Source organism: Metabacillus flavus (assembly GCF_018283675.1).
Classification (GTDB): Bacteria; Bacillota; Bacilli; order Bacillales; family Bacillaceae; genus Metabacillus_B; species Metabacillus_B flavus.
Genome location: NZ_JAGVRK010000001.1, coordinates 284,011 through 514,696 on the forward strand (window position 1 = coordinate 284,011; position 230,686 = coordinate 514,696).

Sequence of the window (230,686 nt, forward strand, 5' to 3'; positions counted from 1 at the left end):
TTTGGCTGTAGAACTGCAGTCGCTTGTGTATTTCCTTAAGCATTATCCGAGCGAGACATCTGTGTAAAAGGATGGATGGTTCCATGAATGAACGGGAAATGTCGGTTTATGAGCATATTGAAGAACTTCGGAAACGAATTTTAGTCGTTGCCATCTTTTTTATTCTTGCACTCATTGCAGGCTTCTTCCTAGCGAAGCCCATTATTCTGTTTTTGCAGCAAACAGAGGAAGCAAAGAATCTGACGCTGAATGCATTCAGAATGTCGGATCCGCTCTTTCTTTATATGAAGTTTGCGGTCATTATCGCGCTTATCTTAATTTCTCCACTTATCCTGTTCCAGCTCTGGTCATTTATCAGCCCTGGACTGTATGAAAAAGAACGGATTGCTACATTAAGCTATATTCCGTTAAGCGTTCTGTTGTTTTTAGGAGGCATTTCGTTCTCGTATTTTGTTCTTTTTCCGTTTGTCGTGAGATTTATGACCAATTTTTCTGCTGATTTAGGAATCAGCCAAGTGATCGGGATTAATGAGTATTTTCAATTCTTATTTGAGCTGACTCTGCCTTTCGGGCTGCTTTTTCAGCTCCCGGTTGTTATTATGTTCCTAACGAGGCTCGGAATTGTCACGCCTATGTTTTTGAGGAAGGTCCGAAAGTATGCGTATTTCTTGTTGCTGGTCGTTGCCGGACTCATTACCCCGCCGGAGCTCATATCCCAGGTGATAGTGCTCCTGCCGCTGATCATCCTTTATGAAATCAGCATTGTCGTATCGCAGCGGGCTTACCGGAAATCACTAAAGATTCAGATGGAGGAAGAAGCGAAGGAGCAGCTTTCCCCATAAAAATAACCTGTCCGGCGGACAGGTTATTTTTTCTCTGTATTCCTTTTAAGCTTCCGGCCGAATCGCAGCATCCGCAGCGCAACGGCAAAATCAAAGGTTGCGATCAGCATCATAATAATGGTCGGAAAGGTCCAAAGTCCTTCTGCGGCGCTGTTAATGGCCAAGTATGTGAATAGTGCTCCCATTGCTAAGTAAAAGATGGCAAGTGCGCCAGGACGTGCTCTCATAAAAAGTTTCCTCCAATAATGCTTTGCAATTGTTCAGCGTCTTTCATCAATCGTTCAATGTCGTCCCTGTACACATACTGGATGACAACCACTAATGTATTCATCGACAAATGAGCGATAATCGGAACGATGATGCGCTTCGTTTTAACATAAAGAAAAGCGAACGTAAATCCCATAGCCGAGTAGAGAAGTATATGGGCAGGGTCCTGATGGACGACCGCAAAGATCACCGAGCTGATGAGTGCGGCCAGAACGAAATTGGTCCGTTTATAAATCGTTCCGAAAATGATTTTGCGGAAAACAATTTCCTCAAGAATCGGTCCTGCAATCGACACAACAAAAATCATGAGCGGGGTCACCTTGACGATGTCCATAATCCGCTGCGTATTCTCCGATCCGGGTTTAATGCCGAATAGCTGAATCTCAATATTAGCAGCTATAATTTGTGCTAAAAACGCAAGAAAAATACCACCGATTGCCCATCCTGCTGCTGAAGATGGCGAAGCGGGGGTTCCCCTTAAATCAAAATCGCCGCGGTCTTTCCTCAATAGAAGCAAAACAACGGTAAGCCCGACGGAAAAGCTGATGATATTCCAGAGTCCGACCACCTGACCCCGGTCCACTCCCAATAGAAGAAGAAGCCGATAACCGACTAATCCGGAAAACAGCATAATGACATATGTAAGCAGAATATACCAATAATGTCTCTTCACAAATAAGCTCCTTTTAGAACCGCACATGCTTTTAGCCTATTCCTGTGTGCGGGAAATGATACATTTTCAGTGACCACAAATAATTGTACCACATCCTCCTCCTTTTCTCTTATAAGGAGCCTATGTGGGTGCGTTTTCAAATGTTGAATTTCGTCGAACAAAAATTAAATGGTTTTCACTTGAAATTCGTAAAAAGTTTATATAATATAGACTTGTGTGTTAGCACTCAAGATAAACGAGTGCTAATAAAAATAAACTACATATGAAATTGAGGAGGGTGTTTCACTTGTTAAAGCCACTAGGTGATCGTGTAATTATTGAATTGGTTGAATCTGAGGAAAAAACAGCAAGCGGCATCGTATTGCCTGATTCTGCGAAGGAAAAACCGCAAGAAGGAAAAGTTGTAGCTGCTGGTACAGGACGCATTTTGGATAATGGCGAGAAGGTTGCTCTTGAAGTAGCTGCCGGCGATCGCATCATCTTCTCAAAATATGCTGGAACTGAAGTTAAATATGAAGGTACAGAATACCTGATCCTTCGTGAGAGCGACATTTTAGCGGTTATCGGCTAATCGATACAACCGGATAACAAAATAAAACGATAAACAATTCCAAGGAGGTATTTTTCATGGCTAAAGAAATTAAATTCAGCGAAGAAGCTCGCCGTTCCATGCTTCGCGGTGTGGACGCGCTTGCGAATGCCGTAAAAGTAACATTGGGACCAAAAGGACGCAACGTCGTTCTTGAAAAGAAATTCGGTTCTCCGCTTATCACAAATGATGGTGTGACAATCGCGAAAGAAATCGAGCTTGAAGATGCTTTCGAAAACATGGGAGCAAAGCTTGTTGCTGAAGTAGCAAGCAAAACAAACGACGTAGCGGGTGACGGTACGACAACTGCAACGGTTCTTGCACAGGCAATGATCCGCGAAGGTCTTAAAAACGTTACAGCCGGCGCTAACCCTATGGGCGTCCGCAAAGGAATCGAAAAAGCAGTTAAATCCGCAATCGAAGAGCTGCAAGCGATCTCCAAACCAATCGAAGGCAAAGAATCCATCGCTCAAGTAGCATCGATCTCTTCTGCTGACGAAGAAGTTGGACAATTGATTGCTGAAGCAATGGAGCGCGTTGGAAACGACGGCGTTATCACAATCGAAGAATCCAAAGGCTTCACAACAGAGCTTGAAGTCGTTGAAGGTATGCAATTCGACCGCGGCTACGCTTCTCCTTACATGGTAACTGATTCAGACAAGATGGAAGCGGTTCTTGAGAATCCTTACATCCTGATCACAGATAAAAAGATCACAAACATCCAGGAAATCCTTCCTGTTCTTGAGCAAGTGGTTCAGCAAGGCAAGTCTCTATTGCTTGTTGCAGAGGATGTTGAAGGGGAAGCTCTTGCGACGCTAGTTGTGAACAAGCTTCGCGGAACATTCAATGCAGTAGCGGTTAAAGCTCCAGGCTTCGGTGACCGCCGTAAAGCAATGCTTGAAGACCTTGCCATCCTGACTGGCGGAGAAGTGATCACAGAAGATCTAGGTCTTGACCTTAAATCTGCGAACATCACTCAGCTTGGACGCGCATCTAAAGTTGTTGTTACGAAAGAAAACACAACTGTGGTTGAAGGAGCAGGCGAAACAGACAAAATCGCAGGCCGCGTAAACCAAATCCGTGCTCAATTAGAAGAAACAACTTCTGAGTTCGACAAAGAAAAACTTCAAGAGCGTCTTGCAAAACTTGCTGGCGGCGTAGCCGTTATCAAAGTTGGTGCCGCTACTGAAACAGAACTAAAAGAGCGCAAACTCCGCATCGAGGACGCCCTGAACTCTACTCGCGCAGCAGTAGAAGAAGGAATCGTATCCGGCGGTGGTACAGCGCTAGTGAACGTATACAACAAAGTAGCTTCTCTTGAAGCGGAAGGCGATGCTGCAACAGGTATCAACATCGTTCTTCGTGCTCTGGAAGAGCCAGTTCGTCAAATCGCACACAACGCAGGCCTTGAAGGATCTGTTATTGTTGAGCGCCTTAAAAACGAAGCAATCGGCGTTGGTTTCAACGCTGCAACTGGACAATGGGTAAACATGGTAGAGGCTGGAATCGTCGACCCTACTAAAGTAACTCGTTCAGCTCTTCAAAACGCTGCATCTGTCGCAGCAATGTTCCTTACTACTGAAGCAGTAGTAGCCGACAAGCCAGAAGAAGGCGGCGGCGCCGGTATGCCTGATATGAGCGGCATGGGCGGTATGGGTGGAATGGGCGGCATGATGTAATAAACATCATCTGCTTTAAAAAAACGCGAAACCTCTTGGGTTTCGCGTTTTTTATTTTAACAGTATTAATTGGAAACAGCCTTCCTCATCCCGACTGGTTCACACTAAGTACAGTTATTGAAACCAAAATAACCACCATCCCAACAACCGGATGAAAAACAATGCGAGGGAATACAAAAGCCAGCAAAAGAGAAATCCTAAACATTTACATCTGTATTAGCTTTCTATAAAATTCATTCACAATTTTCAGCCAGGAATTCAGCGCACGGGGAATAATAGCTGGATTTTTCTCTTTGATTTTAAGGATTTGCCCGGCATAAGTCTTGTCCGAAGGTAAGCCGTTAATTTCCATAAGATGCTTCAAGGGAATGTTATACTTATTTGAAATTCCCGCTAAGTTCTCACCCGGCATTACCCGATGAATACTAGAGGTTTCATAGTTAATCCATCTTCCACCTTCTGGTGATTTGGGTGTGTCCTTCAGAATTCCTCTGCTTGTTACATGCAGCAGCATTTCCTCCGCCCGCTGCTGGTACGAATTTAGTTTGACGGAGTTCCGCCCGCTTGCTCGAACCAGTTCCCTTTTTATCGGGTTTGTTAAATAGGTTTCAACCTTTTGAACGGTTTCCATTGGGGAGGCTGAAACAATTAGGTCCTGATCAGGTATAAACTTTTCCCTTACTGCAGGTGTATCATTGGTTAGCAGAAGTCCCCCTGATCCAAGAATTTCATAGGTGCGCTGTGTAAGCTGATCTTCGCAGTTTTGCAGACCGATGACTATTTTTGCCGAACTGTAGATTTTATGGGCATCCCGATAATCTACATATCCATGAATCCAATCATCAGGAATCGTATTTCCTAAATATTTCCCCATATGCTCCCAGTCTTTCCCCCAGAAGTCAATACGAAGCCCACTTCGCAGTAAAGGCGCAATCAGCGTTTGCAAGGAAGAAGCACGGTATCCATTCGGCTGATTTTTAATGAAATTTGGATAGGCATTCGCCACCACTGCAATATCACTGCGGTAGTTTGATAGAGGCGGAATCTGATGATGGATGCTGTCATGATAGCCAAAGTCCAGGTGAGCAGCCTTTATCCCTATCTCCTCATACGTTTCTATTAAAGAAGGAGTGACAGTAAAAACAAGAGCAGGCTTCATTCTGCTGATTAGCGGCAGTGTGAAATTCTTCGTATAAAGAGGATCCTCCGTTGCCCAATATACAAGCGGAATATTAGCCTTCTTCACAGCACTTCGAATCCATAGTTGCTTTGCCTCCCAGTGCTCCTCCGTCCAGCCCATCGATACAATAAGATCAGGTTTCACCTCTTCTAGCATCGGTGAAATCGTTTCAATACTAATAGGCCCGGAAATAATAGCCGTATGACCTGCGTCTTTGAATCCATTTGGCAGGCCATAAATCCACATCGGGTGACTTTCAAGAAAGAGAATGTTTATGTCTTGTCCCTCCATTCTAACGGTACCTACTATTCATATGTAAATGCAGGAAGGACTGGCACGGCTTAAAGGTATTGTGAATTTATGTAATGACTCTGTTTGGAAATTGCCGAGAAAAGCGGTTCGCTGTTAAAAGTGTCACGCAGCACCAATTAGGGAATGAAAAAGGTAAGCACCTGATGAGGATTAGAAGGAGGAAAACACTGTGTCTAATGAAACATCAGAAAACGAGAAAACCCTTAAAAAGATTAAAGAGCTGATCAAGGATGAGAAGGTAGCGATGCTGACGACCATTTCCCCGGAGGGCAGGCTGATGTCGCGGCCGATGCAAACGCAGGAAGTCAGGATGGAACAGGAAGAGATTTGGTTCATTACCAAAAAAGATACAGAAAAATACAAGGAGATTCAAAATAATCCCGCTGTTAACCTAGCCTACGCAGGAAGTTCATACGTTTCGATCAGCGGAACGGCTGAATGTGTCCAGGATGAAGAGAAGAAGAAGGAATACCTGAATTTTGTGGTTGAAAAAGTACTGAACACGTCTGCTGAAGACGAGGATGTAGTGCTGATTAAGGTGACACCTGAAATTGCCGAATACTGGGAATCCGGCTTCAGCTTTAAAACGGTTAAGGAATTTGTGAAAAAGATGGCGAGTAAAAATTCGATGGAAGACGGCAATGATTTGAAGGATACGGTTACTTTTGGCGGAAATACGAAATAGATGCAGCAGGCTTTGTTTATTAATAGGGCAATATTTGAAAGAGGCTTCCCAATCGTATGTAAACGGTTGAGAAGCTTTTTTTTCCGCTAGGGCAGCACTAGCTAATGAGGCAGATTGATAAGCACGATTACTCACTTCACTTTTTCTAAAATCTTCAATTAATCTGCCGGTTATTAAAACAAAAGATACTATAAGAACGGGAAAATACGGAATCGCCATAGAAGTTAGTTTATTAATAATAAAAATCAATAAGAGACCAAGCACAAGGTTGATCAGGTGTACTGTTAACAGAGATTCAATGTGATCAGAAGTAAAGCCTGCAAAAAAAACAAAAATTAGAAACAGGGAAGAAAACCATACCCAGTCCTTAAATGGTAAGAAGGCAATAAAGAGAAGACAAATGAACAGTCCGATCAGGAGAGCGTGCTTTATTTTCAGAGTTAGACCTCCCTTAAAATGAGCTGCCTGGTATATATTTCTTGAAAAGGCTCTTTTAAAGCCTGATGTTGATTTTTAACACATGTTGATTGGAGTGGAAGGCGCGAGACTTGAGCTTAGAGCAGCGGGACAGGTGGGACCCCGCAGTCGCGAAGCGAGGAGGAGGCTCACCGCCCGCCCCGCGGAAAGGGAGCCCTGCAGCGGAAATCAGCCTAAACAAATCTAAGTTAATTTAATGGGGAACAGGAATCTCTATTTTCCCGTTCTTATGTATCTCCTCTGTCCCAGCCTCCAGTGCAGTCTTATAATAAAAGCATTTATGCTCAATGACCTCCATTGTTTTCTTCAATTCTTCCATCTGTGCTTCTACAGTCGCTTTTCGTTCTATAAACATGTCATACCGTTGCTGCAGTGTGGAATCTCCGTCAGAACACCAATCAATGAAACTTTTAATCTCTTTTATAGGCATCCCGGTGGACTTCAGACATTCAATTACTTTTAAAGCGCCGATATCGGATTCTTTAAACAATCGTATTCCGCTTGCTGTCCGTTCTACAAAAGGGATCAGTCCTTCCTTGTCGTAGTATCGCAAGGTATATACGGTTAGATTCAATTCTTTTGCCGCTTCGCTAATCGAATAGGTTTTCATTCGTTATCTCCATTTCTATTTGAAATCTAGACCTTGAGTTAACTCTATGTTTTGAAGGGATATTATCACGAATAATGAATGAATGTCAAAAGCCCGTATAGGGAAAGTGGGAAACGGGGTGGATAGACATGGATTCTTAAGCGGAACGGAAGCTTATCACTTGACCTAGAGTTAACTATAAGGCTTAACATAGTTTTGTAAGGGGAAAAAACAGGGATAGAAAAGAAGGAAGGGCAATATGCCATGAGTTCATTTTCTGAACCCTGCCATTCTCTTGAAAAATGAATCTATCAATTACTGGAGGTTTTTTCTATGATTACTGCTAAAGCAAGAGCTGTTGACGGTCCGGACAAACCCTTTAAAGAAGCTGAAATTACAAGGCGCGATTTAGATTCTAAAGATGTATTAATCGAAATTAAATTTGCGGGAATCTGCCACTCTGACATCCATACAGCTCACGGGGAGTGGGGAGAGGTGAACTATCCGCTCGTGCCTGGACATGAGATTGCAGGAATTGTCACGGATGTAGGACCCGAAGTTACAAAATACAAGGTCGGTGACCGGGTAGGGGTCGGATGTATGGTTGACTCCTGCGGTGAATGTGAGAACTGCCGCAAGGGAGAGGAACAATACTGCCTAAAAGGAAATATTCCGACCTACGCTGGTGTTGACAGATACGGTGAGCCGACTCAGGGAGGCTATTCTACCCATATTGTTGTGGTTGAGGACTTTGTCTTAAGCATTCCTGATAATATTGAGCTTGATGCAGCAGCACCGCTTCTTTGTGCAGGAATTACGACATTTTCTCCGCTTCATCATTGGAAAGCGGGTCCAGGCAAAAAAGTAGCGGTTGTTGGTCTCGGCGGTCTTGGCCATATGGCTGTTAAGATTGCACATGCTATGGGTGCAGAAGTGACGGTACTGTCTCAATCATTGAAGAAAAAAGAAGATGGTTTGCGGTTCGGTGCCGATGATTACCATGCCACAAGTGATCCGGAGACATTTGAAAAGCTTGCCGGTACGTTTGACCTGATTATTAACACGGTTAGTGCCAAGCTTAACCTGGATGCTTATCTTTCACTTCTAACTCTTGACGGCAGTTTAGTAAACGTCGGTGCTCCTGCAGAACCGCTGTCAATCAACGTGTTTTCTCTGATTGCTCATCGCCGTTCATTTGCCGGTTCCTTGATCGGTGGTATTCGTGAGACGCAAGAGATGCTTAATTTCTGTGCAGAGCATCATATTACTCCTGAAATTGAAGTCATCTCGGCTGATCAAATTGATGAAGCATACAAACGTGTATTAGCTTCAGATGTGAAGTATCGATTTGTGATCGACATTAGCACGATGTGAACTGCATAAAAGAAAAGCTGTATTGATCATTTTAAGGGTGTCCAAAAAGTTTCTCTTTTGGACACCCTTTTTAACATCACCAGCGAGAAGACCCCCACTTCAAGCGGGCTAAGCGGAGGGTGAATTGCGGTTTTAAATGGGTTCAGGCTTGAAAAATTCCCTTCCCTTCTAACTCTGCGGCTTAGCCCAGATTAGATGAACCGCTCCGAAAACAGCATGTTCCTCCCGCTGAACGATTACAGGTGCATCTTCTATCAGTCCCATGATATCCCTGTTCAAATGGCATCCGATCCTCTTTTTATAGACTGGATCGAATGCCTTTTGAAGCCTCGACAAAAAGCGATTTGTACTCAACCCGTGCTCCAGAAGCAGAATTTGACCATCATTCCGGCACCATTTGGAAAGAAGACGAAGTACGTGATCTGGATTCGGATAAGCACACATGGACAGTGTGGAAACGACAGTGTCGAACGAATGCTCTGGAAGTTCCAGAGCTTCCACGTTCCCTAAAATGAATTCCACCTGTATGTTCTCTTCTAACGCTGCTTCTCTGGCTTTTTCAAGCATAGCTGGACTGAAATCAACCGCAGTAATCGATGCACCCTGGGGATAATAAGAGAAGTTTGTTCCTGCACCCACGGAGACTTCCAAAATGTTTCCTTTTGCTGACAACAGCAGACGCTTCCGCCACTGATGATCGCGTCCCCGCTTCCTGACGCGCATCTCGTATTTGCTTGCCTGCCGGTCAAATAGTTTTCGCTGCCTTTGAATGTCCACACATCGTCCTCCTTTCCAGAAAAACCTTTCCTTTCTATTTCTAGCTCATCCCCATCTTTTCCTTTGAAAAGTGGCGGGTGTGCATCCTAACTAATTGAGTGTGTGAAATTTTTCCTTGTTCTCTTTTCCTTTCATGGGTTTTGAGCGAATCTTTAATTAGATTCCTGATTGAAGGAGGAAAGGACTTTTTCTGGGAACCTTATTGGTGCATCGGTGGTGTTCTTTATTTTCTTTGCAGCAGACAAAAGGAGTTGGTTTTATGATAGCGCAGAATATTCGCAAGACAACCTTTACGCCTTTAATTGCAAAGGTTCATAGGCTGTCTTTTTTTGTTAACCAAGTTGACCATCTAATCTATTGATTTATTCGGAATCCAGGCATTTGTACAAGCATTTATGTGGAATTCTCATACAAATATACAAAGAGGAAGTTTCAGCAAACCTAAGCAAAAAAAGAAAGGAAAATTATCTCCTCAGGAATAGGATGAAAAGTATGAATGAGCAGCCCCTCCGCTATGTTTGCTTAACTTTCGATGATGGACCATCCTCTTATACGGCTAAAATCCTGGATATATTAAAAACTTATCAAATAAGAGCAACATTCTTCATAGTTGGGGAAGAAGCAAAAAAATTCCCGGATATTATTGAGAGGATCTCCGCTGAAGGGCATGTGATTGGCAATCACACATGGAGCCACCCGAATATAACCCTTCTTTCCAAACATGAGCTTCAACGGGAAATTCATACTGCATCTGAGCAAATTGAACAGATCATTCACATAACTCCGGATTTATTTCGTCCTCCCTTTGGAAACATCGATGACCGTGCTTCCAGCATCATTAAAGAAATGGGAATGACAACCGTTTTATGGAATGTAGCCGGTAAGGATTGGGTACAGAATATGAACGCTGAAGCATTATGTCAGCACATCATTGCAAGGCTGAAGAGGCACAGTATTATTCTTCTGCACGATGGGGACCAGCATGGGAGCGGTCCTCGGCATAATACGGTTGAAGCATTGCCGTCTATCATCGAATATCTGATAAATAATCAATATAGTTTTATTACAGTTCCAGAGTTCTATCAGCAAGCTTTCAAGATAGAAAAGTGGAATATATGGTACCTTCTGAGATTATTATCAGATTTTTTTCCCATTCATTTTTAACTTACTCCCGCATTGACAGGCAGTAAAACCCCCACCCTTAGAATTTAGAGAACGAGAAGGGTAACCGCCCATAAAAGTCCGACTGTAAGGAACACAGACTAAGCGCGTCACATCCTGTAGCAACGTCTGTGATCCGTATTCTGCTGGCCTCAACTAACCGTCAGTGGAGGCTAAGGAAAACCCTCCGCTGATGGAAGTTTCACTTTATATCCCAAAAAGAAAGGCTTGAGAAGATGGAGGGGAAAAAAATAAAGTTTTCTATTATCATACCTGCCCATAATGAAGAAAAATATATCGGAAAGTGTCTGGATTCCATTATGGCTGCGGCAGCACCTTATAAAAACCAAGTTGAAACAATCGTTGTATTAAACCGCTGCACGGACCGGACAGAAGAAATTGCAAAATCCTACAATTGCATCACATTAAAAAATGAGGATAAAAATTTGTCCAAAATCAGAAATGCAGGGGCTAAAATTGCCAAAGGTGATATATTGATTACCATCGATGCTGATACATGCATGAATAAAACACTGCTGGCTGTAATTGATCACGTTTTATCGACAGGCTTATGTATTGGAGGCGGAGTTACGGGGGTTTTTGACCGTATGTCGCTCGGGATGGCGGCATCGTTAACTTTCCTCACCATTCCGATTATTTTAAAGTATGGATGGATATCTGTAGGGATTTTCTGGTGCTATAGAAAGGACTTTGAAGCAATCAACGGATTCAATGAAGACATATTGATGCTAGAAGATTGTGATTTTGCTAAACGGCTGTTCGTTTGGGGATTGAAAAACAAAAAGTTTTTTGGAACCATCCCCTTTGCTATGACCACTTCATCCAGAAAATTCGATAAATACGGAGACTGGATGTTCATAAAGAGGCCCGAATTAATTTGTGCTTACCTGAAAGAAACCGATCGAAAGCATGCGGATGAGTTGTATTATGAATATGAAAACGAGCGATTAGAACTGAAACATTAACTGGTTAAGTCCCTATCTCTTTCGAAAGTTAGATCACCTCTAGAGCGTTAATCTCCCAAGGATTAACGCTTTTTTGTCGTATAGGAAATTATAAAAAATGATTGTTTACTGGATTATACAGTGCCTCCGATAATCATCAAATGGGTCCATTTTGATGAAAGTCTGAAGATCCTTGGGGAGCAGGCTGACAAGCTGGCAGAGGTACTGACGGATGCATCGGAGCAAGTCAGAGGGCTAAAGGTTATCATAGAAAAATAAAGAAAAAGACTTCCCATACGTTCGGGAAGTCTTTTGTTATTTACGCAAAGGCAGCTGAACATTTTCGTTCTCATCAAAATCCCTCAGGGGAGATTCAGGGTGGAAGGGAGTCTCATTCCTTTGTAGTTCCGGATAGTGCGGCTTCCCGGATGAGCGGTATCTTATATGAAATTCCTCTTGAAATTCAGGTGGTTCTTGTATAGGAGGGGATTGCTTCATGCCGGAAATCCATGTTTCAAATCGGTACGTTCCTCTATCTATAATGGCACAGAGATCTTCAAGGGAGTCGGTCAGGTCATTTAAACAGTCCATTCCGTTTCGCAGCAAAATACCTTTTTCATTGGCTTTTTCAATAGAATGCTCCAGTCTGTAAGCTTCCTGCTTATAATAAAATTCAATAAAGCAGCTGTTGCGGTCCCAGTTGAAATTGTAATCTTCAATTTTCAGCCGTTTGATTACCTTTACAAGCTTTAATTCACAAACGTTTTGCTCCTTGTGCGGCATCCCTTTGAATAGAATATTCTTGAAAAAACGATTCTTGAACATGCCAGTCACCCACCTTTTTATTTGTGTCAAGCTTTCCTCTTATTCTATTTATTTCTACAAAAGGAACTAAATCCCTTCATACTGAGGACCGAAAAGATTTTGTGAAAAAAAAGAGACTTCTCAATCGACTGAGAAGTCCTTTTGCCTGCTTCGGATTAGTACTGGTCAGAAGGAAATACGCGGTGCTCTCTGAAAAATGGAGTCAAATCCATCCCAGTGGATCTTTCCATGGCGGCGATAAAGTCTTTTGTCGTTGAGATGCCGAACTTCATTTCGTTGAAATAATCCTTCATCGCTTTATAGAAGGCATCGTCTCCCACTTCCAGACGCAGGTCATTGATGGTTGTGGCGCCGTAGTCATAGATGGTGTAGTAATAGGCGCTGATTCCAGCATTGCCTCTTGCAGTGAAGTCAGAAACCTTGCTTGTCACATGATAATAGGAGTCCGGAAGCGGCGGGACGTTTAATTCATCAAGGCTGTTATCGTAAAGTGCAGCAGCATAGCTTGCAAACGATTCATCAAGCCAAGGCTCATCAAACTCGTTGTCTCCAATAATTCCATAGAACCATTGGTGGCCGATTTCATGGGCGTTCACAGACTTTACCCATTCCTGGGTCCGGTTTTCGCTTAAGCTGATCATGACAAGCTGAGGATATTCCATTCCCCCAAACCAGCCTTCCATAGAAACAACGTCGAGCTCCGGCCATGGGTATTTGCCGAATTTTTCACTGAACAGCTTGATGCTGTCTTTTCCGGATTCCATTAGGGAAGCGGCATACTTGGCATATTTGTCATCGTAATAAACATTCACTTTTACGCCGTTTACCTTAGAGGACAGGATTTTGTACGTAGGGTTCATTTCCATCGCAAAGTCACGTACATCCTCGGCTTTGTAGTGGTGGGTGGCAAGCTCGCCGTTCACGGCCGGTTTGCCTTGTTCAGTTCCGGTTGCTGCGATGACCTGCTTGCGGTCGGTTGTTACCTTCACATCATAATTTCCCGATAAGGAATAGAACGATTCCCCTGCATTAAAGTAGGGATCCACATTCCAGCCTTCCTCGTCGTAAACCGAAAGAATAGGGAACCAGTTCCCCATGGAGACGGTATCTCCATACCAGCCGAATCGGTCCTGCTGTTTCGGGAAGCTTACGTTAAAGTTCATCGTAACGGTTGCAGCTTTGTTTTTAGCAAGAGACAAATTTGAAATGTGCAATGCTGTGTCTTTTACCTCGGATGATGCCTTTTTGCCATTTACCCGGATGTCTGAGACGTCCATGCTGCCGCCTTTGTCTTTGAATACATCGGCTCTGCCCCACAGGTTGAAATAGAGCTCGCTGAGGTTGTCTTTCACATTGTTTTTAAAGGTGACACTCATTTTTCCGGTCAGTTTATGAGTACTCGCGTCATACTTTACATCCATTTTGTAGGAGGGATCTGCGGGTCCTCTTACATCATCCCCGGTGGTTTTCCCTTTTTTCACCCGGCTTTTAGATGCAAGTAATGGAGCATCTGATAAAGAAGCTCCTTTGTAAGCAGCAAAACTTGGAGAATAGGTTTCCTGCTTCGCTTCTGCCGGCAGTGCAAGCCCTGATGTTAAAACAGCAATTGCCATTCCTGCCATCCATTTTTTAAATGCGGTCTTTTTAATCAATGGAATTCCTCCTTTTCTCGGATAGTTATTTAATTCGGCATTCGAAATAGATGACCTTGAAGCATTTGTATGATTTTGTAAATCCGTTTTATTAGGTAAAGAATCCTGTAAAGGCTTGCCGGGTGCCGTCGAAATCAGCCCATTGTCATGAAATGGCGGAAAAACGGTACAGGAGAATACTCATTAAAAATAACTGCCTGCAGAGAAAAAAAGAACTGCAGCCGCAGTTCCTTCTGATTATTGATTTTCTCTTAAAAACTCTTGTAAAGCTGATTTATTTTCTTCCAAATCCAGTTCCAAAACCGCTCCTGCACGCTGGAAAGTCTTTGGTTCATAGGCGCCGTCAACAGGAATTCTGAGTGTTTGGATCCCTTCATCCCGATTGCTCAGATAGGACGTAGCAAGGGATAGGACTTCTCCAGAATCTATATTCGTATTAATGAAGGGCTGGATGGTACCGAGCAATTGCGGTGCTTTCACTACACCATTAATCGTAAGAAGCTCCTGAGTCACTTTTCCGAGGATTTCCTGCTGGCGCTGGATTCGGCCAAAGTCGCTTTGGGCATCTTTTCTGAAGCGGACATAGGCTAATGTCTGCTTTCCGTCCAGACGCTGCAAACCAGGTTCTAAGATCATGCCGATATCCTTGGACATCCGTTTTTCAACATTGACTTCAAGTCCTTCCGGGAAGGCGGTGTCGATGATTTGAGAGAAACCATTAAAATCGACTAAAGCGTAGTATTGAACATCCACATCGAAGTTTTCCTTGATGGTTTTCCTGAGTAGTTCAGGCCCGCCAATTGAATAAGCAGAGTTGATTTTCATTTTTCCATGGTCCGGTATATCAACATATGAATCTCTCATAATGGATACGAGCTTCGCCGTTTTCGCATCGTGATCATATTGCCCGATCATAATGGTATCGGTGCGGGATTTTTCTTCGCCGCGGGAGTCTATCCCGAGCAGCAGTACATTCATTTTGCCTTTTGTTTGAACCCCGTTAAACTCTACTTGCTTTTGGGAGACACCGGTCGCTTTCATAGATACGTTAAGAGCAGATTTATATTCAAAATAAAAATAGAGGACAGCACTGACTAGAAGAAGGAGGAAGATCAGGAATAGGATCTTGCGCTTTTTTTTCTTGCCTTTCATTTGCTTGCCTCGGTTCAGGCGGCTTGTCTCAATCATCACGGTTTCCTTTCCTCAATCGGTCTTGTGCATATTATATCAAAAATTGTCAAAACGCGGAAAAACTTTACGTTATCAAACTTGCAAAAGAGGCCGGGTCATTTAGACACCAGCCTCCTAGTCAGCTATATTATTTATCGGTTTGCCGAACGGAAATGTTTAACCTCCATATTTCCAAAAACGGAAGGTCCGCCTTCAGAGAAAAGGGTGATTCCCTGATCCTTTTGTTTAGGGAACACCTGGCTTGAATGAACCGTCTTGCCGTCATCGACAAAGACCTCAACCGTCGTCTTGTCAACGAGGACCTTCACATGAACCTTTTTCTTTCCGGCATCAAAGGGTGCTTTGCTTTCTATAAATTTCTTGCTCCCGTCAGGCTGATCGGTTAAACCTCTGTTCACGTAGGAAAGGCCTTCAGCCGGAAGGAAACCGACGTCAATGTGCCGGGCCTTATCATCGGACTCTCTCAGTCTCAATCCGAGGTTTTGAGCATCGGACCAGCTGATATCGGCGTCGAACTGATAGGCTTCTCCTTTAATATCAAGTGTTTTAGCCCCATCAACCTCTGTTCTTTCTGCCGTTTGCTTTGATTCTGTCAGATGATCTAATGCCTCAACCGGCATAGAAGTCAGACTGTAGCTCTGATCACCCTGTTTTTTCATTTGAATTTCACGGACGATGGAATCAACGCCGTTAAAATTCTCTTTTACTGTCGGGGTATTATGCGGGTATTCCCAATTATTCATCCAGGCCAATCCGTATCGCTTATTCAGTGGATCTTCGCTTTTTCCATCCTCAAACGTTACACCTCCGTACCAGTCAAATCCATAATCGAGCCACTGTGGCTCATTGGAATCGGCGGTAAAAGTCCTGCCGTCATAGCTGCCTGTCCAGTACGCATACGTATTCGGTTTTCCGGCTGCTTTCCCGTTTGCACTGGTGCCCAAAACCCACTTGACCGTTCCGTCATCTGCGCGCATCCTGAATAAATCCGGGCATTCGAGGAGGCCGATGTTTTGGGTTTTAAATTCTCCGGTAAAAGACCAGTCCTTAAGATTTTTAGATTCATAAAAACCGATTTTATCCCCTTCAGCCATCGTCATCATCCATTTTTGATTCTCTTCATCCCAAATGATTTTGGGATCCCGGAAGACCTCGGTTCCCGGATTCGACATGACCGGCTTTTCGCTGAAGGATTGAAAGGTTTTCCCCCGGTCGGCGCTGTACCATAAATATTGTTCCTGTTTGCCGCCATCGGCAGAAGGCTGGGTAACGACAGCCACAATGGCTCCTTTTCCAAAGCCCGCCGTATTGTTTTTATCTTCAACGACAGAACCGGACCATATATCCCCGTTTTTATTTGAGAACTTCGGAATCGCTGTGCCCTCATCCTTCCAGGTCACGAGATCCTCTGATGAGGCATGCCGCCACTCGGTGCCGCCTCCGTCAGGGTAATTCCCGTTGTATAAATAATAATAGTGATATTTCCCGTCGATAAAGATGGGTTTTTGAGGATCGTTTTTCCACTTTTCAGGCGTGCTGAAATGGTAGGTTGGGCGATAGGATGGAGCTTCCTGAGGCGGTTCTTTCATTTCATTTTGTGCTTTTTTTACCTCAGTTCCTTTCGGGGCAAAAATGAGCAGAAGAGCAATGGTCAAGGCAGCAATGGCGAACCATGTTATCGTTCTTCTATTAAATAGATACTTGTTCACTTCAATTGCTCCTTTCTGGAATAGATAAAAGAAAATGGTGAGAATAAACTCACCATTTTCCGTTCTTCTTAAGTTGTCTTATTTAGACTTTTTTTCAGCAGGGACTTCAAGCTGTCCCTGTTCAAGAATGCTGTCTTTCACAACAGAAGTCTGATCGCCGTCGATGTTCAGCAAGAAGCTCGGTGCGAATGAAGATTTCTGATCCTCGAAGAATCCTCTGTTTGTAATGTAGCTTGTTACAACAAAGTCATCACCGGATTTTTGCGGAATTGCATAGTGTGCATAGTTGAACGTTTTGTCATTCGGGTCCAGGTCATGGTGAAGCACAATGCCTGTACCGTTCAGCGGCTTGAATTTGCCTGTTAGTGAATCTGCTACATAGCCAAGCATATAGATATCTTCATTATCTACACCATCGATTGTCATTTTAGCACCGCGTGTATCAGTGAAGAGGTACCATTTTCCTTCATGCTTGAAGATGTTTGGACGTTCGATTTCATCTGTTACTGTGTTGGAAGTAAGCAATGGCTTTTTCACACTTTTCAAAGTGTAGTCATCGTTTAGTTCGATGATTCCCATTGCTCCGTTAGCAAGCTCAGCTGTTTTCTTCTTATCACTGTTCATTAGCTTTTCTTTTTCCGCTTCATAGAAGGACTTATCTCCGCCGTAGTAGGCACGGTTAAATAGAGATTCTTCCCCTTGGTAGCCTGATTTAGTACCTGTATTTGCTTCAAATACAAGAAATTTTTTGCCGTTTTCTTCAATATAGTGAGGATCTCTTAGCGTATGGTTATCGCCGGATTCCATTCCGCCGCCGTCCGTAAACTGCCTAATTGTCTGATAGAGTTCTCCGTCTCCGTCAAAGATGGACTTGTGGTCAGAAACTCCGTTCACCTTCAATTCTCCGGATGCAGGCTGTGACATATTCACTTGCGCTGTTGTAATCGTTTGTTTACCTGCTTCACGATCTGAGCGGTTTGTATAGAAGAGACGCATTTCGCCGTCTTCTGTCATAATCGCAGAACCGGACCAGTCTTGATCTTTGTTTTTCAGATGAGGATCATTCGGGTTCACTTTATCGTTCTCAAATACTTTTCCGGCATTTTTCCAAGCGTCAATGGATTCATCGCCTTTTTTCTTATAGAACATATAAATCGATGTATCATTTGCGTCTTTAGGGTCACCAGCAAGACCGAAAACGATGTCGTACCCCTTATAATCTGCAACGGTTCCGTCAGCGTTCGCAAGAGGCCATGTGTCCCAGACATCCAGCTTGATTTTGTTTCCTTCTTTATCGTAGCCGACTGCAGATTCAATGTTTTTGATTTTCTTTTCGTCGAATTGAGGGACTGTATAGCGATCTTTATCCTTTGCAATTTGTCCTGGAATCTGTCCCATATCCTCACGGGTCAGTTCGCCTTGGCCGTATGCTTTATTTGAATCCTTGTATTCTTGAGCGAAAGCCTGAGCGCCCCCGCCTAATACTAAAGCAGAAGTAAGAGTTAATGCTGTCGTGCGTTTAAGAATCGTATGAATGTTCATAATCGTCCTCATTTCTTAAATGTTTTAGTTAACTTTTCCTTCCGTAAAACTCAAGGGACAAGAGACTGTAAGAAATACATAAATGATGGCTGCATCTGTAAAACAAGTGACTGAACCACTTGAGCGCAGCATTTTGCAGAACCGGTTCCGCATGCAACTACAGAATAAAGGCTGTGCAGTTTCTCGTCAAACTGGCCAAAAGTAACCGTTCAAATAGAATAATGGACTTTGTTTACATCTGCACATGACTAAAGATATAGATTTGGTAAAGGAAGGTGAGCAGTAAAATGAAAGACTATGTATTCGTTTACTTTTAATAGAAGGATTCATTGAATGTGGAACCGGTTCCTTTGTGTTCGCGTTTCCAAGTCCCATGAATGGTGTGTTTCCGATGGTCGGGAGAAAAGAAGGGGGATGATTAGACTATTCAGAAAACGGGTGTTAATCAGTAAAAGTGGATGTGAACTGTTTTACATGCATATTACATTTGTGCCTGCTATGTTAAGGAGTTTGGTTCGAAAGATGGATTTTAGTATTTTCCTTATCAACAAGAAAAGCAGTGAACAAGCACCTGAATCGCTTTAAGTTTTTAAAGAAGGAATTTTCAGAAAGTAATTGACGCTCTTTTTCGAGCGATGTATGCTGAAAGTAAAAATGTGACGATTTTAAATGCGTCGATAAATAAACGTCATGTAAAAATGAAATGTTACTTAAGGGGGCATATGGTTGATTTTGCATAGGGAAGAGACGCTTGCAAGGCATGCTTTGGAGGATCGGCAGCTGGAGGATTTGAAAAAAACGGTTCGCACTGTTTATGAGAAAAGCCTATTTTACAAGGAATGGTTGAGAAAAGCAGGTATTACCCCGGACGTGATCCAGCAGCTAAAAGATATTCAAAAGCTGCCGTTTACTCAGAAAAAGCATTTGCGCGAGTATTACCCGTTCGGATTATTTGCGGCAGATCGAAAAGATCTCATCCGTATCCATGCCTCTTCGGGTACGTCAGGGAAACCGACGATTGTGGGGTACACGAAACAGGATATAGAAAGCTGGGCGGATTTAGCGGCAAGAGCGATCGCGATAGGAGGCGGAACGCCGGATGGGATTTTGCACAATGCCTATGGATACGGTCTTTTCACCGGCGGACTTGGACTGCATGCTGGCGGTGAAAAGCTTGGAATGGCCGTTGTTCCGGTGTCCGTTGGGAATACGGACCGCCAAATTACGCTTATCGAGGATTTGCAGCCGGAGGTGATCTGCTGCACCCCTTCCTATGCGCTGAATATCGCGGAACGGATGAGGGAACTGGGGAAGGATCCGCGTTCATCCTCTCTTCAATACGGCATATTCGGAGCAGAGCCCTGGTCGGAGGAGATGCGAAGAACGCTTGAGGATCGGCTAGGCATAAAAGCATGCGATATTTATGGGCTGAGTGAAGTGATGGGGCCGGGGGTGGCGATGGAATGCCACGAAGCACAGGACGGACTTCATATAGCAGAGGATCACTTTCTGGCAGAGGTCATTGATCCGGATACCTTGGAGCCGGTGCCCGAGGGACAGCCTGGCGAACTCGTCTTCACGAGTTTGAAGAAAGAAGCGATTCCGATTATCCGCTATCGGACCGGAGACATTGCTTCCATTACGAGAGAGCCGTGCAAATGCGGGAGGACAACGGCGCGCATGTCCAGAATCAAGGGCCGTATTGATGACATGCTGATTATCAGAGGCGTCAATGTATTTCCTTCAGAAATTGAGCACTACCTGATCACGGTACCTGAAATCAGCCCTCACTATCAGCTGCACCTTCACAAGCATGGGCCGCTTGACGAAGTGACCCTTCATGTGGAAATAAACGAAGGCCTTTACGCAGAGGTGAAGATGGATCTCACCCATGAGAAAATCGGTGAGCTGTGCAGGCACATTCAGCAGCTGATGCGGACGTCCTGTCTTGTATCCATCGATGTGCGCATTCTTGCACCGAAGTCGATCCCAAGGTCGGAAGGAAAGGCTGTAAGAATAATAGATGCGCGTTTTCCTCAGGCTTTTGCGTAGCTTCAGGAAAATTATTGAATATAATATAATGATAATATATAATAACGTTATAAAATCGTCATATAATTTGAAAGGGGTATTGCGGTGAGCGTTACTTCCTCGTTTAATCAGCGGACCGACCAGGAGAAGTACAATCGGTTTATGGAGAGAATTGAAGCCGGCGAAAAGATTGAAGCAGATGACTGGATGCCGGATGATTACAGACTGACCTTGATTAAACTGATTTCCATGCATGGCATCAGCGAAATAATGGGAGCGCTTCCAGAAAAGGAATGGGTCCCAAAAGCCCCGTCCTTAAGAAGAAAGCTCGGTATAATGGCGAAGGTTCAGGATGAGATGGGGCATGGCCAAATGCTGCTGCGCGTGACAGAAGACTTGATGGCTCCGCTTGGAAAAACAAGAGAAGACATTATGGAGGATCTGTTTAGCGGAGATTTAAAGTTTCATAATGTCTTCCACATGGAAGCCCCGACATGGGCCGACGCCGGCTTAATAGGCTGGCTTGTGGACGGCGCGGCGATTATTTCGCAGACGAATATGCTCGGAGCCTCTTATGGACCCTATGCTAAGGCGCTGCAGCGAATCTGTGCGGAAGAGGTTTTCCATGCGCAGCACGGGGAATCCATTATTCTCGCATTAACAGAAGGAACGCCGGAACAGAAGGCGATGATCCAGGACTCCCTGAACCGATGGTGGGAGGCGCTGCTTATGTTTTTCGGACCGGCAAGTGCAGCCACAACCGGTTCATCGAAACAGGACACGACCATCAAGTACAAAATCAGAACGAAAACAAATGAACAGCTCCGGCAGGATTTTTTCACAAAGTATATCCCAAGGGTTCTTTCCATCGGTTTGACGCTTCCGGATGAAACGATGCACTTCGATGAAGAACAGAAGCTGTGGATCTATAAGCAGCCGGACTGGAATGAATTCAAAAACATCATTAAAAACAACGGGCCTAAATCGAAGGACCGCCTTCGTCTCCGCAAGCTCGCCTATGAAAATAATAAATGGGTGCTCGATGCCCTGAACATGAAAAGCCAGAATGCTATGTAGCAAGGGGTTGACCACATGACGGAAAAGCAAAGGACAGAGTTTTTTGAAGTGTTTGAGGTGTTCAGCAAGCGCACGCCATCGGCTGCTATGCAATACCAATTCAGCCTGCTTGCGCCAAACCACGAGCTGGCGGCCGTGATGGCTCAGGAAAATTTTATGCGCCGGGAGCCGGTTGCGGACATTTGGGTCGTCAAGCGGTCGGACATCCGGAAAATGACAGAGGATGAGCGCGAATCGCTCGCCCGTCTGGATAATAAGGATTACCGGACAACAAAAGGCTACGGCTATTTAAAGAAAAAATGGCGGGAATATGAGCAGGGAATGCTCGATGAAAAAGAGATTTTGTCCTGGGGTGAGGAGAGCAAATGACAAACGTTCACGATGCGCTTGAGGCAAAACAAAACGATGACTATATGAAGGCTTTGTCAGAGCTCCTTCTCCAGCTCGCCGATGATGATTTCATCACAGCTTACAGAGGCTCGGAATGGCTCGGCCTTGCCCCGCATATTGAAGAGGATATTGCGTTTTCTTCTATTAATCAGGACACGATGGGCCATGCAGCCATTTACTATCAGCTGCTGGAACAGCTCGGGTTTGGCCCGGCTGACGCTCTGGCCCACTCGCGGCATCTCCATGAACGGAGGAACGCGATTATTTTGGAAGTGGTCAACGGTCCGGGCACCTATTTGGAGGAACCGAGGTATGACTGGGCATTCACAGTTGTACGGAACTATTTTTACGATCTCTATAAAAAAATTAAACTAGAATCCTTAAAAAACTCCTCCTATGAACCTCTTGCCGAGACAGCGGTGAAAATCAACATGGAGCAATATTATCACTTAATGCACTGGGAAACGTGGTTCAGGCAGCTGACCCTTTCAGGAGGGGAAGCAAAAACGAGGATGGTAAGAGCCATTGAGAAGGTGTGGCAGGATTTTGAGGGAGTGCTGACATTTGGTGCTATTGGCGGGGAGCTGGCGAAGCATGGACTGATCGAAGGAGAAGAGCTGCTGAAGAAGCGGTTTTACTCCAAAATTAAGCTGATTTTTGAACAGGTTCAGCTTCCGGAGCCGGCACCATGCGGCATGAAATCCGGCAACGGCCGGAATGGAGAACATACGGAGGATTTAAAGTCGGCACTCGAGGTATTATCGGAGGTTTACCGAAGTGACCCTTCGGCCGTTTGGTAATCAGAGGTTGGAGGCGTTGACCCCAATGGATCAAGACATCATTAAAAAAATTAAAAGCGTACTCGAAACCGTGAAGGACCCTGAAATACCCTCTGTCAGTGTCATGGATTTAGGAATGATCGAGACCATTCACTATGAATCTGGTAAAGCGGCGGTAAAGGCATTGCCGACTTTCATGGGATGCCCGGCCCTGGAAATTATCAAGAAGAATATTGTAAGCGCTATTATTGCGCTGGAAGACGTCCAGTCTGTCCAGGTTGATTTCATTTACAGTCCGCCGTGGACCTCTGACCGGATCACCGATGAAGGCCGTGAACGGCTGAAGGAATTCGGGATTGCCCCGCCCCCGGTGTTTTTTGAAGAAACCGGCATGTGGAAGGTGGATTGCCCTTATTGCGGTTCAGGTTATACAGCCTTGGAAAATATATTCGGTCCGACAGCCTGCCGAAGCATTTTGTACTGCAAGTCGTGCAAGAACCCGTTTGAAGCGATGAAACCAATCTCTACATTAATGTAGAAAAAAGGAGAAGATGAACATGTTCAAAATGGTCGCCCTATTTAAAAAACCAGAGGATACACAAAGCTTTGATGAGTACTACTTCAACACTCACATTCCGCTGACACAGAAAATCCCCGGCCTTCAGGACGTAAAAATCACGAAAATCACCGGTTCTCCAATGGGTGAGAGCGAGTACTACTTAATGTGCGAGATGTTTTATGAAAGCAAGCAGGCATTCAAGGAAGCGTCTAAAACAGATGAATCCAAAGCTTCAGGAAAAGACGTAATGAAATTTGCCGGGAACCTTGTCACCTTCTTCTTCGGTGAAGAGCATAATGGATAACCTGCTTGAAACGGCGGTACACAGTAACATCGGTCTGATAACGCTGAATCGGCCAAAGGTTCTGAATGCACTGAACCGGCAGATGATCCGCGAAATTGCGGAAACGCTGGAAGAATATGACCGGCGCGCCGATGTCCGGGTGACCGTTCTGACCGGAAGCGGCAGAGCGTTCGCAGCAGGAGCCGATATCGATGAAATGGCGAATGAGAACCCGGTGGGCATCGAGCTGCTCAACCAGTTTGTGGATTGGGACCGGATTACTGTCATCAAGAAGCCAATCATCGGGGCGGTTCATGGCTTCGCTTTAGGCGGAGGGTTTGAACTTGCCCTTGCCTGTGACCTGCTGTTTGCTGCGGACACCGCAAAATTCGGTTTTCCGGAAGTGAATCTCGGCGTCATGCCGGGAGCCGGCGGAACACAGCGGCTGACAAAACTCATGGGGAAAACGAAGGCACTCGAGTACATTTGGACGGGGGAAACGATGACCGCACAGGAAGCCGAGCGCTTTGGAATCGTCAACCGCCTAGTCGCACCGGAGCTTTTAATAGAAGAAACGATGAAATTTGCAGCACGCCTGGCAGAAAAAGCGCCGCTTTCCATTCGTTTAAGCAAAGAGGCCGTATACAAGGCGCTGGATTACTCCGTTTATGAAGGGATGCAATTTGAACGGAAGAACTTCAGCCTGCTGTTTTCATCGGAAGACCAGAAAGAAGGCATGAGCGCATTTCAGGAAAAGCGGCGTCCTTCATTTAAGGGGAAGTAGGGGGTCTGTATGTACGAAACGATTAAATTTGAACCGAAAAACGGCGTGGCCCGGCTTACGTTGAACCGTCCCGAAAAACTTAACGCCTTTACCGGGCAAATGAACAAGGAAATCATCCAGGCGCTGAAAACTGCGGCAGCGGATGAAACGATCCGCTGTCTCGTCATGACCGGTGAAGGAAGGGCATTCTGTTCCGGGGAGGATTTAGGGAGCATTGGGGAAGAAACGAATCATGGAGATATTTTAAGAAACCGCTACAATCCGATGGTCCGGGCGCTGGCTGCTTTTGAAAAGCCGGTCATTGCAGCTGTCAATGGGGTGGCAGCGGGTGCCGGGTTCAGTTTGGCGCTAGCCTGTGATTTTCGAATTGCTTCAGAGAAAGCGAGTTTTATTCAATCGTTTATCCACGTCGGACTTGTCCCTGATTCCGGGAATCACTATTACCTTCCGAGAATCGTAGGAACCGCCAAAGCGCTGGAGCTTGCGATTCTTGGTGAAAAAGTGACTGCTCAGCAGGCGAAGGATCTTGGTCTCGTATACCGCGTAACAGAACCCGAGCTGCTGCAGCAGGAAGTGACCGCATTTGCTGAAAGACTGGCGGCCATGCCGACTGCCGCGATCGGCCTGATTAAACGGGCCATCAGGGACAGCTTCACCTCATGCCTTGATGACATGCTTGAAATAGAAGCGCAGTATCAGCGGATCGCCGGTCTTTCAGCCGACCACAGCGAAGGGACCGCAGCCTTTTTAGAAAAAAGAAAACCGCAGTTCTCAGGAAAATAAAAATCAGGAGTGATTGAAATGAGTACAGTTAAAGACAAGAAGTTCGAAACATCTCCAACGATTCGCGAAACGTATCAGCTATTGATTAACGGAGAACGGGTGGACAGCACCTCCGGCGAAACCTTTACTACATACAACCCCGCAACCGGTGATGCGGTAGCAGTTGTGGCGAAAGCCTCCATTGAAGACGCAGACCGTGCCGTCAAAGCAGCAAGAGCCGCATTCGATGCCGGCAAATGGAAGCGCACCCCTATCGGCAAACGCTCCCGTGTACTGAACAAAATTGCTTCGATTATGAGATCGCGATTCAACGAACTGGTCGAGCTTGAAATTCTGGATACAGGAAAAGCCCTGTCAGCTGCTCAAGGCCAGGTTATGCAGGCAATTGAGGATTTCGAATTTTACGCAGGGGCGATCGTCGGCCACCGCGGGGATGTAAACAACGTTCCGGGCCAATTTTTCAACTATACGCAAAAGGAGCCGGTCGGCGTCTGCGCGCAAATTATTCCATGGAACTATCCGCTGATGATGGCTGCATGGAAAGTGGCTCCGGCAATCGCCGTAGGCTGCTGTGTTGTATTGAAACCGGCAAGCCTGACTCCGCTTACGGCCATCGTGCTAACAGAAATTTGCCATGAAGCGGGACTACCTCCGGGAGTGGTCAACGTCACTCCGGGCGCAGGATCGACAATTGGAAATTACCTGGTTGAGCATCCGGAAGTGGATAAAGTGGCCTTTACCGGGTCTACTCCAATCGGAAAAGATATTATGGCAAAAGCAAGCCAGACGCTGAAACGAGTAACGCTGGAGCTTGGAGGAAAATCCCCGAACATCGTCTTCGAAGACGCGGACATCGAGGCGGCGGTCGCAGGCTCCCTTTACGGAATTTTCTACAACACCGGCCAGTCCTGTGAAGCCAGATCCCGTCTTTATGTAGAAGAAAGCATCTATGACGAGTTCATGGAGAAATTCACGGAAAAGGCGAAAAAGCTGAAGCTTGGCAACCCTTTTAATGAAGAAACGCATATTGGCGCAATCATCAGCAAGGATCAGCTTGAAACAATCGATGGCTACGTTCAATCGGCAATTGCGGACGGAGCGACAATTGTGACAGGCGGAAAAGCAGCGACGATGGAAGGCTTTGAGGATGGATACTGGTATGAGCCTACTATCATCACGAACGTGAATCATGACATGAAATCCGTTCAGGAGGAAATCTTCGGCCCGGTCGTCGTGGTGCTGAAATTTAATGGAGAAAAAGAAGCGCTGGCCCTTGCCAATGATACGATTTATGGCCTTGGTTCAGCGATTTGGACAACAAACCAGGCGCGCGCTACACGCGTGGCAAACGAAATCAAAGCCGGCATCGTCATGGTGAACAGTCCGATTTCCGCTTTCCCGGGCACACCGTTCGGCGGCTACAAGCAGTCCGGATTCGGACGCGAGCTATGCGTCGAAACCCTTGATTTGTATACCGAAACGAAGAGTGTCCTTTCATACTTCGGCACTCGTCCGCTGAATTTCTTTAACGTATAAAAGGCAAGTTCAATAGCGAGCGTTTTCCCATCTTGGGGGCCGCTCGCCTTTTTTCTATAAAAGGGGGAAACCGATCATGATCGAACAAATAATGGTTGCCGGCTCCGGGGTTATGGGAAGAGGCATCGCCTATGTAGCCGCTGCAGGCGGCTTTCAGGTTGTGCTGGCAGATGTGAAGGAAGAAGCACTGGAGAGTGCCAAACAAGAAATCGATGGCATCTTTTATAAGGCGCTTAGCCGGGAAATCATGACGGAGGTTCAGGCTGCTGAAGCAAAGGGTCGACTGGTCTATTCCACAAGCCTTGAAGAGGCGGCAAAGCAAGCCGACCTGATAATAGAAGCTGTTCCTGAGAAAAAAGAAATCAAGCAGGCGGTTTTTGAGATACTTGACGCGAATGCACCGGCCCATTGCCTTTTTGCCACGAATACCTCGACGATGAGCCCGACCGAAATCGGATCCTTCACAAAGCGGCCGGAAAACGTCATTGCGATGCACTTTTTCAATCCTGTACATAAAATGCCCCTCATCGAGATCATCAGAGGCCTTGAAACGAGCGATGAGACGGCTGAAGCGATTCAGGCTGCTGCCAAAAGAATGAAGAAGGAAACCGTCCTGATCAATGAATTCCCGGGGTTCGTCACAAGCAGGATCAGTGCCCTCGTCGGAAACGAAGCGTTTTACATGCTTCAGGAAGGCGTCGGTACAGCAGAAGAAATCGATAAAGCAATCCGTCTCGGATTGAACTATCCGATGGGGCCGTTTGAGCTCGGGGACCTCGTCGGACTGGATACAAGGCTGAACAACCTGAATTACCTGCACGAAACGCTTGGGGAAAAATACAGGCCGGCACCGCTCCTCGTTCAATACGTGAAAGCAGGAAGACTGGGACGTAAATCAGGGAAAGGCGTTTATGACTATACGGAAAAGTAAAAGGAGGAGCTTGCTGTGCATGAAGCAGTCATTGTTGATGCCGTCCGGACGCCGATCGGCCGGTATAAAGGGGCTTTAAAAACCGTTCGGCCGGATGATTTAGGTGCGATTGTCATAAGAGGACTTCTTGAACGGAACAAAGGGGTTGAAGGCATTGAAGAAGTCGTATTCGGATGCGCGAACCAGGCGGGAGAGGATAACCGGAACGTCGCGCGCATGTCCGCGCTTCTTGCCGGTCTGCCTGTTGAAACTGCTGGCACCACCATCAACCGGCTGTGCGGTTCAGGACTTGATGCCGTAAACTATGCGGCAAGGGCCATTTTAGCAGGGGAAGGGGATATATACATTGCGGGCGGAACGGAAAGCATGACGCGCGCGCCATTCGTGATGGGCAAGCCGGAATCTGATTTTCCAAGAGGAAGCATGGAGCTGCTGGATACAACCATCGGTTGGCGCTTTATCAATAGAAGGCTGGAAGAGAAGTACGGCACGGATTCCATGCCAGAAACGGCCGAAAACGTAGCGCAGCAGTTTGGCATCACAAGAGAGGAACAGGATCAGTTTGCCTATGAAAGTCAGATGAAAGCGGCAAAAGCAATGGAAAGCGGCAGGTTTCAGCAGGAAATCATTCCTGTTTCCATCCGCGACCGAAAAGGAAATGAACATTTGGTGGTTCAGGATGAACATCCCCGTCCGGAAACGGTTCTCGAAAAACTGGCGTCACTCAAGCCGCTGTTTCCGGATGGTACCGTAACAGCAGGAAATGCATCCGGAGTAAATGACGGGGCGGCTGCCCTGCTGATGATGAGCTCAGAGAAAGCGAGAGAGCTTGGATTACAGCCGCTCGCAAAATACAAGGTTTCCGCAGTTGCCGGTCTCGAACCGTCCATCATGGGAATGGGACCGGTGCATGCTGCGAAAAAAGCGCTGTCCCGAGCCGGCCTAACCGTCGGCGCTATTGGACTGACAGAACTGAATGAAGCCTTCGCATCTCAATCGCTTGCATGTATAAATGAACTGGGATTGGACCGGCACAAGGTCAATGTAAACGGCGGCGCCATTGCGTTCGGCCACCCCCTTGGAGCAAGCGGAGCCCGAATTTTAACAACCCTTTTATACGAAATGAAAAGGCAGCGCGTTCAATTCGGACTCGCCGCCATGTGTGTCGGCGTAGGGCAGGGTATTGCGACAATTATTGAAAACATTGAATAGGAGGAAACGCGTTGAAAAACCTGATTTTTGAAAAGAAAAACGGAATTGCGTATGTCACCCTGAACCGTCCCGAATCGCTGAACTGCTTTAACTTTGAGATGCTGTCTGAGCTCGGTGTATTGACTGAGGAACTTCGTCATGACCGGGAAATCAGGGTTGTCATTTTTACAGGGGCTGGCGATAAATCCTTCAGCTCCGGCGCTGATTTAAAGGAAAGACGCACACTTGGCGAGGATGACGTTCGGCGCAATGTGCTCAAAATCAGAACCGTTTTTCATGAAATCTCCAAGCTCCCTCAGGTGACCATTGCGGCAGTCAACGGCTATGCATTTGGCGGAGGATTCGAGCTGATGCTTGCCTGTGATTTCCGTCTTGCAGCCGGCCATGCAAAAATGGGCCTGACGGAAACAAGCTGGGCTATCATTCCGGGAGCGGGAGGAACACAGCGCCTGCCGCGTTTGATTGGCGAAGCCCGGGCAAAGGAACTGATTCTGACCGCCCGAAAAATTGATGCCGAACAGGCTTATAAGTACGGTATTTTAACAAAGACAGTCCCGGGACCGGAATTGATGAAGGAGTGCGAGCACCTCGCCCAAGAAATTTTAAGAAACGGACCCGTTGCAGTGGAGCAGGCAAAATACGCCATCAGTGCTGGAATGGAAACGGATTTGGAGAGCGGACTGAACATTGAAGCGGAAGCATACGAGCAAACCATTCCAACCTATGACAGAAGAGAAGCCCTCCTCGCCTTTTCCGAAAAACGGACTCCCGAATTTATGGGCAAGTAAAGGAAAGGTATTGACAGAAGCTAACCTTTCATTGTCAAATGGAGGATAATAGAGCGCTTAACTTTTGACAGAGAGTAGTGAACGCAATGAACAGCACCATCAACACGAGATCGATGATCTTTACTTTATACGGAGATTACATCCGCCATTACGGCAATGAAATATGGATCGGGAGCCTGATCCGCCTCCTCAAGGAATTCGGGCACAACGAACAGTCAGTACGCGCCGCGATTTCAAGAATGAACAAGCAGGGCTGGGTAACATCCAAAAAAATCGGCAACAAAAGCCACTACTTTTTAACTGAACGCGGCTCCATCCGGATGGAGGAAGCAGCCAAACGAATCTTCAAGCTCAGCCCCGATCAATGGGACGGCAAATGGCGGCTATTCATCTATTCCATCCCCGAAGAAAAGCGCGCCATCCGCGACGAACTGCGCAAAGAACTCGTCTGGAGCGGATTCGGAACCATGGCCAACAGTTGCTGGGTTTCCCCAAACGAACTGACGAAAGAAGTCTATGCCCTAATGGACAAATACGAAATCCGTCCCTATGTTCACTTCTTCGTATCCCAATACGACGGACCCCATGAAAACAAAAAGCTCGTCGAAGAATGCTGGGACTTAAACGAAATCAACAACCGCTACGAAGCCTTTATCGCCGAATACAGCCAGAAGTACATCATCGACAAAAACAAAATCCAAAAAGGCGAAATGACCGACGCCGAATGCTTCGTCGAACGCACAAAGCTCGTCCACGAATACCGCAAATTCCTATTCAGCGACCCCGGCCTCCCAGAAGAACTGCTCCCTGAAAAATGGCTTGGCAGCCACGCCGCCTCCCTTTTCAGCAGCTACTACCGGGAACTAGCCGAACCGGCCAGCCGCTTCTTTGAAGAGGTGTTCCAAGAGGGCAATGAGCTGACCAATAAGGATTCCGAATATGATGTGTTTCAGCATCCTTTGCTGGTGGAGGAGAAGTAGGGTTTGGGTTTCGATTCTGTGTGGCTGCACTGACTCGCAGCATAGTGGTTGCACTGACCCTCAGTGCAGTAACGCATTGGGGGAATGAGCAAGGAGCGGGCGAACCCTTATACGGCCTTACCTCTTGATCAGCGGGGACGGAGGTTTAGTGCTTTAGCGGAGCGGGGGTCAGTGCAAAAACCAAGCTCGCACTCTGTAAACGTTCTAACGGGCACAGGGTGCCAGTCCCCACATCCTTTACCGCAACAGGGGACAGAGGGAGCGTCCTTCTAAGCCTTGCGCAGCAAGGGATTGAAGAATAGGTGCCGGAGCTTTATCTCACTAACAGATAGCGGGTCAGGCACGGTGCCAGTCCCCACACCATTCACCGCAACCGGGGACGGAGGCCATACTCTTTAAAGCCTTGCGCAGCAAGGATTTAAAAAACAGGTGCCATAGCTTTAGTTCACTAATGAAGCGCGGGTCAGGAACCACCGTCCACCCGCAACTCTCATTAAAAAGCCACCCTAAAATGTAAGCGTTACCAAGACCGAGAAAGGAGCACTCACCATGAACAGACTATGCGAAATTCTAAATATCGAAGTTCCCATCATCCAAGGAGGAATGGGCAACATCAGCAATGCGCAGCTGACTGCGGCTATTTCAGAGGCTGGAGCGCTTGGGACGATTGGAGCGGGTACCCGCTCGCCGGAGGAGGTGGAGAGGATCATATTGGAGACGAAGGAGCGGACGGAACGCCCTTTTGCAGTAAATATTGCTCTTTCCGTGTCCGGGCATGCAAAGGGAATTGCTGAGCTGATTGTTAAGCATAAGGTGCATGCTGTATCGCTTTCTGCCGGAAATCCGGCTGCATTCGCCCCATACTTCAAAGAGCATGGAGTAAAGGTGCTGTCGGTAACGGCTTCTGTGAAACAGGCGAGGAAGGCAGAGGCGATCGGAGCGGATGCAGTGATCGGTGAAGGCTATGAAGCGGCAGGATTGAATTCGCCGTTTGAGACGACGACTTTGACTTTAATTCCCCAGCTTGCAGATGCTGTAGGAATTCCCGTAGCCGCTGCCGGCGGGATCGGCGATGGCAGAGCTCTTGCCGCAATGCTTGCCCTTGGAGCGGAAGGGGTTCAGATGGGCACGCGTTTTATTGCGACGAAGGAAGCGCCGTTTTCTCCTCTTTATAAAGAGCGTATTCTTGAGGCGGATGATGAGGGGACGATGATTATTGGACGGTCAGTTGGACGGGTGAGAAGAGTCCTGAAGAATCCTTATACGGGCCTGATCATCGAACGGGAGCGCGAGGGGATGACGCTTGAAGAATACAATAAACAAACAAATGAGGATTTCCATATTGCAGGTGCCATTCATGGCAATGAGCAAGAGGGGTATTGGAACAGCGGCCAAATTGCCGGGTTGATAAAAGAGGTTCCTTCAGTAAAGGATTTAATCTTGGGTATGAAGCAAGAAATGGAGGAAACGATTGGCAGACTGGGTGTTTATCGGGCACAGTCTACCCGTATAGAATAAGAATTTTCAATATTCTAAAAATAGATTGACGGGCTAATTTCCTGATGATACCATTACGGTAAATTAACGAAGTTCACATTTTCGACACGCGATTTTCTATTTTTTTCAAAAAGAGCTGTACATTAAAGGGGGATCTTAATGGGGAAGAAAACGAGAGTGTGGCTGGGTATGGCAGTGGCAGCCGGTCTAATTTTAAGCGGCTGCGGTAATAAGGAAGGTGCTTCCGGAGAAACCGGCGGCGATGGTGCGGGCAAAACGTATAAAATCGGTGTTACCCAGATTGTCGAGCATCCATCCTTGGATGATGCTTATAAAGGATTCAAAAAAGCACTTGAGGATAAGGGGATTAAAGCAGAATTTGATGTGAAGAATGCCCAGGGCGATGCCAGTACGAATACGACGATCGCAACGACCCTTGTAAGCCAGAAGCCAGATCTCATCTTTGCGAACTCCACACCAAGCTCCCAGGCAGCATTAAGTGCTACGAAAGACATTCCGATCATCTTCAGCTCTGTGACAGATCCGGTCGGAGCTGAGCTGGTCGCCTCTCTTGATAAACCGGGCAGCAATGTAACGGGCACCATTGATTCTCACCCTGAAGCCATTCCAAGTACAATGAAATTTATTAAAGACGAGCTTGGCGGCAAAAAAGTAGGCATGCTTTACAATGCCGGCGAGCAGAACTCTGTATCCCAGGTTGAATCGGTTAAAAAGCTAATGGGAGAAATGGACCTTGAGCCGGTCACTGCTTCTGTTTCCACAACCGCAGATGTGAAGCAGGCTGCTGAATCATTAGCCGGAAAAGTGGATGCATTTTATATCGTAACCGATAATACGGTGATATCAGCTATTGAGTCCGTCGTCTCGGTTTCAAATGACAAAAAAATTCCGCTGCTGACAGCTGACCTCGATTCTTTGAAACGGGGCGCTTTCGCGGCATACGGATTCCAATATTATGATATCGGATACCAGGCAGGCGAAATGGCTGCGCAGGTCCTTGAAGGAAAAAAACCAGGCGAGATCGCAGTTGAAGTGCCTGGAAAGCTGAAGCTCATGATGAATAAAAAAGCTGCGGAAGCCATGGGAATTGAAATCAAACCGGAATGGGACAAAATGGCGGAATACACGGAATAACAGTTAGGGGCGATTCAGAATGTTTTCTGCATTATTCGGTTCAGTAGAATTGGGCATTATTTATGCGATTATGGCGCTCGGTGTCTATCTTTCCTTCCGGGTGCTGGATTTCCCTGACCTGACCGTAGACGGAAGCTTTGTAACGGGTGCCTCTGTGGCAGCCGCCATGATTGTCCTGGGGTTTAATCCGGTTGCTGCGACCGCTGCATCGATTGCGGCCGGCTTCGCAGCAGGATGTATGACGGGGGTTCTGCATACAAAAGGGAAGATCAATCCGCTTCTTTCAGGAATTTTAATGATGATTGCCTTGTATTCCATTAATCTGCGGATTATGGGAACGACGTCCGAAACGTCAATCGGGATTCCGAATATCCCGTTGCTAAACTCGGAAACGATTTTCACATCCATCTCTGATTTTTCAAAGAATATCGGCATTGACGCTCCTCTGAACAGCCTGTTCTCAAGTTTAGGTCTAGGGGACAGTCTCCCTTCCGGATGGGGCATCCTGCTTTTCATGCTGATCGTTACATTTTTCATCAAATGGCTGACGGACCGTTTCCTTAAAACAGAAACAGGCTTAGCGATTCGGGCAACCGGTGACAATCAGCGGATGATCCGGAGCTTTTCAGCCAATACGGACTCCCTGATCATTTTGGGGTTGGGTCTATCAAATGCACTTGTTGCCCTGTCCGGAGCGCTCGTTGCCCAATATGCCAAGTTTTCGGACATCGGCATGGGGATTGGAATGATTATTATTGGTCTCGCATCTGTCATTATCGGCGAAGCCATATTCGGAACAAAAACGATTGCGAGAACAACGCTTGCCGTCATTGGCGGGGCGGTCATTTACCGCATCGTGATTAGTCTCTCTCTTCAAGTCGAAGGGCTGGATACCGGTGATCTGAAGCTGATTACCGCAGTGATTGTTATTTTTGCCCTCATCATGCCAAAGATGCTGGAACAGCGCCGCCAAAAGAAACGAAAAGCGCGGAGATACAAAGAACGGATGCAAGACCTTCACGGTGTAAACGGAGAGGGGGAGGCCATTGCTGCATCTAAAGCAGATTAACAAGATTTTTAACGAAGGAACACTCGATGAAAAAATAGCGCTCGATTCAATCAACCTTTCGCTGAAAAAGGGAGATTTCGTTACCATCATCGGAAGCAATGGAGCCGGTAAATCAACGGTAATGAACGTGATTTCCGGCGTCCTGCCGCCCGATACCGGTATCGTTGAAATTGAAGGGAAGGACGTAACCGTGCTTCCTGAATACAAGCGTTCCAAACTGATCGGGAGGGTTTTCCAGGACCCGATGGCAGGAACAGCGCCCTCTATGACTATTGAGGAAAATCTGGCGATGGCTTATTCAAGGAACAAAAAACGGGGATTTGGAACAGCGGTCACAAGAAAACGCCGTGACTTCTTCAAAGAGTCGCTCGAATCGCTGCATCTCGGTCTGGAGAATCGGATGAATGCCAAAGTGGGCATGCTTTCCGGTGGTGAGAGACAGGCGCTCTCCCTGCTGATGGCGACCTTTACAGAGCCTTCGATTCTTTTGCTGGATGAGCATACGGCAGCACTGGATCCGTCCAGAGCGGAGCTGATTACCAATTTAACAAGGGAAATTGTCAGCAAATACGGACTGACGACCCTTATGGTGACCCATAATATGCAGCAGGCACTGGACCTTGGCAACCGGCTGATTATGATGGATAAAGGGCAGATTATTTTATCAGTGGATGAAGAGAAGAAAAAAGAGCTGACCATTGAAAAACTTATGAGAGAGTTTCAAAGAATACGGGGCGAGCAGATGGCAAATGACCGGGCGCTGCTGAACGCATGAAAGGAAGGAGTAAAATCCTTCTTTTTTTGATTGAAAATTATATAACGAAATGATAAGATTGCGTTAAATAAACGTTATTAACAATTATTGTAACATTATGTCGAATTCAGCGTGTAAAGGCGGGGTTAGATGAAAAAGGGGATGGAGCTTGGCTGCCAGGCTGCCTGCGAAGTGATGGTTACACCGGATATGTACGCTCAATTTGAAGGGAAGGTTGTTCATCCCGTCTATTCCACTGTCTCGATGGTGCACAGTATGGAGTGGGCATCGAGGAAGATCATTCTTCCTTTTTTGGAGGATTCAGAAGAGGGAATGGGAGCCTCGGTAAAGCTTAAGCACATTGCGCCTGCGGGTGAGGGATCGCTTGTACGGGTGGTCGCAACGCTTGTGAAAAAAGAGAGAAACCTTGTTTACACGGATGTTGAAGCCTATTCGGAAAACCGGCTTATCGGAAAGGGAGAAGTGGTTCAGGTCATCCTGCAGAAAGAAGAAATCTCTTCAAAAATTCAGCAGGCTCTTAAGGGAGGAAGAAAATGAAAGCGTTTACTTTATTGGAGAACCGGGGGACAGCAGGAATGGATGTATTCGCTAAAATCAGCGGACACGAGCAAGTGGTCTTCTGCAACGATCCCCATACAGGGTTAAAAGCCATAATCGCCATACATAACACGACTCTCGGTCCGGCACTTGGAGGATGCAGAATGCTGCCATATGCCAGCATAGGTGAAGCGGTGAATGATGTTCTGCGGCTATCCAGGGGCATGACTTATAAATGCGCCGCAGCGGATGTGGATTTTGGCGGGGGGAAATCCGTTATTGTGGGGGATCCGCTGACAGACAAATCACCTGAAATGTTCCGGGCCTTCGGGCAGTTCGTTGAATCGCTAAGTGGAAGGTTTTATACAGGAACGGATATGGGCACAACACCGGAGGATTTCGTTCATGCTTCGAAAGAAACGCGTTGCATCGTCGGCATTCCTGAAGAATACGGCGGCAGCGGTGATTCATCGGTTCCAACTGCGCTTGGAGTAATTTATGGCATAAAAGCCACGAATAAGGCGGTTTGGGGAGATGATGCGCTGCAGGGAAGAGTTTATGCCATTCAGGGTCTTGGGAAGGTCGGCTTCAAGGTGGCGGAGCGTCTTCTTGAGGAAGGAGCAGACGTCTTCGTGACTGATATCAACGAAGCAGCGATTGAACTGCTGAATCAAAAAGCAAAAGGGCTACCGGGATCGGTTAAGGCGGTGAAGGGTGACGAAATTTATGCAGTGGATGCTGATGTTTTCGTTCCGTGTGCCCTTGGAGGAATAATCAATGATCATACGATCGGGATGCTGAAGGTGAAGGCGGTAGCGGGCTCTGCCAATAATCAGCTTGAAAGGGAGGAGCACGGCGGGGACCTTTGGAGAAGGGGAATCCTTTATGCTCCGGACTACATCGTGAATGCCGGCGGGCTGATTCAAGTGGCCGATGAGCTGTACGGTACGAATAAGCAGCGGGTGCTGACGAAAACAAAAGCCATTTACACCTCCCTTTTAGAGGTCTACAAACATTCCGAGGACCGGAGCATTTGTACAGCAGAAGCCGCGGATCTTTTCTGTGAACAGCGGATTGAAGCAAGGAAGAATCGCAGCAGCTTTTTTACGGCCGATCAGAAACCGAAGTGGAACGTTAAACGATAACGCGGAGGGGAAAGCATGGAAAACGGATTTGAAATGATTCAGATTATGGATGAAAACGGGAATCTTGTAAACGAGGAATTTAAATCCTTTATCTCAGAGTCTCTTACAAAGGAAATGTATGAAAAAATGATTCTCGTACGGACGTTTGACCGAAAAGCGATTTCTCTTCAAAGGCAGGGGCGGCTTGGCACGTATGCTCCGTTTGAAGGCCAGGAAGCGGCGCAGGTCGGCAGCGCTTCTGCTCTCAAGGAACGAGATTGGCTCTTCCCGACCTACCGTGACCATGCCGCCACCATTACATTTGGCCATTCGCTTCCTCATGTTCTTTTGTATTGGAACGGAAGAATGGAAGGCTGCACCGTTCCAAGCGGGAAACGAATTTTTCCGCCGGCTGTACCGATCGCCACCCAGCTTCCGCATGCGGCTGGCGCGGCGCTGGCCGAGAAGCGCAGAGGAACCGGGAATGCCGCTATCGTTTACTTTGGCGATGGTGCGACCTCTGAAGGAGATTTCCATGAAGGACTCAACTTTGCGAGTGTGTTTAAATCTCCGGTTGTCTTTTTTAATCAAAATAATCATTTCGCCATTTCCGTTCCCATTGAAAAGCAGATGAATTCCCGCACCATCGCGCAGAAATCTGTTGCCTACGGCATTCCGGGATACAGAATTGACGGCAATGATATCTTCGCGGTTTATTTTTATACAAAACAGGCTCTTGAACGCGCACGGAAAGGCGAGGGGCCGACATTGCTTGAGGCTGTGACATGGAGGTACGGGGCCCATACCACAGCGGACGATCCGAAGAAGTACAGAGATCAGGAGGAGAGCCTGAGCAAAAAGAGGACGATCGATCCGCTTCTGCGGCTTGAGCGCTATATGAAAAATGAGGGAATCTGGGAGGACGAATGGGCCGATCAGGTGCAAAAGGAAGCAGAGGAACAGATCGAAGGAGCCGTTGCCGAAATGGAAGCCTTCTCTCCGCCTGATGTCAATGATTTGTTTGACCATGTATTTGCAGAGCCAACCTGGACGATTCGGGAGCAGAAGGAAGAATACATGAACCAAATAAGAGGTGCTGGCCGATGAGTATGGAAATGAGAGTGAAAACGAACAAGCTGACAATGGTTCAGGCTGTTACGGACGGTCTCCGGACGATGCTTCAAAAGAAGGAAGAAGTGGTGCTTCTCGGAGAGGATATCGGCAGCAATGGGGGAGTCTTCCGGGCAACCGAAGGACTGATGGAGGAATTTGGGGAAGAGCGGGTGATGGATACCCCGCTAAGTGAAGCGGGACTTATGGGGACAGCAATCGGTATGGCCATCAATGGAATGATTCCGGTAGCAGAGATTCAGTTCCTCGGCTTTATCTATCCGGCCTACGAGCAAATCGCCACACATGCGACAAGAATCCGGATGAGAACGATGGGGGAATACACGGTTCCAATGGTGATCCGCGCTCCGTACGGTGCCGGAATCAGGGCGCCGGAAATTCATTCTGACAGCGCAGAAGCCCTGTTTACCCACATGCCTGGAATGAAGGTTGTTTGTCCGTCCTCTCCCTATGATGCAAAAGGTTTGCTCATCGCAAGCATCGAAGATCCAGATCCCGTTCTCTTCCTAGAACCGTTAAAGCTTTACCGGGCAGGCAAGGAAGAGGTGCCGGAAGGTGAATACAGAGTGGAAATCGGGAAAGCGGCCAGGCGGCGAGAGGGCAGCGATGTGACCCTGATCGCTTGGGGAGCGATGGCAGCCCAGGCCTCCAAGGCCGCTGAGAAGCTTGAGCAGTCAGGAGTCAGCTGTGAGGTCATTGATTTAAGAACGCTCTATCCGCTTGATAAAGAAGCCATAGCCGAATCTGTGCAGAAAACAGGCAGAGCGGTCATCGTTCAGGAAGCGCATGCTACAGGGGGACTTGCGAATGACGTGATGGGTGTTATCAATGATACGTCTTTTCTGTACTTGCGGGCACCGATTACAAGAGTGAGCGGTTTTGATGTACCTGTTCCATTTTTTTCGCTGGAGGAGCACTATCTGCCTGACACGGAACGAATCATTCAGGCTGTTGAAAAAGTCATTCACTATTAAAGGGAGGCGGGTGAAAAGATGCTGGAAGTCAAGCTTCATGATATTGGAGAGGGCATGACGGAGGGAGACATTCTTCACTATTTCGTTAAACAGGGAGAGAGAGTCGAACGGGATCAGCCGCTGATCGAAGTGCAAACGGACAAAATGACGGCGGAGCTTCCTTCTCCAGGAGCGGGTATGGTGAAAGAAATCCTGATTGATCCAGGGACAACGGTATCAGTAGGAACGACACTTCTTGTCATTGAGACAGATGAAACGGATGCTGTCCAATTAAAGGAAAGCACTCCTGAGACCCGGCCGGTTTCAGCCAGGGTGCTCGCCACTCCTTTTACGAGAAAGCTTGCAAGGGAAAACCGGATTGATATTGAAAAGCTCAAGGGCTCCGGACCTGCAGGAAGAGTGACAGATGAAGATGTATTGGGATTGGCAGCGAAGCAAAAGCAGCCGGAACCGGTGAAGGTAGCGCCTGTGGCAGAAAAAAAACGGATCACAAAAGCAAATCATGGTGAAAAGCAGACCATTCCATTCAAGGGCAGAAGGAAACAAATCGCGAAGAAAATGGTTCATTCCCTCAAGACGATTCCGCATGTTACCCATTTTGAAGAAGTGGATATGACAGAGCTGATGACCTTCAGAAAGGAACTAAAGGAAGCGGGCCGCTCCATTTCGGCCGCCGCTTTTTTCATCAAGGCTGCTGCCATTGCATTAAAGGACTTTCCTGTATTCAACGCCAAACTCGATGAAGAACAGGAAGTCATTGTCCTTGAATCGGAGTACAATATCGGCCTTGCCGTTGATTCGCCGGATGGGCTGATTGTTCCAGTGCTGCAGCAGGTGGAAACGAAATCAATCCTTGAAATTCATAAAGAGATGAAGGAACTGAACGAAAAAGCGAGAGAAAACCGTTTGAGCCGGGCGGAGCTTACGGGCGGAACGTTCACCATCAGCAACGTTGGACCGCTTGGAAGCATAGGAGCAACTCCTGTCATTAATCATCCGGAAACAGGATTAATGGCCTTCCATGCGACAAAGGAAAAGCCTGTTGTCCGAAACGGGGAGATTGTGATTGGTTTAATAATGAACGTGTCCATGTCCTTCGACCACCGGGTCGCGGACGGAGCAGCGGCAGTCGCGTTTACAAACCGGTTTAAAGAACTGATTGAACATCCAAAATTGCTGATTGTGGAGCTGGTGTAATGGTAGTTGGAGAACTGGCGCAGGAAAGAGAACTGGTCATCATCGGCGGGGGACCCGGAGGCTATACAGCGGCAATCCGGGCCGCACAGCTTGGTAAGGAAGTTACCCTGATTGAAAAGGGGGACCTTGGCGGTGTTTGCTTAAATCAGGGCTGTATCCCATCGAAGGTGCTCGTCCATGTATCAGCCAAGTATGGAGAGCTTTCTAAAATAGGCGGCTTAGGCATCAGCATGTCGGACGTATCATTTGATCTTTCTCAAACCGCTGAATACAAACATCAAGTGACAGCCAATTTGAGAAAAGGAGTGGAAGCGCTGTGCCGGCAGCATAAGGTAGAGCTGGTCAGCGGGAAAGCCTCGTTTTTATCCGATGATCGGATCGGAGTGGAGAACGGAGATGATTTTCAGGTCTACTCATTCAAAGCAGCCATCATTGCAGCCGGAACCTCCCCTGTTTCTCATCCAGCCGCTGCAGTAGATCCACCATATATTCTGGATTCGAGATCCCTGTACAGCCTGGAAAGTCTGCCGGAGCATCTGATTTTATATGGAAACGATTATACGGCGATTGAAGCGGCATTCAGCTACCGGATTTTAGGCTGTGAGGTCACCCTGGTTCATGAACACGGGTTTTCGGGACTGGATGCTTCCATAGAAAAAGAGCTTTTGAGGGTCATGAAAAAAGCAAAAATCAAGTGGAAGAAAGGAATGATGCTCAAGCAAGCCGTGAAACAGGAGGGCATCCTGAAAGCTGTATTTATAGCAGATGATGGAACAGAGCTTGAACTTGAAGGAACGCATCTTTATTTACAGACGGAGTTTCAAGGCAACTCAGAGGAGCTTGGGCTAAACCGCCTTGGCATTAAAACAGATTCCCGGGGCTTTGTGCAGATTGACCGGGAGTGCCGGACATCGCTATCTAATATTTGGGCTATTGGTGATATCACCGGCGGAAAGCTGCTGGCTGTTAAAGCAATCAGTCAGGGGAAAGCCGCCGCCGCTTCCATTGCCGGACTCCCAGCCGAATGGAATGACGGGTTCATTCCAATGGTCATCCGAAGCCAGCCGCCAATCGCTTGTGCGGGGTTAACAGAAGAAGAAGCGAAAGCTGAGGGATACAAGGTAAGGACGGGCGTGTTTTCTTTTGCCGGAAACGGCTTTGCTTCTCTTGCAGGGCAAAAAGACGGCTTTGCCAAAGTAGTTTCTGATGCAGAAAATGAGGTCATTCTTGGCGTCCACTTAATGGGCAACGGAGCGGCTGAATTGATCAGCACCGGAATCACCGCGCTTGAAATGGCGGCGAGGGAGGAAGACTTATCGTTCCCTCTCTATCCGCACCCAAGCATGAATGAAGGGCTGCTCGAAGCGGTAGAGGATCTCGCAGGACTCGCCATCCACAAGCCTCCTTCAAAAGAGCTTGCCCGCCAGCGTTAAGAGGGAAATCGAGACCCCCGGGACAATCCCCGGGGTTTTATCTATAAAAGCCTCCACTAATCCCTAATCATTGCCGTTTCGAAGTCAATACAGGAGGGTTATTCTGGCTTTCCAGTGGTTTATGATGAATTTTCGGTGGTTTATGATGAAATTTCGATAGTTTATGATGAAATTTTGATAGTTTATGATGAATTTTCCACATTTATGATGAATTTCAGTAGTGTAAGACCCTCTCCATCATTGTATTGGAAAAAAGAAGCGGAACGTGAGAAAATGAAGAAAGAGAAACACCTGTTTGCCTGCAGCACTTGGGTAAATGAATAAAGGATAAGGGGAGAATCACATTGATCGTCATTTTGGCGGAAAAGCCCGATCAGGGCAAGCTGCTCGCTGCTCCTTTTCCATCAGTGAAGAAAGACGGCTGCATTGAAGTAAAGCCGTGCGGGCAATTTCCGAAAGGCGCCGTTATCACGTGGGCTATTGGACATTTAGTCGATTTAAAGAATCCCGATGAATATGATCAAACATGGAAAAAATGGTCGCTTGAGACATTGCCGATCATTCCGGAAAAATTCGAATACAAAATATCGAAAGACAAGGCAAAGCAATTCAGGATCGTCCGATCGATGCTGAAGGAAGCCTCTGAAATTATTATCGGCACAGATGCGGCGCGAGAGGGCGAAAACATTGCCCGTCTCCTCATCATGATGTCCGGTGCCGCCCATAAACCGATGAAACGGCTTTGGCTTTCTTCCTATACAGAAAATGCGGTAAAAAACGGTTTTTCCAACCTGAAAGAGGGGAGAGAAAGCGAACCGCTTTTCTATGAAGCGCAGGCAAGGCAAATCGGTGATTGGCTTGTAGGAATTAATGCGAGCCGCCTCTACACCCTTCTTCTTCAGCAAAAAGGAGTAAGAGAGAATTTCAGTGTAGGCCGGGTTCAGACTCCAGTGCTGAAGCTGATCTATGACCGGCAGAAGGAAATTGAACAATTCAAATCAGAGCCATTCTTTGAGCTGGAAGGCGAATTCACCGTAAAGAACGGCACCTATAAGGGGAAAATTCCAAAGAAATTTAAATCCGAAGAGGACATGCAAAAGGAAATACGTCCTGATATCACACCGGACACGAATGAATATCAAGCCGCCGTTAAAGACATTTCCGTCCAGGAAAAGCGGATCAAGCCGCCGAAGCTTCATAGCCTTTCGACCCTGCAGGCAAGCCTGAACAGACGGACGAAAATGAGCCCGACCACTGTTTTGAAAACGGTCCAAAAGCTATATGAAAAGGGGTTTGTTTCGTACCCTCGGACAGATAGCCAATACATCACAGAAGAAGAATTTTCTTATTTAAAAGGGAATCTGGAAGGCTATAAAACTACCTTTTCCTTATCGTTTGCACCCAAGTCCCTATACCCATCCAAAAGATACGTAGATTCGAGCAAGGTGAAAGATCACTATGCCATCATTCCGACAGAAAAGCTTGTATCCCCCGCTAAATTCGCTGCTTTTTCCCCCCAGGAAAAAACAGTGTACGAAGAGGTCGTAAAAAGCATGCTCAAAATGTTTTTGGACGACCATGTGTATGACGAAACCGTCATCACCACTTCAATCGGGAAAAACGATTTTCTGACGAAGGGGAAGACCGTCAAAATAAACGGCTGGAAAAACCTCGAGGGGAAAGAACCCAAAAATGAGGAAGAGCAGCGGCTGCCTGCGGTTCAGGAAGGGGAAGCGGCAAGGGCTGTTCTCGCTGTGAAGAACGGCATGACCGAGCCTCCGAAGCCGTACACGCTCGGCCAGCTGATTACACTAATGAAAACGGCCGGAAAATATATCGAAGACAAGGAAATGAAGGAAGCGCTGAATGCTGCCGAAGGGCTTGGGACGGAAGCGACAAGAGCAGGGATCATCGATACCCTGATCCTGCGTGAGTTTATAGAAGTAAACAAAAACAGTGTGTTTGTCACCCAAAAAGGGAGTATATTGTGCGATGCAGTGGAGGGGACGATTCTCTCAAAACCGGAAATGACCGCGAAATGGGAGACCTTTTTAAAAGGGATTGGTGCCGGTCAGAAGTCCAGGGAAGTGTTCATCGAAAATGCAGGGAAGCTGTGCTTTGCCCTGATGGAGCAGGCTAAAACGGATGTGGGCCGTCTTTCTGTTGAAGACCGGATTGTGCCTGCTCAGCATGATGGAGCCATTTGCCGATGCCCGGCCTGCAAGGAAGGGGATATTATGGACAGGCGGACTTTTTACGGCTGTTCCGCCTACCTGAACGGCTGCAAGCAAGCTTTTAATAAAAAAATCTTAAATAAAACGATCAGTCCCGCCCAGATTAAATTATTGTGCGAAAAAGGGAAAACAAGAAAAATCAAAGGGTTTAAAGGCAAGAAAAATCCGTTTGATGCTTATCTCGTTTTAAATAACGGAAAAATTGAGTTTTCATTTAAGTAATCTCTTAAAATACTGTATCAAATGAACGAGGACGGACGATGCTTTTGCACGGCCGTCTTTGTATTGGAAAAAAGAGATGGAACGTGCGAAAATAGGAAATAAGACAAGTTCTTTTAAAAAACCGCTTTTAATTGTCGAAATATTTAGAGATAATTATAGGACTTAAGCACGGATGAATTGTATGTATTTCCCACCCCGTTTTTAGATAGACTTTGCAGGGTTTCAAAAGCCGGTTTCGAATATAGTATTCATTTGATGCTGTCATCTCTTACTTAGGAGGAAACTATGGAATATTTGGAGACGATTCAACCTCAGCTTGGAAGAGTAGTAGAAAATATCGAGAAGGTCATGGCAGGCAAACGGGAGGCTGCCGTTTTATGTTTAACTGCACTGCTGGCGAAAGGCCATGTGCTTTTGGAGGATGTTCCGGGAGTCGGCAAAACGATGCTCGTAAGATCGCTTGCCAAATCGGTTAGTGCTGACTTTAAACGGATTCAATTCACTCCGGATTTACTGCCTTCTGATGTGACAGGCATTTCTATATATAACCCTCAAAAAATGGAGTTTGAATACCGTCCCGGCCCGATTATGGGAAATATCGTTCTGGCGGATGAAATTAACCGGACCTCGCCAAAAACCCAATCGTCTCTTCTGGAAGGCATGGAGGAAGGGAATGTCACGATTGACGGGCAGACGATGTCCCTCGACAAGCCTTTTTTCGTCCTTGCTACACAGAATCCTATTGAATATGAAGGAACGTACCCGCTTCCGGAAGCACAGCTGGACCGCTTCCTATTTAAAATTAAAATGGGCTATCCGACTCCGCAGGAAGAGCTTCTTGTTCTGAACCGTGCGGACGGGGAAGTGCCGATTGCCCAAATCGAACCGGTTATAACGAAGATTGAGCTCATTCAGCTGCAGAGTGAAATGGAAAAGGTTTATATGGATGAAACCGTGAAGCGCTACATCATTGAGATCGTCACGAAAACCCGTAATCATCCATCTGTTTATCTTGGGGCAAGTCCAAGGGGTTCAGTAGCCCTGATGAGAGCATCTAAAGCATATGCTTTCCTTGCCGGTAGAGATTACGTGATTCCTGATGATGTTCAGTATTTGGCTCCATTTGCCCTGCCTCACCGCATGATTTTAAAATCAGAAGCCCGCTATGATGGACAGTCTGCCGCAGACCTTGTCCATGAGATTATCAGCCGCACCCCTGTGCCGGTGAAGAGGTCCATGACCCCTTGAAGGACATCCTGAGAAGCTTAAAATCGATCTGGAAACTCATTCTGCTGCTGCTATTGACGGCGCTTGCCTTTTGCTATGCGATGTTTCAAGGCGGCTTCGTCAGCTGGTTTCTTTTTTACGCATTTCTGCCTTTTGCCGTTTATTCCATCCTCCTTGCTGTTTATCCGCTTCAAACCTTTCGAGCGGCAAGAACGCTTAGCAAGGATCAGTTTTCTGCGGGCGAAATTCTTAAAGGGGAGATTACGCTCGAAAGACCATTTCCCTTTCCGCTTATCTATATAATCGCTGAGGAATGCCTGCCATCGGGTCTGAAGCAGACCGCTGCTGATCAGCCGGCAAGAAAGTTGTTTTTCCTGGGATTTCGCCGCAAATCGGTTTTTACGTATACGGTTCAATCCATGAAGCGCGGAGAGCATCATTTTTCCCGTATCCGCATTAAAACCGGTGATCTTCTCGGTTTATTTGAAAAAGAGGTCACGATTAAGACGGATAAAACCATTCTCGTCTACCCAACTGCCTTTTCAATGGGCTACAGGCATTCAAAGCCCCAGTATGAGCAAGGTGCAAGCGCTTCCTCTCAGCGCTATATAAAAGACACTACGATGGCATCCGGCATCCGCGAATATCAGCCGGGTGACCGGATGGCGTGGATTGACTGGAAGGCAACAGCAAAAAGAGATTCGTTTATGACAAAGGAATTTGAACAGACCCGCACACATGATGCGGTGCTGATTATGGATCAGCAAGCGTCTGATTCATTTGAACCGATGGTTACCTTTACGGCCTCTCTGGCAAAAGCCGTTATTAAAACAGGGGCTCCGCTTGGATTCATTTTGCTGGGAACTGAATTGGATACAACACCCGTTCAGTCCGGAGAAAAACAGCTTCAAACGATTTTCCGCAAGCTTGCGAGGGTAAATCCTGAACCAAGCTCCGCCTCTTTTTCAATATGGGAGGAGCGGATGACGAGCCAGGGGGGCTATCGTTCCTCCAATCTGTTTATCGTTTCCGTTCTTACGATGGAGCTCGTCAGGAAGCTTGAGCACCGGGCAAGCTACAGCGACCTCAAGCTTTATTTCATTCGGAAAAAGAATCAGCTCCTTACCCAGGAGGAAGAGGTTTTGCTCGACCGCTTGAACAAGCGGGGCATAGCTGCTGAAGCTGTATCGGAAGGTATCTTTAATCAAGCCTTGAAAGAGGTGAAGGGCTTATGAAAGTTTTAACCTTGCCAAAAGGAGACTTTTTTTCGAAAATAACGGCCCTCCTTTATTATTTGTTTGCTTTCTTTTTGCTGTGGGAATGGCTTGTTCCTTTGGACATTTATACAGATACCGGTTCGACCTGGATTTTCGTCCTCTTTATCGCCCTTAATTTTCTCCTATCGTATTTAAGGGTAACGTGGATGATTACCATCCCGCTTCAGCTCGGCTTCCTCGCCATCGCGCTTGAGCAGCTTTTTTACAAAGAAATGCCGCTCTTTGAGGGATTCCGAAGCTTCGCTCGTGAATTTGTTTACAATGCTGGTCTTATTCCTGCCTCATCCTGGATGGAAATGACCTCACCGTTCAGGACTTTCCTTTTTTTCGTCCTGCTGTGGCTGCTCGTCTATTTGCTCAATTACTGGATCATTGTACAAAAGCGCATCCTGTTCTTCTTTGTGACGACCCTAATCTATGTCACGATTTTGGATACATTTACGGAGTATGACGCATCTTCGGCTGTCATCCGGATCGTAATCGCCGGGTTTTTCCTGCTAGGCATGCTCAACTTTGACCGCCTGAAAGGAATGGAGCAGCTAACAGTAAAGAAGTATACGCGTTTGAAATGGACCATGCTGCTCTTAATTTTTGTGGCGGTTTCCATTGTTTCCGGGATGGCCTCACCAAAAGCCGCTCCCCAGTGGCAGGATCCTGTGCCTTTCTTGACGGCCTATGGCTCTCTTGATGAGGCAATAAACGGATCAGGCATGAAGAAAATCGGATATGGAACGAATGATGAAAGTTTGGGCGGAGCGTTTATGCAGGATGACACCCCCGTCCTGACTGCTGCAGCAAACAGGCGCCATTACTGGAGAGTGGAAACGAAGGATGTCTATTCCGGGAAAGGATGGACAACCTCTCAAAGAGAGAAGGAACTCCAGTCTATGGAAAAGGATAGCATCGGCCTTACCTGGTCTGAAGAGGGAACAAAAAGGGAGAGCCTTACGGCGAGGGTCGATATTGCCCGTCAATACAAGTACAGCCACGTAATCTATCCGCTGGGCCTCATTGAATATGTTTCGGATGAAGCAAAGGGGCTACTCGTTAATGTGAACACGGAGCAGATTACCCCATTCGGTGTGCCGGAAGGGGAAAGAATCGATTCCTACGAAGTGAAGTACAATTATCCAAGCTATGACATTCCCCTGCTAAAAGAGGTAAAGAGCACAGAGAATGTGCCGCAGGACATAATGAACCGTTATACACAGCTTCCTGAAATGCCTCAGCGTGTTCTGGATTTAGCAAGGGAGCTCACAGCAAATGAAGAAAATCTTTATGATAAAGCGAAAGCAATCGAACGCCATTTAAACGGTTCGGACTTTTCCTATAATACGCAGGAGGTTGGGGTGCCGTCAGAGGACCAGGATTATGTGGATCAATTCCTGTTTGAAACGATGCAGGGCTATTGTGATAATTTCTCAACCTCGATGACCGTTCTTCTCAGGGCTTCCGGCATCCCGGCAAGATGGGTGAAGGGATATACCGAGGGAGATTATAAGGGAATGGATACGGAAGGCTCCGGCCGGATCTATGAAGTGACCAATAATAACGCTCACTCTTGGGTTGAAGTTTATTTTCCGGGTGCTGGATGGGTACCGTTTGAACCGACAAAGGGGTTTACAAACCCGTACAGCTTTACGGAGAATACCGAATCAAGCACACAGCAGCAGCCTGTCCCTGAGACGCAGCAGAAGCAGCCGAAGCCGGAAAAACCGGAGGATGCGCAAGCACTGGAACAGCCTAAACAATCTAAACAAACGTTTGATTGGAGCAAGTTCAGTATCGGCAGCACTGGTTTCTATGCAGTAATCGGTGGAGTTTTGCTGCTTGCAGCAGTTCTATATTTGACAAGAAAAAAATGGCTAACATTCATTATGCTGGCAAGATTTAAAAACCGAAGCGATGACGAGGTGTTTTTCTCAGCCTATCCTGCCCTGCTCAAACAGCTGGAAAGGTTTGGGTTGAAAAGGCAGGATGGAGAAACGCTCAGAGAATTTGCCAAATCGGTGGACTACTCGCTCAGCTCCCATGACATGCTCCATATTACAAAGGGCTATGAGAAAGCACTGTACAAAAGAGATGATGCAAAAGCGGAGTGGGATAAAATAGCGGAATTGTGGGAAAATTTAATTAAAAGAACATCATCTTGACCGGATTCTATCTGATTGTTAGAATGGGGAAAATTAAACGATTTGCACCTTCATATATCCTCGATAATATGGTTCGAGAGTCTCTACCGGATTACCTTAAATGATCTGACTATGAAGGCAGAATACAGTCTGTAAAAAGCTGGAATTCTGCCTTCTTATATTTTTATATGGAGGCAAGTTTCAGCTTTTTTTGCTTTTCAAATAGACGAAGAAGAGGTGCTGTTATGACAATATCAATTCAAGACCAGGAAATGATTCTCGTACTGGATTTTGGAAGCCAGTATAACCAGCTGATCACGAGAAGAATCCGTGAAATCGGTGTATACAGCGAACTTCATCCTCATACGCTTACAGCGGACATGATTAAGAAAATCAATCCGAAAGGGATTATTTTATCAGGCGGTCCGAACAGCGTTTATGGCGAGAATGCATTCCGCTGTGACGAACGGATTTTTGACCTTGGCATCCCTGTACTTGGTATTTGCTACGGTATGCAGCTGATGACGCATTACCTTGGCGGACGAGTTGAAGCAGCCGGACATAGAGAATACGGAAAAGCCCGGATTAAGGTTCAGGACTCTCCGGCCCTGTTCACGCAACTGCCTGAAGAACAAACGGTTTGGATGAGTCACGGGGATCTTGTTGCCGAGATTCCGCCGCAGTTTAAAGTGGACGCAGTCAGCCCATCCTGCCCATTCGCTGCAATGAGCAATGAAGAACGCCGTCTATATGGAGTGCAGTTCCACCCTGAAGTACGCCACTCTGAATTTGGAAATGATCTTCTTAAAAACTTTGTACATGAGATTTGCCAGTGCCACGATGAGTGGACAATGGAAAACTTTATTGAAATCGAAACGCAGAAAATCCGTGAGCAAGTAGGAAACAAAAACGTATTGTGCGCATTGAGCGGCGGTGTGGATTCATCTGTTGTAGCGGTATTGATCCATAAAGCCATCGGCGATCAGCTGACATGTATATTCGTTGATCACGGACTGCTTCGCAAGGATGAAGCAGAGGGGGTCATGAAAACCTTCAGCGAAGGCTTTAATATGAACGTAATTAAAGTCGATGCAAAGGAGCGCTTTATGGACAAGCTTAAGGGAGTTTCCGATCCTGAGCAAAAACGTAAAATTATCGGAAATGAGTTTATTTACGTGTTCGATGATGAAGCAACTAAACTGCAGGGCATTGAATTCCTTGCACAAGGAACCCTTTATACGGATATTATCGAGAGTGGTACAGCAACAGCCCAAACGATTAAATCCCATCATAACGTCGGCGGACTTCCAGAAGATATGCAATTCAAGCTGATCGAACCTTTGAACACCCTGTTTAAAGACGAAGTCCGTGCCCTTGGAAGCGAAATGGGCATTCCGGATGAAATCGTCTGGCGCCAGCCGTTCCCTGGACCCGGACTTGGAATCCGCGTGCTTGGTGAGATTACGGAAGAAAAACTGGAAATTGTCCGCGAATCCGATGCCATCCTGCGTGAAGAAGTCGCGAAAGCCGATCTTGAACGCGAAATCTGGCAGTATTTCACGGTTCTTCCTGATATCCGCAGCGTAGGAGTTATGGGTGACGCAAGAACGTATGACTACACAATTGGAATCCGCGCGGTAACATCAATTGATGGTATGACATCTGACTGGGCAAGAATCCCTTGGGATGTGCTTGAAGTCATCTCAACAAGAATTGTAAATGAAGTCAGCCACGTGAACCGAGTTGTGTACGATATTACGAGCAAACCGCCTGCAACAATCGAGTGGGAGTAGATACACGAACGAAAACGAACATTTTTTATTAAATGTTCGTTTTTTTCTATTGATTTTGTCGAATCATGCTGATAGAATGTTCATATAAGTGAATAGGTAATACGTCGTATAATATTGGGGATATGGCCCGAGAGTTTCTACCAAGCTACCTTAAATGGCTTGACTACGGCGATAGGACGGATGCGTATTTTGCGCATTCATTGTATCGTAAACGGTCAAGCGCTTTCTGTATTTATACAGAGGCGCTTTTTGTTTGAACTTATCCTTTCTTTTACACTCTCAATATATGCGGCGGATTCCTTATTAATAGGAGGAACCACAAGATGAAAAAGTATTTTCAGTTCGAAGAGCTCGGAACGAATTATCGTAAAGAGATCATCGGCGGATTAACCACCTTCCTTTCCATGGCGTACATTCTATTCGTCAACCCAAATACCCTTTCTCTAAGCACGGTCCCAGATCTTCCTGCAAGCATGAGAATGGATCCGGGCGCGGTCTTTACGGCAACGGCCCTGGCTGCTGCGGTAGGAACATTGCTAATGGGACTGCTCGCCCGCTATCCAGTTGCACTAGCGCCGGGTATGGGTTTGAACGCATTTTTTGCATTTTCAGTTGTTTTAACGATGGGGATTCCTTGGCAAACAGCTTTGTCAGGCGTATTTGTATCAGGTATCTTCTTCACCCTTTTAACCCTCTCAGGACTTCGCGAGAAAATCATTAATGCGATACCGGCAGAACTGAAATTTGCGGTCGGAGCCGGAATTGGTCTTTTCATCACTTTTGTTGGTTTTCAAAGTGCAGGGATCATTGTCAATAACGATGCCGTCCTTGTCGGACTTGGTAATTTCCATGACGGAAAAACTCTGCTGGCTGTTTTTGGAATCATCATTACGGTCATGCTGCTTGTGAAAAAAGTAAACGGCGGAATCTTTTTCGGAATGCTGATTACAGCCGTTGTGGGAATGGCAACAGGACTCATCGATCTTCCGGCAAAAGTGGTTGGTGCGGCTCCGAGCCTTGAACCTACTTTCGGTGCAGCCATCACACACTTGGATCAAATCTTTACCCTGCAAATGCTTGTTGTCATCCTTACCTTCCTGTTTGTCGATTTCTTTGATACTGCCGGCACGCTTGTGGCGGTTTCCCACCAGGCGGGATTGACAAAGGATAACAAACTGCCTCGTGCAGGAAAAGCGCTCTTCGCTGATGCGGGAGCCACGACGATTGGAGCAATCCTTGGTACTTCAACAACCACTTCTTATATCGAATCATCCGCTGGAGTAGCAGCGGGAGCACGAACAGGATTTGCTTCGGTCGTAACAGCCGCTCTATTCCTGTTAGCCCTGTTCTTCTCGCCGCTGCTCTCAGTCATTACAGCATCCGTTACAGCCCCGGCGTTAATCATCGTCGGTGTACTGATGGTCTCCTCCCTTGGAGAAATCGACTGGAAGCGATTCGAAATCGCGGTTCCATCCTTCCTGACCATCATTGCCATGCCGCTTAGCTACAGCATCGCAACGGGAATTGCCATGGGCTTCATCTTCTACCCGATCACCATGATCATGAGCGGAAGAAGAAAAGAAATCCATCCGGTCATGTATGGACTGTTTGTCATCTTTGTTCTGTATTTTGTTTTCCTCGCGAATCATTAATGTGAAAAACCGGAGCCTTAAATAAGGGGCTCCGGTTTTTTTTATCTTTTCTCAAGGTATTCTTTTTTGAGAGGGACTTTGACTTTGAACTCCTCCAGCGTTACAGGCGGTGGTGATACTTCAAACTGTAAGTCTTTGCTGTAGGACGTTTTGAATTTAGCCATGTGCTTCCTGCTGCTGTCAGCAGATTTCAAAGTTTGATCATCTAGCCATTCAACCACTTTCCCATCCTTTACTTTTAGCAATTTGAAAAAGTATTTTCTTAGTTGGGGGTCATCGCCTTTTACCTCATAATGAATCCACACTTCATTCTTTTTCTGTTCAACCTTCGTAACCGTAATGCCGCCTTCTTTGTTTTGTGGCATATAGAGCGGAAGGTTTTCGGTAATGCTTTTCTTCACATTTTTATTTGATTTAGGGTAATAGGACGTTTTGGATTGTACCGTGACATATTCCGGGATGCGCTGCATCGGCTTGAAGACCGCGATGGTATTTTCGTTTATCTTGCCGTCTTTCCGTTCGCGGTCTGAATGTTCAAAGTTCTTGATTTCAAGAGGATTGCCCTTATCGTCAAACATTCGGTAACTCGTACGGGCATCGTGGTTTTCCTTTCCCATCCAGATGGATCTGCGGGTGGAAAGCTGAATGCCGGTTGGTGCAAATACAATTTCTTTTATGGAAAATTCGGCTTCTTTCTTCACTGTTATGTTAGGGGAATAGCGGTATTCAGTTCCTTTTTTCTCCACCGGGAATGAAAATGCCCATTTTCCCATTATTTCTTTTGGGAACCCTTTATCGCTCTCATTTCTTACGAATACAGACTTTGATTTAACCTCGAGTGTAATTTTTTCAGGCATTTTCTTCTTAAATTCAATTGTTTCGAAATGAAGGTTTTTCGGTGCATCCTTTGGCATACCCATTATATCTCCGCCCAGGATATGTTTATGCTGCATGTCCTCTCCGTTTGCAGTGAAGGTAAAATTTGTCTGGATTTGGTCATATTCTTTCCCTTTGTAATCCACTTCATAGTACATGGAAATACGAGGGCCGTCATAAAGCACTTCTTTAATCGTAATTTTAATGCCTTTGTCCTCTGCTGCCTGATTAATAATCTGCGGTTTATTTTTTTGGACAGCTGACTTCAGTTCCGTGCTTCCGTATTGGGAAGAAAGAGAACCTAAAGCTGGAAAGGCTGAAATAATGTCTTCTTTTATCGGTGTTTGCACGGTTACCAGGAGGGCAATTAACCCAACGGCTGCTGGAGTCAGGACATAGGCCATAGCCTTTTTGATTCTCGAGGGGCGTTCTTTTGCAGGCTGCTGCTGCCTGATTTTTTCAAATACCATATTCCGGTCCTGCTTGCTGAACCTCAGCTGCTGTTTTTCATGATCAGTAAGGTAGTCTTTTTTGTTAAATGAATCATTCATATCCAAGGGCCTCCTTTTGAAGAAGAGGCGTCAATTTGTCTTTAGCTCTTCGAAGTCTCGTCCGGACTGACGCCTCCGGTATTTTTAGCACTTCTGCTATCTCTTTAGTAGTGAGATCCTGATAGTACATCATAATGATGACTTCTCTGTATTTAACGGGCAGCTTTTCGAGAATCTGCCGAATGGCCGTGGCCTGTTCTTTTTGTTCGAATCGTTGGGCAGGGTTAGCCCCTTTATCTGCGTTTTCCTTCACTGCTCAAGTCAGCACCAGCCTTTTGTAGGCAGAGCTTTTCAAGTAATCCTTGCATTTATTGATCGTAATTCGGTAGAGCCATGTTTTCATATTTGAGTTGCCTTCGAATGTATCCAGGTGAGTATAGGCTGAAACAAACGTATTTTGAACCAAATCCTTTGCTGTCTCTATGTTTTTTACATAGGAATAGGCTAGGTAAGACAATTCATCCGCGTACAGATCCATCAGTTCATGAAGGACCTCTTCTTTATCTAAGGAACGGGTTTCTTTTAATTTGCCGGCGTTCATTGGTTGCCCCCTTTCAAAACTTAGACGACGAGGTTTGTGAGTACCGTTCACTTTTTATGAAAAAGAAAACAGCTGCCGTGGTGATCCGGGCAGCTGTCCGTTTTAGACATTCCCTTTTAGCTGTAAAATTCCTGCAAGGCTAAAAGCGAATTGCTCCATATTTTTCGGCCCGTCTGTCAATGCTTGCTCGAGGGGAATTGCCCCCGGTGAGATTGAAAAGAGGGAGGTAAATCCGTTTTCTAAGAGGATATCCGCATTGTTCCCAAGTGTACCGGCAATTCCGATGACGGGGATGTTTTGTTTAAGAGCTCTTTTTGCCGCACCCATCGGTGTTTTTCCATGCAGGGTTTGTCCGTCTATTTTTCCTTCACCGGTGATCAGTAAATCGGCTCCTGCAATTAGGCGGTCAAAATGAATCGCATCAAGAACGAGATCAATTCCTTTCTCGAGCTTTGCATTTAGAAAAGCCATTAGTCCGGCGCCAAGACCTCCGGCTGCACCGGATCCTGCGCAATCTCTCACTTCTTTTCCTAAATCTCTTTTTATAATAGAAGAAAGATGGAGAAGGTTCTGATCCAGTTCCTTCACCATTGCTGGTGTGGCGCCTTTTTGCGGACCGAATACAGCGGAAGCGCCTTTTACTCCTGTAAGGGGATTGTCCACATCGCAAGCGGCGATGAATTCGATATCCTTTAGTTCGGGAAGCAGACCGCTCATATCAATAGAAGAAAGCTCGTTTAATCCCCCGCCTCCAGGCTGGATCTGAGTGCCTGAGGAGGTAAGCAAACGAACCCCCAATGCTTCCGCCATCCCTGCTCCGCCGTCGTTTGTAGCGCTGCCCCCGATACCGAGGATAATCTTGATCACGCCCTTAAAGGCCGCATCCCTGATTAATTCGCCTGTTCCCTTAGTTGTGGTGAGCAGAGGATTTCTTTTAGCGGGAGGCACAAGGTGAAGACCTGATGCTTCCGCCATTTCAATCACTGCCGTTTTACCTCCGTCAATTATTCCGTAGACCGCTTCCACCGGAGTTGAAAGGGGGCCGGTTACCGTTTTATGAATCAAAACACCGTTAGAAGAATGGACCATCGCCTGGACCATTCCTTCTCCGCCATCTGCAATAGGGATCTGCGTAACATATGCTTCCGGCCATCTACTCTTAAATCCTTTAGAAAAAGCTTTTGCTGCTTCGGATGCAGTCATGCTTTCTTTAAATGAGTCTGGGGCGATGACGATTTTCATACAGGATCATCCTTTCTGGAAAACGTAAACACAAATAAGAGCGGAGAGGATCGTGAGCGTAAGGCGAGCGAGTGTTTCACAAAGAATCAGATTTATATGTTCCTTGGTACTTACATATACACTCCAATCTGCGTCAATCGAGTCTCCCAATAAAGATATTTAGACAAATAGAATCATCGTTTCATAGGTGGGAATAATCTCCACTGTAAGGATCAGCAGGAGAGAACTGCATTAACAAATCTCAGTATTGAAATAGAAGAAAGCTCAAATTAGAATGATCCATAATTTCCTCTTATAGCTATCTATAACTTTTTAAACATTCTAACATATTCCATAAAACAGTATAATGAAGACAAATATGTTAGAAGATGGAGGACGTTATGGAACCGATCATGAATGCGTTTATGAATATCCCGACCACCTGTATATCAGATTGTATGAATGGTCTCAACAATATGCATCCGGCGATCAAGCCTCTTGAAGAAAGCTATAAGATGGCAGGAAGGGCGCTGACCGTGAAGATTCCTGTCGGGGATAACCTGGTGCTTCTCAAAGCAATCCGCGAAGCCAAGCCTGGGGATGTGCTCGTCATCGATACAAAGGGAGACCAATATCGGGCCATTGCCGGCGATTTCGTTATTGGCATGGCGCAAACTCTCGGCGTACATGCTTTCGTGGTCGACGGTAGCATCCGGGACATTGTTGACATCAAAAAGCTGAATTTTCCTGTGTTCGCAAGAGGCGCAGCCGTCGCATCGAGCGCAAAAGTCGGGGCCGGGGAGGTCAATGTTTCGATTTCCTGTGGCGGAACAGCTGTGAATCCTGGCGATATAATCGTTGGCGATGCAAATGGAGTTGTCGTCATCCCCAGGCTTTAGAGCAAGAAACCCTCGAAAAAGCACTGGTGAAAATGAAAAAAGATGAGAAAAGAGAAAAAGAAGTGTCTGGGAATGCAGAGGCGATTAAGGAGTATATAGATCAAATGCTTTTGAAATAAGCAGGGCGGTGAAGCTGATGGAGCTTGCCTTGACTCGCGGAACAAGGAGAATTCAGAAGCTCTGTTACCTTATAAATGCGATTCGTCTATATCTTAAGTGATGCTCAGCAGCAGGTTGTTAAGGGGAAAAGAAGCGCGCCTGTTTTCTTTATGGATGAAGGCCAGAGTTATTATAGAGAAAAAACTTAAAGAATATGATTGACTCTATGAAAATATCATGGTAAAGTTTAATTCTTGCCTCATCAAAGGGAACACATTGATTAATAAAACTTTTGAAAAAGTTGTTGACGTGAAACTTGAGACGTGGTAGAGTAATAAAGTTGCTTCTAAACGAAGCGGACAACAAAATGATCTTTGAAAACTAAACAAATCGAAGTGCCAACGTTAATTCAAGAGCAACAAACAAGAGCTAGTCAAACTACTTTTTGGAGAGTTTGATCCTGGCTCAGGACGAACGCTGGCGGCGTGCCTAATACATGCAAGTCGAGCGGACCTCTTCGGAGGTCAGCGGCGGACGGGTGAGTAACACGTGGGCAACCTGCCTGTAAGACTGGGATAACTCCGGGAAACCGGAGCTAATACCGGATAACTTTTCGAACCGCATGGTTCGAAGATAAAAGACGGTTATGCTGTCACTTACAGATGGGCCCGCGGCGCATTAGCTAGTTGGTGAGGTAATGGCTCACCAAGGCGACGATGCGTAGCCGACCTGAGAGGGTGATCGGCCACACTGGGACTGAGACACGGCCCAGACTCCTACGGGAGGCAGCAGTAGGGAATCTTCCGCAATGGACGAAAGTCTGACGGAGCAACGCCGCGTGAGTGATGAAGGTTTTCGGATCGTAAAGCTCTGTTGTTAGGGAAGAACAAGTGCGGGAGTCACTGCCCGCGCCTTGACGGTACCTAACCAGAAAGCCACGGCTAACTACGTGCCAGCAGCCGCGGTAATACGTAGGTGGCAAGCGTTGTCCGGAATTATTGGGCGTAAAGCGCGCGCAGGCGGTCTTTTAAGTCTGATGTGAAAGCCCCCGGCTCAACCGGGGAGGGTCATTGGAAACTGGAGGACTTGAGTACAGAAGAGGAGAGTGGAATTCCACGTGTAGCGGTGAAATGCGTAGAGATGTGGAGGAACACCAGTGGCGAAGGCGACTCTCTGGTCTGTAACTGACGCTGAGGCGCGAAAGCGTGGGGAGCGAACAGGATTAGATACCCTGGTAGTCCACGCCGTAAACGATGAGTGCTAAGTGTTAGAGGGTTTCCGCCCTTTAGTGCTGCAGCTAACGCATTAAGCACTCCGCCTGGGGAGTACGGTCGCAAGACTGAAACTCAAAGGAATTGACGGGGGCCCGCACAAGCGGTGGAGCATGTGGTTTAATTCGAAGCAACGCGAAGAACCTTACCAGGTCTTGACATCCTCTGCCACTTTTAGAGATAGAAGGTTCCCCTTCGGGGGACAGAGTGACAGGTGGTGCATGGTTGTCGTCAGCTCGTGTCGTGAGATGTTGGGTTAAGTCCCGCAACGAGCGCAACCCTTGATCTTAGTTGCCAGCATTCAGTTGGGCACTCTAAGGTGACTGCCGGTGACAAACCGGAGGAAGGTGGGGATGACGTCAAATCATCATGCCCCTTATGACCTGGGCTACACACGTGCTACAATGGATGGTACAAAGGGCTGCAAAACCGCGAGGTTAAGCGAATCCCATAAAACCATTCTCAGTTCGGATTGCAGGCTGCAACTCGCCTGCATGAAGCCGGAATCGCTAGTAATCGCGGATCAGCATGCCGCGGTGAATACGTTCCCGGGCCTTGTACACACCGCCCGTCACACCACGAGAGTTTGCAACACCCGAAGTCGGTGGGGTAACCCGTAAGGGAGCCAGCCGCCTAAGGTGGGGCAGATGATTGGGGTGAAGTCGTAACAAGGTAGCCGTATCGGAAGGTGCGGCTGGATCACCTCCTTTCTAAGGAAGAATTATCAGCACCCATGTGGTGCACAATTAACGGACGCACTTCGATTTTGTTTAGTTTTGAGAGATCATTCTCTCTATAAACTTGTTCTTTGAAAACTAGATAACGATATGAATGTCAAACATTCACACGAGTAAGCAAGTAACCTTACGATTTTCTTCTGCGCTTGCGTATGAAGAGAACATCAAGTCTGAAAACATCTGTTTTCAGCTCTAACGAAGATAACTTCCGTTATCAGGTTAAGTTAGAAAGGGCGCACGGTGGATGCCTTGGCACTAGGAGCCGATGAAGGACGGTACGAACACCGATATGCTTCGGGGAGCTGTAAGTAAGCGTTGATCCGGAGATTTCCGAATGGGGAAACCCGCTGCTCGTAATGGAGCAGCATCCTGATCTGAATACATAGGATCTGGAAGGCAGACCCGGGGAACTGAAACATCTAAGTACCCGGAGGAAGAGAAAGCAATAGCGATTCCCTGAGTAGCGGCGAGCGAAACGGGATTAGCCCAAACCAGAAGGCTTGCCTTCTGGGGTTGTAGGACACTCAACACGGAGTTACAAAGGAACGGGGTAGAAGAAGCGGTCTGGAAAGGCCCGCCAAAGAAGGTAACAGCCCTGTAGTCGAAACTTCGTTCCCTCCTGAGTGGATCCTGAGTACGGCGGGACACGAGAAATCCCGTCGGAAGCAGGGAGGACCATCTCCCAAGGCTAAATACTCCCTAGTGACCGATAGTGAACCAGTACCGTGAGGGAAAGGTGAAAAGCACCCCGGAAGGGGAGTGAAACAGATCCTGAAACCGTGTGCCTACAAGTAGTCAGAGCCCGTTAACGGGTGATGGCGTGCCTTTTGTAGAATGAACCGGCGAGTTACGATTACGTGCAAGGTTAAGTTGAAAAGACGGAGCCGCAGCGAAAGCGAGTCTGAATAGGGCGATTGAGTACGTGGTCGTAGACCCGAAACCAGGTGATCTACCCATGTCCAGGGTGAAGTTCAGGTAACACTGAATGGAGGCCCGAACCCACGCACGTTGAAAAGTGCGGGGATGAGGTGTGGGTAGCGGAGAAATTCCAATCGAACCTGGAGATAGCTGGTTCTCTCCGAAATAGCTTTAGGGCTAGCCTCATAGTAAGAGTCTTGGAGGTAGAGCACTGATTGGACTAGGGGCCCTCATCGGGTTACCGAATTCAGTCAAACTCCGAATGCCAAAGACTTATCTATGGGAGTCAGACTGCGAGTGATAAGATCCGTAGTCGAAAGGGAAACAGCCCAGACCACCAGCTAAGGTCCCCAAGTATCCGTTAAGTGGAAAAGGATGTGGGGTTGCTTAGACAACCAGGATGTTGGCTTAGAAGCAGCCACCATTTAAAGAGTGCGTAATAGCTCACTGGTCGAGTGACCCTGCGCCGAAAATGTACCGGGGCTAAACGGATCACCGAAGCTGTGGACTGTTCTTACGAACAGTGGTAGGAGAGCGTTCTAAGGGCTGAGAAGCCAGACCGGAAGGACTGGTGGAGCGCTTAGAAGTGAGAATGCCGGTATGAGTAGCGAAAGAGGGGTGAGAATCCCCTCCACCGAATGCCTAAGGTTTCCTGAGGAAGGCTCGTCCGCTCAGGGTTAGTCGGGACCTAAGCCGAGGCCGAAAGGCGTAGGCGATGGACAACAGGTTGAGATTCCTGTACCACCTCTTTTCCGTTTGAGCAATGGAGGGACGCAGGAGGATAGGGTAAGCGCGCTGTTGGATATGCGCGTCCAAGCAGGTAGGCTCAAGGGATAGGCAAATCCGTCCCTTGGTTAAGGCTGAGCTGTGATGGCGAGGGAAATTAAGTACCGAAGTTCCTGATTCCACACTGCCTAGAAAAGCTTCTAGCGAGGAAAATGGTGCCCGTACCGCAAACCGACACAGGTAGGCGAGGAGAGAATCCTAAGGTGATCGAGAGAACTCTCGTTAAGGAACTCGGCAAAATGACCCCGTAACTTCGGGAGAAGGGGTGCTCTTTAGGGTGAATAGCCTTGAAGAGCCGCAGTGAATAGGCCCAGGCGACTGTTTAGCAAAAACACAGGTCTCTGCGAAGCCGCAAGGCGAAGTATAGGGGCTGACGCCTGCCCGGTGCTGGAAGGTTAAGAGGAGAGGTTAGCGCAAGCGAAGCTTTGAATTGAAGCCCCAGTAAACGGCGGCCGTAACTATAACGGTCCTAAGGTAGCGAAATTCCTTGTCGGGTAAGTTCCGACCCGCACGAAAGGCGTAACGATCTGGGCACTGTCTCAACGAGAGACTCGGTGAAATTATAGTACCTGTGAAGATGCAGGTTACCCGCGACAGGACGGAAAGACCCCGTGGAGCTTTACTGCAGCCTGATATTGAATTTTGGCACAGCTTGTACAGGATAGGTAGGAGCCTTGGAAACCGGAGCGCCAGCTTCGGTGGAGGCATTGGTGGGATACTACCCTGGCTGTGTTGAACTTCTAACCCGCGGCCCTGATCGGGCCGGGAGACAGTGTCAGGCGGGCAGTTTGACTGGGGCGGTCGCCTCCTAAAATGTAACGGAGGCGCCCAAAGGTTCCCTCAGAATGGTTGGAAATCATTCGCAGAGTGTAAAGGCACAAGGGAGCTTGACTGCGAGACCTACAAGTCGAGCAGGGACGAAAGTCGGGCTTAGTGATCCGGTGGTTCCGCATGGAAGGGCCATCGCTCAACGGATAAAAGCTACCCCGGGGATAACAGGCTTATCTCCCCCAAGAGTCCACATCGACGGGGAGGTTTGGCACCTCGATGTCGGCTCATCGCATCCTGGGGCTGTAGTCGGTCCCAAGGGTTGGGCTGTTCGCCCATTAAAGCGGTACGCGAGCTGGGTTCAGAACGTCGTGAGACAGTTCGGTCCCTATCCGTCGCGGGCGCAGGAAATTTGAGAGGAGCTGTCCTTAGTACGAGAGGACCGGGATGGACGCACCGCTGGTGTACCAGTTGTCTTGCCAAAGGCATCGCTGGGTAGCTATGTGCGGACGGGATAAGTGCTGAAAGCATCTAAGCATGAAGCCCCCCTCAAGATGAGATTTCCCATCGCAAGAGTAAGACCCCTGGAAGATGACCAGGTTGATAGGTTCGAGGTGGAAGCGTGGTGACACGTGCAGCTGACGAATACTAATCGGTCGAGGACTTAACCTTTATTCAAGTAAGGCTGCTTCACTCGTGCAGCACATCGTTATCTAGTTTTGAAAGAGCAATCTTTCAACATATATCTGGTAATTATGGCAGAGAGGTCACACCCGTTCCCATACCGAACACGGAAGTTAAGCTCTTTAGCGCCGATGGTAGTTGGGGGTTTCCCCCTGTGAGAGTAGGACGTTGCCAGGTACACGAAAAAAGGCTTGCCCCTTAGGGGGTGAGCTTTTTTGTTTGGATTTGGGGTAGAGGGATACGCTTGGGTTTGAGGGAGAAAAAAGATTGCCGCAGTGTGTTCTCAGGATACGCTTTGGGTGGGGGAAGCCACGAAGATTAGTAGATACTCATTCGGAACAGCCTCTGATGGGATATATCAATATGGAGGAAGGATAAATTCCCCACCTGGTAAGTGTGTTAATCAAGATAGCGGAGTTTGTTTTGGAGCATGGGGAGCTGAATTTTATGCAGCAGAGGTGTGCAAGAATCACCATGGACTTTTGTTTTAGATCATTTAAAAATAATTAAAAGCACAATGTCAAAATGAAAAGCTAAGTGATCTATTACCTCACCTAGCTTTTTTTGTAATGTTTTATATTTGGTGTAAGGTATTATGATCTTCTGTCTTTTATGCGAGGTTATCTAAAAATTGACTGGCGTCGCTGTTGAATTTCCACATTACGCCGAACTTGTCTATTAGCATGCCAAAACTAGATGACCATGGTACAGAAGAGATAGGCATAATAATGGTTCCGTCTGCAGAGAGGTTATTAAAGTACATTTTATTCGTTTCCTGGTCTCCATCAATCACGCTAATGATAATATTTGTTCCATTTGTTACTTCACCTGTTACAGCTTGCATAGAAGGCAGTACGTCAGAAATCATTAAGATGTTTTCTGAAAACTCTAGGCGGGATTCCATAATCATGTCTTGTTCTGCTAACGAAAGTGGTGCAGATGGATCTTGAGGAAGTGCACCAAAGCTCACCTTTTTAACTGTTCCTTGTAATGCTGTTTCATAAAATTCTAACGCTTCTTGTGCATTTCCATTAAATTGAAGATACGCGATTGCTTTCATAATTTTCTGCCTCCTTATTGTTATGTAAGTAGTATAATAGACGATAGGTGACAGGAGTATGTCGTATATAGGAGCGAGTTATGCAAAAAATTGAAAGGCTTATTTCAATAGTTATGATTTTATTACAAAAAGAGATTGTTTCGGCTTCCGAACTTACCCGTTTCTTCAATGTAACTAAACGTACAATTCAACGTGATATGGAATCATTAAGCTATGCAAATATCCCGATATATGCAAAACATGGTCGTGAGGGCGGATATGCACTTATGCAGGAATACAAATTTGATAAGCGGTTACTGAGTCACAAAGACATTGAAAATATAATGATTGCTTTAGATGGATTCGAACAGCTGACAACGAATGAAAACATTCAATTGACGATACAGAAAATTAGAGGGATGAGCCTTGCAGAATTATCACCTAAACTGCACTTAACTTTTAATGATTGGTTAGGAAGAAGCGAATTAAATAAGGAAATGTCATTTGTCATTCAAGCGATTGAAAACCATTGGTTAATTGAGTTTGATTATGTAGATCAAAAAGGAAATATAACGCATAGAATCGTCGAGCCTTATAAGTTACAGCTAAATGAAATGCATTGGTACTTGATTGGGTTTAGTTTAGAACGTGAAGGTTATCGAACATTCAAATTAACAAGAATAACAGATTTAGAGAAGAAAGGCTCTTTTATCCCCAGGTCTGAGCAGGAAATCACCTATGAAAAGGAAAAAGAAAAACGAACCACTGTAAAACCTGCGATGACTAATGTGCAATTAAAAATTGATATTAGTGTTAGAGACCAATTTATTGAAAGGTATGGAAGACAATCTGTTGTAAAAATAACTAAAAGGACGTACATGGCAAATATAGAATTACCAGAAAATCAATTTGCTTATCAGTTTCTCTCTGGATTCGGTAAAAAAGTAAAGATCATTGAACCAAAAGGTTATATTGATCAATATCTGAAATTCTTAAAAGAAGCAATAAATCTCTACAAGTAAGCAACAATAAAACAATAGTCTTGCAGCCATCTTGGTCATAAGTTGTTTTTTAATGGAGGACAGGGCAATTCTCAAACGTAATCTCTCCTTGTAAAGCCGCAATGTATGCGTGGAATACTCCGTTTTATTGTCCAAATTTCAAGTTAAAGGTATCTGTTCATAACAGTCGGCAATGATGAAACAATAATTCACTTTGTGGAGTGAGTAATACTAATTCTTTTTCAGTGAGAAAATTCAGCTTCAAATGTTTATCAGAAAATCTTTCTAAATAGAAGATCAATAGGAGACACTATTTCATTTGAGAAAATGTCATATGAGTGAATGAAAAAGCTAATGTATGAAAGCGAATGGCCTTTCCTGAAGTGATTTTTCCTTCTCTTTAACCTAGAAGTATGTAATGCCAGGAAAGCTCAAGGTGTTTTCCTATACATCCTTTCTCTTTATTACCGAGAGTGTAAACTGCTGTGAGCATTGGGATAATGCTGTAGTTTAGAAGGAGAAATAAAACTTTATGAATCTGTTATTAAAAAGTTGTTGACCATGTTTATTCAAGGTGGTATATTATTAAAGTCGCTTCTGAACGAAGCCGATAACGCCGGCAACGGCGACGTAAAATAAAAGAAAAAAATGTTGACTCAAGCTTCCTTAAATGATATATTAGTAAAGTCGCTTCTGAGGAAACGAACGAAACAAAATGATCTTTGAAAACTAAACAAATCGAAGTGCCAACGTTAATTCAAGAGCAACAAACAAGAGCTAGTCAAACTACTTTTTGGAGAGTTTGATCCTGGCTCAGGACGAACGCTGGCGGCGTGCCTAATACATGCAAGTCGAGCGGACCTCTTCGGAGGTCAGCGGCGGACGGGTGAGTAACACGTGGGCAACCTGCCTGTAAGACTGGGATAACTCCGGGAAACCGGAGCTAATACCGGATAACTTTTCGAACCGCATGGTTCGAAGATAAAAGACGGTTATGCTGTCACTTACAGATGGGCCCGCGGCGCATTAGCTAGTTGGTGAGGTAATGGCTCACCAAGGCGACGATGCGTAGCCGACCTGAGAGGGTGATCGGCCACACTGGGACTGAGACACGGCCCAGACTCCTACGGGAGGCAGCAGTAGGGAATCTTCCGCAATGGACGAAAGTCTGACGGAGCAACGCCGCGTGAGTGATGAAGGTTTTCGGATCGTAAAGCTCTGTTGTTAGGGAAGAACAAGTGCGGGAGTCACTGCCCGCGCCTTGACGGTACCTAACCAGAAAGCCACGGCTAACTACGTGCCAGCAGCCGCGGTAATACGTAGGTGGCAAGCGTTGTCCGGAATTATTGGGCGTAAAGCGCGCGCAGGCGGTCTTTTAAGTCTGATGTGAAAGCCCCCGGCTCAACCGGGGAGGGTCATTGGAAACTGGAGGACTTGAGTACAGAAGAGGAGAGTGGAATTCCACGTGTAGCGGTGAAATGCGTAGAGATGTGGAGGAACACCAGTGGCGAAGGCGACTCTCTGGTCTGTAACTGACGCTGAGGCGCGAAAGCGTGGGGAGCGAACAGGATTAGATACCCTGGTAGTCCACGCCGTAAACGATGAGTGCTAAGTGTTAGAGGGTTTCCGCCCTTTAGTGCTGCAGCTAACGCATTAAGCACTCCGCCTGGGGAGTACGGTCGCAAGACTGAAACTCAAAGGAATTGACGGGGGCCCGCACAAGCGGTGGAGCATGTGGTTTAATTCGAAGCAACGCGAAGAACCTTACCAGGTCTTGACATCCTCTGCCACTTCTAGAGATAGAAGGTTCCCCTTCGGGGGACAGAGTGACAGGTGGTGCATGGTTGTCGTCAGCTCGTGTCGTGAGATGTTGGGTTAAGTCCCGCAACGAGCGCAACCCTTGATCTTAGTTGCCAGCATTCAGTTGGGCACTCTAAGGTGACTGCCGGTGACAAACCGGAGGAAGGTGGGGATGACGTCAAATCATCATGCCCCTTATGACCTGGGCTACACACGTGCTACAATGGATGGTACAAAGGGCTGCAAAACCGCGAGGTTAAGCGAATCCCATAAAACCATTCTCAGTTCGGATTGCAGGCTGCAACTCGCCTGCATGAAGCCGGAATCGCTAGTAATCGCGGATCAGCATGCCGCGGTGAATACGTTCCCGGGCCTTGTACACACCGCCCGTCACACCACGAGAGTTTGCAACACCCGAAGTCGGTGGGGTAACCCGTAAGGGAGCCAGCCGCCTAAGGTGGGGCAGATGATTGGGGTGAAGTCGTAACAAGGTAGCCGTATCGGAAGGTGCGGCTGGATCACCTCCTTTCTAAGGAAGAATTATCAGCACCCATGTGGTGCACAATTAACGGACGCACTTCGATTTTGTTTAGTTTTGAGAGATCATTCTCTCTATAAACTTGTTCTTTGAAAACTAGATAACGATATGAATGTCAAACATTCACACGAGTAAGCAAGTAACCTTACGATTTTCTTCTGCGCTTGCGTATGAAGAGAACATCAAGTCTGAAAACATCTGTTTTCAGCTCTAACGAAGATAACTTCCGTTATCAGGTTAAGTTAGAAAGGGCGCACGGTGGATGCCTTGGCACTAGGAGCCGATGAAGGACGGTACGAACACCGATATGCTTCGGGGAGCTGTAAGTAAGCGTTGATCCGGAGATTTCCGAATGGGGAAACCCGCTGCTCGTAATGGAGCAGCATCCTGATCTGAATACATAGGATCTGGAAGGCAGACCCGGGGAACTGAAACATCTAAGTACCCGGAGGAAGAGAAAGCAATAGCGATTCCCTGAGTAGCGGCGAGCGAAACGGGATTAGCCCAAACCAGAAGGCTTGCCTTCTGGGGTTGTAGGACACTCAACACGGAGTTACAAAGGAACGGGGTAGAAGAAGCGGTCTGGAAAGGCCCGCCAAAGAAGGTAACAGCCCTGTAGTCGAAACTTCGTTCCCTCCTGAGTGGATCCTGAGTACGGCGGGACACGAGAAATCCCGTCGGAAGCAGGGAGGACCATCTCCCAAGGCTAAATACTCCCTAGTGACCGATAGTGAACCAGTACCGTGAGGGAAAGGTGAAAAGCACCCCGGAAGGGGAGTGAAACAGATCCTGAAACCGTGTGCCTACAAGTAGTCAGAGCCCGTTAACGGGTGATGGCGTGCCTTTTGTAGAATGAACCGGCGAGTTACGATTACGTGCAAGGTTAAGTTGAAAAGACGGAGCCGCAGCGAAAGCGAGTCTGAATAGGGCGATTGAGTACGTGGTCGTAGACCCGAAACCAGGTGATCTACCCATGTCCAGGGTGAAGTTCAGGTAACACTGAATGGAGGCCCGAACCCACGCACGTTGAAAAGTGCGGGGATGAGGTGTGGGTAGCGGAGAAATTCCAATCGAACCTGGAGATAGCTGGTTCTCTCCGAAATAGCTTTAGGGCTAGCCTCATAGTAAGAGTCTTGGAGGTAGAGCACTGATTGGACTAGGGGCCCTCATCGGGTTACCGAATTCAGTCAAACTCCGAATGCCAAAGACTTATCTATGGGAGTCAGACTGCGAGTGATAAGATCCGTAGTCGAAAGGGAAACAGCCCAGACCACCAGCTAAGGTCCCCAAGTATCCGTTAAGTGGAAAAGGATGTGGGGTTGCTTAGACAACCAGGATGTTGGCTTAGAAGCAGCCACCATTTAAAGAGTGCGTAATAGCTCACTGGTCGAGTGACCCTGCGCCGAAAATGTACCGGGGCTAAACGGATCACCGAAGCTGTGGACTGTTCTTACGAACAGTGGTAGGAGAGCGTTCTAAGGGCTGAGAAGCCAGACCGGAAGGACTGGTGGAGCGCTTAGAAGTGAGAATGCCGGTATGAGTAGCGAAAGAGGGGTGAGAATCCCCTCCACCGAATGCCTAAGGTTTCCTGAGGAAGGCTCGTCCGCTCAGGGTTAGTCGGGACCTAAGCCGAGGCCGAAAGGCGTAGGCGATGGACAACAGGTTGAGATTCCTGTACCACCTCTTTTCCGTTTGAGCAATGGAGGGACGCAGGAGGATAGGGTAAGCGCGCTGTTGGATATGCGCGTCCAAGCAGGTAGGCTCAAGGGATAGGCAAATCCGTCCCTTGGTTAAGGCTGAGCTGTGATGGCGAGGGAAATTAAGTACCGAAGTTCCTGATTCCACACTGCCTAGAAAAGCTTCTAGCGAGGAAAATGGTGCCCGTACCGCAAACCGACACAGGTAGGCGAGGAGAGAATCCTAAGGTGATCGAGAGAACTCTCGTTAAGGAACTCGGCAAAATGACCCCGTAACTTCGGGAGAAGGGGTGCTCTTTAGGGTGAATAGCCTTGAAGAGCCGCAGTGAATAGGCCCAGGCGACTGTTTAGCAAAAACACAGGTCTCTGCGAAGCCGCAAGGCGAAGTATAGGGGCTGACGCCTGCCCGGTGCTGGAAGGTTAAGAGGAGAGGTTAGCGCAAGCGAAGCTTTGAATTGAAGCCCCAGTAAACGGCGGCCGTAACTATAACGGTCCTAAGGTAGCGAAATTCCTTGTCGGGTAAGTTCCGACCCGCACGAAAGGCGTAACGATCTGGGCACTGTCTCAACGAGAGACTCGGTGAAATTATAGTACCTGTGAAGATGCAGGTTACCCGCGACAGGACGGAAAGACCCCGTGGAGCTTTACTGCAGCCTGATATTGAATTTTGGCACAGCTTGTACAGGATAGGTAGGAGCCTTGGAAACCGGAGCGCCAGCTTCGGTGGAGGCATTGGTGGGATACTACCCTGGCTGTGTTGAACTTCTAACCCGCGGCCCTGATCGGGCCGGGAGACAGTGTCAGGCGGGCAGTTTGACTGGGGCGGTCGCCTCCTAAAATGTAACGGAGGCGCCCAAAGGTTCCCTCAGAATGGTTGGAAATCATTCGCAGAGTGTAAAGGCACAAGGGAGCTTGACTGCGAGACCTACAAGTCGAGCAGGGACGAAAGTCGGGCTTAGTGATCCGGTGGTTCCGCATGGAAGGGCCATCGCTCAACGGATAAAAGCTACCCCGGGGATAACAGGCTTATCTCCCCAAGAGTCCACATCGACGGGGAGGTTTGGCACCTCGATGTCGGCTCATCGCATCCTGGGGCTGTAGTCGGTCCCAAGGGTTGGGCTGTTCGCCCATTAAAGCGGTACGCGAGCTGGGTTCAGAACGTCGTGAGACAGTTCGGTCCCTATCCGTCGCGGGCGCAGGAAATTTGAGAGGAGCTGTCCTTAGTACGAGAGGACCGGGATGGACGCACCGCTGGTGTACCAGTTGTCTTGCCAAAGGCATCGCTGGGTAGCTATGTGCGGACGGGATAAGTGCTGAAAGCATCTAAGCATGAAGCCCCCTCAAGATGAGATTTCCCATCGCAAGAGTAAGACCCCTGGAAGATGACCAGGTTGATAGGTTCGAGGTGGAAGCGTGGTGACACGTGCAGCTGACGAATACTAATCGGTCGAGGACTTAACCTTTATTCAAGTAAGGCTGCTTTACTCGTGCAGCAATCGTTATCTAGTTTTGAAAGAGCAATCTTTCAACATATATCTGGTAATTATGGCAGAGAGGTCACACCCGTTCCCATACCGAACACGGAAGTTAAGCTCTTTAGCGCCGATGGTAGTTGGGGGTTTCCCCCTGTGAGAGTAGGACGTTGCCAGGTACATGAGAAAAAGGCTTGCCCCTTGGGGTGAGCCTTTTTTTGTTTGGGTTTTGGGAAGGTGCGGATTAGGCAGGAGGTGCTTGGACTCCGGATCCACCTTGGGTTGGTGAATACTCATTACAGATGGACTTTGTTTTAGGGGGATCTGGGATACGCTTTAGCTGGAAGAAGGAAGAGGGAAGTCGGATACTCGATCCGGATGGCACCGCTATTCCGCTAGAAATGCCGATTGGTGAGATTTTCGATAATAAATGGTCCGATTTCGATAATATATGAAGTTTTTCAATAATAAATCTTGTCCGATCATAATACTGATCGTAACGCCCAATATAGTGACACATCTCACTTAGCAACTCTGTCGAACCACGTCGAAAAGTAGATATCAGCTCCATTTCGGTCGATAAATCGAAATAATAGCCGATATATCATGATTTGGGACGATATATTAAAATTTCGGTCGATATCCGCTCAAAATAGCCGATATCTTTCCTGCTGCCCCCAAATGACGTATTTAAACACCAAATTCAGCTCCATTCTCCTTCCCGGTTCCCTTAACTGAGTCGCGAGGCTGAACCCTATCAACTGTTTTGAACAAAAGTGGTCGAGTTTTAATTAAAAACCACCATCATAATCATCTCCTCCTAAAGAAGGCACCCCACAGATATTCCTGATAACACCAGACCCTCCCAATAAACACCACCTCTCATTTACAAAAAATCGCCGATAAACTTCCACAATCCCAGAAATACCTAAATAATACACCGCAGCTGCCTCATTAAAATCACTTTAAAAATTCCTAATCCCCATTTGTCCCCTCCACCAATCCCTATTATAATGAAACAAACAGAGGTGAAAATCGGATGTCCGCAAAAATAAGCAAGCAAGACGAAGAATTGATCCTGGCTGCAAAAGAAATCATTAGTGAACATTACGATTACGGGAAGCATCATGTCGGCGCAGCGCTCCGAACAGCTTCCGGAGAAATCATCAGGGCTGTTCACATTGAAGCATACATTGGAAGGGTTACGGTTTGTGCAGAAGCTATTGCGATTGGGAAAGCTATTTCAGAGGGCTTTCGGGAGTTTGAGTCGATTGTGGCGGTTCGGCACCCCGGCCTGGATGAGCATGATCGTGAAATCAAGGTTGTTGCGCCGTGCGGAATGTGCAGGGAACTGATCGGGGATTACGGGGAGAATATGAAGGTTATTTTAGATACGAAAGACGGTCTTACAAAACTAAGCATTCAAGAACTGCTTCCCCTTAAATATACGAGACCGACTGAAACGTAAATTTGCTGCTAAGATAAAAGAGGGATAATTAAATGACTGATAAACCAACAAAAAAGAAATTTGAGGTTGCTGAGAATGAGAGCATCGGTGCTGTTCTCGACCGCATGAAGGAAGAGGGATATGCTCCTGTACGCAGAATGGAGGAACCCATCTTTAAAGAAGTAAAAGAGAATGGACAAACGCAGATTGTTCCAGCAGGAAGAAGGATTGTATTTGAAGGGAAATTACTCTAAACCCGAACGATATATCTCTTTAGTGCAGTAATGTTCGATATTTTGTGTTGACATGTTACAAAATCTCTTGTTATGATATAGATGAAAATAACGACGAAGCCTTCATATAAATTTGGGGATATGGCCCAAGAGTTTCTACCCGGACACCGTAAATGACCGGACTATGAGGGAAAGTGGATTAACCAGCGTAGTGGATATACATACTATGCCCGGTTCGTATTGCTTTCTCTTAAGCATACGGCCGGGCTTTTTTCATTTTAGGAGAGCGGGGGAGCGCAGTGATTGAACAAGTTGGAGTCATTATGGGAAGCCAGTCGGATTGGGAAACAATGAGGCATGCGTGCGAGCTGCTGGATGAACTTGAGATTTTTTATGAAAAAAAAGTCGTATCTGCTCACCGGACACCTGAGCTCATGTTTGAATATGCGGAATCAGCCAGGGAACGGGGGCTGAAAGTCATTATTGCAGGTGCAGGCGGCGCTGCCCACCTTCCTGGAATGGTCGCTGCAAAGACAACCCTGCCAGTAATCGGCGTACCGGTTCAGTCAAAGGCTCTTAACGGACTTGATTCACTCCTTTCCATTGTGCAAATGCCTGGAGGCGTTCCCGTTGCAACGGTAGCAATTGGTAAAGCTGGTGCTGTGAATGCGGCACTGCTTGCGGCACAGATTCTCTCCCTGACAGACGGCAGGATTGAAGCAGCTCTTGCCAAACGGAGAGAGGATACCCGCCAGGCCGTGCTCGAAAGCAGTGATGCTCTTGTATAAGCAAATTTTACCCGGACAGACGATCGGCATCATTGGCGGAGGACAGCTGGGACGGATGATGGCATTGGATGCGAAAAATATGGGCTATCGCATCGCAGTTCTTGATCCTGCAGCGGATAGTCCATGCGGGCAGGCTGCAGACATTGAAATCACCGCCGCCTACAGCGATTTAAACGCCATTAAGCAGCTTGCCGCTGTGAGTGACGTCATCACATATGAATTTGAAAACATCGATTATGATACTCTCGTGTGGCTTGAAAATAACGCTTATCTTCCGCAGGGGAGCCGGCTGCTCTCACTGACCCAGGACAGGCAAACAGAAAAAGAAGCCATTCATGAAAGCGGCTGTCAGGTGGCGCCCTACAGGATCCTTGAGAACGGCAACGGTCTTGAGGATGCGCTTGAAGATATCGGTTTCCCTGCCGTTTTAAAAACATGCAGAGGGGGCTACGATGGTAAAGGGCAGGCGGTAATCAAGAGTCCAGCTGATATAGAAGAGGCTGAAAAACTGCTGAATCTGGGGAAATGCATTCTTGAAAAATGGGTTCCCTTTGAGAAAGAGCTTTCCATCATTGTCACAAGAAACCCGAGCGGGGATGTAAAGGTCTTTCCGGCAGCTGAGAATGTTCACCGTGAGAACATCCTTCATCTAAGCATAGTTCCAGCGAGAATAACAGCCGACATCGAAAAAAGGGCAAAAGATGCTGCGTTAAAGCTTGCTGAACGCTTTGAATTGGTTGGAACACTGGCTGTTGAAATGTTTTTGACTGAGGATGGAGAGATCTTCATCAATGAATTGGCGCCGAGGCCGCATAATTCAGGCCATTACACGATGGATTTGTGCGAAACCTCCCAGTTTGAACAGCATATCCGCTCCGTTTGTAATTTACCGCTTGGAAGAACAGATTTATTGAAAAAAGGCCTGATGGTGAACGTATTAGGCGAACATCTCGAAGCTGTTTTAAATAATCTTTCGTTTTTAGATGAAGCTGCGTTATACTTGTACGGTAAAAAGGAAAACAAGCCAAAGAGAAAAATGGGGCATGTTACCTTTAAAACGGACGTCATTGAAGAAACGATGGAGAAAATATCAAATCAGTGGGGTCAATAGGAGAACGGAGGATTTACGATGATCGAACGTTATACAAGGCCGGAAATGGGAGCCATCTGGACAGAGGAAAACCGTTTCCAGGCGTGGCTTGAGGTAGAAATTCTTGCTTGTGAAGCATGGGCTGAGCTTGGGGTCATCCCTAAGGAAGATACAGTGCTTCTGCGTGAGAATGCTTCCTTTGACATTAACCGCATTAAAGAGATTGAAGAGGAAACAAGACATGATGTCGTTGCCTTTACAAGAGCGGTTTCTGAAACACTTGGCGAAGAGCGGAAATGGGTCCATTACGGACTTACTTCTACAGATGTTGTGGATACAGCGCTATCTTACCTTCTGAAGCAAGCGAATGATATTTTAAGAGCAGACCTCGAGCGCTTTGTAGAGATTCTTAAAAACAAAGCGATTGAACACAAATATACGGTGATGATGGGCCGCACGCACGGTGTCCATGCAGAGCCGACGACATTCGGTCTGAAGCTTGGCCTGTGGTATGAGGAAATGAAACGGAACCTGGAGCGTTTTAACCGTTCTGCGGAAGGCATTGAATTTGGAAAAATGTCAGGCGCGGTTGGAACATATGCGAACATCGATCCGTTTGTTGAAAAATATGTGTGCGAGAAGCTTGGTCTTCAGGCAGCACCGATCTCGACTCAAACCCTTCAGCGCGACCGCCACGCTGATTATATGAGCACCCTTGCACTGATCGCAACATCAATTGAAAAGTTCGCCGTAGAAGTACGTGGACTTCAGAAGAGCGAAACGCGCGAAGTAGAGGAATTTTTCGCAAAAGGGCAGAAGGGCTCCTCGGCCATGCCGCATAAACGCAATCCAATCGGATCGGAAAATATGACTGGGCTTGCCCGTGTCATCCGCGGCTACATGATGACGGCTTATGAAAATGTTCCGCTATGGCATGAACGCGATATTTCCCACTCCTCTGCAGAACGGATCATTTTGCCGGATGCAACTATTGCACTGAACTATATGCTGAACCGCTTCGGAAATATCATTAAGAACCTGACCGTGTTCCCTGAAAACATGAAGCGCAACATGGATCGTACCCTTGGGCTGATTTACTCCCAGCGTGTCCTGCTTGCTCTTATCGACTCAGGCATGGCTCGTGAAGCAGCGTACGATCTTGTTCAGCCGAAAGCAATGGAGGCTTGGGAAACACAAGTCCATTTCCGCACATTAGTAGAAGCAGATCCGGCCGTTAACGAACGGTTAACACCAGCAGTAATCGATGACTGCTTCGATTACAACTACCACTTGAAAAATGTAGATGCCATTTTTAACAGGCTCGGTCTATAAAAACTGAAGGGGCAAAGCAAAACTTTGCTTCTTTCCAATCTTAATATTCCCAATATTCCGACTACAGGAGGGTGAAATTAATGGAACTGCTTTATGAGGGAAAAGCGAAGCGCATTTACAGAACTGAGCGTGAGGGTGAATTTCTTGTTTCCTATAAAGACTCCGCTACGGCATTTAACGGAGAGAAAAAAACAGAGATTACCGGAAAAGGCCGATTGAACAACGAGATTTCCGTTCTGATTTTTGAAAAGCTCAAAGAAGCGGGCATTGCCAACCACCTGATCCGCAAAGTTTCTGAAACCGAGCAGCTGGTAGAGGAAGTCACCATTATTCCGCTTGAAGTCGTTGTACGGAACACCGTCGCCGGAAGTATGGCGAAGCGTCTCGGCATAAAAGAAGGAACACCAATCCCTGAACCGATTGTTGAGTTTTACTACAAGGATGATGCGCTCGGAGATCCGCTTATTACAGAGAGCCATATCAAACTATTGAATGCGGCAACACCGGAACAAACCGAAGAACTGAAAACAAAAGCCCTCAAAGTAAACGACGTTCTCATTCCATATTTTGCAGAGAGAAATGTAAGACTGATAGACTTTAAGCTTGAATTCGGCCTCCGAAAAGACGGAACGATTTTGCTGGCGGATGAAATTTCCCCTGATACATGCCGCCTGTGGGACAAAGAGACAAACGAAAAGTTTGATAAAGACGTGTTCCGCCGGGATCTTGGCAGTTTAACTGAAGCGTACGAAGAAATCTTAAAACGATTGGGAGGACCCGCACATGTATAAAGTGAAGGTGTATGTCAGTTTAAGAGAAAGTATTTTGGATCCGCAGGGGAACGCCGTTAAGAATGCGCTGCACAGCATGTCCTATCGTGAGGTTCAGGACGTCCGCATCGGGAAATACATGGAGCTGATGATCGAGAAAACCGACCGTCCGCTTGAGGAAACCGTGAAGGAAATGTGTGAAAAGCTTTTAGCAAATACGGTCATTGAAGACTACCGCTTTGAAGCAGAGGAGGTTGTCGTTCAGTGAAATTCGCAGTGATTGTTTTTCCCGGCTCCAACTGTGACGTGGATATGTATCATGCGATCAAGGATGAGCTTGGAGAAGAAGCAGAGTATGTTTGGCACGACGAAAACGATTTGAGCGGATTTGACGGCATTCTTCTTCCAGGAGGATTCTCCTACGGCGATTACCTGCGCTCCGGCTCCATTGCTCATTTTTCAAATGTCATGGCAGAAGTGAAAAAGGCAGCGGAACAAGGAAAGCCGGTGCTTGGCGTCTGCAACGGATTTCAAATTCTCCTTGAAGCAGGTCTGCTTCCGGGTGCGATGAAACGGAATGAGGGGCTGAAATTTAAGTGCGAACCTGCCTCTTTGAAGGTGGTCAATGCCAAAACCCTGTTCACATCCGGCTATACAGAAAACCAGGTCATCTCTGTACCGATTGCTCACGGCGAAGGGAATTATTTCTGCGACGAGCTGACGCTGAAAAGGCTGAACGATAATAGTCAAATTGTTTTTACGTACAGTGAAAATCCGAATGGAAGTCTCGAGGATATTGCAGGGATTGTCAATGAACGCGGCAATGTTCTCGGCATGATGCCTCACCCTGAGCGCGCTGTGGATTCTATGCTTGGAAGCTCGGACGGCATCAAGCTGTTTCAATCGATCGTAAAAAACTGGAGGGAAGCACATGTCACTACTTCTTGAGCCAAATCCTGAACAAATCAAAGCTGAAAAAGTGTATCAGCAAATGGGAATCAGCGATGAAGAATTTGCGATGGTTGAATCCATTCTCGGACGCCTTCCCAACTATACGGAAACGGGAATTTTCTCTGTTATGTGGTCTGAGCACTGCAGCTATAAAAACTCCAAGCCGATTCTAAAAAAGTTCCCTGTCACAGGCGAGCATGTTCTGCAGGGACCCGGCGAGGGAGCGGGGATTGTCGATATCGGCGATAACCAGGCGGTTGTTTTTAAAATCGAGAGCCATAATCACCCTTCTGCTGTTGAGCCTTATCAAGGCGCTGCAACGGGTGTCGGCGGCATCATCCGTGATGTGTTCTCGATGGGAGCACGTCCGATCGCCCTATTAAACTCGCTGAGATTCGGTGAACTGAAAACACCGCGCGTAAAGTATTTGTTTGAAGAAGTAGTAGCAGGAATCGCCGGTTACGGAAACTGCATCGGTATTCCAACCGTTGGCGGCGAAATCCAGTTTGATGCCTCCTATGAAGGAAACCCGCTTGTGAACGCGATGTGTGTCGGACTCATTGACCACAAGGATATAAAGAAAGGCCAGGCGAAAGGAGTCGGCAATACCGTCATGTATGTCGGCGCGAAAACAGGCCGTGATGGAATTCATGGAGCGACATTCGCTTCAGAGGAGCTCAACGAAAAATCCGATGAAAAGCGCCCGGCCGTCCAGGTGGGGGATCCGTTCATGGAAAAGCTTCTTCTTGAAGCCTGTCTTGAAGTGATCCAAAATGATGCGCTTGTCGGCATTCAGGATATGGGTGCAGCGGGACTTACGAGTTCGTCTGCTGAAATGGCAAGCAAGGCAGGCTCAGGAATCGAAATGAACCTGGATTTGATTCCTCAGCGCGAGTACGGAATGACGCCGTATGAAATGATGCTTTCCGAATCTCAGGAGCGGATGCTGCTTGTTATTGAAAAAGGCCGTGAGCATGAGATCGAAACCATTTTTGCAAAATACGATTTAGAAGCCGTGTCAGTCGGGACGGTAACGAATGATAAAATGCTCCGCCTTGTCCATAGAGGCGAGGTCGTCGTAGAGATTCCGGTAGATGCGTTAGCAGAGGAAGCGCCGGTTTATCATAAACCTTCTTTAGTGCCAGCTTATTTCCGGGAGTTTCAGCAAATGGAAGAGACGGTTCCAGCGGTGGCAAACCTTGAAGAAATGCTGATCAGCCTCCTTAAGCAGCCGACGATTGCGAGCAAGGAATGGGTCTACAATCAATATGATTATATGGTCCGCACGAATACGGTGGTCGCACCCGGATCCGATGCTGCTGTTCTGCGCATCCGCGGAACGAAAAAGGCTCTAGCGATGACGACGGACTGCAACTCGCGCTATTTGTACCTCGATCCGGAAACGGGCGGGAAAATTGCGGTTGCAGAAGCAGCGCGGAACATCGTTTGCTCGGGAGGTACACCGCTTGCAATCACGGACTGTTTGAACTTCGGGAATCCGGAAAAGCCGGAGATCTTCTGGCAGCTTGAAAAAGCGGCGGATGGGATGAGCGAAGCATGTACAGTTCTAGGTGCTCCCGTTATTGGAGGCAACGTTTCTCTTTATAACGAAACGAACGGAACGGCGATCTATCCGACACCAGTCATCGGAATGGTCGGTCTGATTGAGGATACCGATTACATTACGACACAGGACTTCAAAGAAGCAGGCGATTTCATTTATGTGCTAGGGGAAACAAAGCCTGAATTCGGCGGAAGCGAGCTGCAAAAGCTTGTGAACGGCGAAATTTCCGGAAAAGCACCGGTGCTTGATTTAGCGGTTGAAAAAGCGCGTATGAACCTTTTATCAAAGGCAATCCGGGAAGGCCTGGTTCAATCCGCGCATGATGCAGCAGAAGGCGGACTTGCGGTTGCGCTTGCTGAGTCGGCCTTTTCAAGAAAAGGACTCGGAGCAGATGTTGAGTTAACCGGTGATGCGGTAACGGCACTGTTCAGTGAGACTCAATCGCGATATATCCTGACGGTACGTCCTGAAAATAAAGAGTGTTTCGAGGAGTTAACAAAGGCTGTAAGAATTGGCCGGGTTACGGAAAACGGAAAACTGTCCATTCGCGGAAGCCAAGGGGAACAGTGGGTGGATTTAAGCATCGAGAAGCTTGAAGACGCCTGGAGAGGAGCCATCCCATGCTTGCTGAAATCAAAGGATTAAACGAAGAGTGCGGTGTATTTGGAATCTGGGGTCATCCTGATTCGGCCCAAATTACGTACTACGGTTTGCACAGTCTGCAGCACCGCGGCCAGGAGGGAGCGGGCATTGTGACGACGGACGGCAAGACGATGGACTGTGAAAAAGGGCTCGGCCTGATTACGGATGTTTTCAACAAAGGCCAGCTAGGCGAGATGAGCGGGAAAGCAGCGATCGGCCATGTCCGGTATGCAACAGCGGGAGGAGGCGGCTTTGAAAACGTCCAGCCGCTTATGTTCCGTTCGCAAAACGGCGGTCTGGCGCTTGCCCACAACGGGAACCTGGTGAACGCGAACCATTTAAAACACCAGCTTGAAAGCCAGGGAAGTATTTTTCAGACAACGTCCGATACTGAGGTTTTAGCCCATTTGATTAAACGAAGCGGCCACTTTTCTTTAATGGATAAAGTGAAAAACGCGTTATCCATGATTAAAGGGGCTTACGCGTTTGTTATTTTAACCGAAACGGAAATGATGGTGGCGCTTGATCCGAACAGCCTCCGTCCGCTTTCGATCGGCCTGCTTGGCGATGCGTATGTGGTCGCGTCCGAGACATGTGCCTTTGATATTGTCGGAGCGGATTACCTTCGCGAGGTCCAGCCGGGTGAACTGATTATCATTAATGACGACGGCATGCAGTCCGAACGGTTCTCCATGAACAGCAACCGATCAATCTGCAGCATGGAATACATTTATTTTTCCAGACCGGACAGCAACATTGACGGAATCAACGTGCATACCGCCCGCAAAAACCTCGGCAAGCGTTTAGCACAGGAAGCGGGAGTGGAAGCAGACGTTGTGACAGGCGTGCCTGATTCCTCTATTTCAGCAGCGATCGGCTATGCAGAAGCATCCGGTATTCCGTATGAGCTCGGACTTATTAAAAACCGCTATGTCGGCCGGACATTTATCCAGCCGTCCCAGTCTTTAAGAGAGCAAGGGGTAAAAATGAAGCTTTCTGCCGTCCGCGGGGTTGTAGAAGGCAAGCGGGTCGTGATGGTCGATGATTCGATCGTCCGCGGAACAACGAGCAGACGGATCGTGCAGATGCTGAAGGAAGCGGGAGCGACTGAGGTTCACGTCCGCATCAGCTCACCGCCGATTGCGCATCCGTGCTTTTATGGAATTGATACATCGACCCATGAGGAACTGATTGCGTCTTCTCATAACGCAGAAGAGATTCGAGAATTAATCGGTGCCGACTCCATCGCTTTCATCAGTCCGGAAGGCTTGCTGGATGGAATTGGCCGCCCTTATGAAGGAGAAACAAGAGGACAGTGCATGGCGTGCTTTACCGGCCGCTATCCAACGGAAATTTATGCCGACACGCTGCTCCCTCATGAAAAAGAAGTAAAAACAGGTGCGCGATAAGGAGGAACGGACATGTCAAAAGCCTATCAGGATGCAGGAGTGAACATCGAAGCCGGCTACGAAGCGGTTTCCAGAATGAAAAAACACGTGGAGCGTACGAAACGCGAGGGTGCCATCGGTCTGCTCGGAGGCTTTGGCGGTGTCTTCGACCTGTCGGCCCTGAACTACCGGAAGCCTGTTCTCGTATCAGGCACAGACGGCGTCGGAACGAAGCTTAAGCTCGCTTTTATGGCGGATCGTCATGATACAATTGGAATTGACGCGGTGGCGATGTGCGTGAACGATATACTGGCCCAAGGTGCGGAACCGCTTTTTTTCCTTGATTATTTAGCCCTTGGAAAAGCCGACCCTGAAAAAATTGAGCAGATTGTCAAAGGGATTGCAGACGGCTGCGAGGAAGCAGGCTGCGCGCTGATCGGCGGGGAGACGGCCGAGATGCCCGGCCTGTACGCTGACGGTGAATACGATGTCGCCGGCTTTAGCGTTGGCGGAGCGGAAAAGGATGAGCTTGTGACCGGGGCAGGGATTAAACCGGGTCATGTGCTGATTGGACTCACCTCAAGCGGTCTTCACAGCAACGGCTTTTCACTCGTCCGGAAAATTCTTCTGGAAGACAGCGCACTCCAACTGAACCAGACGGTTGAGCCATTGCAAAACCCTCTTGGCGATGAGCTTTTAACACCCACAAGAATTTATGTAAAACCTGTTTTAAAAGTTTTGAAGAATGTAAAAGTTGATGGGATGGCGCATATTACCGGCGGCGGTTTTGTTGAAAACATTCCGAGGATGCTGCCGGAAGGACTGGGCGCAGAAATTGACTACGGATCATGGCCGATTCCGAAAATCTTTGACCTTCTTGAAGAAAAAGGAAGCCTGAACCGGGAAGAAATGTTCAACATTTTCAATATGGGCATCGGCTTTGTCTTTGCCATCAGTCCGGAGCGAATTCATGATGCGATCGGAATCCTTGAGGAGCATGGCGAAAAAGCCTTTATTATCGGACGGGTGAAAGAAGGTTCCGGAGTAGAATTCGGCGGTGCCGCCCTATGATCAGCCAGCCTAAAATCGCCGTTTTCGCATCAGGAAGCGGCAGTAATTTTCAAGCCATTGCAGAAAAAACGAAGAACGGGGAGCTCGATGCGGAAATTGTCCTTCTCGTCTGCGATAAGCCTGGCGCCCCTGTAATGGAAAAAGCAAGATTAGCAGGTGTTCGGGTTCTGGAGCTATCACCAAAATCATTTGAAGACAAAACAGCCTATGAAGCTGAAATTCTTGCAAACCTAGAGAAGCACGGGACCGAGTGGCTCATTCTGGCAGGCTATATGCGTCTGATCGGACCTGTTCTCCTTGATGCTTTTCCAACCAAGATTATTAATCTCCATCCCTCGCTGCTTCCGAAATTTCCAGGGAAGGATGCGATCGAACGCGCCTTCGAATCAGGTGATACGGAAACCGGCATTACGATTCATTATGTGGATGAAGGAATGGACACTGGTCCGATAATCGACCAGATGAGAGTAGCTATTCCAGAATCTCTTGAACAGCTAAAAATAAACATTCACAAGGCGGAGCACGCTTTTTTCCCCGCCGTCCTTCAGCATGTACTGAAAATCAAGACAGAGGTGAAACAACCATGACGATTAAACGAGCACTAATCAGCGTATCCAATAAAGAAAATCTAGTTCCGTTCGCGAAGCGCCTCGGGGAACTTGGGATTGAAGTGATCTCAACTGGCGGAACGAAAAAAATGCTTCAGGAAGCGGGCGTTAACGCGATTGGAATTTCTGAAGTAACCGGGTTTCCTGAAATTATGGACGGCCGCGTCAAAACCCTTCACCCGGCCATTCACGGCGGACTTCTTGCGGTAAGAGACAACGAGAGTCATATGAACCAGCTCAAAGAAAATGGTATTCAGCCGATCGACTTAGTTGTCGTGAATCTATATCCGTTTAAAGAAACGATCTCTAAGCCGGATTTCACATTCGATGAAGCCGTTGAAAACATTGATATCGGCGGTCCCGGCATGCTTCGTGCTTCGGCAAAAAATCACGGGGATGTTACGGTGATCGTAGACCCGGCTGATTATGAGACCGTTCTTGCACAAATTGAAAAAGACGGAGACACAAATCTTGAATTCAGACGCAGGCTTGCGGCGAAAGTATTCAGACACACAGCTGCCTACGATGCCTTGATTGCTGAATACATGACGTCGATTACAGGAGAAGAAAATCCCGATACCCTAACCGTTACATATGAAAAGAAACAGGATTTGCGCTACGGAGAAAATCCGCATCAGCAGGCTGTTTTCTATCAAACGCCTCTTAAACGGAAGGCATCGATTGCGGAAGCGAAGCAGCTTCACGGGAAAGAGCTTTCCTATAACAATATTAAAGATGCAGACGCTGCCCTTCAGATTGTCCGTGAATTTGAAGCCCCGGCCGCTGTTGCTGTTAAGCATATGAATCCATGCGGGGTCGGAACAGCCGATACCATTGAACAAGCGTATCAGCGCGCATTTGAAGCAGACCCTACCTCCATTTTCGGCGGGATTATCGCGTTAAATCGGGAAGTGGATGCGGCAACCGCAGGAAAGCTGCATGAAATTTTCCTCGAAATTATTATTGCTCCGACCTTTTCCAAGGAGGCATTGGAGATTCTGACGTCTAAAAAGAACCTCCGTCTCTTAACGATTGAACAGGAGGAGAAAGGAGTACCGGCTAAGCAGCTTGTCTCCGTTGCCGGAGGTATGCTGATCCAGGACGAGGATGCTTTGACTTTTGATGATGCGGTCGTTTCCATTCCGACAAAACGCGAACCGACAGAGCAGGAATGGAAGGATTTGAAGCTTGCATGGAAGGTCGTCAAGCATGTGAAATCCAACGCGATTGTTTTGGCTAAGGATGAAATGACAATTGGAATTGGGGCAGGACAGATGAACCGAGTCGGCTCTGCAAAAATTGCGATTGAACAAGCCGGAGCAAAAGCAGAAGGAAGCGCAATGGGCTCAGACGCGTTTTTCCCAATGGGCGACACAGTGGAAGCCGCAGCGAAAGCCGGCGTCACTGCCATTATTCAGCCAGGAGGCTCCATCAAAGATGAAGAATCCATCCGTGCTGCAGATGAGCATGGCATCACCATGGTATTTACAGGCATTCGCCATTTCAAGCATTAAGAAGGGAGAGCGATCCTTTTGAACGTACTCGTAATCGGACGCGGAGGCCGCGAGCATACCATCGCATGGAAGCTCGCTCAATCCGGCAGGGTGGAAAAAGTATTTGCAGCACCGGGAAATGACGGAATGACCGATTGTGCGGTAAGAGTCCCAGTAGATGAGCTTGATTTTGCTGGCCTTATTGCTTTTGCAAAAGAGAATGAAGTCGGTTTAACGGTGGTTGGTCCCGAAGTACCGCTGCTTGAAGGCATCACGGAAGCCTTTGAAAAAGAAGGGCTGAAAATTTTTGGTCCCTCGAGCGATGCCGCGATGGTGGAAGGCAGCAAGCAGTTTGCGAAAGAGCTGATGGAGAAATACGCCATTCCGACAGCGGGATACGCGGCTTTCACCTCCTATGAAGAAGCACGGGCATATGTGGAGAATAACGGGGCACCGATTGTGATCAAAGCGGACGGACTGGCAGCCGGAAAAGGGGTAACGGTTGCTCTGACAATGGAGGACGCGCTTCAGTGCCTGAAGGATTTCCTTCTCGATGAAAAGTTCGGCGAAGCGAGCCGCTCCGTTGTCATTGAGGATTTTCTGGAGGGAGAGGAATTTTCCCTCATGGCCTTCGTGAATGGAGAAAAAGTGTACCCAATGGTCATCGCCCAGGATCACAAACGGGCATTTGATGGCGACCGCGGACCGAACACAGGAGGAATGGGCGCCTACTCTCCTGTTCCGCAAATACCGGAAGAGGCTGTGGCTGAAGCAATCCGGTCCGTGCTTGAACCAGCTGCGGAGGGCCTTGTTCAAGAGGGGACGCCTTTTACAGGAATCTTATATGCAGGACTCATGCTGACGTCAGACGGCCCGAAAGTCATCGAATTTAATGCGCGCTTCGGTGATCCGGAAACACAAGCCGTTCTTCCGAGAATGAAGAGCGACCTGGTCGAAGTGATCGAAGCAGTGATGGAAGGCCGGGACTATGAAACTGAGTGGAAAGAGGAAGCCGCCGTTGCCGTGGTGCTTGCTTCAGAAGGATATCCGGAAGCGTACGAAAAAGGAACAGTGCTGAACGGACTTGCGGAAGCCGGGGGAGAAGCTGCAGTATTCCATGCAGGCACGAAACGCTCTGGAGACCGCTTCATTTCAGACGGCGGCCGGATTCTCGCTGTCTCTGCAAACGGCCGGACCATACAGGAAGCAAAGGAAAAAGCATATAAATCGATTCGATATCTGGACGGGAACGGCGTTTTTTACCGGGCGGATATTGGAGATAAAGCTTACAATGCAAAAACCTCCTTTTGAAAGGGGGTTTTTAGTAACCTCTGATGGGATATCGGTTAAAAAAAGAATACATCTGCGAAATAGGACTTATTATATGCAACTTTATTAATTATAATGAAACACTGTATTCCTAAGAACGGTTAAACTACGTCATTCGACTGTCTTTCATGCGAACCCGCTAAGCATCCTTTCGTTCTTTTGTATAACACCTGGAAGTTTTTTTCTAAGGAGGTGCGATAGCAACTTCTTAAGTAAGTGACATTTTTCTAATCAAAATCGCACTGTCTGAAATACTGTGAACTTTTTAGAAAATGCATAGAATTAACCAATCAAGAAAATCAGGGAAAAGACATGAACAGTATAATTAATTTATAAAAACCAATGTACATGAAGAATTATAAAGAAAAAATAAGAGACTTATTTAATTCATTATGAAGCACGATTTGAAAACGATACAAAATTCAGCGGGAGCTGAATGAATGGCGAGTGAAACGGAGCCGGTCTTTTTTTTGCAAGGCAAAAATCGCCTAAGCGATAAACTATGTCATTATTATGGAGTTGAATTTTATGAGCACGATGGAAGAACCTTTTTTTACAGCAGCTGTTTCACCTAACAGTAAATGGCAATGTGTTTTCGAAGACGATGGAGAAACCGGATACCTTTACCTATGCCATCTTCTTCCGAATGGGGACATGGAGGGTATAGCAGACGCCCTGTGGGTCTACAATCAAATAGTTCCACCCATCACAGATTGCCAAGAGGTTTTTATTACCTGGGCAGAGGACTCAAGCAGAGCAGCCCTCATTGTGGATGATGAATGTTGGGGGATGTTTGACTTGCAAACTAAAAGAAAATTAGAAGCAGAACGAAAGAACAATATCATTGTCCCCATTTCTTTCGAAACCTGGGAACATGGAGTTAAAAAGGACATGGGAGAAGAACTGGAGACGACAGTTCAGCATGAAAAACAAATTTTTTAAGAAAGTTCATATTTTAGGATATGAGCTTTTTTATTTCCATCCACGCCAATTCCTTCAAATTGACATTAGCCCACCCCCGTGTTAAACACTCGAAAAGACTCTTGCTAACACCCCAGCCTCCAGCACCTGATTAACCAATGCCATCACAGATAATCAGGACTTTAGTTCACCAACAAGCTTTTTGTTTAAAGGTATTTTCTCCCATTACATTCATATATTTAGTAATTTCTTCCTAATTGAATGATATAATAGTAGTGTGAAAGCAAATACATATTATTGGAGGAATATCTTTTGTTTATTAAGAAAACCGGTAAAATTCTAATGTTGTCTTTATTAGCAGCTTCTATCCTTGTTCCAGTTTCTGTTTCTGCTGCGAGCACAGCAACAAACAACGATTATACAAAATTAAAAGAAGATTTTTCAGCGAGGTATAAGAACAAACTGAATATCTCTCCTGACAATTCATTGAAAAGTGTCAATTTTGGAATGAAATTTAACAGACTTGCCGCTAATGATGAAAATCAAATTATTGAAACTGAACCTAACGATTACATCGAATCCGCTGAACGTTTACCTCTTAATGCTTATGGATTAGGGATGTTGTCCGGATATGATATTGATGTATGGAGAATTGACCTCCCTCGTGACGGCAAGGTAATGGCTGCAATAGCTTCTGGCTACAACGGTGTTTATGGCACAGATGCAGTACTGGTTTTAAGTGACTCTGCTGATACCGCTATTTATCCAATGGATATGACTCAAGATGAAGAAACCGGAGCAAAAGGGTTTGTTTTCGAGTTAGAAGCGGGTACGTATTATATTCACGCATTCGATTATAACCAGAGCTATGAAAGCGGTACCTATGCAGTGACCACTGCTTACGTTGATAACAGTGGCGATACAACTCCACCTAGCCGTCCACGGGTTAACAAAGTAGACGATAACGACCGGGTAATTACGGGAATTGCGGAAGCAAATTCAAATATTGGAGTATTTGTAAATGGAGAGTTATATGCCGCCAACTATGCAAACGCATCTGGAAAGTTTAGCGTAGCTATTAAACCTATAAAAGCTGGTAGTCGAGTTGAAGTTTTTGCTATGGATGCAAGTGATAACGTAAGTGCCCCAGCTGGATTATTTGTTGCAGATAAGACACCACCAGGATTAGCTGTTAATAAGGTTTTAACAAAACATAAAGTAATTACTGGTAAAACCGAAAGAGGGAGTACGGTTGTTTTAAAACAAAAGAACAAAGTCGTTGGTAAAGGAAAGGTCGATAGCAGAGGTAATTTCAAAATCGCTATTAAAGCTCAAAAATCCGGAACTAAGTTTGATGTAGCAACAACCGATAAATACAAAAACGAAAGAAAAGTCACCATCACAGTTATGAAAAAATAAAATTAATTAAGAGTCTATAACTAGGCTCTTTTTTTAAAACAAACGAGATCACCCGTGACTTCATTCGTGGGTTGTTGACTTCATCCTGATTAGTAAATTTGTTTCAAAAGTTTTGTAAAAAGAATGACCGACATTCTCTAATTTTCCCTTACCTTTGAAAGAAATTTACCTACAATTATCTAGTACAAAAAACCCCATACCATTAATCATTATTAGTGATTATCGGTATGGGGTTTAGTTTAGTTTACAAACTTATAGTTATTAAATTAACAACTCTTCAATACCGTTCCCAAAACCAACCGCAATTTGATAAACTTCGTGCCCATCCCCTTCATAGATAACGAACCCGAAATCATCCCTTATTTGGTAAGTAGAGATACTTACCAGCACAGTTGAAACACCAGGTCTCACCGACCCAGATATCGCATGACTTATCCATAACTGCGTAGTATCTGTTGAAACCATTACACCTTTTTTCATGGGAATTTCATTTATATACTCCCATGTCAATTCGTTCAAATAACCAGGTGAGACTATTTTTAAATTGAAGGAACGAGTTTATAAAGATGAAAAAACTATTCAAGATTTTCTTCTGTTCTTAGGAGCATCTTCCAAGAAATCGACGATTTTATATTTAAATCGACGATTTTTCAAATATTTCGACGAAAACAGAGTGATATCGATTTTTCGGAGGGATTCGACAAGGCGCTACTCATCCAAAACAAGCCATACTAAAAAGAACCCTTATCAAATAAAATAAAAGGAAGGAGGAATGCGCCATGGACGAAAGGTACCCGATTGGAACGTTTCAGCATGATGGAGGAATTACAAATGAACAAGTGGAGAAATGGATCACCCAAATTGAAGAGCTGCCCCAGCAGCTGCGCCAAGCGGTAGACCAGCTCACGGATCAGCAGCTGGAAACTCCATACCGTCCCGGCGGATGGACAGTACGCCAAGTCGTCCATCATCTTGCCGACAGCCATATGAATGCATTTATCCGATTTAAACTGGCTATGACAGAAGAACGGCCGCTCATCAAACCATACAACGAAGGAGCATGGGCCAGGCTTTCTGACTCCAGCTTGCCGGTTGAGCCTTCACTAAAGCTGATTGAAGCCCTGCATGTCCGACTGGTTACCGTGCTGCGAAGCCTAACTCAATCTGATCGAAAACGGATATTCATACATCCAGACTCCGGCGAGGTTTCACTAGGGAAAAACATTGGACTGTATGCCTGGCATGGAAGGCATCATCTTGCACATATTAAGAGCACCATATAAAACAAGCCTCCGCATATGCGGAGGCTTGTCCTCAATTTTTATAGGATGTTGCCTAGCAAACCGCCAAGCAGACCATCATCATCTTCGTCTTCGTTATCACTGCTTCCTTCATCATCGTCATTTAAAATACTGCTTAATGATAGGCTGGCACCAACATTTAAATCAAGCTCCTGGCTTTGCTCATAGCTCCAGCCCATGCTTTCCATCCAGTCCTGCATTTCTTCTTCGCTCATGCCTTTTTCATCGGCCCATTTTTCCAGATCACCGGCTTGCCAATCATTTTCTTCAGCCCATTTGCTGAATTCATTGTAAGAAAAGGACTGTTTGGACTCATATTTCGCATCCAGCACCGTTTCTAAATCCAAGTCTGTTGATTTCTCTTGTGCAGATGCGGCGCCGCCTGCTGCTCCCAAAGCGAGTGAAAGGGCTAATCCTGATGTTGCGATGGTTTTAAACATTCAAAATCTCCTCCTTAAAATTTAGAATCACCAAGCATACGGAGAAGGTTCATATAAAAATCAGTATATTTCAGGGGTTGGGAGGAAGGGGCTATGATCTGTAAAGGATGTTATTTACCTGTCATAATTAATAGATTTAAAAGGGATAGTCTGTGATTTTAAGGTTATGAAGGATAATAAGGGGAGAGAAAAGATGTGGAATTTTCAAGATGCTGCTAAAAAATACAAACTTTAATCATGCTTTTTATAGGCTTCTGGCAGAGTACCCTAATACAAAGCTGATTATAAACTGATAAGGGACAAAGCTGCTATAAAACCGTCAGCGTTGACCCTCTAAAGTTTTGGAAAAAGAGGTTTTTATTTAGCTGTTCCCTCAAATTCAGTAATCGTAGCGGAAAATTTAATCTGAGTCTCTTTGATGATGGTTTGGAGGCTGTTTGTGATGCTGCTGACTTTTTGCGCTTCTTTTGTGATGTACTCTACATTGGAGTTTACTTTATCAATCGCTTCGTCAACATTCGTTGACAATCTGCGGATTTCATCTGCGACCACTTTAAAGCCTTTTCCTTGCTCGCCAACCCGTGCTGCTTCAATTGCCGCATTTAAGGCGACCATATTGGTCTGTGATGAGATATGGCTGATGGTTTTGGAGGTCTGGCTAATTAAATCAGTTTGTTTTTGCAGGGCCTGAACTGCCTGAGTGCTTTCTTTGGTATTCGCAACGACCAGTTCAGCTAATTCCTCAGGCATGCTTTTTAGGTCGGAAATAATATTTAGCGTTTTGTTTTCATGTTCCGTTATATTGGTTGCAATTTTTAAAACGGCGGTTACTTCTCCTGTTTCATCAGCAACGGGAATATAGGTTGCCTCAAACCAAAGCAGGCTGCCATCTTTGCTGACACGCTCAATTTTCTCTTGAAACTTCATCCCTTTTTTCAAATTTGACCACAGTTCTTCATACTCCTGGCTATTCAGAAATGCTGCGGTACAAAACTTCTGGTGCTTCAATCCGTTCATTTCTTCCGGCCGGTAGCCCATGGCTGAAGCAAAGTTGTGATTTACCCATATAACTTCTCTATCCAAATTGAATTCAATCATAGCCAGATGAGTCTCCAACGCTTTTAAAACGGCATCAGTACTTAAAACCTGAGTAATTGTCATTCGATTGTCCTCCAAATCCCACGGTATATATTAGGTATATCGGACTACGGAGAGAATTCTTTAGTAAAATAAAGAACGCCCTGCAAACAGGACGTCCTTCTATCTAACCCGCCTTTTCCTCCTAACAAATACAAACGCCAGCGCCACAATCCCGCCAATCAGCGAAGCATACACAAAAACCATATCCCTCATGTATTCAAGAAATCCCAATCGATCACCTCTTTTTATGGGGTCAGTCCCCTGCTGTGCTAAAGGAATAAAGCTCGGGCACCGTTACTGAGAGGCTTTGCCGCTCAAGGGCTCGCGGCGTTCAGTCTTTGTCCCCTTTTGCGTTAAAGCAGTGCGGGACTGGCACCGGGTCAGTCCCGCACTCTAATAAAGAAGTAAAGCTCCGGCACCTTCGCTGGAACACATTGCAACTAAAGGCTTCCCAGCGTTTGGTCTCAGTCCCCTTTTGCTTTAAAGCGAAACGGGACTGACCCTCAAGAAGGATTATAGGTTTCGTCGCTGTGCTCATCATCCTGATTTGTTTCTTTCGTCTGATCATACAGAAGCGTCAGCGGACAGAAGCGCAGAATTCCTTCTCCGACTTTCATTGCGCCAAGCATGATCAGAAGAATGAGTGACTCTCTCCATGGTTTTTTTGAGTATTTGGCAGAAGCAACAGCAACTAATGTTAATCCGGCAGTAATGCGGATGAGGGCATTAACGATGCCAATATTAGGTTTAATCAAGGGAAGACCTCCTTAAATTGTGAAAAGTTTTCAAATTATTTTGTTCTTTCATGCATTAACGTATTAATTGTGATAACATGAAAAGGAAAATTAAGGACGCAAACGGCACTTTTGTGAAAGCGTTTGCCTAATGATTCCAGAAGGAGGATTCATCGATGCCGGAACACCGAGCTGTTTGGAAAAATGATCAGATTCGCAAACAAATCCAAGTACTTGACCAGGAAGTGGCGCCGACAATCCTCTTGAAAAATGCGGTCATCTTGAACTCATACTTGAAACAATGGATCCATGGAAACGTTTGGATTTATGGAGATCGCATTGTTTATATAGGCGAAGAGCTTCCGAAACATTCAGACCAGACCGAGATCATGGATTGTGAAGGGCTGTATCTTGTACCCGGATACATTGAGCCTCATGCTCATCCTTTTCAGTTATATAATCCCCAGACATTGGCCCGATATGCGGCCCAATATGGAACAACGGCGATGATCAGTGACAATTTGAAGCTGCTGTTTCAAAACGATCAAAAGAAAGCGCTTACTTTAGTGAGGCGCTGCTCCGAAGAACCTTTTCACCACTATTGGTGGGCGCGGTTTGATCTTCAATCCGAGGTCGAAAAGGAAGATATCATCCTTTCCCCCGACCGGATTTCGGCATGGCTCGACCATGATTGCGTCTTGCAGGGAGGGGAGCTGACGGGATGGCCAAGCCTGATTGCCGGAGATGATCTCATGCTTGACCGAATTCAGGAGGCGAAAAAGAAGCGCAAACGGGTGGAGGGGCATTTCCCTGGAGCATCTGAAAAAACACTTACTAAAATGAAGCTATTTGGAATCGATGCCGATCACGAAGCGATGACTGGAAAAGAGGTATACTCGCGTCTGCTTGCAGGCTACACGGTCGCACTCAGGCATTCCTCGATCAGACCGGATCTGCCTAAACTGCTGAAGGAAATCAAGGAACTGCCGATTGCTTCCTATGAGCATTTATTTTTAACGACAGATGGGGCAACACCGGCTTTTTATAAAGACGGGGTGACGAATCCTTTAATAGAAATGGCGCTGAACGAAGGAATCGATCCAATTGATGCGTACCATATGGCAAGCTTCAATATTGCACGCTACTATGGAATTGATCATTTGCTTGGCTCGGCTGCAGCAGGCCGTTTTGCAACACTGAACTTCTTAGACGATCCTTCAAAGCCGAATCCGGTCCATGTCATGGCAAAAGGGAAATGGCTGAAAAAGAATCATCAAAATGTTCAAGAGGATTTACAGGAGCTGCCTTGGAAGGACTGCGGATTTTCTCCTCTCAGCATGACGTGGGGGCTCACGATGGATGACCTTCAGTTTTCCATGCCGCTCGGTTTGCACATGGTGAATGGCGTCATCATGCAGCCGTATTCCGTCAGCCGGGATTTAGCGACCGATGAATTGTCCATTGAGCATGATGAATCGTTCCTGGCACTGATTGACCGGAATGGGAATTGGAGGATTAACACTGTCTTGAAAGGATTTGGCGGAGTAAAAGGACTTGCAAGCTCCTTCTCAGCGACTGGCGACATTTTGCTGATCGGCAAAAATAAGGAAGATATGATTGCAGCTTATAAACAGATGGTTGAAATCGGCGGCGGCATTGTCATTTGCGAGGATGGCAGCATCCGTTATGAACTCCAGCTTGAACTGAACGGGACGGCTTCCAAAGCAGAGCTGCCTGAGCTGATGGATAAATACCGGGAGTTCCACTCTTTCCTAAAGGAGAGAGGATACGCATTCGAGGATCCAATTTACACCCTGTTTTTCCTTTCCTCCACCCATCTGCCGTTTGTCCGGATTACGCCAAGGGGAATTTTCGACGTGAAGAAAAAAACGATACTCTTTCCATCGATAATGCGTTAAAATAGGAAAGTATAACGAATAATTATAAATAAGATATTATTTTCTTCCATTTCCTTTGAATTTTAGACTGAATGCCATAGATCAATATATAAAAAGGAGAATGACTGCATGCAAATTGATAAATTGCGCGGCAAAGAGCTTGATCAACTGTTTGAATCAGTGCTCTCCCTGAAAGACTTGGATGAATGCTATCGGTTTTTTGACGATTTGTGCACGGTGAATGAAATTCAATCATTGGCACAGCGCCTTGAAGTGGCAAGAATGCTTCGCGAAGGGTTTACGTATCATAAAATTGAGACGCAAACTGGTGCAAGCACAGCAACCATTTCCAGAGTAAAGCGCTGCCTGAATTATGGAAACGATGCCTATACAATGGCGCTTGAGCGCATTCATAAACAGCCAAATGAATCATAAAAGGGACGCCCGCTGAGGTGTCTTTTTTTGTGCTTCTTTTCCATTAATCAATGCCCGGGTAATAGTGTTCAACCCACCTTAATTTGATATAATAATGAAATGGTTAAAAGGGAGGCGTACATGATGTACGATGTAAAAGAATGGCGCCACGCGTTTAAGCTAGACCCGGACAAGCTGATTACGGATGAAGACCTGGAGCAGGTTTGCGAGTCGGGGACAGATGCGATTATCATTGGCGGAAGCGATCATATAAACGAAGAAGACATTTTGAATTTAATGGCCCGTGTAAGACGGTATCTCATCCCGTGTGTACTTGAAGTCTCGACACTTGAAGCCGTCGTACCTGGATTTGATTTGTACTTTATTCCTACAGTATTCAACAGCCGCGACCCAAAGTGGATTGTGGAGCTTCATAAGAATGCCATTAAGGAATACGGAGAGCTGATGGACTGGGATGAAACGCTTGTAGAAGGCTACTGCATTTTAAATGAGGATTGCAAGGCCGCTAAACTGACGGATGCCGATACATCAATTGAACTTGAGGATGTGAAGGCTTATGCAAGAATGGCGGAAAATATGTTCCATCTGCCGATATTCTATTTGGAATACAGCGGTACATATGGAGATCCTCAAGTTGTGAAGGAAGTGAAATCCGTTTTGAACAGCACGAAGCTGTTTTATGGAGGAGGCATTACGACTCCTGAGAAAGCAGCGGAAATGGCAAAATTCGCAGATACGGTCATTGTCGGAAACGTCATCTACGACGATTTAAAGGCGGCTTTGAAAACCGTTGGCGCAGTGAAAAGCTGATTGCAAAAACAAGTGGATAGAATTAAAATAAAAGAAAGAACAAACGTTTGGTTAGGCGGTGGAAATAGTGGATTTTATAGCACAGCAGTTATTAAACGGATTAAATGAAGAGCAGGGGAAGGCCGTAAAAGCTACTGATGGCCCTCTTTTAATTATGGCAGGAGCGGGAAGCGGAAAAACCAGGGTGCTTACTCACCGGATTGCCTATCTAATGGCAGAAAAACGGGTGGCTCCCTGGAACATTCTCGCTTTGACCTTTACAAATAAAGCAGCAAGAGAGATGAAGGATCGGATTGGACGCCTTCTTGGACCTGGAGCGGATGATATTTGGATTTCAACGTTTCACTCCATGTGTGTCCGTATTTTAAGAAGGGACATCGATCGGATCGGAGTGAACCGGAATTTTTCCATCCTCGATTCAGCCGATCAGCTGTCCGTCGTAAAGTCCATCCTTAAGGAACGGAACCTTGATCCGAAAAAATATGATCCCCGTGCCATTTTAGGCTCGATCAGTTCGGCAAAAAATGAATTGATTGATGCAGAGGAATACGCCAAGTCCTCAACTGGCGGCATGTTCGAGCAAATCGTCAGTGATATTTACACCGATTATCAGAGAAAGCTGCTGAAAAACCAGTCGTTGGACTTTGATGACTTGATTATGACGACAATCCGTTTATTTGAAAGAGTTCCTGAGGTTCTTGAATTCTATCAGCGCAAGTTTCAATATATTCACGTGGATGAGTATCAGGATACAAACAGAGCACAGTATCTGCTTGTCAAAATGATGGCCTCCCGTTTCCGTAACCTGTGTGTGGTAGGGGATTCGGATCAGTCCATTTACGCATGGCGCGGAGCGGATATTTCAAACATTCTCTCCTTTGAAAAGGATTATCCGAATGCGGAAGTGATCATGCTTGAGCAAAACTACCGCTCGACTCAAAGAATTTTGAATGCAGCGAATCAGGTCATTCAGAACAACTCCAACCGCAAGCCGAAAAATCTTTGGACGGAAAATGCTGAAGGAACGAAGCTGAGCTACTATCGCGCAGACTCTGAATCAGCAGAAGGCCAATTCGTCGCGGGGAAAATTAAGGAAATGTACGATCAGGGAAAAAGGAAGTTTTCTGATTGTGCCATCCTATACCGCACGAATGCCCAATCACGGGTAATGGAGGAAATCCTGATTAAGTCCAGCATTCAGTATCAAATCGTCGGGGGCATCAAGTTCTATGACAGGAAAGAGATCAAGGACTTGCTCGCTTATCTTCGGATGATTGCGAATCCGGATGATGACATCAGCTTCGCCCGGATCGTTAATGTGCCAAAGCGGGGGATCGGAGCGACTTCAATCGACCGTGTGGCAGGCTATGCGGCAGAAAATGATCTTTCCATGTACCAGGCAATTCATGAGGTAGACTTCATTGGATTGCCGGCAAAGGCGACGAACGCACTGATTGAATTCCGTGATTTAATCCGCAACCTTACCGGTATGCAGGATTATTTATCCGTCACGGAATTAACGGAAGAAATTCTTGAGAAATCCGGCTATAGAGAAATGCTGAAATTGGAAAAGAGCATCGAAGCACAAAGCCGCCTTGAGAATATCGACGAGTTCCTGTCTGTTACGCAAAACTTTGAAAAAAACAACGAAGATAAAAGCCTTGTTTCCTTCCTGACGGATCTCGCGCTGATTGCCGATATCGACTCGCTGAGTGAAGAAGAGCAGGAAAAACAGGATGCGGTCGTTCTTATGACGCTTCACTCGGCAAAAGGGCTGGAATTCCCTGTCGTTTTCCTTATGGGAATGGAGGAGGGAGTATTCCCTCACAGCCGTTCTCTTATGGAAGAAGGAGAAATGGAAGAAGAGCGCAGACTTGCATATGTAGGGATTACAAGGGCTGAAGAAGAGCTGTATTTAACCAATGCTCAAATGCGGACGCTCTTCGGCCGGACGAACATGAATCCGGAATCCAGGTTCATTGCTGAAATACCTGAGGAATTATTGGAAAACCTAAATGAGAGTAAAAAAACGATGACCACCCCGTTCGGCAATACGAAGCGGGACCGCAAGCTTATGGCCCAAGTCAAACGTCCGGTAAAAGCATCAACCGGCGGAGAAGGATTTGACTGGGGTGTGGGCGATAAAGCCGAGCATAAAAAATGGGGTGTCGGAACCGTTGTCAGTGTGAAGGGCGAGGGTGACAGCAAGGAGCTGGATATCGCCTTCCCAAGTCCGGTAGGCATCAAGAGGCTTCTTGCAGCATTTGCTCCAATTAAAAAAATGTAATGATCACGGATAGCTTTAGGAAAGGATTGGGATTATGACCGATTTTCAATCATCCCAGAAAAGAGTTCAGGAGCTGCATGAGCTTTTAAACCGCTACAATTATGAATACCACGTTCTGGATAAACCTAGTGTACCAGATGCCGAGTATGATCAGCGCCTTCATGAGCTGATCAGTCTCGAAGAGCAGTTTCCGGAGCTTAAAACGCCTGATTCCCCTTCCCAGCGGGTTGGCGGAGCGATTTTGGAAGGCTTCAGCAAGGTCGAGCATAAGACGCCGATGCTCAGTCTCGGCAATGCATTCAATGACCAGGATTTGCGGGATTTTGACCGCCGTGTCCGCCAGAATGCAGGAGACGATGTTCAATATGTCGTAGAGTTAAAGATCGATGGCCTGGCTGTATCGCTCCGTTATGAAAACGGGGTGTTCGTCCAGGGAGCGACAAGAGGGGACGGCTCCATCGGGGAGGATATTACAGAAAACCTCCGTACCATCCGCTCCATCCCGCTTCGCCTGAAAAAATCCTTGTCCATCGAGGTAAGAGGCGAAGCATTTATGCCGAAAAAATCGTTTGAAAAGCTAAACGAAAAAAAAATTGAGCTGGAGGAAGAGCCATTTGCAAACCCGCGCAACGCGGCTGCCGGCTCTCTCCGCCAGCTGGATCCGAAGATTGCCGCGAAACGTAATCTCGACATTTTCGTCTATGGTATTGGAGACCTAGGTGAAACAGGAGTTGAAAAACAAAGCGAAGGCCTTGATCTTCTGGATGAGCTTGGTTTCAAAACGAACCTTGAAAGAAAGAACTGCGAAACCATTGATGAAGTCATTGAAATTTTGCATACGATTCAGGAGCAGCGCAGTACGCTTCCATATGAAATTGACGGAGTCGTCATCAAGGTAGATGCGTTAAGTCAGCAGCAGCAGCTTGGATTTACCGCGAAAAGCCCGCGCTGGGCCATTGCCTATAAATTTCCGGCAGAAGAAGTGATGACAAAGCTGCTTGATATTGAGCTGAACGTGGGAAGAACCGGAGTCATTACACCTACAGCCATTCTTGAACCTGTCCGGGTAGCGGGGACGACTGTTCAGCGCGCTTCCTTGCACAATGAAGACCTGATCCGGGAAAAGGATATCCGTTTAGGTGATTACGTCATCGTGAAAAAAGCGGGAGATATTATTCCAGAGGTCGTAAATGTTCTCGCCGACCACCGAACCGGTGACGAAAAAGAATTCGCGATGCCAACCGAATGTCCGGAATGCGGGAGTGAACTCGTCCGCATCGAAGGCGAAGTGGCATTAAGATGTATTAATCCGATGTGCCCTGCCCAGCTTCGCGAAGGTTTGATTCACTTCGTTTCAAGAAACGCCATGAACATTGACGGTCTTGGCGAGCGCGTGATTGCCCAGCTTTTTCAGGAAGGGTTAATAACCGATGTGGCAGATCTGTACGAGCTGACAAGAGACCAGCTGCTTGCTCTTGACCGGATGGGTGAGAAATCAACGGAGAATCTTTTGAATGCCATTTTAAAATCAAAAGAGAATTCTCTTGAAAAACTTCTGTTCGGACTCGGAATCCGCCATGTAGGCTCAAAAGCCGCGAAGACCCTGGCTCAGAATTTTGAAACGATGGACCGCCTCATGGAAGCAGAACGTGAAGAATTGCTCGCCATTAACGAAATTGGAGACAAAATGGCCGATGCAGTCGTTACGTATTTTGAAAAACCGGAAGTGGCCCAGCTCATCGATGAGCTGAAAAGCCATGAAGTAAACATGAACTACAAAGGACCAAAGCTTGTCGCACCTGAGGAAATCGACTCCTACTTTGCCGGCAAAACCATTGTGCTGACCGGCAAGCTTGAGGAAATGGGCCGAAATGAAGCAAAGGCCGAGATTGAAGCATTGGGCGGAAAAGTAACAGGCAGTGTCAGCAAAAGCACAGATCTCCTGATAGCCGGGGAAGCAGCAGGAAGCAAGCTGTCAAAAGCACAAGAGCTAGGCATTGAAATATGGGATGAAGCAAGAATGATAGAGGAATTAAAGAAATAAAGCAGGGAGTGGGCATTCTTTGAAAAAATGGATCGTCATCCTGGCGGCCTGCAGCATGCTATTAAGTGCATGCGCACCAAGCTTCGGAGATGACAATGAAGTCGTTCAGGAAACAAACAACGAAAAGCAGAAGGCGATTATTCCGAAAAGCACCATCTCTGACGCTGACTACAGCGTTGTCCTCCCCTTCAAAACGGGAGCAGCAAGAGGCCTTACGGCTGAAAACCTGAACACAAGACTTGACCTTGACCAGTTCGAAACAGGATTAATGGACCTCGCTCAAGAGCCATTTCCATCGAAAAACAACTACTATTATCAAGAAGGCCAATATCTAAAAGAAGATCAGGTACGCGGCTGGCTAAGGTATAAGTACGAAGGAAAAGCACTCGAAACAAAAGAAAAAGAAGCTAAAGACAGCAAACAGGAATTCAGCAACGCCGGGCTCAATCCGGTCATATCCGACCTTGAAGCAACAGACACACCAAAATATCTGGCAAGCGTCCTTGAACAAAACTATTTCAAGAGGGTCGACGATAAAACAATTGAGCTTGGCGGCGTCATGATCGGGGTGGCCTTAAACTCCGTTCATTATTATAAGCAGGATGATATTGCAAAAGAAACCAAACTGGACAGCTCCACCATCCGTAAGGAAGGCGAAAAAATTGCTGCTCAAATTGTAAAGCAAACCCGCCAAAACAAAGAACTCGCCGATGTTCCGATAACAGTGGCGCTGTATGTCCAGCAGCCGAAATCCTCTATCGTGCCAGGGGAATTTATTGCGAAAAGCGAAGCCAAACCAGGAAGCAGCAACCTTGAAGGCTGGAAAGATATCAATGAAAGCTATCAATTCTTCCCTTCACCTGAAGCCAAAAGTGAAAAGCCTGAAGACGCGGATACATTTGAACGCTTCAAAGAAGAAATCGGCGATTACTTCCCTAACTACACGGGTGTAATCGGAAAAGCTCATTACAAAGACGACGAACTGAAGGAACTGAAAATTGAAATTCCCATGCAGTTTTACGGAAAAGCCGAAGTCATCGGCCTCACCCAGTTCGTCATCGAAAAAATCAACCAGTACTTCCCGCAGGACTACATTGACCTGGAAATCAACATCACCTCCACCGGCGGACAGGAAGCCCTTATCACCCGCAAAGCAGGGGATAAAAAACCTGTTACGCATATATTTAAATAATGTTTTTGAGACTGCCTGAATGATGCGGGCGGTCTTTTTTTGTGCGGTGGTCGGGAAAGCTCGCTGTTGTGGCGAAGAGATCGTGTATTTGGTGCAACTGAGCGTGTCGGTGTCGGACTGAAACATATGAGCGCGCCTGACCCGCACTCTGCTAAAGCATGAAAGCTCCGGCACCTGCCCGGGAAACCGCTGGACCGCAAGGGTTTGTGGAACACTGCCTCTGTCCCCCGATGCGGTGAAGGATGAGGGGACTGGCACCGTGCCAGTCCCGCTGTTCTCTGCCGGATTAAAGCTCTGGCACCTATGCGATTGAATGCTGGTATATATGGGATTGCGGGCTATGGTCTTTGTCCCCCGATGCTTTAAAGGATAGCGGGTCAGGCGCCTTTCAGTCGAGAGCTCCACCGTCTTTCAGCGCTGAGCAAACGCCCTTTCGAACTTGGTTTCAGTGTCTAGCTCCGGCGGCTAGCGCTTCGGCCGCTTCGCCGGCCCTGTCAAAGTCAAAGAGCGACTTTGTCAGTTCCAGCTCCACCGTCTCTCAGCGCTTAGCAAGCGCCCTCCGCTTTTCTTAGTAAAATAAAATTTGTAACAATCATTTCTATGTTTGAATGGTTGGGAATAATCAGTTAAGATAGATTTGTAACCGTTTTATTTTAAAAGGAGGCGTATTTTAATGGTAGTACCTTACAAGCATGAGCCGTTTACGGATTTTTCGGTAGATTCGAATAAGCAGGGATTTGAGAAAGGATTGGCAACAGTAGAATCCTATCTTGGGAAAGATTACGATTTGATTGTAGGTGGAGAAAGAATTTCCACTGAAGATAAAATTGTTTCTATTAATCCAGCAAACAAAGAAGAGGTAATCGGACGCGTTTCTAAAGCAACACGCGAGATTGCGGAAAAAGCGATGCAGGTTGCTGATGAGACGTTCAATACGTGGCGCAAGACGAAGCCAGAGGTTCGCGCAGATATCCTTTTCCGTGCTGCAGCCATTGTACGTCGCCGCAAGCATGAATTCTCTGCTTTGCTTCTTAAAGAAGCAGGTAAACCATGGAATGAAGCGGATGCAGACACAGCAGAAGCCATTGACTTTATGGAGTACTATGCTCGTCAAATGCTGAAGCTGAAAGACGGACAGCCGGTTGAGAGCCGTCCTGGTGAATACAACCGCTACAGCTACATACCGCTTGGAGTAGGTGTGGTTATTTCACCATGGAATTTCGCATTTGCGATTATGGCTGGAACAACAGTTGCTGCATTAGTAGCAGGAAACACAGTTCTATTAAAACCAGCTTCCACGACGCCGGTTGTGGCAGCGAAATTCATAGAAGTTTTAGAAGAAGCAGGCCTTCCGAAAGGCGTTGTGAACTATATCCCTGGAAGCGGAGCAGAGGTTGGCGACTATTTAGTGGACCATCCGCGCACTCGTTTCATTTCCTTTACAGGTTCCCGCGATGTTGGCTTGCGCATTTATGAGCGCGCATCCAAATTGAGCGAAGGCCAAATCTGGCTGAAGCGAGTGATTGCTGAGATGGGCGGTAAGGATACGATTGTTGTAGATAAAGAGGCAGACCTTGAGCTGGCTGCGCAATCGATTGTGAAATCTTCTTTCGGTTTCTCCGGTCAAAAGTGCTCGGCTTGTTCCCGTGCGGTAATCGTAGAAGATGTGTATGATCAAGTTGTAGACCGTGTGGTTGAGCTGACAAAAGAGTTGACGGTCGGCGATACAACAGATGGCTCAATCTTCATGGGTCCCGTTATCGACCAGGCGGCGTTTGATAAAATTATGGAATATGTAGAAATCGGACGCAACGAAGGACGTCTTCTTGCAGGAGGAGAAGGAGACAGCTCAAAAGGCTACTTCATCCAGCCGACTGTTGTGGCAGACGTTGATCCAAAAGCCCGCGTTATGCAGGAAGAAATCTTTGGACCATTTGTTGCAATTGCCAAAGCGAAGGATTTCAATGAAGCGATTGAAATTGCCAACAACACAGAATATGGTCTGACTGGTGCTGTTATTACCAACAACCGTGATCACATCGAGCAGGCGAGAGAAGATTTCCACGTAGGAAACCTTTACTTCAACCGCGGATGTACAGGTGCGATTGTAGGCTATCAGCCATTCGGAGGATTCAATATGTCTGGAACCGACTCTAAAGCAGGCGGACCTGACTATTTGGTTCTTCACATGCAAGCGAAAACGACTTCTGAAACGCTTTGATAGAATAAGAGAAAAGCCCGCTGAGTTAGTTCAGCGGGCTTTTTTCATTCAACCCCTTGGGCTGAATGGTTTAAACAAACGTTTATTTAGTTTCTCTCGCAAGCACGGTTTCCATCTCAGTAAAGTTTTCTTTCACTTTTTCGGATGGCTCTGCCGTCATTTTGCTGACCACAATAACAGCGATCAGACTCAGGAAGAATCCTGGAATCATTTCATATAAGAAGTCAGTTAGACCAGGTACGGTCAGCCAGATCAGGACGACGGCTGCACCGGTAATCATACCGGCAAGTGCTCCCCATTTCGTCATGCGTTTCCAGTAGAGGCTGAGCACGATCGCGGGCCCGAATGCGGAACCGAATCCAGCCCATGCATTTCCTACCAGCGATAGAATCGTGCCGCTTGGTTTAAGGGAAAGCAGGATTGAAATAACCGCAATCAGCAATACAGACAGCCTTCCTACGAGAACAAGCTCTTTATCAGACGCATGGCGTTTGAAGAACGTTTTATAAAAGTCCTCCGTCAGCGCACTTGCGGTAACAAGCAGCTGAGATGAAATGGTACTCATAATCGCAGCCAGAATTGCTGACAGAAGGAATCCGGTAATAAGCGGATGGAACAGCAGATCAGCAAACTTAATGAAAATGGTTTCCGGATCCTCTAAGTTAACTTGATTTGCTTTTACATAAGCAATCCCTACAAGTCCGGTCATCAGTGCACCGACGATGGAAATGACCATCCATCCCATACCGATGCGGCGGGCGGGTTTTAATTCTTTAATCGAATTGATCGCCATAAAACGGACGATAATGTGCGGCTGTCCAAAGTAGCCCAATCCCCACGCCAGGAAACCAACGATTGCAAGGAAGGACGTGCCACGGAAAACATCAAGCAATTTTGGATCAATTTCCTTTACTTGATCAATAGTTGTACCAAAACCGCCTAGGTCTATCAGTGCAACAATCGGTACTAAAATGAGTGCAAGGAACATGATAATTCCCTGGACAAAGTCTGTCAGGCTGACAGCCAGGAATCCGCCGAATAGCGTATAAATAATGACTACTCCAGCTGTTACCAGCATTCCTGTCGTGTAGTTCAAGCCAAAGGAAGACTCAAACAGTGTCCCTCCGGAAACCATTCCGGCAGAACAGTAGACTGTAAAGAAGATCACGATGACGATACCTGAAATGAGACGAAGCATTTTGGATTGATCGTCAAAACGATTTTCAAAAAAGTCAGGAATAGTGATCGAATTATTTGCCACAATTGTATAAGTTCTAAGTCTTGGTGCAAGAATTAAGTAGTTTGCATATGCCCCCATTGTTAATCCAATGGCAATCCACATAGCGGAAAGGCCCGTTGAATACATTTCCCCTGGCAGTCCCATGAGCATCCAGCCGCTCATATCTGCAGCACCAGCGGAAAGGGCCGTTACTGCAGGACCGAGCCCGCGTCCTCCAAGCATATAGCCTTCCACATTACCGGTTGATTGCTTAAAAGCGTAAAAACCGATTCCGAGCATCATAATGAAGTAGAGAGCTAATGATATATAAACTCCAATTTCCACAATATCTCTCCTATTCTCATTTTTTTGCTACTAAACAAACCGCTCAAAACCCTTCACACGGGATGAACCATCCCTCCATACGGAACCTTACGTATCCGCTATAAGGACAGCGGTCATCCATGTTTTGTCGTCATTTCCATCGAGCAAGGAAAGTGATCCTGCTCACCCCTAATAAGAATGCAGCCCTTACCGCCGGCAAATCCGGCTATACCTTCTGGAAAATTAGCGCAGCTTTGTCATCTGGAGAATCCAGGTAGAGAATAAAAACAAAATGTATGACAAATCAGGGTCTCTTTTTACAGGAAGGATTGATCAAGAAAGGGATTACGCTGAATCTTAAGTGGTGTGAAATGGCGGCGAGCACCGTTCGCAGCTTACGGTTTCTTAACCTACCAAATTAATCCCCAACATTCAAGCAGTCTAAACGTGTCGGAAATTGGAAGCAAATGCTTGAAACTTTAGTTTGAAGGTTAAGTAAACGGTTACAATAAAAGATAAAAGTAAAACTATTCTGAAAATAAAGAATAACCTATCTCCCAAAATTGCAAGACTGAAAGGACCTGCTTTTTCGACAAACTCTTCAAACGTTATTTAGGGCGATATCCTTAATTTTCATCAATTTACAAAAACTTTAAATTCTTTCTCATAAAACTACAATTCTCCGTGATACGGTTTGAAGGGAAGCGACTGAAAATAAGATGAAACGGGGAGAGGAATATGAGAAAGCCACGCAGGTTATTATCCGTTGTTTTTGCGTCTGTATTAGCTGCCCAAACGGCTGCCGCAGGCGTCATGTTGCCAGTTCAAACCGCATCAGCGGAAGAGACAGGCTATTCATTAGGACAAGTCATCGATCAGTGGGAGAAAAAGATTGCACCGGGAATTGAACAGGAGTCGGTCACGATTGGAAGCGGCCGCGGAAGGCAGGAAGCGTTTGTTATGAACGTGGACTTGGATTCGCAAAATCTTGACATTGAAGCCGGACTTCCAAATGGAAAAGACCTTGGCATGCAGCCGGTCCGCCAGCAGGCAGCAGCCGTCTCAAAGCCCGGACAGGTTGTGATCGGGGCGTTTAACGGAGATTTCTATAATATGTCCAGCGGAGTTCCGAATGGAACCGTCATTCACGACGGCCGCATCCTTAAATCAGGATACAAGGAATCATTTGGGATGAAGAGGGATGGGACGCCGCTCTTTGGTATTCCAGGGGTTCAATTTAAGCTCCATTCAGATGGAAACATTCAGCATATAGATAATTTAAATGGAACGAGATCGAACAACCTCCTTGTCTTGTATTCAGATCCATTGAAATCAACTGGCACCAACACGGCCGGAACGGAGGCTGTTTTAACGATTGAGTCAGGGGATGTACATAAACCGGGAAAAATGAAAGCGAAGGTCGAATCGGTTATTGAGGGAAAAGGGAATCAGCCGATTGAAGAAGGAAAGCTTGTGCTGTCCGGTCACGGAGCCAGTGCAGAAAAGGTGAAAAACTTAAAGCCGGGCCAGGAAATTGAAATCGAAACACAGATTTCTTCTCAATGGCTGGAAGCTGAAGAAGGATTGAGCGGCAATCATAAGCTCGTTCAAAATGGCCAGAAGGTCAATTTAGTTTCAGATGATTTTACAAAAGCAGTCGCTCCCCGGACCGCTGTCGGTAAAAAGGCGGACGGAACGATTTTCTTTGTTGTCATCGACGGCCGCTCACCAGGATATTCAGAGGGAATCACCGTTTTCGAACTTCGTGACATGATGTTTGAAATGGGGGCTGTAGAAGCACTGAATCTCGATGGCGGCGGCTCATCCACCTTTGCGGCAAGACAGCCGGGTGAAGAAGGTCTTGGCCTCGTAAACCGTCCATCCGATGGCTTTGAGCGCGCTGTCGCCAATTCAATTCTAATTACAACGTCCGCTCAGCCGGGAAGCGTGAGCCAGCTTGCGATAAAGCCTGACCACTTGCTCATTCTGAAGGGAAGCACTGAGGATCTTGATGCAAAAGGAATGGATGCAAATTTCTTCCCTAAAGCAATAAGCGGGGAGGCGGACTGGTCCGTCTCTGATTCCGCCCTCGGAACAGTAGATGAAAAAGGACTGTTCACAGCAGGAAGCAAAGCCGGAAAAGGCATGGTCCTTGCGGATAAAGACGGGGCAAAAGGATCGTCGGCCATTACCGTAACGGACAAATTAAGCAGCATCCAGCTTCCACAGGATTCTTTAACAGTAAAAAAAGGCGACGAAATCAATCTCGCTCCTAAAGCCATGCTTGACGGGAAAACGGTTGACGCCGATCCGTCCCTTTTTGAATGGAAGGTGGAGGGAGATATTGGAACCGTTGATAAAAATGGAATTTTCAGGGCTTCCGGCCAAACGGCATCTGGAAAAATTACCGTTCAATACGGAGGCATAACCGATACGATGGATATCCAAGTAGGCAAGCTGCCAATCATTCTAGCAGACTTTGAGAAGGATTTTGCTAATTGGACCTATAGCGGTGCCCGCTTCAACTCCATTTCCATCAAGCAGACTACCTATCCGGAGCCTGCTAGATTCGGAGAGCATTCTTTGCAGCTCAACTATGATTTTTCAGGAACAACTGGCACGTCCGGTGCTTACGCTCATCCGAAGCAGCCAATAACGATTGAAGATTACCCGGAATCCATCGGAATGTGGGTGTATGGCGACGGGAAAAACCACTGGCTGAGAAGTCAGATGAGAGACGGAAACAACAGCGCGTTCGCTCTTGATTTTGCAACAAAAATGGACTGGACCGGCTGGAAATACGTCGAAGCAAAAGTACCTGCTGGAAAGGCCCTTCCTTTAAAAATGGACTTGCCCGTCCGACTCATGGAGACGAGCGACGCCAACAAAAATGCAGGCTCGATCTATGTTGATAACATCCGGGCAGTATATGGCGAAACGAACGATGATTTAATAAACCCGTCGATCGATTCAAACCAGCCTGCGGATCAAGCAAATGTAACCGATGCAAAGCCGGTTATATCGGCCATCGCAAAGGATGAGGACACCGGGATCAACCCGGCCCGCATTACTCTGAATGTAGACGGAAAAGAAGTGAAAGCTCAATTTGATCCTGAATCCGGCAAAGTTTCCTACCAGCCGGGAAGCCCGATGCTGGACGGGTACCATATGGCAAAGCTTACGGTTCAGGACAACTTCGGAAACGAAACAACGAAGTCATGGACGTTTGAAACCGAAGCCGGCCAGCCGGGGTTCAAAGCAATTGCCCCTGAATCCGCCTACATCGGCGGAGCTTTCCCTATCAAGCTTCAGGCAAGCAAAGCAGAGCAGCTGGATACGCTGAAGCTAAAGTTAAAAGCAGATCCTTCAGCTTTGAAAACAGAAGGTAAAACGGTAAAACTATCTGAATCCATTACCTCCGATATGATCGTGAAAAATGAGATCATAGAAGACGGTACCATCGAGCTTGAATTAAAAGGATTGAACAAACTCAAAGGCGATGCAGAAATTGGGACCGTGCCGCTTTCCATCCCTGCTTCGGCAAAAGGAAAAGCAGCGGTTGACTTCGTTTCAGGATCAATTGGAGAAACCGATCTGTATCTACCGGACATCGAAAAAAATCTGAAAGCCCATTTCCATGTCAGCACCGACCGCACATCCACAGGATTTCCCTCCAAGGTAACGGTCAAGGATGAAAACGGAAAGCCTGTTCAGGGAGCCGAAGTAAAAGTAACGGCACCAAATTACAAGATTGCTAAAGTAAAAGCGAAAATGACTCAAATCCGCAAAGAAGCGAATGAAGCCTCGGAAATGATAGCACCGGTATCGAGGAACATTCAGATGATTGTGATGAAAACAGAAGGAGACTGGCAGCAAGTCCGTCTTGGGGATGTACAAGGCTGGATCAAAGCGAGCGATACGGAACTGAGTGACTGGACACTTGGTCAAACTGGCGCAGACGGCACCGTTAAAACGAACCTGCTATCCGTATTGCCGGGCAAAGTGACCATTCAGGCAGCGAAAGACAGCCAATACAGCTTCACACAGGAAATTAATGTGCTGAATCACCTTGGAACGAACAAACCGGAAAGATTGAACGTCACCTTCAACGGCAAACCATCCAGCCGCAATATCAGCTGGACGACTGCCCCGCAGGTTACAGACTCTGTCGTTCAGATTGCCAAATTAGAAGATTACAAGAAAGATGGCTTCACCGGCAAAAGATTTTTAGCCAAAAATGGCAAAAGCACACCGCTTGCCATGGACGAAGGCGAGCTTCAGGCCCATACCGCTGAAGTGACCGGACTAGTTCCGGGACAAACGTATATGTACCGCGCTGGAGACGGAACACCTGAAGGATGGAGCGAACCTGCAGAAATCAAAGCAAACGAATCGCGGAAGGACCCATTCACCTTCCTGCTGATGGGAGATACCCAGGCACCTCCGAACCAAACGGAATCCGGCTTCGGCATCTACACAGAACTGTTTAAAAAAGCAAAAGCGGAACATCCGGATGCCGCGTTCATGATGCATGTCGGCGATATGATTGATGATGGAAACCTTTACTCACACTGGAATGCATTCTTTGAATCCATGAAAGACACCGAGCTTGCACCATCAACCGCCATCATGCCAACAGTCGGAAACCATGAAAACATCGGCACCGGCGTCACCACATTCAAGAGCCTCTTCAACATGCCCTACAACGGCCCGGACGGCTTTGAAGGAACGGTCTACTCCTATGACTACGGAGACGCCCATTTTGCTGTACTGAACACTGAAACAGACACAGCCGGCCTCCAAAAACAAGCAGACTGGCTCATCAAAGACATGGCCAAATCGAAAAAGAAATGGAAAATCGTCACCTATCACCGCTCGCCATACTACTCCAACCCGCAAGGCGGAGCAGAAGCGGTCAAAAGTGTATTCCCAAAAGCTTTCGACCAGGCAGGCATCGACCTTGCCATCTCAGGCCATGACCACGCCTACGTCCGAACGCACAAGCTGAAAGACGGCAAACAGGTCGAAAAAGGCGGTACCACCTACTTAATCGCCGGCTCCACCGGAGGCAAATTCTACGACGCCGTCCCGCAGGATTACATGGATGTGTATTTCGAAGAGAAAACACAAGTGTATTCAAGTGTAATGATTGGAGAGGACGGAATTAAGATTACCGCTAAAGCACGTGATGGCAGGGTAATTGACGATCATACGATTACGAAGTGATAGGGTTTGAAACCGGGGGCAGGTTGCTGCTCCTGGTTTTTTGTGGTTTTGCACTGACCCTCAACATGGCAACGCGGCGGGGACGGAGGTTTAGTGCGGTAGAGGAGCGGGGGTCAGTGCAAACTTTATTGACCGGCGCCTGACCCCACATCCTTCACCGCAGCGGGGGACGGAGGCGAATGCGTGTGAAGCCTTATGTATCAATGGTTTACAAAGACGGTGCCGGAGCTTTAGTTCGGCAGCAAACAGCGGGACTGGCACCGTGCCTGACCCCACATCCTTCACCTCAGCGGGGGACAGAGACCGAAGCCACTCAGCCCTTGCGTACCAATGGTTCACAGAATCGGTGCCGAAGCTTTCATCCTTAAGCGAACTGCGGGTCAGGCGCCGCTGAGCATCCGCCGAGCATCCGCCGAGCATCCGCCGAGCATCCGTCAAGCCGCCGCACAGCTTTCGCTCATCCGCCAATCCTTGCCTGCCACCACAATGCCTTGCTTTATAGCACTAAATTTTGTTATCATCAGAGTATTGTTTATGCACGATTTTATTGGAGGTGAACAGTTGATGTCACGCATTTCGACTGATCAGGTTAAGCACGTTGCGCACCTTGCCCGTCTTGCGATTACAGAAGAGGAAGCTCAGATGTTTTCAAAGCAGCTTGATGCCATTATTTCATTTGCAGAGCAGCTGAATGAGCTCGATACGGATAACGTTGAGCCGACGACTCACGTATTGGATATGAAAAACGTAATGAGAGAGGACAAGCCGGCTAAAGGTCTTCCGGTTGAGGACGTTGTTAAAAACGCTCCGGACCAGAAAGACGGATACATCCGCGTTCCGACCATTCTTGAATAAGGGAGGGAAACCTAGGTGTCATTATTTGACCATAAGATTTCCGAGTTAAAGCAGCGTTTACATAAAAAAGACATCACCGTTACGGACCTCGTTGATGAGTCCTACAAACGGATTAACGAAGTAGAAGATAAAGTTCAGGCGTTCATGACGCTTGATGAAGAGCGTGCGCGCTCTTATGCAAAGCAATTGGACGAGGCAGTCGGTACACGCGATGAGTTCGGTCTCCTTTTTGGAATGCCGATTGGCGTAAAGGACAACATTGTAACAAAGGACCTTCGTACAACGTGCTCCAGTAAAATCTTAGAGAATTTCATGCCGATCTATGATGCAACGGTTGTGCAAAAGCTTCAGCAGGCAGAATCCGTTACGATCGGAAAATTGAATATGGATGAGTTCGCGATGGGTTCTTCTACAGAGAACTCTGGATTCAAGCCGACAAGAAATCCGTGGAATCTTGAAACCGTTCCAGGCGGATCAAGCGGCGGTTCGGCTGCATCTGTTGCAGCAGGCGAGGTTCCGTTTTCACTTGGATCTGACACAGGCGGTTCGATCCGTCAGCCGGCAGCTTATTGCGGCGTTGTTGGATTAAAGCCTACGTATGGCCGTGTTTCCCGTTATGGGCTTGTGGCATTTGCGTCATCTCTGGACCAGATCGGCCCGATTACCCGTACCGTTGAGGACAATGCGTATCTTCTTCAAGCGATTGCAGGCGGAGACCAAATGGATACGACCTCTGCAAATGTGGATGTTCCAGACTATGTTTCTTCCTTAACAGGTGATATTAAAGGCCTGAAAATCGCGGTTCCAAAAGAATACCTTGGTGAAGGTGTCAGTGAAGAAGCGAAAAACTCCGTGCTTGAAGCGCTTAAAGTTCTGGAAGCTCAAGGAGCAACGTGGGAAGAAGTATCGCTTCCGCATTCTAAATATGCGCTTGCAACTTACTACCTGTTAGCATCCTCTGAGGCTTCATCCAATCTTTCGCGCTTTGACGGAATCCGCTACGGATACCGTACAGACAATGCGGAAAACCTGATCGATCTTTACAAGCAGACCCGTGCGGAAGGCTTCGGGAACGAAGTGAAGCGCCGGATTATGCTTGGAACGTTCGCTCTTAGCTCCGGTTACTATGATGCTTACTATAAAAAGGCGCAAAAAGTGCGTACGCTCATTAAAAAAGATTTCGAAGATGTTTTTGAAAAGTACGATGTCATTGTTGGACCGACGACTCCGACTCCTGCTTTCAAAATCGGCGAAAAAACTGACGATCCGCTTACGATGTATGCGAATGATATTTTAACGATTCCGGTTAACCTTGCAGGTGTCCCTGGAATTTCCGTTCCTTGCGGATTCTCTAACGGTCTTCCGCTCGGACTTCAAATCATCGGCAAGCACTTTGACGAAAGCACCATCTACCGTGTTGCCCATGTATTTGAGCAGGCGACAGACCATCATAAAGCAAAACCTGAACTGTAAGGGGTGAGAAACGAATGAACTTTGAAACGGTGATTGGACTTGAGGTCCACGTTGAGCTTAAAACGAATTCAAAAATCTTTTCCGCTTCTCCGAACCACTTCGGAGCGGATCCGAATACAAACACGTCCGTGATCGACCTTGGTTACCCGGGTGTCCTTCCGGTATTGAATAAAGAAGCGGTAAACTTTGCGATGAAGGCTGCGATGGCGCTGAACTGTGAAATCGCAACGGATACGAAGTTTGACCGCAAAAACTACTTTTATCCCGATAATCCGAAAGCGTACCAAATCTCTCAATTTGATAAGCCAATCGGTGAAAATGGCTGGATTGAAATTGAAGTAGGCGGTAAAAAGAAGAAAATCGGAATTACCCGTCTTCACCTTGAAGAGGATGCGGGTAAGCTGAACCATACGGGCGACGGCTTCTCCCTCGTTGACTTCAACCGTCAGGGTACGCCGCTTGTGGAGATTGTTTCCGAGCCGGATATCCGTACGCCGGAAGAAGCGTATGCGTATCTTGAAAAATTAAAAGCCATTATCCAATATACAGGAGTTTCTGACTGTAAAATGGAAGAGGGCTCTCTTCGCTGCGACGCGAACATTTCCCTTCGTCCAGTCGGCCAGGAGCAGTTCGGGACGAAAGCCGAGCTGAAAAACCTGAACTCCTTCAACTTCGTCCGCAAAGGATTGGAGCACGAGGAAAAACGCCAGGCAGAGGTTCTGTTATCCGGCGGAATCATCGAGCAGGAAACACGCCGCTTTGATGAATCCACAGGAAAAACCCTCTTAATGCGTGTAAAAGAAGGATCCGACGACTACCGTTACTTCCCGGAACCGGATCTTGTGTCTCTTTACATTGATGAGGAATGGAAAGAACGCATCCGTGCTGAAATTCCTGAGCTTCCGGATGAGCGCAAAGCGCGCTACGTAGCGGAGCTTGGTCTTCCTGTTTATGATGCAATGGTTCTGACTCTTACAAAAGAAATGTCCGACTTCTTTGAAGCAACCGTCAAAACCGGTGCGGATGCGAAACAGGCATCCAACTGGCTGATGGGTGAAGTATCAGCCTACCTGAACGCAGAGAACAAGGAGCTTGAAGACACGGCTCTTACTCCTGAAGGACTGGCAGGCATGATCAAGCTGATCGAAGCAGGAACGATTTCTTCTAAAATCGCGAAAAAAGTCTTTAAAGAACTGATTGAAAACGGCGGCGATGCTGAGAAAATCGTTAAAGATAAAGGACTTGTCCAAATCTCTGATGAAGGCGCGCTTCGCACATTCGTAAACGATGCGCTCGATGCCAATCCGCAGTCGATCGAAGACTTCAAAAACGGGAAGGACCGCGCAATCGGATTCCTTGTCGGCCAAATCATGAAAGCATCCAAAGGCCAGGCGAACCCGCCAATGGTCAACAAGCTTCTCATGGAAGAAATTAATAAGCGTTAAGAAAAAAGCTTCCAGGGCGTTTGCTCTGGGAGCTTTTTTGTGCTGAAACAGCTGTGGAGAAAGAAAAAATTATATATTGGATTAAAAAATTTACGATTGAATAAACTGGTAGTAGAAGTTTCGAAAGTTTCGATAAGGTGGTAGAATGGAGGTAAGGAGGGTGATCAATATGAGTATTGTCCTTGACCAAGTACGTCTGGATGAAAGTGAAGAACAACTTGTGAAATCTGAATCCGCAAGAGCTTATCTTAAAATGCTTAAGCTGGAGCGGGAACTTAAAAAAGAAATTAAGGAATTTTCGCAAAAACTGCAAAAAGATGAAATTCAATCGATTTCCCAGTATTTTAACGTTCCGAAATATCTAACTGTAAGAGAAGTTGCCAACCTGACAGGTGTGTCTCAACAGATTGTCCGGCGCCATTGTGCAAGTGAAAAATATAAAGGGTATCAAGCTTCTGGAGCTAACGGTACTTGGCATATCGAATCTGAACAATTTAATGAGCTCCCTGGTTTCATGGATTTCATCTCAAAGAGAAATGATAAGTTTGAAAAAACTAAGAAAGCTGCAGAGCTGACTAAAGACATGATTAATGAAGAAATCAATAATGATGGAAATTAAATGATGTCTGGGAGAATGAAATGGATTTAGCAAATCGAAGTATAGTAACATATATGCCCGATACCAATTGTTTTAGATACAAATCCTATATTATGCAAAAAATTGTGGAAGGTGAAATGGAAAGTGATGAACAAATACAAAGAAGAGAATATAAAGAAGCTGCCAATCGTTTTTGGAACAAAATAATGGAGGAATCAAATAGAAAAGAAGCCGAAATTTTGGTAAGTGCTGAGGTTGTGCAGGAATTAAAGGTTCAGTCTTATACTCTAGATAAGAAAGAGACCAAGCCCATTCTTAAACTTCTCGAAATTTTAGACGAGGAAACGGCCGCAGTTCCTAATGAAATAGAATATCAATTAAGAGAATTTAGTAATTATGCCCGAAGGAAGTTCGGCGGACTTATTATTCCTCCAGGAAGAAAAATGGATTATTTGAGAGCATCAGATGCACGGATATTAATTCATGCCTATCTTAATGATGCAATTCTTGCGACTGCCAATATTAAGGATTTTCTTCTCTATACTCTTTTTTTGAACAAGAAGAGGACAAGTTATATGACATTCTATTAGGAGAATATGTTGGAATTCCTGGAGATGGAAGGGTTAGGGTTTTTGAAGATGAAAAGTTTCAGTCTTTATTGACAGCTATGAGAGGGTTAAAGTTTTAATCACCCAATTATTTTTTCGGAGATATATATATAAGGGAGAACGTTAAGGCCCATTCACATATGTGTTGAAAATTCCTCGCCTTACTTATGTGGGGAATGATGGAGGTGTATCCAATGATCCGATTCCAGCAAAAATTGAGAACGGCCGCTATTTGCTCGGTATGCGGGGCGTTGTTATTTATGCTCGCGTTCATCCTAAAAGGTGGACTAGAGGCTGAAAACCCAGGTACGTTAATTGCGATGCTTATCACTCTCTCCGTTTATACCTTTATAATCTTTGGCATCATCGGCATTCCGGTTTCGTACCTCGCAGACGTCATCACGAATCGCAAAAATCTGAAATTCCTTGTCTTCTTTACGGCAGGAGCACTGATTCTTCAGCTCACCCATTTGTTCACGGTCTATCAAACCTTACAATCCTCTCTTTTTCTTAGTTTGCTTGGAGGAGTTACAGCAGCAGCCTTCTATCTATGTGAACGGCTTCTTCTTCGCCAATAAAAAACGACCCGGTCGTTATAATTGGGTCGTTTTTGTTATAGCCTTTCAAAATACCGTTTAAACTCTCCCAGCTGGGCTTCATTCTTAAAAGATCTTTTCGGAATGATGCAGGCCTGCATGGAGTTGATGTAGATCAAATAGTGTTCCTTTAATTCTACTGCTTTTTCTGCGCTCTCCCAGCTGGTGCTGTGCTTGCCGGACTCGCTGATGTCTGTCAATCCGCTGTCATCCAGAATGAGGGTATGTTCCCCAAGTATTTTCCCATTGCTGCCCTCTTGCATGAATTTTTTAATTCTGCCTTTAAAAGCCTTAAAAAAGTATTTAGGGTAGAGAAAGAACCACGCAGCTGCGAGAATGAGAAAGACAATGAACATTGGAAGGAAGTCATCCTTTCCCCACGAAAAAACAAAGGGGAAGCTTAAAAAAATGACGGGTCCTATTATTCGCTGAATCCAAAATGATTGCATGGCGGTCTTTGATTCTTTTACATAATGAAGGTTGAATGCCGCATAATCTTCAAATGTTAATTCATATTGATGTTCCAATTGTAATCCCCCATTCTCTACTGATTATAAGGGGGATTTCCTGCTAATGCTACTTGATCTTCCCCTTATTTTGCGCCAACCATACCAGCTGCCATATCACCAAATGTCCTCACATCGTCCAAATAATTAAATTCCCGGTTCTGCCCTGTTTGATTCAGCATTCTTACCGCAACGGCTTGATACTCCGGCATGACAAGGCAAATACAGCCCGTTATGCCGAGGAGCTGATAGGAGCCTTTTGGAACTTTGGGGCCGATTTCATTTTTGGGAAAATCCTCTTCTTTCACCCACCAGAAGTATCCTTGTTTCGGCAATTGAGCCAATCCTGTAAATTGCACAGAAGTCATTTCTTTGAAAGCATCCGGAGTTAAAATCTCGGCACTTTTTCCTCTTGTAAGAAATAATTCTCCCCATTTAGCGAGATCTCTTGTGCTGCAATACAGGTTGCTGTCTTCGCCGCTGTCATCCAGCTGCCGGGAAGGGTCCGATAGAAAATTCAAAACTAAATTTTCCTCAGACTTTTCCCATCCGCTCTCCGCAAATCCTGCTTTTTGAAACACCTGCTCGTCCAGTATCTGGGCCATTGTCTTTCCTGAGACGTTTTGAATAATGCTGATCAGCAAGTTCACTCCGGCATTGTTATAAAACCAGTCTTCACCAGGAGGAAACATGCGGATCCATTTTCCGTCCTTTTCTGCGAGGCCATGGGTATGAGTAAGTACATGGCGGATGGTTGTCCCTTCAATGACAGGAATTGCAGGGAAATAAGTGCAAAGATCCTGATCAAGCCCCCGGATTTTCCCCTCTGCGATCATGCAGGCAAGTGCAAAGCCGATATAGGATTTCCGTATGGATGCAATGTTGAATCTAGAGTCTTTCTGTACCTTCTGCGCACCGTACTCTCGGTTATGAGTCCCTGTATAGAATTCATAAGCCGTCTTTCCGTCTTGAAGGATCAGGCAGGATAGCGCGGTTGCACCGGTTTCGTCATAAACTTTTAAATTATGCTTTTCCATTGAATTCAAGTCTTCCACCCCCATTTCATTATATTGGAACGGTTATGATATAAATAGATTGGAAAATTTTTAAAAAAAGCGAGAGATTCATTGCTCTTAATCGTTGTATAAAGTGTAAAAGCTTTTACAAAAAAATAAGGGGATTCATCAAATGAAATGTAACGAGTCAAATTTTATAAAGCGTCTGCAGAGCAAAGATGAATATGCATTGGAGTATATCGTTGATCAGTATTTGCCTCTTATAAAAGGGATTTTGGTGAAGGTTCTGACTCCGGTCAGGAACAGCGGGTTAATTGAGGAGTGCATCAATGATGTTTTTCTTTCCGTTTGGGATTACTCGAAGAAATTTCAAGGTGACCATACAGATTTCAGGAAATGGATTTGTTCAGTGGCTAAGTTTAAAGCGATTGACTACTACAGGAAAGCGAGCAAAAAACCAGAATACTCAGCTGAAAATGTGGATGTGGGAACGGGCCGGTCTGCAGAAGACGAATGGATAGATTCAGAGGAAAGAGCGGAGATCATTCAGTTGATGAATACTCTGGAATCGGTGGATCGGGAAATTTTCATGATGAAGTTTTTTATGGGATGTAAAACTGAGGATATTTCCAATAAGCTTGGTTTAACCAAAACGGCAATCGATAACCGGATATACCGTGGGAAAAGGAAACTCCATAGCAAAGCGGCAAATCTGAGATTGGGAGAGAACGGCCTATGAAGGATATTTATGAGTTATTAAATGGCATGGATTTCGATGAGTCTGAATTTGAACTGATGGAAATCAGTGAGGTTGAGAAAGAAAAAGTCAAACGAGGATTGAAAAAATCCATTAAGCAAAAGAACAGGAGCAGCTGGAAGAAGGGTGCGGCAGCGGCTGCCATCTTCGTTTGTCTGTCAGCTGGAATGGTTGGCATGACGTTTCCTGCCTATGCAAGCAGCATTCCGGTCATAGGAGATCTTTTTAAGTTTCTGGATACCGGAAAAACGGGGATGTACGACCACTACAAGGAATTCTCGACGGAGCTGAATATGAGGGAAGAAAGCAACGGAATTAAAGTGACCATTCAAGATGCTGTCTTTGACGGGAAAACCGTATCGATGACATATGCGATTGAGAGTGATAAGAAACTGGCAGAAAATCTTCTGATTGAAGGCTCTCCTGAAATACTGGGTTCACCTGGCATGGCAGGCAGTTCGCAAGTTACAAGGATCGATGAAAATCATTATGTTGGTCTATTCAGGTCTACTAATCTTAATCAAGAGGGTGCGGATCACGTAAACATGGTATGGAAGATAAACTCGCTTTCCCTTCCTAATAGTCATACCGAGATAAAAGGTGATTGGAATTTTGCCTTTTCGTTAAAAGCGGCGGACCAAAAGGAGGAGGTTCTCAATCTTAGTGCCAAAAAAGACGGCGTTCAGGTCAGCATTACGAAAATCTCCCAAACCCCTATGTCCTTCAGTCTCTTTTATAATCAAACGGCCAGTCGAAATGTTCGGAACCAATGGGATGATGTGTTTGTCGAACTGGATGTGAAGGACAACTTAGGAAACAGCTATTCCGGGGAAGGGAATGGAGGATCCGGAAAGGATGCCTATTCCATGAGCTGGAGCAGCACCTTTGAAAAGCTCGATCCTAATGCAACTGAGCTGATTGTAACCCCGCATGTACAGGTAAGAAAGCACACTCCTGAAAATCATGGGGAAGCTGTAATAACAGCAGATGGAGAAAAAAGAGAAGTACCAATTAAACAAAAGCCAGGGAAGGTCAAGGAAGATATCGTGCTGGATGCTATGGTCATACCTTTAAGAGACTGATAAATAGAAAAAAGAGCGGACTGCATCTATCCGCTCTTATACTTAAAGAGGCAGGGTAACGTTCCTGCTTCTTTTCTGTGTAAAAAATCTACAGTACCTCCTGCAGCCTGGCGTAAGCGCCATTTCTGTTCATCAGCTCCTGGTGCGTACCCTGCTCGGCGATGCCGTTTTCTTTCAGCACGATAATCCGTTCTGCATTCCGGATGGTCGACAGCCGATGGGCGATGACGAGGGTGGTGCGGTTTTGGGCAAGCCGCTCGAGTGAGTCCTTGACCACCTTTTCGCTTTCGTTGTCCAGGGCGCTGGTCGCTTCGTCAAAAATGACGATGGGCGGGTTTTTCAGGAAGACGCGGGCAATGCTGAGCCGCTGCTTCTGGCCGCCGGAAAGCCTTACGCCGCGCTGGCCGATGTCGGTGTCATATCCGTTCGGCAGCTTCATAATAAATTCATGGGCATGGGCGTTTTTTGCCGCTTCAATGATTTCTTCATCTGTCGCATCACGGTTTCCGTAGCGAATGTTATCGAGGACGGTTCCGGCAAAAAGATATACATCCTGCTGGACGACACCGATATTTTTCCGCAGGGATGACAAGGTGATATCCTGGATGTTTATTCCGTCAATCGTAATTTCACCATGCTGAATGTCATAAAAGCGTGGAATGAGCGTACAAATCGTTGTTTTTCCGGCGCCGGATGGACCGACGAGTGCGGCATACTCTCCGGCTTCGATCTTGAGAGAAAGATGATCCACCACATTCGGCTGATCGTCCCCGTAGCGGAAGCAGACGTTCCGGAACTCAATCGTTCCGTTGGCGTGTTCCAGCTCCATGGCTTCAGGAGAATCCGTAATGTCCGGCTCTATCTTCATCATCTCCACAAACCGTTCAAAGCCGGTCATCCCTTCCTGATAGAGAACTGCCACATTGATCACCCTCTGGATTGGCTCAATCAGGAAGCCGACGTACATTAAGAACGTAATTAGATCCGCAAGATCCAATGAGGAATGAACAATCGCTGCTCCACCCGCCACAACGACAGTGATGCTGATCAGCTGAATAAACATTTCAAAGCCATTGGAAAAATAGGCTTCGTACCTGTAGCCGGCTTTTCTGCTTTCGAGGAAGCGGTTGTTTTCGTATTCGAATTTTTCCTTTTCCAGCGCTTCATTGGTAAACGATTGGACGACCCGGATGCCGGCAAGGTTATCCTCAACCTGCGCGTTAATTTCACCGATTTGGACTTTGTTTCGTTTTAAAGCAAAATTCACTTTCCTGTTAAAATAAATCGCAAATACAGCCATGAATGGCAGGAAGGCGAAGATGGCCAGGGTCAATGGAACGTTGATTGTCAGCAGAATGACGAAGGTTCCGATAAACCTCACAGAGTATTTCAGTAAGTCCTCTGGTCCGTGGTGATACAATTCAGAAAGCCAGAAGAGATCGTTTGTCATTCGTGACATCAGCTGTCCGGTTTTCTGCCGGTCATAGAACGGGAAGGACAGGCTCTGGTAATGGCTGAACAGCTCGCTGCGCAAATCACTTTCCATCAACGCTCCCATCCGGTGTCCGTGATAGTCCATCACATAGTTGAATCCCATTTGAACTAAAGCGAGGACAAGCATCGCCGCTCCCGTCAGCAGAATCTGATTTAGAGAATTCTCATCCACCCCTTCCAGGACATCCTTTGTGATATACCGGGTGAGGAGCGGATAGGCGAGGGAAATCGCAGATCCGAGAATGGAACAGACCATTACAACGGTAAATAAACGCCAATAAGGCTTATAATAGGACAGGAATTTCTTCCATAAATGATTCAATTAATTTACCCCTTTATTGTGCAGATTTCACATGGCTGCACAGGTCAGGGGGTCAGTGCATTCCGGCCCCCCTGTGTGCATGTAGCTTACCAGTCATTGCGTTTTTCATTCAGTTTCCTCCTCCATTTAATGTTAAAATTAGTATACAGTATTTTCTGTTAATTTAAAGGGGATTTTTGGATGAAAATCTTATTAAGGAAAGGGATAACAGCTGCTATTTCAGCTTTTCTTGCTTCATTGGCCCTGCAAATTATTCATAATGTGACCTCCACGATTGCGGGGGACTGGATAGCTGTATATTTCCTTTACGGGCTTGCTGTGTATGCCGCAGGCGGAATCCCGATTTCGTACTTGCTTGACTTTGCTGCAGGGAATAGGGGGCTTTGGGAAGAGTGCTGAAGCTGATTTTGTACTCTTTTGCAGGAGCCGTCATACTTCTTGCATTCTTTAAGTTTGCTGAAATTACTTGGCAGCTCGCTGCTTTCGGAGGATTTGCGGCACTTTTATTTTTAGCGGTTGAAACCATCATAAAAAAGAGGAGCAGCATCTCCTCTTAGCATCCAGATTCATTTTGCTCCCACTTCTTTTTCATCACAAGGCACATGATACCGATGATGGCTGCGAACAGCAGGCTTAGAAAAAATCCGGAACGGCCGGTTTTCTCCAGCAGAGTACCCGCAATTGCGGCAGCGAGCATGAGGATACCGGCCACGGCAATCATTTTTTCCATAACGGCCAGCTTTAAAATTTTCAGCGAAGAGAGGATAATAAAGCTCCAATTGTACAGCAGCATGATTCCGGCTGCCGTTGTGATGTATTCGTAGATTTTACCAGGCAAAATCAGGGCTGCGATAATGGAGAGCAGCATTCCGGCTGTGGCAAGGCCGAGTGACGGAAGGGCGAGCTTTCGTTTACCTTTCGTTGTTTTGGCGAAGAATTTCGGTGCATCTCCGTCTTCCCCGAGCGTGACGAGCAGGGTCGTGACACCGAACAAGGCGGCAGTTAGGGTGGAGAAGCCCGCAATAATGATGGCCGCATTGAAGACGTGAGGAAAAAAGGATAGATCGTAGCCGCTGAGAGCCGTGACAAAGGGGCTCTCTTTCTCGTTAAAGGAGCTGATGGAAGTCATGCTGACAGCGAGAACCAGGGAGGCTATATAAATAGCGGTCAGCAAAATCAGCATGACGGAGCCTGCTTTCGGGGCATCTTCCTTTTTCTCCAATTGCATGGCCATCAGTCCGATTACTTCAATTCCTCCAAATGCGTAAAATGCATAAATGAGGGAGGAGCCGAAGCCTTTCCAGCCATCATGGAAAAGCTGATCCTGAGCGAGCGGGAGGGACGGCTTCTGTGCGTCACCGGGGATCCAGCCGGCGATGGCAGCAATGGCAAGGATAATGAACATCACAATCGCTGCCACCTTGGCAATGGCCATCATGTTTTCGAGCCGGTCAAAGCCCTTCGTTCCAGCCAGGACGACAAGAATGGAGAGCACCGCGTATCCGGACGCAAACAGCCAGAGCGGAACATGGGGAAACCAGAATTTCGAAAGAATCGCAAGCGCTGTCAGCTGGCTTCCCATAATGAGGATATTCGACGTCCAGTAATTCCAGCCGCAGCTAAACCCCGCCCATCGTCCGAACGCTTTTCCCGAGTAATAGCAAAACGAACCCTTCTGCGGGTCCTTAGCCGTCATTTTGGCCAGCAATCTGTAAACGATATATGTACCGAGCGCAGCAAGCAGGAACGAGAAAATGATCGACGCTCCCGTTACTTTAATTCCGATGCTTGAGCCTAGAAAATAGCCGGTTCCAATGGTGCAGCCAATTCCAATCAGCGACAGCTGCCACCACTTCAATTGTTCTTCTTTTTTATTTTGATTTGCCACGTTCAGTCCCCCAGTCTAGCCTTTATTTTTTCCGGGGGAGCTCATTTTATGTGCTAAAAAAAAGCTGGTACGCTTCGTAGCCAAAATATAATCCGAACCCAACAAGAGACAGACCTGATATACAGGAGATGACCTGCAGCGTCCGGTTATTCAAAAATCCGCGTGCGAAGCTTGAGGCGCCGGCCATGCAGACATCCCAAATGAGCAGTCCCAGTAAGATAGAGCCGCTGTATAAAAGAAGCTGTGTGTGTTCATACATCGCTGCAGTTTTCGCTAAAACTGATCCGTAAATGCCGACCCAAAACATAATCGTCAGGGGATTTGTCAGGGACATCATAAAGCCGATCAGATAGGACTTGGTGAGTGAATTGGAAAGCTCCTTCCTCAGCTCCACACTTTTGCTTGCCTGAAGCAGACTCTCAATCCCGGTATAGGTCAGGACAAAGAATCCGAACAGCCAGAGAAACGCTTTAACGATGGGGATTTCGATAAATTGGACAAGCCCCATGAAAACCGCAAGCATATAAAGAATATCAGCCGTAATCGATCCAAGGCCGATAAGCCAGGAATGCCAGAAGCCTCGATTGAAGCCTCTCTCAATTTGCGCCGCATTGATCGGGCCAATGGGGGCGGCAAGAGAAATTCCGAGCAGGATATGACTAATAAATGTATTCATTCGTCCTCTCCTTGTATGTTTTCTCTATATGTATTCCGGGGCTGTCCAAATATCCCAAAAATTAAGAAAAGCCATAACCCGTGATGGTTATAGCGGACCTTGATCTTCTAAAGCTTCCAATGTTTCGTGCAGATGGATGACCTGTTCGGCAGCGAGGTCCAGGCGGTGCCGCGCTTCCGGATCGAGCTCATCGTTTTGATGCCTCGCAATTTGCTCCTTTGCGAGCTCAAGTTTTTGGAGCGCCTGCTGGAATTCCCCTGATTCTGGGTTTCCCTGTGCATCAACGACTGCTTTTTCCGCATGATGAAGGGCGTGCAATGCGTCATCGATCATTGTGAATCCCCCTTTTTTCTTTTAGCTTTTACAGGTATGAAAACAACTATTCTAAGCTGTTTACAATGAATTTTTTTAGGATATATAATACGAAACAGCATAATAGGGGGGAAGTTCATGCAGGACAGCAGGGAGTATGAAAACTGGAAATGGCTTTCTCTGGAATCATTTGATGACCGGCTTTTAGAAACGCTTGACTATAAGAATCAATGGAAGAGCCTGATCCAGTATGGCCACGAAAATCAAATGCACGTACAGGCGCTGAAACTGGATGGGGAAGTTGTTTACGGCTCTCTCGTATACAGTGATGAGGGAGAGGATGTCCAAAAGGTTTTCCGCTATTACATAAATAAAGACCAATTAGTGACGATTGGATTGGATACCCGGTCGCTGAAACAGGTGAATGAACACGACTTGCATAAGAAGCTTCAGGAATCTGAGCAGGCTCCTGAAGGTTTTTTCGTGCTATTGCACGGATTGGCGAAGCATTATCTGGACGGCATTGATGAGTTTGAGCAGAAGATGGAAAAGGTCCTGAAAGAAGTGCAGCGCAATAATAAATCGAGCATCCTGAACAAAATCTATGATCTGCGGCATTCTCTGCTGACATGGAAAAGTCTGATTTTAAAGGTTGTTGAAGTGAAAAAAGGAATTGAAGAAGCATTTTTAGGAAAAACCGATTCATGGGTGGAATATAAACGAATCGATAAGCAGCTGGAGCGGGGGATGTCCCTTCTGAAGGAATACCAGGAGGAGATTGACACCGTTATCCGCCTCGAGGAGGTCATTTCCACAAATAATGGAAATGAAATCATGAAATCCCTCACCATCATTACCATTCTGTTTACACCATTAACGGCATGGAGTGCGCTATGGGGAATGAACTTCGAAAAAATGCCGGAGCTGAAGTGGGAGCTCGGCTATCCGCTCGCGATCTTAATCATCGTCTCTACGACCGTTTTCATCTATTGGTATATGAACTCAAAAGGCTATATGAAGGATTTATTGAGGCGAAGGAAGGATTGAGTCTGGCTCACAGCGGGTCAGGCTTTTTTTGCGGAATGAAACGGGCTCCGCAATGAATAAAATGCAAAAGACGTTCGAATGAGAGGGGATTCATCAGCATGTATCCATATTACCCCTATTACAGCAAGAAAATAGAGTGTGAAGATAAGCCGCTGACCTTCCCGCCTCAAGCTCAGGATCAGCAGCCGGGCTTTGAATATTTGATGAACCCGAGGCCCATTTCCGAGAATCCGGATTATAAAGGAAGCGGAAAACTGGAGGGGGAGACGGCTATCATCAGCGGGGGAGACAGCGGAATCGGAAGAGCAGTGGCCTATGCTTTTGCAAAAGAAGGAGCGGACTTAGTTATTCCTTATTACAATGAACACCAGGATGCGGAGGAGACAAAGCGGAGAATCGAAACCTTTGGAAGACGCTGCCTCCTTATGCCTGGGGACCTAACGGAAGAGAAGCAGAATCAAAAGGTTGTGTCCGAAACCCTTGAGACCTTTGGAAAGATTGATGTCGTGGTTAATAATCTCGCGGTTCAATATCCACAGGTGGATTTCCTGAAGATTACCGCCGAGCAATTTGATAAAACGTTCAAAACCAACATCTATGCGTATTTTTATTTGACGAAGGAAGCCGTCCCCCATCTGAAACAGGGAGCATCCATCATAAACACAGCTTCTGTCACCGCCTATAAAGGACAAAAGGAACTTGTCGACTACTCTGCCACAAAGGGTGCCATTGTTTCATTTACCCGTTCTCTTTCACTAAACCTCATACCTAAAGGCATCCGGGTGAACAGCGTGGCCCCAGGTCCTGTCTGGACACCGCTCACCGTCTCTAGCTTTGACCCAGACCGGGTGAGTAAATTTGGTCTGCAGTCAGCTTCCAAAAGGGCTGCCCAGCCATTCGAGCTTGCCGCGGCATATGTTTATCTCGCCTCGGATGACTCGCGCTATGTCACAGGGGAGACCCTCCATGTAAATGGGGGGCAAATGGTCACGGCATAAGTGTAGCTCAAATCCAATTAGGGTATGGAGAGAGTAAGAGACAAAAAAGGAGACGGGATTATGGCACGCAAACCGATTATAGGTATAACAGGATCACAAAAAGAAGTGAACGGAATCGATCATTCCTTCGTACACGCCAAATATCCGGAAGCCGTCCTGAGAGCGGGCGGCATTCCGGTTATTCTGCCGCTCGGGAACGATGGAGCTGCAAAGGCTTGGATGGACACGATTGATGGATTGCTTTTAAGCGGAGGAGAGGATGTGGATCCTCAATCCTACGGGGCAAATCCGCATCCGGAGCTCGGCAAAGTCATTTTGGAACGGGATGAAACGGAAATCGCGCTTGTGAAGGAAGCGGAAAAGCAGCGCACACCGATCTTCGCCATCTGCCGCGGTATTGCTTCGTTAAATGTAGCACTCGGTGGTACACTGACCCAGGATATTCACAGCCAGCTTGAGGGTGGAATCAAGCATCATCAGGAAGGCTCACGCATCAACGCCACCCATGAATGTAATGTAGAAGAGGGAAGCCGGCTGCACAGAATTTTAGGTGATACGAAGATCAGCATCAATAGCATGCATCACCAGGCACTCGATCAAGTAGCCGATAACCTGAAAGTGACGGCCAAGGCACCCGACGGCGTTATTGAAGCGGTCGAAGGCACAGATTCAGACTGGTCCCTCCTTGCCGTACAATGGCACCCGGAGGAAATGGCTGTGAAATACGAAAGCATGCAGAGACTGTTTGATGCGTTTGTGGAAGAATGTTCAATGAAAGAAAAGGTGTAAAAATAAGAAGCGGAACTCAAGTCATATTGAGTCCCGCTTTTTTCAATCATTCCTAAAATCATACGTCTCATAAGGTACATGCAAGGTTTGGCCGTTAATTTTGACTGTGTCTTTATCGATCCATTTCATGCTGGCTGTTAATTCCAATAGATATTCGTAGGCTTTCTGTTCCCTTTGTTAAAATTCAGTTCTCCCAGTACGGCATAGCTTGTTGTTGCTCCTCCATTAGATACGTACGCTTTAAGGGTATACGTCCCATCCGGTGACCGTACCTCTTCAATCAATTCCCCTTTAGGCAAACGGCCCATATCAATGGCTGTCATTCGCCCTCCCATCCTTTTAACGAAAATACACCATGCTTTTCAAAATCCTCTAAGATTTCAGTGGGCAGTTTAAGCATCGTTTGTTCCTTTGTGGCCCAAAGATAATCAGTATGCTCCTTGGAAAGGATGACTTCACGTTCCTGCGTGCTGCACAAGTATGTAATAAGGACGACCTGCCTGGTTGGATCCGTTTTGAAGGTGGAAGCGTAAAGGATTTTCTCAATATGAACCGTTAATCCGGTTTCTTCTTTGATTTCCCTAACAAGTGCTGCTTCCAAATCTTCTCCAAAAACGATTTTGCCCCCGGGACATTCCCAGCTGCCTGCACCGGTTTCATCCTGAGGAGAACGCTGAACGATTAATACTTTCCCTTGGTTCAAAATGACCCCTTTTACAGCTGCGACCGTTTTTTCTATTGTAATCATGCGAAATTCCCCTAACTATTTATTTGCTAATAATTAACATTTTACCAATAAAAAGCTGGTAAAATAAGAGGGAATGGGGGTGTCTTTATGTTTTCTGGAATTTTAATCATTCATATCGCAGCCGGATTCATTTGTTTATTAACCGGCCTCGGTGCCATGCTCTCGCAAAAAAGAAAAGGAAAGCACTGCTGGTTTGGTGAAGTGTACCACGGTTCGTTTGTGGTTATTTTTCTTAGCTCCACTACCATGGCGATCATGCATTGGGAAGAGAGTGCATACCTGTTTTACATCGGCTTCTTTTCCTACTCCTTTGCCATCATCGGGTACCTGGCCGTAAAAAAGAAGTGGAAAAACTGGCTAAGGTATCATATCAGCGGGATGCTTGGCTCCTACATAGCCGTCATCACAGCGGTTCTCGTTGTAAATGCACCGAAGATCGCCTTTTTTCAAGACATTCCAATTCTATGGATCTGGTTTTTGCCGACCATTATCGGCAGTCCGCTCATTGCACTCACCAATGTTAAATACCGCACCAAAAAAGCATCAGCGGCGGGCTGATGCTTTATCCATAAACAATTTCAAGGACTAAGAAATCTTTTGAAGAGAAGGGAATCAACATGAAGTTAGAGGAGTATAAAAAACAAGCAGCGGCAGCAGAGGATTGGGCACCGGGCTGGTTAGCAATAGATGATGTATTCGAAAATCTTTACCCGCACCAGGAACCGGCCCATTTTGCGACAGAATTTCATAAACGGGCTCTTTTAGGCGGGGACCAATATCTGGATGGCTATAGTATCTACCAATCTCCAAACGGATACAAGCATGTATTGACCTATGGGATGACAGAGCTTTACATAAATGAAGAAGCGTTCGGTGGTGAGTATAGCCGCTGGGGGTATGAAATGACCATCAAGCTGAATGAAAAGTCCCATGAAGACTGCATGTGGGCAATTGATATGCTTTCCAACCTTGCCCGATATACCAATACACAAAACAGATTTTTTGAACCTATGCAGTATGTGGCAGGGGACGGAACATCCATTCATATTGGTGTAGAATCTGCCATCACGGGTCTCCTGGTCGTGCCTGATACAGAAGCAGGAAGTGTAAACTCTGTTCACGGCAGAGTAGATTTTCTCCAGCTGGTAGGAATTACGGAAAGAGAATTGGACGTGCTGAAAGAGGACCGCTCACAAGCTGAAATGCTGGTTGAGAGGATGAAAAGGGATAATCCTTATTTAGTGACTGATATGAAGCGGATCGAATCTTATTTGTAAGAACATGAAAAACCTCGCTGCATAATCGGCGAGGTTTTTCAATATCCAGCACGCGTTCTGAGATGGCGGTCACCGTTTGTCATCTATAATCTCCACCCCAAAGCTCCGGGCCGGTCCATTGGTCATGATTGTGACGATGCTGTTTGCCATATATGCCGGTGAATAGACCATCCCGTTTTGCAGCCACCAGATCATCATTCCGTGGCAGGCAGACGAAACAAATGTGAGGATGAGCTCTCTTGGCAGAAGCATGTTTTCTTCCTTTAATCCAGCCTTTGAATATTCGGAATCGAAGCGCCCTTTAATAATTCCAAGCATTTTATGAGAGAAATCCTGGCTTCCTTTTCCTCCAAGCATCGCCTGGAAAAAGTCAGTATGGCTGGAGATGGCTTCAAAAACAGAGGCTATCGAAACCTTTAAGTTGCCGGTATGCAGCTTACCGTCGATCAAATGCAAGGAGGGATTGATGTTGCCGATTACATCCCCAAGTATGTCTTCTGTCAGCTTCTCCATCAAATCAAATTTATCCTGATAATGCAGATAGAACGTGCCTCGGTTTATCATAGCTTTTTCGGTAATATCATGGATCGTCATCGCATCGAAGCCTTTTTCCGTCACAAGTTGGATAAAGGCATCCTTGATCATTTTCCGGGTGCGGATGACCCGTAAATCGGTTTTGCTCGACATTTAACATCCTCCAAGAAATTTTTAATGAACAATTCATCCAAATATGTTGTTTATCCGGCAAAGTGTAGGTTTTTGATGATTGTAAGGATCTCCTATGTAGAATACCATGTTTTATGTACAGTATGTAAGATAAAAGACAAACTGTCGATTATAATCAGGAGGTAGACCAATGAACACACTCAAAAGGTTTTTTACCCAGCGGATGTTTTGGGGAGGACTTGCAGGTCTTGCTGCAGCAGCTCTTATTTTTACTTTTGCCTTCCTTGGGTCGGTAGTGAACCCGGCTCCAAAAGACTTGCCAGTCGCCCTTGTTGTCCAGGATGAAGGCGTCCAGCTTCCAACCGGTCAAAAACTTGAAATAGGGAAACAGCTCGAGGACAAACTAACAAGCAATAAAGATTTGCCATTTAAATGGACGGTATTAAAGGATGAAAAAACGGCGAAAGACGGACTGAATGACCGGACTTATTATGCAGCACTCATTCTTCCTGCCGATCTCTCTCAAAAAGCCGCGTCCATTCAGTCACCGAAACCGATGCAGGCGGAAGCAAAACTGATTCTCAATCAGGGGAAAAACCTGAACGCAGCGAACAGCATTGGATCCATTATGGATAAAGTGTTTACAGGCGTTAACGGACAAATCCGCGAGCAGATGCTTGCCCCGATCAAAGCACAGGGAAAAATGATTTCTCCTGAACAGGCGAGTTTGCTTGCCAATCCAATCCAGCTCAAATCGGAAACGGTGAATAAGGTAGGGGAGAATAACGGCGGAGGGAACTCTCCGGCGATGATGACTCAAATCCTTTGGCTGACAACGATCATCAGCTCTATAATCATTTTCCTGACGATGAAAAAGGCGTCGGAAAACCGGATTACACCAGGTTTCATCACAGGTCAGCTGATCGCAGGTCTCATCTTTACAGCGATGAACTCGCTCATCATTCTTTCGATTGCAACGGGAATTCTAGGGCTTGATGTGCCGGACTTCGCCGCTGCATACGGATTCATGGTTTTCACGGCATTCATGTTCTTCCTTATGCAGGGAGCCCTTCTTAACTGGATTGGATTTGGTGCGATGCCAATCCTCATCCTATTATTCTTCTTCTCAAGCCCGGTTTTAAGCCTGGCACCCGAATTCCTGCCGGAAGCAACCAGAACATGGCTTCTATCCTGGATTCCATTCACTCACAGCGTGGAAGGCTTCCGCAGTCTGTTCTTCTTCGGCGGCAATGGATTTGAAGAGCAGCGCTGGATCCTTGGAATGATCGGTCTTGGCGCATTTGCCGTTATGGCTGTGTCGATTGTAAAAGGACTGAAGAAACAGCCGGTTTCACAAACGGAAGCGGCAGCAGAAAATTGACATAATGTTATTCAGATACGTTTTCCCACAAACCATTTGATCAATCTTATGCAGAGCCTCAAACCCAGACAGCAGCCTTTATTTGCTTGCTGTCATTTCTTTATGAAAAAAGACCGCCTGAAACCAGGCGGTCTTTAGAGTAGTTCATTAGAATTGTGCTTTTGGATTAGCTCCATATTTATTTTCATTCGGCTGGCTATCCTGACATGCGAATACTAAAAGAACGATGGCGCCGACAACAGGAACCAGTCCAATGAGGATCCACCAGCCGGTTCTGCCGGTATCATGCATTCTTCGGATGAATACGCCTAATCCAGGTAATAGCAGAGCTAAAGAATAAAGGCCAGTAAGGATTGAAGGCAGACCTGCAATCAGTTCAACAATGGAAAGAACTAGAGAAATAAGAGCGCTGAAAAGAGTAAACATCCAGTATTCCTTTCTTCTTGCTCTTCCTTGAAAATTAACATAATTCTTCACAACTTTTAAATACCATTCCATAAAAAAATCTTCCTCCATAAAAAAATGTAGTATATAAGTTCTATAACTTTGTCATTATACCATTTGCAGGGTGTATAAATTTATAGAAAATGTAAAAATAAGTTTTTTAGGTCTAATTTACTGTAAATTTTACAAAATGAAAACTCCCTTGGATTTTTCTTTTAGACTGGTTTCGAAAACCAGTATTTAGGGGACTTTATAAGGGCGGGCTGATTGAAGGTCTGCATCAAAAGTGGTAGACTGAATGAAGCATAACAACGGTACGAGAAATAACGTATAGGATGATGGGGAATGAAAAGAGCGAGAATTATTTATAATCCAACCTCCGGAAGGGAAGCGTTCAAGCGCCATTTGCCGGAAGTGTTAGCGAAGTTTGAAAATGCAGGCTATGAAACATCCTGCCACGCTACGACGTGTGAAGGAGATGCGGTTCAGGCGGCGAAGCTTGCGGCGGAGCGCGGCTTTGATCTTGTTGTTGCAGCCGGAGGAGATGGGACAGTCAATGAAGTGGTAAACGGAATTGCCCGTTTTGACAAACGTCCGGAACTCGGGATTATCCCGGTCGGGACGACAAATGACTTTGCCCGTGCAATTGCGCTTCCTCTGAACGATGTACTGGCAGCAGTCGACATGCTGGTGGATGGAGTTGCCATTCCGATTGATATTGGACGTGTAAACGATACCCATTTCATTAATATCGCTGGCGGCGGGAAGCTGACAGAGCTGACCTATGAAGTGCCAAGCAAGCTGAAAACGATGCTTGGGCAGCTGGCTTATTATTTAAAGGGAATGGAAATGCTGCCTTCCATTCGTCCGACAGAGGTTGAAATTGAATACGACGGCAAGCTTTTCCAAGGAGAAGTCATGCTGTTCTTAGTTTCTCTCACCAATTCTGTTGGCGGATTCGAAAAACTTGCACCGGATTCCAAGCTGAACGATGGATTGTTCGACCTCCTCATCCTGAAAAAGGCGAACCTCGCTGAGTTCATCCGGGTTGCTTCATTGGCCCTCCGCGGGGAGCACATGAATGATGAGCACGTCATTTATACGAAGGCAAGCCGCGTAAAGGTCACAACGAAGGATAAAATGCAGCTTAACCTGGATGGAGAGTACGGCGGGCTTTTGCCGGCAGAATTCGAAAACCTTTATCGCCACCTCGACATCATTATGTCCAAGGAAAAGGCGCATGAAATGTCTGAGCCTTCCGCTGAAGAGCAGGAAGAAGAAGTATCTCAGCCTGTGAGCTCGGAAGAAAAGCAAAAAGAAGAGCAGTGAAAAAGCAGACCGATCGGGGTCTGCTTTTTTTATGCCTGTTCTTTCAGCAAATCAAGAATCTCCCTCATTTGAACGACTTCTCTCGGAATCTCATCCTCTTCCTTTTGTGCTTTGGCTAACGGCTTAAGGAAATGTTCATAGGCGAGCGAAAACTCTTTGAAGAAAACCGGTGCCGGAAACGACGTCTCCTCAATCGTATTAAGTGACTCTGAGGGCATTTTTTTGATATCGACTCTGCTTCTGTCAGGGGTGAACTGAAAAGCTATAACATTCTCAGACTCGACTCCGAACGGCGTGACCTTAAATGATTCAAATTTCCGGATCAGCTTCATCGCCACATCATAAATAACCGTCTTCGAGACCTCAGTCAGAAATTGAACCGATTTTGCCTCATATGTAAAAACAAACCGTGTGTCCCCGTTCAAATACGTAAGGAAACGATCCCCCTCCGTCAGGTTCTCCGCGCCAAGTGCTTCGATTTGAATCATTCTATCCCTCCTTGCTGATTGGTTTATTATACAAACTTTATGTTACATGCTGGTATCATTTGGTTAACATATGTATGTTTTCAAAGGCAGTGATTTACATCCCGCAAAAAAAAAGAGTGCCACACAGGCACTCCAGGTTAGCTTGCTTTCTTAAATTCTGTCTTCTTCTCCTTCGTTCCGACCTTATAAAAGACCAATCCAAGGATGATAAACAGTACAGGTCCAATCACCATCGGCGCATATTCGGAAACCGTCGTATCAGGTGATGGAATGAGGGTCAGGATGATCGTACCGACAACGGACAGCAGTCCGACTCCGGCGACGATGTATGCGGCTGTATTGTGTTTGATTTTAAACGGACGGACCGACGTCTTATCTGTCATCCGCAGCTTCACATAAGCGGAAATGAGGAACAGATAAGGGATAAAGAACGCAAGCGTCGCCATGAGAATCAGCATGTTTAGGGCAGCAGAAATCGTCGGGATAAAAGCAGAGAATAAAAGGATGACCGTAACGCCTGCTGCCTGCCAGAGAATCAGGTTTACCGGCATTTTGTCTTTGTTGATTTTCAGCAATGCTTTAGGCAAGACCTTTTTTCCGCTTTCGTACATCATGACGCTTGGATTCAGGATCAGGAAGGACAGCGATCCAACAACCGCAACGACGAAGCAGATACCCAACAGTTGGGATAAGCTAAACGGCAGGTTGAACTGAGCCGTCACTTTATCCGCGAACAGATATAGGGCATTCGCTGTCTGATCCGGTGTGATTTGAATGACAAATTGGAACGCGACCGTTGCCATAATGTAAATAACGGCAATGATGGCGGATGTGATAAAAATCGCTTTCGGGAACGTTTTTTGAGGATTCTTTACGTCTTCCGCAATCGTTCCGAGCATTTCCATTCCGGAAAAAGCGAACATCAACGTTGATAAAAACATGATCGTATTAAAGGAAACGGAATTCGGCATCACTGATTCAGAAGAGAACGGTGTTGCGGAAGGCTGTCCGCTGACAAGGCTCGCAATTCCGAATCCGAAAATGAGCAGAGCGGGAACAACCACGCCAAGTGGCGCACCTATTGATGCCAGCTTCTCACTCATCCGCGTTCCTTTTAGCGTTAAGAGCGTAATGAGCCAGAAAATCACAATGGAGATGATGTTCGTCGTCCAGGTGCTGTCCATAATCTGCTGCTGGTTGATCGCATATGCAAGATTGACGGTAATACCGATCAGGAGCGATGGATAATAGGTAAAGTTTGCGACCCAGAAAAACCATCCGGCGAGGAAGCTCGCCTTTTCGCCAAACGCCCGTTTCACCCAGGCGCTGATTCCGCCCTGATCCGGGTAGGTGGTCGATAGCTCGGCCACCATTAAACTGATGGGAATGAAATATAGGAAAGCTGCCGCGATCCAGAAGACAACCGCCGAGGGCCCGATCGTAGAGGCAAACGGAATGTTCTTCAATCCGAGAATCGCGTTAATGCTGATAAGGGACAACCCCATCAAGCCCAGCTTTTTCGATTTTATAGTAGTCATCGTAGTAACCTACCTTGTGTGAGTATTTATTCACTTGATAGAATGATTATACACCCGATTTGTATGAATCTCTGATAAAAGTGTATTAGTACAATTCAGATAATTTGGAGGGGGAAACAGACAAAATTTAGAAGGTGCGAAGCCGTGAATGTTTGCATAGCGGATATGGTAAAATGAAAGCAGCATATTTGAAAAGGACGAGAAGAATGCCAAATATAGAAGTGCCTGTCATGAAAAATGAATTGTATGATGTAACGTTCGAGGACCTGACCCATGAAGGAGCGGGAGTTGCCAAGGTCGAAGGCTTCCCGATCTTCGTGCAAAACGCCCTGCCAGGTGAACGCGCCAGCATTAAAATAATCAAGGTGAAAAAAGGCTTTGCCTTTGGCCGCCTCATGGAAATAAAAGAACAAAGTCCGGAGCGCAGAGAAGCTCCATGCCCGATTTACAAGGAATGCGGAGGCTGCCAGCTTCAGCACCTGAGTTATGAAGGCCAGCTCGATTTCAAGCGCAAGCAGGTCGAGAACGTCCTCAGCCGGATCGGCAAGCTCAACCTGGATGAAGTCACCGTCCACCCGACCCTCGGCATGGACAACCCGTGGAACTACCGCAACAAAGCCCAGGTCCCGGTCGGCGAACGCGAAGGCGGCTTAGTCGCAGGCTTCTACCAGCAGCGCTCGCATGAGATCATCGATATGCAGAAATGCCTCATCCAGCAGGCTGAAAACGACGACGTCGTCCAAGCCGTAAAGGAAATCTGCAGCCGCCACGGCATCCGTGCCTATAATGAAGAAAAGCACAAAGGCTGGCTGCGCCACATCATGGTCCGCTACGGCCAGATGACCGGCGAAATGATGGTCGTCTTCGTCACCAGAACGAACGACTTCCCGCACAAAAACGAAATCATCGAAGAAATCACAGGCCGATTCGGACAAGTGAAATCCATCGTCCAAAACGTGAACAATAAACGCACGAACGTGATATTCGGCGACGAAACAAACGTCCTCTGGGGCGAAGAATACATTTACGACAGCATCGGCGACATCCTCTTCGCCATCTCGGCAAGATCGTTCTACCAGGTCAATCCTGAACAAACAAAGGTGCTGTATGACAAAGCACTCGAATATGCGCAGCTGACCGGGGAAGAAACGGTCATCGACGCCTACTGCGGCATCGGAACCATCTCTCTGTTCCTTGCCCAGAAAGCGAAAAAAGTGTACGGAGTCGAAATCGTACCGGAAGCGATCGAAGACGCGAAACGAAATGCTGATCTCAACGGACTGACCAACGCAGAGTTTGGCGTCGGAGAAGCAGAAGTCGTCATCCCGAACTGGTACAAGCAGGGAATCAAAGCAGACACCATCGTCGTAGATCCGCCACGTAAAGGCTGCGATGAAGCGTTGCTCAAAACCATTCTGGATATGAAGCCGAAGCGGGTTGTGTATGTGAGCTGCAATCCGGGGACCTTGGCGAGAGATTTGCATGTGTTGGAGCAGGGAGGATATCAAACGGTTGAGGTTCAGCCGGTGGATATGTTTCCGCATACGATGCATTGTGAAGCGGTTGTTCGGATAGAGAGGAAATAGGCTAATATCTAGGCTTTCAAGGTTTTAAATTAAATAGTGGTAAAGTGTGTTTCGTTTTCCCTCAAACTCAAAGTTTGGGGGATTTTTGCTTTTGATTATTTGATTAGAGAAAAACGGAAGCCCTTGCAGAATAAAATAGTCAATTAGAATAGGGTAACGACAAGGAGGAGTTAAATTATGAAACTTTTGCTCACCTCTGCAGGCATTAATAACAAAAGCATACGGGACGTGGTGGTTGACATGCTGGGCAAGCCAATCGCCGACTGCAGCGCTCTGTGTATTCCCACTGGAATGTATGGACACCCCTGGGTCGGCCCCGGTATCAAAACGTGGGAGTTTATCAGCGGGAAAGAAGAAAATCCTATGGTCAACCTGGGCTGGAAATCCGTCGGCATACTGGAGCTTACAGCTCTGCCAAGCATCAATGAAGACCGCTGGGTGCCGCTGGTAAGGGAGACGGACGTCCTGCTGGTGGGTGGAGGCGACGCGCTCTACCTGAGTTACTGGATGCGGCAGTCCGGACTGGCACACCTCTTGCCATCGATGCGTTCAGTCTATGTGGGAATGAGCGCTGGAAGCATGGTAATGGCACCTAACATCGGGGAATTCTTTGTTGGCTGGACTCCACCGGACGGCGGAGATAAAACACTGGGTCTTGTCGATTTTTCCATCTTTCCACATTTAGATCACGAGATGCTGCCGCACAATACGCTGGCTGCTGCTGAGAGATGGGCAGAGGGATGCAGGGGCCGGGTTACGCAATAGACGATGAGACCGCCATTAAAGTGGTAGACGGTGCGGTGGAAGTGATCTCTGAGGGGCATTGGAAACAGTTTTAAACTCCATCTTAGGCGAAATTCTAGTGGTAAGAAACGCATATTAGGTAGTTCAATCCTTAAACTGATACAGTCAAATTTGTAGAGCTACTTTAAGTCATCAGATTCATCAATGTCTCATATTTCACCATTATCATGTCCATTTCAACTCACTCTTAGGTAAGTTATAATGAAACCAGAATATAAGATGGTTTTAGGAGGCTGCTATGAAAAAGAACATTCATGTAGTAGGCGCAGTAATCGTTGAAAACGGCAAAATCCTCTGTGCCCAACGGGGAGATGGCAAGGCGCTTTCTCTAAAATGGGAATTCCCGGGTGGAAAGATTGAAGAGGGGGAAACGCCTCAAGAAGCGCTGCGCCGGGAGATTGAAGAAGAGATGCTTTGCAAGGTGGAAATCGGGGAGAAGATCGAGACAACGGTTTATGAATATGACTTCGGAATTGTCCACCTCACCACTTTTTATTGCCAGCTGAAGGAAGGTACGCCGGTTTTAACTGAGCATGCGGCAATGAAGTGGCTAGTGCCTGGGGAGCTGGACACTTTAGATTGGGCTCCAGCAGATGTGCCTGCTATTGAAAAGATCTCCAGAGAATCCTTCGCTAATTAATAGAGAGCTACTCACAAATTGTGGGTAGCTTATTATATTTCCCGCATATTTGCAGGATTTACCATAGTATCATAGAATGAAAGAATACTTGGTAAATAAGGGGATACTATGTCAAATTTAGTTGAGAACTTAACGGCTTCTTTATATAAAGGGTTTATTGATCAGAAGCATACTCGCTCAGGTAATTTTCGACCTGAATTGTTAGTAAATAACACTCGGAAAAATGAAAATGTACTAAACGCTGTACTAGAGGAATTGGAGAAAAGCATCGACTTTATTTTCTCGGTTGCGTTTATTACAGAGAGTGGTTTAGCCACATTAAAATCCCATTTGTTAGATTTGAAACGCAAAGGAATTCGTGGACGAATTTTAACGTCTACCTTTTTAAACTTTAACCAGCCGAAGGTATTCAAAGAGCTGATGAAGCTAGAAAATGTAGAAGTGCGAACAACTAATATAAAAGGTTTCCATTCCAAAGGATATATTTTCAAACATCATACACATTATTCTCTTATCGTAGGCAGCTCAAATCTAACAGCACATGCCTTAAAGGTAAATTATGAGTGGAACGTGAAGCTTACTTCTCATGAAAATGGGGAGATTGTACATCATTTTAAGAATCAGTTTGAAGAGGTGTGGGAGAATGCCCATCTTCTTACTTCTGATTGGATAGAAGCATACGAAAAGTCATACACCCCCATAGCAAGACCAAATGAAATCAATCAATTAATAGAATTGCCCGCTCCTTATGAAACGAATGCTATAGAGGAAGCTCTGAAAATTGTCCCCAATAAGATGCAGGAGGCAGCCTTACTACAAATTGCTGCTGTGAGAGAGGCTGGAAAAGATAAAGGCATTATTATCTCTGCCACTGGAACAGGAAAAACGTATCTATCGGCGTTTGATGTTCGTCGCTATGCTCCGAAAAGGATGCTTTTCATCGTACACCGTGAACAAATTCTTTCGAAGGCCAAAACTGATTTTCTAAAGATTCTAGGTGGAATCGAATCTGACTTTGGCATTTACTCAGGAAATAACAAGCAAACACAAGCGAAATATCTTTTTGCAACGATTCAAACGATTTCAAAAGAGGCAAATCTAAATCAATTTGACCCAGAAGAATTTGATTATATTTTAATAGATGAAGTACATAAAGCTGGGGCATCCTCTTACCGTCGAGTCATCGATTATTTCCAACCGAAGTTTTTAATGGGAATGACAGCTACACCAGAACGGACAGATGATTTTAATATTTATCAGCTGTTTGACTACAATATAGCCTACGAAATCCGTTTGCAGGAAGCATTAGAAGAAGATATGCTTTGTCCATTTCATTATTTTGGTGTCACAGACATGGTCTATGACGGAGAGCTGCTAGATGAAGAGGTTTCCTTTTCCAAATAGGTTGATATCGAAAGGGTAGATCATATTGTAGAGAAGCTCTACTACTATGGACACTCTGGTGATAGAGTCAAAGGGTTAATCTTCTGTAGTAGAAAAGATGAGGCAACGAAGCTTTCATTTGAATTAAACCAAAGAGGGTTACGTACCATTTCCTTGACGGGGGAGAACTCTCAGGATGAGAGAACACTAGCGGTAAACCAGCTTGAAAATGGGAAACTCGATTACATTTTAACGGTTGATATTTTCAATGAGGGCATTGATATTCCTTGCATCAATCAAGTGGTGATGCTTAGGCAAACACAGTCCAGTATCATTTTTATTCAACAGCTAGGAAGAGGTCTTCGTAAACATGCCTCCAAAGAATACGTAACCATCATTGATTTTATCGGCAACTACAAAAACAATTACTTGATCCCTGTCGCCTTATCAGGGGACAAGTCACAAAACAAGGACAACATCCGCCGCCATGTGAAGGATACAAGCTATATTAAAGGCGTGTCGACCATCAATTTTGAAGAAATCGCTAAGAAGCAGATTTTTAAGGCAATTACGAACAGTAGATTAACATCATTAAAAGTGCTAAAGGATGCATATGTAGAGCTGAAAAATCGCATCGGAAGAATACCCGAGCTTTATGATTTTATTCAGCATAACTCTATTGATCCAGTCGTGATCGTGGAAGAGCATTTCAATTACTATCAATTTTTAAAGAAAATAAAAGAAGATGTTCCGGTTATCTCAGAATATGAAAGCAAGGTCCTCACCATGCTTTCCTTAGAGGTACTAAATGGACAACGTCTGCATGAAATTGTATTGCTAGACCTTTTGATGAATCAAGATAAAGTAAGTATTCAGCTGTTTACAGAAAAATTGCTAGAACACGATTGTAAAATGAGCTCAGAGACGCTTACCTCTGTTCGTCGAGTATTCGACCTCACCTTCTTTACACAAGTTAGTCGAAAAAAATATGGAGATCAACCAATTGTTGTACTAAATGGAGAAGACTTTACTTTTAGTCAGTCAGTGAAGGAACTGTTAACCAATTCTTATTTTAGTAGAATGGTTGAGGATCTTATTAAAAGTGCCAAGGTAAAGACCAAGTCCTTTCAATGCGATCAGCTACTAACAATTAATCAGAAGTATTCCCGAAAAGATGTCTGTAAGGTTCTCAATTGGGAGAATGACGAAAGCTCAACTGTATATGGGTACAAAACGAAGCACCAAACCTGCCCTATTTTTATTACGTACCATAAGAAAAGTGAAGTAGAAGAAAGCATCAATTATGGGGATGAATTTCTAAGTCAGGATCTTCTGAAATGGTTTACGAGAAGCAATCGAACGCTTGAATCAAAAGAAGTAAAAGAAATCATCCGCGCTGATGAAAACAACATTGACCTCCATATTTTTGTGAAAAAGGAAGATGGGGAAGGCAGTGATTTCTACTATTTAGGCAAGGCCCACCCTGATCAAGAGAACATTAACCAAAGCAAAATGATCGCAAATGGTAAAGAACTTCCGGTTGTCCATGTTCATTTGGTCATGGAGCAGGCGGTTGATTATAAGGTTTATCAGTATCTTGTGAGTGGGGAAGAGGAAATTTATTAAAATTAGTAATAAATAAACTAGTACCTGTAGATTGGACTCTTCTACAGGTATTTTTTTTATATTTGAATTTCAGATTACGGGATTTAAGGAAACTATCGTTTGGTTTAAATATAATTCAAATGTGTTGGAACCTCATTTAGTTGAGTACTTCCTTTTTTTGCTATAAATCAAATGTGATATTAGTATCTGAAAATATTTTTCTAATAGGGTGCAAAAAGTCTCATTTTTAGGTTATTAATTCGAAAACTATGGGAAATGAGAAGGAAGGTGTGATTTAATGTAATATATAGGAATTTCGGGAATTTTTTTTACAAGTGAGGGAGATAAAGTGTTTGGTGAGTCTATGTCCGAATTACGTCAACAGCTAGCAAAGAAAGAACAAGAACTTACAGAGCTTGAGAATGCTGCAACACAATTGGAAGAGATTTATCAGGATTTCCTTGATAATGAGAAATTAATATTAGAACCTATCTTAGAAGCAAAAACTTGGTCGGGAAAAGCAGCAAATAAATTCAATGAGGCCAGGGGAAGAGAACTTACTGAAGCTTATAAAGAAGTTTACTTGCAATTGGTTCAGGCATATCGTGTTGTAATTTATTGCATTAATGAAACAAAAGAAGATATAGCATCATTGAAATCTAAAATTGTACAACTTGAGGAAGAAGAGAAATTAAAAGCATTGAATGCTTAATAAAGGAAGAGAAAAATGGCCAACGAAATTAAAGTTAAATTGGAAGAAGTGTACAAATCCCTGGATCAACTCAATAAGACTGCTGAAGGATTAAGTTTTAAGACAATATCTCTTAAAGGCGATAATGTTTTGAACATGGCAGAAAAAATGGATCAGCTTAACAAAGATATCAACTTGTTAACAGAAGAATACAAATCTTTATTGAAAGTTAACCTTCAGTTAACGAAGCAATCAGTAAACGAACTGGATAACGCAGATAAGGATGTAGCTTCTTCTTATAAATAAAGACAGGAGATTTTAACATATGAAAGTTTTAGATGTAAATGCTTTAAACGACGGGATTGATGCTACTGTCAAAAGCATAGACGAACATTTGAAAGAGATAAAGGTTTTTGCAGAATCTTTATCGTCCTTTTTATCTATTGAAGATTCTTTTAAAGGGGAGACTGCAAATGCTATTCGATCCTTTTATCAGGAAAGCCATATTCCATTTCTAGTTTATTACGGAAGGGTACTAACTGAATATCGCCGAAATTTAAAAAATATGTCTGATGCTATCCAAGCCGTCGAGCCGGAAAGCAACGGTTATATTATAGAGAATTTCTTGGAAAAGGACGTAACTGAGGGCCTTAATAAAGTAAAGGATGTAACTATCAGTCTTACAGATGAAGTAAATGCTATAATTGATCAGATTAAAGATATAACCTCAATTAATCATATTAAAGATGGGCAATTAATAGATGAAGTGAAAGCAATGAAAAATCGTACTGAAGAAACCATTAAAAGCCTCCAGAAAATGGACTCTGAACAATCTAAAACACTTGATGAAACAATAGAAAATGTTACAGTCCTCCAAAGCTACACTAAAGAAATTAAATCTAAGTTCAGCAGCAACAAAATGTCCGTGAGTAATTTCAAAATGCCCCAGTTGCAAGAAACAAAGAGCTATCAGAAGCTCCAAGAAAAAATTAGTGAGAAGGATTGGACAGCTTTGGAAGTGATGGATACAGGCATTTTATTTGATGCAACAGCGCCTGTTTCTTCTGCGGGCAGCGCTTTTGGAGTTATTTCTGAAGGCATTGCCTTAGGAAGTACTGCATGGTCAGTGAAAAAAGGATTTGAAATTACAAGTAAAAACAACACTTACTATATAAGAGGCGGCACCGCCATTGGACTTAAAACAGATGAACTAAGAAAATTGCCTAAAAATTATGTTGAAAGTCAGGCGAAAATAGGAAATCTGACAAATGTAGCTGAGCAGGTAAGACCCGCAACAGCTATAAAACAAGCATTAAAAAGTAAGCTGGGCTGGTTTGGCATTGGAGTGTCAACTGTAGAGAATATAAATGAAAATGTTCAAGCCAATGAATCCAATGCTAAAATTACTGGAGACGCAATAGTTGATGTAGGGGTAGGAGCTGTAACCCTTGCAGCTGGTGCTACTTCAGTTGCGCTAGTGACAGCATTGGGGGCACCTGTTTTAGGAGCAGCAGCAATAGGGTTCGGAATTTCAGTCGGCGCGTCTTATCTATTAGACGGGGTTAAGTTTGGAAAAGAAGAAACCAGCATATCGGACGGTATAAAAAGTGGAGTAGAAAAAGGTATTAAAACTATTGCAGGATGGTTTAAGTAAAACTAAATTACAGGTGGTAAATCATGTTTAAAATCAGCCAAGATAAAAAACACAGGAATCTCCCAGACCATATAATAGAGCATTTAAGTTTTTTTCCTCCTTTTCAGATTAAATTTTTGGTTGGAGGAACAACATTTTTTTTGCTTGATTTGTTCATTCTTATTCCGCTCATAGCTCCGAAAAATAACCCTTTGCTAATACTTATAGGGACTCTTTTAGTATTAATCAGTCTTTGGGCCCTGTGGATAATAGTAAGAAATCCTAAGGATACGGAATTAGAGTCTATTCTCTTTTTTGGATATCTCGGTGCAGTGGGAGCCCTCTCATATTTTGGAGTAGGCCTTAAATATAGTTATATGATTGGAATTACTCATCCAATTTATTATATAGCTTTGAGTTTGCTATTTTTAAGTTCCATTTACTATTTAATAAGATATTACAATAAGAAATTTTCTTCCCTAAAAGAATTTGATAAGAAAGCTACACCCAAGTGGCATTTTACTATTGCAGGTATATCAGTACCAGCAGGCTACATAGCTGCAAATTATTTTATGGGAGTATCAAATTTTATAATGATATCTTTTCTTAATTTATTGTTTTTTGGACTATCCTTTTTCTTTATTTTTCTTTTAGCTAAATATTTCCACAAGTACTTTTTTATGAAAGCTAACTTGCACTTCGTAAAATTCTCGAACAAAAAAATCACTTCAAAAAAGGCGGATGCATAAAATGGAAAACCTTTTGCCAATAGGATCTATTGTTATTTTAGAAGGTGGAAATATTAAACTTATGATTTATGGGAGAAAACAAATATTAGTAACAGATGATGATAGAAATGGTCAGTTATTTGATTATCTATCTGCACCATATCCAGAAGGGTACGTATCACAGGAATATACATATGTCTTTAATCATGAAAATATTGCCGAAGTTGTTTTTAAAGGTCACATTGATTCTGAAGAAGAGGAATTTCAGAAAGTGCTGCAAAAGGCAACTGCAGAATAAGTGTTTGTGACTTAATAAGTTCCATTAAGAACGTAGAATTAGAGATTTGGTCAGTAATTTAAATCGCCGAAAAAAGTTTTAAATAAAATAACCCGATACTAAGGTACCCCTTAACACCTCAACATCTTGAACTACCAAATTTTTATGCAATTTATATCTCATCCTACCTTAAAACTGCTGAAATAACCGCCCTGATGATTACAGTAGGGCGGTTTCCATGGTAGGTAATTTATTTAAGAGTAACTTTTTCTCACCCTCTCCCCAATCCTCCCAATCGACTCCACATCCTCCTCCGTCAACAAACTCAAAAAATGCTCTCTTATAGCCTCCGAAACAACCGGAAGAGCTTCATTCAAAGCGGTTTTTCCAGCTTCCGTAATAATAACTTGAACTCCTCGATCTGAGTCTGATGGTTTCCTTACAACAAGTCCGCGCTTTTCCATTCGTGTCAGGTGGTGGGATAGTCTGCTTTTGTCCCAGTTCATGGAGTCAGCGAGTTCCTGCTGGCGGAGCTCGCCGTTTCCAAATTGATCGAGCCGGTCAAGTATTCCGAAATCCCCCTCAGATAGTCCAGTTTGGTCTGTCAGGTCTTTGACGACGCGGCCAAAGATGCTCTGATAAGAGCCTTTCCACATATGCCATATGTTCATTTCTTCTTGAGTGATTTGTTTTTTCTTCATGCAGCTATCATATCACGGTTGACGTATCAACCTCAAGGTGCTACGATGTGTTTGGGTTGACGTATCAACCTAATGGCGAAGGGGTGGATGATGAGATGAACTATGTAAAGCTTGGGAGATCTGGGTTGGATGTTTCGCGGCTGTGTCTTGGATGTATGAGCTTCGGTGTGCCGGAACGCGGCAATACTCCGTGGTCGCTAAGTGAAGAGGAGAGCAGGCCCATTATTAAAAAAGCACTTGATATGGGCATCAATTTTTTCAGCACGGCGAATATGTATTCCGATGGAACGAGTGAAGAAATCGTAGGGCGCGCTTTAAAGGATTTTGCCCGGCGGGATGAGGTCGTCGTTGCCACGAAGGTATTTGTGCCAATGCGAAAGGGTCCGAATGGAATGGGGCTTTCCCGTAAAGCGATCATGACTGAGATTGATAACAGTCTGCAGAGGCTTGGGATGGACTACATCGATTTGTACCAGATTCATCGCTGGGATCCGCATACCCCGATTGAAGAAACGATGGAGGCTCTTCACGATGTAGTCAAGGCAGGAAAAGTCCGTTACATCGGAGCTTCCTCTATGCTTGCCTGGCAGTTCCTGAAAGCTCAGCATACGGCGGAGCTTCATGGCTGGACCCGCTTTATCTCCATGGAAAACAGGCTCAACCTGCTTTACCGGGAGGAAGAAAGGGAAATGCTGCCGCTTTGCAAGGAGGAGGGAGTGGGCGTCACCCCATACCTGCCGCTGGCTGCCGGCAGGTTAACACGGGAATGGAGAGAGCAGACCCACCGATCTGAAAATGACCAGGTTGCAAAGGCGCTGTTTTCAAGAACAGAGGAAGCGGACCGGAAAGTAGCGGAGAGAGTAGCGGAAGTGGCAGCTGGACGTGGCGTTCCGCGTGCACAAATTGCACTTGCCTGGATTCTGCAGAAGGAGGAAGTCACATCTCCGATCATCGGAGCGACAAAGGTGAACCATCTTGAAGATGCGGTTTCGGCATTGTCTATGAGATTAACAGAGGAAGAGATAGAGAGTTTGGAAGAGCTGTATGTGCCGCATGGGCTGGTTTGATTATTCGGATGTATAATTTGATTGAAAAAATACGAATGGTTTAAATTGAACGCCGGTGAGGCGTTCTTTTTATTTGTTCTGGATGGCAGTTTAGTTTTGATAGGGAAGAACAAGCGATAGTTCAAACCAGAATTGTATTATGCAAAGTTACAGAATATAATGTATATACAGATGTGGATACGGAAATAGTAGGAGAAGTGAGGTCTGTGTTCGATTGGGATCGAGGAAATATCAAGCATATATTTCAGCATGACATTTCACCTCAGGAAGCGGAAGAAGCTTTTTACGATCCGGACCGGAGCATACATCATGCACATAGTGGAAATAGAAAAATTATCGGCATGACAGAAGATGGACGGTTACTGGCCATCATTTTACAAAGCGTGAGAAGAAGATTAGACCTATCACAGGATGGGATGCAACGGAAACAGAACGAAAATCATACAATAGAAAAAGGAGGCAGTAAAGATGGATGAGGCTAGAAGAAACAAGAAAAGAATGGATGAGCTAGGCAGAGTTTTCATTGATGACCTGAATGAAATTCCTCAAAATATGACAGAAGAAGAAACAAAGCAATTTTGGGAGAAGCATGCAATGAGCGAGGGCTTGCTGAATGAAACACATATTGAAGATGAGGAGGATTTGCCTTTACCCCGCAAGCAGTCCACTAAGCCCATTAACCTTAGAATAGAAAGCGACCTGCTGTCCCGGCTTCAGAAGGTGGCTGAAAAGAAAAATGTACCCTATCAGACTTTATTAAAGCAGTTTGTGGCAGAGAGAGTCTATGAAGAAGAGAAGAGAGAGAAAATTTTGTACTAAAATACACACAAAACCACCCTTCCAGGTGGTTTTTTCACATCCTATTTCCCGCAGCACTTCTTGTACTTCTTCCCGCTTCCGGAAGGGCATGGAGCATTGCGGGTGATATTGTTTGTTGGGGCAGAGGGTGCTGGCGGTGTGAATACGATCCTCCCCCTAGTGGTTTTCGCTTCTCTTTTTTCGATTATCGATTTCCATGTTTGCAGTTTCGGGTGGTCCACGCCGCTGATTATGCAGGTTGCGTACAGATCCCTTTCAAATTCAAGAAGACCATTGTCATATCCTTGTTCCATAAAGTCTACCAGTTTGGGAATGGCCTCGGTTGACAGCTGGCTGCATAACGCTTCTGCCATCAGTGTTTTCGCTGTAAGATCGGTGGCTTGAATCGAAGAGGGATAAAAGTTTTTCGACAGCAAGCTCAGATTTACTATTTTTCAGTACCGCTATGGATGAGTAAAATTCATCTGGATCCAGTGCGCAGGGGGCTACACATGTGATTACTTCATCGGTGCCGATTTTGATTAACGCTGCTTCCACTTCTTCAACCAGGATTTCTTCCCTGCCGCGCAACGTCAGTTTTGCAAGATCTTCAACTAACGAATGGATTTTCAGTTCGCCTGCAGCATAGACAGCCATATAGCCTTTATAGGTAAAATAATCTTGTTTCGTTTCTTGCTGGATGATCTCCTCAATTTCCTCTGATGTATAGGCGTTCCATTTAATCAAACGATCTGTAATACGCTTGCAATACGTATAAAGGTTGTCATTATAAAGCCCTTGAGATTCCATTTCATCAGTGACCCTTGAGTGTTCATTCTGGAGTTCACTGATTGAAAGGTGATTGAGTTTAATGATGCTTTCCAGCTGAGTAAGATGCTCCTCTTCCATAACGGGCCGGACCTCTTCAAAATGTCCCTCAATTCGTTCGGAATCCAAATGGCTGAAAATCGTACGATACCAGTACAGGTTGTGATCCTTTTTCTTAAGAAGATCCACCAGCCGCTGAGCGCCAGCCTGACCGATCTGATAGGAGTATGTATAGGGCAATATGGTATTGGTCTGATTGTTAGGCGTGTTTTTATCGTTAGCATCCAGTGCAAGGTGGAAGGTCTCATCGTTTCCCAAACGGGCGTCATCGATTTTTTTTAGTGCGAAATCCTGGAGAATCGGGTCTTCGCTTAGTATGAAGGGCTGAAGGGTTTTTAGAAAGTTAGGCATTAGCTGATGCTCCTTTAAATACGTTTATCTTTCCTTCCACTATTTTAGCATTGGCAGGAATGAGGCAGGTATAATAATAGAAAAACAGGAGGAATGGGAGATGGAGAAAGTGGTTAACTATAAGTTGAAATCTCACATATTAGAAGCAGTAGAAAATCAGCTGAAGATGAATGATCCAAAGTGCACGAAACAGACATTAAACCGGTTAGTTGATTCAGGGTTCAAAACAGAACAGTCAAAAGAGATGATCGCCGCTATACTTGCAGAAGAAATGTGGTATGTCATGAATGATAATGAGCTATTTAATCCAAAGCGGTATGCGAAAAAGCTTTCATTGCTTCCGGACTATTTAGAGGCAGGGGAATCCAAAAATACAACAAGAACATTGAAAGCTGAACCTGCAATTGGCAGAAATGAACCTTGCAAGTGCGGCAGTGGCAAGAAATTTAAAAAGTGCTGCGGACTGAGTAATAACAAGCGAATGGAGCAGTAAATCGGTACGAAAAGGTTAATTTAGAGGGGAAATTCAATCATTCATGCGATAAGAAAATAGATCTGCATCAACCACCAGCTTATGATGAAAAATCCGCAGCTTATGATGAAATTTGTGTGACTTATGATGAAATTTTCAAATTTATGATGAATTTTCAGTGACTTATGATGAAAATTTAAGATTTATGCTGAATGACACATATTAAGCCAACAATGGATATTATTAATAGATACCGCTTTGAAAATGAGATTGGTACAAACATAAGAAACCGCTTGGTAAACCAGGCAGCACGTAATTTGCATACTTTACTTTCACGCTTGCATTTTATGAAATACACTGAATATAATTACCACATGACGAATTTCGGATAAATAAGGAGGTTATAAGATGTGGAAAAAATTATTTCGTTCATCAAAAGATGAAGAGGACGATAGAGCAAGCTTATTTGCAGAACTTCAACAAGACGAAATGTTTCAGGAAATGGTAAGAAAAGCTGAAGAAAGATTAGAATTTTTGCTTGAACTAGATAAACTGTGCGATAAATGTATTTATTTGCTTGAGAGTCCTTTTGAAAGATTAGATATGGTTGATTTAATTGTAAATGAAATAGAAGAATTAAAACCCAAAATACAGGTTTTTCAAAAAAGTGCAGATTCAAAATTTGACCATAAAGAAATTAAAAATACGGTAACTCCCTATCTCAAATTATCGGAGTTAATGATTGGCAATCACAAAGATTCTAAAGGCATAATAAGTTTAATAAATTCAGGTGAAGATTCTCAATCAAAAAAAATGCAAAAATCACTTGAAAAATCCATCTATAGTATATTAAAAATCAAAAACCAAATTAGTAAAATGTTTGATATGCGTTAGTCACATTTCAGTACATATACGATTGTTGTTTAGCTTGAAAATAATGCAGAAAAAAACCCGAATAAATGATATTAATCTTTATTCGGGGGGCTCTATATTTTAAAAAGCTCCAATACTCATTTCTACATACGAAGTACCATCATAGGTTTGTTTGAGTTCCACAAAAAAAGGAGTTGTCTGAGGTAATTCATTCACTTCCAGATATTGAGCTAATTCCCAATAGGTTTCCTGTGACTTCTCGTTGAATTCTCCAGCTATTCTGGCTGTAATTAATCCATAGACACCAAAATAGCTTTTAAACGTAATGTCGTGCTCTTTTCGGTCTTCAATTCTGTCTTCCTCAATAGGTATAAATATTTCCGATGTCATCACCTCTGAATTCGGGTCGCTGAGTATGGAAAAAAACAGCGGACCCTTCGGGGTAACTCCTTTATCTGCAAGGAGCTTTTGGAAATCCCGAATGGCAAGTCCGATTTCATCCGGCACGAAACGATAATATTTGGAGGCTACGTTTCTGTAAGTAATCTCAGTATTTTCCTCGATCATGAAGCATAGCCTTCTTCCTTGATTGGCACGTAAAGATCAATCATGTACTCCCCATATACCTCCAGCAGAACACAATAATAGGTTTCCGTTAATTGGATCTCATTTTCTGTGGCATAATCCTTTACCTTCTGATAGGCAGCATAAAAATCGGGCTCTTCTTGGGCCTGACGTAAAACCAGTGCATTATCAACTGTGAACGTATCCATATATTGAAAATCGCCATTCTTCTCAAAGGTGATCGAATCGTTGATTGGCATAAAGTAAGTAAAATTGCCGGTCTCAGCATTCCTGACTGCCTCATTGTATGTAAAAAAGATAGGGCCGTTTCTATATATGTCATGTGAGAGAAGGAGCGTTTCCATAACGAAATTGCCCTCCTGCCAATTATTCTTTGGCTGGCTGATAACGTAAGTAATCAAATGATCAAAAATTAATGGTTTTTTTTCAATGGGCATTTGTCTACCGCTCCTTTTCTTCCGTTTCTGAGTAAAGATAGCCCCTTTCATTATAATTGAAGCTTTTAAAACGATACTTACAATATAAAATGATGAGTTGTTCTGGAAGAACATAAATAATCGTATACGAAATAGAAATAAATATAGCAACCATTGCTATTGTCTCTATGCTAGCTAGACCCAAAACTCTAACTACATGTTGAATAATAAAAACCAATGCTGTGCTTCCCACAATTATAGTTGGCAGATGAAGCCTCTTTTCAATTTTTTCCCTCCGTATATCAGAGGAAGAACCAGTTTTATAATGTCCTCGATTTATTAAAATGCTATATCTAACAAAAATACAAACCAATAACAATATTCCAAAAAACATTGCTATATTCGTAAAGGATATTAGCATATTTTCTGTTATTCCTTCATTTTCACCTATTAAAAACAAAGCGATTAAAAAAAATGAAACTCCAAAATTTTGGGTCGTTATTATACTTACTAAATACTGTATTTTTTCAGCTTTTTTGTAAACAAATGGAAAAGAAAAAAGAATAGAACACCCAATCAATACCATCGTAATAATGAAATGAACATTCCTAATTTCATCTGAATTAGGATAATTAGTGTATTTACCGGCCACATTATAGGTTAAAAACCAAACTAAAAATTGTAAAGCTGAGCCAAGTAAAAGTGCACCTGCAAGGGAATTTGGGCTTTGCCTCCCGCTTTCTAGCGGCTTTCGGAGAACTCTAAAATCTTCAACAGACAAGTATTTCTTCAATGTATTACCTCATTTCATTTTAGGGAAATTTCTTCTTAAATGCTAAATCAGTGGAACCAATCTTTAATGCTATTCATAACGGACTTTCCTTTTTTGTCTTCTTTGGTAAGCAGGTAATTTAGTCCTAATCCAACCGCAGCCCCAACCGCTGTACCTACTCCAGGAATCGGTATTACTGCTGTAAATAAAGCTGTTGATCCTGTCTGTACAGCGCCAGTTACCGCAGTTTCCACCAATGTATCCACTGTAGCTCTTCCAACCGCTTTCGTATTATCAAGTCCATCTTTTTTTGCATCCTGGTAATTATCAGAAAAGCTCAATGCTGCTCCAACCGGTGCTAAAATTTTCGCTTGTTTTATATAATTCTTGTAATCTGCTACATCGGTAACTGCCTCTGCTGCGCCTTTAACAGTAGCTTTTCCAATCGTCTTTACTTTTTCTAAGTTTTTTGCATCCTTATTCCAGTATTGCAAGTGCTGATTATTTTTAAGAATATCGTTCCCTGCTTTAGACCAACCGTTACTGCCAGACTTCATTGTACTAAACTTAATAGTAGCTGTCCTTGTTTTTGCAATTTGATAGTGTCTTGGCTTCCATTTTGAACGGTCTTTCGGAAGGCCTCTCATTAATTCTTTATAAACCTGACTATTTTCTTCAATTTTGATGCCAAGCGATTTTAGTGCTTCTTCGGTTGCGGTAATACGTGGAAGATATTTGCCTGAAGCATGGTCAAGGCCTCTTTCAATATTCAGTCCGTTACGTGCTCCATACATTTTTCTGCTTATGTTTACATCAAAAAGAGCTGTTTTAAATCGATCAGCCATCGTAAAATAATCGTTTACTGTATTTCCTTTTTCCGGGCTTGATACTGCTTTTCCATTATTTTTGTCAATCCCTTTTCTTATAGGAGCAGCCGCAGTTAATACACTCCATTCCGAAGCAGGAAAATCAAAGTCGGTAAGACCGTATGACATCATCGTTTCAACATCATCCACCCAAAGCTTCATTTTATTAATCTCATCGGAAACCGATTTAAGGGCTGCGAGCTGTGAGGAATCAAACTCGTTTAGCTGCTGAATGGTTTGATCACGCAGTTTTTGAGCCTGGCTGATATCTGTCTGGACGTCACTGTCGTCGAGATTGGGTAATGCAACAATGTCTGATACCTGAGTCAAGCTGGTGTTGGTCTCATCGGTCAGTTCGCCGGTAATTTTTCCAAAAGAAGTTAACCCCCGCTCTACTTCGCCTTCAAGAAATTCCTGCCGGATGAAGCCTGATTCGTTTGATTCAAGAGAAGTAAGAGCGCTGTCCATATTTTTTAAAATAGTAGTGAAGCTTATTTTAAATGATTTGAAATATTCCAGGAACGGGATGTGGCAGCTTTCGTAGAAGGAGCGGATAGCCTCACCGCCGGCTCCTTTCAGCGCATCGTCCATTGCAGCCAGGGCAGAAATTGATTTTTCAATTGCCTGAACCTCTGTTTCCAGCCTGGACAGCATGCTTATATTACGCTGTATGCCCTCATGAAAAGGCTTTACGTCTAAAACCTTCATACATTCAACCTCTTTCTGCAACAATTGCTTAAGATAAACGTAATTTCTTTTCCATTCAGCGCTTTTAGTGCCTATTCCATTTCTAAAGGTCCGGAACGCCTTATGGTAGTGGAAGCCGTATCATCGGCATTTTTCATATAAGCAATGCATTGTCTTGTGGTTTCCACATTCTGTATAAGGATAGAATGATAGGTTACTAAGAGCTTCTCCAGCCGGCTGGAAAGATCGGTTAGCTCTGTTACGACATCCAGTGTGTTTCCGGATATTGGATCTTCTGCGCTTGGCTTGAACGCTTTGGCGGCAATGGATATAGATTGCAGACCCTGTTCGGCTTCACCGTATACAATTTTTATTTCTGAGGACATCTCAATTCTCCTTTTCTATTACTTCTTTGCAGCGGCCTGCTCCGCTTCTCTTGCCCTTTCAGCTGCTGCCTGCGCTTCTAGGGACGCGATGGCTGCTTGAATAGATTTAATTTCTGCGTTAAGGGATGTAATCTTCTCTGCAATTGCTTTAAAAATTTTTGAGAACTGAGTCCCGGTTATTTCCTGAAAGGAAGTTTTTATGCCGGATTCCCGCATCTCATCAAACGTATCAGCATGTTTTCCGTTCCAGGTTTCATCAGTCAGATCCGGCTCCATGCATTTTTGCTCGATCGCACTGAATTCCGCCAACTTGCTGTTTAATGTACTGCTAAATGCAGTCAGCCTTGATAGGTGCTCTTTTTTCTCTCTAAGCAGGTCATAATAATATCCCAGCAAACTAGATACCTCCTAATAAATTAACCCGAATTTCCATTATCTTTCAATATTTTCACAAATAATACACTATATGAAAATAGATATAAAGTTACAAATATCCAATTATGTATAAGTATATAGTTCTATTTTCCAAATTTAACAAAATTAAAACCTAAGAGATACAAATCGCAGGCTGTGGCTAGAAAATAATTCTGACTAAGAACTTATAAGGTTACGTAAAAATAATAGTGAACGATTCAGGAGATTCGCAAGCTTATGATGAATTTTCATAGACTTATGATGAAAATTCCGCAACTTATGATGAATTTTGACTGACTAATGATGAAATTTTAGTAACTTATGATGAAAATTTAAGATTTATGCTGAAAGATGCAAGTTTGCTGAGGAACCTTTAAGATAGCAAGCGGATCTTTACCGGGACAGTGTTCACATATAGTAAAAGATACTCGCCTCCCACTAATACGACCGGACCCGCAAAAGAAACGATATAACGAAGCTACTCGATAATATTCATGGCTTTTTACAGTCTTAATCCTTTTCCGAGAAAAGATAGCCTCTTTTATTAAAGTTGAAGCTTTTGAATTTAAACTTGCAGTACAATAACAATAGCTGCTCTGGAAGAACAAACATCATGGTAAAAAATATAAGAATGCATATGGCACTTGCAATCATGAGTGTTGAAAATCCTGTTTGTATGTTAGTAAATATAAATATAATAAAATATACAATTCCGATGCCGGCAAGAATGGCCCCGGGAATGTAATCTGCTTTTTCATATTTTCTTCTTAAAGTGTCTTTTTTTGTACCCTGTTTATAATGTCCTTTATGTAAAAGAATGGCTAATCTCAAAATGGTAACCAGAAAAACAAGTAATCCAATGAAAAGGATGGTTGTTGAAAAACCAATTAAGGTCTTTTGGTCAAGGGCCAATCCTGATTCAGCCGTACCTAAATTTATCAATGCCATCAATAGAGGAAAAAAACCAAATATGCTCTGGGATACGATAATCACTTCTATAGATAAAAGGAATTGAATAAACAGCTGATAAACCGCTTAGTGCGAAGCCTGACCAAAACAAGTATGAGAAGATCTGGTCCTTGTGTGGAAAAATGGAATACTGGCCTATAAATTGTGTCAGAAAGAACCAGAACCATTGCAAAACAATGGATAGTAATAGATTGCCGCCTAAAGAATCAGGACTTTGTCTTCCGGATATGAAAGGACCTCTAAAAACCTCGAAATCTTCCGCTAATAATTTTTTGGACATACCTTTCTCCAATCCTATCGTTTAATATCAGTCTCAGAATATAAATAGCCTCTTTCGTTAAAGGTAAAGCTCTTAAAACGATATTTACAATATAAAATAATAAGCTGCTCTGGAAGAACATAAATGATGGCATATGAAATAGAACTAAATAAAACAATAATAGATATTGTCTCTATGTCAGCAAAGCCAAATACTTTAACCGCTTGCTGAATGATATAAATTAAAGCTATGCTTCCTGTGACTATAATTGGCAAGTGGAAGCCTTTTTCTCCCCTTCTCTTATCAGAGGCAGAATCCCTTTTATAATGCCCCCGATATAATAAAAGAAAATATCTTATAAAAGTACTAACAAGTATCAATGCTCCGAAAAACATGGAAATGATCGTAAAAGATATAAGCGTATTTTCATTTATTCCTTCTTTTTCACCAAGAAGAAACAAGGCCATTAGAAAAAAAGAAGCTCCAAGATTTTGGGTGGTCAGTATACTCATCAAATATTGAATTCTTTCCCCTTTCTTATAAACGACGGGAATGGAAAAGAGGATAGAAAAAGCAATTAATATAATAGTAACGATAAGATGAATATTTCTATAATATAATAGTAACGATAAGATGAATATTTCTAATTTCTTCTATGTTAGGATAATACGTATATCTCCCGGCAACGTTATAGGTCAAGAACCACACCAGCAATTGCATTCCTGACCCCAGCGAAAGTGCTCCTGCAAGGGACGCTGGGCTTTGCCTTACTGTCTCAAGCAGCTTCCTCAAAACATAAAAATCTCCAACTGACAATTTACTCATCGATTTCTTTCCTCATTTCTATACTGTGAAATCAATTCTTAATGCTGTTTTTCATAATTCGGATTGCTCTTGACTGTTTATATCATGTTTATATATAAATACCCATATATTGATCAGCGTGTCACTAAAAATATATATTAAAGTATCAATATTCCTAGCAATTTATATAGGACGTAAGAAGAGACAATAATAATTTTGGAACCATCTCTTTTTCGGCACTGGCATTAAACCGCAAGTATAGGAAGATGGGACAAGTCTAGTATGAGATTTTTAGCATTTTCCAATGGCAGCAAGAACTAAAAAGAGGGAAGAGTAGCCAGCAGCAATTCCCTGAGCATATGAAAAAGCACTTTGCTCTGAAGCAAAGTGCTTTTTCAATGGTCTTTTTCTTACACCGTCTTAACCGGCACCGGCAAAATCTTCACCAGCTCAGTCAGCGCTTCCTCCGCGTTTTTCACAGAAAGCGTAATTCTCTCTTCCTCCGAATACCGCATTGCAGTGTGCTCATAGCGCGGGTCATAGTAGTATTCAAGCAGCAGCATGACCGCGTCCTCGTATTCGCCTGCGTTGAGGGACGCTTCAATTTGAGCGGCTGCCGGTGTATGAATGCGGGCTTTTATCCGGTAGAAGGCCTTCATGCACTCTTCATGATGCTTCCATGGCTGGTAGTCTTCGACTAGGAACCTTGCACGTTCCGTCCTAGGAATATCGAGGAACAGCTGGGTTCCCTGTTCTTTCCTTTCCGCGATAAATTCCGGGAGGACGGCTTTTCCGATTCGCTTGCTTTCCGCTTCCAGGACAACGAAAGGGGATGACTGGAGCGGGAGGGCATCTTTTATGAGCAGAGAGTCGAAGGTCTTCTGGTTGTGGGGCTTCAGGCCAATCTGGCCGAAGATGGAACCCCGGTGGTTCGCCATTCCTTCCAGGTCCAGCACAGGGTAGCCCTTCGCTTGAAGTTGATGGAGCAGCCAGGTTTTCCCTGATCCGGTATAGCCGTTCAGCAAATAGGCTTCCGGTTTGAAGTCGATGTTTTCGATTTGATCGACGATCCACCGGCGATACGCCCGCACTCCGCCATCCAGCCGGAACGTTTTGATGCCCATTAGATCAAGGACAGTGGCGGACGTTCGGCTCCGCATGCCTCCTCTCCAGCAGAAGACAGCCTTATGCTGGGGGATGGCGCTGAATGTTTTTATGAATTCCGGAAGCTTTGCCGACACGATTTCGAGTCCGCGGTCCTTTGCCGCTTGAACGCCGACCTGTTTATAGATGGTGCCGATCTCAGCCCGCTCCTCATCGTTAAAAAGGGGGATGTTCAAGGCGCCGGGAATAGTCGCTTCCTTGTATTCAGATGGAGAACGGACATCCACCGCCACGATTTTCTTTTCTTTTTGCATTGCTAATAGCTGTTCTACCGAAAGATCCTGAAACACTGTTATTCCGCCCTTCTCCCATCAAAACTTTTCAGAAACGACAATATGGCCGGGGTGATCCGCCGTTACCTCTCCGATCATACCCGCTTCCACACCTGCGTCCTGAAGGTCTTTCAGCAGGGCATCAGCTTCATCCCCTGCAACCGAGATCAGCAGTCCTCCCGATGTCACCGCATCGCACAAAATATACTGATCAATCTGATCCATGCCATTCGGGAACGTAACATCACCCTGCAAATGAGCAAAGTTATTTTTTGTTCCGCCCGGAATGACGCCCTGCTCTGCAAGGTCCCGGACTCTTGGAAGGATAGGAACGGCCTCTTTTGCAATCCGAATGCCCGCCTTGCTTCCTTTTGCCATCTCAGAAGTGTGTCCAAGCAATCCGAAGCCTGTAACATCGGTACACGCGTGGACATCATACGACGCCATCGTCTCAGCCGCTGTTTTATTCAGGGTCGCCATGACTTCTGTAACCCGTGCAACTTCATCCTCGGTAAGCAAGTCTCTCTTAATGGAAGAAGTCAGGATACCGACCCCGATTGGTTTCGTTAAAATCAGTTTATCACCGGGCTTTGCGCCTGTATTGGCCCTCACTTTATCAGGATGGACCGTTCCGGTTACCGCCAAACCAAACTTCGGCTCTTTATCTTCGATAGAGTGGCCTCCGACAAGGGTTGCGCCGGCTTCTTTTAGCTTATCGCCTGCCCCGCGAAGGATGTCTGCAAGGATTTGCTTGTCCAGATCCGCAATCGGGAAGGCAACAATGTTCAGGGCCGTAAGCGGTTTGCCTCCCATCGCATATATGTCGCTGATCGCGTTCGCAGCCGCCACCTGGCCGAAGGAGTATGGATCATCAACGATGGGAGTGAAGAAATCAAGCGTCTGGACAATCGCAAGGTCGTCCGTAAGACGGTATACGCCTGCATCATCGCTCGTATCAAGTCCGACAAGCAAATCGGGATTCGGCATGGCAGGGGGAAGTGAGCGGATGACCTCCTGCAAATCAGCCGGTCCGATTTTGCAGCCGCAGCCGCCCTTTGTGGATAAGGATGTTAATTTTATTTTTTGTGTCATAATGACGCCAACCTTTCTGTATTCACTATGATTATTATAAATGACCTTTCCCGAAAAAGCTTGGCACAGGCCTGCTGGATGTCTGACGTGATATAATTGGATATTGTCTTAATTCTATTGAAACGGGGAATGAAAATGGCTCAAAGTGCTCTTCAGCAAACACAGCCGTCGGGTAAAAAAACCGTATGGCTTGTGACTCTGTTTCTAGTGATTGCTGCTGCAGGTCTATTATATGTAAAATGGGTGCCGTATCTTGAAAAATCCTGGATTGCGGCTTCCACCCACTCTATCGGAGACTCGATTCTCGGAAGCCCTGAAGCAGGCGCTTCTCCATCGTGGAGCAGCGCATGGGAATATGCCGCGGTTTATTTTAAAGCCGTCTGGAAAGCAGCGATTCTCGGCATCGTGCTTGGCTCGCTCATTCAGGTGCTGATTCCGTCCCAATGGCTTTTGCGTGTTCTCGGTAAAACAACCTTCGGCAGCACGGCTGCCGGAGGGCTGGCTTCCCTTCCTGGCATGATGTGCACATGCTGTGCCGCCCCGATGGCGGTAGGCATGCGGAAAAAGAACGTATCAGCGGGAGCAAGTCTCGCTTTCTGGATCGGGAACCCAGTGCTGAACCCGGCCGTTCTCGTCTTCATGACCTTTGTGCTTTCCTGGAAATTCACCTTACTTCGTCTTGCTTTTGGACTCATCCTGACATTCGGCGTCAGCTACCTGGCCAACCGCTTCATGAAGGAGGAACCGCCGCTTCCGGCAGAAAAGCTGATGGAAGAAGCGGAACAAGCCCAATCCGGCTCCTTTCTTGCGAGATGGGGGAAAAGCCTTGGAACGATGCTCCTTTATGTCGTCCCGGCTTATGTACTTTCCGTTCTTCTGCTTGGCGCAGCACGCGTCTGGCTATTCCCGAACGTTGGTGAAGCTGCCGCTAACAGCATACTTGTTCTAATTCTATTCGCTGTCGCCGGCATGCTTTTCGTCATTCCGACCGCAGCCGAAATTCCCATCATCCAGACCTTTATGACGATGGGTCTCGGTGCAGGACCGGCCGGAGCGCTTCTCATCACGCTTCCTGCTGTCAGCCTCCCGTCACTGTTAATCGTTGCCGGTTCTTTTCCGAAAAAGGTGCTTGCGTTTGTGGCAGGTTCCGTAGTACTGCTTGGGATAGCAGCCGGGTTAATAGGGATGCTTATATTGTAAGAGTGCAACCAACTCTGTTCTGCTTTTTTGCGGTGCGGGGTTGGTTTTTTGTATGTAAGAGGAATTAAGCATTAGAATTAGATACATAGCCGTTCTCATTAAAAGTAAAGCTTACAGATTCCCCAGGTTATGATGAATTTTCATAGACTTATGATGAAAACTCTCGAACTTATGATGAAATTCTGTAAGTTATGATGAAAATCTCCTAACTTATGATGAAATTTCAAGATTTATGCTGAATAACTGTTCCACTCAGTGATGAAAGGCTTGCCAAACTAAAGGCAGTATCCGAAACCGGAATAAGGGATTTAGCAGAGGAAATGAGAAAGGTACCATGTTCCAGATGAAGATGCGGCCAAGCTCCAGGCTGAACTGATTACCATCTACAACGATAAATCAGAAATGGATGCGGTCATGGGCTTTTTGCAATCTTATTTCAAATTCTTTTCCAGGAAGTTTGCCCTGCAGGTTCTGGAACTTGCAGAAGAAGTTGGCAGGCAAATTCCAAGATGGGAATTGAAGGGGTATACGCCAAAAGAATGGCTAGAAGTGAAATCTAAGGAATAACTTGGTTGGCCGTTAAACGATTGAAAGTAGTTTAATCATCAGCTCCGGCATTTCATCCGATTGTCCTTTTTTTCCTGCGGGGCAGTTTGCTTTACATCGCCGCTGCCCGCAAAAAAACACCTTCAAAAAGTATGTTTCTACTTTCGAAGGTGTTTTTTACTGTTTTGATTTTCTATCTTGTTCTTCAATTATTTTGCACGTTTCGGATAAAAAAACGAAACAACCACCAAAACAACCAAAATTCCAAGGCAAACCGAAGTCCCAATCACATTGTCTTTATTAAGCACAAAGGATATAAAAATGACGGCCAAAGACAGACTGGCAGCAATCGTTGTAAATGGTGCCCATTTCAGCTTGAAAAAAGGCTCCTTCGGATAGTGGTTGCGAAGCTTGATTTGGGCGAGACAGATGCCAAGCCAAATCAGCAACACAGTAAATCCGGGAATGGTCATTAAATAGCTGATGACTTCATCAGGTGTTTGGTAGGCCAGGAATACGCCAAAGGTAAGAGCAATGGCTGTAAGGGCAATTCCGTTAATCGGGATGTCCTGTTTAGATAGCCTGGCAAGCTTTTTGGGTGCTTCTCCGTTTTGAGCCATGGAGTATAACGTTCTGGATGTTGCGTAGATCCCGGAATTGGCTGCGGATAGCACAGCTGTCAGCAGCACGAAGTTCATGACGTGGGCTGCTCCGGGAATGCCGATTGCAGTAAAGACTTGAACAAATGGACTTTCCTTTCCGGATACCTCGTTCCACGGAATTAAGCCGCAAATGATTAAAATCGGCAATACGTAGAATAGGATGACTCGGATCACAGTGCTTTTAATGACTTTTGGAAGCACTCTTTCAGCATCCTTTGTTTCGGTAACGGCAACCCCGATCAATTCAGCTCCGCCATAGGAAAACATGACAACGAGGAGTGCACCGAACATGCCGGCTGCACCATTCGGGAAAAATCCGCCGTGAGCTGTGTAATTCGAAAGCGGATCCTCAACAGGGCTAGGAATAATGCCGAAGATCATGCTAAGACCCAGGATGATAAAAAGGGTTAGCGTAATGATCTTAATCCCGGCAAAGTAAAATTCAAATTCTCCATAAAATTTTACTTGAGTAAGGTTAATGGAAATGATAAATACCGCACAAATAAGAGCGAGCACCCACAATGGTATGGATGTGAACCAGAACTGCAAAAAGCTTCCGGCAGCTAAAACCTCAACAACCGTAACAATGATCCAGTTAATCCAGTAAAGCCATCCGGCAATAAAGGATGTTTTGGCACCAAAAGCCTTTGAAAGTAAATGCTGGGTATTGTGATTCGGGTAGACAGAGGCCATCTCCGCCAGTGCTGACATGACAATAAACAGTAGGAGGCCCCCAAGCAAATAAGCAAACACGACGCTCGGTCCTGCCATATTCAATGTATCGGAACTGCCTTTAAAAATACCTGTACCAATCATCCCCGCAAGCGCGATGAATTGGACATGCCTCGGCAGCAAGCCTTTTCTAAGAGTATTGTTCTGTTCCATAAAGTCGTCCTGCCTTCCTGATATACAATCTATCTATTTCACTTAAACGCTTCTCCGCTTTTGTGCATTCAAGTTACTAGTATAAGTGCGTTGCTGCTCACCGTCAATTTTCTTATTTTTAGCATGTAAGTTCAGTTATTTCTTAAATAGAGGGAAAATATAATTCGTTTTAATACGTTTTAGGTACAAAAAGATGAAAGCTGCAAACTTGATGGATGAAATAATGAGAGTGACTCAGATGCAGTGAATAAGGAACTTCAAGATGAACTAGATAAGTTGAAAAGAGCTTGGAAGATTTTTTACCCTTTAACGTTAGTGTCCACTCTTTCAGAAAGGATGTTTGTAAAAAACATATAAATTTAAATCACTCTACAAAAGTAGGTATATTGACCGATATAAGGGTTAGCACCAAAATATTGGAAGCGAATACAAAGAGATAGTCGCTTTCACTATGTCTATGAATCAGGCGTACATGGGGAGGGAATCATTTGTTTCAAAAGATGAAGTGGAAAAATATCAAAATCCGCGGGAAGTATAACCTTATTTTTTCATTTGCTGCGGCAGCATTTTTAGTATCTGTACTTATAACTTATTTTTATCTGGATTTATCAAGCCGTGAATTGAAAGAGACAAAGTCGAAAAATGAACTGTCTATGTATGCGGGAGAGCTTGTTTCTCTCTATCAGGAAAAATATCTGCTGATTCCTGAATACATTTTGCTTTCGGATGATGAGAAGCTGAATGAGTATTTGCAGTACAGCGGAAAATTCGTCGAAACAGCTAAAAAGTTAAAGCCACAGCTGAGCAGGGAACAAATCTCTACCTTCAACAAGCTTATTGACAATAACAATAAATTGGATCAGCAGTTCTTCAGCGTGGTGGTTCCAAACGTTCAGCAGATCAATACAGCCGAGTATAAAGAAATGCAGGCACTGGTCAATAAGCTGAAAGAGGATACATCGAAGCTCGGGGATGAACTGAAAAATGCAGCAGCTGGCTCCAGTGAGAAAGCAATGGATACCTCTTTAAACCATCTATCAAATGTTACGCTGATTCTCATCATTACGGCCGTTGCTTCCATCTGCCTCTCGTTTTTGCTGCTTTATTTAGTCAGCATGAACTTAAGGAAGAACTTGAATAATGTGATTAAGGTGAGTGAGGAGATAGCAGGCGGCGTATTAAATGTAAAGAACTTGGATTATGAGGGAACAGATGAAATTGGTCAGCTGTCGAAATCCATTAACTATATGGGACAGCGTCTTCGTGACATGATTTCCTCCATCTCGAATCTTTCCAAAGAGGTGGACCAGCAAAGTACCACTCTCCTTGAATCGACGGAAGAAGTGAAACAGGGAAGCGAGCAGATTGCCATAACCATCGAAGATATTTCGAGAAATGGTCACTCTCAAGCGGAGAATGCTGTCAAAATTTCTTTGAATACGCAAGCGTTTAGTGACGAAATGGCAAACGCTAAAGAAAATACAGTGAAATTAGTAGATTTTACGAATCAAATTCTTCAAGTCTCCATTAATGGAGATGAACAGATGCATGAGTCACAGAAGCAAATGAAAATCATCAATGAACTCGTTGAAACATCTGTTCATAAAGTGCAAGGTTTAGAAGCGAAGACCCAATCCATTTCTGAGATTGTGGATGTCATAAGGTCCATCGCCGATCAAACAAACCTTTTAGCACTCAATGCTTCCATTGAAGCAGCCAGAGCGGGAGAGGCTGGAAAAGGGTTTGCAGTCGTTGCAAGCGAAGTTCGAAAACTGGCTGAGCAAGTATCAAATTCCAGTCAAAGTATTTCATCCATTGTTTACAGTGTGAAAGAGGAGACGACTGGCATAGCGAAGGATTTGACACAGGGATTTGCGGAGGTCCATAAAGGATCAGAACAATTTGAGTTAACGAGGAAACAATTTTCGGATATTAAAGGCCAGGTAGCTGAAATGTCAGACCAGGTAAAGAACATTTCATCTATTTTTAGCTCTGTTCAGGAATCCGGCCAGGAAATCAATGAATCCGTCGAACATATTGCTGCGGCATCCGAGGAAGCAGCTGCAGGATCCGAAGAAATTTCTGCTGCTGCACATGAACAAAGCCACTCGATTGACAGCATTTTTTCCAGTGCAAAAATGCTGACCGGGTTGGTCGAACAAATGAACGGTTTAATCAAGAAGTTTCAGCTCTAAGAAGGATGGGGGAGAAAGAAGTGCTAAAAGTTCTTCATAAAAACAGCCAGGTATGCATCCTGTTTCTAATCATGCTCCTATTCAGTTCCGCATGTACCAATCAAGTTGCAAATGAACCTAAAAAAGCTGATCGGATAAAGCTGGTTTCTGATGACGGGAAGCCTTATATTGGATTTGTATTAGATACGCTTAAAGAGGAGCGCTGGTATAAGGATAAGGCTTTATTTGAAGAAAAGGTCGTTCAGATGGGGGGACAGGTGAAAACGTTAGCCGCCAATGGACTGGATGATATTCAAATAAAGCAAGCAGAACTGTTAATTCAAGAAGGGGCAGATGTATTGGTCGTCGTGCCTCATAACGCTGAAATATCGGCCAAGATTGTGGATATGGCTCATAAAGCAGGTGTAAAGGTTATTTCCTATGACCGATTGATAAAAAACTCAAAAGTTGATTATTATATTTCATTTGATAATGAAAAGGTTGGAGAACTCCAGGCGAGTGAGGTTGTTAAAAAAGTATCAAAAGGTAATTTTGCCTACATAGGCGGAGCAGAATCTGATAATAATGCAGTGCTATTTCGCAAAGGAGCGATGAAGGTTATTCAACCGCTCATCGACAAAGGCGATATTAAAATAGTCTATGACCAATATACCGATGAATGGAAACCGGAAACAGCGCAGAAGAATATGCAGTCAGCTCTAGAACAAAACTCAAACCAAATCGATGCTGTTATAGCCGCAAACGATGGTACAGCTGGAGGGGTAATCAATGCCTTGTCCTCTGCCGGACTATCGGGCAACATTCCTGTATCTGGGCAGGATGCTGAGTTAATGGGTGTAAAACGAATCGTTGAAGGGACACAAACGATGACTGTGTATAAACCAATCACTCTACTGGCAGGGAAAGTTGCTGAAGTAGCAGTGAAGGCAGCAAAAGGAGAAAAGGTAGCAACGGATCGAACAGTGAATAATGGAGAAATAGACGTTCCCTCCATTCTATTGGATCCTATAGCGGTTACAAAAAATAACATTAAAGACACGGTCATTAAAGATGGCTATTTAACTGAAGAAGAACTGTATAAAAAATAAGGAATCTTAGTTCAAGTAAGATTCCTAAAAAATAATGTGACAAAATATAATAACAAGGAAAAAGATAAAGCTGCCGGACACAAAGCTAAGGGGTTCTCTTTGGGAGTACAAAACAGAAAAAAGCAATAAAAATCGCAAGCTAATTCGCATATGAATTAGCTTGCTAATTTTTGTAGGTATATCAAGATTTACTAGGTTTTTATGTTCGAATTAGCACCCCAATTCGCATACGTTTTAGCAAGATGACAATAATTTCTGTCACGCTGCGTTTTGGTATGTTAAATCACTTGTTAAAAGACTTACTATTTTGGCGAAAAAGGATTAGACGACGACTAAATCGAATACATAAAATAAGATTAAAAATATGCAGTCCTTATTCAACAAAAGAAGGTGGAATGTTTAACAAGAATATAGCATTACAGAGTATTTTAATCTTATATAAAGGCGAATACGTAATTATTCTGAATTACAATCGAACTATAAGTGAAAGAGTTGATAAAAATAAAATTGAATAGTATAAAATCATATATTCTCTCTATTGGTCTTGGCATTTTGGCTGGAATAATAACACGACTGTCAGATTTTTTTCCAAACCACAATTTGTGGAGTTTCAGTTCGATAGCCACTTTATTTGGCTTTTGGATATTAACGGTAACATTAGTTATATATTTTAGTTCTTCAAATATAAATGCTGCTATTAACGTTATCTTGTACCTGTTCAGTATGAATTTTAGCTTTTATTTTTTGTTATATATACTCGGTTTTTTTATACCGAGGTTTTACAATGAAGGTTTTCAATGGAATTTATTTATGTTGTATAATATTGCTGGCTTAGTCGTTGGTATTATTGCTTACATACTTTATTTCTGGAATAAATGGAATAAGTCAAATAGTTTATTATATGCATTACCAGTAAGTGGATTAGTTGCAGAAACAATTGGAGTAGGTATTTATTTTTATAAAAATGATACTTTTTTGTTTCAACTTATTTTCGACTTTCTTAGTCTAGTAATATTAGGCGGTTGGTTCTATAAAAAAGTAAACAATAAATTAATTTATATTCTGACCATTGGGGTTGTATCTCTAATTGGCTATTTTCTGGTTTATCGCCCTTTTCTTTAAATTGATTCCATTAATGCTAATGGTTTCTTATTTAATTAACTGGTGCGACTGCGGAAGGTAGCTCCGTCTAATTGTATTTAATTTAAAATGTTAAAAGCACTGCGATTTGCAGTGCTTTTTCTATTGCTAATTTATATGCGATTCTTTATGTTTTTTTACTTTTTGTACTCCTAATCCGAACCCGTTAACACAAAGCCCGGCAGCTTTAATTACTTATGACTAAATAAAATTGCCATTCCCCGCCAAAGGCATAGGAACGTCTTGAAGCTTATCAGACCGCAGACTATAGGCTGCTGCCTTCTTGTTATCCTGCTTGAAAACATCCACATGATCGCTGTAAATATACACATCCAGCAGGACATCCATTTTGCCTTTCTTCGTATTAATGACCAATGGGGTTCCTGTGTTCTCTGCAGGTACATCGTATTCATCATATCGATCAAAAAATGTCGCTTCATTAAAATGGTGAATAAATTGAGTTTTTTCTTCTCCTTCCAAGCGTTTTCCTCTAAGGGTTATAGTGGTGGTCTCTTCACTGAGCCTTGCATGCAAGGCGAATTTGTTGAGCAGCCATTCCATAACGAAGGTTGGGGGACTGGCAAGTACTACTTTAAGAGTGCTGATAACTATTAGCAAAATGATAAACCAGGTAGTCATTTATCGTTCATCTCCGTAACGTTTAAAATACAACTTCATAATCATCGTATCATAGGGACGGTCGTTTATCTTTGTACATTGTATGAAGTTTAGATGAGGAAATACCTTTTCAATCTTACAGCCCTTCGACTCTTACGAAATCTTGTATAGGTTTTTTATTCTGCCGAATAGTTATCCTGTATAAGCAAATAAGAGACGGCGCTATGGATAAGCGCCGTCTCTTATTTTTCCCCGCCATTAAAAAAACAGGAGATTTCCCTGCCAACTACTCTGTACCCTGCAGATGTTAAGTGGATTCCATCATCACTAATCAAATCCTGAAGGCTGCCAGCTTGTCTTAGAGCTGTCCTGACGTCTGCTTTCCCCACCTGCATTTCATCCGCGAGGTTCATTAAACGGTCATTATACATGCCATGCCAATGCTCCATGCCGCCCTTCAAACTGATCCAATGACCAATGGAACTGCCGTATTGCTTGAATAAAAATTGGTAGTACCGCACAGGGTCCAGCGGCGGAAGGGTCATCACAATTGGGGTAATCCCAGCCTCTTTCATTCTCTCTGTCATCGTCCTCACATTTGCAATGTAGCGGTCGGCCGGAACAATGGCCTGATGCTCCGAATCGGGATGTTCCGCCACTTCATTCCAATCGAAATTGCAGTCATTCCCGCCAATTCCGATGATGACGAAATCAGGATTCTCCTCCAGCACATCCTTCTTCAGTCTTTTCAAAAGAAGATCAGAATTATCATTGAATACCCCTTTGTTGATCACGGTTATATTACGGTTTAAGAATTCCTTCAAATAATTTGGGTAATTCTTTTTCGTAATTCTTAGTCTTCCTTTGTCAAGGGTTATGCCCCTTGTCAAACTGTCTCCAAAACATATGATTTTCATCTCTGTTTATCCCCATGTTCTATAGTTTGATGTTCACATGAGCTGAAAGGTCAACACTTTACTCTATTCATAGTGATAGAAGAAGGTATAGGTAGATGCGAAAAATGGTGTAAATAGCGCATTTTTTTCATAATTCATCTCCATTTGCTTATGATAAGAAATGAAAATTATGTAAAAAGGGGTTCAGAATGAAGAAAATTACGGTTCTTAAAGTCATGGCAATCTCCATCATTTGCGCATCCGCATTCGCATGTTCCAACAAACAGGAGGAGGGGAGCAAAGAAAAAGAGAAAACGTCAGCCTCTTCCGTTAAGCTTATTGGAAAATATCAATTTGAAAATCCGCCAAAGCTAGCGAAGGATATCCATGCGGCGATGGGATCTTCGCTTCTCCATCTTCCGGAGGATCCTGATCATATTTTTTATTCGTCGTCGGACCGCGGGCCGAACGGGGAATTGACCGTCAATAAGGAAGAACGGAGAACCTTTCCAATCCCGACGTATACGCCTGCCGTATATAAAATCGAACTTTCCAAAGGGAAAATAAAAGTAGCAGATAAAATCCAATTAAAGCTGCCAAAGGGATCCGATCCGATTACAGGAAATGCCTTTATTACCGGTTTGCCTAATTTTAAGGAAACGGATGAAGCTCCGTATGATGCGACAGGAAAAAAGGTGTTGTCGTATGATCCCTACGGTCTGGATACAGAGGGGCTTGCTTACAACCCTGCTGATCAAACGTTTTGGTTAAGTGATGAATACCGTCCAAGTCTTGTTCAGATGAAAAAAGACGGTACCCTTTTACAACGTCTAGTGCCGGCAGGTTTGGAAACGGACTTCAAAAAAGCTCCTTTACTTCCTGTAAAAGCGAATTTGCCTGGTGATTTAACAAAGCGTGAGGAAAATAGAGGATTCGAATCAGTGTCTATTACTCCAGATGGACGCTACCTTTTTACAATGACGCAAAGTGCTCTGATAAACCCTGATGAAAATTCGAGGATCACACGAATTTTAAAGATTGATTTGAAAACTACAAAGGTAATCGCCGAATTTGCCTATATTTCTGAGGATGGACGAAAGCTTGGACTGGATCAAAGTGATATTGTCGTCTCTGATCTTTTTGCAATAGATGAACATAGTCTTCTTGTCGACGAACGGGATACAGCCTCAGGAAAAGAAGCGAAATTTAAGAAAATCTATAAAATTAATCTCCAAGAGGCAAGCAATATTTTAGATAAGGATAAGGAGAAAGGAAAAACGCTCGAGCAAATGAACGCAGAGGATCAAAAAGCTGCGGGAATAAAAGCAGTGGCTAAAAAGGAAGTCGTCGATCTGCTGAAATTCGGTTATCCGTTTGAAAAAGCTGAAGGAATAACACTGGTTGGCAATAAATTAGCGGTCATTAATGATGACGATTTTGGAGTAACCGATCCGAACAGTAAAACAGAGCTTTGGTTATTCCAGTTACCATAAGTCAGTGAGAGAAAGGCTCCTGTTGCAGACCTGCCGCAGGAGCCTTTTGCTGTCCATGATCCCCCATTCAATAAAATGAGAATTCCAAATAAAAGCCAGCTGCATACGATAATACAAGCATATATAAGAACAACACCAGCCCCGAATAGTTGGTGTTGTTCTATTTCCAAAGGAGCTATCCAATGACATCCAAATCCCTTATTACGGCAATCGGCACGTATGTCCCGGCAAAGCGGCTTACAAACGATGATCTTGAGAAGATGGTGGAAACGAGAGACGAATGGATTGTCCAAAGAACCGGGATGAGAGAAAGAAGAATCTCCGGCGAGGCTGAGTTCACTTCCGATTTATGCATTAAGGCCGTTGAGAACCTCATAAAAACGTATGATAAAAACGTGGATGATGTTGACATGATGATCGTCGCCACATCCACTGCGGATTATAGTTTTCCCAGTACCGCATGCAAAGTGCAGGAAGCCTTTCAAATAAAGCACACAGGAGCCTTTGACCTGAGTGCCGCCTGTTCAGGCTTCGTCTATGCTTTAACGCTGGCAAATGGACTAATCTCCTCAGGGCTGAACAAAAAAATACTCGTCATCGGCGCAGAGACCATGTCTAAAGTGATGGATTATACAGATCGCACCACCTGCATTCTGTTCGGCGACGGAGCAGGAGCTGTCTTGGTCGAATACAGCGAAACCCCTGGCTTTAACTCCTCCATAATGGGGACAGACGGAAGCGGCGGACAGCATCTTTACCTGCCGGGTCTCAAAGGCAGCAATCGATTCCTCGTACAAAACGGCCGCGAGGTATACAAATGGGCCACCCGGACCGTATCAGAAGGAATTGAACGACTACTGGCACAAGCGGGGATGGGAACAGAAAATATTGACTGGTTTGTTCCGCACAGTGCGAACTTAAGAATCATAGAATCCATTTGCGCAAGGTCCGGAATCAGCATGGAAAAAACCCTGTACAGCGTAGAATACATGGGAAATACATCCTCCGCATCCATTCCTCTGGCATTGGATATAGGGATAAAGGAAAAGAAAGTAAAGCACGGAGATACCGTTTTGCTTTATGGGTTTGGGGGAGGGCTGACTCATGCTGGGGTTGTGATGAAGTGGGGGGTGCCGGATTTAAAATGATCTCCGTGAGAAGTGTCTTATTTGATAAATTTAATCTCCAATTGTCAGTTTAAGCAAGAGACAGATAGTTGGAGGTTTTTTCACTTTAAAGATGTAGGAAAAAATTAGAACTTCCTGTGGTAAGTGATTTAATCAATCACTTACCGTATAAAAATATATTTTCTGCATCACAACGTAATTTGTAAAATCCTGAACGCTTTTTATACCTACCTCGTTCGGCGGGGAGTGTAAAACGATTTTAAAAAAGTCATTCTCTCATTTTATTCAGCAACCCGCTGTACCACAACGTGCATACAAGCGCGCTGACCAAAGCGACCGACCATGCACCAGGTGGACCTTCAGGACTCCTTGGTCACACGGGAGACGGCTGGATCTCGTCCGGTATATTCTGGACGCGTAATCTTAGAAACGGCTTCTCCTCATGGGGAGTCGTTTTTTTCTTTGGCTATGTTAAAGCATATTGCTGATTTTTAACACCTGTTGATTGGAGCGGAAAGCGAACGTCAGCAGCGAAAATCAACAGCCAGGCTTAACAGAGCTTTTTCTTTTAAAACGAGTCGATTGTCACTGGGTTATGAAACAGCTAGTATGGGAATGGAATAGATAATACATAAATTGGAAAAGGAGTGCAATTATGGGTAAAAAAATCAGCTATGGAGCTTTAGTTTTTGTTCTTCCTTTAAGCATTTTATCGATTGTGTATAAAACCAGTATTTACCTTGTGCTGCTGTTTCTTACAATGGCTATCTACTTTTTAATTGCAAGCATCTTCATGTTCAGAGAGGGAAAGAAGCCTTTGGCGATCATGGTTGGGTTTCTCGCTATTATAAAACTGGTGTTAGATAATATGCTGTATAACCTATTGCCACAGGTTAGTGGTTAAATTTACATAGAATTTACAAAATATTAGAAAATTTAAGCTTTATTTAGGGGTGTCGCGATAAATCTATTAATAGTAGGGTGTAGTAACTAATAAAAAATTGTATCGTGATAACCATTCTATTATCTGAGGTATGAAATGAAAAAGTTCTTGGCGTCTTTAATAGCGGGTGTATTACTAATTGGCATGGCCGTTCCTGCAGCCTCGAAAGCCTCAACCACCACGTATGTAAGCAGGGACTCAAAAGTCTCAGTAGATGTTATATCGGACATTTCTGAAAAAAGAGTAGTAGTAACATTTGACGGCTACAGGTTTAGCTGCGCTTGGTGCAACGGCATGGACTAGACCGCTTTCCATTATTTTGGGTGTTTGATAACTGGAGTAATTAAATCTTAAAAACTTCTTCCCTAAAATAATCCAAACATTCATTAATCTGGAACAAATCATAAATCCCTTTCTCCACAAAATATTTAACAATCAAATCCCTGTCTTCACTATAGGATATGGAGTATCCTGCAGCAGACAAAAGGTCTTCCAATTCATCCATGTCTAACTCCATTGCCAAAGCCAGTGAGAGGGCGGTCTTCTTGCGCGGCCTGTATCCGCTGGCTCTCATCTTGGAAAAGTGCCTGCGGTCGATCCCCGCTTTTTTATATAGTTCTGAATCTGTTAAGGCTTTTTTCTCTAAGAATTCAAATAAAATTTGGTTAAAACCCGGTTTTCTATTTTTATTTAGAAATTCTGCAATTTCCGCTTGAATTGGCTGATGGGTAGTGTAATTCTCATAAAGAATAAAGCTTGTTTCCCTGTGAGTTCGAAGGTATTCCTCTATTTCATGCAGTACTTTTTTATCCATCATCTGATCTATGCTTCCCCCTAAAAATGTCGCTTTGCAGGCGACCACTTCCGGTCTTTTTTTCATTATGATTATATCATGCTAAATGGAGAGGGGAATTACAATGAAAGCTGGCTTAATGGAGATCGTGTTCCTGCTTGACCGCAGCGGATCAATGGCAGGACTGGAAAAGGAAACAATCGAAGGCTTTAATTCACTTATAAAACAGCAAACGGAACGGGAAGGCGAAACGAATGTTACAGCCGTTCTATTTGATGATCAATATGAGGTTCTCTGGAATGGAGCAGACGCAAAGAAGGTATCGCTGTCAAAAGAAAATTACGATGTACGGGGATGTACCGCATTGCTGGATGCGATTGGCAAGGCGATTTTGGAAGTGGGAAGCAGGCTTCAGCATACTGAGGAAAATCAGAGACCGGATAAAGTCATGTTCGTCATCACTACGGATGGCATGGAGAATGCCAGCAGAGAATTTACTCATGACAAGGTCAAAGATCTGATCATCCATCAGCGTAAAAAATACAATTGGGAGTTTCTATTTTTAGGAGCGAATATCGATGCGTTTCATGAAGCGAATCTACTTGGAGTCCAGCAAGATATGGTTCATGAGTTCACAGCATCAGCGGCTGGAATAGAAGCGATGTATTCCAGCGTGCAAGAATCGATCACCAAAATCGTGGAATAGAACAAGGGGAATTAAGATGAATTTTTTGGATTGGAAACTTGAGATGGGTGAAACGTTGAACCCCATTACAGATGGAGAAAATAAGAAAATGGTCATTTTGGACAGAGATGAGGATACAATTCATGCTGTCCTGGAATTAGGCGAGGAAAATAATTTAATCATTCATCCTCAATGGAGAATTACAATTGAAGTAGCAGGGGACAAACATTTGCGCTTCTCTACACCACTTGCGCAATATAAAAGATATATAGAAAGATAGGGAGCATCCATATGGTTTACTCCACCTCCAAATGGGAACTTGAAGGATAGAGCATTTACAAAAGGAGGAACCTGAAATGAGCAAAACCATCTTCATCACAGGCGCAGGAACCGGACTGGGCAGAGGCGCAGCACTCGGTCTAGCAAAAAAAGGCCATCACGTCATCGCAGCAACGGAAATCACCGCCCAGAAAACAGACTTAATGCAGGAAGCACAGAGACAGGGTCTCGATATGGAAGTTTTTAAACTGGATATCACCAATGAACGGGATCGGGCTCAGATCGAGAAATACGATATTGATGTATTTGTCGCGAATGCGGCGATCAATGAAGGGGGTCCACTTGCAGAAGTGCCGATGGACCGGTTCCGTGCCCTTTTTGAAGTGAACGTGTTCGCAACGCTTGAGACCGTTCAGATTGCAGCCCGGAACATGGTGGAGAGGGGCAGCGGGAAAATCATTTTCATGAGTTCAATGGCAGGAATTTCTGCCACTCCGTATGTTGGCCCTTATACCGCAACAAAGCATGCGATTGAGGGAATCGCCCAAACGATGCAGGCTGAGCTGGTAGACTTCGGTGTGCAGGTCGCAACCATTAATCCAGGGGCGTACGACACAGGCTTTAATGACCGGAGCGCGGAAGAAAAATGGAAGTGGTTCGATGAGAAAGAACACTTTACTAAGAAAGAAGATATGCTGCAGCAGGCGGAAGGGCTGAAAAATCAGTTTGATCCGCAGGACATGATTGAAAAAATGATCGAAATCATCCCAGCAGACCACCACAAATTCCGCACCGTCCACCCGGAAGAAACAGAGAAACAACTGGAGGAAACGGAGCAGGAACGGTGGAAAATGGAAATTTGATACAGCTTTGTGTCATGAAAAAAGACGGACCCTCGAAAATATGGGTCCGTCTTTGCTATCTGATTTTTTCAGCAGTCCGTAATGATTCTAATCTTTCGGAAGAATCCCTTCAGAAATGAGCACTTGCTCAAGGGCATCCACAATCGGCCCCCTGTAATGGCGGTTCGTTAAGCTCTTTATTTCTTTCATGGCATCAACGGGATTCAAGCCTTTCCTGTAGACCCGGTCAGAGGTCATGGCATCGTATGTGTCTGCAATGGCAATGATTTGGGCTTCGGTTGAGATTTGGTCTCCTTTTAGCCCGTATGGATATCCAGATCCATCGAGCCTTTCGTGATGGTGAAGGATAATGTTGCTAATATGATCATAGTATGTGGATTTTACCATTTGGGCTCCATCATAAGAGTGCTTTTTTAAGATTTCAAATTCTTTCGGAGTGAGTTTATCGGGCTTGTTCAGTATTTCTTCGGGAACATGTATTTTTCCAACGTCATGGAAAAGCGAGGCATAATATAAGTTTTCAAGCTGATCCTTCGTAAGCTGAAGGTGCTTGGCAATTTGGACAGAGCACGTTTGCACGCGGGCACTGTGCTGATAAGTATATGAGTCCTTTTCTTCTACCTGTTTAACAATTTTTGTAATCTCTTCAATATTTTTGCTCATGTAATGAAAAACAGGCTGAGTAATAAACCAAAGCATTCTCATTTCGGTTTCCGCTTTAAAATAGGTGGCTTCTTTTAATTGATGCAGATAAAAATAGTCACCGGACTTCAAATTTTCTCCCGAATCTTTACATACACAATGACCGGATAGGATATAAAAGAACTCCATCAATTCTGGTGTGTCACCAGGATGCACATAAAAGGTCTTCCCCTCAAGGATGGTTTGCAAAATGACCTCAGCACCGTCTCCCTTAGCAAGCAAACTGTACTCAGAGCTGATATCTGTTGCTTTTTCTAAAAAATCACCTTGAAAACCGAGATGAAGACCCTTCATGTACATTTGCCTCCGTTCTTAGTGGCAGACCTTAATCGGATCAATCCAGACTAAACGGCCTCCCAATTCAACCAAAGTCCACGAAGCTTCAGCTTGGATGCCTTTTTCTGCTGCTTTTTGAATCATGTCGTTCGACATTTTAAGAGTCGTATCATATAAGTCTGTTATTAATTTATCAAGATCGCGTGTGAATTTTTCAGTGCGGTCATTGTATTTTTCTGCTTTTTTGTCCAGTCTTTCTTTCAGCTTGGCCATTTTTTCGTCCAGTTTCTTTTTCTCTTTTCCTTCTTCAGGAGCTAAAAGAGAAAGAGCGTCTAATTCTTCTTTAAGAGAAGCCATTTTGGCGCTGATTTTAGCTGTTTCTGCTTCCAGTTTACCATTAAGTGCAGCTAATTCCTTCTGAATTTTTTCGATTTTAACAGAATCGTTTGTTTTGGATAAATCGCTTTCAAGCTTGCCCGCTTGTTCTTTCAGCTTTACCACCGTGTCGCCTTCTTCTAATTTCTGAATATCGGCTAAATAAGCTGCTTCAAGTGCGTCAGCTTCGATGACCGCTTTTGCAATTTTCGCTTCAATGTCTGTGTTCGTTTTCTCGATAGAGGCCATTACTTTATCAACATCGGCAGAGCTAGTGGCTGCAAGTGCGCTTGTTCCAAAAGACGCTGACAGCATTACAGAAATTGAGATGACTAGAGCTTTTTTTAACATGTTTTTTCCCTCCGTTTTTTGATCCCTTAAGGCCTTTCAAGAGGTATTTAAGAGGCAGTGACAGATGGAGACTCATGCAGCATGCTCAAATGGTGTAAAGGAAATTTGCTCCGAATGCTTTGCATCCTAATTCTTTCATTGAATGAGCCCAGCAGGAAATATGATTCGAAAATTAGTATAAACTATCTAGTAGTATTTGACTATCAATAATTGCTTTATAAAGAACGATAATCTAAGAAAATTCAATATATTGAAAATATGTGTTTCTTTATGTCGAATATAGGGTATATATTTTGTTACTTTTTTTCAGACCTTGAAAAACGGCTTGTATTCTAGTGAAGAGGACAAATTAATCAAAGTGGAGGGCTGGCCATATTCCATAGCGGCATCAATGAAATCCTCCAATGTATGAACAGATTCGGTGACGACTTTTACAAGGTAGCTGTACTGTCCGGCAAGCCTGTGGCATTCCATCACCTCCGGATGACCACTGCAGAATTCGCGGAAGGCCTTGCATCTTTTTGAATCAAATAAAATAAAAGCCGTGACGTATTTATTGATTTTCTCCGGGTTAATTACGGCTCGATAGCCGGTAATTACTCCTTTATCCTCAAGCTTTTTAACCCGTTCCTTAACGGCCGGCACAGACAAATTGATCCGTTGGCCAAGCTCCGTCATGGAAATACGCGCATCCTCCTGAAGATAAAAAATGATTTTTTGGTCCAATGCATCCATTTAAATAGACCTCCTTAAAATATTAATCTATGAAGTATAAAGAGCGTAAAAAATGAAGTTTTTTTCTGCAATTACCTCATAAACTGTATGTTAAATGATTCCAATTCGAAATACAATAAAAGGGCAAACAGATAGGAGGGGATGAGCTGTGGATAGACGTACTCCACTGCTGATCATAGATGTTCAGAAAGCCTTCGATGACCCAAGCTGGGGGAGAAGGAACAATGAACATGCAGAAAAGAACATTGCTGGATTGCTGCATGCATGGAGAAAATCGAAAATGCCTGTTATTCATGTTGCACATAAATCCAATCAACCTCACTCCTTATTTTTCAGAGGGAGCGATTCCAGCAGAATAAAAGAGATCGTTCTGCCTGAATCGGATGAAATCATCATTGAGAAGTCTGTAAACAGTGCTTTTATCGGAACCAATTTAGAATTGATTTTGCATGAACTTGGATGCAAACGAATCATCATTTGCGGATTGACGACGAATCATTGTGTGGAAACGACGACTAGAATGGCGGGAAATCTTAGGTTTAACCCTATCCTTGTCTCAGATGCAACTGCCGCTTTTGACCGGACTGGTCCTGATGGCAGACGGTACAGGGCAGAAGACATTCACCAAATGACCCTTGTTAATCTGCATGAAGAATTTGCGGAAATCCGAACGGCAGAAGAAATATTGAGAAGAGAGAGGAGCTTGAATAATGGGGCTTGAAATGAGAACGAATTGTGAGAGATGCGAACATACACTGGATGCGCATTCCATCGCTTATATATGCATCCATGAATGTACGTTTTGCGAAGATTGTACGGCGGAAATGTACGGTGTATGCCCGAATTGCGGAGGAGAATTGGTTCAGCGGCCAAGAGCGGGTGGCGCCTGTCCGGTTGGCGGACCCAAATAAATTCCATTGCATACTTAGGAGGTTCGTTCCTTATTTCTATGTCGAATCACTGGGATCTGCCCTTGAAAATTGATATAGAAAGGACAGAAGTCTATACTTATCAGTAGACTTTTCCTAGGAGTGACCCCATGAAGGAAGCCTATTACGACCACATCATGAATGTGAAAACGGAAAGATACCAAAAAGAAATCCTGCAAGCCGTGCACTATCATTATCACCGCTATGAGCCGACTCCCTATCGCGCGCTCGACGCCTTATTTGAATATTATAAGCTTGAGAGCGGCGATCACGTGGTCGATTTCGGCTGCGGAATGGGACGTTTAATTTTCTATATCCATTATCATTTCAATGCCTCCGTTACCGGAATTGAAATGAATGAAGGGCTGTATGAATCCGCTCTAGAAAACCTGGATCGCTACGGTAAAAAAACTAAAAAGAACAAAGACAAAATTAATTTCCAATGTTGTCTTGCAGAGGAATATTCCATTACAGACCAAGATAACCGTTTTTACTTCTTCAACCCGTTTTCCATCCAAGTGTTCATCAAAATCGTTAACAATATCCTGCTTTCAGTAGAAAAAGAACCTCGGGAAACGGAACTGGTTTTGTATTATCCTTCCGAGGAATACATTCTCTTTTTGGAGAACCAGACAGGCTATGAGCTGAAAGAAGAAGTGTATGTACCGGAGCTTTATGACACCAATCCGGCGGAAAAGTTTATGATTTACAGGCTGTCCTTCCTGAAGGATTAAAATGATCAGTAAAGAATGGCTATCTCTCAATGGATTCCGCATAAGTGAGCCATTTTTCATCATAAAGTGAATAATATTCATCATAAACAGGGCATTTTTCATCATAAATGTTAAAAATTCATCATAACTTGAAAAAAATTCATCATAACGCGCCAAATGCAATTCCTGGTGATAAATCAGCCATTATTTTCAGTGGAATCGATAAGATCAACTTTTTGATGGGGGGCAAAATGGATCAAGCATCCTTTCCCGATAAATATGCAGTATGAAAGAGCCAGCAGAAGCAACGTTCTCCTGGCTTTTTTTATTATTTGGGTCTGTTAAATCCTGATGTTGATTTTTAACACCTGTGATATGGAGTGGAATCCGCGAGACTCCTGCGGGAACAGCGGGACAGGTGAGACCTCGCTGACGCAAAGCGACGAGTTATTATGAACGAAACTAGCCCCTTACTCGTAAAATCGTAGGTTAATTTGGTTAGACTGTTTTTGTCAAACAAAACCAAATCAGAGCTACATTACGGAAGGAGCTAGCTATTATGCAGGATACCATTAAATACGTAGGTTTAGACGTATCAAAAGAAAATATTGCCGTTGCGGTCGCAGAAGAATGACGGGAAGCAACAGGAGGCTCACCGCCCGCCCAAGGAAAGAAAAGCGCCTGCAACGGAAATCAACAGCCAAGTTTAACAGAGCCTATAATTTGGAAAGAAAGCTTTCAACTGCCGCTAAAAATTCAGGCAGCTTTTCATCATGCACAAAGTGCCCGGCACTTTCAATCGTCACGAGTTCGCAATTCGGAATAAGCCCCGATACTTCCTTCAATTTATCTTGAGGAATGTGACTGGCCCCGCCGCCGATGATAAGAGTCGGAACAGTAATGTCCGGAAGGCGCGTCCACCATTCAGGGTTAGGCACATTCAGCTGCTGCATAATGGAAGGCACCACAGGCCAATCAAACGGGAGCGGATCCGAAGGTTCGGAGGGAATATCCAATGGCTTATCCGGAAATGGAGGCGGCGTGTCTTCAACAATTAACCGTTCCACCCTGGAAGGAAAGGATTCTGCAAAAAGATAGGATACCGTGCCGCCCATGGAATGCCCCAATAGCGTAAAGGTCTCCAGATTCATCGCATCCGCAAAATGAAGCAGGTCCTCGCACATAAGCTCAAACGTGTATTGACCAGGTCTTGCACTTCCGCCGTGCCCCCTTTGATCAAGTGCTAAAACGCGGTATTTTTCTCCCATAACAGACGCAGCACGATCCCACGACTCAGCACTCATTCCGAGTGCGTGAAGCGCAACAATCGGCGGGGCAGAAGCTTCCCCTGTTTCCCGATATTGAAAGGTGAGTCCATTTAAGTCCAAATGGTTTACTTGTGTTTCCATTCGATCATCTCCTAGGGCAGGCTTCGTTTTTAAAAGTCTGCTTGATTTACTAACTTTGATTCAATTCAGCAGATAGGGGGAAATTCCCTTCCAGCCAAAATATTTATGCTAGCTCACAGTGGAGTATGCCTTGAATGAAGAACATGTCAGACAGCTTACGTATAATAAGCAGAAGCTGTATTTCGCTTTCTAGACATTTGCTTTTTGTATACGATATAATATGGCACATGAGAATTCCTAATCATCCATCAGCTGAAAGTATACAGTTAACGAAAGTTCTTCACGCTTTAAGTGACCCGAATAGATTGAGGATTGTAAAAAGTATAGCAAACAAGGGTGAAGAAGTTTGTACGTACTATTCTTATGAATTTAACATTTCAAAATCGACGGTTTCTCACCACATCAAAACGTTAAGAGAATCCGGTATTATCAAAGTGCGTGTAGAAGGCTCCCAGCATTTCTACTCCATCAGAATGGAAGATCTGAACGGGAAATTTCCTGGATTAATGGAAATTGTTCTCTCTGCAGATCCTGAATCATATTGAAAAAGTCCTGGTCTATCCAGGGCTTTTTCTTTTTTGTTGTCAAAATAAATAAAGCGTGATAAGATTCCTTAAGTGTTCGACATTCATCGAATACTAGAACACTCGAATATAAAAGTTAACTTCAATGAGGAGGCAGAACCAATGAAAGAAATTCTCTTAAATAAAGCTAATATGAAAGTGACCCAAATAGGCTTAGGGACCAATGCAGTAGGCGGTCATAATCTATTTACTGATTTAGATGAAGAACAAGGAAAAGATTTGGTTAAAGAGGCATTGAATCTTGGCATTACATTTATTGATACAGCTGACGTTTACGGATTCGGACGGTCGGAAGAACTGGTAGGGGAAGTGATTAAACCCCATCGTTCTGAGCTAAAGCTTGCTACTAAAGGGGCTGTAGAGAAAATAGGCGGGAATACAAGGATTAACAACAAACCGGAGTATTTACGCGCAGCCGTTGAGAAGAGTCTAGAAAGACTTCAAACGGATTTCATTGATTTATATTACTTGCATTATCCGGATAACGAAACGCCTTTAACTGAATCTATCGGTGAATTATCCCGCTTAAAAGAAGAGGGGAAAATTGGGGCCATAGGAATCTCCAACGTCAATCTGAATCAGTTAAAAGAAGCAAATCAGCACGGAGAAATTGATGTGATTCAATCCCCTTACAACATGCTGGAGCGTTCAGCAGAAGAGGATCTTCTTCCTTACACAAGAGAACACAACATATCCTTTGTTCCTTATGGACCGCTGGCATTTGGAATTCTGGGCGGGAAATACAGCCGTTCACTAACATTAAAAGACGGAGACTGGAGAAAGGAAGAGCCTCTATTTCAACCGGAAACATTTTTAACTGTTTTAGACAAGGTCGAAAAATTAAAAGCGATAGCCGAAGACAAAGGAGCTAGTTTATCCAACTTAGCGCTGGCATGGCTGCTTTCGCAAGAAGGAATTGACACCGTAATACCCGGCGGTAAACGGGCTGAGCAGGTAAGAGAAAATGTGAAAGCAGATTCTTTAATCCTGTCATCTAGGGATTTAATTAAAATCGAATCCATACTCGGTAAATAAACTTTGAAGCAAATGAATCACGAAAGCAAAAAGCGGCTGGAGCACCAGCCGCTTTTTATAATACGAGAGTACCAAGCCGCTGCCCAGGGAGATTTAGCAGTTCTACAATTTCTCCCTCGTTTACAGGGGCACTCCTTTGGCGAGAATCCATGCATTGCTGACTAAATGGCTGTTTTTTTATAAAATCTCCTGACTGCCCAAAATTCAATAACTAACAGGATAAATACAGATATATAAATGAGACCCAACAATAATAGGAACCAGATGATAATAGCAGTGAGATCAATGAAAGAATAAATGAACCGGTCTCAAGGAATTGCAGCCAAAAACTCATATCGTCTTTTTGTATTTCGAGCCAAACACTTGTCAGGGATGGAATAAGCGGGAGAATAACAAAAGACGTATAATAGATGATTCGTTTTTTGTTTTAATAAGGACAAAAAAGTTGATCAGCAAAATCAACAGAATAAGAGATAGAATGACCAGACCTCCAAAATTGAGAGGCTGTGCCCTGAAGCATAGCCTCCTTACTTCAACACCACCGAAAACACACTCCCGCCTGAACCGCTCTCCTTCAGCACCAAATCTCCGCCCAAAGCCTTCGCAAGCATTTTGCTGAACGGCAATCCAAGTCCGAGCCCGCGAACCTTCAGTTTTTTCTTTTCACCCCGGAAAAAGCGTTCAAAGATATACGGCTGCTCACTTGCGGGTATACCTGGGCCATTGTCAGCAACTTCAATCCCGTCTTCAAATAAAGACACCGTAATAAGCCCTTTTCCGTCCATGGCCTGACTGGAATTATTTAATAGGTTAATGAGAATCTGCTGAAGTCTGAGAGGGTCGGTTTCGAGTGTGATGATTGGTTCTGGCGTCTTCACTTCATAGTGAACCTCGTTTTGCTGGGTAACGCTCCATTGCCTGACAATATTATGAATAAGTTCGTTCATATTGCATGTTTCCGGATGAATGGTAAATGCGCCTGCGGATAAGGAGTTGAAGTCCAATAGGTCCGCGATCATCGTTTGGAGACGATGGATTTCTTTAAGCGTAATGTCCAGAAATTCCTGTCGCTCTTCACCAGTGACGATTCCGTCTCTCACAGCCTGGACGAGTCCGCTGATGGAGGTGACGGGTGTTTTTAAATCATGGGTAACGCCTGCGAGCAGCTCGGCTCTCAGTTTTTCAAGCTGGGTAAGCCGCTGCGTCATCTCCTCAAAAGAGGTTACGAGGTCGTAGATTTCCTGTTCCCTCACGTCAGAGTTCAGCTTGATATCATATTGCCCTTCTTTGATTTCAGCCGCAGCGAGGGCGACCTCCTGGATTGGCTTCAGGATCCGTTTTGAGAGAATATAGATGACGAGCCAGCCTAGGAGTCCAAGGCCAATAAGCAGTATAGCGATTAGACGGTATTCCTGATTGACGTCTGCCAGCTGGTCTTCCGTCTGCATGACGACAACCCAGCCTTTTTGCACCGCATCAATGACAATAGGCTCTTTAATGGTGTAGACAGACGTTCCGTTAATCTTTAATTTTTGAACGGTCTCATTATTGGAGAAAATTTTTGCAGGAAGCTTTAGCTTTTCAGGTCCCAGATTGTTCTCAGGTCCCGGACCTTTGTGGGGACCTCTTACAAGGACGCCTTTCTTATTCGTAATGAAAATTTGCGGGGGACGGCCCATATCCAAAACCCGGGACCGCTGATCAATCCGCCGGTCAAAATCTTCAAAGTTCTTTTGGCCTGCAGCTGTCTCGGCCGATTCAGCTGCTAAATACTCAAGCAAATTCAGCCGGTTATCAATGGTCGTCTGGCGGATCCACCAGAAGGAGCCGATTCCTAAAATGAGCAGACCGATACAGAGGGAGAAGAGGTACCGGGTCGTCCAATATTTTAATAGTGTGGTCCGTTTCTTATTTTTCGTAAACACTGAACTGATACCCCAATCCTCTGAGCGTTCTGATTTCACCGTAGGCGGATGACCAATGGACGAGCGCCTGGCGGATCCGCTTCACCGCAAGGTCCACGGCCCGGTCGCTTCCTTCATAGTCCATGCCCCATACATGTTCAATTAAGTCTTCTCTTGTGAAGGTCCGGTTCGGCCGTTCTGCAAGGAAGATGAGCAGCGAGAGATCCTTCGGAGTTAGTATCACGAACTCGCCATCAATGGTAACAAGATGGGAGTCAAAGTGAATACTTAAATTTCCAATCTGCTTTCGATTATCTGATTCCAGGATTTTCGAAGAACGGCGCATCACAGCGTTCACCCTGGCAATGACTTCTTCCCCGATAAACGGCTTGGAAATGTAATCATCCGCACCCTGATTGAGTCCTTTTAATTTATAGTCAATGTCGCCGAGGGCCGTCAGCATAATGACTGGGCAGGCACTCATTTTTCTGATTTCCAGTAAGACCTCCCAGCCCTCCATGCCCGGAAGCATGACATCCAGCAGCACAAGGTCAGGGGTTTTTTCTCGGAAAACAGCTACCGCGTCATTCCCGTTAAAGGCTTGAAGCACCTCATATCCTTCGTGCTTTAAATAAACACTCAACACTCTTGAAATGGTTTCCTCATCTTCTGCTACTAAAATGGTTTTATTCATGGCCGTTCCTCCTGTTACCTTCACTATACAAGAAAACTCCCTGGCCATAAATACCAAGGAGTTTCTCTTCTAAAGTTAGATGCCCATTCCTTGAGGAGCAGCGTCTGGTCCGTCTAGATCCGGTGTGCCTTCAGGACCGCCTTCTCCCGGTCCGCCATGTCCGCGTCCGCCGCCATCAGGTCCGCCGTGGCCTTTGCCATGCCCCGGTCCGAATCCGCCTACACCTAAACCGAATCCATCTTTATCCAGCAGATCGTTCAGCTTGTCTGGATTTTTCGTTTTGATTTCTTCTATTAAAACACGAGTCGTTTTATCCGCAGTCGAAATGTTCAGCTCTTTTGCAAGCTTCGCAATTTTTTTGTCCATTACTTCGGAAGCGATTTGTCCAACGGTTTTGCCATCCACTGTGATTCCGTATTGTTTAGCATCTGCTTTTACTTTCGCTATGCGGACTTCCTGAGCAAGGTCGCGGATGTCTTTACCGCTCGTTGAAATGCCAAGTTCTTTTGCTTCTTTGTTAATGGCTGCCGTGAAAACCTCCTGCTGGATCGTTTGCTGATCCTTGCCGCTTGTAGAAACGCCAAGTTCTTTTGCTTTTTTGTTTAGAGCTGCTGTCATTACATCCTGTCTAAGTGTTTGCTCATCTTTATTGTCAGCAGATACGCCGAGTTCTTTTGCTTTTTTCTTCAGCTGGGCAAGCTCGATATCATTATGAAGTGTTTGCTCATCCTTTTTCGCTGTAGAAAGACCAAGCGCTTTTGCCTGTTTTTGAAGCTTCGCCAAGTGAACTTCCTCCGCCAGTGTTTCAAGATCTTTGCCGGCTGTTTTAATGCCAAGCTCCTTCGCTTCTTTGTTTACAGCAACGGTCCTGATTTCCTTCATGATTTCCGGAGCTGTTTTACCCGTTGTGCTGATGCCAAGTGACTTCGCTTTAGCCAAAAGCTCGTCAGAATTTCCGCCGAAGAATCCTTTAGGTCCATGTCCTTTATGTCCGAAGCCCTTTCCGCCGAAATCCTGCTTAGCCGTGCCCGCATCGGCCGCCGCTGTCGTTTTCGCATTTGTATCGCCTGCTGCAAAAGCTGAAGATGCTGCATAGCCTCCAAGTAAAACTGTTCCTGCAACCGCAAAGCTTATAACTGATTTTTTCATTTGTATTTCCTCCTAAGTATGAGTGTTTTAAGGTTGTTTGCCTTGCTGAACCTTATACTCATACTTTACTGGGCGAATGTGTCAGGTAAATGTCAGAAAGGAGGGCTTGTAAAATTTTTTTGCGGAACTCCAGTTAGAGTTAGGGGGGATTTGAAGTCAGGAAAATGTCAGAGTTAAAATTATTTCGTTTTTTAAGGCTGGAGAAATGCAAAGAATCCATATAAAAGACGAACGAACTTTGTTATGATTATTAATGTATACGCTTACATAAACCTTCATAATTATATTTTAACAAAGGAGGATACAAGCAGGCTTTATGAACTTATTTCTTTCATTGTAGAAAATGTTCCAATGGAAAGGAACCAAAGGTAACGATTATGGTACAACAAACAAAAAAGGGGGAGTTTTCAGCATGATGAACTATTTGCAAAGAATTGGCCGTTCGTTAATGCTTCCGGTTGCAGTATTGCCGGCAGCAGCTATATTAATGGGGATTGGCTATTGGATGGATCCGACGGGATGGGGGGCGTCGATTCCGGCTGCCGCTTTCCTGATAAAAGCGGGTTCTTCCATTATTGATAACATGGGAATACTGTTCGCGGTAGGAGTAGCTTTGGGGATGGCGAAGGAACGGGATGGTTCCGCTGCATTAAGCGGACTTGTAGCCTTTCTCGTTATCACCACTTTGCTGTCATCGGACACAGTCGCCATGCTTCAGGGAATAGACGCGGCTAAGGTGAATCCGGCATTTGTGAAAATTGAGAACCAGTTTATCGGAATTCTATCAGGTATCATTGCTTCAATTATGTATAACCGCTTCAGCCATGTGAAGCTTGTGGATGCGCTGGCATTCTTCAGCGGAAAACGACTTGTACCGATTATGTCGGCAGTCGCTATGCTTGTTGTTTCAGGCATCCTGCTATTCGTTTGGCCGGTTGTATTTTCTGGCCTGGTTTCCTTCGGTGAAGGAATCAGTAAGCTTGGATTCGTGGGTGCCGGTCTTTATGGATTTTTCAATCGTTTATTAATTCCTACTGGTCTTCACCACGCACTTAACTCGGTATTCTGGTTTGACGTGGCGGGAATCAACGATATCGGTAATTTCTGGTCTGGCAAGGGAACTAAAGGTGTAACGGGAATGTATCAGGCGGGCTTCTTCCCGGTTATGATGTTCGGTCTTCCGGCAGCAGCGCTTGCGATGTACCACACAGCAAAAACAAAGAATAAAAAGCAAGTCGCTTCCCTGATGCTTGCGGCTGGTGTGGCTTCCTTCTTTACGGGTGTAACAGAGCCTTTGGAATTCGCCTTCATGTTTGTGGCGCCATTATTGTTTGTCGCCCATGCGGTTTTAACAGGATTATCTCTTGCAGTTGCGGCTTTCTTTCACTGGACTGCAGGCTTCGGTTTCAGTGCCGGATTCATTGACTTTTTCTTAAGCTCAAGACTTCCTTTAGCAAACAGCCCATACATGCTCATTGTTCAAGGACTAGTTTTCGCAGTACTTTACTACTTCTTATTCCGCTTCCTAATTGTGAAATTCAACTTGATGACACCTGGAAGAGAAGAAGATGATGCAGCAAAACTAGATGAAGGACTCGTAGCAAACGAAGCAGCACCTGCAGTAGCCGGACAGGGTACAGAAAACAAATTCACCCTAATGGCTGCAAGAATCTACGAAGGTCTTGGCGGAGACGACAATGTCACATCCATCGACAACTGCGTCACCCGTCTTCGGATTGAAGTAAAAGGCATGAATGCCGTCGATCAGCAAAAAATCAAAGCAACCGGCGTACCGGGAATCAACATCGTCGGTGCCAACAGCATTCAGGTTATTGTAGGAACGAATGTGCAGTTTGTGGCGGATGAGATGGTGAAGATACGGAAGTGATGAGGAGGAAAGGGGTGGATGCTCCTTTCTTTTTTAGATATTGATAATCTAACAGAAAGGAGCATTCACATGGGAAACGAGTTTCCTCCAAAGCTAGGAAAACCCGCACAGCGCGCCCTGGCAGGAGCAGGGTATGTTCGTCTCGAACAGCTGACAGAGGTTAGTGAGAAGGAACTTTCAAAGCTTCACGGCATGGGACCGAAAGCGATTGGGCAGCTTCGGGAAGCTTTGCAGGAAAAAGGGTTGTCGTTTCGAAAATAAATCGTCCGTTCCAAAATAGAGGGATAAACACCAGGAAGAAAGAATACATACCTATGTAAAAGTTATTTGGGGCAGCGGCAAACTGCCCCATTTTGGAGTGTGAAAAATGAGCGAATCAATTATCAGCGTAAATGGCCTCGTGAAAAAATACGGGGATTTCACAGCTGTGAATGGAATCAAATTTGACGTTAATAAGGGCGAAGTGTTTGGCGTGCTTGGCCCGAATGGAGCTGGAAAGACGACGACGCTTGAGATGCTCGTCGGACTCCGTAAGCCGGACGGCGGATCAGCTGATATCGGCGGATTTGATGTGGTACGGGATTTAAATAAGGTAAAGGAAGTCATTGGTGTGCAGCTTCAGTCGACGACCTTGTTTGAACTGTTAACGGTTGAAGAGATTTTGGTTTTGTATGCAAGTTTTTATAAAAAGCACATTCCCATCCATCCGCTCATAGAGGATATGCTACTGACAGATAAAACGAAGAGCAGGATTAAAAGCTTATCCGGCGGACAGAAGCAGAGGCTTGCGATTGCCCTCGCCCTTGTTCATGATCCGTGGATTATTTTCCTTGATGAGCCGACAACGGGCCTTGATCCGCAGGCGAGAAGAACGCTCTGGGACATCATTTTTAAACTGAAGGAAAAAGGGAAAACGGTTGTTTTGACAACACACTATATGGACGAAGCCCACGTGCTTTGCGACCGGATTGCAATTATGGATCAGGGGAACCTCATTGCATTGGATACACCGGCTGAGCTTGTCCGAAGCCTTCACTCGGAAAATGCTGTGGAATTCCGTTTTGAAGAGGAAGGGGCCGAACTGGACCTTACTGAAATAGAAGGAGTGAAACAGGTCGGCAGTCAAAAGGATGCGACTATTTTGTATACGGATAATTTGCAGGCAACCTTAACGAGTCTCATACAGACAGCCGCTGATCATGGTTTAACGCTGGCTGATTTGCAGATTCGGACGGCAACGCTTGAGGACGTCTTTATCCATATGACCGGAAGGAGTTTGAGGGAAGCATGAAGGCATATTGGCAATTGACGTTAACCCAGCTGCGGATTTTTATCCGGAACCGCCAAGTCTTATTCTGGACGCTTGCGTTTCCGATTTTCCTGATGGTTATGCTCGGATCCTTTCTCGGAGGCGGCAACAGTATGTCTGTAACGGTCGGAGTGGTCGATGAGGATCAGTCTGCGGAGTCTAAAGCATTCGTTGAGGCATTAAAGAAAAATCAGGCGATGGAGCTGGAAAAGGAATCGAATGAAGACAAAGCATTCAGTGCTGTGAAAAAAGGAGATTTGCAAATCGCGATCGTCATTCCTAAGGATTATGCAGAAAAGCTAGGCAAGGGCGCTCCTTTCAAAATGCCGGTCTACTATGATGAAACAAACGCGGCCGCATCCCAAATCGGGCTTCAGCTCGTTAACGGAGCGGTTGATCAAATCAGCAAGGAGCAGGTCAATTACAAGCCGGTCGTTGTGACGGAAGCAAAAGGAATCGAAACGCTCAACCTGAAATACATCGACTTCCTCGTACCTGGAATTGTTGCGATGATGATCATGAGCAACAATATGAACGGGGTCGCCAGTCAGATTGCGGCTTGGAGAGAGCGCGGGATTTTGAGAAGGATGCAGGGGACAACGCTTAAGGCATCAACCTTTATTGCCGCTCAAATTACGGCCCGCCTCATGCTGAACGGCTTGCAGGCACTGCTTGTACTCATCATCGCCCAGCTGATTTTCGGGGTGGACGTTCGAGGCTCATGGCTGACACTTGTTGGCTTTGTTATTTTAGGAACACTTGCCTTTATGGCAATCGGATTTATTATCGCAGGAATTGCGAAAACACCGGAAAGCGCCGCGCCAATCGCAGGCTTCCTTTCCTTCCCGATGCTTTTCCTGGGCGGCGTCTTTTTCCCCATAAAAGACATGCCGGATTTCCTGCAGCCGATCGTGTACGTTCTCCCGATTTCCCATTTAAGCCATGCGCTGAGGGAAGTCATGAACGTGGGCGCATCACTAATGACGCTTGGTACGGAAGCTCTGATTCTTGCATGCTGGGTAGTAGGGGCTTTTATCATCGCGAGCTTTACGTTTAAATGGGAGTAAGGAAAAGGAATAGATAGAATAGAGGTGATTTCTATGGGAATCTGCAGCATTGATCATTCACGTGAAGACGTTTTAATAAAGCTCAAGCAGCAGCAGGAATACCTGCCGCAGAAAACGGCGATGGACACCGAGGTTTTTTTGCAGAATGAGCAGCGGCAGGAAACATTGAATGAAATCTTTCATTTATTAAAAAAATACGATCTCGCTTCTGTGGAAGAGCGGGAAGAACGCAATGACCAGCTGAATGCTTTGGTCGCTGCTGGAGGAACAGAATCCTGAGGGGTTCTGTTTTTTTTTGTGATCATGTTGAATTGGAATAGAAGTGGAGGAGCCGGAAATCTACTTATATATGTTTACATAGAATTGATCGAGGCGCATAGTCTGAAAGACAACTAGCTAAAAATTCCCCGTTTCCCCGCCAACTTTCAAGGGTAGAGTACAAGACACGATATTTACATACTTATCCAAAGGGGTGGCAAAACAAGGTGAGCAATCGCAAGGATGAACAGCTGGAACAGTACCGGGTCGACGATGAGGGTAAAAAGCTGACGACGAATCAAGGATTAAAAGTTTCTGAAGATGAGTTTTCGCTAAAGGCAGGAGAAAGAGGACCAACGCTGCTGGAGGATTTTCATTTTCGCGAAAAAATGACGCACTTTGACCATGAGCGGATTCCGGAGCGGATTGTGCATGCGCGCGGTTTTGCAGCCCATGGGGAGTTTGAAGTATACGAGTCTATGAAGGAGTATACGAGAGCTGGGTTTTTACAGGATCCTTCCGTGAAAACACCTGTATTTGTGCGCTTTTCAACGGTTGCCGGTTCACGCGGTTCTGCGGAAACGGTTCGTGATGCCCGCGGTTTTGCGACCAAGTTTTATACGGAGGAAGGGAACTACGATTTAGTCGGAAACAACATTCCGGTGTTTTTCATACAGGATGCAATCAAGTTTCCGGATTTGGTTCATGCGGTAAAACCTGAACCTCATAATGAGATTCCTCAGGCTGCATCCGCACACGATACGTTCTGGGATTTCGTTGCAAACAATCAGGAAGCGGCGCATATGGTGATGTGGACAATGTCCGATCGGGCAATTCCGAGAAGCCTGCGCATGATGGAGGGCTTCGGCGTTCATACATTCCGCTTCGTGAATGAAGAAGGAAAAGCGCGGTTTGTAAAATTCCACTGGAAACCGGTGCTAGGCACGCATTCGCTCGTCTGGGATGAAGCGCAGAAGATTAACGGGAAGGATCCGGATTTCCACCGCCGGGATTTATATGACTCCATTGAAAACGGAGACTATCCGGAATATGAGCTTGGGGTTCAGATGATTGAAGAAGAGGACGAATTCAAGTTTGATTTTGATTTGCTGGATCCGACGAAGCTCTGGCCTGAAGAGGAAATTCCTGTGAAACTGATTGGGAAAATGACGCTGAACCGCAATGTGGACAATGTGTTTGCAGAAACGGAACAGGTTGCTTTCCATCCGGGATCTGTTGTACCGGGGATTGATTTTTCCAATGATCCGCTTCTGCAGGGGCGCCTGTTTTCCTACACGGATACGCAGCTGATCCGCCTTGGCGGTCCGAACTTCCATGAGCTGCCGATTAACCGTCCTGTATGCCCATTCTTTAACAATCAGCGCGACGGCTATGGAAGACATACAATCAACCGCGGTCAGGTCGCGTACCATAAAAACTCGCTTGCTGCGAATACACCGTCTCCGGCCAGTGCGGAAGAGGGCGGATATGTTCATTACCAGGAAAGAGTGGAAGGGTATAAAATCCGTGCGCGCAGCGACAGCTTTAAGGATCATTTTTCCCAGGCAACGCTATTCTGGAACAGCATGAGCCAGCCTGAAAAAGAGCATATCATTGAAGCATTCAGCTTCGAGCTTGGAAAGGTGAAGAGCGAATCGGTTCAGCAGCAGGTCGTCGATATGTTTGCGAATGTCAGCCTGGAGCTTGCACAAGGTTTTGCCGAAGCGATTGGTGTAACACCGCCGGAGCAGGGAGGTTCCAACGTAACGAAATCTTCTCCTGCACTCAGCCAGGAAAAAACGAAAAAAAGTCCTGAAACCCGGAAAGTCGGCGTGATTTTGGACGATGGCTTTAACGGACCGGAAGTTAGCTCAGTTCTTGATAGCCTGAAAACAAAGGGTCTCCAGCCGGAAATCATCAGCAGCAAGCTCGGCAAGCTGAAGGGTACTGGCGGAATTGAGCAGAAAGTGGAACACACATTCCTTACTTGCGACTCCGTTCTGTTTGATTCAATTTATGCAGTTGGCGGAGAGAATGCAAGCAAACGATTCCACCGTGATGCATCTGCTTTTCTGCAGGAAGCCTTTATGCACTTTAAACCGATTGGGGCAACCCATGAAGGGGAGAAGTGGCTTGAGGCAAATGAGATGAAGAACAGCCCGGGCGTTGTGAGCGGACAAAATCCTGAAAAATTTGCTTCGGCGTTTATAGAGGCGATTTCCGAACACCGTCATTGGGATCGGGAAGTAGTTTAATAGATAGTGTAGGGAGCGGCCTTCCGGGTGGAGGTCGCTGTTTTTGTGGTTACCTTCATCGCGGGTGGCGGTCGAACCATGTCGGAAAATCGATATATCCAAAAAATAGTCGATATAATCTAAAAATAGTCGATATAATTTTATTTTAGTCGATATATCAAAAAAATAGCCGATATATCGCCAGAATAGCCGATAAGTACTTCAGCCGGTCTGGTGCGTACCTCTTTTCGATAATAAAATAGCCGATTTCGATAATATATTGAGATTTTCAATAATAAATTCCCCTCCAAACCCATCCAGCCTGTTTTGACAGCGCTATCATTCGTAAAATATAATTCTATTAAACCCGAAACCGAAAGGACTGACTGAAATGTCCGCACAAACCGGTCAAAACACCTTAGAATTCGCACGGAATTTAGATGAACAAGATCCGCTGGCTCATTTTCGCCAGGAATTTTACATATCCCCAGATACAATCTATCTCGATGGCAACTCACTTGGCCTTCTCTCCAAACGTTCCGAGCAGGCAGTCCATGATCTCCTCGATTCATGGAAAACGCTCGGAATCGATGGCTGGACAGAGGGGGAGCATCCATGGTATTACCTTCCTGAAAAGCTGGGTGCCAGGATGGCTCCGCTCCTCGGGGCTGAACCGGAGGAAGTCATTGTTACAGGCTCCACTACAGCAAACCTCCACCAGCTGATCGCAACGTTTTACAAGCCGGAAGGCACAAGAACGAAGATTGTGACCGATGATATCACCTTCCCGACCGACATTTACGCCCTGCAAAGCCAGCTCCATCTAAAAGGATACGAACCAAATGAGCACCTCATCAAGGTTAAAAGCCGCGATGGCCACACCTTAAATGAGGAGGACATCATTGCCGCGATGACGGCGGAGGTTGCCATTGTCATCCTGTCCGGTGTGCAGTACCGGAGCGGCCAGGTGCTGGATATGGAAAAACTGACAAAAGAAGCGCATAAACGAGGAATCCTCATCGGCTTCGATCTGTGCCATTCGGTCGGTTCCATCCCGCATCATCTGACACAATGGAACATCGATATTGCGTTCTGGTGTACCTATAAACACTTAAACGGCGGTCCTGGTGCTGTAGGCGCCCTCTATGTAAACAAACGTCATTTCGGCACGGTGCCAGGACTTGCCGGCTGGTTCAGCTCGGATAAATCGAAGCAGTTCGATATGGAGCATGAGCTGACTGCAGCACCGCATGCCGGAGCTTATCAAATGGGGACTCCGCATATCCTGAGCATAGCGCCGCTGCTCGGTTCACTCTCCATTTTCAATGAAGCCGGTATGGAAAAAATCCGCGGGAAGTCCTTAAAACTAACCCAATACATGATGGACCTGATTGGCCACGAACTATCGGAGTACGGTTTCACGATCCGCAATCCAGTCGATGATACGAGAGGCGGGCATCTTTTCATTGAACACCCTGAAGCGGCAAGAATCTGCCGGGCGTTAAAGGAAGAGAAAATCATTCCCGATTTCCGCTCGCCAAACGGAATCCGGCTTGCACCGGTCGCCCTCTACAACTCATATGAAGATATATGGCGGACCATTCAAAAGCTGAAGATCATCATGAAAGAAGAAACGTATAAAAATTTCGAAAACAAGCGCGGAGTGGTGGCATAGATGACATGGATTGATATTTCACAGCCGCTGAACGCAAAAATCGGCCACTGGCCGGGTGATACGCCTTTTTCTTGCGAGATGGTGTACACGAAGGAGCAGACCGGTTCGGTAAATATCGGGAAAATAACGACCAGCCTGCATACCGGTACCCACGTGGATGCACCGTTTCACTTCGTTGACGGCGGGCCGAAAATAAACGAGCTCGATATCAATCTGTTCATCGGCCCAGCGAGAGTCATCGATATGACGGATCCGGATCAGCTCCAAATCAGCCGGGAAACGCTTAGCAGCTATGATTTAGAAGGAGTTACCCGCCTGCTAATCAAAACGGCCGTCCCAAACAAGCCTGAAGTCTTCCCAGAAAAAATCGTACCCCTTGACCAGGATTGCGGGGCCTTCTTTAAAGAAAAGGGAATCTTCCTGATCGGGGTAGACGTTCCATCCGTAGACCAGCTGGACAGCAAGGATATGGCGGCGCATCATGCGCTATATAAAAATGGTGTACACATTCTTGAAAACATCATGCTCGACGAGATCGAACCGGGTGATTATGACCTGATTGCTCTTCCTCTTCCAATTGAAGGAGCGGACGGGAGTCCAGTAAGGGCGGTCATCAGAAAAAGGGGGAATGGCGAATGACGCAAAAACAGCAGCCGGCTGATTCTGAAAAATCCATACATACCGATTTTAAAAATAGTATGACATACGGTGAGTACCTGCAGCTGGATAAAATTTTAGCCGGTCAGGTGAGGCTCTCGGATCATCATGATGAAATGCTGTTTATCATCATTCATCAGGTAAGTGAGCTCTGGATGAAGCTTATTCTTCATGAGCTGGAATCCTCCATTTCCGCAATCGTTCAAGGAGATTTGCCGACGGCATTCAAGCAGCTGGCCAGGGTGTCGAAAACGCAATCGCAAATCATTCAGGCATGGGACGTTCTGTCCACTCTGACTCCTTCCGAATACATGGAATTCAGGGATACGCTCGGTCAGGCTTCCGGTTTTCAGTCCTATCAATACAGAATGATTGAGTTTGCGCTTGGATACAAAACGCCGCATGTCTTAAAGATTTATGAAAAGGATGAGGAGCTTCATGCACGTCTGGAAAAAGCATATAAAGAACCCGGTCTATATGACGTCTCCATCCAGGCGCTTGCTAAAGCAGGTCTCCCTATAAATTCGGATATTTTAAACAGAGACTGCACGAAGCCTTATAAAAAGGATGACTCCGTTCAGGCTGCATGGCTGACGGTTTACCGGAACACGGATCAATACTGGAATTTGTATCAGCTTGCGGAAAAGCTCGTTGATATTGAGGACTGGCTGCAGCAATGGCGGTTCCGCCATATGAAAACGGTGGAGCGGATTATCGGTTTTAAGCAGGGGACGGGCGGTTCTTCCGGAGTCAACTACCTGAAAAAAGTACTCGATCAGCAGTTCTTTCCGGAGCTATGGGATTTGAGAACGGAGATCTGAATAGAGGCACTCCCCATATTCGGGAGTGTCTTTTTCATGATAAGTATAAATTTCTACCCAATTATCTTTCTTTTGTATAAGTTGATTTGTCCAGCTCCAGCGGCTAGCCCTCCAGCTGCTTCACCGGTTCAGTCAAAGTCAAAGAGCGACTTTGCCAGTCCCGGTTCCACCGTCTCTCAGTGCTGAACAAGCCATTTGCGCTTTCCTAATAAAATTTACCAAAACCTACTATTTTAGGAGGGAGAAGGATGTTAAAATAGTTCTCTGTGAGTATAAAAATGAAACTCAAGAGGAGAACTGTCTTAAAGATGAAAACCGACCAAACGAAGCTTGTTCATAAGCATGAGGAATTATTATTTGTTTTCTGTTTAATTGCGAGTCTTGCTATTATTTTATCACTGCTTTTATCCGTTATAGGTGCTGTCATCCTGGTTGTGCTCGGCCTGATCACTTGGTTCAGCCATGCTATTTCCATGGCGCATATACAAGTAAACGGGGTGAGATTAAGAGAAACCCAGTTTCCGTCTTTATATGAGAGAACGAAACAGATCAGTGAAGCAATGGGCTTGAAAAAAATGCCCGAGGTGTACATTGTTGAATCCGGCGGAATCCTGAATGCCTTTGCAACAAGGATATTCAGTCAGTTTGGAAAAGATTTTGTGATTTTGTATTCAGATTTTGTGGAGCTTGCAGAGGACGGCCGCGAAGATGAGGTTGAATACGTAATTGCACATGAGCTTGCCCACATTAAAAGAAACCATATCGGGAAAAACTTTTATGTGTTTCCTGCCATGTGGGTACCATTTCTTGGAGAAGCGTATTCCAGAGCGTGTGAGTATACGTGCGACCGGATGGCGGTTCATTATACGCAGAAACCGGACCGTGCCATTCAGGCTTTATTGGTGTTTGCGGCTGGAAAACGGTTGTTTAAAAATATTCAGCTGCCGGAATTCCTTGAGCAGTATAACGAAAAAAAGGGGTTTTTAGTAACCTTAATGGAGCTCGTTTCCACCCATCCTCCGCTTCCAAAGAGAATTGCTGCAATTGAAAACTTTGCAGGGCTGCCTGAAACAGCAAAGCTTAAGAAAAGTACGAAATATGTGCTTATTATGGCGCTTGGCGCTGGGATTCTTCTTCCGGCTGCATTCACCGCGCTTGGAATATATGCGTTTACAAGCTTTGAAACTGCTATGGAAGATAGCGGTATTCTGGAGGATGACAGCGAATATGAGGACGTAGAGAATACTCCACTATATAAAGCCGCTGAAGAGGGAAATGCGGAGGAAGTAACAAAACTCATTGAAGAAGGCGCAGATCCGAATGAGCAAAATGAAATAGGAGAAACCCCTTTAGCAGGAGCGGTGTATAGCGGAGATTCTAAAATGGTCGCTATATTGCTTGAGAATGGTGCAGATCCTAAAATAGAAGATCAGTATGGATACATTCCATTAACATCGGCTGCAGAACTTGAAGACGTTGAAATAGCTAAAATGCTGCTTGAAGCAGGATCAGATCCAAACCATGAAAACAGCGATGGACTGACTGCTTTTGATATCGCTCAAGACTATGGAAATGAAGAATTCCTAGAGCTGTTAAATCAATATAATTAAAACGAGAGGCACTCCCTTCCGCAGGGGTGCCTTTCATTATCATTAACCCCTAAACATAATTAAAATACCGGTCTTCCAAAATCCTCACATGATGCCGCTCATGTCCAGCGATAATTGCCGCTAGCGCAAGAACGGTTACAGGTCCCCCGTTGGCTCTCCCGCGAAGCACCCAGGCATCACGATGCAGTCCTTTCAGTAAAGCGATGGTCGCAAGGCGGACAGCCTTTAGATTTTCCACCAGCTGAGCTAACGAAATCTCATTAAACCGGGCGTTCTGGACGTAGCTTTCATCATCATATCCGGGAAATTCATTTTGTTCGCCGCGGGAAATACCGAGCAGACGGTAAGCCATGATCCGTTCAGTATCAGCAATGTGGCCGATGACTTCCTTGATGGTCCATTTTTCGGGTGCATACTGATATAGCGCCTTTTCATCAGATAAACCCTCAAGCAGACTGACTGTCTGTTTCAGCTGCTCACAGAGAAGGACGATCAGGTCCCCCTCAGGAATTTGTTCTATATACGATTGGTAGTGCGGATGATAGTCATTTTTCTCCGGCCGCATTAGCAAAGGGACCACTCCTTTATACTTATACATTCAAATTCTATTATACTCGAACGGGCATGATTAAAGGTTCGCATGTCTATAATGGTTATATATACGCCTCTGGTCTTAACTTCCGATACCTTTCCAGGTCTATGGAAGAAACGGGGCAAATCGTGTACGATAAAGACAAGAAAGATGAAACCGGAAACTGTACCCATTCGTATAAAGAGTAAGATTTTATGTCAGGAGTCGATTGAATATGAATCGGTTGATCCCGCATGTTGCAGGAGTGTTTACGGCCATGCCGGTTATGATGACCGTCTGGCTGATCAGCTTTTTCCCTTTGTCCCAGCCTTATTTCGCTGCATCCGGAATTTCCTTGCTGGGCGGCGCGCTCACTTACGGAACGGCTGCCGCAATCGTCCATGCCCGCTATCTGAAGAAGCATGAGCTCACGCGAAGCGAATACCGTTATATACAGAAGAACTTAAAAGAAGCGAAACGTAAAATCAATCGCCTCAGCCGGGCGCTCTTTTCAATCCGCAGTATTTCTCTTTTAAAGCAGAGAGTGGATTTGCTCCGAGTGGTACGAAAAATTTACCGCCTTGCCGAAAAAGATCCGCAGCGATTTTACCGGGCAGAGCCGTTTTTTTACAAGCATTTGGACTCTGCAGTCGAGCTTACAGAACGGTATGCGTTTCTATCCGCGCAGCCGAGGAAGAGTGATGAAATTCATTCGTCGCTAAAGGAATCAAACCGGACCCTGAAGGAGCTTCTTTATACGATTGAACAGGATCTGTATCACGTTCTATCCGATGATATCAGTCAGCTGCATTTCGAAATGGATGTGGCAAAGCAATCCATCGATCAGGCGAAGGATTTAAAATGAGTCTGCAGGAACGTTCATTTTCAGATGGGGAACGGCTGAGGATTCTTGAGACGGCAGCGCAAATCAATCCCGGAATGGGAGAAGAAATTGCGTCCTACGGCGTGCCTGCCCAAGCTGGTCTTCTCACATTGTCCAATAAAATGATGCATTATGTGAAGGAGAAAGACCGCGGGAATGCAGGTATGATTATCCGTGATTTGATGAAAAAGCTGGATGAAGCGGATCCGGACCGGGGGAGAGGATCCGGTATCATGACGAAACTGTTCAAAAAATCCCCTTCCTCCCAGGAACTTCTGTCGAGGTACCATAAAATGAGTGCCCAGTTGGACCGTGTCACGCTGAAGCTTGAAAACAGCAAAAACGTCCTGCTCGCAGACGTTGCGATGCTGGATGAATTATTTGCTCAAAATCAGTCCTTTTTTAAGGAATTGAACGTGTATATAGAAGCAGCTGAATTAAAGCTTCGGGAGCTTCAGCAGGAAGTGATTCCGGAATTGGAGATATCAAAAGACCCGGTGCACAAGCAAAAGGGAGAAGACACCGCCCGCTTTGCTGAGCGGCTGGACCGCCGGCTGTATGATCTGAAGGTAAGCAGAGAAATCACACGGCAAAGCGCTCCGCAAATCCGGCTTATCCAGCAAACCAATCAGCTGCTGATTGATAAAATCCAATCGTCTATCCTGACCGCTATCCCGCTATGGAAAAATCAGATCACGATGGAGTCAGCTATGCTTAGACAAAAGAAAGCGAGAGAGACTCAGGCCGATATGAACCGGATGGAAGAGGGGGCAGCCGGGAAGCCTTTGAACGACACGAAGGAAGAGCTGCGCAGAAATCTGGAAGACTCGCTGAAAATACAAGAGACAGCCCAATTGCAGAGACAGGCTGCAGAGGCAGGCCTTGCTGCAGGGCCCTTAACAGAAAAATAAAGATGTGTGAATCGAGTGTGAAGCCGCATAGTTTATCACTCGATTTTTTTAAAGTGAAAGCTAGTGCTTTATATGGATATTTAAGGAATATTAATGGTATAATTATCCTGTATTCTTAGAATAATTGCACATGTTTAAGGCGCAGGCAAAGCAATGGTAAACGTGGTAAGATTCTCGTCTGACGCACACGTAATGGAGCCTCCATGCTTTTCTACGATTTTTTTGCATACAAAGAGTCCTATTCCGGTACCGAGTTCTTTAGTTGTGAAGAAGGGTTCGAAGATGTTTTTAATGTTTTCAGCCGGAATGGCAGGACCATTGTTTGAAATGGAAATGATCGCCTGTCCGTTCTCCTTGCAGCCGTTGATAAGGAGGTTTCGAGGCTTCTCTTTATACTTTAATGCATCAATGGAATTAATAAAAAGATTAAGCAAAACCTGCTTCAGCTCATCCCGGTAAGTGGAAATAACCAAATCATTTTCCATCCGGCTGATCACATTCACATCTGTATCCACAATGCTAGGATAGGTAAGCTCGCGTATATCCTCAAAAAGCTTCGAAATCGAAGAATCTTCCTTTTCCGTTCCGTTAAAATCTGCTTTCGACGTATGAAGAAATTGAGTAATCCGGAAGTTCAGCTGATTAAGCTCGTGATTGATGATATCAAGATATTGGAAGTTTGGGTAGTCATTCCTTAATAGCTTGATAAACCCCATAACGGATGTGAGAGGATTCCGGAATTCATGGACAAAGCTTGAGGACATCTGTCCGAGCAGCGCCAGCTTGTCCTTATGATTTTCATGTATATACGTGTTTTTTTCGCTTAATTCCTGGTTTTTCAGATTCGTATATTTCGTCACCGCATGGTAACAAAATAAGTCGAACTGATGATTAATGTGGTCAATAAAGAATTGCAGATCCTTAACGGGTATCTGGGAATCAAAGATATTCCGGATGATGATGCTTCTCCCTGCATTAACGTTGAACACAAAGTCGCCAATATTCACATTGGCTTCCAGACGCTCATTTGCCACCTTAAAGGCCAGCTCCTGAATGCCTTCCTCAGAAATATTGCCCACAATCGCATGTTTAATCAAAGAAAACATGGCCGACCCATTCTCCTTAATTTTTCCCTTGTGAGGATCCACTTGACCGATGAAAATCGTCTCATGCCATTCATTTAAAAAGACAGACTGCTGCTCATCCAGAAAGCGAACCAAAAGTTTTTTGTGTGATTCAAGTAATGACCGTTTCATAGTTTCTCCTCATTTCGCAGGATAGTCCTCTATTACTTTCGGAATAATTAGTTTATAAAGCTTTTCGACAAAAATAGCAAAACTCCTTCTTTGCGAGCGAATGTGCGTGTGCTTGAAAAAATAGAAAAAAGCAGAATCGGTCCAAATACATGAACGGTTCTGCTTTTTTTGCGGGAAAAATTAAGGTGTCTCAATCAATGCTTCATCTTCTTCAATCGTTTCTTCTTCAAAATCTTCATCCTGAGTAAGAGGATCCGTGTACATGTCCTCATCCTCTTCTAAATCTTCTTCAGGAATCTCTGTATAAACATCTTCCGGAACCTCTTCGGTGTATGGATCTTCATACTCCCCAGAGGAAGGTGGTACCTCTGTATCCACTTCTGGATATGCTTCCCTGTCATCATAGGTTTCTTCTTCTTCGTAATAAGGATCTTCATAGCTGTCATCTTCTTCAGCAGTATAATCATCATATTCCTCGGTATAATCGCCGCCGTCAAAGTAAAATTCGCTATCATCGTAAAGATCCTGGTAGAAGTAAGTTCCTTCGTCTGTATAAAATAAACTGGTTATTTCCTCTTCCGTCATTGGATTGCTGACCCAATCATGGATGATGGACATCACTTTAAACAGCGGAATACTGAATCCAATGGTAGCCTCTTCACCATGGCGGGCTGAATTAATTGCAATTACTCTTTCCGTTTTTCCGTCCAGGAGCGGACCGCCGCTGCTGCCTGGAGCAATTGGTGCTGAAATTTGATAGATTCCCTCGTACGTATGGGGTTCAATGTAGAACGTTCGGTTCACACCGCTGATATTACCAGTGGTAGCAGTATTTTCGAAGCCTTGCGGACTGCCAAGGGCAATTACTTCGTCGCCAAGTTTTGACTCATTCGTCTCTTCAAGCTCAAGAGGAGTCCGCCCGGCTAAACTGTCTACCCGTATGATGGCAATATCAATTTCATTGCTATAGCCAATCACGGTTCCATTATGGTCTTTTCCTTCATTATCCCTGATTGTCAGGTACAGAGCTCCTTCTGCAACGTGGGCATTCGTTAAGACGTCTCCTTTATTATTAATTAAAAACCCTGAGCCCTGTGAATATTCACTTAGAATGGTAAACACTTTTGGCTGTGCGTCATCAATTATTTGTGACAATTCTTTTGCCGGCTTTGGTGTTTCTTTTTTTACAGGTGGTGCTTCGGTATTTTTAATGCTTGTCGGTTTTACATCATTATTTTTCACATTCTCTGTTGGAGCATTACTGACCTTTAGTTCCTTGGCGGCTGTCTCGCGATTTGTAAGTTCCATATATAGAGCAGTGAAAACACCAGCGCAAATACACATAGATAAAATCAGCAGAGTCAGAAGCTTATAAGGTTTGCCTTTCAAGGAATGTCCGCAATGAGGACAATATTTTGAACGTTCCATGATAGCTGTTCCACAACTTTTACAATACATAGCTACTCTCCTTTTAGGACTATTAGACTATTAGTAGTTTAGTGTTTTATGGGATATTTTTCAATATGATTCTATTAATTGTTTCTCTTTTTTAAAATTTGGCTGTGTTAAAACATGGTGTTGATTTTTTGACACCTGTTGATTGGAGCGGAAGGCGTGAGACTCCAGCGGGAGCAGCGGGACAGGTGAGACCCCGCAGTCGCAAAGCGGCGAGGAGGCTCACCGCCCGCCCCGCGGAAAGCGAACGCCTGCAGTGGAAATCAGCAGCCAAGTCTAACATAGCTTAAAATTTAGTAATCCAAAAATAAATTTCCGCTTTTTGCACCTTAAAGCATCTGCTCTTATAATGGAGAAAGAAGATTAGAGAGAGGATGAAGGCAATGCTTCAACAGGCTCGATCACTGCTCGAAAAGCATTACGGATATTCGGCATTCCGGAACGGACAGGAGCAGGCGATTCAATCGGCGCTAGAAGGAAATGATACGCTTTGCGTCATGCCGACGGGAGGCGGGAAGTCCATTTGTTACCAGATTCCTGCCCTTATTTTTCACGGAACGACACTCGTCATTTCTCCGCTTATTTCCCTCATGAAGGATCAGGTGGATGCGCTTTTGCAAGCTGGCATTTCAGCGGCTTACATAAACAGCTCGCTTTCAGCAGCGGATGTTCATGATCGCATCATGAAAGCAAAGCAGGGGGAATACCGGCTGCTTTACATCGCTCCGGAGCGGCTTGAATCCTATGAGTTTATGAATCAGCTGATGGAGCTTTCCATACCGCTTGTCGCCGTGGATGAAGCCCACTGTATTTCGCAGTGGGGGCACGATTTCCGTCCAAGCTATCAGCGGATTCAGCGAATGATCACCCAGCTTCCGGTAAAACCGGTAGTAATGGCTCTGACGGCAACAGCAACCCCGAAGGTTCGCGAGGATATTTGCCAGTCACTGCATATAGATGAGAATCACTCTATCCTGACCGGTTTTGCACGGGAGAATCTATCTTTTTCCGTCGTAAAAGGACAGGACCGCCTTCCCTATTTAAAGGATTTTTTGAAAAAAAATGAAACAGAATCAGGCATCATCTATGCGGCAACAAGAAAAAATGTGGACCAGCTCCATGATCTATTAAACAAAAACGGAATTCGTGTTTCGAAATATCATGCCGGGATGAGCGATGAGGACAGAATAAGCGGCCAGGAGGATTTTCTTCTCGACCGGACGTCCGTTATGGTGGCAACCTCCGCGTTTGGAATGGGTATCGATAAATCCAACATCCGGTATGTCGTCCATTATCAGCTTCCGAAAAACATGGAAAGCTATTATCAGGAAGCTGGCCGTGCTGGACGGGACGGACTTGATAGTGAATGCATTCTTCTCTACTCCCCGCAGGATGTTCAGGTTCAGCGGTTTCTCATTGATCAGTCAAGCGACCGGATGCGCATGCCGCAGGAGCTCGAGAAGCTTCAGCTTATGGTGGATTATTGCCATACGGAAAACTGTCTTCAGAGGAAAATTGTTCAGTATTTCAGTGAGATGGACATGCCTCCATGCGGCCGCTGCGGCAACTGTACGGATTCGAGGGAGAGCCGGGACGTGACAAAAGAGGCGCAAATGGTGCTGTCCTGTGTAATCCGTATGGGGCAGAAGCGTTTTGGAAAAGCACTTGTTGCACAGGTGCTAACCGGTTCTCAAAATAGAAAGGTAATCGACCTTGGCCTTAACCAGCTTCCCACCTACGGAATCATGAAGGATAAAAGTGCAAAGGAAGTTACCTCATTTATTGAGTTCCTCATTTCACAGGATTTGATTGGGGTGGAGCATGGCACGTATCCGCTGATTTATGTGAACCCGGGTGGCAAGGACGTACTAATGGGGAACATGCCTGTTCAGAGGAAAGAGGCTGTACAGACGAAGACGCTTGCTGCAGGAGATCCGCTGTTCGAGGAGCTTCGTTCAGTAAGGAAATCGCTGGCGGAGCAGGAAAAAGTGCCGCCGTTCGTTATTTTTTCCGATACGTCTTTGAAGGATATGTGTGTAAAGCAGCCTGAAACCGACGAAGCATTCCTGCAGGTTTCAGGAGTTGGACAGCATAAAGCTGACAAGTATGGGAAGGCTTTTATTCAAGCGATTTTCCAGTTTAAAGAACAGAATCCGGAGTACAAAAGCGAGCTGGAAGAGGATGCCCCGCCTAAAAAAACGATACGCAAACTAACCGGGAACTCCCACTTGGAAACCCTCCAGCTGTTTAAAGAGGGAAAAGAATTCAAGGACATTGCTGAAGAAAGAGAAATCTCCATCCAAACGGTCGAGAACCATTTGCTTAAATGCTTAGAAGCAGGAGAAATCATTCAGCATGAAGAATTCGTTCCAATGAGGTACAGGGAGCAGATTGAACAAGCCATCCAGGAAGCGGGCACGGATCGGCTTAAACCAATCAAAGAGCTTCTCCCTGAAGAGATCAGCTATTTTATAATTAAAGCCTTTCTTGTTTTGAAAAAAATGGAGCCTGCATAATAGCGGAGGGATGAAGATGGACAGATTCGGTTTGTTCGGAAAATTGATGGCAAAAGAAGGGCATGGTGAGCAGCTCGCCGCCATTCTATTAGAAGCCTCACATGCAATGAAAGAAGTAACAGGCTGCGAACTGTATGTCGTCAGTGCAGCTGAAAACGAACCCGATGCTGTCATGGTGTACGAAGTCTGGATAAATCAAGAAGCGCACCAGGCATCTCTGAAACTTGAGGCAACGCAAAATCTTATTAAGCAGGCGAAGCCAATCATTGCAGGTATGGAAAGAATCAGTACATTGAAGCCGATTGGAGGCAAGGGGCTCTAAAACGGAGCCTTTATGCAGGATATTCGAATTGGAAACCCAAGAACGCTCGCTTTAAGAGTGAACCTGGGTTTTATTTTTTGCTCAAGGATGTTTTTTAATAGCGGAAGGTGGGAGACTCCAGCAGGAGCAGCGGGACAGGTGAGACCCCGCAGGCGCTCGGCGCAGAGGATGCTCACCGCCCGCCCCGCTGGCCGCTAGGCATCCTGCAGCAGAAATCAGCCATAACCCGTCCAAATTCAAACTGGAAAGTTCTCGGAAATAGCCTTAAAAACCACTTTTGAACAGTTCCTTATTTAGTAGACAACTTGTGACAGTATTCTCTTATAGTAGACATGCTGAAAATAAATCGATATGATATTGAATGAACATTCAATCAAGAAAGAGGTGATTCACTGCTTGGGCCAAACAGAAGGAAAACATGGCTCTATCCTGAGAGCTACATTGGAGCTGATCTCTGAGCATGGGTTTCATGGGACATCCATGTCAAAGGTAGCGAAAAGGGCAGGGGTAAGCGCAGGGATTATCTATCATTATTTCAGCAATAAAGATGAGCTGATCAATGAATTATATATTGGAGTAAAACGGAATTTTTCGGAGATGATTATTAAGAGGCTGGATGAAAGCCAGTCATTGAGAAAGCAGATCCGGGAGCTTGTGAAAAGCACGATTGAAGTATCTGTCCGCCGTCCGGAAGAGATGCTGTTTATGGAGCAGTTTTTGCAATCGCCATACAATCGTCCCCAAATTCAGGAGACCGTTAATACATACTACGAGCCCATTATGAATGTCTTTAAAAAAGCAAAACAGGAACAGATCATCAAGCCTCTTCCTGATCCGGTTATTTTCGCCCTTACGCTGGATGTCGCTGTTTCCCTCGCAAAGCAGCATGATGCAGGGACACTTCAAATGGATGACGTGCTGATTGAGAAAGTGACGGAGGCTTGCTGGGAAGCTATAAGACAATGACAATAAATATTTGTTGAATGAACGTTCAATGTGTAAATGAAATGAGGAAGTAAATTATGAAAAAAACAGTACTGGTTACAGGAGGAACAGGCTATGTTGCCTCATGGCTTGTAAAAGAACTGCTGGAAGACGGACATAACGTTAGAATTACGGTCCGCGATCAATCAAAAACGGTGAATTACAGACATCTGCTTGAAGTGGAGAAGAATTCGACGGGGAGTCTTGAGGTTTATCAAGCAAATCTGCTCAGAGAAGGAAGCTTTGATGAAGCCGTTGACGGCTGCGAATATGTCTTCCACACAGCCTCTCCCTTTTTCATCAGCGGGTTCCGTGATGCCAGAGTAGACTTGATTAAGCCTGCTCAAGAAGGTACTCGCAACGTTCTGGGTTCTGTAAATAAGTTTGATTCAGTTAGAAGAGTGATCCTTACAAGCAGTGCCGTAGCCATTTTCGGCGATAACGCCGATATGGACGGAAAGCCGGCCTTTACGGAAAGAGACTGGAACACAACGAGCTCTGTCACCCACCAGCCATACAGCTATTCAAAGACGATTGCGGAAAAAGAGGCTTGGGAGCTGGCAGAAAAACAAGACAGATGGGACTTGATTACGATTAATCCTACCTTCGTTCTTGGGCCATCACTCGCAAAACGAACCGATTCCACAAGCATTGCGACCATTCTTGATTTGCTGAAAGGAAAATACAAGACCGGTGTGCCGCGCCTTGTAAATGGGGTTGTGGATGTCAGGGATGTCGCCAAAGCACATAAGCTTGCCGCGTTTATGAACACGGCTTCCGGACGTTTTCTCCTTTCCAATGAAGAAGCGACCCTGCTTGACATGGCAAAGGTGCTGGAAAAGAACTTTCCTAAGCAATATCCCCTTCCAAAATGGGAAGTCCCGAAGCCGCTCATATGGCTGCTGGCACCAAAAATCGGACTGACTCGCCCCTATGTCTCCAAAAACGTTGGGATTCCGGCGAAATTTGATCACAGTAAGAGCGTACGTGAGCTAGGATTGACTTATAGAAGCCTTGAAACCACGCTCGTTGATCAAAAAGAGCAAATGGATGAGGATGGGTTAATTTAAAAATTGATGGATGGAATTCAAACAGTTCAAGCTGTTTTGAGTTCCATCCTTTTTGCTAATTAAATGCTAAAGCATGTGCTTATTTAAATGCCGCTTGTCCAGAAATCGGCTCCGCAACAGAGGAAGTACGGCTTTTCACCACATACGTTTTTACCATCATGTCGTGCAGTGCTTGTTTCCGGCTGGTGAATCCGGCCATAATGAAGCCTATATACAGAACGAACCCGCTAACCGAAAAGGATAAATACCTGAGGATTGACTTTCCAATCGTTAATTTTTCACCATGTTCATTAACAATTTTCAATCCAAGCAATTTTTTTCCTATAGTGCCCTGCCAGGAAGTTACCGGCAAGATGATAAAGTAGGCGAGAGCAACAATGTATTCTGCTGCGTAAATCAAGATGACAGGAGTTATACTCTGCGGCGGTTCTCCAAATATCATCGGTAAAAATGGAATGAAGAAAACGGTAAACAAAATTGCAGTGTCAATCAATAATGCCGCGGTTCTAATCCAAAATCCTCCGTACTTTACTGTGTGATTCATGTCCAAATACACTCATTCCTTCCTTTTTAGGTAATTATTTCAAATTACTGATTTTATTTACCCGCATGCTTCAGCGTCTAAACGACCACTTTCGATGAAGTCCTGCAAAACTATTACATAACAGAAAAATATTTTTGCATCTATAATAAAACAGGCAGGAATATTGACTAAATATTCAGTATATATAAAGAATATCAGTGAATGAGTCCTTATTCACTTTTGTATATAGATATTTAGATGGATAACGGGGGATGTGCATGGGAAGATTTGAGGGGATGAAAGAAAGGCTTCAAAACGGGAACAGGAAAGGGATGCTGGTGGCCCTGATTGCTGTTCTTCTCGTACCGCTTGTGTATGCAGCGGTCCTGCTTTCTTCAAGGTCGGGTCCATATGATCACTTGGATAACCTGCCAGTAGCTGTCGTGAACAAGGATAAAGGGGCGGCTTCCGGAGATGAGCAGATTAATGCAGGGAATGACTTAGTGGCCGATTTAAAGAAAAGCAGCAGCCTTGGCTGGGATTTTGTCAGCTCTGAAGAAGCAGCTGCAGGACTAAAAGATCAGTCCTACTACATGGTCATTGAAATACCAGAAAATTTTTCGGAAAAAGTGACAACCGTATTGGGAGAAAATCCGGAGGTGCCTGAGCTGCGCTACATTCAAAATGAGGGGCTAAGCTTTACTGCCGCTCAAATTACAAAGGGCGCTGCGGAAAAAATCAGAGAACAGCTGGGCGATAAAATTACGGAAAACTATACGTCAAAACTTTTCGCACAGCTTGGAGAGGTTTCAGAAGGTTTTACAGCCGGTTCAGATGGGTCCAATCAAATTTATACAGGATCCGAAGAGCTTCAAAAAGGGACAGGCCAGATCCTGGATTCTCTGACAGGCAAGTCTGCGGATATTGCGGCATTGGCGGATGGATCCAAAAAGCTTGAAGCAGGATCAAAGGAGATGCTCGACTCCCTCAGTGCAAAACAGGGAAGTATATCTGAGCTTGCAGCGGGTACGAAACAGGTAAACGACGGGACAGGAACGCTGCTCGAATCCTTAACAGGGAAGTCCGGAGACATTGAAAAGCTTGCAGACGGCTCCAAGCAGGTGAAGGATGGAACAGGGCTGCTCTATCAATCGTTAAAGCAGGGCTCAGGGAAAATCGATCAGCTTGCAGCCGGATCAGGTGATGCGGCTAAGGGCGCCGGAGACTTGAATGTCGGCGCAGCCCAAGTGCTTGAAGGACTGAAGCAATCGGAAGCGGGAAGCGGTCAGCTGAAGGATGGACTTGCGGTCCTTGCGCCTGGGAGCAGCGCGGCGGCAAAAGGCATGAGTGATTTGGATGCTGGGGCAGCTCAGGTATCTGCCGGTGCAAAGGGTCTTGCACAAGGTTTGGAAGCGTACCTTGCTAAAAATCCTCAGCTGAAAACGGACCGTGAATTTCTCACACTGCTTGAAACAAGCAAAATTGTAGCAGGCGGTACAGAAAGCATTACGAAAAATACGAAACTCTTGAAAGAAGGAACCGCACAAGTAGCAGGCGGCGTCAAACAAGCGTCAGACGGTGCGAATGCCCTGGCCGCCGGCATGACAAAGCTAAAAGAAGGACAAGCCCGGGTGAGCGGAGGGGCAGCAAAGCTTGCGGCCGGATCAAAAGCGATTGCAAATGGAAACCAGGCCCTTTCTTCTTCCTGGAAGGAGCTTACCTCATCAGTTGCAAAATTGAATGCCGGAGCTGCGCAAGTAAGCAACGGAAATCAATCAGTGAATTCCGGATGGAAAGAGATGAAGTCTGGAGTCTCAGAGCTGTATGGCGGTACACAAAAAATCTACAGCGGAAACACGGAAGTAGATGCCGGGTGGAGGACCCTTACCGCAGGAGCGGGAGATCTTCATACGGGACTGGTTAAAGTCAGCGGCGGAAATGAAACTGTCAAGAATGGCTGGAGCCAGCTGACAGACGGAGTCACAAAAGTTGACGCCGGCGTTCTGAAGCTGAAGGAAGGAAGCGGCCAGCTTGCAGACGGTCTTGCTAGCGGAGCCGAGAAAACCGGAAGCATTAAAGCGGGGGACGACAACATTTCTATGTTCTCCTCACCTGTAAAACTCGCATCAGAAACAGTAAATGAATATGAATTTTATCGTGACTCAACCGCACCTTATATTTTGTCATTAGCATTATTCGCTGGCATTTTGCTTCTTACTTTTGTAACTGATTTCAAAAAGCCTGCAGAAGCCTCCGGCATTGGCTGGTATGCGGGCAAGCTTGGCCAAATGGCGATTTTTGCCGTCATTCAGGCACTTGTCCTTTCGATCTTTACTCTAGTTATTCTGCAGCTTCAAGTTGAAAACGCTTTCTATTTTATCCTATTCGCTGTTTTCGTCAGTCTCGTCTTCATGATTATCATCTTTGCCCTGACCGCTGTTGCAGGAACCATTGGCCGATTCCTCGCCTTTATTCTGGCTGTTGCACAGATAACCACAACCGGAGCAAGCCTGCCGGTCATCCTGCTGCCTGAGGGAGTTCAAGCAATCAGCGGCTGGCTTCCGTTTACCTATACGATTGCCGGGTTTAAAGCGGTCATCTCACTGGGGGATTCAAATTTGCTTTGGGGAAGTGTATGGGTATTGATTGGTTTTGCCCTTGTATTTGGAATTTTATCTGCTGTAACGATCTTTCTTCCTGGTCGTGCAGCGGATGAAAATTCGGAGCTCAAGGCATAAGAGAAAGAGAGAGAACCAGTTTTCGGACTGGTTCTCTTATTCTTTAGCTCTGTTAAACTTGGCTGTTGATTGCAGCTAGCAGGCGTTCGCTTATCCTTGGACTGGCGGTGAGCCTGCGGGGTCTCACCTGTCCGGCTGCTCCCGCTTGCGTCTCATCAACATAATGCTTTAACATAGCCTATTCTTTAAACCGGAATGCCGTCTCCACTTGTGTGTGACGGTTTGAGCCAGGCTGGAAATGCCGTTGATAAACTCCTCAGTTTTTTGAAGACCTTCAAAATTCACTTTCAGCATAAAGCAGGCATTTCCAGCAATCCTGTGGCAAAACCCATTTACTCCCGAGTGAATTGAAAGTTTTTTCAAAAAAATGTTGCAGGCTGTAAAAAATGGTGATAACATTCAGCTCAGGAAATAAAATTTCATACTATTCAGATTGCACTCTTATCCAGAGCAGGCGGAGGGATTTGGCCCTATGATGCCCAGCAACCGACCGTAATTCCGTCGCGAGACGGGGCGCGAAAGCAAGACGCGCCAGGGTTTTGACCCTGAAGGCACGGTGCTAATTCCAACAGAAAGGTTTTTACTTTCTGAGAGATAAGAGGCTTTAGAAGACGACTTTAATTCTTCAAGCCTCTTTCTTTATGAGAAAGGGGCTTTTCCTATTTTTCCGGTAAGAAAAGCCCTCGAAAGAACGTCCGGAATATTTCTATTAGGGGGAGTAAGATCATGACAAAAAAATATGCAAAGATCCTTCTGGCAGCGCTTCTCATTCTCGCCATGCTTGCAGGATGCCAGCCGAAAGTGGGCGAGCAGGCAGGAACAAAAGCAAAGGCAAGCAAAGACAATCCGCTTGCAGGAAAGAAAATCGCCCTTATTATGCAGCAGAACCTTGGAACGTTCTCAGCTCAATACATAGAAGGCGTTAAAGAGCAGACCGAAAAGTTTGGCGGCCAAACCGTTGTGTTCACATCTGACGGCGATCTGGCAAAAATGGCGTCCAATGTGGATGCCGCGGTTAATCAAGGGTTTGACGCGATTCTGATTGATCACGGAACGAAGGAAGCGCTGACTGCCGGTGTCGAAAAAGCGATCAGCAAAAACATTCCGGTTGTTGCGTTTGATGCAGGGGTGGAATCAAAGGGTGTAACGTCGATTGAACAGGGTGACCAGCAAATGGCACAGATGACGCTTGATCAGCTGGCTAAAGATTCAGGCGGAAAAGCGAACATCGTGAAAATCTGGGTGGCCGGATTTGCTCCGATGGAACGCCGCCAGATCGCGTATCAGCAATTTTTGAAAGAAAACACAGGCATTAAGGAAGTGGCCGCATTTGGTGCCGCAACCCAAAACACGGCTCTCGATACACAGGCCCAGATGGAAGCGATCCTGAAGCAGTATCCGAATAAAGGCGAGATTACAGCTGTTTGGGCAGCCTGGGATGAATTTGCAAAAGGGGCGGTTCGTGCTCTTGAGCAGGCGGGAAGAACGGATATTAAAGTGTATGGAATTGACATGAGTGATGAGGATCTTCAGATGATCCAAAAGGAAAACAGCCCATGGGTCGCTTCTGCCGCTGTCGATCCGAAAGACATCGGACGCATTCAGGTCCGTTACGCTTATCAGAAAATCAATGGGGACAGCGTGGAGGAAAAAGTGAAATTGAAGCCGGTATTTGTGACGAAGGAAGCCCTTCCGAAGGAGCAGGTGACAACGAATGACCTGGATCAGCACGTGGAAGGCTGGGGAAAAAGCGAGCAGGGGTATACGGATAAGCTGAAAAAGCTGGAAGAAGGAAAATAACAGAGAAGGAGGGAGAAGGATGAGCCTTCTGCAAATGAAAAACATCTCCAAATCATTCGGCCGTGTTAAGGCGCTGAAGGATGCGCATTTTGAACTGAAAAGCGGGGAAGTTCGTGCGCTGCTTGGAGCGAATGGAGCGGGGAAAAGCACGCTGATGAAAATCCTGTCAGGTGCCTATACGCAGGATGGCGGCGAAATTTTTGTAAACGGGCAGCCCGTTCAGATCCGCTCGCCAAAAGAAGCGAAGGAACTCGGAATCGACTGTGTGTACCAGGAAGTGGATACAGCGCTCGTTCCTCAGCTGTCGGTCGCTGACAACATCATGCTCGACTCCTTCTCCTCCTCCAAAAAATGGACGGTTTCCCGAAAGAAGCTGAATCGAGAGGCGAAGGAGGCTCTGAAGCTGCTGCAGGAGGACCGCATTTCGGTTATGAAAATGGCTTCTGAATTAACGCTTGCCCAGAAGCAAATGGTTCTCATCGCGCGGGCCCTTGTCCGCAAGGCGAAAATCATTATTTTTGATGAACCGACGGCACCGCTGTCAATTGAAGAAACGAAGCATTTTTTCTCGATTATCCAGAGGCTTGTGAAGCAGGGAGTCGGCTGTATCTTTATCTCCCACCGTCTTCCGGAAGTATTCGAGCTTTGCAATCGGATTACGGTAATGAGAGACGGAAGCACTATTCAAACATTTGAAACAGCAGAGGTCACGCAGGAGCAGATTATCGAGACCATGCTGGGCCGTGCCCTCACCCAGGAAATGCAGGAGGAGGGAACGGAGATCGGCCGAACCCTTCTCCAAGTAGATGGGCTGGAGGATGAAGAGCGCCTGAAGGGCATTTCGTTCTCTGTTTCAGCGGGGGAAGTCGTCGCAGTTGCCGGATTAGTCGGAGCGGGAAAAACAGAGCTTGCCAAAACGCTTTTCGGGCTGAACAACTGGAAGAAAGGCAAGGTTCTCTTAGACGGGAAGCCTTATCGGATTAAGGAGCCTTCTGAAGCCATTAAAGCAGGATTCGCGCTAATCCCGGAGGAGCGGAGAAAGGAGGGGCTCTTCATTCATGAGTCCATCCAGGAAAACATGTCGTTTCCTCATTTGAAATCCTTCTCTTCGTTTTTAAAAATGAACCGGAAAAAAGAGAAACAGCATGCTGAACAGGTCATCACGGAGCTTGGAATCAAAGCGGACTCTCCTTTGACGCCTGCTGAAAACTTAAGCGGAGGAAATCAGCAAAAGGTTGCAATCGGCAAATGGATGTATGGAGACGCAAGGGTTTATTTGTTTGATGAACCGACCAAGGGGGTCGACATCGGAGCGAAAAAAGATCTATTCCAGCTCATCCGCCGATTAACCGAAGCACGAAAAGCGGTTCTCTATTTTTCGTGCGAAATGAACGAAATTCTAGGCATCGCTGATCGGATTCTCATTATGTATGACGGCAGGATCGTCAAAGAGCTGACAAAAGAAGAAGCCACACAGGACAAGATTCTGCTTTACGCAAGCGGTGGAAAGGAAGACATCCATGAAGGAAAAGCTCATCGGGTTTTTGTATAAATACGGCGCCGTCGTTCTGATGGCGGTTATCTTAATTTATTTTAGCTTTGTAAACCACGCCTTTTTCTCGTATGGCAATCTATCAGATATTCTGCGTTCGATTTCGATCGTTACGCTGCTTGCCCTTGGCGTAACGTTCACACTCATCGTAGACGGGTTTGATTTGTCGGTTGGAGCAACGATGTCGCTTGCCACCGTCATTTCCTCCTCTCTCATGGTATGGTATGAGCTGCCGCTATGGCTCGTCTTGCTCCTGCCAATCGGAGTCGGAATTTTGGTTGGAATCTTTAATTCTATCTTAATCGTTAAAATCGGCATACCGGATCTGCTGGCGACACTAGGTGCCATGTACATCGTTACCGGGATTCACCGGACGTACACGGAAGGATACTCGATTTACAGCCATATGCCGCTGACAGCCGGAGGCACGGCACCCGGAGAGTTTTACAAATCGTTCCTGTGGATCGGACAGGGACAGATTGCCGGTGTGCCTGTCCCGGTTCTCATCATGCTTCTCTTTACCGCCATCGTTTATTGGATCCTCAACCATACCCGCTGGGGACGCATCCTGTACATGACCGGCGGGAACGCAGAAGCAGCAAGGCTGTCAGGGATCAGCGTGAATAAAGTGAAATTCGCAGCCTATACAGTATCTGGCGTCTTCGCATCGATGGCAGGTATTCTATTTGCTGCCCGTGTCGGCTCAGGCCAAATCGACGCCGGTGCCTCCATGCTCATGGAAGCGGTCGCCGCTGTATTCGTCGGCTTCTCCGTCCTCGGAGCCGGAAAGCCCAATGCTCTCGGGACTTTCTTTGGGGCGGCACTGATCGGAGTGCTGCTCAACGGTCTCACGATGATGAATCTTCCTTATTATGCGTTTGAAATTGTAAAAGGAACGGTTTTAGTACTGGCATTGGCGGTTACGTATTTTCATGTTAAGAAGAGAGTTTAATAGTAGAAAAACGGGTGGCCTTGGGCTGGCCGTTTTTTTCATCCTCAAAAACTGGCAGCTCACCCCCAAATCCTGTCATCTTATGCTATTTTAAAAGAAATAACATCTCCCGCTATACATAATGAAGACAAGAAAAGAACTGAGGTGCTGCGATGAAGGTGATGATTGAAATAGATGGGGCGATGGAGGAGACCGTTATAACCATTCAGGCGAAGGAGTGGACGACTGAGCTTGAAGAGCTGGTGAAACGCGTCAAGGCCTCCCAGCCGGGCAGGCTCATCGGGGTGAAGGATGAGCAGTCCATATTACTGGATCCGGCGAAGGTAGATTTTGTGTATTCGGAAAACAGAAAAATTATTGCAGCCGCCGACCAGCAGCGGATTGAGTTAAAGATGAAGCTGTATGAAGTAGAAGCAATGCTTGCTCCGAGGTTTTTTACCCGGTTTTCAAAATCGGTGATTGGAAACTTGCATCAAGTTGAGAAATTTGAGCTTTCGTTCAACGGAAATCTATGTGTTTATTTTTACAGCGGCAATAAGGAGTATGTTTCAAGGAGCTTTGCAGGCGCGGTAAAGGACAAATTAATGGGAGGTTTTAAGAATGGCAGTTGAAATCCTTCAGAGAAGTTTAATCGGGCTTGGCATTTCTGCATTAATAACGTTTGGGGCATTGTCGGCATTGATCGGAATGGATATCAGCGTAGCGGTTTCTGAAATATGGAAGCATATGCTGGGAAGTATGATAATCGGTATATACTTCGGGGTTTCCTCTCTCATTTTTGATTATGAAAAATGGAGTCCTCTCAAACAGTTAGTCTGTCACTTCCTTCTTTCCATCACAGCTTATTTTACGGTCGCCATTTTTACGGGATGGGTTCCAATGACGGCAGCTGCTGCTTCCCTTGCGGCCGCATGCTTTGCCGTGATTTACTTTATCATTTGGTTTGCCATGCGAAGCTATTTGAAAAGAATGGAATCGGCGATGAATTCTTCACTGAGAAAGTAGGAGTTCGACACCGGCATCGATGAGGTGCCGGTTTTTTAGCAGTTGATAAACCTTCGAATAATAGGTTATTATACGTTTTATGTTATATAAAGAAGGTGAAAGTAATTGGATTCATTTGATTCAAAGATTATTGAGGTGTTAATGGACAATTCCAGAATAAAATGGGCGGATCTTGCTGCCCGAATCGGATTATCAGCTCCTGCCACAGCAGAGAGGGTCAGCCGTCTGCAGGAGCAGGGGGTTATTAAGAAATTCGGAGCTGTAATTGATCCCGATTTAGCAGGGTGTGAGTTAACAGCATTCGTAGCGGTCTCTTTAGCCCGCCCTGAACATAGAACTCCCTTTCTGGAGTTAATGAATCAGTTGGCAGAGGTTCAGGAATGCCATCATATTGCAGGGGAAGATGACTACCTCCTGAAAATCCGCTGCCGGAATACGAAGGATCTGGATCGTGTAATCAGTCAGGAAATTAAGGGACTGGAAGGAATCATTCGAACAAAAACAACCATTGTAATGGATACGGCAAAAGAAACAACCCGGCTGCCCATCCATAAAGGAAGATAAATGGATATCCTGCTAACTATTAAAGGGATGCTGATTGGTCTTTCGATTGCAGCACCAGTGGGGCCAATCGGGGTTTTGTGCATTCAGAGGACACTTGCGCAAGGAAAAGCATCCGGTTTTGCAACGGGGTTAGGTGCCGCATCAGCCGATGCCGTGTACGGTTTGATTGCAGGCTTAGGTCTGACGGTCATTTCTGATGTGCTCATTGGATACCAGCTGTGGATTCAATTGCTTGGTGTTATTTTTCTGCTTTACTTGGGGGTGAAAACCATCCTCTCCAGGCCTTCACAAAAGGCTGCGCATGCTTCAGGGCAGAATATTGCGGTGAGCTATTTTTCAAGCTTCCTTCTCACGTTGGCCAATCCAATGACGATTTTATCCTTTGCCGCAATCTTAGGAGCGTCCGGTATTATCGTTTCGGACGGCGCGGCCGCGTCAGCACTCACTCTTGTATTTGGTATTTTTTCTGGATCTGCTTTGTGGTGGGGAATCCTATCGTTTAGTGCGGAATGGTTCAGAGAGCAGATGGGGGAAAACTCGTTAACGGTTATTAACCGAATATCAGGCGGAGTTATGATTTTGTTTGGAATCTTCTTTTTGGCAGGTGCAATTTATGCTCTTTCTTAAAGCGTTTATCCTTGGTTTTTCCGTTTCCGCACCAGTTGGGCCAATCGGAATCTTGTGCATTCAGCGGACACTGTCAAAGGGAAAAAGCGCGGGCTTTTTAACGGGATTTGGGGCAGTCACAGCGAATATCATCTATGCAGCCATCGCGGCGTTTGGGTTTTCAATGGTCTCTTCCTTTCTTCTGAAATATGAACTTTATCTAAAGATATTCGGTTCTGCATTTTTAATATATCTAGGGGTTAAAACGTTCTTAAAAAAACCTGCCAGCAATGCGGCGCAATTAGAGGGAGAGACGCTGTTCAGAATGTACGCTTCTACGTTTTTGCTAATGATCACCAATCCTGCTGCAATCCTGAACTTTGCGGCCATGTTTACAGGCCTCGGGTTTGATAAGGGGCTTGATTCCAGTTTTGCTTTAATAGGAGGGGTGTTTCTCGGAGCGTCCTTCTGGTGGATGATTCTGTCCATTGGAGTGAGTGCCTTCAAGAAAAGAATCGTACCGCACCTTTCGTTCATCAATAAGGCTGCTGGAGCATTAATCGTTCTCCTTGGAGTGCTGGCATTTTAAACGCCGGCTGCGTTTTTTTTCATCAGCGGAGGGAAAAGAACGGTAACGATGAACTTATTATGGAGGGTTGAGAGATGCTAGATACAATTGATTTATCTCAAACGATTAGTGATAAGGAGTATAAAAGCGAGCTGAAGGCGCTTCAGCTGAAACTGCTAGGATTGCAGCGGGCACTCGTTGAACATAAAATTGGCTGCGTTCTTGTGTTTGAGGGCTGGGATGCTGCCGGTAAAGGCGGATCCATCAAAAGAATTGCCGAAGGGCTTGACCCCAGGGGCTATAACGTTCACCCGGTGTCAGCCCCGACGCAGGAGGAAAAGGACCGCCACTATCTTCACCGTTTTTGGACGAACATGCCCAAAAAGGGCGGAATTACGATATTTGACCGTTCCTGGTATGGACGTGTTCTTGTAGAGAGGGTAGAAAAATTCGCGGCTGAAAAAGAGTGGATGAGAGCTTTTGAGCAAATCAATCAGTTTGAAAAATTAATGACGGATGAAGATTTTATTGTTCAAAAGTTTTGGTTCCATATTTCCAAGGATGAACAGCTGAAGCGCTTTAAGGAGCGGGAGAAGAATCCTTTGAAGAAATGGAAAATCACTGATGAAGACTGGCGCAACCGTGAAAAATGGGAGGATTATGTCCCGGCAGTTGAAGAAATGCTAAAGCGGACGAATACGGACGAAGCTCCATGGCATGTGGTCGAAGGCGAAGATAAGAAATTTGCTCGGGTTAAAACCCTCCAGCTTGTTACGCAGGCAATGGAAATGAAAGCGGCGGAAAAAGGAATTTCTCTCAAGGATTACCTTTGAATGCGCTCCGTGCCGTTTAACGCTCCCTTATTAAAGGAAATATTATAGAAGAACGATTTTACGCGGAGCGGAGTGAGTGATAATGGAACAGCGCGAAAAAATTGCCCTGACCGGCGCAAGCGGATATATCGGAAACAATTTGCTGCAAAAATTAACGGGATATTCGGATGTCATTGCACTATCGAGAAACGGAGATGACCGTGAAAACAGTGAGCATGTGGAATGGCGCTCATGCGATTTGTACTCGCTTGATTCGGCAGAAAAAGGGTTAGAAGGAGCGGATTATGCCGTCTACCTTGTCCATTCGATGATGCCGTCTGCTAAACTGACGCAGGCGAAATTCGAGGACATGGATTTGATTTTGGCCGATAACTTTGCAAGAGCAGCGAAAAAGAACGGCGTAAAGCAGATCATCTATATGAGCGGAATCATTCCGCAGGATACAGAGGAGCTGTCGCGCCATTTGAAAAGCAGACTCGAGGTAGAAAAGGTACTGGGTGCATACGGCACACCGGTTACAACGATCCGCGCAGGTCTCATAGTCGGTCCCAAAGGTTCTTCGTTCCCGATTTTGACGAAGCTTGTTAAACGGCTTCCGGCGATGCTCCTGCCTAAATGGACAAGGACGAAGACGCATCCGATTGCCCTGAAGGATGTCCTGACAGCCTTGAAAACAAGCATAGGGAACAAAAGGCTTTCTGGAAAATCCATTGATGTCGGCGGTCCCGAAGTGATGTCATACAAGGAAATGATGCAGCAGACTGCAGAAGTGATGGGCCGGAGCACCCGAACCATGGATGTTCCGTTTATGACGGTCACCTTATCGCGCCTATGGGTAAGCCTGATCACTCAGTCGCCGAAAGACATCGCCTATCCGCTTATCGAAAGTCTGAAGCACCCAATGGTCGCGCAAGAGGAAAACATGGACGATGAAATCAGCTACGGGCAGACTCCTTTTAAAGAAGCAGCACAGTTTGCACTTGAAGAGGAGAAAAAGGAAGAGGAAAAGAAATCCAAGTCCTCCTCTTCTAAAAAATCGGATGTTTCTGATGTCCGATCTGTCCAGCGCATCCTGCTTCCGGAAGGGAAGGATGCTGATTGGGCAGGGGATTACTATATGAAATGGCTTGCCGGACTGGCACGTCCGTTTTTGAAGGTTGAATCGGATGCAAACAGAGTCAGCCGTTTCTCACTTGCCGGCTGGAAAAAGCCGATTATGGAGCTTACCTATGCACCTGATCGAAGCTCCTCCAATCGGGCGCTCTACCGCATTACCGGAGGCACGTTTTCCAAGATGACGGAAGGAAGCAAGGGCAGGATTGAGTTCAGGCAAATTCCAGGAACCCAGGAATGCATCATCGCTATCCATGAATATCAGCCATCTCTGCCGTGGCTGATTTACCGTCTAACCCAGGCAAATGTTCATATCGCGGTCATGTATTTGTATAAGCGGCATCTGCTCTATTTGATAGATAAGAAGGAGGAGCATCAGCAGGATGGTCCGGTCAAACGGGTTGTGCATATGAATTAGCGATAAAAAAAGCTGCTTCCCAGTGTGAGGAGCAGCTTTTCTCTGTTAATCGCGTGCATCGAAACGAAGCCGTTTGTTCAAGGCCTGAATAATTGGCATACCGGCCGCCATGACGACAAACTCGCCTGCTGCGGTGGTGGCCCATGTAATCCAGAACGGGAAGCCTAGAGCGATATGAAGCTCCCATGCAATGATGAACATCGTGAACGTAAAGACGAGTGTGTTCACAGCCATAAGCGCCCATGTGTTTCGGATATATTTTGAAGCAAGGATCGTAATGAGAAGGGCAATGACCGATTGGCCTGTTCCGAAAATCAGATCGAAGCCCTTCATTGGCGACCAGATCAAATTGGATATAAACACACCGAGCACAATTCCATAGATGTATTTTTTATTAAATACAACAAGGTGGTTCAGCATCTCCGGTATACGGAACTGAATGTTGGAAAAGGCAATCGGCTGAATCAGCGTTGAAACCGCGATATAAATCGCAGCCAAAATAGCATTGGCTGACAGAGTTCTAATATTCATATTCTTCTACTCCTTAGTTTTTTAGCGTGGGAGGATCTCGAACCACGGCCGAAAGAAGTTATTATAGTATGGATGAAAAAAATTGTAAATAGAAAGTTGCTGGGGTGTTTTTTTTTGCCGATATGTACCGTGCGGTCGCAATTCGACAGAAGCCCGTTGATAAACGACAAAACCCCGTGCATAAAAAACAAATTTCCGTTTATATTCGACCAAACTCTGAGGACGTCCAGTTTTTCCGTTATCCTCCGCAGCAAAGTATAAGGGGGGCCGCCCGGGAGCCCCTATTTACCCATCCTCCCCCAATTCGTTATAATAAACCCCATAGAGGAGGAATTCCGTGTGTATTTAACGATTAAAGAAACAGCCGAATATCTTTCCCTGCCAGAGACGTATATTGAGGCGCTTGTTCATCAGAACAGAATCCGCTATGTATTTGACGGACAGGTTTATATGATTAATAAAGAGCAATTTAACGGACACTTGGACCAGCTTGAGAAGGCCAAGAAGCAGCTGGAGGAGTGGAGAAATGAACCGATTCCGGAGGATCCGGATGTGAAGGATGAGGATTGATTTAACATAAAAATGCCGCGGGAACATAAAGGAGAACAAGGTTTATAATGGATCGGGGTTTTGTGCGGAATGTGGGTCCGGGAGGGAGATTAGTTCCTGTTTTATACAGATTGTGGTTCGTGGAGACTAATCAGTTTCTGTGTTGCACTGACCCCAGGTTCGGTAAAGGAGTAAAGCTCCGTCCCTTGCGCTGGAAGTGCATAGTGCTGCAAGGGATTGCAGGGTTGCTGCTCTGCCCCTTGATGCGGTGGTGCAGCGGGGGTCAGTGCTGGCTTGCACCGCACTGCACTGCACACAAAATCCATGCACAGCCCCTGCCCCGCCGTAAACGAACGCCTGCAGCGGAAATCAACAGCCAAGTTTAGCAGGGATTTTATTAATAACCCATACTAGTTGGAAAATCAAACCGTAAATTTTACACGTGTGTCTTATCTGTATTGAAAATGAAATCCTCTTGCAATGTCATGAAAAAAATCAGTGATAAAATATGAAAATAGATACCTAGGATGTGTAAATGAATCTTAGACAGGGAAATTGAATCATACATACTCTATTTTTTGGAGGAAAATCATGACTGCAGAAACGCGTTTAAGCAAGAAAACATATTTTGAAGAGCTGGCACCGGATACGGGAGTGCATCCGGTCCAGGTATTGGGGACGATGCTGCTTGAGGAGCATATAAAAGAGGATGGGGATGCGTCGGAAATCCGCTTTGCCCAGGGCGAGGTTTATTTCCACAACAAGGATTATGAAGCAGCGATCTTTAAATGGGAGCATATCTCGAACGGGCTCGATCAGTGGGCAAGAAAAAACATGGCTGATGCTTATATGGAGCTTGGCATGGATGCCTCCGCTTTGGATTTATATAAAAGCATCGAAACGGAGAGCCTCGTTTTAAAGGTGGAGGTAGCCTTGCAGCTGTTCTCCTTGTACCTGCAGCAGGAGAAGCAGGATGCAGCGGTTTATTCCATTAAAAAAGCGGTGGCGCTCGATCCAGATTATCAGAATATCTCATTGATCGCCCGTGCTTTTTTTGAAGAGCATGAGGATTGGGAAAACGCCGTGGAGCTTGCTTCAAATGAAACCATTCGCACCCAGTCCCTCGATTGGGCAGAGGTTCTTAAGTCATACATAGACCGCGGACTGACTGAGCGGTTCGAGCCTTCTTATTTTAATGATGCCCTTGTGAGTCTGCACCAGGTGAGCCCGGGTCATTTTGAGGAACTCGTCCTTTCTTTATGGAATTCCTACACAGGACAGCCTGCATATCTGCCATGGCTGAATAATTTTAATAACGTCTTTCAAACGCTGCAAGGAGAGCAGACGCATTCCTGGAGAAAGCTGTCGAAGCGGCATGAGGAAACGTATCTGCACTTGATCAGCGGCCGTTACACAACGAAGGAGCTTTCAAGCGTACTGCCGGGCTTCCTCGTAAACTGGCTGACTATGTCAGACTCCACTCATGCTATTCTATCATCAGCGGCAGTTCTTGCCTGGAATGATCTTTTTCCGGACAGCATTCCCGGCAATCAGGTTTATCAGGCTGAAAACCTTGTAAGCTGGAAAACAAATAGTATTTCCGGCTTGGAAGAAACCGTTGAACTGTTTGACGCAGTCAAGAAGTGGAGTCTAGAAAATGAAGTGGAGATTGGCCAGCAGGCAAACTGGATGGTCGAGGAGCTGCTCGATTTGAATACACGCCAGCTGTTAGTCGCCGGTTCAGCAAGCTCGGGGAAATCCTCCTTTATCAATTCAGTTCTTGATGAGCCGGTGCTTGGTGAGGAAAGCTCAACCGTAGTGATTGTGAGAGACCATCATGAGACGGAAATCAGGGAAGTGGCTTCAGCCCGGGGGGCAGACAGTACACAGGGAAGCGAACGCTTTATTGAGTATAGCCTGCCTTCTGCATTTTTAAGAAAGCATGGCTTGGCGATGATTGATTCCCCTGGCTTCAACAGCCGGATGGGCGGAAGAAATGAAGTGCATCAATATATCAATCTTGCGGACAGCCTGCTGTTTATTCTTTCTGCCAATGCACCGTTCACTCCACAGGAGGCCGAGTTCCTCTTGAGGATACGGGATCTTGCTCCAGACATGCCAATCCATTTCATTTTGAATAAAATGGACACGATTTATGGGGAGGAAGAAGCGCGCAGGGTATTAGAGGACACAGAGGAAAGAATTGCAGCGGTCTTCCCGGATTCAAAAGTGTTTGCTTATTCTTCCCACTATAAGAGCAGTCAGCAGCTTGCCAGGTTCAACGAATTCTTCAATGTGAATTTTGAGCAGGCAAGAATGGAGAACCGCGTGGCTAAGCTACTCTATATCATCCGGACGACGATTACAGATCTTTTCGATAAGCGTCTCGATCATGAGCGGGCGCTTGAGAAATCCATTGCCTGGAATGAGGATATGGTCTCTAAGCTGAATGGAGCCATTCATCAGCTTGAAGATTTAGAAAAAGAAAAATCGGCAGAAATACGCCGCTATTTCCATACAGTAAAGTCAGAAATCAGACAGGACATGACGGTGAAAATTCCGGAAATGATCCGCGCCTGCTCGAAGCTTGTGCGCGAGGACAGTGATTTTGGAAAAATTCATCTGCAGCTGAACGAAGAGATGAATCAGCGCATCCAGCTATATATGGAGGATACGGTGCTGCCGATGTACCGTGATTCCCTGTACGAGTGGATTGCTTCTTCCCATGAAGAATTGATGCACAGCCAGGCCTTCCTTGATGAAATGAGCTCCGGCTTCAACAAGCTCTTTGAAACAGACCGGATGGAGCTTGCCTGCGATTTCAAAATCGCCGAGGATTGGCGGCGTGACGTTCAGCGTATGACAAGCGGTGTTCAGCTCGAGAAAGTAAATATTCTTCTGCGGCATACGCCTTCACAGTTTCTATTGAAAAGTGCAGGGAAACTGATCAATGCCATTGCCCAAAATAAAACCGTGATGATTAACCGCTATACTCAATACATTGAGAATGAGGATTACACGGAGCTGACAGAATCCATCATCACCAAATTCTTATTGCCATTTGACGTATTTGAAAATGGAATTGATCGTGACCTGTCGCTGTTTTTCCAAAACCCGGACGATGTCCTGAAACAGACGGTTATCGAAACACAGGCGGAAATCGCAGCGAAACAAAGCAAATTGCTGGATATGAAAAACAATCAGGGGACATTCAAGGAGTCTCTTACTCTCTTTGAATTGCGCCTTCGCCAATATGAATGGATGCTTCTTGGCAGCCGGTAAAAACAATAACGTGATCATGAAATCGGGCAGCGCAGTCTGGCCGGTTTCTTTCGCTTTATCAGGACCCGTTTCCCGGGGCAGTTCCTTATCCTGCTTCCTTAATTGCCAATGAAAAATCACGCTGATAAAATTTCACTTTATGCGATTTCTCTTTTAAGTGGTAAACTAATAGAAAAGAACATAATGGAGGGATTCAATTGACCGGACACATTGAATACGTAACGGTTGCTCAAAGCGGAGAAAAGCCTTTGCAGCTTCAAGTGAAAAGACTGGCTTTTTATAACCGGATGAGAATTGCTGAAGCAGTCCACCCGGAAAAAGGCACCTGCTATTTGTTCTTCTATCAAAATCAATTTTTGACCGGCAAGCATACCACTCCCAAAAAAGGCTCAATGCTGAGCAGGGCGTTCCGCAGCGGAATTGTTCTTGATGCACCCCATCCCCTCATTGATGCTCTATTTACACCCCCGCAGGTTTTCCAGTTAAGGACGGTAACCCAGCTGTTCAAGTCCCTTTCCAAACAGCTCACTCCCCAGGAAACCGTCTATATTCTTTCCCATTTCGATTCGTTTGTTTCAAAAGATAAAATTACCGAGGCCTGCAAGTCGTTTTTCTTCCAATACAGGAGAAGCGGCCAGTTCAGGATGGCCCATCAAGTATTGATGACACTCCTCGATGCAGATTCGAAAAACCAGTGGGCCAGTGAATTGTCCCAGCATTTGGATTACTTGAAATACCGGCTCCTGTACGAAGGCGGGTATACAGAGATGAAGGCAATCGATCCGCTGCATGCAGAAGTGCTTTGCCGGAAGAAGAAAAAAACGGAGCCTTCCTTTACAAGACTGCAGAAGCTCCTTTCCGAGCAGAACAGATGGATGGATCAAGCGGCTCTTTATATCAAGTATTTCAAAAATGAAGAGGAGCCTTCAGCTGAATACTATGAAGAGTTTTCGAAGCTTCTTGCCGCTCATTTTTCAAACAGGGAGCGCGCCATTATCTTATGGGATTCATGCAAAAATCATCTGAAGGATGGGAAGGCGCAGCAGGATTTAGTGGATGCCCTGCTAAGCGATGCCCGGCTTGAGGATGCAGTTTCGGTTCTTATCGAGTCTGGAGATTGCGATTCTGAACAGCTGATGGCGCTGTTGTCCAATCCTGATATAGATTATAAGAAGTTTGATGAGGAGAAGCTGCAGCTCTTTTTAATCAACTTCAAGGATCACAAAGCATGCGGTCAGATGCTGCGGATAATGGTCCCGAATATGCTGAAACATCGGGAATTTTCAGCAGTATTGAATTGGCTGCTTCCCATTCCTTCTCTCCTTACGGAAAACTTCAAAAAAATGGCTGCCTACCAGGATGACCCGGAGCAGCAGCTTGAGCTGGGAAGATTGTATGTGGAAATTAAGCAATACCAAAAAGCGATTGATTGCTTCAGCTGGGAAATGGAATTGAATCCCTCCAACCCTGAACCGGTGCAGTGGCTTTCGAAAACCTATAAAGAGATGGGCATGTCCCAGGAAGCAAAAGCGTACATGTCGATTTTACATACGATGCAGAAGGCCTCAAACAGCTAAAAAGCCTACATCACGCTGCCGCCTGAGATTTTAATGGACTCACCGACGATATTGCCGGCAGCAGTGGTGAGCAGAAACAAAATGGTTTGCGCCACTTCCTCAGGAGTGCTGATCCGTCCGGAAGGGATGCCCGCCTCCGCTGTTTTTAGCTGTTCTTCATAGCTTCGGCCCGATTTTTCACCTTTCCGTTCAATGCTGTCCCGGCCCATTTTCGTATCCACATAGCCCGGACACACAGCATTTACACGGATACCATGTTCGATTGCTTCTACAGCAAAGGACTGAGTAAATCCGATAAGCGCAAATTTAGAACCGGCGTAAGCACTGTTGCCGGCTGTACCTCTCAGTCCGGATAAAGAGGAGACATTCACTACTGCTCCGCCGTTCGTTTTTAGCATTTCTTTATAGACCGCCTGAGTTAAGAGGACCGTGGAGGTGAAGTTTAACTCCATAATCTTTCTTAAATCCTGCTCATCAAGCTCATCAAGTGAAGCACCGCCTGCAATACCGGCTCCATTAACAAGACCTGTAATCGGACCGTTCTCCATGATGGCTGCTTCAATGAGGCTTTGCCTGTCATTGGCATCATCGAGATCTGCACTAAACAGAGTAACGTTTGATAGAGGATTCTGTTCCTCGCACTCTCCTTTTAACAAAGAGAGTTTGTCTTCGTTTCTTCCAGTAATGGTTAAATGCGCACCGGCTGCAGCACATGCCTTGGCTGTTTCATAGCCGATCCCGCCGGTTGCACCGGTAATGAGGATATGCTGATCCTTTAATGCATCCGCTGAAAAAATGGTCATCATTTGGCCTCCTTGTTATCATAATACTCACATTCCCTATCCCTATTATGTAAAAACACACAAGTGCTGGAGTGTTTTAATCCAAACGATTAAGGTAAATAGAAACGAAAAAGAAGAGAGAGGGATCATGTTGATAGGAAATAAAGACATCGTGACAGGAATGCTTGTGGATGTAGAAACCACAGGATTGTCTCCAAAACAGGATGAAATGATTGAAATAGGAATACTGCTGTTCCGGTATAATCAGGCAGCTGATGAATTTTTAGAAATCGAAGAAAAGCACTCGTATTTGAGGGAGCCTCAGTCCTCCGGAGCTCTTGCCAACTATCCGTTTGCACAGCGGGTCCACGGCATTCCATTTGAGGCTGTCCAGGGACAGGCTTTTGAAGATGAACGGGTACAGGAGGCTTTTGCAAAAGCTGATTTCGCGATGGCACATAATGCCTCCTTTGATCGAAGCTTCATTTGCACGATGTATCCGGAAGCCGCTGAGCTAAGATGGCATTGTACAGTCCGGCATATTCCATGGAAGGAATACGGTTTTTCGAATTCCAAGCTTCTTTACCTGGTTCAGCAGCATGGTCTTGGTTCGTCTCAAACTCACCGTGCGCTCGATGATGTCATGCAGCTGCATGCGCTTCTTCAATGTAAAAACGAAGATGAGGAATCCTATCTCAAAGCTGCGCTGTCACGGCGGCCGATGGGGAAATACGGAGAGAAGAAAACCGGATACAGACGGTTTGGAACAAGATAATCATACAAAAAGGCCGCCTGGTTCCACCAGGCGGCCTTTTCTTATTAGCTATTCTCCTAAAATCTCCTGCACACGCCCTACCTGTCCATCCTGAAGCCGGACTTTTATGCCGTGGGGATGATTCGGGGAGTTGGTCAGAATATCCTTAACCGTTCCCTCTGTCAGCTTCCCGGTACGCTGGTCGGCTTTCAGCACGATGTTCACCCGGATGCCAGGCTTGATGCTGCTTCTTTGGCGGCCGTCCATGATTAGACGCCCGTCCGGCGGCGCTGGTTATTTGGTTTTTTCGTCAGCTGATTCGTCATTTTCTTTGTGGATTTAACAAGTCCATTATCCGCTTGTCCTCCAGCCTGTTCTTTCTTCTTAGCAGCGAGCTTATTTTTCATCGCTTCCTGCAGGCTCATCTTCGCTTTCGGCTGTTCTTCTGTTTGCTTGCTGTTCTCATTTTGGCTCATGTATAGGCCCTCCTTATAAATGAAATTGTAAACTATTTTCCTTGAAAACTAAAAAAGTGCTGATTTGACCCGATAATACTAATACGTAATCTTTTATCCCGTATTTACGGGCATTAAACCACGCCTAAAGACTTGAGAAAACAAGATGGGAAGGGAAACTGCCCGTAAAAGGCTGACATACCAATATAGACTGGACGCCTTTTTATGGAAAAGTCTCTGGGACCCGAATCCCGTGGCGTCTCGTAAGCAGCAGCGCAATCCCTGCAGCTGGAAGTTTCACTTTATAAAACTGAATGCAGCATGCACGTTTTGCATGAAAAAGAGAGTAAAGGAAGATGAACAGTGGATCCAAATGGGGTAGACCATCTTGAAATCTTTGTAGATCCCATCATCTACGGAGTATGTGCAATTCTTAGCATGCTAAGCGTACTTGGAATTTTAGCTTATTCCATTAAACTGAAAGATCATCCAGGAGTCTCTTTTCTGGAAAAAATCAGCGTATCAGCAGGAATCGGGTTTTTATTTTGGATAACTCAGATTCTATTCTACACCTCTTTGCACTTTTCGGTTAGTCCTGATGTGACGAACCTGGTGTATTTGCCTATTTTTATTTTCCTGATTTTCTTTTTATTTCAATTTATCAGCAGCAGGAAGGCAGGGCAAATAGGCCATAATCATTACGCAAAGGTTTGCCTTTATATGACCTGCGCGCTTTTAGCAGCAGATTATGCTGGCTTCTATCCCATCTACGAAGGCCAGATGGACTTGAACTTTCTATTAATTATCATTTGCGCCACTATTGTGGTGGGCACGGTATTTTCAGGTGCTCAGCTTCTGTTCATTGTTTTGGATGAAGAATCCAAGCGTTCTGCCATGTATTGGGGGCTAACAGGAAGTATTCTGATTGGAAGTGCGCTTTCTGTTTTTCCTTACATGGTGATTTTGTCTGTCCTCTCAGTCAGCGATCAGCATCATCCGTTTGTTCTTTTGCCTTATGCAATCGGCCTGATTTCTATGGCAGCACTTGAATTTATTCCATCCTATTATTCATACCGCAAGCTCAATGTGAAGAAGGAAGAATATGCCTCCCTTTATCAAAATAACCTGGATGCCGTGTTTACCCTGAGTACCGGAGGGATCATTACCGGATGCAACCATGCAGCGGAAATACTGACCGGTTATACAGAAAAGGAACTGCAGGGAAAGAGGTATGCACTGCTCGGGCACAGTGAGGAAATCAGCAGTCTATATGTGACGAAAGCACTCGCAGGTGAAGCGTTTTCCGCCGAGGTTGAAATTAACATGAAGGACGGGAACCCGCTCACTGTCATTGCCTCTATTATTTCGATTACAGCCCATGGAAAGGCAACTGGCATTTATGCCATCCTTAAGGACATTACGGAAATTAAAGAGGCTGAAGAAACTATTCAGCAGCTCGCTTTTTACGACGATCTAACAGGACTTCCGAACCAAAAGCGCTTTAAATATTTGGTAAGCCAAACCAAGATTCCGTATACACTTGTCTCCATCGCTATTGTGAATCTGCAGAGCATCGAGGAGCTTTATGGGGAGAGGGCTGCAGCGGAAGTCATTAAGGCCGCGGCGGAGAAATTGAAAAACAGTATGCCGGAGGGTTCGATTCTTGGCAGTACAGATCCCGGCATTTTCTCGCTGGCTCTCTTTGGCAAAAAGCCGGGGGAATTAAACAGTTCCTATTTTTACGCTTTGGAAAAGCCGGTCTGCTATAAGGAAACGTTTGTGAATATCACAGCTGCCGTAGGAGCTGCAGTCTACCCTGAGCACAGTGCCAGCCATGAGGAAATATTTAAATATGCAAGCATGGCCCTGAATGTGGCAAAGAACCGGAGTACCAGCAAGCATCTGACGTTCTCGAATGAACTGAATGAACATTACCACCGGGAACTTTATACGGAGAATGAATTAAGGAAAGCCATCCTGAATGAAGAGCTGACGGTACACTATCAGCCGAAATTCAGCCTGGAAACGGGGCAGTATAATAGTGCAGAAGCGCTTGTGAGATGGGTTCATCCGGAATTGGGACCTGTATCGCCTGCTGTGTTCATTCCGATTGCAGAAAAAACCGGGCTGATCCGGGGGCTGGAAAGATTCGTACTGAAAACGGCTTTTCTGCAAATGAAGCAATGGAAGGAAATCGGGTATCCGTTTCAGCGTGTAGCCGTGAATTTTTCCCATTATCATTTTTATGACGATGGGATTGTAGATACTGTGAAAGAAATACTGGAAGTTACAGGTCTTGTTCCTGAGTGTGCAGAAATAGAAATCACGGAAAGTGCGATGATTGAAAATAAGGAAGAAACAATCAGCAAGCTGAACGAGCTGAAGAAACTCGGCATCAAAATCAGCCTGGACGACTTTGGGACGGGCTACAGCTCCTTAAGCTATTTGCAGGAGCTTCCGATAGATGTGCTGAAAATCGACCGTTCGTTTATCAATAAAATCAATACGAGCAAGCAAAGCAATGCCATTCTTTCCAGCATTATCGCCATTGCAAAAGACCTCAATCTGGAAATCGTCGCAGAAGGGGTCGAGACAAAAGAGCAGCTTGAATTCCTTGAAGCGCTCCACTGTCCATCCATACAGGGCTTTTATTTTAGTCCGCCGCTGCCGCCGTCGGATATGGATGCATTATTAACCAATCATATTGGATATAAATAAGGGATCTTTTGAAATTGGAACAGTTTTGGCTGATTTCCGCTGCAGGGTTACTCAAGCTTTCAAAGGGGCGGGCAGTGAACCTCCTCCGCGCTCTGCGCCTGCGGGATCTCACCTGTCCCGCTGGAGTCTCGCGCCTTCCGCTTCAATAAACCTTACCCATTTTGGGTAATGAACAAAGTTATCCTTAATATCTAATGGAAAACAAAAACCCGGAAATGCTCAAAGCCAGCGTTTCCGGGTTTTCATATTATTGCTCTTGGCAATGCTTTTTAGCCACTTTTCTATAAGCTTTTTGCCATTTTCAGGACGGCTTTTTGAAGAGAGCTTTCCGTTTTCATTCCTGAGAAATCAATGCCAAGCTGGATGGCTGTCTGAGCAACCTCTGGCCTGATGCCGCAAATGACCGTTTCCACTCCAATGAGTCTCAGTGCTTCAGTCAGCTGGAAAATCTCCTTTGCTACCATCGTGTCAACGGTTACGACTCCTGATAAGTCCAGAATCAGCACATTAATCCCCGAGTCGATGCTTTGCTGCAGAGACGATTCCAGGATGTTTTTTGCCCTGGCCGTGTCAATGTCTCCGATGATCGGGAGGAGCCCGATATCTTTAGTCAGCTCTATAACGGGTGCGCTCAATTCTTTAATGAGAGAGGATTGAGCTTCAAGCCGGATCATCATAATTTTCATGAATTCTTTCGTAAATGATTCATTTACAAAGTCCAAGGCCGTATTTAACTTCTTCTCCCAGTACAAAAGGTCCTGGATTGTAATAGGAAGGTCCGTTTCTAAAGTGAATCGCTCAATAAACTGCCAGAAAACCCGGCGGAATATGCCGAAATTACGGGTAACCTCCCCAATGGAAGTCCTTGACTGGGCTCTGTCAGCAGCTGTCTTTTTTGTCCAGGCTCCAATGGTTTCCTTCATATCTTCATAGCTCTGGTCAAGCGATTTGGCGACAAGTCTCACATAGTTGGAATTTTGTTCTTTGACCTTCTCCGTGATTTGCGGAGGAGCATCAAGGGAATAATCGGATCCTGGCTTAACTGATTGATGAGTGAACCATTCTTCCGTGAATTGTGGAGCTGTTTCAACGAGAAACTGATAGAGTGCTTTTGCTTTTGTTTCCATAATATCTCCTTGGAGGGTAAGTCATGCTTTTCTTAATCTGAGCCTGCAAATCTAAGCAGCATCCAAAAGAATTCTTTGATAATAGAAGTATAACAGATTTCAAAGCTCCGTTATCTTTTTAAGGTTATCGGAAGACCAACGGCGGCTGAAACCTTCCAGCCCTCAGGATCTTTTTTAAAAACAATGACTGTTTCAACAGTTGCTGTCTCTTTGGTTTCAGGCATGGAAAATTCGTATGAAGCATATGCAGCAGCCGTTCTTAAATCCTTTCCACTTTTGTACACCCTCGCTTCTTTAAATGTAAGGTTGTAAGAGAATGGCTGTTCAAATAGAGCACTTGCTTTAAGCCTTTTCATCTCATAATTATAGATTTGGGCCGTTTTGGATATAGTGTCCATATACCGGTCCAGATCCTTCCTTTTTAACGCATCAAAATAGTCATTGAGAACAGCCAGGATTTGTTTTTCATCTTCTTTAGAAAGCCTGCGCTCTGATAATACCGGCTTTCTGGCTGAGTTCCCGCTTGTTTTCTGCAAAGAATCTTCTTTAATGAGGACAGGTTCTTTCGGTTTTAGCGAAAGAGATGGATTGACTGGCTGTACAGCTTCCCGAGCGGGCATTCCGCAGCCGCCGATCATGAATAAAAAGAGTATAAGTGCTGGTGCAATTCGTTTCATGATACTTCCTTTCAAGCTATGTATAGTAAGTCTTTTGGCACAATCTTTTTGTTTCTCTACCATGAGTCTAAATTCCTGCTAAAAAAGGAAAAAACAGTATAAAAGGATGAGAACTTTCAAAAAATTGTCCGTACTGTTTTTTTCGGATACACTATAGGTGCTTCATCAATGCAAATGCAGGGAGATTAATAATGGATAAACAACTTACCTTTACATATGAAATTATGGATGTTTGCCTGCTGGCCGGAAAAATCATGCTTCAAAGCGGGGCGGAAACGTACCGGGTTGAAGATACGATGACGAGGATGGCAGCGGCTTTCGGCTTTAGCCATTCCCATAGCTATGTAACGCCGACCGGCATTATTTTTTCTGTGGAGGGCAAGGAACCGACGAAAACGAAGCTCATCCGAATTGCAGAACGTACGACCGACCTCGAAAAGGTAGCACTTGTAAATGGGATCTCACGGAAGATCAGCAGCGGTGAGTTTACTGCAGATGAGGCCTATCAGGAATTGAAGATCGTAGAGAGAGCAAGCCATACCTATCCACTCTGGGTTCAAGGTGTGGCAGCTGCTGTATCCAGCGGCTGCTTCCTCATCATGTTTATGGGGAAATGGCCGGACTTTTTGCCCGCTGTCATCGCCGGGGGAGTCGGGTTCATCAGTTTGATTTATTTCCACAGGCTTGTTCCGATTAAATTCTTCTCGGAGTTTCTTGCTTCGTTTCTAATCGGGCTGCTCGCCTTTCTATTTGTCAAAACCGGGGCTGGTATGGAAGTAGACAAAATCATCATCGGTTCCGTGATGCCGCTAGTTCCTGGACTCCTGATTACAAACGCCGTGAGGGATTTAATGGCCGGCCATCTTGTTTCAGGCCTTTCAAAAGGGGCAGAGGCTTTTTTAACCGCCTTTGCAATCGGGTCCGGAATAGCCCTCGTTTTTTCCATTTTTGCAGCATAGGAGGATGACCCAGTATGATTGAACAGCTGATTACAAGCTTTATTGCCTCGGCTGCATTCGGGATGATATTTAATGCTCCCCGTAAGTCACTGATCAAGTGCGGCTTCGTTGGCATGCTTGGCTGGATCATTTATTACATTATGGTTGAAAATCGATTGGACACGATTTTCTCAACCGTGGTCGCATCGTTTGTCATTGCGGTAACCGGCCAGATCTTTTCAAAAATTTATAAAACACCTGTCATTATATTCAGTGTCGCCGGAGTGATTCCGCTTGTCCCTGGTGGCATGGCCTATGACGCGATGCGCAACTTTGTGCAGAACGACTATAACATCGCAATCAGCTTAGCGGCAAAAGCCTTTATGGTATCCGGATCGATCGCCATCGGACTTGTATTTTCCGAGGTCATCAATCAGGCAATTAGACAGACTCAGCTTAACAGGCTGAATAAAGGACAGGGCCGGTAAGTCCAAAAGAGGATTGACTTCCTCTGTTTATTAGCACTACAATCTGTAGTGTGAGGTGGAAGGTATGAAAATTAATCGCTTCAAATCGAACGAGACGGGATTAAACCGCTTCTTCGGTCCGCTCGAGGCGAAAATTATGGACATCCTATGGTGCCGCGAGGAAATGTCCATCAAGGGCGTGCAGGAGCAGCTTGAAAAAGAAAAGCCAATCAGTTTTAACACCGTCATGACTGTCATGAAAAGACTTCAGGAAAAAGAAGTACTGATCAAAAGAACGGAAAAAAGGACATCCTTTTACAGACCGGCAATGACAAGGGAGCACTTTCTTCAAACGCAGTCGAGGGAACTTACCCATGACCTGCTGGATGAATTCGGTCCGCTTGCTGTCAGCCATATGCTTGATGCCTTGGATGAAGCCGATCAAGAGCTTATCAGCAGACTCGAAGACAAGCTGAAACAGTTGAAAAAGGACGTGTAATCATGTGGGAGAGACGTTCAAAACGAATATTCGGATTCGCTGTCGTCCTATCTGGACTATTGATTCTGCAAATGGCCGTTTACGCTTACCAGCTGCTGTGCCAGGGTACATTCGGGGTCAATTTGTACGGGGCATGCCACAGCCTGTTTAAACAGATCGGGCTCTCCTCGGTTGCGGTTACGCTCGATGTGCTGATTGTATTTACCTTGATCAGCATCGGGTACCATTTGTCAAAGCAGATCCTTTTGTATAGAAGGTTTTGCAGGGAGCTCGGGATGTCCAGGGATGAGATGGAAAGCAAACAATTAGAAAACCGCTTCGGACACAAGATTTCAGTAATCAATCAAACCGAGCCGGCCGCCTTTACAGCCGGATACTTAAGACCCGTCATTATCGTATCTTCCGGGATGCTGGACCTGCTGAACGATCAGGAGCTGCAAGCCGTCATCTATCACGAACAGTTCCATCAGAGCCAAAGGGATCCATTGAAGAAATGCATTCTTCAGTTCATTGCAAGCACACTTTGGTATATTCCGATTTTTAAATGGTGGAAAAAGCACTACGAGCTGACAAAAGAAGTGCTTGCGGATCGCTTTGCCATCAAGTCCTCCGGCAGCATAGCCGGCTTAAGCCAGGCCCTGCTGAAAATGATGAAGTGGGGGAAAACAAACAATAGCCCTCATACGGTTTCCATCAGCGAGACTGCGATTAACTACCGGATTATGCATTTGCTTGATCCGGAAACAAGCGAACCGGTGAAAACACCGCGTTCAGCTGTCATTGCATCCGTTCAGGTTGTTCTGGTTTTGGCGGGAATGTTCATCATCTCGCCATAACTTTTTTTATAAACAACTACACTACATAATGTAGTGTGTTGTAAAATAAGGAAGAATGTATCATGCTAAACCATATTGGAACACTCATCATCCGCTTTGTCCTACAATCATATGTACCCTTCACGGGTACATGAAGTTCGCTGGAGGCTTCGAGCAGACAGCCGGATTTACCGCAAGTCTCAGCCTCCCGGGGTTTATAGCATACGCCGTGGCTGTAATCGAACTGGCAGGAGGAATTCTGAGCCTGATCGGACTGGGAACGAGGATTGTGTCCGTTTTGATTG

The 230,686-nt window shown here is 45.4% G+C and carries 209 protein-coding genes, 6 rRNA genes, 6 pseudogenes and 5 riboswitches (2 of these 226 running past the window's edge); of the genes and pseudogenes, 155 read left to right on the forward strand and 66 right to left on the reverse strand.

Annotation, left to right across the window (positions count from 1 at the left end; genetic code table 11):
• Together J9317_RS01635 and tatC are read left to right on the forward strand one after the other, a co-directional pair.
• Positions 1–67 carry the final stretch of a redox-sensing transcriptional repressor Rex gene (locus tag J9317_RS01635; protein WP_211555953.1) on the forward strand. 581 nt of this gene lie to the left of the window's left edge, so only the last 67 of its 648 coding nucleotides appear in the window; the start codon falls outside the window, past its left edge; it ends in the stop codon at positions 65–67.
• A gap of 16 nt (positions 68–83) precedes the next feature.
• Positions 84–842: a twin-arginine translocase subunit TatC gene (gene tatC, locus J9317_RS01640; RefSeq protein WP_211555956.1), complete on the forward strand. Its 759-nt coding sequence runs from the start codon at positions 84–86 to the stop codon at positions 840–842.
• A gap of 23 nt (positions 843–865) precedes the next feature.
• On the opposite strand, the gene J9317_RS01645 is transcribed toward tatC, so the two are convergent.
• The gene (locus tag J9317_RS01645) at positions 866–1,069 is read right to left on the reverse strand and encodes a YdiK family protein (protein WP_211555957.1); all 204 of its coding nucleotides are present in this window, start codon (positions 1,067–1,069) and stop codon (positions 866–868) included.
• Complete coding sequence (locus J9317_RS01650) at positions 1,066–1,782, reverse strand: CPBP family intramembrane glutamic endopeptidase (protein WP_211555963.1); 717 nt, start codon at positions 1,780–1,782, stop codon at positions 1,066–1,068. Before J9317_RS01650 ends, J9317_RS01645 begins: the two co-directional genes overlap by 4 nt.
• Positions 1,783–2,068: 286 nt before the next feature.
• Between J9317_RS01650 and groES the strand changes: the two genes are divergently transcribed.
• Positions 2,069–2,353, forward strand: coding sequence for a co-chaperone GroES (groES, locus tag J9317_RS01655; RefSeq protein ID WP_035408406.1), 285 nt, complete (start codon positions 2,069–2,071; stop codon positions 2,351–2,353).
• 56 nt (positions 2,354–2,409) lie between these two features.
• Complete coding sequence (gene groL, locus J9317_RS01660; protein WP_211555965.1) at positions 2,410–4,050, forward strand: chaperonin GroEL; 1,641 nt, start codon at positions 2,410–2,412, stop codon at positions 4,048–4,050.
• A gap of 205 nt (positions 4,051–4,255) precedes the next feature.
• Here the strand turns inward: groL and J9317_RS01665 are convergent, their stop codons facing one another.
• Entirely contained in the window at positions 4,256–5,506 is a 1,251-nt protein-coding gene (locus J9317_RS01665; protein WP_211562031.1) for a DUF3880 domain-containing protein, read from the reverse strand.
• 205 nt (positions 5,507–5,711) lie between these two features.
• On the opposite strand from J9317_RS01665, the gene J9317_RS01670 reads away from it, so the two are divergent.
• Entirely contained in the window at positions 5,712–6,227 is a 516-nt protein-coding gene (locus tag J9317_RS01670; protein ID WP_211555967.1) for a pyridoxamine 5'-phosphate oxidase family protein, read from the forward strand.
• A gap of 670 nt (positions 6,228–6,897) precedes the next feature.
• Here the strand turns inward: J9317_RS01670 and J9317_RS01675 are convergent.
• Positions 6,898–7,314: a MerR family transcriptional regulator gene (locus tag J9317_RS01675; RefSeq protein ID WP_211555969.1), complete on the reverse strand. Its 417-nt coding sequence runs from the start codon at positions 7,312–7,314 to the stop codon at positions 6,898–6,900.
• A 312-nt stretch (positions 7,315–7,626) separates the two neighbouring features.
• On the opposite strand from J9317_RS01675, the gene J9317_RS01680 reads away from it, so the two are divergent.
• The gene (locus tag J9317_RS01680) at positions 7,627–8,667 is read left to right on the forward strand and encodes an NAD(P)-dependent alcohol dehydrogenase (protein WP_211555971.1); all 1,041 of its coding nucleotides are present in this window, start codon (positions 7,627–7,629) and stop codon (positions 8,665–8,667) included.
• A 168-nt stretch (positions 8,668–8,835) separates the two neighbouring features.
• On the opposite strand, the gene J9317_RS01685 is transcribed toward J9317_RS01680, so the two are convergent.
• Positions 8,836–9,444, reverse strand: a complete 609-nt coding sequence (locus tag J9317_RS01685) for a class I SAM-dependent methyltransferase (RefSeq protein WP_211555973.1) — start codon at positions 9,442–9,444, stop codon at positions 8,836–8,838.
• Between the two features lie 492 nt (positions 9,445–9,936).
• Between J9317_RS01685 and J9317_RS01690 the strand changes: the two genes are divergently transcribed.
• From J9317_RS01690 to J9317_RS01700, 3 genes are all read left to right on the forward strand, one after another.
• Positions 9,937–10,608, forward strand: a complete 672-nt coding sequence (locus J9317_RS01690) for a polysaccharide deacetylase family protein (RefSeq protein ID WP_211555975.1) — start codon at positions 9,937–9,939, stop codon at positions 10,606–10,608.
• 206 nt (positions 10,609–10,814) lie between these two features.
• A complete protein-coding gene (locus J9317_RS01695; RefSeq protein WP_431190695.1) occupies positions 10,815–11,591 on the forward strand; it encodes a glycosyltransferase in 777 nt (258 codons plus the stop codon).
• A 120-nt stretch (positions 11,592–11,711) separates the two neighbouring features.
• Complete coding sequence (locus J9317_RS01700; RefSeq protein ID WP_211555979.1) at positions 11,712–11,849, forward strand: barstar family protein; 138 nt, start codon at positions 11,712–11,714, stop codon at positions 11,847–11,849.
• Positions 11,850–11,885: 36 nt separating this feature from the next.
• Here the strand turns inward: J9317_RS01700 and J9317_RS01705 are convergent, their stop codons facing one another.
• The 5 genes from J9317_RS01705 to J9317_RS01725 all read right to left on the reverse strand — a co-directional run bounded on the left by J9317_RS01705 (position 11,886) and on the right by J9317_RS01725 (position 18,489).
• Positions 11,886–12,395, reverse strand: coding sequence for a hypothetical protein (locus J9317_RS01705; RefSeq protein WP_211555981.1), 510 nt, complete (start codon positions 12,393–12,395; stop codon positions 11,886–11,888).
• A 155-nt stretch (positions 12,396–12,550) separates the two neighbouring features.
• Positions 12,551–14,047, reverse strand: coding sequence for a M1 family metallopeptidase (locus tag J9317_RS01710; protein ID WP_211555983.1), 1,497 nt, complete (start codon positions 14,045–14,047; stop codon positions 12,551–12,553).
• Between the two features lie 237 nt (positions 14,048–14,284).
• Positions 14,285–15,235, reverse strand: coding sequence for an LCP family protein (locus J9317_RS01715; RefSeq protein WP_211562033.1), 951 nt, complete (start codon positions 15,233–15,235; stop codon positions 14,285–14,287).
• Between the two features lie 134 nt (positions 15,236–15,369).
• Positions 15,370–16,827, reverse strand: a complete 1,458-nt coding sequence (locus tag J9317_RS01720; RefSeq protein ID WP_211562034.1) for a glycoside hydrolase family 32 protein — start codon at positions 16,825–16,827, stop codon at positions 15,370–15,372.
• Positions 16,828–17,025: 198 nt separating this feature from the next.
• A complete protein-coding gene (locus J9317_RS01725; protein ID WP_211555985.1) occupies positions 17,026–18,489 on the reverse strand; it encodes a glycoside hydrolase family 68 protein in 1,464 nt (487 codons plus the stop codon).
• 726 nt (positions 18,490–19,215) lie between these two features.
• On the opposite strand from J9317_RS01725, the gene J9317_RS01730 reads away from it, so the two are divergent.
• From J9317_RS01730 to J9317_RS01870, 29 genes are all read left to right on the forward strand, one after another.
• Complete coding sequence (locus J9317_RS01730) at positions 19,216–20,541, forward strand: phenylacetate--CoA ligase family protein (protein ID WP_211555987.1); 1,326 nt, start codon at positions 19,216–19,218, stop codon at positions 20,539–20,541.
• A 141-nt stretch (positions 20,542–20,682) separates the two neighbouring features.
• Positions 20,683–21,597, forward strand: a complete 915-nt coding sequence (paaA, locus tag J9317_RS01735) for a 1,2-phenylacetyl-CoA epoxidase subunit PaaA (protein ID WP_249292296.1) — start codon at positions 20,683–20,685, stop codon at positions 21,595–21,597.
• Positions 21,598–21,612: 15 nt separating this feature from the next.
• Positions 21,613–21,966 (forward strand): 1,2-phenylacetyl-CoA epoxidase subunit PaaB, encoded by a 354-nt coding sequence (paaB, locus tag J9317_RS01740; RefSeq protein ID WP_035408362.1) that lies wholly within the window; start codon positions 21,613–21,615, stop codon positions 21,964–21,966.
• The gene (gene paaC / locus J9317_RS01745) at positions 21,963–22,787 is read left to right on the forward strand and encodes a 1,2-phenylacetyl-CoA epoxidase subunit PaaC (RefSeq protein ID WP_211555991.1); all 825 of its coding nucleotides are present in this window, start codon (positions 21,963–21,965) and stop codon (positions 22,785–22,787) included. The genes paaB and paaC overlap by 4 nt, the downstream gene beginning before the upstream one ends.
• A 25-nt stretch (positions 22,788–22,812) precedes the next feature.
• Entirely contained in the window at positions 22,813–23,304 is a 492-nt protein-coding gene (gene paaD / locus J9317_RS01750) for a 1,2-phenylacetyl-CoA epoxidase subunit PaaD (protein ID WP_211555993.1), read from the forward strand.
• Positions 23,305–23,323: 19 nt separating this feature from the next.
• Positions 23,324–23,629 (forward strand): EthD family reductase, encoded by a 306-nt coding sequence (locus J9317_RS01755; protein WP_035408355.1) that lies wholly within the window; start codon positions 23,324–23,326, stop codon positions 23,627–23,629.
• Positions 23,622–24,392 carry an enoyl-CoA hydratase-related protein gene (locus J9317_RS01760; protein ID WP_211555995.1) on the forward strand — a complete coding sequence of 257 codons (771 nt, stop codon included), beginning with the start codon at positions 23,622–23,624 and terminating at the stop codon, positions 24,390–24,392. Before J9317_RS01755 ends, J9317_RS01760 begins: the two co-directional genes overlap by 8 nt.
• Positions 24,393–24,401: 9 nt before the next feature.
• A complete protein-coding gene (locus J9317_RS01765) occupies positions 24,402–25,175 on the forward strand; it encodes an enoyl-CoA hydratase-related protein (RefSeq protein ID WP_211555997.1) in 774 nt (257 codons plus the stop codon).
• 18 nt (positions 25,176–25,193) lie between these two features.
• A complete protein-coding gene (locus tag J9317_RS01770) occupies positions 25,194–26,711 on the forward strand; it encodes an aldehyde dehydrogenase family protein (RefSeq protein ID WP_211555999.1) in 1,518 nt (505 codons plus the stop codon).
• A 76-nt stretch (positions 26,712–26,787) separates the two neighbouring features.
• Complete coding sequence (locus tag J9317_RS01775; protein ID WP_211556001.1) at positions 26,788–27,642, forward strand: 3-hydroxyacyl-CoA dehydrogenase; 855 nt, start codon at positions 26,788–26,790, stop codon at positions 27,640–27,642.
• A 15-nt stretch (positions 27,643–27,657) separates the two neighbouring features.
• The gene (locus tag J9317_RS01780; RefSeq protein ID WP_211556003.1) at positions 27,658–28,854 is read left to right on the forward strand and encodes an acetyl-CoA C-acyltransferase; all 1,197 of its coding nucleotides are present in this window, start codon (positions 27,658–27,660) and stop codon (positions 28,852–28,854) included.
• An 11-nt stretch (positions 28,855–28,865) separates the two neighbouring features.
• Entirely contained in the window at positions 28,866–29,642 is a 777-nt protein-coding gene (locus J9317_RS01785; protein ID WP_211556005.1) for an enoyl-CoA hydratase-related protein, read from the forward strand.
• 98 nt (positions 29,643–29,740) lie between these two features.
• Positions 29,741–30,622 carry a phenylacetic acid degradation operon negative regulatory protein PaaX gene (gene paaX, locus J9317_RS01790; RefSeq protein ID WP_035408436.1) on the forward strand — a complete coding sequence of 294 codons (882 nt, stop codon included), beginning with the start codon at positions 29,741–29,743 and terminating at the stop codon, positions 30,620–30,622.
• A gap of 549 nt (positions 30,623–31,171) precedes the next feature.
• Positions 31,172–32,140 carry an NAD(P)H-dependent flavin oxidoreductase gene (locus J9317_RS01795; RefSeq protein WP_211556007.1) on the forward strand — a complete coding sequence of 323 codons (969 nt, stop codon included), beginning with the start codon at positions 31,172–31,174 and terminating at the stop codon, positions 32,138–32,140.
• A gap of 138 nt (positions 32,141–32,278) precedes the next feature.
• A complete protein-coding gene (locus tag J9317_RS01800) occupies positions 32,279–33,274 on the forward strand; it encodes an ABC transporter substrate-binding protein (protein ID WP_211556009.1) in 996 nt (331 codons plus the stop codon).
• 19 nt (positions 33,275–33,293) lie between these two features.
• Complete coding sequence (locus tag J9317_RS01805) at positions 33,294–34,343, forward strand: ABC transporter permease (RefSeq protein ID WP_211556011.1); 1,050 nt, start codon at positions 33,294–33,296, stop codon at positions 34,341–34,343.
• The gene (locus J9317_RS01810) at positions 34,321–35,118 is read left to right on the forward strand and encodes an ABC transporter ATP-binding protein (RefSeq protein ID WP_211556013.1); all 798 of its coding nucleotides are present in this window, start codon (positions 34,321–34,323) and stop codon (positions 35,116–35,118) included. Before J9317_RS01805 ends, J9317_RS01810 begins: the two co-directional genes overlap by 23 nt.
• Positions 35,119–35,247: 129 nt before the next feature.
• Entirely contained in the window at positions 35,248–35,655 is a 408-nt protein-coding gene (locus tag J9317_RS01815; protein WP_211556015.1) for a thioesterase family protein, read from the forward strand.
• Positions 35,652–36,800 carry a Leu/Phe/Val dehydrogenase gene (locus tag J9317_RS01820; RefSeq protein WP_431190663.1) on the forward strand — a complete coding sequence of 383 codons (1,149 nt, stop codon included), beginning with the start codon at positions 35,652–35,654 and terminating at the stop codon, positions 36,798–36,800. Before J9317_RS01815 ends, J9317_RS01820 begins: the two co-directional genes overlap by 4 nt.
• A 15-nt stretch (positions 36,801–36,815) precedes the next feature.
• Positions 36,816–37,886 (forward strand): pyruvate dehydrogenase (acetyl-transferring) E1 component subunit alpha, encoded by a 1,071-nt coding sequence (gene pdhA / locus J9317_RS01825; protein ID WP_211556017.1) that lies wholly within the window; start codon positions 36,816–36,818, stop codon positions 37,884–37,886.
• 2 nt (positions 37,887–37,888) lie between these two features.
• A complete protein-coding gene (locus J9317_RS01830) occupies positions 37,889–38,884 on the forward strand; it encodes an alpha-ketoacid dehydrogenase subunit beta (RefSeq protein WP_211562038.1) in 996 nt (331 codons plus the stop codon).
• 18 nt (positions 38,885–38,902) lie between these two features.
• On the forward strand, positions 38,903–40,081 hold the full coding sequence (locus J9317_RS01835) for a dihydrolipoamide acetyltransferase family protein (RefSeq protein ID WP_211556019.1): 1,179 nt from the start codon (positions 38,903–38,905) through the stop codon (positions 40,079–40,081).
• Positions 40,081–41,514 (forward strand): dihydrolipoyl dehydrogenase family protein, encoded by a 1,434-nt coding sequence (locus J9317_RS01840; RefSeq protein ID WP_211556021.1) that lies wholly within the window; start codon positions 40,081–40,083, stop codon positions 41,512–41,514. Before J9317_RS01835 ends, J9317_RS01840 begins: the two co-directional genes overlap by 1 nt.
• A 344-nt stretch (positions 41,515–41,858) precedes the next feature.
• Positions 41,859–43,970 carry a type IA DNA topoisomerase gene (locus tag J9317_RS01845; RefSeq protein ID WP_211556023.1) on the forward strand — a complete coding sequence of 704 codons (2,112 nt, stop codon included), beginning with the start codon at positions 41,859–41,861 and terminating at the stop codon, positions 43,968–43,970.
• A gap of 285 nt (positions 43,971–44,255) precedes the next feature.
• On the forward strand, positions 44,256–45,218 hold the full coding sequence (locus J9317_RS01850; protein WP_211556025.1) for an AAA family ATPase: 963 nt from the start codon (positions 44,256–44,258) through the stop codon (positions 45,216–45,218).
• Complete coding sequence (locus J9317_RS01855) at positions 45,215–46,432, forward strand: DUF58 domain-containing protein (protein ID WP_211556027.1); 1,218 nt, start codon at positions 45,215–45,217, stop codon at positions 46,430–46,432. Before J9317_RS01850 ends, J9317_RS01855 begins: the two co-directional genes overlap by 4 nt.
• Positions 46,429–48,627, forward strand: coding sequence for a DUF4129 domain-containing transglutaminase family protein (locus J9317_RS01860; RefSeq protein ID WP_211556029.1), 2,199 nt, complete (start codon positions 46,429–46,431; stop codon positions 48,625–48,627). The genes J9317_RS01855 and J9317_RS01860 overlap by 4 nt, the downstream gene beginning before the upstream one ends.
• A 30-nt stretch (positions 48,628–48,657) precedes the next feature.
• Positions 48,658–48,759: riboswitch (purine riboswitch) on the forward strand.
• A gap of 92 nt (positions 48,760–48,851) precedes the next feature.
• The gene (gene guaA / locus J9317_RS01865) at positions 48,852–50,399 is read left to right on the forward strand and encodes a glutamine-hydrolyzing GMP synthase (protein ID WP_211556031.1); all 1,548 of its coding nucleotides are present in this window, start codon (positions 48,852–48,854) and stop codon (positions 50,397–50,399) included.
• Between the two features lie 84 nt (positions 50,400–50,483).
• Positions 50,484–50,585, forward strand: a riboswitch (purine riboswitch).
• 137 nt (positions 50,586–50,722) lie between these two features.
• The gene (locus J9317_RS01870) at positions 50,723–52,051 is read left to right on the forward strand and encodes an NCS2 family permease (protein ID WP_211556032.1); all 1,329 of its coding nucleotides are present in this window, start codon (positions 50,723–50,725) and stop codon (positions 52,049–52,051) included.
• 41 nt (positions 52,052–52,092) lie between these two features.
• On the opposite strand, the gene J9317_RS01875 is transcribed toward J9317_RS01870, so the two are convergent.
• From J9317_RS01875 to J9317_RS01890, 3 genes and pseudogenes are all read right to left on the reverse strand, one after another.
• Positions 52,093–53,478: a DUF4179 domain-containing protein gene (locus tag J9317_RS01875; protein WP_211556035.1), complete on the reverse strand. Its 1,386-nt coding sequence runs from the start codon at positions 53,476–53,478 to the stop codon at positions 52,093–52,095.
• Positions 53,471–54,019 (reverse strand): annotated as a pseudogene (locus tag J9317_RS20470) (sigma-70 family RNA polymerase sigma factor). The gene J9317_RS01875 and the pseudogene J9317_RS20470 overlap by 8 nt, the downstream one beginning before the upstream one ends.
• A 102-nt stretch (positions 54,020–54,121) precedes the next feature.
• Positions 54,122–55,261: a glycerate kinase gene (locus J9317_RS01890; protein WP_211556041.1), complete on the reverse strand. Its 1,140-nt coding sequence runs from the start codon at positions 55,259–55,261 to the stop codon at positions 54,122–54,124.
• A gap of 380 nt (positions 55,262–55,641) precedes the next feature.
• On the opposite strand from J9317_RS01890, the pseudogene J9317_RS01895 reads away from it, so the two are divergent.
• From J9317_RS01895 to rrf (J9317_RS01910), 4 genes and pseudogenes are all read left to right on the forward strand, one after another.
• Positions 55,642–56,258: pseudogene (locus J9317_RS01895) on the forward strand (RraA family protein).
• 422 nt (positions 56,259–56,680) lie between these two features.
• Positions 56,681–58,219: ribosomal RNA gene (locus J9317_RS01900) — 16S ribosomal RNA — on the forward strand.
• Between the two features lie 244 nt (positions 58,220–58,463).
• Positions 58,464–61,390 (forward strand): 23S ribosomal RNA (locus tag J9317_RS01905).
• 73 nt (positions 61,391–61,463) lie between these two features.
• Positions 61,464–61,579: ribosomal RNA gene (rrf, locus tag J9317_RS01910) — 5S ribosomal RNA — on the forward strand.
• Together the 16S, 23S and 5S rRNA genes form the textbook arrangement of a ribosomal RNA operon.
• Positions 61,580–62,012: 433 nt before the next feature.
• Here rrf (J9317_RS01910) and J9317_RS01915 read toward each other — a convergent pair.
• Positions 62,013–62,462: a VOC family protein gene (locus J9317_RS01915; RefSeq protein WP_211556043.1), complete on the reverse strand. Its 450-nt coding sequence runs from the start codon at positions 62,460–62,462 to the stop codon at positions 62,013–62,015.
• Between the two features lie 80 nt (positions 62,463–62,542).
• On the opposite strand from J9317_RS01915, the gene J9317_RS01920 reads away from it, so the two are divergent.
• From J9317_RS01920 to J9317_RS02020, 21 genes are all read left to right on the forward strand, one after another.
• Positions 62,543–63,463, forward strand: a complete 921-nt coding sequence (locus J9317_RS01920; protein ID WP_211556045.1) for a helix-turn-helix transcriptional regulator — start codon at positions 62,543–62,545, stop codon at positions 63,461–63,463.
• Positions 63,464–64,232: 769 nt separating this feature from the next.
• Positions 64,233–65,771 (forward strand): 16S ribosomal RNA (locus tag J9317_RS01925).
• Between the two features lie 244 nt (positions 65,772–66,015).
• Positions 66,016–68,940 (forward strand): 23S ribosomal RNA (locus tag J9317_RS01930).
• A 72-nt stretch (positions 68,941–69,012) separates the two neighbouring features.
• Positions 69,013–69,128: ribosomal RNA gene (gene rrf, locus J9317_RS01935) — 5S ribosomal RNA — on the forward strand.
• 860 nt (positions 69,129–69,988) lie between these two features.
• Complete coding sequence (locus J9317_RS01940; RefSeq protein WP_211556047.1) at positions 69,989–70,417, forward strand: cytidine deaminase; 429 nt, start codon at positions 69,989–69,991, stop codon at positions 70,415–70,417.
• 32 nt (positions 70,418–70,449) lie between these two features.
• Positions 70,450–70,650 (forward strand): NETI motif-containing protein, encoded by a 201-nt coding sequence (locus J9317_RS01945; protein ID WP_211556049.1) that lies wholly within the window; start codon positions 70,450–70,452, stop codon positions 70,648–70,650.
• An 82-nt stretch (positions 70,651–70,732) separates the two neighbouring features.
• Positions 70,733–70,834, forward strand: a riboswitch (purine riboswitch).
• A gap of 118 nt (positions 70,835–70,952) precedes the next feature.
• Entirely contained in the window at positions 70,953–71,417 is a 465-nt protein-coding gene (purE, locus tag J9317_RS01950) for a 5-(carboxyamino)imidazole ribonucleotide mutase (protein ID WP_249292298.1), read from the forward strand.
• Positions 71,404–72,528, forward strand: coding sequence for a 5-(carboxyamino)imidazole ribonucleotide synthase (gene purK / locus J9317_RS01955; RefSeq protein ID WP_211556053.1), 1,125 nt, complete (start codon positions 71,404–71,406; stop codon positions 72,526–72,528). Before purE ends, purK begins: the two co-directional genes overlap by 14 nt.
• Before the next feature lie 18 nt (positions 72,529–72,546).
• Positions 72,547–73,839 (forward strand): adenylosuccinate lyase, encoded by a 1,293-nt coding sequence (purB, locus tag J9317_RS01960; RefSeq protein WP_211556055.1) that lies wholly within the window; start codon positions 72,547–72,549, stop codon positions 73,837–73,839.
• A gap of 71 nt (positions 73,840–73,910) precedes the next feature.
• Complete coding sequence (gene purC / locus J9317_RS01965) at positions 73,911–74,630, forward strand: phosphoribosylaminoimidazolesuccinocarboxamide synthase (RefSeq protein WP_347880490.1); 720 nt, start codon at positions 73,911–73,913, stop codon at positions 74,628–74,630.
• Positions 74,623–74,877 carry a phosphoribosylformylglycinamidine synthase subunit PurS gene (purS, locus tag J9317_RS01970; RefSeq protein WP_211556059.1) on the forward strand — a complete coding sequence of 85 codons (255 nt, stop codon included), beginning with the start codon at positions 74,623–74,625 and terminating at the stop codon, positions 74,875–74,877. Before purC ends, purS begins: the two co-directional genes overlap by 8 nt.
• The gene (gene purQ, locus J9317_RS01975; RefSeq protein ID WP_211556061.1) at positions 74,874–75,557 is read left to right on the forward strand and encodes a phosphoribosylformylglycinamidine synthase subunit PurQ; all 684 of its coding nucleotides are present in this window, start codon (positions 74,874–74,876) and stop codon (positions 75,555–75,557) included. Before purS ends, purQ begins: the two co-directional genes overlap by 4 nt.
• Positions 75,541–77,769, forward strand: coding sequence for a phosphoribosylformylglycinamidine synthase subunit PurL (gene purL / locus J9317_RS01980; protein WP_211556063.1), 2,229 nt, complete (start codon positions 75,541–75,543; stop codon positions 77,767–77,769). Before purQ ends, purL begins: the two co-directional genes overlap by 17 nt.
• Positions 77,745–79,175, forward strand: coding sequence for an amidophosphoribosyltransferase (gene purF / locus J9317_RS01985; RefSeq protein ID WP_211556065.1), 1,431 nt, complete (start codon positions 77,745–77,747; stop codon positions 79,173–79,175). Before purL ends, purF begins: the two co-directional genes overlap by 25 nt.
• Before the next feature lie 12 nt (positions 79,176–79,187).
• Complete coding sequence (gene purM / locus J9317_RS01990; RefSeq protein WP_211556067.1) at positions 79,188–80,225, forward strand: phosphoribosylformylglycinamidine cyclo-ligase; 1,038 nt, start codon at positions 79,188–79,190, stop codon at positions 80,223–80,225.
• Positions 80,222–80,812 (forward strand): phosphoribosylglycinamide formyltransferase, encoded by a 591-nt coding sequence (purN, locus tag J9317_RS01995; protein WP_211556069.1) that lies wholly within the window; start codon positions 80,222–80,224, stop codon positions 80,810–80,812. Before purM ends, purN begins: the two co-directional genes overlap by 4 nt.
• On the forward strand, positions 80,809–82,347 hold the full coding sequence (purH, locus tag J9317_RS02000) for a bifunctional phosphoribosylaminoimidazolecarboxamide formyltransferase/IMP cyclohydrolase (protein WP_211556071.1): 1,539 nt from the start codon (positions 80,809–80,811) through the stop codon (positions 82,345–82,347). Before purN ends, purH begins: the two co-directional genes overlap by 4 nt.
• Positions 82,348–82,365: 18 nt before the next feature.
• On the forward strand, positions 82,366–83,637 hold the full coding sequence (gene purD / locus J9317_RS02005) for a phosphoribosylamine--glycine ligase (protein WP_211556073.1): 1,272 nt from the start codon (positions 82,366–82,368) through the stop codon (positions 83,635–83,637).
• A 546-nt stretch (positions 83,638–84,183) separates the two neighbouring features.
• Positions 84,184–84,597: a DUF2251 domain-containing protein gene (locus J9317_RS02010; RefSeq protein ID WP_211556075.1), complete on the forward strand. Its 414-nt coding sequence runs from the start codon at positions 84,184–84,186 to the stop codon at positions 84,595–84,597.
• A gap of 291 nt (positions 84,598–84,888) precedes the next feature.
• The gene (locus J9317_RS02015) at positions 84,889–85,995 is read left to right on the forward strand and encodes an Ig-like domain-containing protein (RefSeq protein ID WP_211556077.1); all 1,107 of its coding nucleotides are present in this window, start codon (positions 84,889–84,891) and stop codon (positions 85,993–85,995) included.
• 779 nt (positions 85,996–86,774) lie between these two features.
• Positions 86,775–87,278, forward strand: a complete 504-nt coding sequence (locus J9317_RS02020; RefSeq protein WP_211556079.1) for a YfiT family bacillithiol transferase — start codon at positions 86,775–86,777, stop codon at positions 87,276–87,278.
• Positions 87,279–87,316: 38 nt separating this feature from the next.
• Here the strand turns inward: J9317_RS02020 and J9317_RS02025 are convergent, their stop codons facing one another.
• The 4 genes from J9317_RS02025 to J9317_RS02035 form a co-directional block, all read right to left on the reverse strand.
• Complete coding sequence (locus J9317_RS02025) at positions 87,317–87,736, reverse strand: hypothetical protein (protein WP_211556081.1); 420 nt, start codon at positions 87,734–87,736, stop codon at positions 87,317–87,319.
• A 357-nt stretch (positions 87,737–88,093) separates the two neighbouring features.
• On the reverse strand, positions 88,094–88,897 hold the full coding sequence (locus J9317_RS02030; RefSeq protein WP_211556083.1) for a methyl-accepting chemotaxis protein: 804 nt from the start codon (positions 88,895–88,897) through the stop codon (positions 88,094–88,096).
• Positions 88,898–88,996: 99 nt separating this feature from the next.
• Positions 88,997–89,089, reverse strand: coding sequence for an EYxxD motif small membrane protein (locus J9317_RS20870; protein WP_347880546.1), 93 nt, complete (start codon positions 89,087–89,089; stop codon positions 88,997–88,999).
• 290 nt (positions 89,090–89,379) lie between these two features.
• A complete protein-coding gene (locus J9317_RS02035) occupies positions 89,380–89,628 on the reverse strand; it encodes a YgaP family membrane protein (RefSeq protein WP_211562039.1) in 249 nt (82 codons plus the stop codon).
• A gap of 158 nt (positions 89,629–89,786) precedes the next feature.
• Between J9317_RS02035 and J9317_RS02040 the strand changes: the two genes are divergently transcribed.
• From J9317_RS02040 to pruA, 7 genes are all read left to right on the forward strand, one after another.
• Complete coding sequence (locus J9317_RS02040; RefSeq protein WP_211556085.1) at positions 89,787–91,529, forward strand: adenine deaminase C-terminal domain-containing protein; 1,743 nt, start codon at positions 89,787–89,789, stop codon at positions 91,527–91,529.
• 108 nt (positions 91,530–91,637) lie between these two features.
• The gene (locus tag J9317_RS02045) at positions 91,638–91,943 is read left to right on the forward strand and encodes a YerC/YecD family TrpR-related protein (protein ID WP_035407713.1); all 306 of its coding nucleotides are present in this window, start codon (positions 91,638–91,640) and stop codon (positions 91,941–91,943) included.
• Between the two features lie 123 nt (positions 91,944–92,066).
• Positions 92,067–92,753, forward strand: a complete 687-nt coding sequence (pcrB, locus tag J9317_RS02050; protein ID WP_211562040.1) for a heptaprenylglyceryl phosphate synthase — start codon at positions 92,067–92,069, stop codon at positions 92,751–92,753.
• 67 nt (positions 92,754–92,820) lie between these two features.
• Positions 92,821–95,040, forward strand: coding sequence for a DNA helicase PcrA (pcrA, locus tag J9317_RS02055; protein ID WP_211556087.1), 2,220 nt, complete (start codon positions 92,821–92,823; stop codon positions 95,038–95,040).
• 34 nt (positions 95,041–95,074) lie between these two features.
• Positions 95,075–97,084, forward strand: a complete 2,010-nt coding sequence (ligA, locus tag J9317_RS02060) for an NAD-dependent DNA ligase LigA (RefSeq protein ID WP_211556089.1) — start codon at positions 95,075–95,077, stop codon at positions 97,082–97,084.
• Positions 97,085–97,103: 19 nt separating this feature from the next.
• Positions 97,104–98,276: a CamS family sex pheromone protein gene (locus tag J9317_RS02065; RefSeq protein WP_211556091.1), complete on the forward strand. Its 1,173-nt coding sequence runs from the start codon at positions 97,104–97,106 to the stop codon at positions 98,274–98,276.
• A gap of 673 nt (positions 98,277–98,949) precedes the next feature.
• Positions 98,950–100,497: an L-glutamate gamma-semialdehyde dehydrogenase gene (gene pruA, locus J9317_RS02070; RefSeq protein ID WP_211556093.1), complete on the forward strand. Its 1,548-nt coding sequence runs from the start codon at positions 98,950–98,952 to the stop codon at positions 100,495–100,497.
• 82 nt (positions 100,498–100,579) lie between these two features.
• Here the strand turns inward: pruA and putP are convergent, their stop codons facing one another.
• On the reverse strand, positions 100,580–102,061 hold the full coding sequence (putP, locus tag J9317_RS02075) for a sodium/proline symporter PutP (RefSeq protein WP_211556095.1): 1,482 nt from the start codon (positions 102,059–102,061) through the stop codon (positions 100,580–100,582).
• 717 nt (positions 102,062–102,778) lie between these two features.
• On the opposite strand from putP, the gene J9317_RS02080 reads away from it, so the two are divergent.
• The 7 genes from J9317_RS02080 (at position 102,779) to J9317_RS02110 (ending at position 112,823) form a co-directional block, all read left to right on the forward strand.
• Complete coding sequence (locus J9317_RS02080; RefSeq protein ID WP_211556097.1) at positions 102,779–107,266, forward strand: phosphodiester glycosidase family protein; 4,488 nt, start codon at positions 102,779–102,781, stop codon at positions 107,264–107,266.
• A gap of 564 nt (positions 107,267–107,830) precedes the next feature.
• Positions 107,831–108,121, forward strand: coding sequence for an Asp-tRNA(Asn)/Glu-tRNA(Gln) amidotransferase subunit GatC (gene gatC / locus J9317_RS02085; RefSeq protein WP_035407683.1), 291 nt, complete (start codon positions 107,831–107,833; stop codon positions 108,119–108,121).
• Positions 108,122–108,136: 15 nt separating this feature from the next.
• The gene (gatA, locus tag J9317_RS02090) at positions 108,137–109,594 is read left to right on the forward strand and encodes an Asp-tRNA(Asn)/Glu-tRNA(Gln) amidotransferase subunit GatA (protein WP_211556099.1); all 1,458 of its coding nucleotides are present in this window, start codon (positions 108,137–108,139) and stop codon (positions 109,592–109,594) included.
• A gap of 14 nt (positions 109,595–109,608) precedes the next feature.
• A complete protein-coding gene (gene gatB / locus J9317_RS02095; RefSeq protein ID WP_211556101.1) occupies positions 109,609–111,039 on the forward strand; it encodes an Asp-tRNA(Asn)/Glu-tRNA(Gln) amidotransferase subunit GatB in 1,431 nt (476 codons plus the stop codon).
• 169 nt (positions 111,040–111,208) lie between these two features.
• A complete protein-coding gene (locus tag J9317_RS02100) occupies positions 111,209–111,658 on the forward strand; it encodes a hypothetical protein (RefSeq protein ID WP_211556103.1) in 450 nt (149 codons plus the stop codon).
• A gap of 20 nt (positions 111,659–111,678) precedes the next feature.
• Positions 111,679–112,227, forward strand: a complete 549-nt coding sequence (locus J9317_RS02105) for a PIN domain-containing protein (RefSeq protein ID WP_211556105.1) — start codon at positions 111,679–111,681, stop codon at positions 112,225–112,227.
• A gap of 212 nt (positions 112,228–112,439) precedes the next feature.
• On the forward strand, positions 112,440–112,823 hold the full coding sequence (locus J9317_RS02110; protein ID WP_211556107.1) for a hypothetical protein: 384 nt from the start codon (positions 112,440–112,442) through the stop codon (positions 112,821–112,823).
• Between the two features lie 35 nt (positions 112,824–112,858).
• Here the strand turns inward: J9317_RS02110 and J9317_RS02115 are convergent, their stop codons facing one another.
• Positions 112,859–113,368 (reverse strand): YcxB family protein, encoded by a 510-nt coding sequence (locus tag J9317_RS02115; protein WP_211556109.1) that lies wholly within the window; start codon positions 113,366–113,368, stop codon positions 112,859–112,861.
• A gap of 65 nt (positions 113,369–113,433) precedes the next feature.
• Positions 113,434–114,384, reverse strand: a complete 951-nt coding sequence (locus tag J9317_RS02120) for a serine hydrolase domain-containing protein (RefSeq protein WP_249292303.1) — start codon at positions 114,382–114,384, stop codon at positions 113,434–113,436.
• Positions 114,385–114,535: 151 nt separating this feature from the next.
• Between J9317_RS02120 and J9317_RS02125 the strand changes: the two genes are divergently transcribed.
• Together J9317_RS02125 and J9317_RS02130 are read left to right on the forward strand one after the other, a co-directional pair.
• Positions 114,536–115,102, forward strand: a complete 567-nt coding sequence (locus tag J9317_RS02125) for a sigma-70 family RNA polymerase sigma factor (RefSeq protein ID WP_211556113.1) — start codon at positions 114,536–114,538, stop codon at positions 115,100–115,102.
• Positions 115,099–116,202: a DUF4179 domain-containing protein gene (locus J9317_RS02130; RefSeq protein WP_211556115.1), complete on the forward strand. Its 1,104-nt coding sequence runs from the start codon at positions 115,099–115,101 to the stop codon at positions 116,200–116,202. The genes J9317_RS02125 and J9317_RS02130 overlap by 4 nt, the downstream gene beginning before the upstream one ends.
• Before the next feature lie 88 nt (positions 116,203–116,290).
• Here the strand turns inward: J9317_RS02130 and J9317_RS02135 are convergent, their stop codons facing one another.
• Positions 116,291–118,018: an ABC transporter ATP-binding protein gene (locus tag J9317_RS02135; RefSeq protein WP_211556117.1), complete on the reverse strand. Its 1,728-nt coding sequence runs from the start codon at positions 118,016–118,018 to the stop codon at positions 116,291–116,293.
• A gap of 180 nt (positions 118,019–118,198) precedes the next feature.
• Between J9317_RS02135 and J9317_RS02140 the strand changes: the two genes are divergently transcribed.
• Positions 118,199–118,417 (forward strand): hypothetical protein, encoded by a 219-nt coding sequence (locus tag J9317_RS02140; RefSeq protein ID WP_211556119.1) that lies wholly within the window; start codon positions 118,199–118,201, stop codon positions 118,415–118,417.
• Positions 118,411–118,575 (forward strand): hypothetical protein, encoded by a 165-nt coding sequence (locus J9317_RS02145; RefSeq protein WP_211556121.1) that lies wholly within the window; start codon positions 118,411–118,413, stop codon positions 118,573–118,575. Before J9317_RS02140 ends, J9317_RS02145 begins: the two co-directional genes overlap by 7 nt.
• On the opposite strand, the gene J9317_RS02150 is transcribed toward J9317_RS02145, so the two are convergent.
• The 3 genes from J9317_RS02150 to J9317_RS02160 all read right to left on the reverse strand — a co-directional run bounded on the left by J9317_RS02150 (position 118,572) and on the right by J9317_RS02160 (position 120,915).
• Complete coding sequence (locus tag J9317_RS02150) at positions 118,572–119,912, reverse strand: amino acid permease (protein WP_211562043.1); 1,341 nt, start codon at positions 119,910–119,912, stop codon at positions 118,572–118,574. The genes J9317_RS02145 and J9317_RS02150 overlap by 4 nt on opposite strands.
• A gap of 40 nt (positions 119,913–119,952) precedes the next feature.
• Entirely contained in the window at positions 119,953–120,582 is a 630-nt protein-coding gene (locus J9317_RS02155) for a LysE family transporter (RefSeq protein ID WP_211556123.1), read from the reverse strand.
• 87 nt (positions 120,583–120,669) lie between these two features.
• Positions 120,670–120,915 (reverse strand): hypothetical protein, encoded by a 246-nt coding sequence (locus J9317_RS02160; RefSeq protein WP_211556125.1) that lies wholly within the window; start codon positions 120,913–120,915, stop codon positions 120,670–120,672.
• A 117-nt stretch (positions 120,916–121,032) separates the two neighbouring features.
• On the opposite strand from J9317_RS02160, the gene J9317_RS02165 reads away from it, so the two are divergent.
• From J9317_RS02165 to J9317_RS02175, 3 genes are all read left to right on the forward strand, one after another.
• Complete coding sequence (locus tag J9317_RS02165; RefSeq protein WP_211556127.1) at positions 121,033–121,941, forward strand: magnesium transporter CorA family protein; 909 nt, start codon at positions 121,033–121,035, stop codon at positions 121,939–121,941.
• A 98-nt stretch (positions 121,942–122,039) separates the two neighbouring features.
• Positions 122,040–122,939, forward strand: a complete 900-nt coding sequence (locus tag J9317_RS02170; RefSeq protein ID WP_211556129.1) for an SDR family oxidoreductase — start codon at positions 122,040–122,042, stop codon at positions 122,937–122,939.
• 60 nt (positions 122,940–122,999) lie between these two features.
• Positions 123,000–123,728 carry a gamma-glutamyl-gamma-aminobutyrate hydrolase family protein gene (locus tag J9317_RS02175; protein ID WP_249291956.1) on the forward strand — a complete coding sequence of 243 codons (729 nt, stop codon included), beginning with the start codon at positions 123,000–123,002 and terminating at the stop codon, positions 123,726–123,728.
• Positions 123,729–123,770: 42 nt separating this feature from the next.
• Here the strand turns inward: J9317_RS02175 and J9317_RS02180 are convergent.
• Positions 123,771–124,063 (reverse strand): annotated as a pseudogene (locus J9317_RS02180) (DUF5412 family protein).
• Positions 124,048–124,476 (reverse strand): NUDIX hydrolase, encoded by a 429-nt coding sequence (locus J9317_RS02185; protein ID WP_211556131.1) that lies wholly within the window; start codon positions 124,474–124,476, stop codon positions 124,048–124,050. The pseudogene J9317_RS02180 and the gene J9317_RS02185 overlap by 16 nt, the downstream one beginning before the upstream one ends.
• 87 nt (positions 124,477–124,563) lie before the next feature.
• On the opposite strand from J9317_RS02185, the gene J9317_RS02190 reads away from it, so the two are divergent.
• Together J9317_RS02190 and J9317_RS02195 are read left to right on the forward strand one after the other, a co-directional pair.
• Positions 124,564–125,034, forward strand: coding sequence for a DUF2306 domain-containing protein (locus J9317_RS02190; protein ID WP_211556133.1), 471 nt, complete (start codon positions 124,564–124,566; stop codon positions 125,032–125,034).
• A gap of 59 nt (positions 125,035–125,093) precedes the next feature.
• On the forward strand, positions 125,094–125,753 hold the full coding sequence (locus J9317_RS02195; RefSeq protein ID WP_211556135.1) for a suppressor of fused domain protein: 660 nt from the start codon (positions 125,094–125,096) through the stop codon (positions 125,751–125,753).
• 69 nt (positions 125,754–125,822) lie between these two features.
• Here J9317_RS02195 and J9317_RS02200 read toward each other — a convergent pair whose 3' ends face one another.
• Positions 125,823–126,440 (reverse strand): TetR/AcrR family transcriptional regulator, encoded by a 618-nt coding sequence (locus J9317_RS02200; RefSeq protein ID WP_211556137.1) that lies wholly within the window; start codon positions 126,438–126,440, stop codon positions 125,823–125,825.
• A 169-nt stretch (positions 126,441–126,609) separates the two neighbouring features.
• On the opposite strand from J9317_RS02200, the gene J9317_RS02205 reads away from it, so the two are divergent.
• Entirely contained in the window at positions 126,610–127,800 is a 1,191-nt protein-coding gene (locus J9317_RS02205; RefSeq protein ID WP_211556139.1) for a YhgE/Pip domain-containing protein, read from the forward strand.
• Between the two features lie 147 nt (positions 127,801–127,947).
• On the opposite strand, the gene J9317_RS02210 is transcribed toward J9317_RS02205, so the two are convergent.
• The gene (locus J9317_RS02210) at positions 127,948–128,298 is read right to left on the reverse strand and encodes a DUF805 domain-containing protein (protein ID WP_211556141.1); all 351 of its coding nucleotides are present in this window, start codon (positions 128,296–128,298) and stop codon (positions 127,948–127,950) included.
• Between the two features lie 291 nt (positions 128,299–128,589).
• On the opposite strand from J9317_RS02210, the gene J9317_RS02215 reads away from it, so the two are divergent.
• A complete protein-coding gene (locus tag J9317_RS02215; RefSeq protein WP_082883854.1) occupies positions 128,590–129,573 on the forward strand; it encodes a diacylglycerol kinase in 984 nt (327 codons plus the stop codon).
• Positions 129,574–129,602: 29 nt separating this feature from the next.
• On the opposite strand, the gene J9317_RS02220 is transcribed toward J9317_RS02215, so the two are convergent.
• Entirely contained in the window at positions 129,603–130,061 is a 459-nt protein-coding gene (locus tag J9317_RS02220; RefSeq protein ID WP_211556143.1) for a hypothetical protein, read from the reverse strand.
• 137 nt (positions 130,062–130,198) lie between these two features.
• Positions 130,199–131,599, reverse strand: a complete 1,401-nt coding sequence (locus J9317_RS02225; protein WP_211556145.1) for an APC family permease — start codon at positions 131,597–131,599, stop codon at positions 130,199–130,201.
• 206 nt (positions 131,600–131,805) lie between these two features.
• Between J9317_RS02225 and rlmD the strand changes: the two genes are divergently transcribed.
• The 9 genes and pseudogenes from rlmD (at position 131,806) to J9317_RS02270 (ending at position 140,967) form a co-directional block, all read left to right on the forward strand.
• A complete protein-coding gene (rlmD, locus tag J9317_RS02230) occupies positions 131,806–133,185 on the forward strand; it encodes a 23S rRNA (uracil(1939)-C(5))-methyltransferase RlmD (RefSeq protein ID WP_211556147.1) in 1,380 nt (459 codons plus the stop codon).
• Between the two features lie 177 nt (positions 133,186–133,362).
• Positions 133,363–134,024: pseudogene (locus tag J9317_RS02235) on the forward strand (Type 1 glutamine amidotransferase-like domain-containing protein).
• Between the two features lie 203 nt (positions 134,025–134,227).
• Positions 134,228–134,629, forward strand: coding sequence for a (deoxy)nucleoside triphosphate pyrophosphohydrolase (locus J9317_RS02240; RefSeq protein WP_211556150.1), 402 nt, complete (start codon positions 134,228–134,230; stop codon positions 134,627–134,629).
• Positions 134,630–134,737: 108 nt separating this feature from the next.
• A pseudogene (locus tag J9317_RS02245) lies at positions 134,738–137,638 on the forward strand (DEAD/DEAH box helicase).
• Between the two features lie 328 nt (positions 137,639–137,966).
• Positions 137,967–138,329, forward strand: a complete 363-nt coding sequence (locus J9317_RS02250; protein WP_211556151.1) for a YwqH-like family protein — start codon at positions 137,967–137,969, stop codon at positions 138,327–138,329.
• A 15-nt stretch (positions 138,330–138,344) separates the two neighbouring features.
• Positions 138,345–138,614: a DUF5344 family protein gene (locus tag J9317_RS02255; protein WP_211556153.1), complete on the forward strand. Its 270-nt coding sequence runs from the start codon at positions 138,345–138,347 to the stop codon at positions 138,612–138,614.
• A gap of 19 nt (positions 138,615–138,633) precedes the next feature.
• Positions 138,634–139,962 (forward strand): LXG domain-containing protein, encoded by a 1,329-nt coding sequence (locus tag J9317_RS02260; RefSeq protein ID WP_211556155.1) that lies wholly within the window; start codon positions 138,634–138,636, stop codon positions 139,960–139,962.
• 23 nt (positions 139,963–139,985) lie between these two features.
• The gene (locus J9317_RS02265) at positions 139,986–140,690 is read left to right on the forward strand and encodes a hypothetical protein (RefSeq protein ID WP_211556157.1); all 705 of its coding nucleotides are present in this window, start codon (positions 139,986–139,988) and stop codon (positions 140,688–140,690) included.
• Complete coding sequence (locus tag J9317_RS02270) at positions 140,683–140,967, forward strand: DUF4176 domain-containing protein (RefSeq protein WP_211556159.1); 285 nt, start codon at positions 140,683–140,685, stop codon at positions 140,965–140,967. Before J9317_RS02265 ends, J9317_RS02270 begins: the two co-directional genes overlap by 8 nt.
• A 233-nt stretch (positions 140,968–141,200) precedes the next feature.
• On the opposite strand, the gene J9317_RS02275 is transcribed toward J9317_RS02270, so the two are convergent.
• A complete protein-coding gene (locus tag J9317_RS02275; protein ID WP_211556161.1) occupies positions 141,201–141,647 on the reverse strand; it encodes a MarR family winged helix-turn-helix transcriptional regulator in 447 nt (148 codons plus the stop codon).
• A gap of 95 nt (positions 141,648–141,742) precedes the next feature.
• Between J9317_RS02275 and J9317_RS02280 the strand changes: the two genes are divergently transcribed.
• The 3 genes from J9317_RS02280 (at position 141,743) to J9317_RS02290 (ending at position 143,533) form a co-directional block, all read left to right on the forward strand.
• The gene (locus J9317_RS02280; RefSeq protein ID WP_211562047.1) at positions 141,743–142,714 is read left to right on the forward strand and encodes an aldo/keto reductase; all 972 of its coding nucleotides are present in this window, start codon (positions 141,743–141,745) and stop codon (positions 142,712–142,714) included.
• 206 nt (positions 142,715–142,920) lie between these two features.
• On the forward strand, positions 142,921–143,190 hold the full coding sequence (locus J9317_RS02285; RefSeq protein WP_211556163.1) for a BrnT family toxin: 270 nt from the start codon (positions 142,921–142,923) through the stop codon (positions 143,188–143,190).
• The gene (locus J9317_RS02290) at positions 143,183–143,533 is read left to right on the forward strand and encodes a CopG family antitoxin (protein ID WP_211556165.1); all 351 of its coding nucleotides are present in this window, start codon (positions 143,183–143,185) and stop codon (positions 143,531–143,533) included. The genes J9317_RS02285 and J9317_RS02290 overlap by 8 nt, the downstream gene beginning before the upstream one ends.
• 41 nt (positions 143,534–143,574) lie before the next feature.
• Here J9317_RS02290 and J9317_RS20970 read toward each other — a convergent pair whose 3' ends face one another.
• A complete protein-coding gene (locus tag J9317_RS20970; RefSeq protein ID WP_431190664.1) occupies positions 143,575–143,886 on the reverse strand; it encodes an SEC-C metal-binding domain-containing protein in 312 nt (103 codons plus the stop codon).
• Positions 143,810–144,751 carry a hypothetical protein gene (locus tag J9317_RS02300; protein ID WP_211556170.1) on the reverse strand — a complete coding sequence of 314 codons (942 nt, stop codon included), beginning with the start codon at positions 144,749–144,751 and terminating at the stop codon, positions 143,810–143,812. The genes J9317_RS20970 and J9317_RS02300 overlap by 77 nt, the downstream gene beginning before the upstream one ends.
• Positions 144,752–144,851: 100 nt before the next feature.
• Between J9317_RS02300 and J9317_RS20475 the strand changes: the two genes are divergently transcribed.
• A complete protein-coding gene (locus J9317_RS20475) occupies positions 144,852–145,244 on the forward strand; it encodes an SEC-C metal-binding domain-containing protein (protein ID WP_249291958.1) in 393 nt (130 codons plus the stop codon).
• A 387-nt stretch (positions 145,245–145,631) separates the two neighbouring features.
• On the forward strand, positions 145,632–146,117 hold the full coding sequence (locus tag J9317_RS02310; protein ID WP_211556172.1) for a hypothetical protein: 486 nt from the start codon (positions 145,632–145,634) through the stop codon (positions 146,115–146,117).
• A gap of 99 nt (positions 146,118–146,216) precedes the next feature.
• Here the strand turns inward: J9317_RS02310 and J9317_RS02315 are convergent, their stop codons facing one another.
• The 10 genes from J9317_RS02315 to selD all read right to left on the reverse strand — a co-directional run bounded on the left by J9317_RS02315 (position 146,217) and on the right by selD (position 154,782).
• Complete coding sequence (locus tag J9317_RS02315) at positions 146,217–146,663, reverse strand: DUF5085 family protein (RefSeq protein WP_211556174.1); 447 nt, start codon at positions 146,661–146,663, stop codon at positions 146,217–146,219.
• A complete protein-coding gene (locus tag J9317_RS02320) occupies positions 146,660–147,118 on the reverse strand; it encodes a DUF5085 family protein (RefSeq protein ID WP_249291959.1) in 459 nt (152 codons plus the stop codon). The genes J9317_RS02315 and J9317_RS02320 overlap by 4 nt, the downstream gene beginning before the upstream one ends.
• A gap of 4 nt (positions 147,119–147,122) precedes the next feature.
• Positions 147,123–147,890, reverse strand: coding sequence for an ABC transporter ATPase (locus tag J9317_RS02325; RefSeq protein WP_211556176.1), 768 nt, complete (start codon positions 147,888–147,890; stop codon positions 147,123–147,125).
• Between the two features lie 47 nt (positions 147,891–147,937).
• Positions 147,938–149,443 carry a ribonuclease YeeF family protein gene (locus tag J9317_RS02330; protein WP_211556179.1) on the reverse strand — a complete coding sequence of 502 codons (1,506 nt, stop codon included), beginning with the start codon at positions 149,441–149,443 and terminating at the stop codon, positions 147,938–147,940.
• Positions 149,444–149,514: 71 nt separating this feature from the next.
• Positions 149,515–149,808, reverse strand: coding sequence for a YwqI/YxiC family protein (locus J9317_RS02335; protein ID WP_211556181.1), 294 nt, complete (start codon positions 149,806–149,808; stop codon positions 149,515–149,517).
• A gap of 18 nt (positions 149,809–149,826) precedes the next feature.
• The gene (locus tag J9317_RS02340) at positions 149,827–150,204 is read right to left on the reverse strand and encodes a YwqH-like family protein (protein WP_211556182.1); all 378 of its coding nucleotides are present in this window, start codon (positions 150,202–150,204) and stop codon (positions 149,827–149,829) included.
• A gap of 528 nt (positions 150,205–150,732) precedes the next feature.
• A complete protein-coding gene (locus J9317_RS02345) occupies positions 150,733–151,173 on the reverse strand; it encodes a hypothetical protein (RefSeq protein ID WP_211556184.1) in 441 nt (146 codons plus the stop codon).
• 312 nt (positions 151,174–151,485) lie between these two features.
• Positions 151,486–151,965 (reverse strand): hypothetical protein, encoded by a 480-nt coding sequence (locus J9317_RS02350; protein WP_211556186.1) that lies wholly within the window; start codon positions 151,963–151,965, stop codon positions 151,486–151,488.
• A 699-nt stretch (positions 151,966–152,664) separates the two neighbouring features.
• Positions 152,665–153,708 (reverse strand): tRNA 2-selenouridine(34) synthase MnmH, encoded by a 1,044-nt coding sequence (gene mnmH / locus J9317_RS02355; protein ID WP_211556188.1) that lies wholly within the window; start codon positions 153,706–153,708, stop codon positions 152,665–152,667.
• A 21-nt stretch (positions 153,709–153,729) separates the two neighbouring features.
• A complete protein-coding gene (gene selD, locus J9317_RS02360; RefSeq protein ID WP_211556190.1) occupies positions 153,730–154,782 on the reverse strand; it encodes a selenide, water dikinase SelD in 1,053 nt (350 codons plus the stop codon).
• A 129-nt stretch (positions 154,783–154,911) separates the two neighbouring features.
• On the opposite strand from selD, the gene J9317_RS02365 reads away from it, so the two are divergent.
• Positions 154,912–155,982 (forward strand): permease, encoded by a 1,071-nt coding sequence (locus tag J9317_RS02365; protein WP_211562052.1) that lies wholly within the window; start codon positions 154,912–154,914, stop codon positions 155,980–155,982.
• A 414-nt stretch (positions 155,983–156,396) separates the two neighbouring features.
• Positions 156,397–156,549 carry a hypothetical protein gene (locus J9317_RS02370; protein ID WP_211556192.1) on the forward strand — a complete coding sequence of 51 codons (153 nt, stop codon included), beginning with the start codon at positions 156,397–156,399 and terminating at the stop codon, positions 156,547–156,549.
• 188 nt (positions 156,550–156,737) lie between these two features.
• Here J9317_RS02370 and J9317_RS02375 read toward each other — a convergent pair whose 3' ends face one another.
• On the reverse strand, positions 156,738–158,075 hold the full coding sequence (locus J9317_RS02375) for an amino acid permease (RefSeq protein ID WP_211556194.1): 1,338 nt from the start codon (positions 158,073–158,075) through the stop codon (positions 156,738–156,740).
• 488 nt (positions 158,076–158,563) lie between these two features.
• Between J9317_RS02375 and J9317_RS02380 the strand changes: the two genes are divergently transcribed.
• From J9317_RS02380 to J9317_RS02390, 3 genes are all read left to right on the forward strand, one after another.
• Entirely contained in the window at positions 158,564–160,270 is a 1,707-nt protein-coding gene (locus J9317_RS02380; protein ID WP_211556195.1) for a methyl-accepting chemotaxis protein, read from the forward strand.
• Between the two features lie 5 nt (positions 160,271–160,275).
• Positions 160,276–161,358, forward strand: coding sequence for a sugar ABC transporter substrate-binding protein (locus tag J9317_RS02385; protein WP_431190665.1), 1,083 nt, complete (start codon positions 160,276–160,278; stop codon positions 161,356–161,358).
• A 492-nt stretch (positions 161,359–161,850) separates the two neighbouring features.
• The gene (locus tag J9317_RS02390) at positions 161,851–162,480 is read left to right on the forward strand and encodes a hypothetical protein (RefSeq protein ID WP_211556199.1); all 630 of its coding nucleotides are present in this window, start codon (positions 161,851–161,853) and stop codon (positions 162,478–162,480) included.
• Positions 162,481–162,699: 219 nt separating this feature from the next.
• Here J9317_RS02390 and J9317_RS02395 read toward each other — a convergent pair whose 3' ends face one another.
• Both J9317_RS02395 and J9317_RS02400 read right to left on the reverse strand, forming a co-directional pair.
• Positions 162,700–163,137, reverse strand: coding sequence for a YfmQ family protein (locus tag J9317_RS02395; RefSeq protein ID WP_211556201.1), 438 nt, complete (start codon positions 163,135–163,137; stop codon positions 162,700–162,702).
• Positions 163,138–163,358: 221 nt separating this feature from the next.
• Positions 163,359–164,033 (reverse strand): SGNH/GDSL hydrolase family protein, encoded by a 675-nt coding sequence (locus J9317_RS02400; protein ID WP_211556203.1) that lies wholly within the window; start codon positions 164,031–164,033, stop codon positions 163,359–163,361.
• 188 nt (positions 164,034–164,221) lie between these two features.
• Here J9317_RS02400 and J9317_RS02405 point away from each other — a divergent pair, with 188 nt between their 5' ends.
• From J9317_RS02405 to J9317_RS02415, 3 genes are all read left to right on the forward strand, one after another.
• Complete coding sequence (locus J9317_RS02405) at positions 164,222–165,505, forward strand: esterase-like activity of phytase family protein (protein WP_211556205.1); 1,284 nt, start codon at positions 164,222–164,224, stop codon at positions 165,503–165,505.
• A 182-nt stretch (positions 165,506–165,687) separates the two neighbouring features.
• Positions 165,688–166,653, forward strand: a complete 966-nt coding sequence (locus J9317_RS02410) for a ketoacyl-ACP synthase III (RefSeq protein ID WP_211556207.1) — start codon at positions 165,688–165,690, stop codon at positions 166,651–166,653.
• Positions 166,654–167,287: 634 nt separating this feature from the next.
• Positions 167,288–167,536, forward strand: coding sequence for a hypothetical protein (locus tag J9317_RS02415; RefSeq protein ID WP_211556209.1), 249 nt, complete (start codon positions 167,288–167,290; stop codon positions 167,534–167,536).
• 382 nt (positions 167,537–167,918) lie between these two features.
• Here J9317_RS02415 and J9317_RS02420 read toward each other — a convergent pair whose 3' ends face one another.
• Entirely contained in the window at positions 167,919–168,455 is a 537-nt protein-coding gene (locus J9317_RS02420; RefSeq protein WP_211556211.1) for a helix-turn-helix domain-containing protein, read from the reverse strand.
• 37 nt (positions 168,456–168,492) lie between these two features.
• Between J9317_RS02420 and J9317_RS02425 the strand changes: the two genes are divergently transcribed.
• From J9317_RS02425 to J9317_RS02435, 3 genes are all read left to right on the forward strand, one after another.
• On the forward strand, positions 168,493–169,074 hold the full coding sequence (locus tag J9317_RS02425; protein WP_211556213.1) for a vWA domain-containing protein: 582 nt from the start codon (positions 168,493–168,495) through the stop codon (positions 169,072–169,074).
• A 16-nt stretch (positions 169,075–169,090) separates the two neighbouring features.
• The gene (locus J9317_RS02430) at positions 169,091–169,333 is read left to right on the forward strand and encodes a hypothetical protein (RefSeq protein WP_211556215.1); all 243 of its coding nucleotides are present in this window, start codon (positions 169,091–169,093) and stop codon (positions 169,331–169,333) included.
• A 76-nt stretch (positions 169,334–169,409) separates the two neighbouring features.
• Positions 169,410–170,195 carry an SDR family oxidoreductase gene (locus J9317_RS02435; RefSeq protein WP_211556217.1) on the forward strand — a complete coding sequence of 262 codons (786 nt, stop codon included), beginning with the start codon at positions 169,410–169,412 and terminating at the stop codon, positions 170,193–170,195.
• Between the two features lie 87 nt (positions 170,196–170,282).
• Here the strand turns inward: J9317_RS02435 and J9317_RS02440 are convergent, their stop codons facing one another.
• From J9317_RS02440 to J9317_RS02450, 3 genes are all read right to left on the reverse strand, one after another.
• Complete coding sequence (locus J9317_RS02440) at positions 170,283–171,191, reverse strand: HD-GYP domain-containing protein (RefSeq protein ID WP_211556219.1); 909 nt, start codon at positions 171,189–171,191, stop codon at positions 170,283–170,285.
• 18 nt (positions 171,192–171,209) lie between these two features.
• The gene (locus tag J9317_RS02445) at positions 171,210–171,899 is read right to left on the reverse strand and encodes a hypothetical protein (protein ID WP_035407559.1); all 690 of its coding nucleotides are present in this window, start codon (positions 171,897–171,899) and stop codon (positions 171,210–171,212) included.
• A 306-nt stretch (positions 171,900–172,205) separates the two neighbouring features.
• The gene (locus J9317_RS02450; protein WP_211556221.1) at positions 172,206–172,634 is read right to left on the reverse strand and encodes an Lrp/AsnC family transcriptional regulator; all 429 of its coding nucleotides are present in this window, start codon (positions 172,632–172,634) and stop codon (positions 172,206–172,208) included.
• Between the two features lie 148 nt (positions 172,635–172,782).
• On the opposite strand from J9317_RS02450, the gene J9317_RS02455 reads away from it, so the two are divergent.
• The 3 genes from J9317_RS02455 (at position 172,783) to J9317_RS02465 (ending at position 174,297) form a co-directional block, all read left to right on the forward strand.
• Complete coding sequence (locus J9317_RS02455) at positions 172,783–173,355, forward strand: cysteine hydrolase family protein (protein WP_211556223.1); 573 nt, start codon at positions 172,783–172,785, stop codon at positions 173,353–173,355.
• Entirely contained in the window at positions 173,345–173,545 is a 201-nt protein-coding gene (locus J9317_RS02460) for a DUF1272 domain-containing protein (protein ID WP_211556225.1), read from the forward strand. Before J9317_RS02455 ends, J9317_RS02460 begins: the two co-directional genes overlap by 11 nt.
• Positions 173,546–173,673: 128 nt before the next feature.
• Complete coding sequence (locus tag J9317_RS02465) at positions 173,674–174,297, forward strand: SAM-dependent methyltransferase (RefSeq protein ID WP_211556227.1); 624 nt, start codon at positions 173,674–173,676, stop codon at positions 174,295–174,297.
• 695 nt (positions 174,298–174,992) lie between these two features.
• Here the strand turns inward: J9317_RS02465 and J9317_RS02470 are convergent.
• The gene (locus J9317_RS02470; protein WP_211556229.1) at positions 174,993–175,685 is read right to left on the reverse strand and encodes an alpha/beta fold hydrolase; all 693 of its coding nucleotides are present in this window, start codon (positions 175,683–175,685) and stop codon (positions 174,993–174,995) included.
• A 227-nt stretch (positions 175,686–175,912) separates the two neighbouring features.
• Here J9317_RS02470 and J9317_RS02475 point away from each other — a divergent pair, with 227 nt between their 5' ends.
• Together J9317_RS02475 and J9317_RS02480 are read left to right on the forward strand one after the other, a co-directional pair.
• Positions 175,913–176,230: an ArsR/SmtB family transcription factor gene (locus tag J9317_RS02475; protein WP_211556231.1), complete on the forward strand. Its 318-nt coding sequence runs from the start codon at positions 175,913–175,915 to the stop codon at positions 176,228–176,230.
• 141 nt (positions 176,231–176,371) lie between these two features.
• On the forward strand, positions 176,372–177,304 hold the full coding sequence (locus J9317_RS02480; protein ID WP_211556233.1) for an aldo/keto reductase: 933 nt from the start codon (positions 176,372–176,374) through the stop codon (positions 177,302–177,304).
• A gap of 527 nt (positions 177,305–177,831) precedes the next feature.
• On the opposite strand, the gene J9317_RS02485 is transcribed toward J9317_RS02480, so the two are convergent.
• The 3 genes from J9317_RS02485 to J9317_RS02495 all read right to left on the reverse strand — a co-directional run bounded on the left by J9317_RS02485 (position 177,832) and on the right by J9317_RS02495 (position 181,051).
• Positions 177,832–179,229, reverse strand: a complete 1,398-nt coding sequence (locus tag J9317_RS02485) for a HAMP domain-containing sensor histidine kinase (RefSeq protein ID WP_211556235.1) — start codon at positions 179,227–179,229, stop codon at positions 177,832–177,834.
• Entirely contained in the window at positions 179,213–179,902 is a 690-nt protein-coding gene (locus J9317_RS02490) for a response regulator transcription factor (protein ID WP_211556237.1), read from the reverse strand. The genes J9317_RS02485 and J9317_RS02490 overlap by 17 nt, the downstream gene beginning before the upstream one ends.
• A 75-nt stretch (positions 179,903–179,977) precedes the next feature.
• Complete coding sequence (locus J9317_RS02495; protein ID WP_211556240.1) at positions 179,978–181,051, reverse strand: hypothetical protein; 1,074 nt, start codon at positions 181,049–181,051, stop codon at positions 179,978–179,980.
• Positions 181,052–181,463: 412 nt separating this feature from the next.
• On the opposite strand from J9317_RS02495, the gene nagE reads away from it, so the two are divergent.
• From nagE to J9317_RS02545, 10 genes are all read left to right on the forward strand, one after another.
• Positions 181,464–182,939 carry an N-acetylglucosamine-specific PTS transporter subunit IIBC gene (nagE, locus tag J9317_RS02500; RefSeq protein ID WP_211556242.1) on the forward strand — a complete coding sequence of 492 codons (1,476 nt, stop codon included), beginning with the start codon at positions 181,464–181,466 and terminating at the stop codon, positions 182,937–182,939.
• Between the two features lie 69 nt (positions 182,940–183,008).
• Positions 183,009–183,200, forward strand: coding sequence for a helix-hairpin-helix domain-containing protein (locus J9317_RS02505; protein ID WP_211556243.1), 192 nt, complete (start codon positions 183,009–183,011; stop codon positions 183,198–183,200).
• 106 nt (positions 183,201–183,306) lie between these two features.
• Positions 183,307–184,230 carry an ABC transporter ATP-binding protein gene (locus J9317_RS02510; protein ID WP_211556246.1) on the forward strand — a complete coding sequence of 308 codons (924 nt, stop codon included), beginning with the start codon at positions 183,307–183,309 and terminating at the stop codon, positions 184,228–184,230.
• Complete coding sequence (locus J9317_RS02515) at positions 184,227–185,315, forward strand: ABC transporter permease (RefSeq protein WP_211556248.1); 1,089 nt, start codon at positions 184,227–184,229, stop codon at positions 185,313–185,315. The genes J9317_RS02510 and J9317_RS02515 overlap by 4 nt, the downstream gene beginning before the upstream one ends.
• Positions 185,316–185,348: 33 nt before the next feature.
• On the forward strand, positions 185,349–185,594 hold the full coding sequence (locus tag J9317_RS02520; RefSeq protein ID WP_211556251.1) for a group-specific protein: 246 nt from the start codon (positions 185,349–185,351) through the stop codon (positions 185,592–185,594).
• A 206-nt stretch (positions 185,595–185,800) separates the two neighbouring features.
• Positions 185,801–187,828: a catalase gene (locus tag J9317_RS02525; RefSeq protein WP_211556253.1), complete on the forward strand. Its 2,028-nt coding sequence runs from the start codon at positions 185,801–185,803 to the stop codon at positions 187,826–187,828.
• Between the two features lie 370 nt (positions 187,829–188,198).
• Positions 188,199–189,482, forward strand: coding sequence for a kynureninase (kynU, locus tag J9317_RS02530; RefSeq protein WP_211556255.1), 1,284 nt, complete (start codon positions 188,199–188,201; stop codon positions 189,480–189,482).
• Positions 189,483–190,121, forward strand: coding sequence for an arylformamidase (gene kynB / locus J9317_RS02535; protein ID WP_211556256.1), 639 nt, complete (start codon positions 189,483–189,485; stop codon positions 190,119–190,121).
• Positions 190,118–190,960 (forward strand): tryptophan 2,3-dioxygenase, encoded by an 843-nt coding sequence (gene kynA, locus J9317_RS02540; protein ID WP_211556258.1) that lies wholly within the window; start codon positions 190,118–190,120, stop codon positions 190,958–190,960. Before kynB ends, kynA begins: the two co-directional genes overlap by 4 nt.
• A gap of 308 nt (positions 190,961–191,268) precedes the next feature.
• A complete protein-coding gene (locus J9317_RS02545; RefSeq protein WP_211556260.1) occupies positions 191,269–192,570 on the forward strand; it encodes a M48 family metallopeptidase in 1,302 nt (433 codons plus the stop codon).
• Between the two features lie 49 nt (positions 192,571–192,619).
• Here J9317_RS02545 and J9317_RS02550 read toward each other — a convergent pair whose 3' ends face one another.
• The gene (locus tag J9317_RS02550; protein ID WP_211556262.1) at positions 192,620–193,141 is read right to left on the reverse strand and encodes a DinB family protein; all 522 of its coding nucleotides are present in this window, start codon (positions 193,139–193,141) and stop codon (positions 192,620–192,622) included.
• A 235-nt stretch (positions 193,142–193,376) separates the two neighbouring features.
• Between J9317_RS02550 and J9317_RS02555 the strand changes: the two genes are divergently transcribed.
• Complete coding sequence (locus J9317_RS02555; protein ID WP_211556264.1) at positions 193,377–194,006, forward strand: 5-bromo-4-chloroindolyl phosphate hydrolysis family protein; 630 nt, start codon at positions 193,377–193,379, stop codon at positions 194,004–194,006.
• On the forward strand, positions 194,003–194,935 hold the full coding sequence (locus J9317_RS02560; RefSeq protein ID WP_211556266.1) for a toxic anion resistance protein: 933 nt from the start codon (positions 194,003–194,005) through the stop codon (positions 194,933–194,935). Before J9317_RS02555 ends, J9317_RS02560 begins: the two co-directional genes overlap by 4 nt.
• A gap of 134 nt (positions 194,936–195,069) precedes the next feature.
• On the opposite strand, the gene J9317_RS02565 is transcribed toward J9317_RS02560, so the two are convergent.
• Positions 195,070–196,191: a histidine kinase N-terminal domain-containing protein gene (locus tag J9317_RS02565; protein ID WP_211556268.1), complete on the reverse strand. Its 1,122-nt coding sequence runs from the start codon at positions 196,189–196,191 to the stop codon at positions 195,070–195,072.
• 180 nt (positions 196,192–196,371) lie between these two features.
• On the reverse strand, positions 196,372–197,649 hold the full coding sequence (locus J9317_RS02570) for a trypsin-like peptidase domain-containing protein (protein WP_347880492.1): 1,278 nt from the start codon (positions 197,647–197,649) through the stop codon (positions 196,372–196,374).
• Between the two features lie 380 nt (positions 197,650–198,029).
• Here J9317_RS02570 and recQ point away from each other — a divergent pair, with 380 nt between their 5' ends.
• The 4 genes from recQ to J9317_RS02590 all read left to right on the forward strand — a co-directional run bounded on the left by recQ (position 198,030) and on the right by J9317_RS02590 (position 202,538).
• Positions 198,030–200,162, forward strand: a complete 2,133-nt coding sequence (gene recQ / locus J9317_RS02575) for a DNA helicase RecQ (protein ID WP_211556272.1) — start codon at positions 198,030–198,032, stop codon at positions 200,160–200,162.
• 16 nt (positions 200,163–200,178) lie between these two features.
• Positions 200,179–200,484 carry a putative quinol monooxygenase gene (locus J9317_RS02580; RefSeq protein ID WP_211556274.1) on the forward strand — a complete coding sequence of 102 codons (306 nt, stop codon included), beginning with the start codon at positions 200,179–200,181 and terminating at the stop codon, positions 200,482–200,484.
• Between the two features lie 396 nt (positions 200,485–200,880).
• Entirely contained in the window at positions 200,881–201,450 is a 570-nt protein-coding gene (locus J9317_RS02585; RefSeq protein WP_211556276.1) for a TetR/AcrR family transcriptional regulator, read from the forward strand.
• A 56-nt stretch (positions 201,451–201,506) separates the two neighbouring features.
• Entirely contained in the window at positions 201,507–202,538 is a 1,032-nt protein-coding gene (locus J9317_RS02590) for an SDR family oxidoreductase (RefSeq protein ID WP_249291962.1), read from the forward strand.
• A gap of 79 nt (positions 202,539–202,617) precedes the next feature.
• Here the strand turns inward: J9317_RS02590 and J9317_RS02595 are convergent, their stop codons facing one another.
• Complete coding sequence (locus J9317_RS02595) at positions 202,618–203,082, reverse strand: RDD family protein (protein ID WP_211556278.1); 465 nt, start codon at positions 203,080–203,082, stop codon at positions 202,618–202,620.
• 257 nt (positions 203,083–203,339) lie between these two features.
• Here J9317_RS02595 and J9317_RS02600 point away from each other — a divergent pair, with 257 nt between their 5' ends.
• On the forward strand, positions 203,340–205,799 hold the full coding sequence (locus tag J9317_RS02600; protein WP_211556280.1) for a YhgE/Pip family protein: 2,460 nt from the start codon (positions 203,340–203,342) through the stop codon (positions 205,797–205,799).
• Positions 205,800–205,967: 168 nt separating this feature from the next.
• Here J9317_RS02600 and J9317_RS20480 read toward each other — a convergent pair.
• Positions 205,968–206,126: pseudogene (locus J9317_RS20480) on the reverse strand (hypothetical protein); the annotation flags it as partial.
• Between the two features lie 111 nt (positions 206,127–206,237).
• A riboswitch (SAM riboswitch) is annotated at positions 206,238–206,400 on the forward strand.
• A gap of 125 nt (positions 206,401–206,525) precedes the next feature.
• Between J9317_RS20480 and J9317_RS02605 the strand changes: the two are divergent.
• The 10 genes from J9317_RS02605 to J9317_RS02650 all read left to right on the forward strand — a co-directional run bounded on the left by J9317_RS02605 (position 206,526) and on the right by J9317_RS02650 (position 215,210).
• Positions 206,526–207,599 (forward strand): sugar ABC transporter substrate-binding protein, encoded by a 1,074-nt coding sequence (locus J9317_RS02605; protein WP_211556281.1) that lies wholly within the window; start codon positions 206,526–206,528, stop codon positions 207,597–207,599.
• Positions 207,600–207,618: 19 nt separating this feature from the next.
• Positions 207,619–209,151, forward strand: coding sequence for a sugar ABC transporter ATP-binding protein (locus J9317_RS02610; protein ID WP_211556283.1), 1,533 nt, complete (start codon positions 207,619–207,621; stop codon positions 209,149–209,151).
• Positions 209,120–210,103 (forward strand): ABC transporter permease, encoded by a 984-nt coding sequence (locus J9317_RS02615; RefSeq protein ID WP_211556285.1) that lies wholly within the window; start codon positions 209,120–209,122, stop codon positions 210,101–210,103. Before J9317_RS02610 ends, J9317_RS02615 begins: the two co-directional genes overlap by 32 nt.
• Before the next feature lie 152 nt (positions 210,104–210,255).
• Positions 210,256–210,714, forward strand: coding sequence for a LytTR family DNA-binding domain-containing protein (locus J9317_RS02620; RefSeq protein ID WP_211556287.1), 459 nt, complete (start codon positions 210,256–210,258; stop codon positions 210,712–210,714).
• The gene (locus J9317_RS02625) at positions 210,704–211,108 is read left to right on the forward strand and encodes a DUF3021 domain-containing protein (protein WP_211556289.1); all 405 of its coding nucleotides are present in this window, start codon (positions 210,704–210,706) and stop codon (positions 211,106–211,108) included. The genes J9317_RS02620 and J9317_RS02625 overlap by 11 nt, the downstream gene beginning before the upstream one ends.
• Positions 211,109–211,213: 105 nt before the next feature.
• Entirely contained in the window at positions 211,214–211,672 is a 459-nt protein-coding gene (locus J9317_RS02630) for an Lrp/AsnC family transcriptional regulator (RefSeq protein WP_211556291.1), read from the forward strand.
• Complete coding sequence (locus J9317_RS02635) at positions 211,673–212,299, forward strand: LysE family translocator (RefSeq protein WP_211556294.1); 627 nt, start codon at positions 211,673–211,675, stop codon at positions 212,297–212,299.
• Positions 212,286–212,867 carry a LysE family translocator gene (locus J9317_RS02640; RefSeq protein ID WP_211556296.1) on the forward strand — a complete coding sequence of 194 codons (582 nt, stop codon included), beginning with the start codon at positions 212,286–212,288 and terminating at the stop codon, positions 212,865–212,867. The genes J9317_RS02635 and J9317_RS02640 overlap by 14 nt, the downstream gene beginning before the upstream one ends.
• A 74-nt stretch (positions 212,868–212,941) precedes the next feature.
• Entirely contained in the window at positions 212,942–213,679 is a 738-nt protein-coding gene (locus tag J9317_RS02645; RefSeq protein WP_211556298.1) for a UDP-galactose-lipid carrier transferase, read from the forward strand.
• A gap of 82 nt (positions 213,680–213,761) precedes the next feature.
• Complete coding sequence (locus J9317_RS02650; protein ID WP_211556300.1) at positions 213,762–215,210, forward strand: NAD(P)H-binding protein; 1,449 nt, start codon at positions 213,762–213,764, stop codon at positions 215,208–215,210.
• 45 nt (positions 215,211–215,255) lie between these two features.
• Here J9317_RS02650 and J9317_RS02655 read toward each other — a convergent pair whose 3' ends face one another.
• Positions 215,256–215,741 carry a QueT transporter family protein gene (locus J9317_RS02655; protein WP_211556302.1) on the reverse strand — a complete coding sequence of 162 codons (486 nt, stop codon included), beginning with the start codon at positions 215,739–215,741 and terminating at the stop codon, positions 215,256–215,258.
• Between the two features lie 7 nt (positions 215,742–215,748).
• Positions 215,749–215,793, reverse strand: a riboswitch (PreQ1 riboswitch).
• Between the two features lie 287 nt (positions 215,794–216,080).
• Between J9317_RS02655 and J9317_RS02660 the strand changes: the two genes are divergently transcribed.
• The 3 genes from J9317_RS02660 (at position 216,081) to J9317_RS02670 (ending at position 221,149) form a co-directional block, all read left to right on the forward strand.
• On the forward strand, positions 216,081–216,311 hold the full coding sequence (locus J9317_RS02660; RefSeq protein WP_211556304.1) for an excisionase family DNA-binding protein: 231 nt from the start codon (positions 216,081–216,083) through the stop codon (positions 216,309–216,311).
• Positions 216,312–216,881: 570 nt separating this feature from the next.
• A complete protein-coding gene (locus J9317_RS02665; RefSeq protein WP_211556306.1) occupies positions 216,882–219,572 on the forward strand; it encodes a dynamin family protein in 2,691 nt (896 codons plus the stop codon).
• 197 nt (positions 219,573–219,769) lie between these two features.
• Positions 219,770–221,149, forward strand: coding sequence for a tetratricopeptide repeat protein (locus tag J9317_RS02670; protein ID WP_211556308.1), 1,380 nt, complete (start codon positions 219,770–219,772; stop codon positions 221,147–221,149).
• A 5-nt stretch (positions 221,150–221,154) separates the two neighbouring features.
• Here J9317_RS02670 and J9317_RS02675 read toward each other — a convergent pair whose 3' ends face one another.
• The gene (locus J9317_RS02675; RefSeq protein ID WP_211556310.1) at positions 221,155–221,952 is read right to left on the reverse strand and encodes an SDR family NAD(P)-dependent oxidoreductase; all 798 of its coding nucleotides are present in this window, start codon (positions 221,950–221,952) and stop codon (positions 221,155–221,157) included.
• A 127-nt stretch (positions 221,953–222,079) separates the two neighbouring features.
• Here J9317_RS02675 and J9317_RS02680 point away from each other — a divergent pair, with 127 nt between their 5' ends.
• Positions 222,080–222,706 carry an exonuclease domain-containing protein gene (locus tag J9317_RS02680; protein ID WP_249291964.1) on the forward strand — a complete coding sequence of 209 codons (627 nt, stop codon included), beginning with the start codon at positions 222,080–222,082 and terminating at the stop codon, positions 222,704–222,706.
• A 48-nt stretch (positions 222,707–222,754) separates the two neighbouring features.
• Here the strand turns inward: J9317_RS02680 and J9317_RS02685 are convergent, their stop codons facing one another.
• Both J9317_RS02685 and J9317_RS02690 read right to left on the reverse strand, forming a co-directional pair.
• Positions 222,755–222,952: a YwbE family protein gene (locus J9317_RS02685; RefSeq protein WP_211556312.1), complete on the reverse strand. Its 198-nt coding sequence runs from the start codon at positions 222,950–222,952 to the stop codon at positions 222,755–222,757.
• 2 nt (positions 222,953–222,954) lie between these two features.
• The gene (locus J9317_RS02690; protein WP_211556314.1) at positions 222,955–223,161 is read right to left on the reverse strand and encodes a hypothetical protein; all 207 of its coding nucleotides are present in this window, start codon (positions 223,159–223,161) and stop codon (positions 222,955–222,957) included.
• Between the two features lie 342 nt (positions 223,162–223,503).
• Here J9317_RS02690 and J9317_RS02695 point away from each other — a divergent pair, with 342 nt between their 5' ends.
• Positions 223,504–225,858 (forward strand): putative bifunctional diguanylate cyclase/phosphodiesterase, encoded by a 2,355-nt coding sequence (locus tag J9317_RS02695; RefSeq protein WP_211556316.1) that lies wholly within the window; start codon positions 223,504–223,506, stop codon positions 225,856–225,858.
• Between the two features lie 281 nt (positions 225,859–226,139).
• On the opposite strand, the gene J9317_RS02700 is transcribed toward J9317_RS02695, so the two are convergent.
• Together J9317_RS02700 and J9317_RS02705 are read right to left on the reverse strand one after the other, a co-directional pair.
• Complete coding sequence (locus tag J9317_RS02700) at positions 226,140–226,985, reverse strand: STAS domain-containing protein (RefSeq protein ID WP_211556318.1); 846 nt, start codon at positions 226,983–226,985, stop codon at positions 226,140–226,142.
• Positions 226,986–227,095: 110 nt separating this feature from the next.
• Positions 227,096–227,662 (reverse strand): YybH family protein, encoded by a 567-nt coding sequence (locus J9317_RS02705; protein WP_211556320.1) that lies wholly within the window; start codon positions 227,660–227,662, stop codon positions 227,096–227,098.
• Between the two features lie 191 nt (positions 227,663–227,853).
• On the opposite strand from J9317_RS02705, the gene J9317_RS02710 reads away from it, so the two are divergent.
• The 5 genes from J9317_RS02710 to J9317_RS02730 form a co-directional block, all read left to right on the forward strand.
• Positions 227,854–228,621 (forward strand): threonine/serine exporter family protein, encoded by a 768-nt coding sequence (locus J9317_RS02710; protein WP_211556322.1) that lies wholly within the window; start codon positions 227,854–227,856, stop codon positions 228,619–228,621.
• 14 nt (positions 228,622–228,635) lie between these two features.
• The gene (locus J9317_RS02715; protein ID WP_211556324.1) at positions 228,636–229,088 is read left to right on the forward strand and encodes a threonine/serine exporter family protein; all 453 of its coding nucleotides are present in this window, start codon (positions 228,636–228,638) and stop codon (positions 229,086–229,088) included.
• A 64-nt stretch (positions 229,089–229,152) separates the two neighbouring features.
• Positions 229,153–229,566: a BlaI/MecI/CopY family transcriptional regulator gene (locus J9317_RS02720; protein WP_211556326.1), complete on the forward strand. Its 414-nt coding sequence runs from the start codon at positions 229,153–229,155 to the stop codon at positions 229,564–229,566.
• Between the two features lie 2 nt (positions 229,567–229,568).
• Positions 229,569–230,402: a M56 family metallopeptidase gene (locus J9317_RS02725; RefSeq protein ID WP_211556328.1), complete on the forward strand. Its 834-nt coding sequence runs from the start codon at positions 229,569–229,571 to the stop codon at positions 230,400–230,402.
• 55 nt (positions 230,403–230,457) lie between these two features.
• Positions 230,458–230,686 carry the 5' portion of a DoxX family protein gene (locus tag J9317_RS02730; RefSeq protein ID WP_249291966.1) on the forward strand. It continues 170 nt past the right edge of the window, so 229 of the gene's 399 nt are visible here — the first part of the coding sequence; its start codon is at positions 230,458–230,460; its stop codon lies off the right edge, out of view.

Excerpts from the sequence above, each read along its gene's own strand:
- paaB (WP_035408362.1), top strand. The coding sequence starts at position 21,613 with ATGACGGAAAAGCAAAGGACAGAGTTTTTTGAAGTGTTTGAGGTGTTC.
- J9317_RS02175 (WP_249291956.1), top strand. The coding sequence starts at position 123,000 with ATGGCACGCAAACCGATTATAGGTATAACAGGATCACAAAAAGAAGTG.
- nagE (WP_211556242.1), top strand. The coding sequence starts at position 181,464 with ATGATGAACTATTTGCAAAGAATTGGCCGTTCGTTAATGCTTCCGGTT.
- paaA (WP_249292296.1), top strand. The coding sequence starts at position 20,683 with ATGGAGAGAATTGAAGCCGGCGAAAAGATTGAAGCAGATGACTGGATG.
- J9317_RS02625 (WP_211556289.1), top strand. The coding sequence starts at position 210,704 with ATGGCAGTTGAAATCCTTCAGAGAAGTTTAATCGGGCTTGGCATTTCT.
- J9317_RS01755 (WP_035408355.1), top strand. The coding sequence starts at position 23,324 with ATGTTCAAAATGGTCGCCCTATTTAAAAAACCAGAGGATACACAAAGC.
- J9317_RS02160 (WP_211556125.1), bottom strand. The coding sequence starts at position 120,915 with ATGATCGATGACGCATTGCACGCCCTTCATCATGCGGAAAAAGCAGTC.
- selD (WP_211556190.1), bottom strand. The coding sequence starts at position 154,782 with ATGACACAAAAAATAAAATTAACATCCTTATCCACAAAGGGCGGCTGC.
- kynU (WP_211556255.1), top strand. The coding sequence starts at position 188,199 with ATGTCCGCACAAACCGGTCAAAACACCTTAGAATTCGCACGGAATTTA.
- J9317_RS20970 (WP_431190664.1), bottom strand. The coding sequence starts at position 143,886 with ATGGCAGAAGCGTTATGCAGCCAGCTGTCAACCGAGGCCATTCCCAAA.
- J9317_RS02505 (WP_211556243.1), top strand. The coding sequence starts at position 183,009 with ATGGGAAACGAGTTTCCTCCAAAGCTAGGAAAACCCGCACAGCGCGCC.
- J9317_RS02205 (WP_211556139.1), top strand. The coding sequence starts at position 126,610 with ATGAACACACTCAAAAGGTTTTTTACCCAGCGGATGTTTTGGGGAGGA.
- J9317_RS02705 (WP_211556320.1), bottom strand. The coding sequence starts at position 227,662 with ATGAAACGAATTGCACCAGCACTTATACTCTTTTTATTCATGATCGGC.
- purM (WP_211556067.1), top strand. The coding sequence starts at position 79,188 with ATGTCAAAAGCCTATCAGGATGCAGGAGTGAACATCGAAGCCGGCTAC.
- gatC (WP_035407683.1), top strand. The coding sequence starts at position 107,831 with ATGTCACGCATTTCGACTGATCAGGTTAAGCACGTTGCGCACCTTGCC.
- guaA (WP_211556031.1), top strand. The coding sequence starts at position 48,852 with ATGACAATATCAATTCAAGACCAGGAAATGATTCTCGTACTGGATTTT.
- J9317_RS02545 (WP_211556260.1), top strand. The coding sequence starts at position 191,269 with ATGAAAACCGACCAAACGAAGCTTGTTCATAAGCATGAGGAATTATTA.
- J9317_RS01840 (WP_211556021.1), top strand. The coding sequence starts at position 40,081 with ATGGTAGTTGGAGAACTGGCGCAGGAAAGAGAACTGGTCATCATCGGC.
- J9317_RS20475 (WP_249291958.1), top strand. The coding sequence starts at position 144,852 with ATGGAGAAAGTGGTTAACTATAAGTTGAAATCTCACATATTAGAAGCA.
- J9317_RS02415 (WP_211556209.1), top strand. The coding sequence starts at position 167,288 with ATGGGTAAAAAAATCAGCTATGGAGCTTTAGTTTTTGTTCTTCCTTTA.
- J9317_RS01870 (WP_211556032.1), top strand. The coding sequence starts at position 50,723 with ATGAAAAAGTATTTTCAGTTCGAAGAGCTCGGAACGAATTATCGTAAA.
- J9317_RS02045 (WP_035407713.1), top strand. The coding sequence starts at position 91,638 with ATGCAAATTGATAAATTGCGCGGCAAAGAGCTTGATCAACTGTTTGAA.
- J9317_RS02460 (WP_211556225.1), top strand. The coding sequence starts at position 173,345 with ATGGGGCTTGAAATGAGAACGAATTGTGAGAGATGCGAACATACACTG.
- J9317_RS01850 (WP_211556025.1), top strand. The coding sequence starts at position 44,256 with ATGGAATATTTGGAGACGATTCAACCTCAGCTTGGAAGAGTAGTAGAA.
- J9317_RS01920 (WP_211556045.1), top strand. The coding sequence starts at position 62,543 with ATGCAAAAAATTGAAAGGCTTATTTCAATAGTTATGATTTTATTACAA.
- J9317_RS02190 (WP_211556133.1), top strand. The coding sequence starts at position 124,564 with ATGTTTTCTGGAATTTTAATCATTCATATCGCAGCCGGATTCATTTGT.
- J9317_RS02120 (WP_249292303.1), bottom strand. The coding sequence starts at position 114,384 with ATGGAAAAGCATAATTTAAAAGTTTATGACGAAACCGGTGCAACCGCG.
- J9317_RS02700 (WP_211556318.1), bottom strand. The coding sequence starts at position 226,985 with ATGGAAACAAAAGCAAAAGCACTCTATCAGTTTCTCGTTGAAACAGCT.
- J9317_RS01725 (WP_211555985.1), bottom strand. The coding sequence starts at position 18,489 with ATGAACATTCATACGATTCTTAAACGCACGACAGCATTAACTCTTACT.
- J9317_RS02685 (WP_211556312.1), bottom strand. The coding sequence starts at position 222,952 with ATGGACGGCCGCCAAAGAAGCAGCATCAAGCCTGGCATCCGGGTGAAC.
- J9317_RS20870 (WP_347880546.1), bottom strand. The coding sequence starts at position 89,089 with ATGAGGGATATGGTTTTTGTGTATGCTTCGCTGATTGGCGGGATTGTG.
- J9317_RS02425 (WP_211556213.1), top strand. The coding sequence starts at position 168,493 with ATGAAAGCTGGCTTAATGGAGATCGTGTTCCTGCTTGACCGCAGCGGA.
- J9317_RS02110 (WP_211556107.1), top strand. The coding sequence starts at position 112,440 with ATGATCCGATTCCAGCAAAAATTGAGAACGGCCGCTATTTGCTCGGTA.
- J9317_RS02080 (WP_211556097.1), top strand. The coding sequence starts at position 102,779 with ATGAGAAAGCCACGCAGGTTATTATCCGTTGTTTTTGCGTCTGTATTA.
- J9317_RS02265 (WP_211556157.1), top strand. The coding sequence starts at position 139,986 with ATGTTTAAAATCAGCCAAGATAAAAAACACAGGAATCTCCCAGACCAT.
- J9317_RS01940 (WP_211556047.1), top strand. The coding sequence starts at position 69,989 with ATGTCCGCAAAAATAAGCAAGCAAGACGAAGAATTGATCCTGGCTGCA.
- J9317_RS02480 (WP_211556233.1), top strand. The coding sequence starts at position 176,372 with ATGAAAGAAATTCTCTTAAATAAAGCTAATATGAAAGTGACCCAAATA.
- J9317_RS02605 (WP_211556281.1), top strand. The coding sequence starts at position 206,526 with ATGACAAAAAAATATGCAAAGATCCTTCTGGCAGCGCTTCTCATTCTC.
- recQ (WP_211556272.1), top strand. The coding sequence starts at position 198,030 with ATGCTTCAACAGGCTCGATCACTGCTCGAAAAGCATTACGGATATTCG.
- J9317_RS01890 (WP_211556041.1), bottom strand. The coding sequence starts at position 55,261 with ATGAAAATCGTCATCGCCCCAGACTCATTTAAAGAAAGCATGACTGCA.
- J9317_RS02565 (WP_211556268.1), bottom strand. The coding sequence starts at position 196,191 with ATGAAACGGTCATTACTTGAATCACACAAAAAACTTTTGGTTCGCTTT.
- J9317_RS02560 (WP_211556266.1), top strand. The coding sequence starts at position 194,003 with ATGAGTCTGCAGGAACGTTCATTTTCAGATGGGGAACGGCTGAGGATT.
- J9317_RS02490 (WP_211556237.1), bottom strand. The coding sequence starts at position 179,902 with ATGAATAAAACCATTTTAGTAGCAGAAGATGAGGAAACCATTTCAAGA.
- J9317_RS02140 (WP_211556119.1), top strand. The coding sequence starts at position 118,199 with ATGAAAATCTTATTAAGGAAAGGGATAACAGCTGCTATTTCAGCTTTT.
- J9317_RS02215 (WP_082883854.1), top strand. The coding sequence starts at position 128,590 with ATGAAAAGAGCGAGAATTATTTATAATCCAACCTCCGGAAGGGAAGCG.
- J9317_RS01705 (WP_211555981.1), bottom strand. The coding sequence starts at position 12,395 with ATGTTCAAGAATCGTTTTTTCAAGAATATTCTATTCAAAGGGATGCCG.
- J9317_RS02675 (WP_211556310.1), bottom strand. The coding sequence starts at position 221,952 with ATGACCATTTTTTCAGCGGATGCATTAAAGGATCAGCATATCCTCATT.
- J9317_RS02385 (WP_431190665.1), top strand. The coding sequence starts at position 160,276 with ATGGGGGAGAAAGAAGTGCTAAAAGTTCTTCATAAAAACAGCCAGGTA.
- J9317_RS02715 (WP_211556324.1), top strand. The coding sequence starts at position 228,636 with ATGATTGAACAGCTGATTACAAGCTTTATTGCCTCGGCTGCATTCGGG.
- J9317_RS02130 (WP_211556115.1), top strand. The coding sequence starts at position 115,099 with ATGAAGGATATTTATGAGTTATTAAATGGCATGGATTTCGATGAGTCT.
- J9317_RS02290 (WP_211556165.1), top strand. The coding sequence starts at position 143,183 with ATGGATGAGGCTAGAAGAAACAAGAAAAGAATGGATGAGCTAGGCAGA.
- J9317_RS02665 (WP_211556306.1), top strand. The coding sequence starts at position 216,882 with ATGACTGCAGAAACGCGTTTAAGCAAGAAAACATATTTTGAAGAGCTG.
- J9317_RS02240 (WP_211556150.1), top strand. The coding sequence starts at position 134,228 with ATGAAAAAGAACATTCATGTAGTAGGCGCAGTAATCGTTGAAAACGGC.
- J9317_RS02510 (WP_211556246.1), top strand. The coding sequence starts at position 183,307 with ATGAGCGAATCAATTATCAGCGTAAATGGCCTCGTGAAAAAATACGGG.
- J9317_RS01795 (WP_211556007.1), top strand. The coding sequence starts at position 31,172 with ATGAACAGACTATGCGAAATTCTAAATATCGAAGTTCCCATCATCCAA.
- J9317_RS02335 (WP_211556181.1), bottom strand. The coding sequence starts at position 149,808 with ATGTCCTCAGAAATAAAAATTGTATACGGTGAAGCCGAACAGGGTCTG.
- J9317_RS02040 (WP_211556085.1), top strand. The coding sequence starts at position 89,787 with ATGCCGGAACACCGAGCTGTTTGGAAAAATGATCAGATTCGCAAACAA.
- J9317_RS02260 (WP_211556155.1), top strand. The coding sequence starts at position 138,634 with ATGAAAGTTTTAGATGTAAATGCTTTAAACGACGGGATTGATGCTACT.
- J9317_RS02280 (WP_211562047.1), top strand. The coding sequence starts at position 141,743 with ATGAACTATGTAAAGCTTGGGAGATCTGGGTTGGATGTTTCGCGGCTG.
- J9317_RS02725 (WP_211556328.1), top strand. The coding sequence starts at position 229,569 with ATGTGGGAGAGACGTTCAAAACGAATATTCGGATTCGCTGTCGTCCTA.
- groL (WP_211555965.1), top strand. The coding sequence starts at position 2,410 with ATGGCTAAAGAAATTAAATTCAGCGAAGAAGCTCGCCGTTCCATGCTT.
- J9317_RS02615 (WP_211556285.1), top strand. The coding sequence starts at position 209,120 with ATGAAGGAAAAGCTCATCGGGTTTTTGTATAAATACGGCGCCGTCGTT.
- J9317_RS02495 (WP_211556240.1), bottom strand. The coding sequence starts at position 181,051 with ATGAAAAAATCAGTTATAAGCTTTGCGGTTGCAGGAACAGTTTTACTT.
- J9317_RS02330 (WP_211556179.1), bottom strand. The coding sequence starts at position 149,443 with ATGAAGGTTTTAGACGTAAAGCCTTTTCATGAGGGCATACAGCGTAAT.
- J9317_RS02610 (WP_211556283.1), top strand. The coding sequence starts at position 207,619 with ATGAGCCTTCTGCAAATGAAAAACATCTCCAAATCATTCGGCCGTGTT.
- J9317_RS02405 (WP_211556205.1), top strand. The coding sequence starts at position 164,222 with ATGAAGAAAATTACGGTTCTTAAAGTCATGGCAATCTCCATCATTTGC.
- J9317_RS02100 (WP_211556103.1), top strand. The coding sequence starts at position 111,209 with ATGAGTATTGTCCTTGACCAAGTACGTCTGGATGAAAGTGAAGAACAA.
- J9317_RS02395 (WP_211556201.1), bottom strand. The coding sequence starts at position 163,137 with ATGACTACCTGGTTTATCATTTTGCTAATAGTTATCAGCACTCTTAAA.
- J9317_RS01830 (WP_211562038.1), top strand. The coding sequence starts at position 37,889 with ATGGAAATGAGAGTGAAAACGAACAAGCTGACAATGGTTCAGGCTGTT.
- purF (WP_211556065.1), top strand. The coding sequence starts at position 77,745 with ATGCTTGCTGAAATCAAAGGATTAAACGAAGAGTGCGGTGTATTTGGA.
- J9317_RS02600 (WP_211556280.1), top strand. The coding sequence starts at position 203,340 with ATGGGAAGATTTGAGGGGATGAAAGAAAGGCTTCAAAACGGGAACAGG.
- J9317_RS02195 (WP_211556135.1), top strand. The coding sequence starts at position 125,094 with ATGAAGTTAGAGGAGTATAAAAAACAAGCAGCGGCAGCAGAGGATTGG.
- tatC (WP_211555956.1), top strand. The coding sequence starts at position 84 with ATGAATGAACGGGAAATGTCGGTTTATGAGCATATTGAAGAACTTCGG.
- J9317_RS02680 (WP_249291964.1), top strand. The coding sequence starts at position 222,080 with ATGTTGATAGGAAATAAAGACATCGTGACAGGAATGCTTGTGGATGTA.
- J9317_RS02310 (WP_211556172.1), top strand. The coding sequence starts at position 145,632 with ATGTGGAAAAAATTATTTCGTTCATCAAAAGATGAAGAGGACGATAGA.
- J9317_RS02400 (WP_211556203.1), bottom strand. The coding sequence starts at position 164,033 with ATGAAAATCATATGTTTTGGAGACAGTTTGACAAGGGGCATAACCCTT.
- J9317_RS01715 (WP_211562033.1), bottom strand. The coding sequence starts at position 15,235 with ATGATTGAGACAAGCCGCCTGAACCGAGGCAAGCAAATGAAAGGCAAG.
- J9317_RS02470 (WP_211556229.1), bottom strand. The coding sequence starts at position 175,685 with ATGGAAACACAAGTAAACCATTTGGACTTAAATGGACTCACCTTTCAA.
- J9317_RS02555 (WP_211556264.1), top strand. The coding sequence starts at position 193,377 with ATGAATCGGTTGATCCCGCATGTTGCAGGAGTGTTTACGGCCATGCCG.
- J9317_RS02300 (WP_211556170.1), bottom strand. The coding sequence starts at position 144,751 with ATGCCTAACTTTCTAAAAACCCTTCAGCCCTTCATACTAAGCGAAGAC.
- J9317_RS01805 (WP_211556011.1), top strand. The coding sequence starts at position 33,294 with ATGTTTTCTGCATTATTCGGTTCAGTAGAATTGGGCATTATTTATGCG.
- J9317_RS02430 (WP_211556215.1), top strand. The coding sequence starts at position 169,091 with ATGAATTTTTTGGATTGGAAACTTGAGATGGGTGAAACGTTGAACCCC.
- J9317_RS02225 (WP_211556145.1), bottom strand. The coding sequence starts at position 131,599 with ATGACTACTATAAAATCGAAAAAGCTGGGCTTGATGGGGTTGTCCCTT.
- J9317_RS02365 (WP_211562052.1), top strand. The coding sequence starts at position 154,912 with ATGAAAATGGCTCAAAGTGCTCTTCAGCAAACACAGCCGTCGGGTAAA.
- J9317_RS02275 (WP_211556161.1), bottom strand. The coding sequence starts at position 141,647 with ATGAAGAAAAAACAAATCACTCAAGAAGAAATGAACATATGGCATATG.
- J9317_RS02375 (WP_211556194.1), bottom strand. The coding sequence starts at position 158,075 with ATGGAACAGAACAATACTCTTAGAAAAGGCTTGCTGCCGAGGCATGTC.
- J9317_RS01770 (WP_211555999.1), top strand. The coding sequence starts at position 25,194 with ATGAGTACAGTTAAAGACAAGAAGTTCGAAACATCTCCAACGATTCGC.
- J9317_RS02185 (WP_211556131.1), bottom strand. The coding sequence starts at position 124,476 with ATGATTACAATAGAAAAAACGGTCGCAGCTGTAAAAGGGGTCATTTTG.
- J9317_RS01915 (WP_211556043.1), bottom strand. The coding sequence starts at position 62,462 with ATGAAAGCAATCGCGTATCTTCAATTTAATGGAAATGCACAAGAAGCG.
- J9317_RS02200 (WP_211556137.1), bottom strand. The coding sequence starts at position 126,440 with ATGTCGAGCAAAACCGATTTACGGGTCATCCGCACCCGGAAAATGATC.
- purH (WP_211556071.1), top strand. The coding sequence starts at position 80,809 with ATGACGATTAAACGAGCACTAATCAGCGTATCCAATAAAGAAAATCTA.
- J9317_RS02420 (WP_211556211.1), bottom strand. The coding sequence starts at position 168,455 with ATGAAAAAAAGACCGGAAGTGGTCGCCTGCAAAGCGACATTTTTAGGG.
- purS (WP_211556059.1), top strand. The coding sequence starts at position 74,623 with ATGTATAAAGTGAAGGTGTATGTCAGTTTAAGAGAAAGTATTTTGGAT.
- gatB (WP_211556101.1), top strand. The coding sequence starts at position 109,609 with ATGAACTTTGAAACGGTGATTGGACTTGAGGTCCACGTTGAGCTTAAA.
- J9317_RS02170 (WP_211556129.1), top strand. The coding sequence starts at position 122,040 with ATGTATCCATATTACCCCTATTACAGCAAGAAAATAGAGTGTGAAGAT.
- J9317_RS02580 (WP_211556274.1), top strand. The coding sequence starts at position 200,179 with ATGGACAGATTCGGTTTGTTCGGAAAATTGATGGCAAAAGAAGGGCAT.
- J9317_RS01945 (WP_211556049.1), top strand. The coding sequence starts at position 70,450 with ATGACTGATAAACCAACAAAAAAGAAATTTGAGGTTGCTGAGAATGAG.
- purN (WP_211556069.1), top strand. The coding sequence starts at position 80,222 with ATGATCAGCCAGCCTAAAATCGCCGTTTTCGCATCAGGAAGCGGCAGT.
- J9317_RS01875 (WP_211556035.1), bottom strand. The coding sequence starts at position 53,478 with ATGAATGATTCATTTAACAAAAAAGACTACCTTACTGATCATGAAAAA.
- J9317_RS02320 (WP_249291959.1), bottom strand. The coding sequence starts at position 147,118 with ATGCCCATTGAAAAAAAACCATTAATTTTTGATCATTTGATTACTTAC.
- kynB (WP_211556256.1), top strand. The coding sequence starts at position 189,483 with ATGACATGGATTGATATTTCACAGCCGCTGAACGCAAAAATCGGCCAC.
- J9317_RS02620 (WP_211556287.1), top strand. The coding sequence starts at position 210,256 with ATGAAGGTGATGATTGAAATAGATGGGGCGATGGAGGAGACCGTTATA.
- J9317_RS02650 (WP_211556300.1), top strand. The coding sequence starts at position 213,762 with ATGGAACAGCGCGAAAAAATTGCCCTGACCGGCGCAAGCGGATATATC.
- J9317_RS02465 (WP_211556227.1), top strand. The coding sequence starts at position 173,674 with ATGAAGGAAGCCTATTACGACCACATCATGAATGTGAAAACGGAAAGA.
- J9317_RS01775 (WP_211556001.1), top strand. The coding sequence starts at position 26,788 with ATGATCGAACAAATAATGGTTGCCGGCTCCGGGGTTATGGGAAGAGGC.
- kynA (WP_211556258.1), top strand. The coding sequence starts at position 190,118 with ATGACGCAAAAACAGCAGCCGGCTGATTCTGAAAAATCCATACATACC.
- J9317_RS01675 (WP_211555969.1), bottom strand. The coding sequence starts at position 7,314 with ATGAAAACCTATTCGATTAGCGAAGCGGCAAAAGAATTGAATCTAACC.
- J9317_RS02710 (WP_211556322.1), top strand. The coding sequence starts at position 227,854 with ATGGATAAACAACTTACCTTTACATATGAAATTATGGATGTTTGCCTG.
- J9317_RS02590 (WP_249291962.1), top strand. The coding sequence starts at position 201,507 with ATGAAAAAAACAGTACTGGTTACAGGAGGAACAGGCTATGTTGCCTCA.
- purL (WP_211556063.1), top strand. The coding sequence starts at position 75,541 with ATGTCACTACTTCTTGAGCCAAATCCTGAACAAATCAAAGCTGAAAAA.
- J9317_RS01760 (WP_211555995.1), top strand. The coding sequence starts at position 23,622 with ATGGATAACCTGCTTGAAACGGCGGTACACAGTAACATCGGTCTGATA.
- J9317_RS02635 (WP_211556294.1), top strand. The coding sequence starts at position 211,673 with ATGGATATCCTGCTAACTATTAAAGGGATGCTGATTGGTCTTTCGATT.
- J9317_RS01690 (WP_211555975.1), top strand. The coding sequence starts at position 9,937 with ATGAATGAGCAGCCCCTCCGCTATGTTTGCTTAACTTTCGATGATGGA.
- J9317_RS02645 (WP_211556298.1), top strand. The coding sequence starts at position 212,942 with ATGCTAGATACAATTGATTTATCTCAAACGATTAGTGATAAGGAGTAT.
- J9317_RS02520 (WP_211556251.1), top strand. The coding sequence starts at position 185,349 with ATGGGAATCTGCAGCATTGATCATTCACGTGAAGACGTTTTAATAAAG.
- J9317_RS02165 (WP_211556127.1), top strand. The coding sequence starts at position 121,033 with ATGCAGGACAGCAGGGAGTATGAAAACTGGAAATGGCTTTCTCTGGAA.
- J9317_RS02125 (WP_211556113.1), top strand. The coding sequence starts at position 114,536 with ATGAAATGTAACGAGTCAAATTTTATAAAGCGTCTGCAGAGCAAAGAT.
- J9317_RS02210 (WP_211556141.1), bottom strand. The coding sequence starts at position 128,298 with ATGGAATGGTATTTAAAAGTTGTGAAGAATTATGTTAATTTTCAAGGA.
- J9317_RS02270 (WP_211556159.1), top strand. The coding sequence starts at position 140,683 with ATGCATAAAATGGAAAACCTTTTGCCAATAGGATCTATTGTTATTTTA.
- J9317_RS01680 (WP_211555971.1), top strand. The coding sequence starts at position 7,627 with ATGATTACTGCTAAAGCAAGAGCTGTTGACGGTCCGGACAAACCCTTT.
- J9317_RS02220 (WP_211556143.1), bottom strand. The coding sequence starts at position 130,061 with ATGATTCAAATCGAAGCACTTGGCGCGGAGAACCTGACGGAGGGGGAT.
- J9317_RS02105 (WP_211556105.1), top strand. The coding sequence starts at position 111,679 with ATGGATTTAGCAAATCGAAGTATAGTAACATATATGCCCGATACCAAT.
- pdhA (WP_211556017.1), top strand. The coding sequence starts at position 36,816 with ATGGAAAACGGATTTGAAATGATTCAGATTATGGATGAAAACGGGAAT.
- J9317_RS02655 (WP_211556302.1), bottom strand. The coding sequence starts at position 215,741 with ATGAATATTAGAACTCTGTCAGCCAATGCTATTTTGGCTGCGATTTAT.
- J9317_RS01820 (WP_431190663.1), top strand. The coding sequence starts at position 35,652 with ATGAAAGCGTTTACTTTATTGGAGAACCGGGGGACAGCAGGAATGGAT.
- J9317_RS02450 (WP_211556221.1), bottom strand. The coding sequence starts at position 172,634 with ATGGATGCATTGGACCAAAAAATCATTTTTTATCTTCAGGAGGATGCG.
- J9317_RS02315 (WP_211556174.1), bottom strand. The coding sequence starts at position 146,663 with ATGATCGAGGAAAATACTGAGATTACTTACAGAAACGTAGCCTCCAAA.
- J9317_RS01815 (WP_211556015.1), top strand. The coding sequence starts at position 35,248 with ATGAAAAAGGGGATGGAGCTTGGCTGCCAGGCTGCCTGCGAAGTGATG.
- J9317_RS01645 (WP_211555957.1), bottom strand. The coding sequence starts at position 1,069 with ATGAGAGCACGTCCTGGCGCACTTGCCATCTTTTACTTAGCAATGGGA.
- rlmD (WP_211556147.1), top strand. The coding sequence starts at position 131,806 with ATGCCAAATATAGAAGTGCCTGTCATGAAAAATGAATTGTATGATGTA.
- J9317_RS02690 (WP_211556314.1), bottom strand. The coding sequence starts at position 223,161 with ATGAGCCAAAATGAGAACAGCAAGCAAACAGAAGAACAGCCGAAAGCG.
- J9317_RS02255 (WP_211556153.1), top strand. The coding sequence starts at position 138,345 with ATGGCCAACGAAATTAAAGTTAAATTGGAAGAAGTGTACAAATCCCTG.
- purK (WP_211556053.1), top strand. The coding sequence starts at position 71,404 with ATGCTCTTGTATAAGCAAATTTTACCCGGACAGACGATCGGCATCATT.
- J9317_RS02030 (WP_211556083.1), bottom strand. The coding sequence starts at position 88,897 with ATGACAATTACTCAGGTTTTAAGTACTGATGCCGTTTTAAAAGCGTTG.
- J9317_RS01835 (WP_211556019.1), top strand. The coding sequence starts at position 38,903 with ATGCTGGAAGTCAAGCTTCATGATATTGGAGAGGGCATGACGGAGGGA.
- J9317_RS01800 (WP_211556009.1), top strand. The coding sequence starts at position 32,279 with ATGGGGAAGAAAACGAGAGTGTGGCTGGGTATGGCAGTGGCAGCCGGT.
- paaC (WP_211555991.1), top strand. The coding sequence starts at position 21,963 with ATGACAAACGTTCACGATGCGCTTGAGGCAAAACAAAACGATGACTAT.
- J9317_RS02025 (WP_211556081.1), bottom strand. The coding sequence starts at position 87,736 with ATGTTTAAAACCATCGCAACATCAGGATTAGCCCTTTCACTCGCTTTG.
- J9317_RS02370 (WP_211556192.1), top strand. The coding sequence starts at position 156,397 with ATGGGCTTTTTGCAATCTTATTTCAAATTCTTTTCCAGGAAGTTTGCC.
- J9317_RS02010 (WP_211556075.1), top strand. The coding sequence starts at position 84,184 with ATGAGCACGATGGAAGAACCTTTTTTTACAGCAGCTGTTTCACCTAAC.
- pcrB (WP_211562040.1), top strand. The coding sequence starts at position 92,067 with ATGTACGATGTAAAAGAATGGCGCCACGCGTTTAAGCTAGACCCGGAC.
- J9317_RS02445 (WP_035407559.1), bottom strand. The coding sequence starts at position 171,899 with ATGTTAAAAAAAGCTCTAGTCATCTCAATTTCTGTAATGCTGTCAGCG.
- J9317_RS02570 (WP_347880492.1), bottom strand. The coding sequence starts at position 197,649 with ATGTATTGTAAAAGTTGTGGAACAGCTATCATGGAACGTTCAAAATAT.
- pruA (WP_211556093.1), top strand. The coding sequence starts at position 98,950 with ATGGTAGTACCTTACAAGCATGAGCCGTTTACGGATTTTTCGGTAGAT.
- J9317_RS01765 (WP_211555997.1), top strand. The coding sequence starts at position 24,402 with ATGTACGAAACGATTAAATTTGAACCGAAAAACGGCGTGGCCCGGCTT.
- J9317_RS02640 (WP_211556296.1), top strand. The coding sequence starts at position 212,286 with ATGCTCTTTCTTAAAGCGTTTATCCTTGGTTTTTCCGTTTCCGCACCA.
- purB (WP_211556055.1), top strand. The coding sequence starts at position 72,547 with ATGATCGAACGTTATACAAGGCCGGAAATGGGAGCCATCTGGACAGAG.
- purE (WP_249292298.1), top strand. The coding sequence starts at position 70,953 with ATGGGAAGCCAGTCGGATTGGGAAACAATGAGGCATGCGTGCGAGCTG.
- J9317_RS02595 (WP_211556278.1), bottom strand. The coding sequence starts at position 203,082 with ATGAATCACACAGTAAAGTACGGAGGATTTTGGATTAGAACCGCGGCA.
- J9317_RS02435 (WP_211556217.1), top strand. The coding sequence starts at position 169,410 with ATGAGCAAAACCATCTTCATCACAGGCGCAGGAACCGGACTGGGCAGA.
- ligA (WP_211556089.1), top strand. The coding sequence starts at position 95,075 with ATGACCGATTTTCAATCATCCCAGAAAAGAGTTCAGGAGCTGCATGAG.
- J9317_RS01860 (WP_211556029.1), top strand. The coding sequence starts at position 46,429 with ATGAAAGTTTTAACCTTGCCAAAAGGAGACTTTTTTTCGAAAATAACG.
- J9317_RS02020 (WP_211556079.1), top strand. The coding sequence starts at position 86,775 with ATGGACGAAAGGTACCCGATTGGAACGTTTCAGCATGATGGAGGAATT.
- J9317_RS02515 (WP_211556248.1), top strand. The coding sequence starts at position 184,227 with ATGAAGGCATATTGGCAATTGACGTTAACCCAGCTGCGGATTTTTATC.
- J9317_RS02720 (WP_211556326.1), top strand. The coding sequence starts at position 229,153 with ATGAAAATTAATCGCTTCAAATCGAACGAGACGGGATTAAACCGCTTC.
- J9317_RS02440 (WP_211556219.1), bottom strand. The coding sequence starts at position 171,191 with ATGAAGGGTCTTCATCTCGGTTTTCAAGGTGATTTTTTAGAAAAAGCA.
- J9317_RS02155 (WP_211556123.1), bottom strand. The coding sequence starts at position 120,582 with ATGAATACATTTATTAGTCATATCCTGCTCGGAATTTCTCTTGCCGCC.
- J9317_RS01720 (WP_211562034.1), bottom strand. The coding sequence starts at position 16,827 with ATGAAAGAACCGCCTCAGGAAGCTCCATCCTATCGCCCAACCTACCAT.
- J9317_RS02475 (WP_211556231.1), top strand. The coding sequence starts at position 175,913 with ATGAGAATTCCTAATCATCCATCAGCTGAAAGTATACAGTTAACGAAA.
- J9317_RS02410 (WP_211556207.1), top strand. The coding sequence starts at position 165,688 with ATGACATCCAAATCCCTTATTACGGCAATCGGCACGTATGTCCCGGCA.
- paaD (WP_211555993.1), top strand. The coding sequence starts at position 22,813 with ATGGATCAAGACATCATTAAAAAAATTAAAAGCGTACTCGAAACCGTG.